Genomic DNA, 188,813 nt, shown 5'->3' with positions numbered 1-188,813 from the left:
CCGCGGCGCGCCCGCAGCTGGCCCACCTGCGCGGCACCGTGCAGAAGGCCAACCGCATCCGCCAGATCACCGCGACCAAGACCCGCGAGTCGCTGCAGACCACCGCGCAGCTGACCCAAGTGCACGAGGCCGACGTCACCAAGATCGCCGCGCTGCGCAAGCAGGCCAAAGCGGCATTCAAGGAGCGCGAGGGCGTCAACCTGACGTTCCTGCCGTTCTTCGCGAAGGCGGTCGTCGAGGCGCTCGGCGTGCACCCGAACGTCAACGCCAGCTACGACGAGTCGACCAAGGAGATCACCTACCACGCCTCGGTGCATCTCGGCATCGCCGTCGACACCGAGCAGGGCCTGCTGTCCCCGGTCATCCACAACGCCAGCGACCTGTCCCTGGCCGGTCTGGCCCGCGCCATCGCCGACATCGCCGATCGCGCCCGCAACGGAGGCCTCAAGCCCGACGAGCTGGCCGGTGGCACCTTCACGATCACCAACATCGGCAGCCAGGGCGCGCTGTTCGACACCCCGATCCTGGTTCCGCCGCAGGCGGCCATGCTGGGCACCGGCGCGATCGTCAAGCGTCCGGTCGTGGTGGTCGACGAGACCGGCAACGAGTCCATCGGCGTCCGCTCGATGTGCTACCTGCCGCTGACCTACGACCACCGCCTGATCGACGGCGCCGACGCGGGTCGCTTCCTGACCACGATCCGGCACCGGCTCGAGGAAGCGGCGTTCGAGGCCGATCTCGGCCTGTGAGGAAGGTCCCGCGGCACGTATGAAGGTCGTGATCGCCGGCTCGTCCGGGTTGATCGGGACGGCGCTCGTCGCGGCTCTGCGCCGCGACGGGCACGACGTCGTCCGGCTGGTGCGCAGAAACGCGGCCGGACCGGACGAATTCACCTGGAACCCCACCCGCGCCCACCTGGACGAGCGAGCGCTTCGCGGTGCCGACGCCGTGGTCAACCTGTGCGGCGCGAGCGTCGGCGGACGCCGCTGGACCGGCAGCTTCAAACAGGAGTTGCGCGACAGCCGGATCACGCCCACCGACGTGCTCGCGGACGCGGTGGTCGCCGCGAACGTGCCGGTGCTGGTCAACGCCAGCGGCGTGCACTATTACGGCGGCGCCACCGGCGACCGGGTGGTCACCGAAACCTCCTCCGCCGGTTCCGGTTTTCTGGCCACCCTGTGCCGGGACTGGGAGAACGCGACCGAGCCCGCCGCCGCGGCCGGTGTGCGCACGGTGCTGCTGCGCAGCGCGGTCGTCCTGTCCCGCACCGGGGGCATGCTCGGCATGCTGCACCCGCTGTACTCGCTCGGGTTGGGCGGTCGGCTGGGCAACGGCCGTCAGTACACGCCGTGGATTTCGATGGCCGACGAGATCGGTGCGACCGTGTTCGCGCTCACGCACGACTCGGTGTCCGGTCCGATCAACGTGGTCGGTCCCGCACCGGTCACCAACGCCGAGTTCAGCCGTGCGCTGGGGCGCGCGCTACACCGGCCCACTCCGCTGGTGATTCCTTCATTCGTGTTGCGCGCGCTGGTCGGCGAGCTGGCGCAGGAGGCGATCCTGCACGGGCCCAGAGCGATTCCCACGGCCCTCGAGGAGGCGGGCTACCAGTTCCAGCATCCCACCATCGGCGCCGCGCTGGCCGCCGTCGTGGGACGACCCGGAGACGAGCTATGACCGACCGACTCGACACCAGGCCCGCCACCGTAATCCGCGACGCGAACCCCGACGACCTGCCCGCGATCCTCACCATCCACAACGCGAACATCGCCGCCTCCACCGCGATCTGGGACACCGAGCAGGTCGGTCTCGACGACCGCGTCACCTGGTACCGCGAGCGCACCGGCGCGGGTCTGCCGGTTCTGGTCGCCGACGTCGACGGCGAGGTGGCCGGGTACGCGAGCTACGGCCCGTGGCGCACCAAGTCGGGTTACCGCTTCACCGTGGAGAACTCGGTCTACGTCGACGAGCGCTTCCACCGCCGCGGCATCGCCACCGCCCTGCTCACCGAACTCATCGAACGCGCGCGCCGCGCGGGCACGGTGCACGCCATGATCGCCGTCATCGAATCCGGCAATACCGGGTCGATCCAGCTCCACGAACGATTCGGGTTCCGCACGGTCGGCGTGTTACCCGAGGTCGGCCACAAATTCGGGCGCTGGATGGATTTGACGCTGATGCAATTGACGCTGCCCGTCACCGTGGACTGAACTCAGCGACCGCCGCGCTGTTCCTCGCAGGCACGTCGGGCTCCACGAAGAGCCACGCCGCGACGCGAAGCCCGTGCTACCGCCGTCACCCCTGCGGATCGCGCTTCCCTATGCCCGCGCCTGCTTGCCCGGAGCGGGCCCACCGGAGTTGGGAATACCTCTGCGCGGGTGCCCACGTCCATCGGCGCTCACCGGCCAGCATCCACCCAGCTCTCGCCGGGCAAACCCGATCGCCTGTGGCAGTTCCCACATCGAGGTGCTGGAATCGGGCATCCCCGTGGGCGTACCGTCATGGTCGTGAACGACACGCGCACGACCCTGTCCGCCCGATTCGATACGACCCCGATCGTGGTCGAGGATCTCGGACTCATCGACTACCACGCCGCATGGGACCTGCAGCGCACCATCGCCGACCAGCGCGCCGAGGGCAACGGATCCGATCATCTGCTGCTGCTCGAGCACCCCTCGGTCTACACCGCGGGCCGCCGCACCGAGGCCGACGATCTGCCGATCGACGGCAGCCCCGTCGTCCAGGTGGACCGCGGCGGCAAGATCACCTGGCATGGCCCCGGTCAACTCGTCGGCTACCCGATCGTGCGCCTGGCCGAGCCGGTCGATGTGGTCAACTACGTGCGCCGTCTCGAGGAGGCGCTGATCACCGTCTGCGCCGGGCTCGGCCTCGTCTGCGGCCGGGTCGAGGGCCGCTCCGGCGTCTGGCTGCCCGCAACCGAGCTGTACGCCGAGCGCAAGATCGCCGCGATCGGCGTGCGCGTGCAGCGCGGCGTCGCCCTGCACGGCTTCTCGTTCAACTGCAACTCCGCCATGGACGGGTTCCAGGCCATCGTTCCGTGCGGTATCCGCGACGCGGGCGTCACCACCCTGACTCGCGAGCTCGGCCGCGAGGTGACCGTGGCCGAGATGAAGCCGCTGGTGACCGACGCCGTCCTCCGCGCGCTCGACGGCGAACTGCCGGTCACCGAGCACGATATCTCCCGTCCGACCCCGGCCGAGACCTCCCCGCAGGCCCCGACCGCGACGGCGTAAGGTCGATGAAGTGACCTCAGTCGACACCCCGACACCGCACAGCGCGGCCGCAGCCGAACCTGCTGCGGCACTCCCGGGTCCCTCCGCGGCTACGCAAGCTACCTCCTCCGGGCCCGACGCTCGTGCCGCCAACGGCCGCAAGCTCCTGCGCATCGAGGCGCGCAACGCGCAGACGCCGATCGAGCGCAAACCCAAGTGGATCCGCACCCGCGCCACCATGGGCCCCGAGTACTCCGAACTCAAGGGCTTGGTGAAGCGTGAGGGACTCCACACCGTCTGCGAGGAAGCAGGCTGCCCCAACATCTTCGAGTGCTGGGAAGACCGCGAGGCCACCTTCCTCATCGGCGGCGAACAGTGCACCCGCCGCTGCGATTTCTGCCAGATCGACACCGGCAAGCCCGCGGCCCTCGACCGCGACGAGCCCCGCCGCGTCGCCGAAAGCGTCCAGGCCATGGGCCTGCGCTACTCCACCATCACCGGCGTCGCCCGCGACGATCTCGACGACGGCGGCGCGTGGCTCTACGCCGAAACCGTGCGCGCCATCAAGCGTTTGAACCCGCACACCGGCGTCGAACTGCTGATTCCCGACTTCAACGCCGACCCCGGGCAACTCGCCGAGGTCTTCTCCTCTCGTCCGGAAGTGCTGGCGCACAACCTCGAAACGGTCCCGCGCATCTTCAAGCGCATCCGCCCCGCCTTCCGCTACGAGCGCTCCCTGGCGGTCCTGACCGCTGCCCGCGAAACGGGATTGGTCACCAAGTCCAACCTCATTCTCGGCATGGGCGAAACCCCCGAGGAAGTCACCCAGGCCATGCGCGACCTCCACGAGGCGGGCTGCGACATCCTCACCATCACCCAGTACCTGCGCCCCTCCCCCCGCCACCACCCGGTCGACCGCTGGGTGAAGCCGGAAGAGTTCGTCGAACACTCCAAGGCGGCCGAGGAAATCGGCTTCGCAGGCGTCATGGCAGGGCCTCTGGTCCGCTCGTCCTACCGAGCCGGTCGGCTGTATGCCCAGGCGATGGCCCACCACGGCCGCGAAATCGCCCCGGAAATGGCTCACCTCGCCGAGGAAGGCACCGCCTCACAAGAGGCCAGCTCCGTGTTGGCCCGTTTCGGCTCCTGACCACTTACTGAGCAGTGTCGGCCCTCGCACACTCTTCCTGCGCGAGGCCGACGCATGTCGCGATGTCCGGCCTGCCGTCGCGGACACTGTCATCGGCCTCGCATTGTCTACGGCGGCCGATCACCAGGTCGACGAGCAGTTCGCGCGGCAGAGTCGATCAGCCGAGCGCCGTCGGACCCGGTGCGCCGCACAGTGGCCGTGAGCGCGGTGCCCTTCCCATTCCAGCGGCCGAACTGCCTCTTTTCGACACCGGCGACTTCGCCCTGAAACCCCATGTCGCCGAGCTCGTCCCGCTCACCGCGGATTTCCTCGATCGCTGCCGGGTTCGGGCGCCGAGGCTATTTCGGAGATCTGGATGGCCCACCCGATACGCGGCGCAACAGCGTCAGTCGATCAAACCGCGCACGGTGTCGATGACGACGCCCGGCTGTTCTTCGGGCAGGAAGTGACCACAGTTCACCGTCGCCGTGCGGAGATTCGGCGCCCATGTCGACCAGATCTCCAGGGGGTCGAACGGAAGAATCACTTCCCCCGGATCCTGCCAGAGTGCGGCCACCGGCATCTCCAGTCTGCGTCCGTCTCGGCGGTCCGCCTCGTCGTGGGCCGGATCGACATACGCGCTGGCCCGATAGTCGGCACACACGGCGCGGATGGCGTCGGGATGGGCCGCCGCAGTGAGGTAGTCGGCCCGGATCTGAGCGGGGATCGCATCGGCCACGTGTGTCCACGTGTCGAGGAAATGCCCGAAGAACAGGTCGGAATCGGCTCGAATCATGCGCTCGGCGAGATCGGTGCGTTGGGCGAGCAGGTAGAGGTGGAAGGCGAAGATGCCGGAAGTCCCGTGCAGGGCGCGCCATGTGTCCGCTGCCGGTAACACGTCGAGGATCGCCAGATGGGTGATCGCCTCCGGATGGTCCAAACCGGCACGGAACGCGACCAATCCGCCCCGGTCGTGCCCGGCGACAGCGAAACGGTCGTGGCCCAGCGACCGCACGAGTCCTACGATATCGGCGGCCATCACACGTTTGCTGTAGGCGTCACCGTCCGGGCCGCCCGCAGGCTTGTCGCTGGCGCCGTAACCACGCAGGTCCGGGCAGACCACCAGATGATCGCGCGCGAGATCGGTGGCGACGTGGCGCCAGGCGAGATGCGTCTGCGGGAACCCGTGCAACAGCACGATCGGTGCTCCGGCGCCTGCTACGCCGACGTTGAGAGCGACATCGCCGACCGGCACGCGGTCATAACTGAATCCGCTGATTCTGTTGTGCACGCCTGGAAGATAGCCCCCGCCACCGACAAGTCCGTGAGGCCCGCCACAGCCCGTCACGTCTCCGGGCACGAGTTCGTCCACCAATCGAGACCAACTCAGCCAACCACGGAGTGCATCATGAGGATCAGCATCTGGGCCCGCCGACTCGCCCTCGGACTCGTCACCGTCATCGCCGCGCTGTTCGCGATCGCCCTGCCGGTGGCCTACGCCCGGAACCCGCCGGGCTCGCCCGACCGGCCCGCCTACCTCGATCGCATCGAGTCTCGTTATGCCGATACCGATCTGGCCCGATTCCATTACACGGTGACCGGTCAGGGATCACCGGTCGTGCTCGTCGCGGGTGGTGGGCTGTGGCAGTACTCGTGGCGCGACGTGATTCCCGCGCTGGCGCGGCAGCACACCGTGTATGCGGTCGATCTGCCCAGCCAGGGCTATACCGAACTGCGCCGCCCCGGCTTCGCGTTCGACCTGCCTGCCATGGCCCAGGCCATCGGCGCCTTCTTCGACGCCATCGACTTGAACCACGCTGCGCTGGTGGGGCACTCGTGGGGCGGCGCGTGGAGCCTGTACTTCGCCGAGCAGCACCCCGAGCGAGTCGACCGGCTGGCCCTGCTGGATTCGCCGGGCCTCGACGCCGAAAAAGCACCCGTCACACCCGTTTTCCAGACACCGATACTCGGCGAACTCGCCACGAAGCTCACCACCCGCGACTTCTATGCCGACAGCATCCGCGGCACCTTCCACCGCAAGCACCTGGTCACCGACGAGATGATCGACGAATTGTGGCCGCCGTTCTCCCGCCCCGACAACCGCGACGGCTTCCTCGCCCTGTGGCGTAACCTCGACTACCGCCGCACCGACGCCGACCTGTCCAGGGTGACCGCCCCCACCCTGGTGCTCTGGGGCGGCGCCGACGAATGGCTGCCCGCCACCCAAGCCGAACGCCTGGCCGCGCGAATCCCGAACGCCACTGCCACGGTACTGCCCGGCTGCGGTCACACCGTGCACGAGGACTGCCCGACCGAGACCATTCCGCTGATCGAAAATTTCCTCGGCTGAACCGCCACCGAACGCATCCACTTTTGGCAGATAATTTGGATAAACTAAGACCCAATCTTAGTAAGATCTCGCCTTAGTTTAGGAGCTGGTTGTGGAGTTCACAGGGAGATCCGCCGACCTCGACCTGCTCGCTCGTCAGCTGAACTCGGTGATCGACGGCACCGGCACCACCCGTGGCCGTGCGGTCATCGTGACCGGTCGTCGGCGGGTTGGGAAATCACGGCTCGTCCAGGAGTTCTGCGATCGGTCGAACCGCGCCTACCTGATCTTCCAGGCAACACGCGGCCGCAATCCAGTCGCCGAGCGGGAAGAGTTCACCGCCACGGTCGCTCAGTCCGCGCTCGGGGGTGCACAACTGGTCAGTGGGTTGCAGGCCACCGACTGGAATCAAGCTCTCCGGTCTCTTGCGATCGCCTTGCCAGATGACGCCCCCTGCATCGCGGTCATCGATGAGGTGCCGTGGTTGGTCGAACAGGATCCGGACTTCGAAGGCGCGTTGCAGACGGTGTGGGATCGCCACCTGTCGGACAAGCCGGTCCTTCTCGTCCTGGTCGGCAGCGACATCTCGGTTATGGAGGCCCTCGGATCACGAGACCGGCCGTTCTTCGGACGCGCGACGAAAATGACCGTCGAGCCACTACACCTAGCCGATGTGCAGGCCATGACCGGCCTCAACGCCGCCGAAAGCGTCGACGCGCTGTTGATCACCGGCGGATTTCCCGAGATCGTCAGTTCCTGGCGCCCAGGAATGAGCCGAACCGACTTCCTGCGCGACGCAGCTGCGAACCCGCTGGCCCCCTTGCTCGTCGCGGGCGAGCTGTCGCTGCTCGGCGAGTTCCCGGAGGGCCTCCGCTCGCGCGCGGTCCTCGAAGCCATCGGCAGCGGCGAACGAACCTTCAGCACCATCGCCGCACAAGCCGGTGGACAGAACGCGCTGCCAGCGGGCACCCTCAATCCGATACTGAACACGTTGCAAGACAAGCGAATCATCGCCAGCGAGCTGCCGCTGTCGACGAAATCGGACACTAAGAACAAGCGCTACCGAATCGCCGACTCCTATCTCCGGTTCTGGCTCGCCTTCCTGCAACGCGGCATCCCACTCATCGAACGCGGCCGTGGCGATGTCGCGCTGACCCGCATCGAACGCTCATGGACCACATGGCGCGGACGTGCTATCGAACCGTTGGTCCGCGAATCCCTCCTGCGCCTGCTGCCCGACGAACGATGGCCCGACACCGAGGCGGTCGGCGGCTGGTGGAACCGACAGAACAATCCCGAAATCGACCTCGTCGGCGCCGACCGCGAGCCAGTTGCCAGGGCAATACATTTCATCGGCTCCATCAAGTGGCTCGAAGACCGGCCCTTCGACCGCCATGACTTCGACAACCTTGCCCGCTCGCTGCTCGCGGTACCCGGGACCAGTCATGACACACCGCTGGTGGCGGTTTCCCGGTCCGGCGTTGCGGAGAACCTTCCACTTGCACTGCACTGGGGGCCGGAAGATCTCGTCCGAGCCTGGGAGTGACACCTGTGCCGCATTCGGGATGGCCTTCGAGCATCCTCGGCGACACCGCAGGAAGCCGCCCGCCGCGACTCCCAGTGAAACTGGTACTCCCCGGTTTCGGCCATACAGTGCACGAAGATTGCCCGACCGAGACCATTGCTGATCGAGAATTTCTCGAGAACCGCCGCGATTCTTACAGCGACTCCGCAGCCCAACCTGTATCGGATCGTGACAAAAATGGCCGCGTTACAAGCAAAATCAAATTGTGAGACATATCACGTTTGCCATTGAATCCGCAGGTCAGCGACCTATCGACATGCTCGATACCAGTTGTCCAAGATCGGCAATTTCCACTATTAACTGTTTGTTTGCTGAATGTTCACCTATCGTGACCAAGCTGATATCAGGTTCAGAAAAGACCTGAGAAGCCAGAATCACAATCCGTGACTGGATTCTCCCCCGGGTACGACAGCGGCACCTGAGGGCACCGCGCCCAGTTCCCGCATCGCGCCGCCAGGAATTCGAAGCCTGGCCTTTCACAACGAAATCCGAAAACAGCACATGGCCGATACGGGCGAACTCCTTGCCGGACGCCCGCTGTCGATCCGCGCTGCCTTGTCGGGGCGGATCGCCGCACGATCAAGGAACTGATTTCGCAATGCCTGAGTCACGCTTCTCTCCTTTCCGCTACCGGTCGCTTCGTAACGGCGCCGTCCTCGCGGCCGCGATCGGCATCGTCGCCCTCGGTGCCTCCACCGGGGTGGCGGTGGCCGATGACGCCGTTCCGTCCCGTATCGCGACGGTCGCCGATGTCCCCGGCCTGCCCGGGCTTCCCCCACTGCCTCCGCTGCCCGCGCTGCCGCAGCTGGGCGTCCTGCCTCCGCCGGCGCCTCCGGTCTACGAGAACAACCTCGACGGCTGGATTCGCCAGTCCCTCGACATCATGCGCGTGCACAACATTCCGGGTAGCTACGACAGCATCCACCGCAACATCATGCGCGAATCCGGCGGCAACCCCCGCGCCATCAACACGTGGGACTCCAATGCCGCCAAAGGCACTCCCTCCAAGGGACTGCTCCAGGTGATCGATCCGACATTCAACGCCTACCACGTCGACGGCACCCCCTTCGATATCTGGGACCCGGTCGCCAACATCACCGCCGCCTGCAACTACGCGGCTCACCGGTACGGTTCGATCGATAACGTCAACGGGCCGTACTAAAGGCTCGGCCGCACCTCCGACAGCGCCTCTCCGTCGCACCGACGGGGAGGCGCTGTCGTCTACCGCGGCTCATCGATGACGGCCGAGTATGCGTCGTCGGGGAGATCACCGGCGTCGGCGTCGAAGGCCAGGCGCTGCCCGAAGAGGCACCCGGCGCGCGACGCCTGGGTCGGCGCTCGCCACGGTGCGCGATCACCGCGTGAACCGGTCGGACGTCGAGCGGATGGATCGCCCGCGGTAGATGTCCTCGGTGATCCGCGTGAACGACCGCACCAAGGGGTTTCGGTCCCCGGTTCTCCAGGCGATCACCAGATCACTGGTCGGCATGTCCGGCACGGGAACGACGGTCAGCCCGGGAGGCATGCTGTGTCCAAGAGACGTCAGCCCGACGGTGTCGTTCCACAGCACCGCCTGGACGCATTCGTGGATCGTGCGAACCACCGGGCCGTCCTCACGTGTGCCGCCGAAGGGCATCCAGAACGCGCGCCATGCGCTGTCGACGTCCTCGGGCAGCCTGAACCACCGCCGGTCGGCCAATTCGGCGCGGCGCAAGCTTGCGCGTGCCGCAAGCGGATCGTCGGATCGCAATACGACGCCGATCGGATCCGACCGCAGCACCCGGACCGTCAGACCGGTCTGGTCGAAAGGTGATCGGGTCAAAGCGATGTCGGTCGTCCCGGATCGCAAACCGGCTGTCGGATCGGTGAAGTCGACTTCCCGGATGCGGATCTCGACGCCTGGGTGCCGGTTTCTGAAGACGTCGGCCAGTGTGGCACCGGCTTGTTCTGCGCTGTCGGCCAGCGTGCCGAGCCTCAGCACCGACGCACCCGCTGCCGCTACGGCCCGGTCTCGCGTGTGGTCGGCTTGGGCGAGCAGTGCGCGAGCATCGATGTAGAGCGATTCACCAGCTGGCGTCAGGACCACTCCCTGCGGAGAACGGTGCAGCAGTGCACAACCCAGTTCGGCCTCGAGTTGCCGGATGGCCCGGCTCAGCGGCGGCTGGGTCATCCGGAGACGGGTGGCGGCACGGCCGAAGTGGAGTTCCTCGGCCACCGCCACGAAATATCGCAGCGTCCGCAGTTCCATCACCGGCGACGATACCCGCTCGGTATCGGCTGCGGAAAACCGGACTTGGACGACCGAAGAGGCTGCGGGCGAGGCTGAATTCACAGCCACGATCACGGACAAGGAGATCCGAGATGCCCTCAGCCAGTAGCGTCGGCCAGTATGCGCTTCCCGATCCGGTCGTAAGCCTCGGCAAGGTGGAGGAGATCGCCGAGAACCTCGTCGTCATCGCCGATCAGCGTGTTCCGCTGGTACCGAATATCGGCCTGATCGGCGGCCGGGAGGCCGTGCTGGTGATCGACACCGGAATGGGGCCCAGCAATGCCGAGACCGTGCTGACCTTCGCCACCGAGTACGCGCAGGGCCGCGAGCTGTATCTCACCACCACCCATTTCCACCCCGAACACGCCTTCGGCGCACAGGTTTTCGCCGACGCGGCGACCTATGTGACCAACCGCGCCCAAGCCGACGACCTGAAACATCGGGGCGCGAATTATCTCCACATGTTCCGCGGACTCGGCGAAACGGTGGCTCGCCGACTGGATGACGTCGCGGTGGTGCAACCGGATCTGGTCTACGACACCGCCAGCCACGAGCTCGACCTCGGCGGCCGCGTCGTCGAATTGACGGCGGCCGGACAGGCCCACACCATGGGTGATCAGCTGATTCGAATCCGCGACGCGGACGTCCTGTTCACCGGAGACCTGGTGGAGGCCGGTCAGTTCGCGATCTTTCCCTGGTTCCCGCCGCACGACACCGATGTCTCGGGCCTGCGCTGGCTGGCGTTGATGGAGCGGCTGGCCGCCGACCCGGCGCAGACCGTGGTGCCCGGACACGGCGATGTCGGGGGCCCGGAACTGCTCGCCGACGTCCGCGACTACCTCCGAATGCTGCGCGACGAGACATGGAAGCGGCGCGACTCGGCCATGAGCCAGCCAACGATCATCGAGGAGGTCAGTGCCCTGATGATCGAACGCCGCCCCGAATGGCAGGGCCGAGAGTGGCTCGCCACCGGCGTCGCCTGCATGTGCTCCGAATACGAACACACCGATCACGACGAACGGTGATCCGGCAGCTGCCTCATCGAGCTCACGCGGCAGCACGGGCTCCGGTCCTGTGTCGCAACGATGGCTCGAATCCGCTGACGCGCGGATCGAGCGACTGAGCCGACGAGCGACCGTCGGCGCTGGTCGCGTCCGTCCTCCCGCCAGTGACAAGAAGCACACGCGCGGAAGGACTTACGCTTGCGAAATGTCCCGCTGGAGCACACACGGCAGCAAGAGGGGCTCCATAGGCTCGGCTCAGCTCGAGAACCAAAGACTCGCAGCGACAACGCTTTCCATGGGACACGCGCAACTGGACACCGCCAGCACGCGCAGTCTCGGTCCGCTCTCGGATGCCGACAGCGACGCATCAGGATCAACCTCGTCTACCGGGCTCCATACCCAGGTGACAACCGAATTGCCCCGCGACGCAACGGAAGATCTGCCGCAATCGACCAAACAATCAGGGCGAGAGGATGATCGAGAACACCGCTTCGGCACGGCCGCACTGATCGGCCTCTGCATCGGCGTGGTGCTTTTGGTGGTCTCGGGTTGTCTGTTCGTCGATCGTCCCACCGAGCAGGCGACACCGGCCACGTCGCTTCGCACCAGCGCGCCGCCGAGCACCACGGCGCCACCGACTACCGCGCCCGCGACGACGTCCACACGTGTTCCACCTGCAGGCAGGCTGGGCATCGGGGTGGCCTTGGGGAAGGTCATCGCCAACGACGGCACGACACTGGTGGTCAAGAATCTGACCGGCAGCACCGTCAGGGTCCGCAGCAACACCGCCACCAAGACGTACGTCCTGTCGGCCGCCCGGGCGGCCGACATCAGCGTCGGCACCGTCGTCGCCGTCTACGGCCAGACACAATCCGACAAGTCGATCATGGCCAGTGTCATCACGGGCATCTGGGTCAACGCCTCCCCCAGGTGATTCGCTCACACGGATCGGAACGGGATCGAAGGGCGAAGTTTCAGTTCGTATCGGTGTCGCGGGCAGGAGCCCGGTGGAGATAATATCCCTTCTTCTCATCGAGATACCGCTGCCACCGCTGCTTGAGGCCGAGCATCCCGGGCAGGCTACCCGCGGGTGGAGGCATGAAGGTCACGAACTCGCCGACCTCTTCAGGATAACCGAAGTCAGCGAAAATCATATCCACCGTCTTGAATGGCTCATCGAAGTCGCCTTGGTGCTCGTGCACCCACGCAAGCGCCAAGTAGGTCCACACCCGATCATCATGGTCGGCAAGCTTTTCCAGCAAATCAGGAACCCGATACAGCTCATCGGAGAGCAGCAGAGAGATCTCCTCCACCGCATCCATCTTCGTCGGAGCCGGTATCACGCTCGTAAGCGCCAACGCGACAACATCTTCCGACGTAAGCCACTGATGCTCATAGCCGTATCTGAGCTCACCTGGCGTCAACTGCGCCCAGTCGGCGACGAACGATGCCGGGATGTTGAACTTCACCGAGTCGCTCGAATCGCTCATGGCTTGGTCGGAATTCCGTTGATAGTTCCATTGCGGACAAATAGTTGATGAGTCACTTTACCTCCGTCGATAATCCACTCGAATCGCCCAGGCGTGCCGTTCACCTCACCCGGCATCTGGACCAGTGTAACTGCCCTTCCATCACCACCGATGAGCTCTGTCACCGTGCCGTTCTTACCGATATCGTCGACCGGGAACGAGGCCGAGCGGTGGAACACGTCCGGCTTGAGGCCCGATCCTGTTCGGTCGGCGTTCTTGATGATTTCCTGCGCCTCTTGCGAGGTGGGGAGCTTCGTCGGCGGGCCGTCACCAGGAGTCCTCTTTCGCCACCTCTGGTAGATGTTCTTGCCCAGCTCGGCCAGACGCTTCAGCCTGTCCCATGCCTTTTTCGCACCCTGCCAAATAGTCGGCGGTATACCCCGCGCGATGTTCTTCGCGATCTTCCACGCATCGATGGCTCGCTCGATGATCTTATGGAACTTCTCGATGGTTTTCGCGAGCTTGGCGGCGCCGACTGCTCCACCGAGACCAAAGCTGACCGCAGATGCCGCCGCTGTGAATATCGCGTCGACCGCCATCTCCGCGGCGAAATCGATAATAATACCTTTGAGCTGCTCGCGAAGCTCCTCCGTGTGACTCTTGTACTCGGCGCATGAGGTAGCCTGGTCATTCGAAGCAGTTTTCAGATCTTCAACCGACGTCGACAGATCGTTGAGATCTTCGATCACAAAGGGTATTTCGTCGGAGCTGACTCCGGAAAACATTCCCGCGAGGCTCCGCAGCTTGTCGGAGGCCGATCGAATCGGATCTCCTGATGCCAGATAACTCCATATCTTACGTGCATTTTCCAGTTTGTCGACATCACCGTCGGGTACTGGGATTCCTACCTTGGCGGCAAGCCCGATACCGCCGTCTATCAATCCGCCATGGGGTGGTCCACCCGCCGACGGCGGGGACGACGGTGTGCAGCCGGGCGAAGTGGGTGGCAGCGGAGGCGGAGACGGTGGCGCTCCAGGAGCACCTGCCGCATCGTGTTCGGCAATCGCGTGGTTGTGTCCTGCCTGGCGCAGGATTTCGGAGTAGTTCTCGGCGGCTCGAATAGCCGCTTCCCAACCCGCCAATACGGCCAGCGCACCTTCGTCGTAGGTCCTCGCCCATTCACGGGCCGCGTCGAAGGTCCCAGCCATCCCACCGCAATGCTGCTTCAGCGCATCGACCGCATTGGCGTATGCGCCGTACATTTCCAGCGCCGCGTCATGACAACGGGTAGCCGCCGAGTAGTAGATGTTCGGATCGACTGTGAGTGTCGTCATCTTCCGAGCATTCGCACGTTCGTGGCAACGGCACCGGTGTAGGTCTCGTGCGCCCGTCGGGTTGCGTCTTCGAGAGCTTGCAGGCCCTCTTGGACATCGGCAGCCCCCACAGCCCACTCACGGTGTGCCTGCGCATACGCGGCCGCGGCAGGTCCCGTCCACGAGGAACCCAGCGCCTTTGCGCGACTGTCCAGTTCATCCAAGTGGCCGGTGACGAACTCTTTGAAGCCGCGAACCCGAGCAGTTACGTCCTCGAGGTGCTGCAGATCTACCTTGAAAGCGCGTACATCTCCGCTGGCCATATCCGCTCACAGGTCCAGTGAGCTGAAGCCGGGTGCAGTCCCGGCATCCACGACTCGGTAGGTCTCAGCTGTGATTCCGAGCTTCTCCGCGAGCTCGAACAATGCCTCCCACACTTCCACGGCACCACCTCGCATCTCGTTCCATCCCGCGAGATAGGCATCGGCGGCAGCTCCCTCCCATGCGCTCATCAGTCCGTTGACTTCGACGTCCAGTGACACGGTGCCGGAACGCAATTCGGTCGCTATTCCGTAAACGTAGCGCCCGAACTCCTTGACATTCTCGGGTATCACTGACAACGAAGCCGAGGCACTCGGCTCTTCGGACACGCAACTCCCCCTTCGTCTTTGCGCCTGGTACGACGATAGGACTAACATGCCCAACGCGCAAAGCGGCTTCGACTTCGTCTTAATTGCGATGTCGCAGAGCAACTTCCATCACGCGGGGCTCGATCGACTCGCTCTGTCACCACGTGTCTCAGCGCCATATGAGGCTTTACGAGCAGGATGACGAGCCTCGATCCGGCAAGCGGCTCGGTGCCGGGCCGCCGCGGTTCGGCCCGGGACGGCCCGCGCTGGATATTTTAGGTCATTTGACCTATATTTGACGATGTGAGCGATGATCTCCAGTTCGATGCGCAGGGCCCGGTTCTTCTGGTCGGCGGATACGGGACGGTTGGCGCTGAGGTAGCGCGCATGGCGGCTGCGTCGCTACCGCTGCTGCTCACCGGCCGGTCCATGGAACGCGGTCGGCATCTGGCGGCGGAAACCAGTGCGGCGCTGCGAGTGTGGGATCTGGCCGATCCGGCTCCCTTTCGAGCGGGCGTGCGAGCGGTCGCCGGGCTGGTCAATGATCCCGATGACCGGGTCCTGCGGGCGGCGATCACGGGTGGGGTGCCGTTCGTGGACATCACCCGCTGGACCAGTCGCTTGCAGCGCGCTGCGACTATTGCCTCGATGCTCGGCCCGACCGCACCGGTGCTGCTGTCGTCGGCGTGGATGGGTGGCGTCACCAGCCTCGTCGCCGCTCATCTCGCCGACGAGCTCGGCGGCGCGGACACCGTCGAGGTGGCGATCCGGTGGGACCTGCGGGACCGCGCCGGTGCCGACTCGGTGGAGTTCATGGACCGGCTCGGACTGGATTACGAGGTGGTCCAGGACGGGCAGCGGCGTACCGTGATGCCGCTCAGCGACGCTCGGCGAATCCGCATAGGCGACAGCGTCACCAGAGTCGCCCGCATCGACACGCCGGAACAGTTCACACTGCCCCTGACACTCGGCACCACCACCGCGGTAACCCGGATCGGATTCGGTTCTGCCGCGGCAACTTCCGCGCTGCTCGCGGTCAAGCGAATCGGGTTCTTCCGCTGGGGGCGCGGTGACCGCTTCGCCGGTGCGCGGCGGACACTGCTGTATGCGTCGGGTGAGGGCGGCACCGCTAGTGTGCGCGTCGATGTCACCCATGACGGAATCACCCGTAGCGCGGTTGTGACCGACCCGGCCGGGCAAGCGCATCTCACAGCGGTCGGCGCACTGCTGGGGATTCGCCGAGTCCTGGGGCTGGACGGAGCACCCGTCTCGCCCGGCGTGAGCTTCCCCGAGCAGACACCCGCGCCCACCGAGGTTCCGGCCATGCTGGCGAAACACGGTGTGCGGATCGACACCACAACCGCGACCGGCAGGGCCGCATGACCCAGCCGCCGCGCGCCGCCAAGACCACCAAGGGAACCCAACGCCGAAGCGACCTGCTCGACATAGCGGAACAGATCCTCATCGAATCCGGACACGGCGAACTGACCATGCGCGCCGTCGCCTCCGCCGCCCGGATACGTCTGGGCCATTTGCAGTACTACTTTCCGAACCGCGGCGATTTGATCACCGCGGTGCTGAACCGCGCCCTCGAACGGTCGCTGCAACGTCTGGCCCCCCTGCTGACAGCCAGCCACCCCGTCACCGATCTGATCCGAATGCTGCTGGCCGAGCAAGACGACCCCCGGCTCGTACGCATCTACACCGAAGTGTGGGCGCTCTCCGCCCGCGACGAATCGATAGCCGAAGCGGTACGCGGTTTCTACCGGGTCTACCAAGAACAAGTCACGCACGTCATCCGGACACGGAATCCCGAAGTGCCCGAAGACCTCTGCCGCACGAACGCCCGGATCTTCACCATGCTCATCGAAGGCTCCGCACTGTTCCGCTCCGGCATCGCCGACCACGCCGACGCGGCTACGGACGACGCGCTGATCGCAACGGCCTCCGCCCTTCTGGCGCCGCAGACCGCCGCGGCACAGAGCACGTGATCGAACCCGGCTCCGACCACTGTGACAGAACCGCATCCCGCGCCTCGACCGGTGCTCGCTGCCGTCCGCCGAGGTCCGGTTCTACTGGCCACCGCCATAGAGTTCGATTGCGGGCGTCGCCGAGCGCGGATCAGGCGCTGGGCCACGATGCGGCCACCGCGCCGGGCTTCGCGGTCTTGCTGAGCTCCGTCCTCGGTGTGGCGGCTCTCTTGTGCGTCCATTTCGACCGGGCTCCGCTCATCGGAAGCTTGACGGTTGCCGATCAGCTCGTCTGGCTGGTGGTCGGCGGGATTCTGTTGAGCGTTTCCCTGCTCGTTTGGGCGATCAAGACGCTATACCTCGTCGGCAGGGAGCGGCGGTGGTCCTGGAAGGTCACCGCGGTCCCAGCGGTGGTCCTTGCGGGATTGGTAGCCGGATTGGTGTGTCGGCCCGCAAGTTTCGATTCCGAACGCCCGGAGATGGAAGGAGTCGCGGTCGAGACGCTGCGCGCGGATGGGCCGAATATCCGCCGAGACCTGAGCCTGAGCGGCTCGGCACAGCCACCGTTCGTGGTGCTGAGAACTGACCGCCTGCGGCGAATCCCCGGCTCACCACACTCCGCACAGCCAGTCGAGTACCACGGCAGCGGTCCACGACTGGTTCGTGCTGCCGAGCGGTTTGCCGGTGAACGGCTCGTAATATTCGCCGAACGAGCCATCCGACACCAGATGCACGCCCTGGGCGCGGAACTCGCTCGCGTGCCGCGGCCAGTCGCGCTGCTCGAACGCCCAGCCGAACAGCCAGGTGATCACCGGCCACTGCGGACCACGCCAGTAGCGGCGCGCGTCGAAATCCGGAGACGAGGGCGACACCGACGGCGGCACGGCGGCGAGCAGGTGGGGATTGCCCGACCAGTCCGGGCCGTCCAGGGTGGACATGAGCCGCTTCTCGACGTCGGCGGGCAGACCGCCGCACAGCAGCGGCGCGAACCCGGCGATGGACTCGGTGCTGAGCCACCGGTCGTGCCGGATATCGCGGTCACGCGCCATACCGGTCTCGGGGTGCACGCTGCCCGCGACCGCTTCCCGCGCTCGCGCCGCCCACGCACGCAGTTCGCCGATGCGCCCGGAATCGGCGCCGAGGTCCTCGCCGAGCCCGGCGAGGGTATCGCTGGCCACGGAGAACACCGCGGTGGTGAACACATCGCCCACCAGGAAGCTCGACGTGCGCACGACCTCGTCGGGGTGGTAGTTCACCCGCTTCATCTGCTCGATCAGCCACAGGTATCGGTCGTAGTCCTCCGCGCTCGGCCGCTCGCTCGCGTCGTTGACCTGCAGCAGGTCCAGCCGCGTGTACGGCGGAAGGTCCGGGCCGGGGACGACGGCCGCGTAGGGCTCGTCCCAGCGGGGCGAGTTGTCCATGCCGGACTCCCACCCGTGCACGATCGACACCAGACCGCTCGCGTCGGGCATACGGTGCCGCACGACCCAGCGATGCCAGCGATACAGCGCGGGCCAGGCGCGCCGCGCGAATCGCTCGGCGAGTTCCGCGTCGGCCTGTGAGGTCTTGCGCGCGATCTCGACGATGCGGCGCACGGCGATCGCGTGCACCGGCGGCTGACAGATCCCGGACGTGCGAATGCCGGACGGCGCATGCGGCGCGGAATCGGTGCCCCAGCGGTCCGGCCCCGGAAAGTAGGCGCTGTCGTCGGTGAACACGATGTGCGGGATCATCCCGTCGGCCCATTGGGCGGCCAGCAGCGTGCTCAGTTCCGTGACAGCGCGGTTCACGTCCAAGTAGGCCAGTCCGATCGAGATGAACGCCGCGTCCCAGCTCCACATGTGCGGATAGAGCTTGGGCGCCGCGGTGACCAGGCTGCCCGTGTCGTTGTCCCGGAGGACCAGCGTGGCGCGGGCGACCAAGCGGGCGGGCTGGAAATGGATATCGCGGTCGCCCGCGGCGGTGATCACTCGACCTCCAACAGCAATCCGGTCTCCGGGTCGTACCAGCGGCATGCCTCGGGCGGCACGCGCAGGGTCAACGTGCCGCCCTCGTCGGCCCGGAAGCCGGGCGGCGCTTGGACTTTCACCGTCTGACCGCCGACGGCGGTGGTCAGCAGCGTCGACGAGCCGAGCGGTTCGAGCACCTGAAGCTCGCCACGCACCGTCACGTCGGCCGGACCGGCGTCCACCACGATGGCCTCCGGGCGGATACCGAGCCGCAGCGTGCCGCCTTCGAACGACGACAGCGCCGAAGGCACGGCGAGAGACTGCCCACCCAGATCGATGCGCGGCCCGTCGTCTCCCGCCGCGACCGCGCCGGTGAGGAAGTTCATCGGCGGGCTGCCGAGGAAGCCGCCGACGAATTCCGTCGCGGGGTCGTCGTAGACCTCGGTGGGCGGGCCGCACTGGACGATCGTCCCGTCGCGCATCACGGCGACGCGGTTGCCCAGTGACAGTGCCTCCACCTGGTCATGGGTGACGTAGATCGTGGTGGTGCCGAGTTCCGCGACGAGTTTCTTCAGCTCCGCCCGGAACGAAAGCCTCAGCAGCGCGTCGAGATTCGACAGCGGCTCGTCCATGAGCAGCACGTCGGCGTCCATCACGATCGCCCGCGCCACCGCGACACGCTGACGCTGCCCGCCGGACAACCGCGCCGGATACCGGTCCAGGTACGGCGTCAGCTGCAACAGCTCCGCGGCCCAGGCGACCTTGCGGCGGATCTCGTCGGCGGGCACGCCGTGCACCCGCAGGCCGAAGCCGATATTGTCGGCGACCTTCTTGTTGGGGAACACGGCGTAGGACTGGAACACCATCGACAGATTGCGCCGCCGCGGCTCCAGATAGGTGACGTCCTTGCCGCCGATCACGATCTGCCCCGAGTCGGGCAGCTCCAATCCGGCGATCATGCGCAGCAAGGTGGTCTTGCCGCAGCCGGAGGGCCCGAGCAGCACCATGAACTCGCCGTCGGAGATCTCCAGCGAGACCTCGTCGGTGGCGCGCGCCGTCCCGCCGGGATAGGTCTTCACCAGATCCCGGACCACCACTTCAGCCATCAGCGAACCCCTGTCATCTCAGCGTCGTCCCCCACATGTTCACCAGGTAGCGCCGCATCACGAAGATGAACAGCAGCGCCGGGATGATCAACGCGAAACCGCCGGCGAAGCGGTACGCGGTCGACGCCTCGTCCAGCGCCGTGAGCACCTGCGCGGGCAGCGTGCGGTGCCCGAGCGTCACGATCGTCGCGCCGAGAATCTCGTTCCACGACAACACGAATGTGAAGATCGAGGACGCGGCCAGGCCCGGCAGCGCGAGCGGCACCACGATCTTGCGCGCGGCCTGCCATCGGGTGCAGCCGAAGACCCGCGCGGCTTCCTCCAGATCGGGCGGCACCGCGACGAAGATGCTCGCCGTGATCAGCACAGTGGTCGGCAGCGCGAGCGTGGTGTGCACCAGCGTCACGGCGAACACCGTGTCGTAGACGTCGATCCGCAGGAACATCGTGGCGAGCGGCACCGACAGCACCACGATCGGCAATGCCCGCACGAAGAGGATGAACACTTGGTAGGCGTCTTTGCCCCGAAAAGCATGCCGGGCCAAGGCGTATCCCGCTGGCGCACCGACAACGAGCGACCAGAACACCGTGTAGAGGCCGACGAGCACCGAGTTGCCCAGTGCCGAAGCGGTTCCGGTGGAGCGAAAGAACGCGAGGAGTGTCTCGGTGGAGAAATCGGCGGGGATCAACGGCTTCGGGAACTCGTTGAGCGCCTCACGCGAGGACACCGCCGCGAGTCCGATGAGGACGATCGGCAGCGCCATGAACACGGTCACGGCGAGGCAGGCCACCTGCACCCACACTCTGCGCCAGCGGCGCCTGCGCAGGGGCGCGCGGTCGATAGGGGGCAGCGAGCGCTGCGGGGGCGCCTCGGTCTGGTTCATCGCGATCCCTGTGTTCCGCGGGAGTGCGCCGTCACCTCGACGAGCACGTGTCGCACCGAGCCTCCTGCGTCCTGCGGGAGCTGTCCGCACTCCAGCACTGCGCGATCGTGTCGCACCGAGCCTCCACCGTCCCGCGGGAGCCCTCCTCGCTCCAGCGCTACGCGAGTGGGTCTCATCGCGCCTCCTCCGGTTGCCGGACCGTCCGCAGGTAGAACACCGCGGTGGCGAGCGAGATAGCCAGGACGATCAGCGAAACGGCGCTGGCGACCGCGGGGTTTTGCAGGTTCGCGTACCACTCGTAGGTCTCACCGACGAGCAGCGGAAAGTCACGCCCCGTCAACGCCTGCGCGACGGCGAACGCCTGCAGCGCGAGGATCGTCCGCAGGATCAGCGCCACCTGGAGACTCGGTCCGAGCAGCGGCAGCGTCACGTGCCGCAGCCGCTGCCAGAAATTCGCGCCGAACACCTGCGCGGCCTCGTCGTAGTCGCGCGGAATCATCTGCACGCCCGCCACCACGATGACGAACACCAGCGACGTCGCGCGCCAGATCTCGGCGATCACCACCGCGAGCAGCATCGTGCCGGTGTTCTGGTAACTGAGCCACTGCACACCGTGGTCGGAAAGACCGACCCCGACGAGCAGTGAGTTCAGGTAACCGCGGTTGTCGAAAATCGACAGCCACACCAGGCCCGCGGCCAGTTCGGAGATCGCCAGCGGCAGGCACCACAGATAGAAGTGGCCGCCCGCGAACCGCGGCCGTGCCTGCATGAGCAGCGCCATGCCGACGGCGAGCACCAGCTGGATCGGCACGACGATCACGATCAGCAGGAGCGTGTTGCGCAGGGCGCTGAAGATATAGGGATCGTCGAACAATCGCTGCCAGTTGGCGAGGGTGAAGCCGTCGTCACCACGGAATGCCTCCAGCACGCCCTGCCCGAGCGGCCAGCCGAACAGCGCCAGCATGAGCACGATCGACGGCAGCAGCAGGATCCACGGAGAGCGCAGTCGCGACATCATGGCTAGCTCACCCGGCACAGGTCGGCGGCCGGGTCGGGAGCCCAGCACGGCACTTTCAGGTCGTCGAGGATGCCTTGGAGCACGCGCGCCTGCTGATCCAACGTGGCTCGAATATCGGCTCTGTCGAGCACGATCGAGCGGAAGCTGTCCTTGAACACCTTGCTCACCTCACCTTCGCGCTGGCCGAGACCCACCGGCGGAAGCGACAGAATGGCGCCGGGCGCTTCCTGCTGGCGGCGCACCGCGTCGGCCTCGAGTTGGACGGCCGGTGGCAGGTCGTCCGGGATCGTCGTGTCGACGGAGGGGAAGAAGCCGTTGGAACGCAGCAGCCGCAGTTGGGTTTCCGGGCGGGTGAGCGTGCTGATCGTCCGCTGCGCGAGTTCGGGATCCGAACTCCCCTTGGGGACCGCGAGTCCGGCGATCACGGCCATGTAGCCGAGGCCGTGCGCGCCGCGCGGTGCTGGCAGCATCCGCCAGTTCCGGGGGTCGCGCTCCGGCGCGTCGACAAGGCGGACGACGTGATCCCACGCCACCCGCACCTCGCCGCTGTCGAGCGGCTCCTGCATGAAGTCGTAGTTCGTGCTGGACGATGCGCAATTGGCCCACAACTCACGGAAGTACTGCCACGCCGTCACGGCCTCGTCCGAGCGAAAGGTGGTGATCTGCCCGCCGGTGAACGAGGGCAGCAGGAAACCTTGTGTGAACCGGTGCAGCAGACCCTTCGGCCCGGCAGGCAGGCCGAGCATCGGGCGGTTGCCATTCGCGCGGCGCGCCGCAATGGCCCAGTCGAGGAACTGGTCATAGGTCAGCGATGTGGCGTCGACGCCGGACGGCAGGTGCTCGAGCGCGTCAGCGTGTGCGGCAAGGACGTAACTCGCGGTGGCCCAGGGGATGTACCACGTCCGATCGGTGCCCACCTTGGCGAGTCTCAGGTAGTCGGAGGACCAGCCTCGGTCACCGAGGTCGGCGAGCAGGCCGGTGAGGTCTTGCAGGTAGCCGTCGGCGAGCGGCGCGATGTCGCCGTGCAGACCGCCGAGCAGACCGATCTGCGTGGAACCCGCATCGACCTGGCTGCGCACCTGGCTCGAGAACGGACTCTCCTCGATGGTCACGTAGCCCACGCCTGGCGCGGTATCGGCGAGCAGGCCGCGGAACCGCTCGGCCTCGTCCGCGGGACGGAACTGCGTGGACAGGAAGATCATCCCGCCGTTGCCGCTGGTCGGGAAGCCCGTGCACGCCGCGGCGGACAGGGCCGCCGCGCCCGCGCCCGCGGCGCGCAAGAAGGATCTGCGCGTTACACCGGATACCACCATGCATGGCTCCTGTTCGGGCACATCGTGTTTCGGACTTTTGTCAGTTTGGTTAACGTAAGTCCGTTGAGGGATATTGTCAATATGTCCGCGACAACGTCCACGCCGTCGAGCCCCACCTCACCGGGACATGTGCTCGCCCTGCTGCGCGCCTCGGGCCCGCTGACGCGCCTGGAACTGCAGGAACGCGTGGGACTGTCGCGGGTGACGTTGGTCGAGCGACTGGAGGTGCTGCGTGCTCTCGGCCTGGTTCGCCAAGCGGGCCACCGGGAATCGAGCGGCGGACGGCGTGCCGAAGTACTCGAGGTCGACGACACCGGCCGCACCGCCCTCGTCGCCGACCTCGGACAGAGCCACGCGACGCTGGCGGTGGTCGACCTGCGCGGCACGGTGTTCGTGCGCGAGGACCATCGGCTGCCGCTGCGGCACAGCCCACGGGAGATCGTGCCGATGCTGCTCGAGGCAGGCCGGAAGTTGTTGCGACAGACCGGACGAGCCGACACGCTGTGCGCGATGGCGCTGTCGGTGCCCGGGCAGATCGATCATGAGCGCGGAGTGACCGTGGCGCCACCGACCATGCCGGACTGGAACGGCGCCGCGCTGCGCGAGCCGTTCGCCGACGCGCTCGGCGTTCCCGTCCTGCTGGAGAACGACGCGAATGCGCTGGCGTTCGGCGACTTCTGTGCGCTGGGCCGCCCCGCGGCGACCCTCGTCGGAGTGAAGGTGGGCACCGGAATCGGTGCCGGTGTGGTGATCTCGGGACGCGTCCACCGCGGCGAGAGCGGCTCCGCCGGCGAGATCGGGCACATGCGGATCGAGGGCAGCCAGCAGCGCTGCAGCTGCGGCCGCCGCGGGTGCGTCGCCGCCAGCGCCAGCGGACAGGCGCTGGCCCGAGAGCTGCGCCCCCTCGGCGTGCGCACGGTGGACGATGTCGTCCGGCTCGTCGGCGACGGCAGACCGGACGCGATCCGGTCCACCGAAAAGGCCGGGCGACTCGTCGGGACCGTCGTCGCGACGATGGTGTCGATCGTGAACCCGACCTATGTCCGCGTGGGCGGCGCGATCGGCGTGCTGCCACCGTTTCTCGAGGGCCTGCGCCGCACCGTCGAGTCGAACGCGCACTCGAGCGCACTGCGCAACCTCGACATCGGTCCGTCCCAGCTGGGCGAGAACGGCGCCTTCGTCGGGTTGGCGGGCTTGGTCGCCGACGAGATGCTGTCACCGGAGACGGTGGACGCGATGGTCGCGGCGCGGTAGGACCGGCTCGTCACGCGATGCACCCGAGCAGCAGACTTTTCGGTGCGCGACAATCTGACGGCAATGCGTGACTGCACCTGATGCACTGAATTCGACTGCGGAATTGCCGAATCGTGCGCTGGCTCAGCGATCCGGCCAGGTGACGAAGTCGAATTCGAGGTATTGCTCGGCGGCGGAGGGGACGTGGGTCACCGTCAGGGCGGCGAGGTTGCTCTGCTCGGTGCGCACACAGATCGCGCTGCCGATGTGCAGGGCATAGAGATTGGGCAGGGTCTTGGTCCACGAACCCGCAGCGACTGCGCGGCATCGATCGTGCGCGTCGGAACCGGTTGTGGCGTCGGCGGGGATCGCGAGTCGTGGTGTGCCGTTGCTCATTGCGTTGAGGCTGTCGGCGATCTTCGACGGGCTCACATCGACGCCAGGCAGGTCTTGGTCGTGGATCTGTCCGGTGTCCAGATCGATGCCTTGAACGTTGACCAGCGTCTGATGGCCCTGGGCGAGGGCTGCCGGTTTCGGCGATGTTGTCGGCGCCACGACGGTTGCGCTTGTCGGCGACGCGGCAGATGACGATGTGCTGGGCGAGGGCGAGTCCGACGAGCACTGCGCGATCCCGAAGATCACGGCGACGACCACGCCGATGGCTCCAGCGGCACCGCCGATGATCGTCCACGCGCCTTCACGCTGGCGATTGCCTTGCTGTTGGTGATCGTTCTCGCCGGGATCGCTGCTGGGTCCCTCGTCTGGCATCCGCTGCCCCCGTTGGTCCGATGTCGCCGAGCCCTGTCGGCAGTAGGCTAGCTCGAGCCCGGTCCGCACGGCCGGTGGTTGAATCTGATTCGACTCACTATCGCTCGCGCAGAACGGCTTCCACCGCCTGCGCCCACACCGTTTGGTAAATCGCCAAGGCATCGTCTGCGTCACCGAGGATTCGGCGAGCATTCGCCGCGGCGACCTCCAGCCGATCCGCGATCGGCCCGATCCGATCCAGGAGGATGTCACGAGTCAGCCGGTCGGCATGCTCGGCGTCGCCGAGCAGCACGGCCGCTTCCGCTTCCAGGCACCGCTTCAGTTCGGACAGTTCCGCCACGCCTGCCAGGTTTCACACGACTCGCTCAGATAGCGGCCAAGATCGCTGATCACTCCCCCGACGCCCTGACTTCCGCCCGCCGCTTCGATCCGATCGGCATCCTCGAGCAGCGCCCCAGCGGACCGAATCCCACCCGAAAACACCCCATCCAACGGCCGTCACACGAACGTGCGGGTGCTCCTTGCAGTTGCGGCGTCCGCATGGCCGGTGATGAAATCCGACATTCGATGGAACCGATCACCGGGCCGCTGCGTCAGATTCAGCAACGGACCGAATTCTCGAAAGTGGGGGTTGAAGGTGCAGGACAGCGGGCGCGACGCGACGCAGCCATCCACCGATGCGCTGCGCGATCAGGTCGATTCGCTTCTGGAAGTCTTCGAGCAACAGCGCAGAGACCTGGCCGACGCTCAGTCCGCGCTCGCGAGCACCACGGTCACAGCGTGGTCCTCGAACAACCTGATACGTGTGGTCAGCAACGCCGCCGGTGTTCCGGTGGAAGTCCACGTCGAGCCGGAGGCGTTCAAGCGTTCCACTCCGGAGAAGCTGGGCCACTCCATCACCGAGGCCGTCCAGTCCGCCGCCCGGCTGGCGCTGGAAGCGACCCAACAGGCCGTCGCACCTCTCGAAGCGTCAGCAGGCGGAATTCCCGATCTCTCGGATCTGGTGCCCGGCGCCCCCAGCATCCGTGATCTCGTCCGCACGATGTTTCCTGAACCTCCCACCGCACAGGACGAACCCGCATCGCTGGATGAGGAATCCGAGGACGAGTACTACCGCAACCGCTCCTACCTGCGGGACCGCCCGTGACCCATGCCAAAAGCGTCGACGAATTCGGCCAGGCTGCGAACAGCCAATGTTCGGCTGGCCGACCTCCTGCCGTGTCTGCGATGATCTTGAAATCGACCCACTCGTCATGGGTCGGCTTACCGTGTGGAACCGGAAGTTAGGGAGGGGCTGTGCATTTCATCCCGGAATCCGTGCTGGGTATGGCGCGGGCGATCGACCCGGCGGTCGATGCGACGCAGGGGCACGCAACCAGGATCGCTGGAGCCGGGTTCGAGCCGACTCATGCCGGGCAGGACTACTTGGATCAAGGCCAGAAGCTTGCGGCGGGTATCGACGGGATCGTCACGATGTTGCAATCGTGGTCGGAAGCTTCCGGTGCGGCGGCCGCGGTTCTGCGGCAGGCAGTGACGATGAATGTGACCACGGACCAGAGCAATAGTGCCCAGATCACGGCGGCCACGGATCAGTTGGGACCGGCGTGACGAATCCTCAGCAGTACGAGAGGCAGTATCAAGCTGGCCTGGACAAGGCGCACCAGAATCTCGAACGCTTCCTCCGTGAGGACGGCAGCAACGTCTTCGACAAGCCGATCTGGAACGACCATCCGACACTCGCTGGCCCGGGTGTCAACGAGTTGCTGGATCAAGCTGCCCCCGGACTGGAGTGGTTCCGGCTGGCGCTGGTGCGGTACCACCGTGTGTGGGACGTGTTGAAGTTGCCCGGGTTCGACAGCATTGTCGTGGAGCCGCTGACTGTCGACGGTGTAGCGATCGGCGGCGAGCGCATCGACACCACCAGAGATCCGGACGGCGAGCAAGGCGAGATGCGCCGCCTGGAGGGCACATACTACGACCAGCAGCGCAGTATGAATCTCGACAGCTTGCGCAGGCTGGCGATTGCGTTCAACGGTGCCTCCGCAGGCACCGATTCCCACCCCAGCACGACCGATATAACGACCAATCTGGCCGGTGTGAAGGATGCTGTGCCAGAGGCATGGCAGGGCAACGCTGGCGGGGCTGCGCAGGACTATCTGGCCGGATTCCACGCGCACGCCGATCAGCAGAGCCAGTACCTGCAAGCAGTTGCCGCAGCGTTGAACGGGTTGCCGGACGTGCTACTGCAAATCGTCAAGGACAAGGCGAATTTCATCGCCGGATTCGATAGCTCCCAATGTCCGGTTGCCGGGCACGCCATGCGGCTGGGCGGCGCCGAAGACCCGGTGAGCAATATCATCTCCGTGGCGGCGGAAAGCACCACGTGGGGCTATCTCTACGGTGAGACGAACCAACGAGCAGCCGACCAGTTCCACATGACCGGCGTCGGCCCCGGAACCAGTGAGGGCTCCCAGAAGATCCGGGATGCCTGCAAACAGTGGCTGACCGATCATTTCGGCCCGGCGGTGCGGGAGGCGTTCAAAGCCTTCGTTCACCAGTGCGTGCTTGCCGACCATTACATTCGCCGCGCGTACCAACCGGTGATGGACCTGCTGGACAATCACAACCCACAGCCGTTTCCCAAGCCACAAGACCAGCAGAATCCCCAGCCGCAGAACCAGCAGACGCCGTCGTCGACGTCGCCCGCGAGCGTCACCAACACCAGCCCAGCCGGGGTCAACCCGACCACGCCGTCGAATACGAACCCGACACCGCATACTCCGACTTCGGTCAATTCGCCTGCATCGCCCCTCAATCCGCTACAGACGTTGGCTGGTCTTGCCAGCCAGGCGGGACAGGCAGTGCAGCAGGGCGTAAGCCAGCTACACAGCGCGGTGCAACAAGGACTGAGCGGGCTCGGCAGCGACACCACCGACACCGGATCACCGGTTGCCGATCCGGGCACATCGCCAGTATCGAAGACGCTGGCGAAGTTCACCATCGGCGGCGAAAGTATCGCGGTGACGCAAACGCCGGACGGTACCGTCACGGCAACGGTCACCGGACCTGATGGAAAGTCGCAACAGTATTCGATGGGAATCAAAGACGGTGTACCGTTCTTCACCCCGAGCGGGGAATCGCCGACCGTGTCCACCTCCGCCGACACTTCTCCGGCCATAAGCTCGGGAGTCGACGATGTGCCGACAGAAAAGCCCGCGCCGGCCACGCAGCCAGGTACTGAGCGAACACCGCAGGTCACGACGGATACTCCATCCAGCTTCCTCGTAGGCGGGTCGCAGGCGACCGCCTTCGAACCCGAGTTAGCGCTGGCAGGGCCGCTGGCGAGTAACGCGGCACCAGTGGCTCAGCACATCGAAACGCGTGCCGAAGCTCCTGCGGACCCGATGCCGCAACCTGTGTCCGCCGCCCAGCGGAACGACGGGTGAGGATCGAGATCGATATGGGGGACCAGAAATGAACTACCAAGCCGAGATGGATCGAATCGTCGCCGAGTACACGGCAGCCTCACGCTCGGTGATCAACCGGTTTCTCGACACGGACGCGCGAACAATGCAAAGCGGCGCAGAGTTGTTCGAGACTCTCCGGCATGAATTGGTCGGGCGCGACGAGCAGAGCCAAGAGAGCCCGGAAGAAAAACAAGCCCGTGAGGCCCGTGCGGAACACGATCGAATGCTGTGCGAGGCAGCCGCTCGGGCGAGGACCACTGCGGCCAAGCACACGCACGCCCGGGACAATTACGTCCTGCCGTCCGATTGGACCGATGAGGACGAGGCCAGGGAAGAGGGCTACGGCCCACCCAAGTCATGGCTGATCTAGTGATGAAGCATGCAGTTCTACCTGCCTGTGCTGCAAGGGTATTCGGTTTCGAGAGGTGGAGTTCTGAGATGAGCGGGTCAAGGTACTCATGGGTGTCCATCGCGGTTCGGAAGCGCGGCGGGGCGCGGTGATGAAAGAGCCCGATCTTTCCGACTTCGTGAATCCCGATCTCCGGAGGCAAATCTTGCCCGAGCCAACGGCCTCGCACCTCGCCTGGGCGCGAGCGAACCCAGGCAAGTGGAAGTACTTCACGGACCCGAACGCCGACAAGTCGGCAATCCGGAAGGAGAACGTGCTCGGTGGGTGGTTGGCCGACGAAAACGGCGGATTTGCTGAGACCTGGGTGAACCCTGAATTCATACCCGTCCCGGATTCGGTCGATGTGGAGTTGGCGAACGAGTTCGAACTGGTGCTATGGCGGACAATGTGGGGGTACAACAACGTCGCCTGGTTGATCGAGGCGTTCAGCCGCAGCGAGTTCATCGTGATGCTGGCCGCTGACGACCCGCAGGGGCAGGGTGGGTGGCCGTTCAGCCCCTATGGCTCGATGCGGAAATTGGATATCTACACCTCGCCGATCAGGTTGCCGAAGGACGTGAACCCCTGGCTGCGGCGGGTCGTCTCGGGCCGGGAGTTGCTCGAGCAGGTGTGCCCCCAGGAGTCGGTGTGGCTGTCGTTCAACCCCGGTCCATTTCTCAGCCCGGGCGACGACCTCCTTTGCCCCACCATTCCCGGTTCGCATCTGACTAATTGGTGGCGTAAATGGTCGGAGGCCGAAGGTGCAACAGAATCCGATGCGACGTAAACGCATGGGTCGACCTTCCGAGTACCACCGCAACCGCTCCCACCTGCAGGACCGCCCGTGACCAACTTTCGTGTCGACCCGGAAGCGCTGCGCGCCACGCGCCCAGGCTTCGCCAACGTCGCCGACAAGATTGCCGCCGCCGCACAGAACCTGCGCCGGGTCATCGAGGCCGAGGGCGAATGCTGGGGCTCGGACAAGATCGGCCAGAACTTCGCCAAGGACTACACCCCCGATGTCCCCAAAGCGTTGACCAGCATCGACAATCTCGGTAAGGCGATGAACAACCTGGGCGACAGCATGGTCGGAATAGCGAACACGCTGCAAAACCGTGACCAGGCCAACGCTACTCAGATCAACCAGATCGACAGCTGATGGGCATCGAAATCCCGGGTTGGCTCCAATGGGCGGCCAAATGGGTGGTCGGTGCAGGTGATTGGCCCGAGGGCGACGAGACCGCGATGCGGCGGGTGGCCGACGCGTGGTCGGGGATGTCGGCTGCACTGAATGAACTCGATGACGACGCCGCGCACGCGATGCAGCAGGCGCTGGCGGCGATCGACGGACAAACCCATGACGCGGTCGCCACCCACTGGGACAAACTGGCGGGCAAAGAAGGCGCCTGGCAGGCCCTGGTCAAATACATCGACAAGTTGGCCGACCAAATAGGTGACGGCGCAGCCGATATCGAACACACCAAGCTGGTCATCATCGGCTCGATGGTCATCTTCGCGATCGAGGTGGCACCGTTGCTGGCGACCGCGTGGACCGGCGTCAGCGGGGCAGGCGTGGTCGCTCTGCGGGTGGCCACCCAGGTCACTATCCGCATGGCGATCAAACAACTGATCGCCCGCATGCTCACCCGCGCCGCAGCCAAAGCCGCCGCCCGCGTGGCCCTGCTCGGCGCGATCAACGAGGCGCTGGAGGAAGGCGGCCTGGAAATCGGCGTCAAAATCTTCCAGCTCGCCGACGGGCGCCGCGACGACGTCACGCTTCGAGACTGGAAAGACGCCGGAATCGCCGCCCTCGCAGGCGCCGCCGGTGGCGCGGTCGGCGGCGGACTCGGGCGCAGTGGCCTGCTGTCCGGGGTCGATGACGTTGCCGCCAGCCGCCTGGGCCGAGCCGGCATTGCCGCCACCACCGAAACAGCCACCGGCATCGCCGGCGAAACCGCCGCCGCCGCAACAGTCGCCGCCCTCACCGACCAACCCTTCCAACTCTCCCTTGAAAGCATCACATCCTCTGCCGCACAGGGCGTGCCACACGGAATCCATTCCGCCACCGGCACTCGTTCAAACACCGATCCCGACACGACCCCATCCCCACCCGACATAGAAGATCCCGGCCCCAACCCATCCACACCCGGCGACAGCCAGCCCGAACGCACCCAACCCGCACAGAGCGACACCGGACAAACACAGCCGAGCAGCTCTCAGCCGGAATCGGAAGCGACCCAACCCGCGGGCACGCAAACCAACACAAACGGGTCCGACAGCGATTCCGCCACATCGAATCGCCAGCAAGACACCACGCCTGCCGCGACACAGTCGCAGAACACACCTCCTTGGACAAGCGACGACGGCAACGACACCAGCCCCACCCAGCCCTCACACGAGAGCACCAATCCGATCTCGGATAACGCTCAACCACAGAATCCGACTGCCACCACCGTCAGCACCGAGGGACACACCGAGCGGACGGACACACCCACCCACACCGATCCCACGGTGCGGCACGACACCCCAACGCCGGCGGAGCCTGCGAACCACGGCAACCCGCAGCCGAGCACATCGGCATCTCCCAGCGGGGACCCAGCGGGACAGCCCACCCCGCAGGCCGAGTCCGCACCGGACACCTCGGCCGCCCCTGGCACGCCGACGCCGAGCCTCGACCTGCCGGTCGACACAGTTTCCAGCAACCCCACACCGGCGAATACCCCATCACCCGAATCGAACACGCCCACACAACCGTCCTCCCCCGGTCCGGAAACACCCACACATACACCAACCGCATCCGACCCGGCAACGACACTGCACGAAAACACTTCGACGGCAGCAACTCCCAGCTCAGCCAACATGCCGTCATATCCAACAGGCCCCGACACCACGTCCCTCCAGACCGGCACGTCCGCACCCACTTCCGGTGCGCCATCGTCGGTGCCCCCCTATCAGCCCGCGTCAACACCAGGTCCCGCAACAACTGGCCCCAGCCACATCTCTACTACGGCAACACATGCCGGGCCACAGCCATCGACCGGAATACCGCAGCACCCAGACAACACACCAACACTGGCAACCTCGGCTCGGACGACGACCGCATCCAGCGACGCACTCCCTCCCACCAGTACTCCACCGCTCAACGGCCTCAGCACCCCATCGCATTCGTCCCCGCCATCCGAGGGCAGCCACCGCCCCAACACCGCCCCGGCGGACCAAAACGATCCAGCATCTCCGGGACAGGCCCCACACGCCACCCAACGGACTGAAACTCCCTCCAGCACAACGCGCCTCACCCGCGACCCGTCACCTCGCCCCGACCCACCAACCGCTCCCCGGCACGAGTCGGAATCGTCTCGCCCGCCCGCACAATCGCGGCCGCACCCACCCGCGTCGGATGCGACCACACCCACACACCGACCAACTCCCGCGCCGCCGGATCGGCACGCCCCGCCGGCCACACCAATCGCGGGGCCAGTCCCGGCCGAGAACCACCACCGGCCTTCAGCACCGGCTGGCACCACCAGCCGCACAGGTGGTCCTGCGGATCGGCTTTCGCGGCCGCAGCAGCCAGGCACCGGACCATTCGATCCGTTCAGTCATGAGCAGCAGTCCATCGACAGGTTCGTCGCCAGGACTGGCATGTCGTATGACGACGTCATCCGTGGTCTTCAAGACGGCAGCTTGGTTATCGGCAGCTATGGCGTCCACAAGACGATCCACCGGGAGGCGCTGCGACAGACGCCCGACGAGCTCGACCCGGAATACCTCACCGAGGTTGTCGATCACAACCTCCGCAATCACCGCGTGCGACGGCGCTACGCGAGTGTCGAGCCCGACGCATTCGAACCCGGATGCCCCGACAGCCGGATGCCCGATCACCTGACCCGGACCATGCCCGGCGAGGCGCTCGACCACGCAGCAGCACCGATCGACCCTACGAGGCTGGTGGTCAGCCATCACGGCGACGGCCTATCGCCGGTATGGCGTGACCGGAGCGAGGGAGACGCGTTCCTCGACGCCCGGAACGCGCTGTTCCGAATGGATTCGCGAGGGCCGGAGATCTTCGGCGTCGGCTTCGCGCCCCGCGATCCCAGCAACCTCAATATCGGTGCGCACGTCGGCCACACCGGACCAGGCCAAGCTGACGGGTTCGTGTCGTTGTCGAGGAGTCCGGAGCACACGATCGCCCGCGAAACGGACATCGCGCGCGACGACCTGAACCGGCTCGCCGACGAAGGACAGCTGACACGTCTTTCCGACGGCACCTTCCGGCAGACGATGTACATGCACGAGCTGTACCACCCACATGGCATTGATGTAGACGCCACCTTCCACGACGCCACAGCGCACAGCCGGTATCAAACGGGCAGCCACAGGGAAGCCGAGGTATTGGCCCCTGGCGGAATCTCCGGCGACACCGTTTACCGCGTCTGGCCGCGGGAAATCATCGTCGATGCCAGCGGAAACCTGGTATCCGTCACGGTCGGCGATCCGATCTACAACCCGCGCTTCGCCCACCTGGACAATCCCCGCTTCGCCGACACCCACAATATTCCTTCGCTCGACCAGGAACAGCAGGATGGCGAGCACGCCGAAAATGGCCATCTCGCAATCGAATACGCACCGCAGAACACACAAACCGCTCTTCCGGAACCTCCACCGCACCGGTCGGGTTTCGACCCTGACGTCCACAGGTACGTCGCCCATTTCAACGACGGCCGCGTGATCCCGCATGATCCGTTCTACTACGGCGAATACAACCCGCACATCGGCCGCTACCAGCCGACACCGCAGGAGATCGAGGCCGCCAACGCATACCCGCTGGGTGAGAGCCCGCACGACATCCAGGTGCGTAACTGGCTCGACGCCCAAAGCCAGCAGCACGCCAACTATCGGGCTCCCGAGTCCCAGCCTCCGCCGCGGCAGGACCCGTGGCGGTCGACGCAGGCACCAGAATCGCTGTCACCGATTCCGCGGTTGTCATCGACGCCACCGCATGCGGAGTCGGCGCCGCCGATGTGGGCCCACCAGGATCCGAACTACCTCGCCAATTCCCAGCGTCGGCCCGATTGGTGGCCGCGCACTGAGCATCCCGTACCGCCACATATACCCGATACACGCACACAGGTGGCGGATCTGCCATCAATGCGAGCTCCCGAATCGCTTCCACCGCCGACGCAAATACCGTCGCCGCCACAGCGCGTAGCGGAACCGCAGCCGCTCACCTCCCTACACCAACCGAGTCCTCCGCCCTCCAATCCTGCGCCGCACGAGACGAGACAACCCGCTCCTCCCCCGCGCCAACAATCCGAGCACACCACTGATAACCGCGAACCGCGGCAACACACCGACCCGCGCATCGAACGGAACACGGGCTCAGAACCACGGCGTCAGAGCCCACATGACCCTGTGCCACTGGATGATCCGCGCAGCTCAGCACGCCACACCGAGGTGCTCGATCATCGCCGTCCGATAGACCCGGAAACACAGCGAGCACTCGAAGCGCGCAATGCCCGCGAGAACTACCGCCGCCGAGCACCCGAAGACGGTCGAGTCATCGGGGTCCGGCCGAACCGAGCAACCGGCGTCCCCGCCTATGAGATGCGGCGGTACGCGGAAGGAACCGAGCGTATTGCCATGCTCGGTGTGCGAATCCACCTCGAAGCCGGCGCGCACATCTCCCCGCAAGAAATGCGGAATCTGATCGAGAACGCCCAGCTGGCAACAGACCGCGCCTTCAACTATGGACGCCGATTGCTCAACGGTGACTGGTTGATGGTCGACGTCGTCTTCACCAACGACCCGTCCACCGCACATCTTTCCGTCAACGTCGACCACGGACCCGGCGGCCCGAGAACCTGGCACCCACACGACACCCCCGATGTGCTCGCCAACCACCTGCGCGAGCATCTTGGCCTGCCTGTAGACAGCCAGAATCGGCCGACCGTACGTCCGGAAGACATACGGCAGATCAGCAACGACATAGCCGCGGCGAACACGCCCACCAGGTTCACAGGTCTGCCCGAAACTCGCTTCATCGGACGCAACCGGCTCGATCATCTCGAGGACCGGGCCTACCAGGAGATGGTCGAGGACTCGCTACGGGACGGCGACCGCTTCACAAGAGGCGCAGACCCGCGCACCCACCCGTATGGCCGCCTCGTCAATGACGGTGGTCCCCGCGTTCAGGGCCGCCGCAACAACTGCCTCGACTGCGCGTTGTCGGCCTTGGCCTCGTTCTTCGGCTCTCCTCAGGTGTCGCGACCGAGATGGCGCGACCTACTGTCCGATGGAACAGTCGACGACCGTACCGGTGAACAGCACGGGCTGGAACGCGCCGCTCAATGGCTCGGCAGCGATCTGTCGAGCTATGCAAACCATGGCTTGTCCGTACCGGACCAATTCGCCGCAGTCCACGACTCGATAGCCCATCTCGGCCCTGGCTCGGCGGCGCTGATCGTCAACGAATGGCACGCGCGCGACAGCAACGGCAACCTCCGATACGACGCGAACGGACACCCGATCACAGAAGGCACCCACGCCACTGTGGTCGTCTACCCGCCAGGCGCCAGTGGCCCCGTGTGGTGGGATCCGCAGTCCGGCGAAACCTCGGACCACCCACCGACACGGATGGTCAACGACTCGACGCGGCTATGGTTCACACCCATTCCGCCCGACCAAGGAGTAGACAATGCCGCAGCTGCACACCGAGGACCAAGTGGTTCGGTACCTGGCCGAGATATTCAATCCCGCACGGAAGTTCCGGCTCCACCAGTTCGAGAACGGGTGGGTCTGCGTCCCGATCCTGACACCGGAGGAGAGCGCCGCGGGACAGGGACTCGGCTTGACGAAATTGGTGATCGATTCCGAGACCGGCGTAGTGATCGAGTATCCGAGTTGGTCGGTACCAATGGTGATGGACGACTACACGGCGGCGAAACGGACCGGACGGCTGCCGATGGGCGGACAGGTGTACCCGCCGCAGTGGACGGTGAACATCGAACGGATTCAGGAAGACCCGACCGAAGTGGAGTACCTGGTACAAGCGTCGCCTACGACATCGGAGCCGAGCATCGAACACCATCTGATCATCGACAAGCAGACCCTGCGCTCCCGGACGAACACTTCCGCGATCCATCCGACGTGCGCCCAAGCGAAAGCGTGGGCATACGCCAACAGGAGCCCGGACGGGACCTGGCCGCAACGCGGGACGTTCGAGTTCTAGACGACGCCGACGAACGTAGCGGCACAGCAAACCCTGCCCCAATCTCCGCGCAGGTCACCTCGCCGAACCCGCACCGGCAGGTGCCACCGATCCCAGCCCGTGGATCAGCGCCCGCCGACCCAGGACGCTCGCGGGATCATTCCAGCGAACCCGATGACCGCCGCAATCCGCCGAATCCTGCTCCGGGTCCGAGTGCCGAAGACGCACGACGGTACGACCCCGCGTTCATCGAAAACCTACGAATTACCAATCCCACCCCGGACAACCGACCGGACACACGCCCCGTCGAGCGAAGCACCGACCCCAACGCCGCCGCGATCTACGCCCAAAACCAACGCATCATCAACCCCACCCCCGACAACCGACCCGAGACACGCCCCGTCGAGCGAAGCACCGCCCCCAACGCCGCCGCGATCTACGCCCAAAACCAACGCATCATCAACCCCACCCCCGACAACCGACCCGAGACACGCCCCGTCGAGCGAAGCACCGACCCCAACGCCGCCGCGATCTACGCCCAAAACCAACGCATCATCAACCCCACCCCCGACAACCGACCCGAGACACGCCCCGTCGAGCGAAGCGCTGAGCTCGATCCCCGAGATTCTGGCGTGCGCGGCGAGCAAGGGCGGATGCCTGTCGAGAGGCTCATCGACAACGTCCGCGACCGTGTCGCCCAGGATCCCAAATTCGAGCTGAGCTACAACAACAGGGAGCTCAACGCGCTGATCGAGCACGGACGTCGGCTGGGGATCGACGATCGCGGCATAGCCAACCTCATCCAGATCGGTTCCCGCCTCGCGAAGCCCATCACCGCTGACGTGCTCGCGCAGCACATGGAGAACTGGGCCAACGTGGTTTCCGATCGCGGCTACCCGTACCGCTTCGAGAACGACGGTCACTTCAACGCATTCGCCAGGGACCTCGATCGAATCATCCACGATGCCGGATTCGGTGACCACGGTGTCTTCATCCAAGGTTCGTCGCTGCGTAGTCCCCACGCGAACGACATCGACATCGCTGTCGTCATCGATCGTGACAGGTTCCATGAAATCCTCGTAGAACGCTACGACGGACGAATAGCGACCAAGGCCACCGATGCCGCACCAGCGAGTCCCCTGACCCTGAAAGGGCTCACACGGTCCGAGCTCCAGGAGCTGGCTCAACGGATCCACGAAAATCCGAAAGCTTACAACAATCAGGCGCATACCTTCTCCAATGCCGTTCGAAAAGGCGTCATCAGATCGACCCACGACATTTCGAAATCACTCAAAGCGGCCGGCAAAGAGATCCAGAGCTTGTATCCGGAGCTCAACATCGAGGATATTTCACTGATCGTCCCTGGCAGTGACTTCGATTCCAGTCCCGAGCTACCCGTCGTAGAAACCACCGACAAGGATCGCGCACAGGAACTCACTCGCCGGCTGGAGGCCGCGCGGGAACTGGAATTCCAGCGAGACCGGCTCGACGAACGACGCGGTCAGCTACTGGCGGGGCTGGACCCGCATACGCGGGAAATCGTGCAGTTGTCGAGAGACCTCGCAGAGACGAATCGAATACCGAATACGGCGGAGGCGCTACGACATGCCCAGGCGCGCGACGCGCTCGAGCGCATACGGGAAGCGCTCGGCGGTGACGCTCCGCTCACCCGAGCGAGTGAAGATATCGCGCGCGCGAAGGAAAACTTGGCCGCGGCGCAGCAGCTCGAGCTCCACAGCCGCCTCGACGCGCTGCGTGAACTTCCGCTGGGCGAGCACAGAGGAGTCGTCGCACAGATCGTCGAACTCGATGTGCGCGAGCGAAATCTCCCGGCCACTATCCAGCTCGAGTTCGCCGAACGACGACTCGTCGAGGTAGCCACCCGGGAAGTACTGGAGTTCCGTCACCAGCAGGTCGGGGAGCGCACCCGCTCCGTCCAGCACGACCTGAACAGGGCACGCGAATACGAACAGGCCCTCGCTCGTGGCCAGGCTCCGGAGCTGGGCGAGGTGATCCGGCATTTCGAGGCAATACAGCATGTGATCCGGCATGAGCAGGCGATGGAGGCTCGCGGGCTGGAAGCATTGGGGCTGGATCCAGCGCATCGGCGACTCGTTACCCAGGCGCTTGATGCCGACCGTGCCCGCACACTCGGCAAAACAGCGGAAACGTTGGGCAAGGAAATCGTGCGACAACATCACAACGAGATCGTCGGGCAGAGTAGAGTTCTGCAATTAACTCCGGACCAGGCAAGGGACTTGAATATACAGACTTATTCGCTGTGCCTGGACCTCACACCGACGAATTACGATCATTCAAGGGGCGTCTACGTGTACGAGCCGCCAGGGCGACCGCCCGTCCGGGTCCCCCACGATTCGCTGGAACGCCGGTACGCGGAGGCTGTCAGAGCAATACGAGACGGACTTTCCCCGCAAGCAGTCGAGATCGAGTTCCTTCGATCGATCGGCCATGCGACGCCAGCGGAGGAAGCTACCCGGCAGCGTCCCGAGAATTCACCTCGAGTAAGCAGAGCGCGCGCGCTCGAGCTCGAACGTGCGCGGCAGTTCCGGCTCGAACGCGAGCGTTGAACGTGCCGCAAGAGAGGCGATGACTATGGTGATTCGACGACGTATGCGAGACGACCATGATGTGCGTACCGGGCAGGTCGAGGCATCGAGCTGCGACCGATCGCGAGCGACGACGTACACGACCGGGCGCAAACACGCGACGCGATTGCATTGGACGGCGACAGTGCTCGTTGACTCACATGCCGAGCCGACTGCTCGCGAGCAAGCGATCGCGCCAGAAGAGCGGGGATCACTGTGACCCAGTGGGAACAATTCGCCGACGAGCTCGCGGAGAGGCTGTCCACCCTCTCCGCCGGAGTAATCGTGAAAGCTATTGAGCCCGAGGCACCCGGCCAGTTCCGACTGGTCCAATTCGCGCAGGACGCCGACTCACTCGTAGCCGAACTGACCGGGGATGCATACCTCGACCCCGCCGACCGTCCCACCCTCGAAGGACGACAGCGGATCATCGATGCCGGCTGGCAACTACCCGATTCCGACCACGGCGATAACTGGTGGATCGAACTTCCGTGGCCGAACCCCGCGAGCATCAACCATCAACTCGCGGCAATGGTTGTTGCCGGACTTCGCGACGGCTTTCGAATCCCCAGCCCGAACGCCCTGAGCTACGACGCATGGAAAGCTGGCTACGACAATCGCTCCAGGGAGCTACCGTCTACTTGGACTCCCGAACGTCGGCCGGAAACGAATCTGCTGAAGCGGCAACTGACACTCGTCCTGCATGGCCCGCTCGACCAAATCCACCTCGACCGGTTGCGGGACATCCTCGGCCTGACCTCATCGGGCTCCGCCACCGACGCAGTCGGCACCCAACTCGGACAGCGCCCCCAGTGCCACCCGAAATACCGGACGATCACGGTAATGGTCCTGACCCTGCTGCGGACTGACACCCATGAATGGTCCATTACGCTCGACGCCATACCGGGCACCCAGTTCTCCAAATGGAAGTGCCTCGCCGAAATCAGCGTCCGCGCAGCTGGACTCGCCATCGCCGAACGACAGCGGCCGTCGTCGACGCCCACCTCCGCTATCGGCGCCCCGGAGCCGATGGCTCGCATCGATCAATCCACCGAGAAACAATCAACGGCCGGCGCCGCGCTATCGGCCACCGCGCTGCCGATGCCGACACCACAGCTGGATCTCAGCACGATTTCGCTCACCGGCACTACAAGTCTCGGGGGCAACTTGCCTGCATACGATGCCGACCTCATGGACAGAGCGATCCGTCAGCTCGAAGCCGTGTCGCCCTATACGCCAACGCAGCCACCAATCCACCAACCGGCGGTGGAGGACACAGAGCTGGTTCGACTCGTCACCGGACTCCGCGATCTGGTCTGGTCGTGGCAAATGGATGATCTGGTGACCCTCAGCGCTCGAGCCGGACTCTGGACGATCGAAAGACACGAAACCGATCGGGTGGTATTAACCAGCAGGTATGTGGCCGGGGAAGGTTATGTGCATGGAAACGCCCGTGACGTCTATTCCATCGACCTGCCGGTCGCGACCATCGCGGCCGAGAGCAACGAGAGCCGAACACAATCGCACGACATCTTCACCCGAATGACCACCGTACTCATCGAAACCTACGGCGAACCTACCGAACGTTACTCGGGAACGAACCCACAGGTCGAATGGGCCGGAACGGAAAATTCGCTGATCCTGGCCTATCAACCCCCCTCCGTCCGGGTCATCGTGAGACTCAACCCCGGAGTCACCAGAATTTATGGAGAAGCAGAAAGCACTCGCCGGAACCGAAACGGAGAGCAGCTCTAGCGTCGGTCGCTTCGTTCTCCCCGAGCGATCGGCGTAGAATATCGGTTCCGACCACGTCGACCGCCGCCGAAAAAAGGACATTCATGGCAATTACCTCGTACCACGGAACCTTTTATACCGACAGCCCGGAAATTATGGAGCAGATACTGAGATCGTGGCTTTCGGTAGATGATCTGCAGATGAAGCCGCATCGCGGGTTCCAAATGCACTACGAGACCGACGGATTCGAACTCTATTGTTACGATGCAGGGGGTCCGGGCGGCCCCACCTACTTCCTTCTCGAAGGGCGTATCGAGGACACGCCTGATATCGCTACTGCTCGGCTCGGAAAACTTGCAGAACACTCCAGAAACGTAGGTCTGGAATTCAGCATCGACTACGAAGAAGTTGATGAGGAGGGAAATCCGTTGACCGCCGAGAAGACGCTCAGCTGACCCGAACCTGGTCATTGTTGGTCTGGTCGTCAGTCTCCGTACGATTCGTTGTGTCCAAGGGCTTGCCCGCCCACAACCGGAGACTTGACCGCCTACGGCTGGATGGAGGGCGAAGAACTAGACTTGACCGAGCTGGCACCGGCCGTCGGGGCGACACCCCGCCTCGATTAGACCCCGAACGGCGCGCCGTCAGAGAACTCCGCGTGCCTGGAGCTCGTCGAGGATCAAACGATAGTCGGGCCTGACCACAGAAGCGGTGACGCTCCGGTCGAGAACAACCAGTTCTCCCACGAATTTCGGCATCTTCCACAGAAGCTTGGCATTGTGCCCGGGCGCGCGCACGATGGGGTCTCCGAGGACGTCGATAAAAGGAGCGCAGGCCTCGTTGAACACGTCCATCAAGAATCCTCGGGATGAAGATTCTACGAAGTCGGTGAGCTGGACTGTGACTTGGTCCACCTTCCGATCAGCGATATCGAAAGTGACGAAAGGCTTCGCCAGCCGGGCCTTTGTCAGCATGACGACCGTCGTCTCGGTGCCGAATTCCGCAGGCTTCCAGCCCATGGTCTCGCTGAACCGTTGCACATCCCCGACTTCCCAAGTCCAATCGAAGTCCATGGCAGCACGGACAAAATCCACCGCATTCGCCACATCCGCCTTGGATTCGGCGTTCCCCACCTTTGCTCCTTCATATCGCATTCCCGTATCCAACTTGTCGATGCCGTCGCCATATCAGCTTACCTCAAATGGCGCAGTTCCAGAATGGCGCCTCGTGCTGGACCGATTCGCGGAAATTCGCACCCCTCGAGCGAAGCGCCGACACCCGAGCCTGGAACCGGACATGCCGAATCGGTCGGCAAAGTTTTCCGATTTCGACCTCACTGTGGCTTGGACGGACATCCACTCCGCCGCCAACCATAACGACTCCTCGGCTAGCAGAGCTGAACCCGCGACAGGAGAGATGGACCGATGGCACTCTACTCGGAGATTCGAAAGGTGAAAGAGGATGAACAGCAGGTCCGCTATGCCTACACCGACGTGTCCGGAGTCGAGCAGACTCTCCGTCTCGACAAGCTTGCCGAGACGCCCGCGTGCGACAGGGAGCGAAAGGATGCCTCGGTGGCCGAGGAAATCAGTGGCCCGGTATAATCGATCAAAGGGATCATTCCCAGAGCGGGAATCGACGATGCGTTGCCGGACGTCGAGTGGTTTCCAGAACCGTCCGTGGTCCCACTGATCATCGATACCGATATCGGCGGCGAACCCGACGACGCAATCGCACTGATCGTCGCTGCCGGGCTCCCCAGCCTCTCACTCGTGATCACCAGCGACGAGCAGGGTGGTCAGCGGGCCCGGTTCGCTCGATGCCTGCTGGACCTGATCGGTCGCTCCGATGTTCCAGTCGTCGCAGGCGCTGAGCTTCGGCACGAAGACAGCTGGGCAGCACATGAATTAGTGCCCAACTACATTCCCGCCCAGCCTTCCGATGTCCTGGCGGCAGTTCGCCGCGTGTTGGACCAGCACGATGGTCAGATCAGCTGGGTCGGCCTTGGGCCGATGTCGAATCTGGCCGCGGTCCTCGCCGCCGATCCTGCCTTTGGGGAGCGGCTTATCATCACTCAGCAGGAGGCCGCGGTGAAATTCTCTCCTGATGGCGGGCAGCGGAACTTCGCGCTGGATGTGGATGCGGTGCAAAGAGTTCTCGCAGCAGGAGCCGCGCCGTGGATCGTACCGGCCGACGTAACTTTCCAGCTGGCGAACTCCCTGTCCATGGACTCACTGGAGTTCGATCTCCTTGAGGAGGGCAATGATCCGGCTCGTGAGATCCTTCGCGATCACCTGGACCAGTGGTTCGACAACTTCGCCCCGTTCGTCACGCTGCACGCAGTGCCGACCCTGGCACTGGGGATCGGAATGCCTTATCTAGGTTCTATATCGGCCGCCATCGGCCTGGACGAAGCTGGTCGCGTCATCCCTGGTGACGCTTCCGTTCACTTTGTTCGGACCGCCGACTACAGCAGGCTGCGCGCATGGCTGGTCCATCGCTTGGAGCTGGTTCAATCCAACCTGGACGTCCACCCCGCCTCCGATCACAACGACTAGCTCGGCTAGTGCCCCGACCAGATAGGTTCACTGGTACTCGAGTGCGGTGACGCGGCGAGGTTAGTCGAATGGCGCTGCGACACGCCGTGGCCAGCCGCCTTTCGACTACCTTCGCGGACTTGTCCATACCGGCGGTTACAGCAGAAGCTGTCTGGACGAGGCACTAGCTGAGCTGAACCCGCGACAGGAGAGACCAACCGATGGCACTATACGCGGAAATTCGAAAGGTGGAAGAGGACGAACAACAGGTCCGCTATGCCTACACCGACGTGTCCGGGGTCGAGCGGACTCTCCGTCTCGACAAGCTTGCCGAGACGATACGCCTCGAAACCAGCGCCGACGACATCCTCTTCCGCGAAGTTGCGGCCAAGGTCGCCTCTGCTTGGCTGGAAGGCAAGAGGGCGCCTGATCGCCTTATCGTGCAGTCGTAGTCGGCCACACATCCTTGCGCTGTGACGTCGAACTAGTTGCCATATAGCTGGGGCAATAGACCAAGCGACGTCGACCTATCGGTTTGAAGCCGCCATCGGGAGAAGGCCGTGGACTCGCCAATCATCACACGGACGATCTCGACCGCAGCATTCGCGTCGACCTTCCTGGCGTTGCGGGCATTCCGCGATTGCTTCACGAGGACTACACCTGTGCTGCACGCCTCCCCAAGAACTCCCGCACTTCCGGTACGGCGGCATGGGTGCGGACCATGTTGGCGATCGAGTCGATTCGCTGGTGCAGGCGCGTGGAGGCGAGGCCAGCGATGGTGTCGTAGTTGTCGGCGAGCAGGGCGCAGGCTCGGGCGACGTCACCGGCGGTGGCGAAGTTCTCCGCGAGATGAACTTGCCACGCGGCGCGCTCCCGGGGCCAAGCGGACGACTTGTCTATCGCGGCAAGCAGATTCGAGGTTGCCGCGGAGTGCTCACCGAGCCGCATCTGCGCCCAGCCGACACCACCAACGAATTCAGCCTCGGGGAGGTAGACCCAATCCGGGTCGTGTCCGCGGGTTGATTCGTATGCGCGGTGCGCCCGGCTGATCGCCGCCGCCATTGCCGACTTGTCACCGCGAACCCCATGGGCTTCGGCTTCCCTGATCGCAATCAACGCGCGCAGTTTCGGGCCACCGTCACGGAGTGAGGCCCGTGCAGCGGCCTGCGCATATTGCACGGCGAGGGGGTTCCCTGCGGAGTCCCCTCCGGGGCGGCTCGCCATGAGGCAGCTGGCATTTCCGAACGCGTGCGCCGCCGCGATCCCGTCACCAGCCGCGTTCGCGGCATTCGCCGCATCCGCGTAGTACCGACGGGCATCATCGAGACGACCCGCGTCGTAATGCACCCACCCAGCGGCGGTCATCATCTCGGCAGCGGCGCTGGTGAGCGCCCGACCGACCGCATCGGTGTAGCTGCCGTGGTCGAGAAGCTGCTCGACATAACGGACTTGGTTCGCCGCCACCCGGCACAACCGATCGCCACCGACCACCAAATCCAGTTCATGGATCTGGTTCACGCTCTCGGTGATGGCCTCCACATCGCTCGCGCCGACTTTCACGCTGGATGCCGATGCGACTTTCGCTGGGGCGGTGGCCGACATCATCGCGGCCCCCGCACTCCCTAGTACCCCTGCTCTGAAGAAGTTGCGACGGTCCACATCTGCCTCCTGGTCCGACTCCACTACCAGTATGGCAAGCGGAACCCCGAGCGCACGGGCCACAAGCCGCAGAACACGAACATCATGCGAAGCCGGTCCGCCACGCTCCAACCCCGACACAGCGGGCTGCGAGAAGTTGATGAGTGCACCCAACTCGGCTTGGGTCATGCCGAGGGACTTCCTGATCCGCCGGATGACTTCGCCGGTCGTCATGTGCATAGCCAGCATCCCCCGATTGATGGTCGATTTCCCCTGAGCATCCGCCCCGGACAGCGGCGGCACCCGCAGGATATACGCCGCATTCCATAGCCGGAGCGCGAATCTGAATTCGCACTCCCACCTGGTTTTTCGTGGACCGTACTTTCGGCTGCGGCGCCCGGTGCCGGGCCGACGCCGCACCCACAGCGGCGCATCGGCCCGCCAGAGTGGCGGACCGGTGGCGAGAGCCCCCGGCACCGGGCGCCGCCCACCGACCGATGCTCGACACAGAGAGGTGTCACGTGTCCACGAATTCCCTCGCCATTTATCAGCTCATCGCCTTGTACGACGCTGCCGCGCATCAGGCGCCGACCCTGCCCTTCACCATCGGTCAAGCCCACGAGGTGATGCGCCTGCACGTTGCGTGCCGAGCGAAACACTGCCTCCGCAAAGCCGCGGCACGACAGGTACTGATCGACAGCGGACGACTGGTACCCGACCTGAGCAAGCCGCACTGACGCCGGATGTCCCGGCCCGAGCCATCGGACCCACATCGAATCCGCCATATCCACATCGAATTCGGCGTACTGCGGCTGGACTACCGTGCAGGCGCCGAGCAAGCCCGGGATGTGGCATGCCAACTGGCCCAGAGCTTCCCGGGACTCATCGTGACGGTCGATGACGACATTCGCGACGATCTCCCACGACTGCCCTGCGCACGGCTCTGGGACCACCCTCTGCCACGCTCCACCCGTTATTGACGCCGAGGCGTGCGGCGGTAGGCGTTCGCGGGATCTGACGCGACGAACTGCGCCCACGTCTGCCCGTCATGGGCATGATCGGGGCAGGTGTTCTCCCCGGCTCGGAATGCGCGGCCGACCCTTCCTGGCACCGGAATGCGGACAATCCGTCGCGGACGCTGCCGAGCGTCCCGCCACACCTGCGCCAGCTGCTGCAACGTCAGTACTTCCGGACCACCGAAGTCGGAAGCACGTCCCGCTGGTCCGCCGTTGACCAGCTCGGCGATCCGCCGCGCGACGTCGGCGGCGGCGACCGGCTGGAAGCGGAAGTCCAACGGCAACGGCGCAACCGGCCATCCCTCGACGGTCTGCAACACGGATGCGATCAATTCGTGGAATTGCGTCGCCCGCAGAATCGTGTGCGGCACGCCGCTGTCGATGATCTTCTGCTCGCACGCCAGCTTGTTGCGGTAATACCGGTACGGGATGCGATCGATGCCCACGATCGACACGTAGAGCAGCTGCTCGACACCCTGCGCGGCGCGAAGCAGATTCTCGGTTTGCGCGATGTCGGGTCCACCCCACCGACGGAAATCCGAGGCGGCATGCACGATCACGTCGGTGCCCGCGGCAGCCTCCGACACGCCCTCACCCGTCCGCAGGTCACCGGCATGCGTGCCCGCCCCGGGGCGTCGGGAGAGCACCCGGACGTCGTGGCCCTGTTCACGCAACCGGCCGACCACCAGCCTGCCCAGTGCGCCGGTTCCGCCCGTGACGAGAATGCGACTGCCCATCTATTGCTCCTTCCACATCGTCAACCTCTTTCTCGGACCGATCGGGTCGCGCAGATGGCTCGGCAACGGACGGTCACCATCGAGATCCGGCGACCTGCCCGTCAGGGACATCAGCGTGGCCGTCGCTGTCGACAAGTTCACCAGAACCCACCCTGCCCGGGTCGGTCGTCACCACGATCCAGCTCGGCGTGTCCCCCGGCCGACGGGTCCGCGACCGTTCGGCCTCACCACCGACCTGCGGCTCACGACTCGGCTGGAGCGCTTCCCCGCACGACCACCGCTGCGATCGGCGTCGAATGTCGGTGCCCCTTGCTAGCTTTCGTTCCGTTCTGATCTGACGAATACAGGCGAGGCGCACATGACAATCGGGGGATCCACCTATCTCGAACTGTCCGAGGACAGCGGTTCCGCGCACAAGTTCTACGAGGTAGTCGTCGCGGGCACGCAGGTGAGTGTCCGTTTCGGTCGCATCGGGGAGCAGGGGCAGACGAAGGTCAGTTCGTTCGCCACCGAGGAGAAGGCGCAGGCGGCCGCGGCGAAGAAGATCGGCGAGAAGGTTCGCAAGGGGTACGCGCCCGCGGTGATGGGTGCGCGGGCCCGGCGTCCGGTGACCAGGCGGGCGATCAGCAGCCAGCGCTCGACGGCGAAGTCCGCGCCGGTGCTGTGGAGCTTCGACTCGGGCGCCGCCGCGTTCGGCATCTTCGTCGACGAGCGTCGCTGCTGGGTGGGCAACGAGAACGGTGACGTGTACATTTTGACTCCGGAGGGCGTGGTCACCGGCCGTTACCGTCTGCCCGACTCGGTGAAATGCATTGTGGCCGACGACTTCTGGATCTACGCCGGGTGCGACGACGGCCGCGTCTACGACCTGTCGGGCAAGGTGCCGAGGGCCGCCTACGACATCGCGGCCGACGTCGACATCTACTGGCTGGACATTCACGACGGCATCCTGGGTGTCTCCGACCGCCAAGGCGGCATCACGGTGATCGACTACGAAGAGGAGTCGCTGTGGAGCCGCCGCAGCACCGGCGACTCGGGGTGGATGGTGCGCATCGACCCGAACGGCGTCTACCACGGGCATTCCACCGGCGTCACCAAGTACGACCTGGACAGCGGGAACACCCTGTGGCATGCCGATACCGGCGGCGACGTGCTGTTCGGCTGGCAGGAATCCGACGCGGTATACGCCGGGACGAGCCGTCGTCAGGTCCGGATGGTGGCCAAGAGCGGCCGGGCCGAACGGACCTACCAATGCGATGCCGCGGTTTTCTCCTGCGCCACCTCACCTGACGGACGCTACGTCTTCGCGGGTGACAACTACTCCTCCGTGTACTGCTTCGACTCCGCCGGGAACCGGCTGTGGAAATTGGCCACCGGCTGCGGCTCGGCCTATTCCATGCAGTACCACGACGACAAGCTGTATCTGGTGACCACCACCGGCACGCTGGCCTGCCTCGATGTCAGCGAAGCCGCCATCCGCGACGCCGAGCAGGGTGTGCTGCCCGAGACGGTGTCGGTGAAGGCCCCGGAGATCTCCGCCGTGGTGCCGAGCAACACCGTCGAGGTGACCTCCGACGCCGGAACCGGTGTCATCGTGGAATGCGTGAACCAGGGTGGCGCCCTGCGCGTCCGCGTCGTCTCCCCGGGATATCAGCACGGATGGAATGTCCAGTTCCCCAAGGATATTCGCCGTGCGGGTGCCCGATACGTGGTCGACGGCGTGTCCGAGTCCGCGCGCGGCGGTTTCTATCGGGTACGCGGAGATATCCGGCAACTGAACTGACCTCGTTCGGCTCGATCGTCAGCCGGCGCAGCCACCGACGTTCCCGGCAACTGTTGCCATAAGGCGCATCAGTTGCCGGGGCCGCGGGGGTGCGGAGGCAATCGGTGGTTATCGACGCCGAGACGTGCGGCTGTAGGCGTCCGCGGGCCGAACCGAAAGTCCGACGGCAACCGCGCGACCGGCCCCCTCGACGGTGTGCAAAGCGGACGCGATCAACTCGTGGAACTGCGTCGCCCGCAGAATCGTATGAGGCGGCATGCACGATCCCGTCGGTCCCCGCGACAGCGCCGATAGGCCCTCACCGTCCGCAGAGGTCGCCGACGTGTGTGCCCGCCCCCGCTTTGTCGGACCGATCGGGTCGCGCAGATGACCCGGGAACAGGCGGTGACGGAGCTGCGGCATCAAGATCCGGCAACGTGCCCGCCCGGGACATCAGCGTGGCCGTCGCAGTCGACCAGTCCAACAGAACCCACGCGGTTCAGGTCGGTCGCCACAGCGGGTGGGTACCCGCGGAACCTCCCCGGGCCGCTCAGATCTGCGGTGGCGAAACGGGTGGGAGACCGCCGGGCTGTGCTGTGCTCACGGTCGCCGGAGGCGGCGCCGCTGATCCGCGGTCTGCACCAGCGGCGCCATCCAGTCCGGTCGGGTGGAAATAGCCCCTGAAATTACCGTACTTTTCTACCAGCGGAGGGTTATTGGGATCGAAGGGAACCAGACGACCGTGGTCCAGGATATTCAGTTGGCCGTTCTGGTCCTTGACTATCAGCGCACTGAACCTCTCCCACTCCACGTAATCGCCCGTCTGCAGCTTGGTGAGATCATCGACGATCGCCGGCGGATGATCTGCGGTCAACTCACCCGCGGTTCCCGCGTATGCGGCTTTCGCATCGAAGGCGAAATTCTGCGCCTGCTTCTGCAAAGCCTCCGCCACCGGCCCCTGCGGCGCCTTCACGGTCGATTCGCCGATTTGGACATCCACCGCCGCACCCGGTGTCGTTATCGTCGGCGGAGTACCCGCATACGTCGGCGCCGTCACGCCGGGAGGAGACGTCTGTACAGCTGGGTTGGCGGTGTTCGCCGGCGCGTTGCGGTTCTGCTCGTGTTCCCGCTCGTCACGCGGATCCTTCTCGTCGCCTCTGTCATCCGTGGGGGGACGGTTATTTTGGTTCTGCGACAGAGCGTTCATCGCCATCAGCGGCCCGATCATATCGGCGCCACTGTTGTTATTATCGGCGCCACCGTTGTTATTAGTGGGGGTCGCGGCATTGCCTGTCGTCATGCCGGTTCCCGACCCGGTCCCGGTGCCTTGCATCGCCGCCTGGATCAGAGAACCGATATCCATGCTCGACGACGTGTCACCACCCAGAATCGACTCGGTACTGCCCAGCAAATCCGTGGTGTCCGTAGCCCCCGGGAGCAAATCCTCGAACGTGGAACTCAGATCCTCGTTCGCTAAACCAGCTTGTGCGAAAGGATCGTCGTAAACGGTGGTTTCGCTTCCGTCTCCGTCCCCGCTTCCTTCGCCATCGCCTTCGCCGCTTCCTTCGCCTTCGCCTTCGCCATCGCCATCGCCATCGCCGCTGCCTTCGCCATCACCCTCTCTGCTCTCCTCCTCGTCCGAGGGGTATCCAGGGAAGTCCCCGAACCGATCTGCATGTTCTTCGGCCCGGTGCGCGTAGTCGTTGACCTCTTTCACGCAATCCTCGAGTGCCTGTATGACGAGGCCGTAAATGGGCGCTTCTTCGACTAGGTGCTGAATACCAGGCGCCGTGAAGTTGTTTTCGCCGTACGTATACCCACTGCTTCCGTAGGATCCGGCATGGGGTTCTTGGAGCACCAACCAGATTGCATCATGGACCTCCTGAATCCTGTCGTACATCCGCTGGTACGTACCATAATTATCGTACGTGAGTTCCGTGTTCGCCTCCTCGAACTTTTCGTCCCACATACTCCACTCCCCGGCCAGTTCGTGGAGAAAATTTGTGGCCGATTGATATGCATCTTCGGTAGCACCCGACGCCCCGGCTTCGATATTGTTATAGAAATTGTCACCCGAGTCGTCACCCAAGTCGTCGTCCCAGGGGTTATCATCCTTGCCGTCGTCGAAGGCAATCGGCTTCTTACCCTCACCCATCTGGTACATCAAATACTTGAGCCGAAAGTTCGTCAATTCGATGAACGCCGTCAGGTCGTCCGACGCGCTACCTGGCGGGACCCGGATCTCTAGCGGGAACTCAGCGAGGTCGTCGCCTGCTTTGAAATCCTTGTCAGATCCTAAGAACTCGTCCTCTTGCTGTTCCGCTTCCTGTTCCGCTGCCTCCTCTTCCTCGGTGACGACCGCTGACGCGTCACCGGTCTCGAGCGCCTCGATGAGATCCGCGTATTCATCCGTGAGGCCCTTCTCCTCGGCATCGTGGACGAGCTGTTCTATTAGACTTCTATCAGCCGGTACTTCCCATTCATATCCCCGATTGCTGTGCTCTTCGATGTAGGTGTAATCGAGTTCGCCGAGGGCCTCCTCGAACCCGGCTGGGTCCGATTCAGCCAACTCGCTCAGCGCCTCCAACGAGGCCTCGGCTTGGCCATCTTGGAAACCAACGTCATCCACGGCACCCGGCTCATAGTGCCCTTTGATCTCATCGACGACTTCGTCTTTGTCCGTCGCCATCAAGCTCTCCTCTGCTCGCTGGGGCCCTTGGACCCCGCTAGACCCCAGCAATTCCGTGATAGACGCGGGAGGCCAGTCGAGGCCGATGGAACTGACGCCGCGGGCACGGGTCCCGACTCGGCGGACAACCTCAACGCACAGCACCGCCTTACCAGTGCTAGTCGTCTCCGTAGTTGAATATTCCCGATTCCCCGCTTCATCGAATATCTCTCATTCGGTCGACCCCAGCCGCCTCAGTTCATCTCAATACGGCCGTCGGGTCAACCGGATCCCGACATCTATGGTAGTTTTTTTAGAATCTTTTGATTTTCGAGCCGCCACCATGATCTCAATGGAGAGTAAAATCAGGTGCGGTTGCCGCCACGAAATCTCAAGAAGGTGTAAAAATTATATCCGGCGTGGTGTTCTTTTCACTGTCCGGTACAGGAGTCAGCCGGTCTGGAATTTCATATCATGCTGATACGTGGGCCGGACAGGCACCGCACCGTGCCCAGCGCCGTGCGCAAGATGGTGGCCCGCCCGCGGCAACGCGACGACACCCGAGTCAGCGACTCCATCAGCCGGATTCCACCCCCGCGAGGGCTCACCGCGGTTGGCGCCGAAGCATCGGTGAACACCCTGTGACCAGCGTTCCTCACAGCCCTGATCTCCCGATTCGTAGACGGGAGGTGACACCCGGTGGGAAGGTGGATGTACCGCAGGTGTCGGCAAAGGAGCGAGACGCATGGTGGACAAGACCAACGGAGCGCCCGCAGGCAACGGCGCGGTGACGGCGGAGGGCCCCGAGCAGATCCGCAACGTGGTCCTGGTCGGGCCCAGCGGATCGGGAAAGACCACGCTGGTGGAGGCCATGGCGCTCACCGCGCGGGCGGTGAATCGCGCCGGACGGGTCGAGGACGGCACGTCGCTGTCGGACTACGACGAGATCGAGCACCGCCAGCACCGCTCGGTGCAGCTGTCCGTGGTGCCGGTGGCGTGGGGCGGAGTGAAGATCAACCTGCTCGACACGCCCGGGTACGCGGACTTCGTCGGCGAGCTGCGGGCGGGACTGCGCGCGGCCGACGCGGCGCTGTTCGTCATCTCCGCGGCCGAGGGGGCGGACGGACTCACCGGAGCGACCAGAGCGCTGTGGGAGGAGTGCGCCGCGGTCGGGATGCCGCGCGCGATCGTGATCACCCACCTGGATACAGCGCGCGACGAGTACGACGTGATGACCGAGGCATGCCAAACCGTGCTGGGCGGCGGTTCGACGGAAAGCATTCTCCCGCTTCATCTTCCGGTGTACGGCCCGAAGAACCCGGATGGGCACCGGCCGGTCACCGGCATGGTGGAGCTGCTGCCGCACTGCATCGGTGACTACTCCTCCGGAACGGAGGTCCAGGGCGACCCCTCGCCCGAGCAGGCACCCGAGCTGGAGGAGGCGCGCAACCGTCTCATCGAGGGCATCATCGCCGAGAGCGAAGACGAAAGCCTGATGGAACGCTACCTGGAGGGCGCGGAGATCAGCCTGGCCACGCTGGTCGCCGACTTGGAGCGGGCGGTCGCGCGCGGAAGCTTCCATCCGGTGCTCTTCGCCGCGCCCGCCCCCGAAGGCGCCAAGCAGGGCCTGGGCACGGTGGAACTCCTCGAGCTCATCACCGGCGGGTTTCCGACGCCGGTCGAGCACGACATCACCGCCAGCAACGGCGCCGGACCGCATCCGCTGCGCTGCGACCCAGGCGGCGAGCTGGCCGCCGAGGTCATCCGCACCGCCTCCGACCCGTACGTCGGACGGGTCTCGTTGGTCCGGGTCTTCTCCGGCACCTTGCACCCCGACGACACGGTGCACGTCAGCGGCCACGGGCTCGAGGACCGGGGTCATGAGAGTCACGAGGTGGACGAGCGCGTCGGCGCCATCTCGGCCCCCTTCGGCAAACAGCAGCGCCCGCTCGGGCAGGCGATCGCGGGCGACATCGCCTACGTCACCAAACTCGGTCGCGCCGAGACCGGCGACACGCTGTCGTCCACGGACAACCCGCTGCGGATCGAGCCATGGCCGATGCCCGACCCGTTGCTACCCGTCGCCATTCGCGCGCACAGCAAGGCCGACGAGGACAAACTCTCCCAGAGCCTGGCCCGCTTGGCCGCCGAGGATCCGGCCCTGCGGCTCGAGCACAACGGGCAGACGCATCAGCTGGTGCTGTGGTGTCTCGGCGAAGCGCATCGCGACGTCGCCCTGGAGCGGTTGCGGACGCGGTTCGGGGTGCAGGTCGACGTGATCGATCACGTGGTGGCCTTGCGCGAGACGTTCGCGGGAAAGGCGACCGGGCGCGGCAGGCATGTGAAGCAATCCGGCGGGCACGGGCAGTACGCCGTGTGCGAGATCGAGGTCGAACCGCTCCCCGAAGGGTCGGGGATCGAGTTCGTGGACCGCGTGGTCGGCGGAGTCGTTCCGCGCCAGTTCATTCCGTCGGTCGAGAAGGGCGTGCGAGCGCAAGCCGCGCGCGGGCTCACCGCCGGATTTCCGCTCGTGGACGTGCGGGTGACCCTGTTCGACGGCAAAGCACACTCGGTCGACTCCTCCGACGCCGCGTTCCAGACCGCGGGCGCGCTCGCCCTCCGGGAGGCGGCGGCGACCGCGGGAATCAGAGTGCTGGAGCCGATCGCCGAGGTCTGGGTGCTGGTCTCCGACGAGTACGTCGGACCGGTGCTGAGCGACCTGTCCAGCCGGCGCGGACGCGTTCTCGGCACCGAACCGCACGGCTCCGGACGAACCAGGATTCACGCCGAAGTGCCGGAACTCGAACTCAGCCGCTACGCCATCGACTTGCGGTCGATCTCCCACGGCACCGGCGATTTCACCCGCGCCTACGTGCGCCATGAAGCGATGCCGAACCAGCTGGCGGCCGCGAGGCGTGGGGAGAAAACGCGCGCCTGAAACCGCTCAGCGCCCGAATGGTCAATCGCCGCCCGGACTTACGCGGGGCGAGTGGTAACCCATCGGCTGCTGTCATCGCTGCACGGCTTCCCACGGAACTGTCGATCTCCACCCGCCGGGGTACAGTTGCCCTCGTCTGCAAGCCCGTTGTCAGGTGGAGAAAACAATGGACCCCTCCCGCTGTGTCGTGCTGGTGCCGGTGCACGATTACATCGAGCCGGGATGCGCGGAGGGATTGGCGGAACTCGAACGGCTCGGCTATCCGGTCTGGCGCATATACGGTTGTTCCGCGATCGATCAGGCGCGCAGCCAAATCGCCACCGATGCCTTGGCGCAGGGTTTCGAGGAGCTGATGTGGATCGATGCGGATATCCGATTCCATCCGAAAGCGGTCGAGATACTACGGTCCCACGACCTGCCGGTTGTCTGCGGTATCTACCCCAAGAAGAAGTCGCGCAAACTGGCCTGCAGCCTGTTGCCCGGTACCGATAAGATCGTATTCGGCACGGGCGGCGGCACGCTGGAGATCCGTTACGCGGCAGGCGGATTTCTCCTCACCAAACGGTATGTCTACGAGAAGATCGCGGAACAGGAAGAGCTCCCGGTCTGCAATGAGCAGTTCGGGCGCGCCAATGTCCCGTACTTCCTGCCGATGATCATCCCGGATGGCGCGAACCACTGGTATCTCAGTGAGGATTTCGCATTCTGTGAGCGCGCTCGACGCTCCGGATTCACTATCCACGCCGATACCCGGTTCCGTTTGGAGCATATCGGCAAGTACGGATACACCTGGGAGGACGCCGGAACCGGGCGGAATCGCTACGCCCGTTACGAGTTCACCATCAGTCGACGCGCTGGTGGCGTCGCTGAGCAGGTCGAAACGGATACGAGTATCGACCAGGCCACCTGACCCGGCCCATCCGGACAACCGGGGTTCGCTGGTGGATCGGATGGAATAGCCGCGCTCACTCGCGCGCGTGCGGTTCCTCGCTGAGCGAAGAGTGTTCGGACGCGGGCGAATACAGCTGGATCGATGAGCTGTCCCGACGTACACCGATGCTGTGTGCCACGTGCAGGATCGAGGCGCCGTCGGCATCACCGAGAATACGAGGCAAACCAGATCCGGGACGTTCACGGTGCAGGAGTTTGTTGCGGGGCGTACTCCCGACCATGTCGCCCACCTCGACCGCGGGTACCGACGGCAGTCTGCTCCGCAGCGCCCGATTCCACTCTGGTACCCGATCGTATTGATGCACAATCGGGTACAGCTTGCCCGCGGACGTCCGCACGCCGTCCGTGGTGAGGACCGGCTCGGGCTCCAAGAGGAACGGACGCAGAATCCGCACCCTGCCCGGGTCACCCAATGTGCCGCCCTGACAGACGAAACCGTCCTCCGAAGCCACCAACTGCACAGCCGAGCGATACGGCTCCATATCGAGCAGCAGGTTGTACGCGCTCTGATCCGCGACCGGCACGCCAGCCGACTCGGCGATCAGGGCGATGGCAAGACACAGATCCGCCACCATACCGGCCTGGCCGGCCAAGACGCCGACATTGCGGACCACCTTCGACCGCAAGCGCTCGGCATGTGCCGGGAAACTTTGTTGCAGGTTGTTCCGATTCCATGCCTCGTCGCGGTACCGCACCGCCTCGCTGACGGCGAGAAAGGGCTTCTTCAGGTTGCTTTCCAACCACCTGACCGGATCCGCTTGGAAGTACACGTCCCGCACATCGGTGACAACCGCGAACCGGAGCGAATGCGCGAACGTCCGCAGAACATGGGCGATATCTTCGAACCGAGTGTTGTATACGCTGCCACGCAGCGGCATTCGTACCGCATGCAACCCGAGTGATTCCAGGTTCTGGACGACGACATCGCCGCGGCGACCCCGGTCGTACACGATGACGACGCCCACACAGTCGAATCCGGCCGCTACGAGGCTTCGCGCCCACGGCTCGACCTCGGCCCACTCGTACCTCGCCACCGCACCGATGACGATGTCCTTCCTCGGGCCCATTCTTCCGCCCGCTCAGATCTGTGGTGGTCCGACGGGTGGTGGACCACCGGGCTGTGCCGCGCTCACGGTCGGCGGCGGTGGCTCGGCGGATCCGGGATTGGTAGTGGCGGTGGCATCCAAACCGGTCGGGTGGATGTAGCCCGTGAAATTCCCGTACTTTTCCGTCAGCGGGGGGTTGTTGGGATCGAAAGGAACGAGGTGGCCGTTGTCCAGAATATTCAGGCCGTTCTCGTTCTTGACGATCAATGCGCTGTGTCGCTCCCACTGCACGATGTCACCGGTCGCCAACTTCGCCATATCATCGACAATCGCGGGCGGATGGTCCGCATTCACCTCACCCGCAGTACCCCGGTAGGCATCTATCGCATTCATGGCGACATTCTGATGCTGCCGCCGCAAAGCCTCCTCGACCGGAGGCGATACCTGCACTTTAGAATTGTCGATTTGGTAAGTCCGCATGTCACCCGGTGTCGTGACCGGCGGCGGAGTACCCGCATAGGTCGGCGCCGTCACGCCGGGAGGCGACGTCTGAACAGCGGGATTGGTGGGGGTCGCCTGCGCCTGGCGCTCCCGCTCACGTTTCCGTTCCTCCCGCTCGCGCTCGCGGTCGTCCTCGTTTCTGTCATCCATGGGTTGACGATTTTGGTTCCCCAACTGTGACAGAGCGCTCATCGCCATAAGCGGCCCCAGCATATCGGTGCCACTGTTGTTACTAGCGGGGGTCGCGGCATTGCCAGTGGTCATGCCGGTTCCCGACCCGGTTCCGGTGCCTTGCGAGGCCGCCTGGATCAGAGATCCGATGTCCATGCTCGATGCCGCATCGCCGGTAAGGTCGCCCAAACCGGTCTGCGTGCCGGCGAGAGGATCTGTCGGGTCCGTAGTACCCGAGAGCAAGTCGTCGAACGTGGAACTCATGTCCTCGTTCTGGAACCCGGCTTGCTGTGTGGAACCATCCTGACCAGTGAGTCCATCGTATCCGCCATTGTAACCGCCGTTGTTCCCGCCGTTGTTACCTCCATTGTTCCCGCCGTTGTCACCTCCATTGTTCCCGCCGTTGTCACCGCCATTATCCCCGCCGTTATCTCCCCCATTGTCACCACCGTCGCCCGAGGGATAACCAGGGAAATCCCCGAACCGATCTGCATGTTCTTCGGCGCGATCCGCGTAGTCGGTGACCTGTCCCACGCAATAGTCGATCGCTTGGTTGACGATTCCATAAATGGGCTTTTCTTCGACTATGTTCTGGATGCCCGGCGCCGTGAAGTTGTTTTCACTGAACGTACTCCCGCCGTAATATCCGGCATGAGGTTGTTTCAGTGCCGCCCAGATGTCATCGTGGGCCTCCTGAATCTTGTCGTACATCCGCTGGTACGTACGATAATTATCGTGCGTGAGTTCCGTGTTCGCCTCATCGAATTTTTCGTCCCACATACTCCACTCCCCGGCCAGTTCGTGGAGAAAATCTGTGGCCGATTGGTATGCATCTTCGGTAGCGCCCGATGCACCCCCGGCTTCAACTGCTGCCCCATTTTCAATTTTTTTATAGAAATCACTGCCCTTGTCGCCACCCAGGTCGTCGTCCCAGAAACGAACGGATTTGTCCACAGCAGTGCCGAAGGCTTCCGGCTTCTTGCCGGCACCCATTTGGTACATCAAATACTTGAGCCGATAGTTCGCCAGATCGATGAATGTGGTCAGGTCATCCGACGCGCTACCTGGGGGCACCCGGATCTCCAGCGGGGAATCAGCGAAGTCGTCGCCTGCCTTGAAATCCTCATCGGTCCCTAAGAACTCTGTCTCTTGCCGCCGCGCTTCCTCTTCCGCTGCCCGTTCCTCTGCAGTAGGGGGCGGATCGGTCGGTTCGCGATCGTGGTCCTTCTGCCGATCATCAGGGTCGATTGTATATACATTTCGACCGCCTTCACTGATCGTTCTTATCCCAAAAGCCTGCCCCTCCGGGGTAAGGAGGTAATCGCTATCACCGGGACCGTTTGGTTCGCCTATTGCAATCGGATCCCCACCCTCAGGGTTCACCTCATACAACTGGACGTCGGCACCGGGCTTTTCCTGTGCGTAGTAGAAACCCGACGAGGGAGGACTCGTGGACTTTGTGTAGTTACCCTCGCTGTCGTAAGTAAAATAATTGGTCATGCGTGCTCCTCGACGGGCGGTGTTGCCGCTAGCCCTTTCCTGGTGCCGCTGGTTCGATCGCCCGAAGATGAGACGATGGCGCCGGAATCAATGTGCTCGTCGAGCATCCGAGTGTCCCGGACGCCCAATATGTACTTTCCGTTCGACGAGTACAGCCAATCCCCCGCATTGCGCGTATACCCCCCATTGATAATGCCGGAACGACCTTCATTTCCTATCAGCACAACCACGTGGATCACATGCGTGCCACCGAACTGTTCGCAAGCCGACAACATCCCCATACCGAATCCCCCGACCGGACACCCGTCGGGCCACCAGCGCCTCACACCTCTGGCGCCGAACGCCGAACCCTCGAGCCGCCTTCGATATCAGTGCCCTCGATTGCACCCGCAGCCGAATACCCGATGTCGCCCTTACGTTGATGACTATCCCCCACCCTGTTCCAACCGCGGGCACGAGCCAAGAGGTACCGCTCGGCCTTCTCCTTGAACCCGTGAGCCGCATGACCGACATTGGAATAGAAGTTGGTCGAATAATCCGGATTGTGTTTCGCCCGCTCGCGAGCAGGGGCTACCTTGCCATGGTCGGCGTCGCCCCGTTTACGCATATTCTGCGTATCTTGCCTGAAGTCTTTCATATCGACGAACTCTTTCCACTCCGAGCGGTATTTCAATTCTCACGCATCCCCATCCTTGGGGACACGAAGGGCAACAGCGGGTCGAGCGCACCGCCCGGCGCCGCGCGGCTCACGCTCGGTCGGAATCAGAAGCGCTCACCGAACTCGGCCTTCTCCATGATGTTGTACTCGGCTTCAGTGGGTAACCCCAACGAGTCGGCGAGACGCGGCAACCCGCCGTTGTACAGCAGCTCCGCACGCCGACCGACCCGCGACTTCAGGTAGGCCAACCGAGCGACTCGAAGAACCTCGCTGGCCAGCCAGTCGTCTGTGTGCTCCCCCACCTCGTCGCCGAGATGGAGACCGACGATCATGCCGCTGCGGTCACATGCCACACCAACCGAGTACTCGGGGTTGAATACCTCATAGACGAGGTTGCGCCAGTCGGGCGGCGATTCGGCCTCGGCGCCGTCCGACGTATCCAGATCCGTCACCGCATCACTCCTGGGAATCGTCGAGCACACCGGCAAGTTACGGCTGCGGCCACGACGCCTTGGGCCAGGTCGTCTCCTTGACGGCAATTTCGTGCTGCCGCAGCGCATCCATGGTGCTGTCTCGAATCGCTGCCATGATGTCGGCCACCAACTCCTGCCTGCTAGCAGCGTGCGCGATCGTTCCGGGGGCGATGTACAGATCGGTGAGTCTGCCCATCGCGTCCACTTCCGGAATCACCCGTGTGCTGGGGGAAGGCCGCCGGGCTCGGATCCGGTCGATCCGCTCCAGCATGTCATCGGCGGCATGCACCAGCGCCCGACCCGATTCCAGCGCCGCCACCGTATAGGGATGCATCATGCGGGCCCAGTCCTCCGCCACGATCGCCGCACTCCCAGCGAACGACCAACCATTCCCCCGGCGACCGGGCAGCGACCTGACAACCCGCGAACAGGCATGCCGGACCGCGCGCTGATCGGACGCACAGTCGGGTTGACGCCCAGCTCTTTTCGCATGCCACCTCCTCCCATGGATGATAGATTCCTAGTTCTTCATGCTTCCCGCAGGCTTCCCAAGCATGAGAAGAAAAGGCAGGCAGTCCCGCGCCTGCCGGGACTGCGAAGTGACGCGCTCACCGAACGGCGCGTCACCGCCGTCACCAACCGGCTGCGCCCAGCAAAGTGATCGCGGAACGGATCGGACTCATCCGACTACCGCGGCTGGAGCTGGTCGGCCGCGCCGCCTTCAGCTGGCATTCAGGTTGGTCGTGCCAGACTCCGCCGATGCGAACCGAATCAGTGGACGTGACCGAGGTCCGAGTGGGAGATGTCATCCGAGATCCGTTCGAGGCGGACAATTGGAGAAGGGTGCGAGAGCTCGCTTACGACCTTCTTCCGAAAAACGACGGCTCCGGTGGATATTGGGAGCTGTACGCCTTTATCGGTCCCCTTGTCGAGCCACCCGTCGACGTCGAATCGGGCGATCAGCCGGGGTGCGATCGATTCATCTTCCGTGAGGACGAGCGTGTCATACGGAGAGTGAGGTCGCGAATGCCCCGTGGTTTGCCAATATGACGACCTGCCCCGAACGCAAACGAGTCCACCCGCTTCGCGACCAGATGCACTGATCACGGAACGGATGGACTCGCTGGCTATTCGCAGGTCGGAGCCGGTTGACGACTTACACGTCGAAGTACAGCTCGAACTCGTACGGGTGCGGGCGCAGGTTCACCGGCGCGATCTCGTTCTCGCGCTTGAGGGAGATCCAGGTCTCGATCAGGTCCTCGGTGAAGACGTTGCCCTCGGTGAGGTAGTCGTGGTCCTGCTCGAGGCGGTCGATGACCGAGGCCAGGCTGGTGGGGGCCTGCGGGATGTTCTTGGCCTCCTCCGGCGGGAGCTCGTAGAGGTCCTTGTCGACCGGGGCCAGCGGCTCGATCTTCTTCTTGATGCCGTCCAGGCCGGCCATCATCATGGCGGCGAACGCCAGGTACGGGTTGCCCGAGGAGTCCGGCGCGCGGAACTCGAGGCGCTTGGCCTTCGGGTTGTTGCCGGTGACCGGGATGCGGACCGCGGCGGAGCGGTTGCGCTGCGAGTACACCAGGTTGATCGGCGCCTCGAAGCCGGGGACCAGGCGGTGGTAGGAGTTCACCGTCGGGTTGGTGAAGGCCAGCAGCGACGGCGCGTGGTGCAGGATGCCGCCGATGTAGTGGCGCGCCAGGTCGGACAGGCCGCCGTAGCCGGCCTCGTCGTGGAACAGCGGCTTGCCGTCCTTCCACAGCGACTGGTGCACGTGCATGCCCGAGCCGTTGTCACCGAAGAGCGGCTTCGGCATGAAGGTGACGGTCTTGCCCTCGGCCCACGCGGTGTTCTTGACGATGTACTTGAACAGCTGCAGATCGTCGGCCGCGTGCAGCAGGGTGTTGAACCGGTAGTTGATCTCGGCCTGACCGGCGGTGCCGACCTCGTGGTGGCCGCGCTCCAGCTCGAAGCCCGCGTTCTGCAGGTTGGTGGAGATCTTGTCGCGCAGGTCGACGTAGTGGTCGTACGGCGCGACCGGGAAGTAGCCGCCCTTGTTGCGGACCTTGTAGCCGCGGTTGCGGGTGCCGTCCGGGTTGAACTCCTTGCCGGTGTTCCAGGAACCGGAGACCGACTCGATCTCGTAGAAGGCGCCGTTCATGGCCGAGTCGTAGCGGATCGAGTCGAAGATGTAGAACTCCGCCTCGGGGCCGAAGTACGCGGTGTCGGCGATGCCGGTCGAGCGCAGGTACTCCTCCGCCTTGCGCGCGACGTTCCGCGGGTCGCGGCTGTAGGCCTCCCGGGTGAACGGGTCGTGCACGAAGAAGTTCATGTTCAGCGTCTTGGCGGCGCGGAAGGGGTCGATGCGCGCGGTGCTGTAGTCGGGCAGCAGCAGCATGTCCGACTCGTCGATCGACTGGAATCCACGGACGGAGGAGCCGTCGAACGCTAGCCCCTCCTCGGCGAGGTCGGTGGTGAAGGCCTTCGCCGGGATCGAGAAGTGCTGCTGCACACCGGGAAGATCGCTGAAGCGGATGTCGACGTACTCGATGTCCTCGTCAGCGATGTATTTGATGACCTCGTCGGCCGTGCTGAACGTCACTTGTTCTCCTTACGGATCGGTTCCCAGCCAGTGTCGATTGCATGGGTTCGTCGCGACCAGACGCTATGGATGCCGTGTTTCCCTGTAGTCAAGCCCGTGTTTCGCCAGTGTTACACGTGCGTCTGGGCGGGTGGCGCGGACCACCCGCGCTCGCAAAGCATGGTAGTCCTGCGGCCTCGTGCCGTGCGCGGCGACCTGAACTCCGCTTATGCGGAATCGGGCGGCCGATCGCGCGCGCCTATCCTGGGGTCCATGGCACGCAGCACCGGCTCCTGGCTCTCCGGACCTCCGGCCGACCCCGGCGATCCGGCAACCCCCGAGTTCCCCGGTGAGCACCTCGGCCTCCCGAAGAAGGGAGCGGGCTCGCTGGCGGGAATGGGCCGCCGGATCGCCGCCCTGTTCGTGGACTGGATGATCGCGCTCGGCATCGCGGCGCTCATCGCGCGCAGCACGTCGGCGTCCAGCCTGACACTGCTGATCTGGTTCGTCATCGGCGTCGGCGCGGTGACGCTGTTCGGCTTCACGCCGGGGCAGTACTTCCTGCGGCTGCGGACGGTCCGCGTCGACGCGCCGGAGCCGGTCGGCTTCGTCCGCGCGCTGGCCAGGCAGGTGCTGCTGCTGTTCGTGGTGCCCGCGCTGTTCACCGACGCCGACGGCCGCGGTATGCACGACCGTGCGACCGGCACGGCGCTGGTGCATTCGCGCTGAGCTGTCCGGCATCGGGTCACGCCGATAGGCTGCGCCGGTGTCGTTGAATCCGGTGATGCTCGGTGCCCGTTTCCTGCTCGAACTCGTCGCCATGGCTTCGTTCGGCGTCTTCGGCTGGCGCGCGTTCGAAGGGCCGTGGAAGTTTGTGCTGGTGGTGGCGCTCCCGTTAGCCGCGGCGGCGCTGTGGGCGGCCTGCTCGGTGCCCGGCGACCCGAGTCGGGACGGGCGGTCGGTGATCGCCGTGTCCGGCTCGGCGCGCCTGGTGATCGAGCTCTCGGTGCTCGGCGGTGGGGCGCTCGCGCTGCAGTCGGCGGGTCTGCCGGGCTGGGGAGTGGCGCTCGCGGTGCTGGTGATCGTCTATCACGTGCTCGCCTACGACCGGGTTGTCTGGCTGCTCACCCGCGATCGAGGCGGCCTCCCGACACAGACGCGCCGTCGACCGTAGTTCCCGGCCGTAGCGCATGATGCAAAAAGGCCCGTGTCGCATGGACTGCGGCACGGACCTGGCGGCAAGCTGTCAGCGCCGACGGATGGTCCGCTGCACGCCGCGCATCTTGGCGCCCGCGGGCATCGGCCCCTTCGGCAGCGCGGGCCCGGTGCGTGCGCTGAGCGCGGACAGGCGGCCTTCGATGAGCTCCATGCGCTTGGTGTCGATGTTGCGGGGCAGCTTGGTCAGGTAGCGCTGCAGGTCCTTGATCGGAACCTGGCCCTCCTCGTTGCCGACGATGACGTCGTAGATGGGGGTGTCGCCGATCAGCCGGGCGGTGCGCTTCTTCTCCTGGGCCAGCAGCGATTTCACCCGCTGCGGCGCGCCCTCGGCGACCAGCACGACGCCCGGCAGGCCGATCACGCGGTGCACCGCGTCCAACTGTGTGGTGGCGGCGACGCCATTGCTGACCCGCCACTTGCCCTGCAGATTGTCCAGCACCCAGGCCGCGGCGCCAGCCTGGCCCTCGGCCTTGCGGTAGACGCTGGTCTGCACCCGGCGGCCGAAGATGATGAACGCGACCAGCGCGCCGAGCACCACGCCGAGCGGCACGAGGAACCAGGTGAGCCCGAAGATCAGGCCGATCACGACGGCGACGGCGGTCATGCCGACCACGGCGCCGATCATCAGCGGCAGCAGCAGCTTGTCTTCCTTGCGCTGCATCTGGAACGCCTGCCACAGTTGCCTGCGGCGTTCGCGCGACTGCTGCTTGCGGGCCGCTTTCGCCGCGGCCTTCGCTTCCTTGGAGGGCTTGCCTGCTGCCATGTCTCTCAGAATAGTGCCCAGGTAGTCGCGGCTTTGCCGTGGGAGCGCGGCCTCGATCAATTCCAGCCGCGGCGGGCGATCGGCCCGAGCACGGTGAGATCCAGATCACCGGACGCCTCGGTCCAGCCCATCGCGCGCAGTTCCACGGGATCGGCCACGCCGAGTGCGTCGCGCAGGCCGACGGCGACCGAGCGGGCGAACTCGAGCAGGCTGTTCGGCGCGATCGGCCAGAACAGGGTTCTGGTCCAGTTGCCCGCGTCGCTCCGCGACGGTGGCTCATGCCAGCCGAGTGCGCGCAACTGCTGCGCGGCGGCATCCGGTATCGGTTGACTCAAGTAGTGGTTACCGGCCAGCTCAGCGGACAGTTTGATGTCGTACTGCACGAATTGGACAAAGCGATTGCCCGGCGCGGCGATGATCAGGGTCGCACGCGAGGGCAGCTCCGACAGACACAGCGCCAGCGCTTGCACGAACCCGTCCCAGTCCGCGGTCACCGCCTCGCTCATTCTTCCCCCGGGCTTCAGCATTGGCCTGATCATACGCCGACCCGCTTGCGACAACAGGCTGATCACCTTGCGCCCCTGGCTCGTTCACACATGCGATAGCGATATGGAACAACTCGGCGCGCATCGCCGTCCACGGCCGGAACCTGCGGTGTCCTGGTCGATCACCCCGTCGGAACACCGCACACCGAGCGTCGGGAAGCACCACTCGTCTTGCGGCGAACTCCCGGGCGATACGGTCAGGGTATGTCCGTGCGGAGCACCAGGGGTTCGTTCGGGGACTATTCCCTCGAACGACTGCTGGGTCGTGGCGGTATGGGCGAGGTGTGGTTGGCGCGCGACCGTACCGGCGGCACTGTCGCACTGAAGGTGTTGTCCGCGGCGTATTCCGCTGATCCAGGCTATCGGCGGCGCTTCGAGCGGGAAGCACAGTTGGGGGCCAAGGTACGCAACTCGCACATCGTGCCAATTAACGCTTTCGGCGAGATCGACGGGCATCTGTTCTTGGAGATGGCCTACATCGAAGGTGTCGACCTGGCCACGCGCCTGCGGTCGGGTGCTCTGACACCGCCCCGGGCCGTCGAGATCATCTCCCAGGCCGCCGAGGCGCTGGATGCCGCACATGCGGAAGGGCTTGTGCACCGGGATGTGAAGCCGGGCAATATCCTCGAGCACACCAGCGGTTTCGTGTATCTCATTGATTTCGGTATCGCCCGCGCCGCCGACGGCACCGCGCTCACAGCCACCGGGCTGGTGGTGGGCACCTTGGGGTACATGGCGCCGGAGCGCTTCACCGGTACCGCCGACGCCCGATCCGATGTCTATTCGCTGGCCTGCGTGCTCTACGAGACCCTCACCGGGCAGCTGCCCTATGGCGACGGCGACCCGGCACAGCAGATGCGCGCACATCTGATGTCCGCACCCCCGCGCGCCGCACAGGTTGCCCGCGAGGTTCCGCCCGCGCTCGACGCCGTCATCGCCCGCGGCATGGCCAAGGAACCGGACGAACGATATGCCAGCGCGGGAGAATTCGCCGCCGCGGCCCGCGGGGCCTTGGGGGCGCCCGCATCGGCGCAACCGGCGCGGCCGGTCCTCGACTCCGAGGCATCGCACGGTGGACCGCCGACCCGCGTCATGACCAGCGCTGATGTGCCGCCGACCGCGACGATGCCCGGCCCGGTGACAGCCCATCCCAGGGGACTCGCGCCTACTCGGATCGCGCCTCCCGCCGCACGGCACAAGGCCGTGCCGCGCTGGTGGGTGCCCGTCGCCGCCGGGGCGGCACTCGTCGCCGCGGCGGCACTGTGGCTACTGAGCAGTCTCGGGTCCGGCCCCGTTCCGAGCACGACCACACCCGAGGCGCCCGCCACGGCTTGGACCGCTCCTCCGGGCGGCGCGCAGCCCGCGGACGCGGGCCGTGGGGTGCGCGACGGCAACTTCGCTTTCACCGTGACCGAGGTGGTGTCCAACGCCAACACCACCGGCCCCGCGACCACAGGCGGTACGTACACCATCGTGACGCTGACGGTCACCAACGTGTCCGACGGCAAACAAGCGTTCACCATCGCCGATCAACGCTTGGTCACCACCGACGGCCGGTCCGTAGCCCCCGACGCGGCGGCCACCGCCGAACTCGACCTGTCCCGCAACGACTTCGACCAGATCGATCCCGGCGGTACCAGCACCATCCGGCTGGCCTTCGACCTCCCCGGCAAAGACAAGAAGAACGACAAGAAACCCGGCAAGAAGGACGACCGAGTAGACGCCGTCCCGAGCCACTTGGTCCTCCACGGCAGCCCATCGTCCCCTGGCGTGACCGTGCCGATCCGCTAGCCGCTCCGGCGTTTCCCTTTCTCGTTCAGTTCTGTCTCGGCGCGGCTTGTCGCGCAGCGTGCATCCGGGCGCGCCGCCGCCACCGGCCGACCACCCCGGTTCCGGGGGCTGGACGACTGTCCGGGCAAACTCGATAGTCCAATGGTGATCGAACGACCCGTCCTGCTGCGCGCCCTGTGCGGGCTGCTGCTCCTGCTCGGAGCCATCACCCCGGTTACGGCGCACGCCGAGCCGCTCCGGGCGCCCTACCAGTGGACGCAGGCGTTCATCGACGGCAAGGACGGCACCCGGCTGCACGCCGACATTCTGCGTCCGGCGGGGATGTCCGAGGACACCCGCACTCCCGTCATCCTCACCGTCAGCCCGTACCGCGCGCATCTGGCCTACCTGAGCGAGCCACGCCCGACCGGCGGCCCGTCCACCGACAACCTCAGCGCCGACCTGTTCCTGGCCGCGGGCTACACCTACGTCATCGTGGACCTGCGCGGGTTCGGCGGCTCCGACGGCTGCCCGGATTTCGGCGGCCCCGGCGAGCGCGCCGACGTCGCGGCCGCGGTGGAGTGGGCGGCCGGGCAGCCGTGGTCCACCGGGAAGGTGGGCATGTTCGGCGTCTCCTACGAGGGGTGGACCGGGCTGATGGGCCTGGCCGCCGAGCCGGAGGGCCTCGCGGCGGTCGCCGCGTTCGAGCCGGTCGTCGACCCGTACTCCTACCTGTACATGCAGGGCATCTCGTGGAAGTTCTCCGGGAAGCCGATCACCGAAAGGGGCGTGCGCCCAGCCGATTTCGCCGGTTTGGAGCATCTGCTCATCGCGTCGACACCGCCGCGGCCGGAGGACAGCGGCGAATACCGGTCCAACGCCACGCAATTGCCGTGGCAGTGCTATCAGCGCTACTTGACGGAAATCGGCGATCACGCCCCCGACACCGCCTTCTGGCGGGATCGTGATCTCGTCGCGCCCCTGCGCGGCAACACGATTCCGCTGTTTCTCGGTCAAGGCTTCGTCGACTACAACACCCGCGCCTACCGGGTGTTCGACCTGTGGAACGGCCTCGGCCCCGGTGCGCACCGGGCCTGGTTCGGTCAATGGGGCCACCGCACCTGCAACGACAAATGCGGCACACCGCATTTCGACACCGAACTCCTAGCGTTCTTCGACAAACACGTGGCGGGCCGTGACGTCGAAATCCCCGGACCGAGGATCACCGTCGGCCAGTTCGACGGCCGCTGGCGCGCGGAGACCGCGTGGCCGCCCGCCGACGCGCAGCGGGTCTCGGTCCAGCTGCGGCCCGGCCACTACACCGACCGCGGCCTCGTCCCAGGACTCGACCGCGAGATCTGGTCGGTGTCCGCGCCACTGGCGCAAGACCAGCACCTGTCCGGCATCCCCACCGCGACGCTGCGGTTGAGCGGCCCGCCCACCGCCACCGTCGCCGTCGAGCTCTACGACATCGCGCCCGACCTGCGCGCCACCGTCATCACACGCGGCATCGCCCCCGTCGCCGACACCGCAGAGGTCCGGTTGCTCGCCCAGGACTGGCCGATCGCGGCCGGACACCGGATCGGCGTGCGCGTCACCGACGTGATCGACGACGTGTGGTCGCACTCCCCCGCCTTCGCCCCGGTCACCGTCGCCGCGGCGAATGTCGAGCTGCCGCTGTTGACCGGCACGCGGCAGCCCGACCTGCCCGGCGGACTCACCGAGGGCATCGTGAAGTGGCGAAACGAGAAGACGATCGCCCTCGATCCCGACATGTTGAACAATGCAACGGTGTCCATGACTTTGCCGAACCGCACCGGTACCCGATGACGGACCCCGTCGACGACCCGACCGCCGAACGCCTCGCCGCCGCACTGCGGTGCGCGACCGTGTCCACCGACGACCCGCGCGACGCCGACGACGCCGCGTTCGAGCGCCTCGACGCCCACCTCCGGCAGTCCTTCCCGCGGGTGCACGCCGAACTCGAACTCCAACGGTTCGGCCATAGCAGGCTCTACCAGTGGGCAGGCAGCGAACCGGGCCGGGTGGCCGCGATCCTGCTCGCGCACCAGGACGTGGTGCCGGTGGACGACCCGCAGCGCTGGACCCATCCGCCGTTCGCGGGCGTGGTCGACGACGAATACATCTGGGGCCGCGGCGCGATCGATGACAAGAGCCGCGTGCTGGCCATCCTGGACGCGGTCGAGTCGGCCCTCGCGGCGGGCCTGCGGCCCCGGTACACGGTGTATCTGGCGTTCGGGCACGACGAGGAGGTCTTCGGCGGGGACGGCGCCGAGCGCATGGCCGAGCATCTGCGGCAGGCGGGCGTGCACGCGGACCTGCTGCTCGACGAGGGCGGCGTGATCACCGCCGGCGTCGTCGAGGGGGTGCGGCAACCGGTGGCGACGATCATGCTCGGCGAGAAGGGTTACGCGACCGTCCGGCTGTCGGTCACCGAGGTGGGCGGGCATTCGTCCATGCCGGGCAAGCAGACCGCGGTCGGCCGGATCGCGCGCGCGGTGGGCCGGATCCAAGACCACCCGATGCCGCTGCGCCTGACGCCGGTGATCGCGGACATGCTGGCCAGGTTGCGGGAGATCCTGCCGGAACCGCGTCGGCGCCTGCTCGGTCTCGCGCGCGTCGCGGCGCCGGTGATCACCCGCGTGATGGCGGCCCGGCCGCAGACCGAGGCGCTCGTGCGCACCACCGCCGCGCCCACGGTGATCCGCGGCGGGGTGCGGGCGAACGTGCTGCCGCAGCACGCCGAGGCGTTGGTGAACTTTCGCATCCTGCCGGGCGACTCGGTGGCGTCGGTACTGGCGCACTGCCGAAAGGTAGTGCGGGACAAGGAGATCCGATTCGAGCTGGTGGGGATGTCGGCGGAGCCGTCGCGCATCACCGGCCCCGGTCCCGCGTTCGACGTGATCGCGGATCTCGCGCGCACCGTCGTTCCGGGGATAGCGGTGACCACCGGCATCGTGCCGGGCGCGACCGACTCCAGGCACTACGACGACTTGGCCGCCACCCGGTGCAATTTCGCCCCGATCGTGCTCGACGAGCGCGATCTGGCCTCGATTCACGGAACCGACGAGCGTCTTTCCCGGGTCAACTACGCTCGACTCATCGAGTTCAACCGGCGGCTGATCGAGCACTTCGCGGCGACCAGCGTGCCACCGACGTCAGGAGCCGACGCATGACGACCGAGCCGACGGCGCGCGATGCCACGCCGACCGAGCCGCCCGCCGCTCCCGCGATCCGCACCGAGTCCGGCGAGTTCGACGGCGCCGGCAGCGGGGTCGCATGGCGCGCGTGGCTGCCCGACGGGGCGGCGCGCGGCGTGATCGTCCTGGTGCACGGGGTGGCCGAGCACTCCGGCCGTTACGCTCACGTCGGTCAGCGCCTGGTCGGCGCCGGTTTCGCGGTCTACGCGCTGGACCACATCGGCCACGGCAAGTCGGCGGGCGGCAAGGCCAATATCGGCTCGATGGAGGGCGCCGCCGACAACGTCGCCGCCATGCTGTCCATCGCGGGCCGCGAGCAGCCCGGGGTACCGCGGTTCCTGGTCGCGCACTCGATGGGCAGTCTGATCGTGCTGTACCTGGCGACCCGGGCGCCGATCGACGTGGCGGGCATCGTGCTGTCCGCGCCGCCACTGGACATTCCGGTGGGCAACCCGCTACAGCGCATGCTCGCGCCGGTGCTGAGCAGGTTCACCCCGAATCTCGGTGTGCTCAAACTGGATTCGTCGCAGATCAGCCGTGATCCCGCAGTCGTCGCCGCCTACGACAACGATCCGCTGGTCTACCGGGGGATGCTGCCCGCCCGCACCGGCGCCGAGATGCTGAACGCGACCAACACGGTCAAGGCGCGGCTGGCGAAGCTCACCGTGCCGGTGCTGGTGCTGCACGGCACCGCCGACGCGATCGCCGCGCCGTCCAGTTCGGATCTCATCGAGCGGGGCGCGGGCTCGACGGACCTCACGGTGATCCGCTACGAGGGTCTCTACCACGAGGTGTTCAACGAGCCGGAGCAGGAGAAGGTGCTCGACGATGTGGTCGGCTGGCTGGAAGCGCACATTACCGGCCAGTAGTATCCCGGCATGAGAACATCCGGCTCCATCGCGTTCATCCGTGCCAGCTGGCACAGCTCGATCGTCGGCAAGGCGTACGAGGGCTTCCTCGCCGAATACACCGACCTCGGCTTCGACCCCGCCACCGTCGACGTGTACGAAGTGCCGGGCGCCTTCGAGATCCCGCTGCACGCCAAGCGTCTGGCGCACTCCGGGCGGTACGCGGCGATCGTGGCGTCCGCGCTGGTCGTGGACGGCGGGATCTACCGGCACGACTTCGTCGCCTCGGCGGTGATCGACGGGCTGATGCGGGTCCAGCTGGACACCGACGTGCCGGTGTTCTCGGTGGTGCTCACACCGCACCACTTCCACGAGCACAGCGAGCACGTCACGTACTTCACCGAGCACTTCGTCACCAAGGGCGCCGAAGCGGCCCGCGCCTTGGCGGGCACGCTCAGCTCGCTGCGGTCCCTTCCGGTGTAGCGGACCAGCGGAACTCGGCCAGGCAGGCGCTCTCCGACAGATCCGAAGAAGATTCAACCTGTGGGCGCGCTGTTCAGCGCGCACCGTCATCCGGTGCGAGAGGCAGCTCAGGACAGGCTTTGATGTAGTCGATCTTGGGCGACACCCAGTTGCGCCACTGCTTGCGGCTCATATTGGCGGCGAGCTTGTGGCAGAGATCCGCCGGGGTCGCGTGCGCGGGCCAGACCCGCACCGTGTCGTCGTAGCTGGCGGAAACGACGCGCTGTCCGTCGGGACTGAACGACAGCCCGATCAGGACATCGTCATGCGCGCCGACGACGGCGCCAGTAGGTTCGCCCGTCTCGGGATTCCACAGGCGAAAGGTTCCGGATCCGTCGCCGGAGACCAGCCGATGGCCGTCAGGGCTGAAGGCCACGCTCGTCACCTGCTTTTGGTGACCAGGCAGCGTTCTCAGAGGTTTCCCGTCCTCGGCATTCCACAGCCGGACAGTCCCGTCTTGACCGATGGTCGCGATGCGGCGGCGGTCGGGACTGAAGACGATGTCATACGAGACGGAATTGTGCCCACTGAGGTCGCTGATCTGGTCGCCGGTACGGGCGTCCAATTGTCGGACAGTCCGGCCGACCGAGGCGACGATCCGCTTGCCATCGGGGCTGAAAGTTATAGCGAATACCGGAAATGCTTCTTTCATGTGCGTCACCAACTGGCCTTGACGGGCATCCCATATCCGTATTCCATCTGAACCGGATGTGGCGACGCGCTGACCGTCGGGGCTGAACGCAACCCCGTTGACAGCGTCGTGTCCGGTATCCACACGTAGAGTCCGCTCGCCGGTATCAGCGTTCCAGAGTCGAAGCGCTTCGTCGTCGTCGACGGTTGCCATGCGGTGCCCATCAGGGCTGAACACACCGCTGAACGCACCTTTGTGGCCGGTGAGTGGTGGGCTCATGGGCGCCCCGGTCGCCGCGTTCCGCACATCTACTGTGCCGCCTGGTCCGAATATCGCGATGCGAGTCCGGTCGCTGCTGAATACGGTGCCTCGAAGATCGCTCAATGCGATAAGCGGCCGAACTTCATCCGCATTCCACCATCGGATTGTTCCGTCCAAACCCGCGGTGGAGATGCGACTGCCGTCTACGCTGAACGCGACACCGGCCACTTGGGCGGTGTGGCCGCGCAGTGGTTGGCCGACGGGCTGGATGGTGTCACCATTCCACAGGCGGAGGGTTCCGTCTTCACCGCCGGAGACAATGTGACGTCCGTCCGGACTGAACGCCAGACCAGCTACGGCAATTCGGTCGGCGTTCACCGGTTGGCCGATAGGCCGACCCGCGTCGGCGTCCCACAAGGCGATGAATCCGCCGCCGTGCGCGGAAACCAAACGGTGGCCGACAGGGCTGAATACCAGACTGGGCACATTCGGTTGGTGGCCGGGTGGCAATGAGACAGTGAGTGGCGGGGCGATCGGCTGACGAGTATCGGCGTTCCACAGCCGAACGGAGTTGTCGGAGACGCCTGCCGCGAGAAGCTGTCCATCGTGACTGAACGCCACCTGCGCTACTCCCGGCGGCTGGTCCGGGAGCGGTTCGACAGTCAATGGCTCGCCGATGGATCGACCGGTGGCTGGATCCCAGATGCGAATGATTCCGGCAGCGTCACCAGACGCCAGGTGGTGACCATCGGGGCTGAATTGCAGTGCCGTCACATTCCGCGAATTGCTCGGCGCGACATGCCCCATCAGCTGACCGGCTTGTGCGTCCCAGACCAGAACCTCGCCGTCGACGCCTCCCGCCGCGATGAGTTTCCCGTCGCGGCTTATCGTGACACGCTGAAGCCTGCGCTGCGCGCCGGTGAGCGGTTCACCGATGGCTTTTCCGCTGTCCGCGTCCCGGATTTCAACCCGGCCCGTATCGCTGCTGAGTGATGCCATGCGACTCCCGTCGGCGCTCAACGCCAGGGCTGTTCCGATCGAGATTCGTGGCACCGCAATGACCTTGACCGTGTTCGCTCGCTTTGCCACCGCGGCGTAGAGAGAGCGTGGGTCCGGTGTATTCGTCAGCGACTGGGCGGCAAGTAGCTCTTGGAAGGCCCGGATGTCACCCCCAGGTTGGGTGCCCTCCAACATGCCCTGCGCTTCCGTCTCGAGCCTCAGTCCGGTGGCATCCAGGAACCTGCGCTGCGCATCGATGCTTACGCTGCGGGCTATCACCCAGCCAACCACCGCCACCAGCGCGATCACGAGCGTGACGGCGAGGACTCCGCGGAGTACATGTGTCCGTTTCCGCAGCACCGCCGCATGCGTTTGGGCTTCTTGTTTGGCCCGCGACTCCGTGGCCGCCAAAGCCTTGGCGGCGCGGAGCTCGGCTTCTTGTCGTTGCTTTTCCGTGTGGATGCGATTGTTTTCGCGGGTGCGGGAGGCGAGCAGGAAGTCTCGGGTCGGCTCGAGCCGGTCGCGGAAGCCGGGCTTCCTGGCGAGGGTTTCCGCGTCGGCGAGTCGGGTGTCCTGCAGCAGCCACGCGTCATGGCGGTCGTTGTTCTCCCAGTCGGCGGCGGCGCGTTCGAGGGTGTCGGCGTTCTTGAGGTCTTGCCTTTCGGTGTCCAACCACCCTTCGAGTTCGTTCCACTGACGGAGCAGGCTCTCCAAGGCCACCTCGACCACGACCTGCCCGTCGCGGATGTCCTTGACCAGCAATCGTTTCTCCACCAGCGCGTCGATCAGGGGACGGCTGTCGGCAGGGAGGTCGCTCCAGCGGGCCAGGCGGCGCATCGGCTGGTCGTTGTCGGGGTTGATCGTGGCCAGCCAGGGGATGAACGCGGTGTGCAGGATGTCGAGTTGGGCTGCTCGTTTCACGGGGTCGGTGTCGAGCAGGGCATCGATCTCGGTCTGCACGATCCGCGGCATTCCGCCCATCGCCTGGTACTGGGCCAGGGTCAGGTTCCCGCAGGCCCCGAAGTCGCAGTAGAGGTGTTCGAGGGTGAGGGCCAGCAGCGGCAGGGTGTCCGCACCCTGGGCGCTGTCGGCCAGGAGCCGGTCGACCAGGGCGGGTTCGATGGTCAACGGCCGACCGGCCGTGGTGGCGCGTTCGGCGGGTCCGGTGATGACTTCCTTGAATTGCGCCGGCGGCATCGGTTTGAGGTCGTCGAACACGATTGCCTGGACCCCGGCCAGCTGCGGTGCGGTCTGCAACGGCTCATAGCGGTCGGCGCGGATGGTGGCCGCCACGATCAGGGCGGGGGTGGTCGCGGTGTTGCGGGCCAGCAGGGCGGCGAGCAATTCGAGGAACCGCGGGGACTGTGGCCCGGCGTCGGCGCTGAAGAGTTCCTCGGCTTGATCGAGCGGCAGGATCAGGGAGGGCGGCGGAGTTCCGGCGGCCGAACCCGGCAGCCGGTCGCGGGCTGCCTGCCGGGCCTGGTCCAGCCAGCCTTGCAGCCGCTCGACGTCGGATGCGAGGCAGGCGTCTTTGATCTCACCCAGCAGCGGCCGGTCCAACCCCAGATCGGTGCGCAGGCGATGAATGGCGCGGGCGAGGCCGTGTTCGCCGGTGAGTACGGCCCGTTCCGGGCGGACGATACCCAGCGGTAGGAACGAGTGGTCGTCGCGGCGCAGCCGCGGCAGCAGCCCGGCCCGCAGGAACGAGGACTTCCCTGCACCGGAGGGGCCGAGGATCACCAGCAGCGACTGCACCCCGGAGGCGCGCATTCCGCGCAGCGCGTCCATGCCGCGCACGAGCTGGGCGTCGCGGCCGAAGAAGACCGCGGCGTCGGCCTCCTCGAGTGGCGCCCATCCGCGGTAGGGCGCCCGGTCCGGCTCCTGCGGCGGCGGCCACGGGAAGTACTGCGCCCCGATGCCCAACGCGCGTATCCCGTCGAGGAGGCGCTGCAAGCCGTCGGTGGTGAATACCACCGGTTCACCGCCGTCATCGAGGGCGATCTCCGTGGTGGGACCGGCGCCGAACAGATCACAGCGCTGCCATTCGCGGGTGATGCCGCTATCCGGTACCGGTTCGAGCCGGGCGCAGAGGATCGCCTTGTTCAGCGTTTCCGCATACCGGAACTCGGTCAAGCATTCGTGCGATGCCGCCCACCGCGCCGACAGCAGGCACAGCACCGCCTCGCATCGACTGTTCGCCTTCTGCAACGCCTGCTTCCAGCGTTCCCCCGGCCGGATACCGGTGCGCGGGTCCAGGTCCAGGAAGATCTCGTTCTCCACGGCGGGTTCCCGCTGGCTCAGCCACCGCTTCACCGCGATCGCCTGCCGCGAATCCCGGCTCGAATGACTCAGGAAAATGCGGGACATGCGATCACCACATCGAAGCCGGGCAACCCGGCACCGGCATCCCGGCTCGGCGAACAACCACGTGCGGCGCCCTCGGCGTTCACCCTTCCATTATTGATCTTGACGACCGCATTTTCAGCCGATTCGCCGGTGCTGTATCACCGGGTCGGAATGGTGTGAACGAGACGGACTCGAAGTCCGAATTCGCGGCTCGAAGCCTTAGTCGGCACTGTTCTCCTCACCCCACTTGGCCATCCACGCCTGGTTCTGCACGGAGATGACGTTCTCGCACGCAACGATCAATTCCGCCGGGGACAAAGGTCTCCCATCGGCGGCAGTGCGCTGGTCGGCGAGGCGGCGCAGTTCGGCGGCGGTGCGGCTGTATTCGATCCACAGCGTCTCGTAGCGTTCGGCGGCGGCATGCGCTGCGACCGTCCCGGCCGCGGTGGTCGCCACCGAGGCCCAGGCCCCGACATTCGGCGACACGGCGGCGACGGCGGCGAGAGCCGCGGCCACCAGCGCCAGCGTCACCTCGATCGCCTTGAACGTCCGCACTCGTCGGCGCATCAACTGCGCTCGCGGGACGTAATAGCGCTCCAACTGCGACTCGCGCACCCGAAGTCTCAGGTACGAGTCCACATCGTCAACCGCGGGCAGCGGGCGCACCGTCGCCGCTACTCCATCGGAGTAGCGGCGCAGATCGCCCACTTCCCGTTCGAGCCGTTGCACTTCGGCATCCAACCGTCGCTCCCGGTCCTCGCCGACATAAACCCCCGCAGAGGTCAGGAACAAGAACACTTCACTCTTTATCGCCTCGGAGACCGATCGCGCCCGGGTCCATTGACGGATCGCCTGGACACTGCTGCCGCCACGTAATACACCGACGGCGGCCATCAGCGCGGCCCCCGCCACCGCCGCGGTGACCGCGGCGGCCTCATCGACCGGCCCCAGTTGACTCCCCGATAAAGCAAGCCCGGCCCCCAGCACCGTTGACACCAGACGCCATTGGCGCGCACGATGCGGCCCCGACTTCAGGTTATCGGCGGTCTTCGACCACACGCTCTGCCGCTGCCATGCCCATTCGGCTACGGTACGCCGGGAGTCGGCCATGAAACACAGCGTGCCACAACAGGTCTTCGACGGGGGGATTTGCCCGGGCGCCGCACCGCAGCGTTATGTGGCGGAATCAGCCCAGATGGGCCGACAGCAGCCAGGCGGGAACCGACTTGCGGCCGCCCGGCTCGTCGCGGAGGCCCTCGAACCGGAAACCCGGGTCGGCAAGCAACGCCGCTGGCAGGTTGCCATGGATGCGCGCCGGTCTGATCTCATCGATCACCCAGTACTTCGACACCACCTCACGAAGCTCGTCGGCGGTGACCGGCGATGGCCCCGGCTGCGGCATTTCGGGCAGGGCCGCCCGGTCGAACACCAGCGCGAAATACGACGCGCCCGGTGCGGCGGCGCGCACGATGGACCGCTGGTAGCCCTCCCGCGACTCGACCGGGATCGAATGGAACAGCGTGCTGTCGACGATGGTGCCGAAGCGACCGTCGTAACCGGTGAAGGAGGTGATGTCGGCGACCTCGAAGGAGGCGTTGGTCAGGCCGCGCCTGGCGGCCTCCGCGCGGGCCAGCTCGACCGCGGTCGGCGACAGATCCAGGCCGACCGTGGTGTAGCCCCGATCGGCCAGATACAGCGAGATCGCCGCTTCCCCGCATCCGGCATCGAGGACATCGCCATGGAATTTGCCCTGCTCGATCAGCGCGGCGAGTTCCGGCTGGGGTTCCCCGATACTCCACGGCGGTTTGACGCCCGGCCCGAAGGGACCCCCTGTGCCTCGGTAGATTTCTTCGAATTCGAAATCATGTGGTGTCGTCATAGCCCACGAATATCAGGGCACCGGGCATATATCGGGGACGTGACACGCGAGTGTTCACCGCTGCTCGGCGGGATGGCCGATTCGATGCTTCAGTTCGCTTCCAGAGAGCGTTTCATCCGCGCGTCGACATAGGCGATGAGGCATTGCAACGGCCAGCGACCGTCGTCCATCAGCTCGAACATGTCGACACGGTCGCGCAGATCCCACAGGAGGCTGTCGATGTCTCGGAGGTCGTGCACGGTCAAGTCGCAGCGCTGCGTTTCCGCCAAAGCCGCCAGCAGTTCTCGATCGATCTCCGCCAACGTGCCGCGAAGCCATTGCGTCCGGCCGAGGACGGCATCATGGCTCTTCAGCTCGACGTAGTCGAACAGGTTGCGCAACGGAGTCTGCTCGATCGTGTCCGGAGGCGGAAACGGAATCCGATCCCGGACGGCATCGAGCTGTAGCCGGACCTGACGGGCCCCGGCTACGGAAAAGTTCTCGCTCAGATAGTCCGACAGTCCGAGCAGCAATCGCTCGATGTTATCCACGCTCGCCCCCTGCCCATGGAAGACATTGTCGCGACCACGATACCGGCTTCGCGCTGCTATGCCCGGTCCCGCTGCGATCGAAGCCCCTGACCACGACTCCGCCGAGATGGCGATGAACGGTGCCCGGTCGAGGTCGCCGCAAGGTTTCCCCGTCCTCGCACAGACCGGGGTCCGTGCGAGGACGGAGAGGTCCGGGTCAGTGGAGCTGGATTCTGGCGACGAGAGCACGATGGTCGGAGCCTGGCACGGAGAAGCTGTGCAGGTATTCGGCGGTGGCGTCGGCCAGCAGGATGTGGTCGATGCCGATCACCGGGCCCCAGCGGCGGTCTTCCGGGTAGGTGGGCAGCAGACCAGCGCCGGTCTGGTCGGCGGCCGAGGCGAAGCGGCCGCGCAGCAGATCGCGGTAGGCGGTGTGGTCGCGAGTCGCGTTGAAGTCGGCGCCCACGATCGCCGGGCCGCGGTGCGCGTCGAGGATTTCGCGGGTCTTGCGCATCTCCGCGGTCCAGGCGGGGAAATTGAACGGCGGCGGGACCGGATGAAAGGCGAAGACGGTGATCGGCCCGTCCTCCGGGTGATCCATTGTCGCCGAGACGTTGTTCAGGATGTAGCCGTCGTATTTCTTGTTGTCTCGCAAGGGATACCGGCTGTAGATTCCGGTGCCGCCACCGCCGCCGCTGGGTTCGGTGTAGTGGTAGGGCAGTTCGTCGAGCAGGCCCGCGCCCGCCAGGCTCTCGACCGCCGCGTCGGTCAACTCCTCCACCGTCAGCACGTCGACCCGGTTGTCCCGCACCGCCCGGACCACGGCAACTGGATCGGCCTTTCCGAACAGCAAATTGGATTGCATGACCGTCATTCGCGGCCCGCTCGCGGCCCGTCCTTCCGGTACGAACGCGGGCACCAATGTCCACAGCACGGCTATGGCCAGCACCCCGGCCACGACCGCGCTGCGCCACCCGCGCGCGATCAGCATCAGCACCAGACCGATGACCGCCCCGATCATCAGGTACGACGCCCCCGACGCGAGCAACACCAGCCCCCGCCGCTCCCACGCTCCGAAGTGCAGCACCATCCCGGCGGCACCCGCCGCCACAGCGCACCACCCCACCCCGAGCAATGCCCGGTCCATCCATTTACGCATGCGGCCGAGCCTAGGCAATGCCGGTGAAGCTGCGGTGTGGGGCGTGTGTGGAGTTCGTGTGGGCCACCGGGAATCGCGTCGACGCTCACCCCGTCCACCTAGACTGGCGCAGGTCGGAAACGGCTGCGACGAAGGCGAGGCGAGGCGAGTGTATGTCGAGGAATTCCAGGCGACCGGACCACTCACGGCCGAGATCGCCGAAGAACTCGCCGCCCTGTCCGGCCGCTACACCTCCCGCCTGACCATCAGCAGCAACGGACGCAGCGTGCACGCGCCGGTGCTGCCGGTCTGCTGGGACGTGCTGCGGATCGGCGCGGGAAGCACGGTATCGGTCACCGCGGAAGGCGGCCACCTGGCGCACGAGGAAGGCCGCCGTGCCCTGCGCGACTTCGTCCTGCTCTTCCACAACCTGACCTAACCTCCAACCGACCCCTGCTCTTTCACGAGTGGCACATGGTTGTGGGGAATCGCGGGAAGGGCCCTCGGTGGTGTGCCACTCGCGCGGGTTATGGGGGGTATGAGGAAGCGCACACCCCTTGGGCCCGGTGAACCGGTGGTGGCGGCAGTTTCGTAGTACCGGTGACGAGTTGCGGTCAGCGGCTCGCGGAACAGCGACGAAGGGTCCGAATATGAGTTCAAGCAGACGATTTCAGCGTGCCGTCGTGCCCGTAGCGATAGCCGCGGTCGTACTTGGAGGGCTGCTGAGCGGCTGTGGTGGCGACGAGAGCGGTCGGCCCGTTCCGGCGGCCGCGTCGGCATCGTCGACCACGGCGACCGCTGCGCTCGCGCCCGCCGCGGGGCAGGCGCCCGCGGTGGCGAAGACGCAGGGCTGGCTGAAGATCTACGGCGGAGCCGCCCCGGCCGGGACCGCGAATGCGGTGCAGCTCGATGTGTCCAGCGATCCGAGTATCGGACAGCATGTGTCGGACGGGTCGGGCCGGTCGCTGTACCGGTTCGACAAGGACACCGCGCAGCCGTCGGTGTCCAACTGCGCCGGGCAGTGTGCCGTGACCTGGCCGCCGCTGACCGTCGCGCGTGATCAATCGGTCTACGCGTCGGGGGTCGACCCTCAGCTCGTCGGATTCATCGAACGTGCCGACGGCACATGCCAGATCACCATCGGCGGCTGGCCGGTGTACTACTTCTCGAAGGACAAGAAGCCGGGGGATCTGCTCGGCCAGGGCGTCGGAGGGACGTGGTTCGCGGTAGCTCCGAATGGCGGCAAGGCTCTCGCCAAGTGATCCGCATGCCGCTGGATCAGCAGTCTGTTCCGTCGATGGGTTCGGCCCCGGCATCGTCGCCGCCGCGATGATCGACGGGGCCGAACCACCATTGCGCAACCCAGCCTGCCCCTCCCCCGGCGGAGCCGTCGACTTCCGGCCTCAGCGCGGCCGCTGGCTCATCAACCCCGTGAGCGTGGCGGTGTCTGTCGTCAGCGAGCCCCCAGCGAATGCCAAGGTGGCATGGGACCGTTCGGCTGCGTCCGGATGGCCCGCGCCGCAGGCATCGGTGACGATGATCGGCAGGTAGCCCAGATCCAGGCTGTGGCGGACGGTCGGCTCGATACCCACCTCCGTGGCGATGCCCGCTACGGCGAAGGTGTCGATTCCGCAGTCGCGCAGCGCGATATCGAGTGGTGTCCCGGCGAAGGCGGACATGGTGATCTTGTCGAAGACCACCTCGTCGGGTCCGGGGGACAATTCGGGTACCAGCTGGAACTGCGGTGAGCCCTGCGGGAAGCTGGAATGCAGCTCGGCGGGGTCGTCGACGCGCTGCCACTGCATGGCGGTACGCAGCTGGGCGACCCCGGACGCGGCGATCGGCAGCGTCATGTGCCTGGTGTAGAACACCCGGAAGCCGCCCGCTCGTGCGGCGTCGCGCAGTTGGACGCACGCGCGCACGATCTTGTCGCCGTCGGGGATCTGGCGCACGATGCCTACCTGCATGTCATAGATGAGCAGCGCCATGCGCGCGGGATCGCAGGCGTCGGGGACAGTTTGCGGAATGCTGAGGCCGAAGGCGTGTCGCATGGTCACGCGGTCCGGTCGTAGGGCTCGGCGACGTCGACCGCCGGGTCCATCAGCGCCTCCAGCGGCAACGGCGCCTGCACCGGAACATAGGTCCACTCCAGATACCCGGCTTTGGTGAGCGGGAAGTCCTCGACGTACTTGCGCGCCTGTTCGACGCTGTCGACTTCGAACACGATCACCACGCCGGGCTCGTCTGCGCGAGCGTAGTTCTCCCGCACGATGCCCGCCTTCCACAGCCGCCAGACATTGGCGACCTCTTCGGGCAGGTACGGGTTGATCGTCTCCAGCGTGACGCCCGGCTTGAATCGGTCGAAAACGATGACCTTCATAGGTTTTCCGCTCCATGTCTGCGTTGGTCTGAACGGCATTCATGGAATCGCGATGATTACCGTGTTACAAGAACGCACTTTTCAGTGAGTACCCCGGAGGTCGTGTGCCCGGCAAGCGCTACAACTGCGCCGTGGAGGTGACCGTCGACCTGATCGGCGGCAAGTGGAAGCCGGTGATCCTGGCCCACCTGAAGGAGGGCGTGCACCGCTACGGCGAGCTGCGCCGACGAATGCCGACCACCAGCGAGAAGATGCTGGTCCAGCAATTGCGCGAGCTGGAATCCGACGGCCTGGTCCACCGCACCGTCTTCGACACGGTGCCGCCTCAGGTCGAGTACACCCTCACCGACGAGGGCCGCACCCTCGTTCCCGTGCTCACCGCGCTGTACGACTGGGGTGAACAGCGGGCGGAACGCACCGGCATCGCCCTCGACCCTCGAGTCGACCTCGGGCAGCGGTCGAACACAGGCTCGTGACAGCCAGACCGGACTCGTCGGCTGTGCCTTTACCGGAACTTTCCGTGAGCAGGACGCTGTCGGCGAGACCAGAGGAGGCAGCCGACCAGGACGGCGAGGGGGATCATCGCGACCAGAGCCAGCGGGCCGACGCTGTCGAGGAGAGAAGAGGGCTCCATGGCGGCGGCGTTCCGTTCCCGCAGTGGTTCACTGGTGGCGCCGAGCCAGACTTTCCCGCGTTGGTCGGGTATCGCGTGGTGGAGGGACTGGCCGATGACGGTGGTCAGATCTGGGTGAACCTGCTCGACCGATGATCGGGTGAGCTGGTTCAGCGGTACCTCGCTGAAATCGACACCTCCATAGGTGTAGGTCACGTCATAGCGGTAGTTGCCCTGCTCGATTTCTTTGGTGACGTTGAATTCGTGCTTGTTGTACGAATCGACATACTGGTTGAACACATCACGTGCCGACCAGGGGTGCAGCGCCGGCCAGTTCGTCACGTCACCACTGTCGATGATGCTCGACAGCGCCCCACCTGTGGCATGACGCTGGCGGTACCACTCGGCGGCCACTCGGCTCAGGTACACCTGACGCAGCTCCGCGAATTCGGGTGCACCGTTGATCGCTTGCTTGATCTCGGGCAAGACCAGATTGCGGAACGCGGCCTCCAACCCGGCGTCTGGAGTGACGCAAGAGCTGCCGGTCGAACCCTGTGTCTGCAAATAGTCCGTCTCCGACTTGACGTCCAGCGGCGCATCCACGATGTACAGGCCGCCGTCCTTCTCGTACACACCGGCGGGCTCCGGGACGATCCACTGCCGCATTGCGAAGCAGCTGCCGCTGGTGACGCCCGAGCTTGCCCAGAATTGCCGTCCGAGCGCGCTGTCGGGATGAATCAAGGTGCCGACGAGTCTCTTCATCTGGAAGTCCGCTTGCAGCAGGATTCGTCCGACGTCGGTCGTACCGAGCCGGTCATCGATGATTCGATTGGGCTCGGAGGGATTCAGATTGACCCAGAATGTGGAGGCGGGCAAGCTCAGCCATACGAAGAACGCATCCGATGCCCGGGCCATCGCCAGCCTGCCCTCGGTGATCTTGTGGTCGGCTCCGGTGGCGGCTGCCGCGTCGAAAGCGTATTCCAGTTTGCCGCCCCTGCCCTCTGCCACATAGCGCAATTGCAGCGTCGAGAAGTCGATGCCGCCGGGGTCGGCGCCGGGTGCCAGCGCCTGAGTCGCCGACCCCTGTGCGGGAGCATCGCCGGGGGTGGTGAAGTCGTGATATCCCAGCTGCGCCGAGGCGTCCGGGCCCACCGGAAAGTTCCGCGCCGTCCAGGTGTCGTAGACCTCCATCATGGCGTTCTGCGCGGCGGCAGCCGGTTTATCGCTCTTCTCCTCGGTGAGATAGCGCATGTCGCGTAACTCGGGGAACCATGCGCCGACCTGCAGATTCGCCCGGCACTGGGTAGGCCCGTTGCACGGTATCCGCTCGGATAGACCCACATCGGCGGTTGCCGAGGGATTGTGTTTCCTGATGACTTCTTCCAAGTAGAGGTCTGCCACCCGTTCCGAGTGCAGCCCCGAGCGCCGTTCGGCGTCGATGGCCGGGAAGTTCTTCACATCCCATTGGTCGCTGGGATACCAGGAGGTTCGCCAGTCACTGAGCGGCATGCCCTGCGGGTCTGCCAAGGGTCTCAGTCCGGGGTCCACCACCGTCCACTGCCCGGTGGCCGGATTGTCCAGACGATAGATGTCGATGACGGCGACCGTGGTGGCGTTGTTGAATCGGGACAGGCTCGGGGCCACCACGACATAGATCGTCCCGCCGACCGAGAACTGGAAACCCGCGGCGTTGCGATCCCAGGAGACGTTGGCCGTGGACTGCTGGTCTTTCGGTACTCCAGTGGCGAGATCCTCGGTGTGCCGGTACCGATACATCAGGATCGGGATGTGCATCGGGTCGCCGGGGAAGACTTTTCGGAGCTGGTAGTCCTCCTTCGGAACACCGGTCGGCCCGGCCTGCCCCGGCGCGACGTCGAAGCCGCTGAACAGCAGTGCGAGAACTATCGCGAGGAGAAGGCCGGACAGCCGACGCAGCGATCGTCGGGCAGGCGCTGGCGAGATCGGGGTCATTGCCACTCCGTTTCCAGATCCGAGAGGGTCCATCGCCAGGGCGCGTCGTCGGACAGTGCCCCTGGATCCCGCTCGGCGAGCGGCACTCGGACGCTGTTCACGGCATCCACAAGAAGTTGTTCGTTCACCTCGTCCAGGCTCAGCACGTTCTTGTCGAGCAAGCCGTGGAAGTACACGAAGAGAGCGATATTCGAGTTGTAGAAATCCCTCTGGTCCTCCGGGTAGGCACGGTGCATCCGGTACACCGCCTCCGATTCGAGTTCCACTCCGAATACGCTGTTGCTGGTGTTCTCGGCGAACACCAAATACTCGTGCCCACCGCGCCGGATGAGCGCCGACAACCGATCGTCGCGGAAGAAGGTGTAATCCAGCACCGGGACGGTCGGGAATCCGATGGTGGTCAAGAATTCCCGTGTCGCCGGTGGCAGGCCGGGCGGCAGCAACTCGGCCGAAACCGGCTGCACCTGTCCACGCCACACGCCCCGAATCTCTTCAGCCGACAAATCCGTCATTGCGAAATCCCTTCTCGCCCCGGCACAAGTCCGAGACGCGTTGATCGCGCCGCTCATCTCCGCGACTGTGCGATGACCTGGTGTGCCAATGCAATCACCTCCGCCTCCGCGACACCGCGGACGTGGCCGACCCCGGACCGGTCCGGTCGGCGGTCGCCGAATTCCCCTCACCGCTACCGTCACGGCACCTCCCGCTGCCATCGCGCACCTGGACAATGGATCCGAAGCAGCACAGGCAGAAGCGTGGGCTACCATCGCATCGTTCCCGCCAGTAGGCCAACGTTCCAGCATCGCGTACCTTGAAAGTCCGCGCAAGCCAAAGAAACTGGGACCGCTGACGACACCAGCGGTGAACGGCCGAGCAGACAGACGGCGCCGCGCGCACCGAAGCGTTCGACCGACGCGCCCGCAGCGCAAGGGACCGGTTACAGAGCGCAGGCGGCCCGGGCCGGGCGGCTGGCCGTTGTCCTGCCGGGCACCATCGCCAGGGCATGCGCCTTGCTGGCAAGCCCTGCGTCGCGCGAGCAACGATTACCCTACGGGGGTAGAGTTTACTTGTCCGGGCTTCGTTGCTACAGTCGGATGCGTTATGAGGTCCATCGAGCGAATGCGCCGCGGCGCCCCGATACTGGCACTGCTGGCCGCGGTGCTGCTCGTCGGGCTGATGATCGACTGCGCCGCGATCGCCGACAACGGCCACGACCACACCTCGGCCGGATCAGCCGCGAATCGGTCGACCTCTTCGACAATCCACAGTCCATCGCACCCGTTCGCCGACGATGCCACTCACCCGTGCGGCCCGCATATCACGCACTGCGTCATGAAGTCGGTGCTGCCGGGCGGAGCCGGGAGCACCGCGATATCGCAACTGTTGTGGACAGTGGCCGTGGCCGCGATCATGGCGGTGGCCGTCGCGGCCATGCCGACCGGCGGCGTCCGCGGCCCGCCGGTGCCGGTAGCGGCCTCGGGGGGCCGGGTCATTCTCACGCGATTCTGTATCGCTCGACGCTGACCGGTCAGCGCCAGGCCGAAATGGTTCCTTCGGCCGGTGTTCGCTGCCCTGCTCACGTCCTCACCGCCGCGCGGCGGTTCCGATACAGGAAGCGACAAAATGAACAACGTTGTGGTTGACAGGCCCGCCGATGCTCCCGCGACTCCGATCGCGGCGCGGCAGCCGCACACACTCGTCGGCAACACCCCGGTCCTGCGGATCGGCGCCCCGCTGGCGCCCGCGGGCCGCGGCTTCTGGGCCAAGCTCGAAGGGTTCAATCCGGGCGGGATGAAGGACCGTCCCGCCCTGCACATGGTGCGTGCCGCCGAGGAACGCGGCGACCTGGCGCCGGGCGCGCGGATTGTCGAATCAACCAGTGGCACACTCGGTTTGGGGTTGACACTGGCGGGAATGGTGCATCGTCACCCGGTCACCGTGGTGACCGATCCCGGTATGGAGCCCATCGTCGCGCGCATGCTCACCGCCTACGGCGCTCGGGTCGACATGGTGACCGAGCCGCACCCGGTCGGCGGCTGGCAGCAGGCGCGAAGGGATCGAGTGGCCGAGCTGCTGGACCGGGAGGCGGATGCGTGGTGCCCGGACCAATACGGCAATCCGGACAACGTCGACGGCTACGAATCGCTGGCGCTGGAGCTCGTCGAACAGCTGGGCCGGGTTGATGTGCTGGTGTGCGCGGTGGGCACCGGCGGTCACTCCTCCGGGGTCGCCCGGGTACTGCGCCGGTTCAACCCGGAGATGAAATTGATCGGGGTGGACACCGTCTCCTCCACGATCTTCGGGCAGCCCGCGGGTCCTCGGTTGATGCGTGGCCTCGGGTCGAGCATCTACCCACGCAATGTCGACTACGGCGCGTTCGACGAAGTGCACTGGGTGGCACCGGCGGAGGCGGTGTGGGCGTGCCGCACCCTGGCCGCCACTCAGTACGCCACCGGCGGCTGGAGCGTCGGCGCGGTCGCACTGGTCGCCGGGTGGGCAGCGCGCGTGTTCGACGCCGACACCCGGATCGCGGCGGTGTTCCCGGACGGTCCGCACCGCTACTTCGACACCGTCTACAACGACGCCTTCTGCGTCGAGCACGGCCTGTTCGACGCCGACCCGCCGGTCGAGCCCGACACTCTTGCACATCCAGCCGAGCGGGTGGTGACCTCGTGGACGCGCTGCGCCACGGTGATCGACCCGCGACAGTTCACGCCCATGGTGGAGGCGCAGTCGTGAGTGCGCTGCGGAGGTTTCGCGGTTTCGATCTGCCCGCCCGCCTGCTGATGGTCAACCAGTTCGGCATCAACCTCGGCTTCTACATGCTGATGCCGTATCTCGCCGGATACCTCGCGGGCCCGCTGGGTTTGGCCGCCTGGGCGGTGGGGCTGGTGCTGGGGGTACGGAACTTCTCGCAGCAGGGCATGTTCCTGGTCGGCGGCACCCTGGCCGACCGGCTCGGCTACAAGCCGCTGATCGTGGCCGGATGTCTGCTGCGCACCGGCGGCTTCGTCCTGCTGGTGTTCGCCACATCGCTGCCGGGCTTGCTGATCGCCTCGGCGGCAACCGGTTTCGCGGGCGCGCTGTTCAATCCCGCGGTCCGCGCCTACCTCGCCGCAGACGCCGGTGCACGCCGGGTGGAGGCGTTCGCACTGTTCAACATCTTCTACCAGGCAGGCATCCTGGCCGGACCGCTGGTGGGACTCGCCTTGATGGCGTTGGACTTCCGGGTCGCGGCCGGTGCCGCCGCGCTGGTGTTCGCGATCTTGACCGTGGCGCAGCTGTTCGCGTTGCCGACCCGCCGCGCGGAGACTCCCGCCGAAAAGACCTCGGTGTTGCAGGATTGGCGCACCATTGTGCGCAACCGGCGGTTCGTGGCGTTCGCGGCGGCGATGATCGGCTCGTATGTGTTGTCGTTCCAGGTATATCTCGCACTGCCGCTGCAAGCGGACTACATCGCGGGTGCGCGATCGCAGACGCTGACTTCGGCCATATTCGTGATCTCCGGAGTCGTCGCGGTCGCAGGGCAGCTGCGCATCACCGCATGGTTGCAGGCGCGGTGGGGCAGCGGGCGCAGCCTGGTCGTCGGCATGGGGATTCTCGCGACCGCGTTCTTGCCGCTCGCCGTGATCGCGGGTCCGCAGCGGTTCGGCCCTGGCGCCGCCGCGGCGGCGCTGCTGGTGTCGGCCGCCCTTCTGGCGATCGGCACTGCCGCGGTGTTCCCGTTCGAGATGGACACCGTCGTCTCGCTGGCCGGAAACAGGCTGGTGGCGACGCACTACGGGTTCTACAACACCGTCGTGGGTGTCGGCATTCTCGGCGGCAACCTGGCCACCGGCGCCGTCATCGGGGCGGCTCGCGCCGCCGGAGCGGACTGGGCTGTATGGGTCGGGCTGGCGCTGATCGGCGCGATCGCCGTCCTCGCCTTGCATGGACTCGACCGATCCGCACGCGCACGCAATGCTGCCTCTGAGGCGGACCCAACGCGGCCCGGTGCCGACACCGCCCGCCGGAATCGTCCGGCTGGCGCCGGACGCCGATGACAGCCGTAAATGGATGCTCGTCGCCGCTTCGGAGCGCCGCTACTGTCGACGGCGTGACATCCCCGCTGCTACGGCCCGCTACCCGCGATGACGAGCCATTCCTCTGGGCAATGCTGTACGAGGCGTCGCACGCCGCCGAACAGGGCATGACCTCACCCGATGCCCTCCGGACCGTCCCGGACCTGTCTCGCTACGTCGACGGCTGGGGCGCCCGCGACGACCTCGGCGTTGTCGGCGGCACCGCGACCCTGCCGCACGGCGCCGCCTGGATCCGGCTGTTCACCAGCGAGAACCCCGGCTACGGCTACGTCGACGACACCACCCCGGAACTCGCGATCGCCGTCGCACCGGCCGCCCGCGGTACCGGTCTCGGCACCGCCCTGCTGGCCCGCCTCATCGCCGACACCGAAGCCCGATACCCCGCCATCAGCCTCAGCGTCCGAGCCGAAAACCCCGCCCGCCGTCTCTACACCCGCCTCGGCTTCACCGAAGTCGCGGGCTCGGAGATCACCAATCGCGCCGGAACCACCAGTATGACAATGGTTCTGCGCTTCCGATGACAGGGCGAATGCTGGTTCACCGATCGCCGGGTCAGGCGCCGAAGACGCGCTCGACCACGGCCTTGGCGCGCCGGGTGACGCGCATGTAGTGGTCGAGGAATTCGCTGCCGTCGCCGGAGGGCCAGCCCGCCACGCGCGCGACGGCGGAGAGCAGGCGGCCCGGGCCGGGAAGCTGGTCGGTGGGCTTGCCGCGCACCAGCACCAAGGCGTTGCGCGCCTTCGTCGCGGTCAGCCAGGCGTCGCGCAGCAGCGCCACGTCGTCGGCGTCCAGCAGTCCGGTCTGCTCGATCACGTCCAGCGATTGCAGCGTGGAGGTGTTGTGCAGGCCCGGCACCTCGTGGGCGTGCCGCAACTGCATCAGCTGCACCGTCCATTCGATGTCGGCCAGGCCACCGCGTCCCAGCTTGGTGTGGGTGGCCGGGTCCGCGCCGCGCGGCAGGCGCTCCGCGTCGACCCTGGCCTTGATCCGCCGGATCTCGCGCACCGCGTCGGCCGACACACCGCCCTCCGGATACCGCACCTTGTCGATGACGTGCAGGAAGCGCACCCCGAGCTCCTGGTCGCCCGCCACCTGATGGGCGCGCAGCAGCGCCTGCACCTCCCACGGCTGCGCCCACTGCTCGTAGTAGGCGGCGTACGCGGCCAGGGTGCGCACCAGCGCGCCGTTGCGGCCCTCCGGGCGCAGCCCGGCGTCGACCAGCAGCGGCGGATCGGTACTCGGCGCCCCGAGCAACTGCTGCACCCGGTCGGCCACCCCGATCGCCCACTTGACGGCCTTGGTCTCGTCTTCACCCGGACGCGGATCGCAGACGAACAGCACGTCGGCGTCGGAGCCGTAGCCGAGTTCCATGCCACCGAGCCTGCCCATACCGATCACCGCGATATCGGCGGGCGCACGGCAACCCATCTCCGCTTCGCCCGCCCGGATCACCGCACGCAGCGACGCCTCCAGCACGGCCACCCACACCGACGACAGAGCCCGGCACACCTGCGGCACGTCCAGCATGCCGAGCAGGTCGGCCGACGCCACCCGAGCCAATTCGTGCCTGCGCAGCGAACGGGCCGCGGCCACAGCGCGTTTGGGGTCCTCGTAGCGGGCCGCCGCGGTGAGGATGCCGCGCGCGACCTCGTCCGGCTGCGGTCCCAGCAGCAGCGGACCGCTGGGACCGTCGGCGTACATCCGGATCGTCTCGGGCGCGTTGATCAGCAGGTCCGGCAGGTATTCCGAGGAGCCGAGCACGATCATGAGCCGCTGCGCGATGGCCCCCTCGTCGCGCAGCTCGCGCAGGAACCAGATCTGGTCGGCGAGGCCCTCCGACACTCGCCGGTAGGCCAGCAGGCCCGCGTCGGGATTCGGTGTGTCGCTGAGCCATTCGAGCAGCGTCGGCAGCAGCAGTGCCTGGATGCGCCCCTTGCGGGAGACTCCGCCGGTGAGCGCCTTGAGGTGTCCGAGCGCGTGTTCCGGCGCCGCGTAGCCCAGCGCGGCCAGCTGCCGGATGGCGGCTTCCGGGCTCAGCCGCAGTGCGTCCGGCTCCAGCCGCACCACCGATTCCAGCAGCGGGCGGTAGAACAGTTTGGCGTGCAATCGCCGCACCCGCACCGCGTTCCGCCGGATCTCGCTGGTCAGCACGCCCACCGCGTCCTGCCTGCCGTCGGGGCGGATGTGCGCGGCACGCGCCAGCCAGCGCATCCCCTCCTCGTCGTCGGCGGCGGGCAACGTGTGCGTGCGACGCAGCCGCTGCAGTTGCAACCGGTGCTCGAGCAGCCGCAGGAACTCATACGACGCGGTGAGGTTCGCCGCGTCGTCCCGGCCGACGTACCCGCCTGCCGCGAGCGCGGTCAACGCCTCGACGGTGCCCTGCACGTGCAACGTCTCGTCCACCCGCCCGTGCACCAATTGCAGCAGCTGCACGGCGAATTCGACGTCGCGCAGGCTGCCGTGCCCGAGTTTGAGTTCGCGTTCGCGCAGATCGGCGGGGACCAGGTCCTCCACCCTGCGCCGCATCGCCTGGACGTCGGCGACGAAATCGGGCCGCTCGGAAGCGGTCCAGACCATCGGCATCAGCGCGTCGCGGTACTGCTGGCCGAGTGCGAGGTCACCGGTGGCCGGGCGGTTCTTCAGCAGCGCCTGGAACTCCCAGGTGCGCGCCCAGCGCTTGTAGTAGGCGATGTGCGAGTCCAGCGTCCGCACCAGGGCACCGGCCTTGCCCTCCGGCCGTAGCGCCGCGTCGACCTCGAAGAACGCCTGACTCGCGACGCTCATCAGCTCGGCTGCCAGCCGCGTGGCCGTGGCGTCGGCGGGCTCGGCGACGAACACCACGTCGACGTCGCTGACGTAGTTCAGCTCGCACGCGCCGCACTTGCCCATCGCGATGACGGCCAGCCGCACCGGCACCGGCTCGTCCTTGCAGACCCGCGCCACCGCGACCGCCAGCGCCGCGGTCAGGGCGGCGTCGGCCAGGTCGGTGAGGTGCCTGCCGACGACTTGATACGGCAGCACCGGCTCGTTCTCCACGGTGGCCGCCAGGTCCAGCGCGGCCAGCAGCATCAGCTGGTCGCGGTAGCGCTGGCGCAGCGACGCCACCACATCCGGACCCGAGATCCCGGCGCGGTACAGCATCGGCGCGGCGTTGGGCCCCTGCTCCGGCTCCGCCTCGACGACGGCCAGCAGGTCGGCGATCACCTCGTCCCGACCGGGTAAGTCCTTGCGGCGCAAGCTCTCCCACATGGACGGCCGGGCGACCAGGTGATCGCCCAACGCGCTGGACGAGCCGATCAACGCGAACAGCCTGCCACGCAACGACGTATCCGTGCGAATCGCCGAATCGACGGCGGCCCACTCGTCGCCGATGCTCTCGCGCAGCCGCATGAGCGTGTTCAACGCGAGATCGGCGTCCGGCGCGCGGGACAGCGCCCACAGCACGGGAATACTCTCGACGTTGTCCCAGCCCAGTTCGCGCAGCGACGCGGCGGCGGACGGCTCGAGCAATCCGAGCCGACCGACGCCGGGGACAGCGGAGCGGGCAGACGGTGGCCGGACCATGGCTCTCAAATTACCCGGCCGCGGCCGCGGGCACGCCGCCGAAGGTCATTCCGGGGTTACAACCCCAGGTATTCCTTCAGCTCGAACGGGGTGACCTGGCTGCGGTAGTCCGCCCACTCCCTGCGCTTGTTGCGCAGGAAGAAGTCGAACACGTGCTCGCCGAGCGTCTCGGCGACCAGCTCGGAGCGCTCCATCGCCTGCAACGCCTCGTCCAGCGTGCCGGGCAGCTCGCGGAAGCCCATCGCGCGCCGCTCGGCGGTGGTCAGCGACCACACGTCGTCCTCCGCCTCCGGCGGCAGGTTGTAGCCCTTCTCGATGCCCCGCAGACCGGCCGCCAGCAGCACGGCGAAGGTCAGGTAGGGGTTGCACGCGGAGTCGGGGCTGCGGATCTCGACGCGACGCGAGGACGCCTTGTTCGGCGTGTACATCGGCACCCGCACCAGGGCGGAGCGGTTGGACCGGCCCCAGGAGGCCGCGGTCGGCGCCTCGCCGCCGTGGATGAGGCGCTTGTAGGAGTTCACCCACTGGTTGGTGACCGCGCTGATCTCCGGGGCGTGCTCGAGGATGCCCGCGATGAACGCCCGAGCCGTCTCCGACAGGTTGATCGGGTCGTCGGGGTCGTGGAAGGCGTTCGTCTCGCCCTCGAACAGGCTCATGTGCGTGTGCATCGCCGAGCCGGGGTACTGCGGGAACGGCTTGGGCATGAACGTGGCGCGCACGCCCTCGTCGATGGCCACTTCCTTGATCAGGTAGCGGAAGGTCATCACGTTGTCGGCCATGGACAGCGCGTCGGCGTAGCGCAGGTCGATCTCCTGCTGGCCGGGAGCGCCTTCGTGATGACTGAACTCCACCGAGATGCCCATCGACTCCAGCGCGTCGATGGCGTGGCGGCGGAAGTTCGGCGCCGAATCGTGCACGGCCTGGTCGAAGAAGCCGCCGCTGTCGGCCGGAATCGGCGGGGTGCCGTCGTGCGGGCCGTTCTCCAGCAGGAAGAACTCGATCTCGGGGTGCACGTAGCAGCTGAAACCCACATCGCCCGCCTTGTTGAGCTGGCGGCGCAGCACGTGGCGCGGGTCGGCCCAGGACGGCGAGCCGTCGGGCATGGTGATGTCGCAGAACATGCGCGCGGAGTGCTGGTGGCCCTTGCTGGTGGCCCACGGCAGCACCTGGAAGGTGGACGGATCCGGCCGGGCGACCATGTCGGCCTCCGAGACGCGGGCGAAGCCCTCGATGGCCGAGCCGTCGAAGCCGATACCCTCTTCGAAGGCGCCTTCCAGCTCGGCGGGCGCGATCGCCACGGACTTCAGGTAGCCCAAGACGTCGGTGAACCAGAGACGTACGAAGCGGATGTCCCGCTCTTCGAGCGTCCGCAGCACGAATTCCTTCTGGCGATCCATGCCCGCGAGCGTAAGCATCCGGCGTTAAATCTGTGTTACATACACGCTTAAGATTGCTGAGCAGGATTTTTTCGGCACCCTCCGCACCGTCGGATCGTCCGCTTTGTGAGCTTTTTCCGACTCGGGGCGCTCCGCGTCACCGTTCAGCAACCGATCCGGACGAGCTCAGCAGGTGAGTCCACGCGCGGGTTCGGTCAGGTCGGTCAGGTAGGCGATGACCGCGTCGTCCACACACGGCACACCGCCCGCCAGCGCCACCGTGTGCCGGTTGCCGCGGTAGGTGATCAGCGCGGCGCCCAGCTGGTCGGCCAGGTCGACACCGGCCTGGTACGGCGTCGCCGGATCCTCGGTGGTGGACACGACCACGGTCTTCGGCAGCCCGGTCGCCGAAATCCGATGCGGCTCACTGGTGTTCGGCACCGGCCAGGCGGTGCACAGCTCCAGCGGCGCGGCGCCCGTGCCGCGGCCGTCGTCCAGGAACGGCGCCGCCTTGCGGTATTCGGCGTCCTGCCGTCCCACCACGGCGCGGTCGGTGACGCGCGGGTCGTCCACGCAGCGGATGGCGTTGAACGCGTCGGTGGTGTTGGTGTAGGTGCCGTCGTCGCGGCGGCCGTCGTACAGGTCGGCCAGCAGCAGCAGCGTGTCGCCGCGCCCGTCGCGCAGTTCGGACAATCCGAGGGTCAGCGCCTTCCACAGCTCGTCGGTGTAGAGCGCTTGACGCACGCCGGTGAGCGCGTCGCCGTAGGTCAGCCCGCGCGGGTCGGTGGTCGGCGCGGGCCGGTCCCACAGCGGGTCGACCAACTCGCGGAACCGCCGCACCGCCTGCGCCGGATCGGCGCCGAGCGGGCAGTCCGGGTGCTGGGCGCAGTCGGCGGCGTAGGCGTCGAACACCTTCTGGAAGCCCGCCGCCTGCCGCAACGACTCCTGCACCGGGTCCTGCGAGGAATCGATGGCGCCGTCGAGCACGAGGGCGCGCACGCGGTCCGGGAACCTCTCCGCGTACGCCGAGCCGATCTTGGTGCCGTAGGAGTAACCGATGTAGCTCAGCTTCGGGTCGCCGAGCGCGGCGCGCATGACGTCGAGGTCCTGCACCACCTCGCGGGTGCCGACATGGGCGAGGAAATCCTTGCCGGTCCGCTCGGCGCAGCGGTCGGCGTAGCGGCGGTTGTCCGCCTCGGCGTCGGCGATGCCCGCGGGCGAGTAGTCCTCCTCCGGCTCGGCGCGCTCGGCGTCCTGCTCCTGCGCGGTCTGGCAGACGATCGAGGGGGTGGAGGAGCCGACGCCGCGCGGGTCGAAACCGACCCGGTCGAAGCGCTCGGCCAACGGTGTCTTGTTGCCCAGTGACGACATGCCGAGCCCCGACTCCCCCGGCCCGCCCGGGTTCATCAGCAGCGAACCGATGCGCTGACCGGTCGCGCGGACCCGGGACACCGCGATCTGCGCGGTCGGCCCGGCCGGCGCGCCGTAGTCCACCGGAACGGTGATCCGCGCGCATTCGGTGTTGGGCGGCAGACGGTCGTCCGGTCCCCCGAATCCGGTGCAGTCGCCCCACTGCACGGTCTGGCCGTAGAACTTCTCCAGACCGTCGGGCGGCGCCGGCATCGGCTGCCCCGTTTCGGTGCGGGTGACGGCGCACCCCACGCCGAGCACAGCAACCGAAGCCAGCACCGCCACCACGAGCGCACCGCGCCCACTCCGCACCGTCGACATACCTTGATATTGCCAGCAAACACCGGCACTCCTTCGGGCAAACCCACCTGGCGCTGTGACCAATTGCACCGGTCATCGGCCTTAATCCGTCCCGGCGGCGGGTGGCACACTGGGTTTCGTCAAGAAATCCCGGGGACCCGGACGGGCCCCGAGGCGACACAGACGAAAGGGACGATGATGTCCGTATCCGATTCGGAAACCCCTGCCTACGGTGCGGTGCCCGCTGAACCCGCGAAGGCCGCGCGCAAGACCCGGGTGCACCACCTGCGGCAGATGAAGGCCGACGGTGAGCGCTGGGCGATGCTGACCGCCTACGACTACTCCACGGCCCGGCTGTTCGAAGCGGCAGGCATCCCGGTACTGCTGGTCGGCGACTCGGCGGCCAACGTCGTGTACGGCTACGACACCACCGTGCCGATCACCGTGGACGAAATCATCCCGCTGGTCCGCGGTGTGGTGCGCGGCGCGCCGCACGCACTGGTGGTGGCCGACCTGCCGTTCGGCACCTACGAATCCTCGCCGCAGCAGGCGCTGGCCACCGCGACCCGGTTCATGAAGGAGGGCGGGGCGCACGCGGTGAAGCTGGAGGGCGGCGAGCGCGTCGCCGAGCAGATCGCGGTGATCACCGCGGCGGGCATCCCGGTGATGGCGCACATCGGCTTCACCCCGCAGAGCGTGAACACCCTGGGCGGTTTCCGCGTGCAGGGTCGCGGGGACGGCGCCGAGCAGCTGATCGCCGACGCGATCGCGGTGCAGGAGGCGGGCGCGTTCTCCGTGGTCATGGAGATGGTGCCGGCGGAGCTGGCCGGACAGGTCACCCGGAAGCTGACCATTCCGACCATCGGCATCGGCGCGGGCGCCGACACCGACGCACAGGTGCTGGTCTGGCAGGACATGGCCGGCTACACCAGCGGCAAGACCGCGAAGTTCGTCAAGCGCTTCGGCCACGTCGGCGACGAATTGCGTTCGGCGGCAGCCGCTTACGCCGACGAAGTGCGCCAGGGCACCTTCCCCGGGCCCGAGCACAGCTTCTGAGCCGACCTCCCCGCGGGGACGATCACCGGCCGGGTGGTGCACAGGCGTCGCGCTGCCCGGCCGACCGCTGGAACCGCTCGGCTGAACTATTCCCAGCGGAACAAACCGGTTCGGGCCGGTCGGCGAAATCAATGGCAGACTCGATGCCGACAATGCCGACACGACCAGAGGTACCGATGCCGTACAGCCGTTGGATTTCACGCAGCTCCCTGCTGATCGCGGGCGTTTTCGCCGCCGCGGCCTTGACCGCGTGCGGCAGCGAGCCGAGCCCGGCGCCCACCGGCAGCGCGTCCTCGACCACGGCATCCGCGACGCCGGGCACGACCACCGGCCGCACCACACCGGCCAGCCCGGAGATCTCCGACGCGGCCGCGAACCAGCTGTGCGACATGATCCGGCCGGAACTGTCCAACTGGCGTATTCAGGGGGGCACGCTGGGCAAGATCGGGCTCAACGCGCTCGTGCACGAGTGGGCGCTGCGCAACGGCGGCATCAACGCCGCGGTGCTGGCCGACAAGCAGATCATCGACCGCACCACCACCAAGACCTGCCCCGACGTGCGCCAGCAGGCCATCGAGGCACTGGGCATTCCGGACCTGGCCTCCGGACTCGCCTTCTGACCAGGGCGGGCCACATGCGCACCCTCTACCCCGAGATCGAGCCGTACGAGTCCGGCATGCTGGCGGTCGGTGACGGCCAGTCGGTGTATTGGGAGGTCAGCGGCAATCCGGACGGCAAACCGGCGGTGTTCCTGCACGGTGGGCCCGGTGGCGGCACCGCGCCGTACCACCGGCAGTTCTTCGACCCGGCCGCCTACCGGATCGTGCTGTTCGACCAGCGCGGCTGCGGTCGCTCCACACCACACCTGTCCGACGGCGCGAGCCTGGAGCACAACACCACCTGGCACCTGATCGCCGACATGGAGGCGCTGCGCGAGCATCTCGGCATCCAGCGCTGGCAGGTGTTCGGCGGCTCCTGGGGTTCCACGCTCGCGCTCGCCTACGCGCAGCGGTATCCCGACCGCGTGACCGAACTGGTGCTGCGCGGCATCTTCCTGCTGCGCCGCAAGGAAATCGATTGGTACTACAACGGCGCCGCCGGCTACGTCTATCCGGACGAGTGGGCGAAGTTCCTCGCGCCGGTGCCGGAGGACGAGCGCGAGGGAGATCTCGTCGAGGTCTATCACCGGCTGCTGCACTCGCCTGACGAGCAGGTCGCCCGCGCGGCTGCGATCGCGTGGTCCACTTGGGAGGGCGCGACGAGTTCGCTGCTGCCGCATCCGGATCGGGTCGCCGAAACGGCCGAGCCCCGGTTCGCGCTCGCCTTCGCCAGGATCGAGAACCACTACTTCCGCCACGGCGGGTTCCTCGACGAGGGCCAGCTGTTGCGCGACATCGGCGCCATCACGCACATCCCGGCCGTGATCGTGCAGGGCCGCCACGACATCGTCTGCCCTGCGGTCAGCGCGTGGGAGCTGCATCGGGCGTGGCCCGGTTCGGAGCTGCACATCGTCGCCGACGCCGGGCACGCGGCGAACGAGCCTGGCATCACCCATCACCTGGTCGAAGCGACCGACCGATTCGCGAAGGAGGGGTGAGCACGATGACCAAGGCCGGGGTCGCCCTCGGCGCCGCGCTGCGGGACGATATCGACCGGCTGCTGGCCGCCGAGCCGGAAGTCCGTTCCGACGCACCGGATTCCGTGCACCAGATGCGGGTGGCCACGCGCAGGCTGCGGAGCGTGTTGCGGTCCTATCATGGGCTTTTCGTCAAGGAACCGGTCGCGGCGATGGTCGCGGAGCTCGCGTGGCTGGCCGGACTGCTCGGGGAGGCCCGCGACGCTGAGGTGCGCGCCGACCGGTTCGCCGCCCTCCTGGCCGACCATGGCGCGCAGACCCCGCCCGCCGAGCTCGGCCCCGTCACCGCGCGTCTGGTGCTCGCCGAACGGGATCACTATCGCCGAGCCCACGACGCGGTGCTGACCGCGTTGGACAGCGAACGCTACCGCGAACTGCGCGACGAACTGTCCCGATGGCGCACCGAACCGCCACTGCGCCACTCCCGTGTCACGGCGGAGGCCGCCGAGGTCTTCGGCGAGATACTGCACGGCGATCTCGACCGGGTGGAATCCCTCGTCCGCGCCGAGCCGACAGTCGCCGCCACCGAGCGCATCGACCTGCTGCACGATATTCGCAAGAGCGCCAAGCGTTTACGGTACTCGTGCGAGGCCGCGGCGCAGGAAGTGGCCGACGCCGCCGATCTGGGCAACCGCGCGAAGCAGTTGCAGACCGTGCTCGGCGACCACCGGGACGCGGTGGAATCCCACCGTACGATCCTCGATCGAGCGGCCGAGGCCGCCGCGGCGGGCGAGCCCGCGGACCTCTACGAGATCCTGGCGGACGCCGAGGACGCGGCGGCCGGTCGCGAACTGAGCCGCTATCCCGCCACCGCCGCGGCGCTGTTCGGCTAGACCACCGGTGGCCGAGTATCTCGGCCAGCCTCGCAGGAGTGGGGCAGCGCATTCACGCCGGGTATGTGAAGCTCACTTTTCGCTCCCTCGGATCCGCCGACACCAGGCGTACCCGCACCGCCGCCCCTTCCGGCGGCTCGCCCAGGCACGGACCGAGCACCGGCGGGTCGGCGACGAAGATCACCGCGGGTCGGTTGCCGTTGGCCTCGCGCACCACCACGGCGTCGAACTCGGCGTCGATCCGCCGCGCCAGCAACGTCGACTCGGTCAGATCGATGCAGGCGCGCTCGATCTTGCTCGCGACGCCATCGCTGCGCCGCATGGTGTCGGCGGTGCGCACCAGCCCGTCCCGCACCCAGCGCGGCACCTCCGTTCCCGCGCACCGGGCCAGGCAGATCTCGGTCGCGAATCGGTCCGACAGCCGCCGCAGCGGGGCGGTGACGTGCGCGTACGGCGCGCCGATACCACTGTGCCGCAGGGCTTCCGATGTGGGCGGCGCCCCGGAGTCGCCAGTGACCACGGTGTAGGACGCACCGCGCAGCAGAGTCGTCGCCTCGGACATCAGCACCAGCGCCGCGGGCGTGTTGGGGTCCAGCCGCGCCAGCATCTGGCCGACCGGTTCCTCGACGGGCCAGGCCACGCCCAGCGCGTGCGCGGTGCGGCGCATGGAGTCGATCGCGGATTCGGCCGGTGGCGGCATGGTGCGCAGCAGCGCGACTCGCTCCTCGGCGGGAATGTTCCCGTTCAGCATGATCCGCGCCGCGCACATGCCGGTCAGCAGCGAAACCTGTTCATTCCAGTCGTCGGCGGCGGTGCGTGGTTCGACCACCAGCCGCCAGTGTCCGTTGGCGCGCTCGTCCTGCACGACGGATTGCGCGGGCAGCCGCAACCCGATCGCGCCGCGGGCGAGCCCCGCCGCGATGCGCCGCGCGCCGAACTCCGGCAAGGCCGCGATGGAGGGATGCAACCGACCGGCCTCGGCGTCGGCCTGCACGCCGGAGTAGTCCAGCCGGGCGCGGGAGCGCACCAATGCCCGCACCACCGAGAAATGCCGCGGTTCGGCGTGCTCGTCGAGTTCGATGGTCCACAGCGCGGCCGGGCGAGTTCGCTCCGGCAGCAGGCTCGCGGACCCTTCCGACAGGGTCGGCGGGTGCAGCGGCACGGTGCCGTCGGGAAGATAGAACGTCTGTCCCCTGGCGCCGGACTCCTTGGCGAGTGCGCCATCGGGAGCGATCACGGCGCCGACATCGGCGATGGCGTAGTGCACCAGGAAGCCGGTGGGGATGCGCACGAGATGCAGGGCCTGGTCCAGATCCATGGCCCCGGGCGGGTCGATCGTCACGAACGGGATGTCCGTGCGATCGACCCGGGTGCCCGCGAACGCGTCGACCGCGGCGCGGGCCTCCGCGCTGGCCTCGGCGGGATACGTCGAGGCCAACCCGAACTCGGAACGAATGGCGCCGAAATCTACCGGCGCCGAGACGATCCGCTGGTGCAGTTCCACGCTGCGGCGCCGGTCCTACTGCAGCGCCAGCATGGAGCCGTTGAGCTGGTCGAACGGACCGTAGACGGTGAAGGTGACCCGGCCACCGGGAACCGAGGACGACACCTGCGCCGCGGCGTCCAGCGCCTGACCGAAGGAGGCGGCGGACGGATGCGGCAGACCGGCGATGGCCAGACCGACGTGAGTCTGATGCACCCACACCGTGTCGGCGGGGCTGAGGTCGACTTGAACCCCACCCTGCAGCGGCGTCACCGCGACCGCATTGGCGGAACCGGCGCCGAGCACCGCGAAAACCGAGGCGGCGCCTGCGACCAATGCGCCGGCGACCATGGAGCGAACTACTCGCATATGTGTTGAGACCTGCTTTCCCGCGAAGTATGAAGGGCCCGATGCTGCCCCGCACCGGGCCTTGCCAACGGCGACTACTTTATGACGTCCATCACGCTGACGGCCAGTGGCGCGCGAATCCCTCCTGCCTCTGCTCGGTCCCGAGCAGGCCGCGTACGGGCTCGGGACTTCACCATCGACCCGGCCTGACCGCGCGATTGTTCTCGCACGCTCGTTGCCTCCCGTTAACCTGGCGGGAGGCGACAGTGATCCTGGGCCGCTAGCATCCCGCGCGTGATGAGAACTACCGCCGCGATCGCGGCCAGTGCCACCCTCTTTTCCCTGCTCCTCACCGGTTGCGGGGACGACAAGTCCAGCAGCGCCGCCTCGTCGACCACCACGGCCGCCTCGCAGGGCGCCACCGCCGCGGTCGACACCGTGAAGACGGGCGCGTTCGTCGTCAGCTTCCGTGGCGCGTTCCCCAAGCTCGCCGAAGGCAAGGACGACGCGAAGATCGCGAGCATCCTGTCCGAGACCTGCGCGGACATCAAGGCGGGCAAGTCCGAGGACGACGTCGTCGCCAACATCACCAAGCGGGCGGCAGGCCACACCCAGCCGACCGCCGAGGAAGCCAAGGCCATTTACCAGATGGCCAAGCTGATGTGCTGATCCGTCCGCGCTGAGGACCTACGACCGTCGAGTCGGCGGTAGCCGCATACCGCCGCACGGCCGGTTCCACGTCGTGGGATCCGGCATGCCGCCGACGACGGACACCTCTTCTCGCCGCTGCCGAGCGCGCAGCCGGGCCGCGAGCGCGGTGGGCGGACGAGTTGGTCTGTAAGCCGGATCCTGTCCCCGGTTCGCACCGGGGGGCGGCCATCCATCTGGACACTCCGTTGCCGGGTGCCTCGAGCGGTCCACCCGCAGGCTCGGGCGAGCAACCCTCGAACGCCTGCGCAGCCGCACCGCGGGCGGTGCGGCCTTCGACCTTGCTCCGGGCGGGGTTTACCGAGCCGCCCCGGTCACCCGGAGCGCTGGTGCGCTCTTACCGCACCGTTTCACCCTCACCGCACGGCCTCGACGACCGTGGGCGGTCTGTTTTCTGTGGCACTGTCCCGCGGGTCACCCCGGGTTGCCGTTAGCAACCGCCCTGCTCTGTGGAGTCCGGACTTTCCTCGGCGCCGGGCGGCGGCACGATCGTGCCCGTTCCCTGCGCCGCGGCCGCCCGACCAACTCGTCCGCGATAACAGAATACTGGGTACGGTTACTGGCCATGGAACGTGTCGAGGTCGGCTTCCCTTCCGGAAGCGAGCAGTGCGCCGCGTGGCTCTATCGCCCGGACGGCGCACCCAAACCCCGCCCGCTAGTGGTGATGGGACACGGGCTGGGGGCCAATCGGGAAATGGGACTTGACCGGTACGCGCGGCGTTTCGCGGCCGCGGGCATGGCGGTCCTGGTGTTCGACTATCGGCATTTCGGCGCCAGTCAGGGCACGCCACGCCAGTTGCTGAGCATCGCGCGCCAGCGTGCGGACTGGCATGCCGCCATCGCCTACGCGCGCACCTTGCGCGGCATCGACGCGACCCGGATCGCGTTGTGGGGCACCTCGTTCGGCGGCGGGCACGCCCTGTCGGTCGCACCGGACGACGACTACATCGCGGCCGTGGTGGCGCAGGTGCCGTTCACCAGCGGCCTGTCCTCGGCGCTGGCGAAGGGACCGATCAGCGTGACCAAGGTGGCCACCATCGCGGCCACCGATCTGCTGCTGGGCACCATCCGGCGCAAGCCCGTCCGCATCCGGCTGGCCGGACGCAAGCGCGCCGCGGCGCTGATGAGCGCGCCCGACGTGCCGGAAGGCTTCCGCAGGCTGTCCGACGAGAGCGAGACCTACGAGCCGAAAGTGGCTGCGCGCGTGGCGTTTTCCGCACTGTTCGACGCACCGGGACGACGCGCGAAGGCATTGAAGATGCCGGTGCTGTACGCACTGTGCGACGACGACTCCGTCGCCCCGGTGAAATCCGCGCTGCGCGCCGCCGAACGCACCAAGCACGCGGTCGTAAAGCGTTATCCAGCGGGGCATTTCGACATCTATTTCGACGAAGTCTTCGAGAAAGCGGTCTACGACCAGACCGAATTCCTGGTATCTGTGCTGAGACCGTAATTCGTTCGCCCCCGGCGCGAGCCAACGGCAATTCAGTCCGACCGCGCTCGACCGGGCCGCGCCGGGACCTACACCACCCGGCTTCAATCGGTCGTGCTGGACGACTGACGCTGTCCGCTTCCGCGAGAAAATCCGGTCTACACCCTGCGGTCCGCCTCTCAGATCATCCCAGGGGTCGACGGCGGCGGCCGATGCTGTCACGATGACGCGGATGATTGTCAGGCTTGCGCGGGAGGACGACCTCGCCGGTTTTCTCGAACTGGCGGGACAAGTCGAGCACTGGTTCGGCCCGATGGTCGACGAGGCCGGATTCCATGCGACGCTGCTGCGGCACATTCGGGCCGGGACGGCGCTCGTCGCCCGGTCCGCGGGGGCCGAAGTGCTCGGCGGCATCATGTTCGGCGCGCAGCCGCCGACCTATCGGGTGGACTGGCTGGTCGTCGCGGAACAGGCCCGCGGACACGGCATCGGACGGGCGCTGACGACGGACGCGATCCGCCGGTACGTGCGCTGCCCCGGCACACTCGAAGTGGTCACCTTCGGAGCCGATCATCCCGGCGCGGCGGCCAGCGGCGCCCGGGCGTTCTACGAACACCTGGGATTCAATCCCGCCGAAGTCGCGGCTGCCGGGCCGGAGGGCGGTTCCCGGCAGGTCTACCGGCGGCACATCTGAGGCACACCGGCCGGAAACATCATCGTCCTCGGAAGACGCGCCAGAGAATGAAGGCGAGGACCGCCGCGGGCGCGGCCGCCAGGATGGGCTTGCCACGGACCGTGTCCAGAAGCGTGCGGGCCGGGTGGGCGACGGATTCGGGGAGCCCCGCAGCGCCGAGTTCGGCAGCGCTCGCGGCGTTGGCCTGCGCCATTTCCGCGCGCTCGGCGGCGCGCTGGACGGACTCGTCCACCGTTTGCGCGGCCTGCTCCGTCTGGTACTCGGCAGTTCGCCCAACGGCGGTCTGCGGCTGTTGTGCCGCACCGGCCGCAACGCCACTCACCTGTTCGGCCTCTCGCCCGACGGTCGCCTCCGCCTCCGCGAAGGGCACCGCCGCGGCGGCAGAGCCGCCCACCTCAGCAGCGGCCTCCTCCGCCTCGCGACCCACGCTCGGCGTCTCCAACCCGGTCATACCGGCCGCTCCGGCAACGGCGGCGGCGCTCGCCTCGGCAGCGCTCTGTTCCGGCCCGCGCCCTGCGGTCAGCGTCTCCGACCCGGTCATGCCGGGCACTCCTGCGGTCGGGCCGCCCGCTGCGGCTGCCGCCTCGTCCGCCTGGAGCCCCGCGGTCGCCGCCTCCGGCTCGGCTTGCTCTGGTTCTTCCGCGGCGTGGCGGCCCGGCCTGGCGGCGTACTCGCCTTGCTGCCCGGTACCGGCCGTCTCGCCCACATCGCCGATGTCATGGATGCGGTCGATCTCGGGGTCCGGGCGTTCGCGTTCGTTCATCACTGTCTCCTGTCCTCGGCTGGGCGGCGCCGGACAGATTTCCTGGATGCCGTCGTTGCCCGGTTACCCTACGAACGACCGGACAAACGGGACTACGGAAGACGCCACTCCATCTCGAATTCCCGCCGCGAGTCGCCCGGGGCCATGGGCCCGCTCACCCCGGTCGGCACGAAGCCGCTGCGCAGATACAACCGCTGGGCAAAGGTGTTGCTCTCGGCGACCTCCAAGCGGACCACACGATGGCCGCCCGCCACGGCCCAATCGAGAACCGCGCGAACAAGCCGGTCCGACACCCCGGTTCCGCGCGACCGCGACGCCACCCACATCGAAATCAGATGCACACCACCGCGGTCCCGATCGGGCATGCCGCCGACCGTGCCCAACTCCGTCCCCGCCGACTCGGCCAGGAACTGCGCTCGATCGGTCAGCATCCGCCGCCAGTCACCTTCGGTGCGAGCCCGCGCCTCGGCCAAGGTGGAACCGAAGTACTGCGGCGTGTCGGCCAGCGCCCTGAGCCGGACGCGCCGGAACGCCGCCCAATCGTCCGGCATGAGCAACCTGATCACGGATGTCGTGACGTCCATCCGAATTCTCTACCTGGTCCCCGATGACGTGCGCAAAGGATTTGCCGTGGCGGCCTTCCACCTCAACCGAGCCTGCGCAACCCGGCGCACTCCAGCCCGGCGAAGAGGGCGACCGCCACGGCGCCCACGAGGAGGAACGCCACGCCGAGACCGGTCAGTGGGAGCACACCGCAACCGGCCAGCGCGATCATAGCGACAACCGAGATCGCGTTGACGGCGACGACCGCCTGTGCGTGCCGCGCCGATATAGCCGGGTACCGGGCGATCATCAGCAACACGAGCGCGCCGCCCAGCATGATGACGCCGAACGAAATGCTCCACCCGATCGGCAACCCGAGCGGGTCGCGCAGGAATGCGCTCCCCGCCACCAGCACACCACCGAAGATCCCGGTGCTCCAGCCGTCCACCGCGAGCGCGGTGCGCAGGAAGGTGGCGTCGCCGCTCCGGTTGGCCGAGGTCGTGGGTGTCATGTCGTCCTCCTGTGGTCGATCCGTCGCAACCAACCCTGCTGGCCGGAGGTGAGCGTCTCAATAACCTGGGAGGTCATGGCCGGACGGCGGCGCGGGTGCTTAGCTGATCGAATGACATCGGTGCAGACGCGATCGAGAGCGGGGCTCCTGCTGCGCGAATGGCGGCAGCGGCGCAGATTGAGTCAGCTGGATCTGGCGCTGGCGGCCGATACTTCGGCGCGGCACCTCTCCTACCTGGAGACAGGGCGGGCCATGCCAAGCCGGGCGATGGTGCTGCGTCTGTGCGACACGCTGGATGTGCCGCTGCGCGAGCGCAATACACTGCTGATGGCCGCCGGTTACGCACCCGCGTATCGGGAGAGCAGCCTCGACGACGCGCATCTCACGTCGGTCCGAGCCGCCGTGGACACCATGCTGGCCACGCACGAACCCTATCCGGCCGTGGTCATCGATCGGCTGTGGAACGTGGTGACCGGAAACGCCGCGATGAGCGTGCTGATGGACGGCGTTCCCGCGCACGTACTGGCGCCGCGCCCGAATGTGTACCGGCTGGTGTTGCACCTGGACGGACTCGCGTCCCGGTTGGCCAACCTCGCACAGGTGCGGGCACTGTTCCTGGCTCGGCTGGCCAGACAGGTCAGCGCGAGCGGCGACCACGATCTGGCGGCGCTGTACGACGAGGTGTCCGGCTACCCGGCGGCCGACGACACAGCGGAGGTCGGGCCCCCGCCGGGCCCCTTCGAAGTGCCGATCCGGATCCGCACACCTGCGGGTGAGCTGTCGATGTTCAGCACGATGGCCACCTTCGGCGCGCCCGCTGACGTCACCCTGTCGGAGCTGGCCATCGAATTGTTCTATCCACTGGACGAATTCACCACGGCCGCGCTGCGCGGGATGGCGGCCGTGGCGAATTCGTGAGCGCTTTTCAGGCGTCCAGCATGGATTCGTCCCACTCCAAGTCCAGGTCGGGATCGGCGGAGGACAGTATCTCGTCCAGGCGCAGCCCCACCTCGCTGATGTTCGGCTCGGTCATCATGTTCAGGTGGTCGCCGGGCACCGAGATCACCGTGAACCGGCGGGCCGCGTACTGCTTCCAGCCGTTGTCCGCGCTGTCGAACATGCTGCCGACGGTCTGGTGTGCCAGGTCGACGCCCGGCGGCAGTCCCTCGGTGGCGCGCAGCAGCGTGATGTCCCGCTCGTAGGGCTCGAGCTTGTAGTCCAGCATCGCCGAGTAGTTGGCGTAGAACACCTCGTAGAGCCGCCGGATCGCCTGATGCGGACTAGCGGCGGGCAGGATGTCCGACCGCACCGCCTCGGCCAGCATCGCCGCGAACAGTTCCTCGGAATCGTGCACATCGGGTTCGAAATCAACCAGCGCGGACTGGCTTCCGCGCGCATACCACAGCAGCTCGAGGAAGAACCACCGGATCAGCTTCTCCTCCGGGATCTGGGCGCGCTCCTGTGCGCGTAGCGCCATGGTGTCCAACAGCGTCACGCTGGACACTTCGTGCTCGGGCAGCTGACGGGCCATCTCCAAGGCGACGTAGCCGCCGAACGACCAACCCGCCAGATGATAGGGGCCGTTCGGATGCACGCGCCGCACCGCTTCCAGATACGACTCGGTCATCGCCGCGATCGTCTTCTCCGGCGCGCTGCCCGCGTCCGCGCCCGCCGCCTGCAATCCGTACACCGGGCGATCCGGATCCAGATACGGGATGAGGGTCCGATAGCACAGCACATTCCCGCCGATCGGATGCACCAGGAACAGCGGCGGCTTGCTGCCGACGGGGTTGAGCGGCACCAGTGGGTCGAAGGTGCGCCGGACATCGCCGCCCGCCCGCACCAGCGTGGCGAGCCCGGCCGCGGTGGGCGCGCTGATGAACGCGTCCAGCGGCACGTCGACGCCCCACCGCCGCGACAGCGCCATCACCACGCGCATCGCCCCGATCGAGGTCCCACCCGCCGCGAAGAAGTCGTCGCCCACGCCGATCGCACGCAGACCGGCGTATTCGGCGAGCAACTGCACTGCCGACCGCTCGTACTCGTCGGCCGGTTCCCGTTGCGGCGCCACCGATTCCGTGACGTCCTCGCCGTACGCGCGCAAGGTCGCGTCATCGCGTTTGCCGCTGGGCGTGCGGGGCAGCTCGTCGAGCCAGACGAACCGCGACGGCACCATGTGCGCGGGCAGCAGCGCCCGCAGCTCGTGCCGCAGCGCGGCCGGATCGGTCTGCTCCGGCGCGCCGACCAGGAACGCGATCAGCGACCCGTCGATCCTACCGAAACCGCGTGCCACCACGGCCGCTTCGGTTATGCCGGGGAACTTCTCCACCAGTCCGAGGATGCACAGCTCGACTTCGGCCGGTTCCACCCGGAAGCCCCGGATCTTCACCTGGCTGTCGCTGCGGCCGAGGCAGACGATGTCGCCGGAGAACAGCCGAACGCCCAGATCGCCGGTGCGGTACCGGATTCCGCCCGCATGGGTGGCCACGAACCGCTGAGCGGTGAGATCGGGGCGGCCCTCGTAGCCGCGCGCGAGGGAACGGCCGCCGAGATAGATCTCGCCGATCACGCCGTCGGGCACCGGGCGCAGCGCGTTGTCGAGCAACTCCACCGTGTCGCCGTCGACGGCTCGGCCGATGGGCGGCAGCGCGGGGAACTCGTCGGCCGGACCCCGCAGGGTGAATTTCGTGGCGACATGGGATTCGGTGGGGCCGTATTGGTTTTCCAGCACCAAGCCCGGAACCACCTTGCACAGTGCGCGGATCTCGTCGGTGATGCGCAGCTGCTCACCGGAGGAGATCAGCACCTTCAGCTCGGTCGGGAACTTGCGCAGACCCACGGCCGCCTCCGCGAACGCCTGCAACGCCACGTACGGCAGGAACAGCCGTTCGATGCCCTCGTCCACCACGGTGTTCAGCAATTGCTCGACGTTCGACCGCAGGTCGGCCGAACTCACCCGCAGGGTCGACCCGGCCGCGAGGGTGGTGAAGATCTCCTGGAACGATACGTCGAAACTCAACGGCGCCAATTGCAGCGTGCTGCGGAGGCCAGTGCCGGTCGCCGCGCGGATCTGCCAATCCACCAGCGAGGTCAGACCGCGATGCGGCATCGCGACGCCCTTGGGCTCGCCGGTCGACCCGGAGGTGAACAGCACGTAGGCCACCGCGTCGGGCGAAACATGGTCCGGCAGCGGGACATCCGCGTCGTCTGCCGAATCGTCGAAGAGCGGGGTGGTGTCGAGCACCAAGGCGGCGTCGTCGACAATGTCGCGGTAGTCGGCGTCCGCGACCACGCGGTGCGGGCGCGCGCGGTCGATCATCAGATTCAGCCTGGCCCGCGGGTAGCCGACGTCCAAGGGGACGCACGCGGCGCCGATCCGGGTCAGCGCCAGCACGAGCAGCACGAGTTCCGGACGGCGCCGCATCAGGATGCCCACCCGGTCGCCCGGCGACACGCCGAGCCCGGTCAGGCGGCGCGCCAGCCGGTCGGAACGTTCGATCAGCTCGTCGTAGGTGAGGGATTCCTCGTCACCGGCCACGGCGATGGCCGCCGGGTTGAGCGCGGCGGCGTCGGCCACCAGCGTGCCGACGTCGCGGGCAGGCGCAGGCCCGGCACCGCCGTCGATCTTCGCGTCGGGGTCGGCCACGATCGCGGCCAGCATGCGCAGCTGGGTGAGCGCCACGGTCTCGCACTGCTCGGCGGTCAGCGTGTGATCGCCGTTGACCCGCAGCCACATCCGGCCGTCGCGCGGGTCGGTCGCCACGGTCACCAGCAGTTGGAAGTTGGTCTCCTCGCGGATGTCGAAGTCCAGCACCCGCACGCCGTCCAGCATGAGCACCGGCTGGAAGACGTGGTAGTTGACGTAGTTGAACGCCGCCTCGAGCGCAGGCCCGCCGTCGGCGAGGATCGATTGGAGCGGGTAGCGGCGGTATGGGTAGGCCTCACGTTCCCGGCGCGCGACCTGCTCTACCGCCGCGCGCCACGTGGTCGCGGTGCCGTCCAATCGGACGGGCAGGGTGTTGAGGAAAAGTCCGGCTACCCGTTCGGAACCCGCGCGGTCCGGACGACCGTGGCTGACCACACCTGTGGTGACGTCCGTTCGCCCGGTGAGTGCCCGCAGAGCCAGGCAGTGCGCGGCCAGATAGACCGATTTCTCCGGAACCTGGTGGCGTGCGGCGAACACCGACACTCGCTCGGTCAGGCGTCGCGGCACCAGCGCCTTCGCCTGCCGTACCTCGGCGACCGCCGGTTGGTGCGCCCCGAGCGGAGTGAGGGCGGTTGGTTCGGCTCCGGCGAGCGCGGTCAGCCAGTACTCGCGTGCCGCGGTGTCGCGTGCGCTGCCCTGTTCGGCCTGCGCGTACTCGGCCAGGACCGTCGTGGGATGCGGCGCGGCCTCGATCCGGGTCTGCGTCATGCCGAGGTGGCTCAGATAGTCCAGCAGCAGTTCCTGCACCGCGGTGGCGACACTCCAGCCGTCCAGAATGGCGTGGTGGAAGCTCAGCACCAGATCCACCGTGCCCACCGGCTCGTGCGGGCCCGGGCGGACGAACACCCGGATGGCGAACAGCGGAGCGGCTGAGATGTCGTACTGGGCGTGGGTGCGTTCTTGGAGATAGGACTCGATCAGTTCCGCGCCGTCCAGCTCGTCGGTATCGCCGAGGTCGACGATCTCCGGCTCGTAGGGCAGTTCGGCGTGCACGATCTGCAACGGAATCGAGTACCTGGTCAGGTCGAACGAGGAGCGCAGCACCGGCTGCCGCCGCACCAGGCGGCCCACTGCGGCACGGAATTCCACAGCATCCCAAGGTATTTCGAGCCGGTATCGGAACGCGTCCTTGTACGTGACCGAGTCGGTGCGCTCGATGCTGTGATACAGCATGCCCAGTTGCAGCGCCGTGGCCGGGAACGCGTCTTCCGCCCGGTGCAGCGCGGCGCGGTCGATGAGCGGCACCGTCGCCAGCGGCGCCAGGGCGCGCGCGTGGTCGTCGCCGTCCCGGTCGGCGCGCACGACGCGCGCCAGCTCGGCGATGGTCGGCGCTTGGTAGAAGGCGTCCACATCGAAGTGGAGTCCGGCGCGCTCGGCCGCGGTGCGCACGGCCAGCGCGAGAATGGAATCGCCGCCGTGGGTGAAGAAGTTGTCGTGCACACCGATCGACTCCACGCCGAGCACCGTGCACCAGACGCGCGCGAGCCGCGCCTCCACGTCGGTGCGCGGCTCGACACCCGCGACCTGCTCGGCGCCGTGTCCGAGGACGAGCTGCTCGGCGAGCGCGCGGCGGTCGAGTTTCCCATTGCGGGTCAGCGGGATCCGGTCTACCCGGATCAGCCGGGTGGGCACCATGTAGCGCGGCAGTTTCGCCGCGATCCGCTCGGCGATCTCCTCGCCGGTCACGTCGGTTCCGACGAAGTAGCCGACCAGCTGCACGCCGTGCGCCTCGGACAGTTCGTCCACCACCGCCGCGGCGCGCACCCCGCGGCAACCGAGCATGGCGTTGTGCACCTCGCCGAGCGTCACCCGGTTGCCGCGGATCTTCACCTGGTCGTCGAAGCGGCCCAGGTACTCGAGGTTGCCGTCCGGCAGCCAGCGCGCCAGATCGCCGGTGCGGTAGCGCCGCCGGCCGGGCACCGCGCGATCGTCCACGAAGGCGGCCGCGGTCAGCTCGGGCCTGCCGCGATATCCGCGCGCCACGCCGACGCCCGCGATGTTCAGTTCGCCCGGCACCCCGACCGGTACGCGGCGACCGGTTTCGTCGAGCACGAGCAGGTCGATGTTGTCGATGGGACGACCGATCGGCACCACATCGAGCGCATCGTCGCGGGGGCAGTCGAAATAGGAGACGTCGACGGTCGCCTCGGTCGGGCCGTAGAGGTTCACCAGCTCCGGCGCCGCCGCCCCGGCCGCGGTGAAGACCGCGTGGAATCGGCGCACCAGCGCCGGTGGCAGCGCCTCACCGCTGCAGAACACCCTGCGCAGACTGCCGATCCGCGCGACCACCGCGGGGTCGGCCGCGAGCTCGTCGACGAACGCGGCCAGCATGGACGGCACGAAGTGCAGGACGGTGACCGTGTGCGCGGCGATGGCGTCGACGATGCGGCGCGGATCGCGCTCCCCGCCCGGCTCCAGCAACGCCAACCTGGCGCCGGTGATCGCCCACCAGAACAGCTCCCACACCGAGACGTCGAAGGTGACCGGCGTCTTCTGCAGGATCACGTCCTCGGCGTGCAACGGGTAGCGCCGCTGCATCCAGGTCAGCCGGTTCACCACCGACCGGTGCTCGATCATCACGCCTTTGGGCACGCCGGTGGAGCCCGAGGTGTAGATCAGATAGCTCAGATCCGCTGGGTGCGAGACGTTCTCGTTACCCCGCGCGGGAACGGTGTCGGCCACCGTGATCCTGGTGACGCGCAGCTTGTCGAACACCGCCTGGTGCTCGGGTCCTGCCACCACGAAGCGCGCCCCGCAGTCGGCGAGCACGGTTTCGATGCGCGTGGCCGGAAAGTCCGGGTCCAACGGCACGTACGCGCACCCGGCGCGCAGCGTGCCGAAAATCGCGACGAGCAGCTCCGTCGAGCGCGTCAGCACCACCGGGACGCATTCGTTGCCGGTCACGCCCAGCGCCCGCAGCCGGGCGGCGAATCCGTCGGCCAGCGCGGACAGCTCGCCGTAGCGCAGCGCCCGCTCCCCCGAGCCCGCGACCGCCTCGATCGCCACTCGGTCCGGGTACTCGGCGGCCGCCTCACGGAACAATCGGTCGATCGTGGTGTACGGAAACTCTTCGCGCGGCCCGGTCTCGAAAGCGGTGATGGCGGCCAGCTCGCGCGCTGGCATCAGCGGCAACGCCGAGATCGGGGCATCGGGCCGGTCCAGCGCCGCGGTCAGGAGCGCGCCGATGCTGCGCACGACCGACTCGAACGGGAAGTTCTCGTCGAAGACGTCGCGGTCGTAATAGAGCTGGAGATTCAGCGAACCGTCGCGCGCGTGCTCGACGGCGAGGATGTTCAGCGCCTCGAGCACCGTGCCCGGATTGACGATGTCGATGGTGCCGAGGATCTTCTCCAGATGATCCGACGACGGCATCTTGATGTAGGAGTACGCCACGTCGAACAGCGGCGGCGCCGTCGGATCACTGCTGAGCGCACGAGCCAGGTCACCGTAGGGAAAACGCTCGTAGCGCTTGAGTTCCCGGATCTGCGCGGTCACCTCGGACACGACCGCTGACAGCGGCTGGGCCGGGTCGACCCGGATGCGCAGCGGCACCACGTTCGTCCGGTGTCCGGCGGTGCGGAAGGTCTCCGGGCTGTGCCGGTTCAGCATCGGTACCCCGATCACCACTTCCTCGGAGCGATGAACGGTGGTGAGGTACGCGGCCAGCGCCGAGACGGTGAAGGCGAAGACAGAGAAGCCGGTGGCGCGAATCCGGTCCAGGAACGCGGGTTCCACCACCACACGCCTGCGTCCGCGGTCCACGTTCGGGGTGCTCGCCCGGCCGGAGAAGAGCGCGGGCACCACTCCTTCGAAGCGGCGGACCAGCGCATCCCGGTCGGCGACCCACTGCGGAGACGACAGATACTCCTCGTGCTCGGCCGCGATCTTGCGATAGGTGCGCACGCCGCGGTCGGTCTCCTCGGTGACCGGTTCCGGTTCGGCGAGCAGTTCCAGTGGCAGGTCCGAGCGGCTGTAGTTGTCCACCAGGGCGCCCCACAACGCGTTCACGCCCCACCCGTCGATCATCGCGTGGTGCATCGCGACGTAGAGGTAGAAGTGGTCGGGTCCGTCGACCAGCGCGGCGATCCGGAACGGCTGGCGCGGCGGCGATGGCGTCAGGTTGGCCCGGTTCACCCATTCCCCGCGGGCCGCGGCCGGGTCCGACGCCCAGCTCAGGTCGATCAGCTCGACGTCCGGTAGCTCGTCGGAAACCCACTGCCAGAAGCGGCCTTCGGAGAACTCGAACCGCAGGCGCAGCGCCGCGTCGGAGAGCAGTGCCCGGCGCACCACGGCTCGCAGCCGCGCCATATCGAACGGCTCGTCCAGGAACGCGCAGTAGGCGTTCCTGGTGACCGGCGCGGGCCCGTACCGGAAGTCCACGGACAACACATCTCGTTGATACGCGCTGACCGGCCACGCCTCGGGTCTAGTGGGAGTAGCACTCGGTTCGGATGTCACAGTCACTCCTATCGCGACACTCGCGGCACCGGCTGTGCGCGGATCCGACCAAGCCCAAATCGCTGACGCGCAAAGCTGCTACCACAGTTATCCAGTTATCGATATCGCAAATCACGGCATCGACTTCGCCGATGCCGGACTCGGCTGTCGTCTTGTGGTGTTGGCGGGTCAGCAGGCCGACAGCAGTGCGCGCACACTCTCATCGGCGAGGCGTTCGGCTCGATCCCGCGACACCGCGGGTTCGACGTAGCCGACGTTGAAGGACAATTCGTCGTGGGTCGCGTTGGCGGTGGCCATGATGAACCCGCTCACCGACATGCCGGAGACGAACTGCGCGCCTTCCAGCTGCCAGGAGCCGATCTTGTCCGGGAAGGGATAGCGGCCCAGGTAGGTCATACAGAGATGACCGGGGCCGCGGGTATCCATGAGCTTGACCGTGGACGCGCTGGCGGCCACCGATTTCGGCGCGGCCACCTTCAGCAGGTTCAGGGCGGAGAGATGATCACGCCGATCCATCCGCGCGCCGTATTCGCGGGCGATCTCGACGGCGATCTCCCACAGCGAAGCCCACGGCGCGTACTTCGCCGGGGTGGCGATCATGCCCTGATAGGTGCCGACCTCGGTGTCCGCGGCGGCGCCGTCGAGATGGTCGCGAAAGTTGACCGAGCTGCCGACGGTGTACCAGGTCGCCTTGTCGGTGCCCGCCTCCCTGGCCGCCGCCATCAGCAGCGCCGCGGACAAAGCGGCCTGCAGGCCGACGCCGTGGCGTGCGCAGCCCGCGGTGAGCGCGTCCAGTTGGTCGGCGTCGAGGCTGCGATGCACCACCCGGCTGCGCCGCTGTGCGGGCGGAGCCAGCGAGGTCGGTTCCAGTCGGCGCGGCCTGCGCAGCTGCGACTTCTGATCGCGCAGCAGCGAACCCGCGGTGCGCAGCGCGCCGCTGCCGCCCTGGAAACGCGGCGGGAACAGATCTTCCGGGCCGGGTCGCACCGGGGCGGGCGGGAACTCGCCCGCTTCCCCCGCGGCCGCCTGGAGCACCTGCTTGGCCACCGACAGCGCGCTCTCGCCATCCGCGATCGCGTAGTGCAGCGTCACGATCAGCTCGTTGGTGCCGTCGGTCTCCTTGATCAGCACCGCCCTGGCCAACGGCCCGGCGCGCCAGTCGAAGGGCTCGCGCAGCTCGACCTCGTCGACCTCGGCCAACCACGTGGTGCTGTCCTCGGATTCGATCACGCGCAGCGGGATGGGAGCCTGCACCGGGACGAAACGCGGTGCGGTGCCGTCGGATTCGGCGGCGACGGCGACCCGCAAGAGCGGATGTCGGCGCTGCACGTCGTCCAGCCCTGCCCGGATCCGGTCGACATCGACCTGCCCGCGGATGCGCACGCGCGACACGATGTGCAGCGGCGCCAGCTGATCGGCGATCCAGTGCCAGCGCTCGACCGGCGACAGCGGGCGCGGCAGCCGCGCGGTGGGCCCGTCCAGCGGCGGGAACGACATCGGCTTGGCGAGCTCGCGCAGGAAGAACTCGGTGGGCGCGTGCCGGAAGTAGATGTCGCGCACCCGCACCAAACGCGGATCGGTGGTCTGCTCGATCTTGGCGAGCGAGGCCGAGCCGTTGACGAACATGGCGGTGCGGTCGGCGCGCAGCTGCTCGTAACGGCGCAGGCCCGCAACCGGATCCAGCGCGTTGCGCAGCACGTTCGCCAGCACCACCGCGTCCTCGATGGCGGAGTTGGCGCCCTGGCCGAGGCTGGGCAGCATCGGGTGCGCCGCGTCACCGAGCAGGGTCACCCGGCCGCGGCCCCACCGCGGCAGCGGCGGGCGGTCCTGGGCGGGCACCGCGAGGATCGCGGACTCGTCGGTCTGCTCGATGCAGGCGCGCACCTCCGGCGCCCAGTCGGCGTACAGGCGCAGCAGGTCTTCCTTGCCGCCGCGCCAGTTCGCGGCCTCGTCGGCGGGCAAGGTCTGGGTGCCCCACCAGTACACCCGGCCGTGCCCGATGTCATGGATGCCGAAACGCATTCCGGTGCCCCAGAAATGCGCCGAGAGGCCGCGCGCGACGTTGCCATGCTCGAACGGGATGCAGGCCAGCCAGCACACGAAATTGCCCGGGCGCGGTTCGGCGCGGCCGTGCAGCTGGGCGCGCACCATGGAGTGGATGCCGTCGGCGCCGACGAGCAGATCGCCCTCGGCCACCCGGCCGTCGGCGAACTCCACTCGCACGTGCTCGCCGTCGTCGACGAACCGAGTGGCCTGCGCGGCAACGAAAGTCGGCGTGTCGCCGATCGCGCGCAACAGCACGTCGTGCAGGTCGGTGCGGTGCAGCGCCACGGCGGGCGCGCCGAGCTGGGCATCGAGCCGGTGCACCGGAAGCACCCGGATCGGGCTGCCGTCGGGGTTGCAGAAGCGGAACGTCTCGACCCGGCCACCGCGCTCGAGCAGGTGCTCATCGAGGCCGAGGCCGAGGGTGCGCAACGCGTTGATTCCGTTGGCCTGCACGGAAAGACCGAAACCCTGCGCACGCAGCTCCGGGCCCGCTTCGTATAGCTCGACGGCGAAACCCGCGTGCCGCAGCGCGGCCGCGGTGGTGAGTCCTCCGATCCCCGCCCCAAGAACGATTACCTTGATCGGACTGCTCATCGAACCTGCACTCTCTCGAACCACTCGACGGCACAGGCGCTTCCCGCCGCGACGCGGCCTATGGGCGGCGCTGCCCATGAACCATCGTCCCCCTTTGTGACACCGATCGAGGGCACACAGTGTCGACCCCGACCAGGCAGGCAGGGTAGGACGCCTGTGCCTGACCGTCCGGAAGCCTACCGCTACTCGGCGCGCAAGGCCGAGTCGAAGTGAGATTCACCGCATCGCGCGAATGTGAAACGCAAACGTGTTGCAATAGGGCATAATTCGCCCTTCGCGCACCGCGTTCCCCCTCGTTCCAGGTGTCGTCGCGCGCTCAGAGATAGGACGTGTCGTTCACCAGACGCACCGATGATCCGCCATCGAGATAGAACTCCGCTATGGATAGCGACGCCAGATCCAGATGCAACCGGTACAGCAGCGAAGGCCCGGCATCGAGCGCCAGTTGCAGCAGCGTCTTGATCGGGGTCACGTGACTGACCACCACCACGTTCGCACCGGGATACCGTTCGATCAGATCGCGACGGGCCGCGTCCACCCGTTCCCGGACCTGATCGAAGCTCTCCCCGCCGGGCGCCGCCGTGGCCGGGTCGCCGATCCAGCGGGCGTGCAGATCGGGGTCTCGTTGCGCGGCTTCGGCGAAGGTCAGGCCCTCCCACGCGCCGAAATCGGTCTCGATCAGACCGTCGTGTAGCTCGGCGGACACCCCCAGGGCGGTCGCCGCGGCCTCCGCGGTCTCCCTCGCCCGGCCCAGCGGTGAGCTGACCACGGCGGCGATATCGCCTTTGGCGGCAAGCATTTTCGCGGCCCGGGCGGCCTGTTCCCGGCCCACCGCGGTCAGCGGCGGATTGCCGCGACCGGAATAGCGGCGCTCCAGCGACAGCTCGGTCTGGCCGTGACGCAGCAGCAACAGCCGGGTGGGGCGGCCGGTGGCACGGGTCCAGCCGGGGCCCTGCCGCGCCGGTTCCGGCGGCGCGGCCGCCTGCCTGGCTTCCTCGATCCAGCTCGGCAGATCGCGCTCGGTGACCGCGAGCGCCGGGTCGGCGGCCTCGGTCGACCGCGCGGACTCCGCCGCCGCGCTGACCTCGCCGGGCAGGGTGGCGTCGTCCATGGCTTGGTTCGCCAGCCGGTCGGCGTGGGCGTTCTGGGCGCGGGGGATCCAGGTGAAACGCACCCGAACGAACCCGGCGGCCAGCCTGCGGGCCCGGTCGGCGAGCGGAATCATGGCCGCGTGCTTGACCTTCCAGCGTCCGGTCATCTGCTCGACGACCAGCTTGGAATCCATCCGCACGTCGACGGATTCGGCGCCGAGCTCGGCCGCGGCCTCCAATCCGGCGATCAGGCCGCGGTATTCGGCGACGTTGTTGGTGGCGATGCCGAGGAACTCCCGGCGTTCGGCGAGCACGTGGACGTGCTCGGCGTCGTAGACCACCGCGCCGTACCCGGCCGGACCGGGATTGCCGCGAGAGCCGCCGTCGGCCTCGACGATCACCTCGGAGTAGGTCATCGCCGCGCTCGCTCGGCGCGCTGGTTCACAGCCCCGATTCCTTGGTCCGGACCAGGATCGCCCCGCATTCCGGGCAGCGCACCACCATATCGGGGGCGGTCTTGGCGATCCGGGCGATCTCGCCGCGGTCGAGTTCGATGCGGCACGCGCCGCAGCGGCGGGCCTGCAACAGCGCGGCGCCCACACCGTGCTGCGCGCGCTGGCGGTCGTAGATCGCGAGCAGTTCGGCGGGCAGCTTCGCGACCACGCCGGACCGATCGGTGTCGCAGCGGGCCTGCGCCACATCCAGATCCGCCAGCGCCTCGTCGCGCTGCCGCCGAGCGGCGGCCAGATCCTCTTCGGTCTTGCTCAGCCGGGCTCCCGCGTGCTCGTGGTCGGCGGCGGAGGCCTCGCGCCGTTCCATCACCTCGAGCAGTTCGTCCTCCAGTACGGAGCGGCGACGCTCCAAGCTGCCCAGCTCGTGCTGGAGCTCCGAAAGCTGCTTGGCGTTCACCGTTCCCGCGGTGAGCATTTCTTTGTCACGATCCTCGCGCTTGCGGACCGCCTCGACCTCGCCCTCCAGCTTGCGGATATCGCGGTCGAGGTCGTCCAGCACGATCTCCACGGCCACCGCCGCGTCGGAGTGGGCGTTGCGCTCGGCCTCCAGCCGGGCGACCTCCTGCTGCTCGGGCAGCACGGTGCGGCGGTGCGCGATCCGGGTCAGCTCGGCGTCGACGGCGGCCAGCCGGAGCAGCTCGGCCTGGATCGTGGGTTCGACATTCAACGCGGACAAACTCCTGGATGGGTGGACGGGACTGGTGTTCAACCGTACCGCGCCGCAGCGGCGCCCCTGCGTAATGGGCGTAGCGGAGGAAGTCCGTAGCTCTGGTATGAGGCAGCCTTACAGGGGCGCAGCCAGCCGTGTCCGTCTGTAGCCCCGCCAGACAGCCGTCCTAGCCGCCGACGGTGCGGGTCTTGATCGCGTCGCGGGAGATGTAGACGTCGTATTCGCCCGGCACCGCGATCACCGCGTTGCCGTAGGCGGAGCGGACGAACGGCTGGGTCCACCAGCGGCCCTCGCGCATGTCGGCGAAGAAGTCCTGGTCGCCGTCATTGAGGAAGATCTGGTTCTGCTTGGTGGCGATGCCGTCGAGGCGCTGGCCGTACAGGCGGCTGATCCGGTAGCCGGAGTGGAAGCCGAGCGCGTTCACCCAGGGTTCCAGCTCCACGATGCCCGCTTGCAGCACCCACATGTCCCCCTCGACTCGGTGGGTGCTGCGCTGTTCGGCGTGGTCGTCATCGCCGTACAGGGTGAGGTCGACGTCGAGCTGGTGTTCCTGCCCCGCCGCGGGCTTGGCCACCACATGCGCCGCCTTGATCTCCCCGGTGAGTCCCAGATACGTCTGCAACAGCGTCGCGATCCATAGCAGCACCGCCGCCACCAGCAGCAGCGCGAGCCCGCCCGCCCCACGCGCGAGCAGCGCCCGCATCCCGACCCGGCGGGCCGCGATCAGACCGGAAACGATCAGCGCGACACCGACCAACAACAGCAGGATCAGGCCGATCTGCACCAGCCCGAAATCAACCGGGAAGCTCATGGGGTAGTTCTACCCCGGCGAACCCCCCGATTCACCCAAACCGCCCACACTGCACCGAATTCAACCGGCGGAGTTCAAATACCTTCGCGAGTGGCACATGGTCGAGGCGAAACGCGAGAAGATCTCTGCGTGGTGTGCCGCTCGCGGTCCTCGGTGGGTGGGTTGGTGAAGGCGTCGGGTGGTCAGGTGGACGCGCGCAGCGTCCATGGGTCGGTGCGCAGTGTGGATACCCTTGTCTCCAGGTCTGGTAGCGCGGTCCGGACGAGTGATTCGGCTTGTGCGCACCAGGGGAATTCGGTTGCCCAGTGTGCGGCGTCGACCAGCGCGGGGCCGCCTTTGCGCAGATGTTCGTCGACCGGGTGGTGGCGCAGGTCGGCGGTGACGTAGGCGTCGACGCCGAGGCGGGTGGCCGCGTTCAGGTAGGAGTCGCCCGCCCCGCCGCATACCGCGACGGTGCGGACGGTGCGGTCGGGGTCGCCCGCGGCGCGCACGCCCCAGGTGGTGGGCGGGAGCGCGCTCGCCACGCGATCGGTGAAGGCTCGCAACGACTCCGGCTCCGGCAGGGTGCCGACCCGGCCGATGCCGCGCGGCGAGGGCAGCGGAGCCCGTTCGCTGATGTGATAGGCCGGGTCCTCGGAGGGGTGGGCGGCGAGCAGCGCGGCGAGCACGGCCGAGCGCGCCGCGGGCGGGGCGACCACCTCGACGCGGTCCTCCTCGACGCGCTGGCGTTCGCCGAGCGCCTCGCCGATCGGACGGAACTGCCCCGTCCCCGGCACCCGCAGCGCGCGGTCGCGATAGTCCCCGACGCCGCCCGCTCCGGCGGCGAAAAGGGCGGCGAGCACGGCATCGGTATGCGTGCGTGGCACCTGGACCACCCAGTTGTCCACGGCGGGTTCGGGTTTCGCGTCCAGCGGACCGGTCACGGTGAGGCCGAGGGCCGCGGCGAGCGCGTCGGAGACGCCGGGGTCGGCGGAGTCGGCGTTGGTGTGGGCGGTGAACAGGGCGCAACCGGAGCGGATGAGCCGGTGCAGCAGCGCGCCTTTCGGCGTGTTCGCCGCGACGGTGTCGACCCCGCGCAGCAACAGCGGATGGTGCACCACCAGGGCCTGGGCGCGCCAGTCGATCGCCTCGTCGACGACGGCCGCGGTGGCGTCGACGGCGAACAGCACGCGGGTCAGCTCGTCGGCCGGATCGCCGCAGACCAGGCCGACCGAGTCCCACGACTCGGCGAGTGCGGGCGGGTAGGCCGCGTCGAGCACCGCGATGAGATCCGCGAGTGTGGTCATCGTCCACCTTCCTTCGCTTCGGTCATGCCCGGCCCCCTTCGGTTTCGTTCCGGGACGAATCGTCCATACAGGCATTACACAGTGCCCGCACAGCGAATCGACACCGGCTGTCACCCGACACGGCGGCGACCGCACAGCCGCCGATCCGGTCACGTCGAGCAGCCGACGCCAGCAGCGCGGGCTCGGCGCTCGTAGCCCTGCCGCCGGAGCCAACTGGGCCGAACCCTGCCGCCTGCGTGGGTGTCGAGCAGCGACCGCCGCACGCGACAGAAAGTCGCCCGGCTTGTGCCGGTACCCGATGCAGGTCTTCCCACCCTGCGCGACGATCGACTTCAGCTCCGATGTGGGGCGCGGCGGCCACCACTCGGTACCGGAGCTCGTTCACTCGCTCGGGAAGGGCCAGCGCCCGTACCGAGACGCCACGCGGCCGACAACCCGCTGATCACACATCTGCCGATCGAATCGCGGCAATCAGCCGGTCGACCTCGTCGGCGCCGCGCACCGCGACGCGCAGGTGGTCCGGGCCGAGACCGGGGAAGGTGTCGGCGCGGCGGACCGCGATCCCCTGCTCGGCCAGGTGCTTGCGGAGCAGTTCCCCGTCCGCGACGCGCAGCAGCAGGAACGGGCCGCCGGCCGGGGTGTGGACGTGGACGCCGAGACGGGTCAGCCGTTCGATCATCGCGGTACGGGCCAGGACCAGGGTCTCGGCGCGGCGGTCGGCCTCGGCCACGGCCGCGGGGCTCGCGGTCGCCGTGATCGCCTCCAGCTGCAAGGTGCCCAGCGGCCAGTGGGCGCGCCCGTGGGCCAGGCGCGCCAGGAGTGCGGGTGCGCCGAGAAAGTACCCGCAGCGCAAGCCCGCCAGCGCCCACGTCTTGGTCAGGCTGCGCAGCACGAGCAGATCCGGTGCGGGGTCGGCGGCGAGGGACTCGGGCTCGCCCGGCACGGCGTCGGCGAAGGCTTCGTCGACGACGATGATGCGGCCGGGCCTGCGGAGGGCGCGGACGGCGTCGGCCGGGTGCAGTACCGAGGTCGGGTTCGTGGGGTTGCCGAGCACCACCAGGTCGGCGTCGGCGGGCACCGCGGCGGGATCGAGCAGATAGGGGGGCTCCAGGATCACCCTGGTCACCGGGACGCCCGCCTCGCGCAGCGTGAGTTCGGGCTCGGTGAACGACGGATGCACCACCGCGGCCAGGCGCGGCGCGAGTCGGGGCAGCATCGCGAACCCCTCCGCGGCGCCCGCGAGCAGCAGCACCTCCTCGGGAGATCGGCGGTGCCGAGCGGCGACCGCGCGGCGGGCGGCATCGGCGTCCTCGGCGCTCGGATAGCGGCCGAGGTCGGACAGCCGAGCCGCCAAGCGCTGCCGCAGCCACTGCGGCGGGGCGACACCCTGTACGTTCACCGCGAAATCGAGCATGCCCGGGCGCGCGTCCACGTCGCCGTGGTGGCGCAGTTTCGCGCGATCGACGCGGTCCTCGGGCACGAGACCACACCCTACGTGGCGAACCCGCAGCGGCACCGGCCAGAATGGCAGTCGTGGGTCTGCTGCACGTCTCGTTCGTCTGTACCGGCAACATCTGCCGCTCTCCGATGGCGGAAAAGATCTTCGCGGTGCATTTGTACCGGGCCGGACTTGCCAACCGGGTGCGAGTGAGCAGCGCGGGCACCGGGTCATGGCACGTCGGCGACGACGCCGACCCGCGGACCACCGCGACGCTGCGCAAGTACGGCTACCCCACCGGGCACGTCGCCGCCGCGTTCGGCGCCGAGCACCTCGACGCCGATCTCGTGGTCGCGCTGGACCGCTCACACCAGCGGGAACTCGCCCGCCTCGGCGTGCAGCCGCAGCGACTGCGGTTGCTGCGCACCTTCGACCCCACCGCCGACGGCCACGACGTGGCCGATCCCTACTACGGCGACGCGGCGGACTTCGAACTCGTGCGCGACCAGATCGAGGCGGCCATCCCGGGCCTGCTCGACTGGGTGCGCGCCGAGCTCGCCGCCGAACCGCCCGACCTGCGACCTGTCCCAGACGGACGAGCCTGATGCGCAGGCTCGCCTTCCTGCTGCGCCCGAGCTGGCTGATCCTGGCCGTGCTGGTCGCCGCCTTCGCCTACCTGTGCTTCACCGTGCTCGCGCCGTGGCAGCTGGGCAAGAACACGGCCACCTCGCACCGCAATCAGCTGATCGCCGACTCGGTGCGGGCCGACCCCGTCGACGTCACCGCGGCGCTCTCCGACACCGCCGACGACACGCCCATCGAGTGGCGGCGCGTCACGGCCTCCGGCAGTTACGTGCCGGACTCGACGGTGCTGGTACGGCTGCGCCACCTCGACGGCGCTCCCGCCTACGCGGTGCTGGCGACGTTCCGGCTCGCAGACGGACGCGTCCTGCTCGTCGATCGTGGCCTGGTGCCCGCGGTGGAGGGATCGCGCCCACCGCAGGTCCCCGAGCCGCCCTCCGGATCGCAGCGCATCGAAGCCAGGGTGCGCATGTCCGAGGGAGTCACGCCAGGCAAGGACCCGACCGTCCAGGACGGCTACCGCCAGGTGTACTCCATCGACACGGTCCAGGAATCCGCTGTCCTGCAACAGCCGCTCACCCCCCTCCCGACCGGCGAACGCGGCGGCTACTTGCAGCTGAGCGAGAACCAACCCGGCGCCTTCACCCCCACCCCGCTCCCCCAGCTCGACGCGGGTCCCTACCTGTCCTACGGCCTGCAATGGCTGGCCTTCGGCATCATGGCCCCGCTGGGCCTCGGCTACTTCATCTACGCCGAGATCCGAGAGCGCAGGAAAGAAAAGCAGTCCGCTTCGACAACCCCAGTCGAAGCGGACCGAGCCGGGTCGCCCGCTGCCGACCAGCCGCCCGCAGCCGCCACGCCCACTACCGAGGCCCGCCTCGCCGACCGCTACGGCCGCGGCCGCGGCTGATCCGCGCGGCTCTACGCACTGGAGTCGAGCAGTACCGGCAAGGAGAGCGGCCCGCACGTGATGAATTGCGGACTGTAGGGGATCATGGCGGGGTCGCAGGCCAGGCGCAGTCGCGGGAACCGGTTGAACAAGGCCGACAACGCGATGCGGGCTTCGAGCCTGGCCAGATGCGCACCGAGACAGAAATGCGGTCCCCGGCCGAAGGCCAGTTGGTCTCGGACGTCGCGGTCGATATCGAAGATATCGGCGTCCGGGTAATGATCGGGATCCCGCCCGACGCCGCCGTACCACCCCACGATGGCCCCAGCCGGAATATCGACGCCCGCGATGGTGACGTCCCGCAGCGCGTAGCGGTTGAACATATTGCCCGCCGGGGAGCGGAAGCGCAGCATCTCCTCCACGACATCCGCCCACCGGTCCTCGGCACGGGCCTTGGCCAGCTGCTCGGGATGGGTACACAGGGTCACTACCGCATTGCCGAGCAGATGCACCGTGGTCTCATGTCCGGCCATCAGCACCAGCCACAACATGTCGACCAGCTCGTTGTCGGCCAAACCGTTGTCGGCGTTGGCCTGCAGCAAGGCGGAGGTGAGGTCGTCACCGGGACGATCACGCTTGCTGTTCAGCAGCTCGGTGAGGTAGCCGATCAGGGCGCCCATCGCGGCCTGAATCTGCTCGCCGGTACTCAGATGCGACATGATCGTGGCGGCCCAACTCCGGAAGCGCCGGTGATCCGATATCGGCACCCCGAACAGTTCGCAGATCACCCGCACGGGAAACGGCATGGTGACGTCCTCGACGAGGTCGACCTCGCCGGTGGGATCCGGAATGTCGTCGAGGAGTTCGGTGATGATCGCGCGGATCCGGGGTGCGAGCGCGGCGACCCGGCCCGCACTGAACGCCTGGCCGATCGTCTTGCGCAGCCTTCGGTGATCGGCGCCGTCCCTGTTCAGCATGTGATCGATGTCGGTGAAGGCGCGCATCGGCCAATCCGCCGGAATCGTGCCGTCGTGCAGTGCCGGGCAGTTTCGCGCGTTCTTGCTGAACACTGTGCCGTCAGCGGCGAGGATCTCACTCACCGCCTGGTAACTCACCGCGATCCACGCCGAGACATTGCCGGGCAGTTCGATCGGGACGACCGGACCGCGGCGGCAGATTCGATCGAAGGTATCGAACACTTGCTCGCCAGCGGTCGGCAGCTGAATGACGGACTCGGTCATCGTGTCTCCCAGAATTCGGGTTGGTGCGCGCATTCGTTGTGTCGGCGCGACCGGAATCGAACAGACCGCGCTCACCGCGGCGGGCGGCGAACGCAGACCATCCGCTGTGCGGGTCGGTGGTCGTCTCGCGTGCGAAGGCGCCGGTCGGCAGGGATATCGACGTGGCCGGGCGGGGTACGGCGGGTTGCGCGTTCCTCCGCGATCAGGGCGAGGATGCCCGCACCGGTCAAGATCGCCTCGGCTCCCGCGGCAGAGCCGATGCTTCGCTCGGCGAGGGTCAGGCACAGGCCATCGGATGCCATCTGGACGACGGCGACCGGGAACAGTCTCCGCACCGCCGCCACGATGCCGAATCCGCCACGCCACTGGGTGATTCCGGCGGGAGCGACCACCCCGGCCGACTTGTCGATCGGACTCGGGCAGGCGATGCCGACCGCGGTGATCTCATCGTCTCCGGCGACATCGAGCAGGAGATCTCGGCAGGCGTCCCACACCCCGTCCGCCGGTACCGGTATGCGCCGGATGTCCCGCGTGCCGATGCCAGCGGCCACCCGGCTCGCGGCGAAGCCCGCCGCACCGATCTCCAAAGCCAGAACTGTCATGAATCAGCCACCGTCACAAGATCTTTCGAGGTGCTGGGCCAGCCCGGGTAACTGAATGGCGGTCTCTGTCACGATGCCTCCATGGTCGATCGAATGGTTGTGCCGGGAAGCGTGTCCTTGCCGGATCAGTGTCGATCGCGCGGATCCATCGGTTCGTTCGAACGCGCATACTGTGCCGCCGAACGCAGATTCTCTGCCCCGAAACGAAATCCGTTGCACGGTCAGCGGGTAAACCGGAAGCCTTTCCAGAACCCGGATCCGGAAGAACGCTTGGTGGCGGCGCGGGCGGCGGCGAGGACGGTAGCCGTGAACTGCACGGCTTCGGACAGGCGCACGGCACGGCGCAGGTCGTGGACCGTGGGTGCGGGGCCGTCGCCGAGCAGCGGACGCAACTCCGTGCCGTGCGGGTACTGGGTGCGGCCACCCAACCGGACGCCGAGCGCGCCTGCCATCGATGCCTCGACGACTCCGGCGTTGGGGCTGGGATGCCCGGCGGCGTCGCGGCGCCAGGCCCGCAGTGCGGCCGAGGGGCGTCCACCCACCAGCGGTGCGAGCGCGGCCGTGAGCAGGCCGGTGAGGCGGGCCGGGAGCAGATTGGCCACGTCGTCGGTGCGCGCGGCGGCCCAGCCGAAACGCCGGTAGCGTTCGTTGCGGTAGCCGACCATCGCATCGAGGGTGTTGATCGCGCGATACCCGAGCAAGCCGGGGACACCGGCCACGGCACCCCAGACCACTGGAGCGACGGCCGCGTCCGAAGTGTTCTCGGCGATGGACTCCAGGGCGGCGCGCGCGAGGCCGTCCGCGTCGAGCACGTCCGGGTCGCGGCCGCACAGCGCGGGCAGCAGCGCGCGAGCGCCGTCCAGATCGCCCTCCTCCAGCCGATCGGCCATCGCGCGACCGGTGCCCGCGAGACTGCGACCGCCGAGAACGGTCCACGTGGCGACCGCGGTCGCGACCATCCCGCCACGCCGCACCGCCGCCCCGAACCCGACCACCGCGCCGACCGCGAGCGCCTCGTGCACCAGCCCCGCCGCACGCCGGTCGGCGTAGGTCACCGCTTCCAGAGCGGCGGCCGCGGAACCGAATCCGGCCACCGGATGCCATCGCCTGGGATCGCCGAACACCCGATCGAGCGCGAATCCGAGCAGCAACCCGACTGCGGTGGAAGTCCCCTTCTGCACCCGGCGAGAGTATCGGGCGGGCACGCCGGGCCCGCCCGCACACCATGCCGTCGGCCACATGTCACACTCTGTGCCCCTGCGTCGTCGACCTGGTGACGCATCCATAGACGCGCCCCGCGGGGCCGAACGACGAACGGCGAACAGCAGTGACTTCCGAGCAGCCCTCCCCTCAGCCCCTCGACCAGGCCGAGCTGGCCAGGCGGTTCGAGGAGCACCGGCCGTATCTGCGCCGACTCGCCTACAGCACGCTCGGCAGTCTCACCGACGCCGACGACGTGGTGCAGGAGGCGTGGTTGCGGTTGCAACGCCAGTACGAGGCGGGCGCCGCGGCCGAGATCGACAACCTGCTCGCCTGGCTGACCACCGTGACCGGTCGGCTGGCGCTCGACCACCTCGGCTCCGCCCGCGTGCGCCGGGAACACTACGTGGGTGAATGGCTGCCCGAGCCGGAGGTCACCACCTGGGACGATCCCGCCGACCGGATCACCCAGGACGAGCGGGTCACCACCGCGCTGCTGGTCGTTCTCGAATCCCTGTCTCCCGCCGAGCGCACCGCGTTCGTCCTGCAAGACGTCTTCGGCATGAGCGGCCCGGAGGTCGCCGAGGTGGTCGGCCGCACCCCGGCCGCGGTGCGGCAGCTGGCCTCCCGGGCCCGCAAGCGAGTCGAGGACGGCACCCCGCGCTTCCCGGCGTCACCGGACGAGCAGAAGAAGGTCGTGTCGGCCTTCGCGCTGGCCTGGCGTTCCGGCGATCTCAGCGCCCTGCTCGGCGTGCTGGACGCCAAGGTGAGCCTCACGGCCGACGGCGGCGGCAAGGTGCCCGCGATCCGGCAGCCCGTGCACGGCGCCGAACTGGTGGCCAAGCTGCTGCTCGGCTGGTACCACTCGCCGTCCGCCGCGGGCGGCTGGGGGCGCGGTGTGCTGGTCAACGGCCAGCCCGGGCTCGTGGTGTTCGACGGCACACACACCGGCGTCTTCTCCTTCACCGTCGACGACGGCCGCATCGTCGCGATCGACGTGGTCCGCAACCCGGACAAGCTGCACGACCTGCCCACCACCGGTCAGCCGGACTGGTACCTGGGCGAGGGCCGGACCGAGCACGAGTAGGCGCATGCGTTGATGACTCGCGGCGGCCGCACAACGTCCGCGCGCCCATGTCCGCACCCCGTCGGCGATCGCGGTGCGCCGCGATCGCCGACTGTCGGCGCGTGCCGAGCGCCCGGGAAACCTACGTCGGCGGCTACTTCGACCGACAGCAATCGACCGGCGTCCGAGGGGCATCGACGGGCCCTTCGGGCAGGGGCGACTACGAGTCGCCCCTACCGAGATGACGGTGCCTCTGCTCGCAACTCAGCCCGCGACGCCGAGCGGACGCGAATAGCCGTGCGCGGCGGCGACCTCCGCCGAGAGCAGGCGACCGGCGTCTGAGCGGCATCGACGGGCCTTTCGGGCAGGGGCGACTACGAGTCGCCCCTGCCGAGATGGCGGTGCGCTCCGCTCGCAACTCAGCCCGCGACGCCGAGCGGACGCGAATAGCCGTGCGCGGCGGCGACCTCCGCCGAGAGCAGGCGACCGGCGTCCGCGGTGAGCCCGTGGGCGAGGTCAGGGTTTATCGCGCACGCCTCCTTCCAACCGAGGTCGGCGATCGCGCGAACGTAGGGCAGGGTGGCGTTGGTGAGCGCGATCGTCGAGGTGTTCGGCACCGCGCCGGGCATGTTGGCGACGCAATAGAACAGCGAGCCCCCGACCCGGTAGGTGGGATTCGAATGCGTCGTCGGGCGTGAGGCGGCGAAGCAACCGCCCTGGTCGATGGAGATGTCCACCAGCACCGCGCCGGGGCGCATGCCCGCGACGAGATCGTCGGAGACCAGTCTCGGCGCACGCGCGCCGGGGACCAGCACCGCGCCGATCACCAGGTCGGCCGACAACACCGCGCGCTGGATCTCCGCGGAGTTGGACGCGATCGTGCTGACCCGGCCGCCGAAGCGGGCGTCGAGGTCGCGCAGCCGCGCGAGGTTGGTGTCCAGCACGCTGACCCGCGCCCCCATCCCGACGGCGACCGTGGCCGCGTTCGAGCCCGCGACACCACCGCCGAGCACGACCACTTCCGCCGGGCGCACCCCGGGGACGCCGCCGGGCAGCAGTCCGGCGCCGCCGAGCGGGGCCATCAGGTGGTACGCGCCTACCTGCGTGCCGAGTTTGCCCGCGATCTCGCTCATCGGGGCCAGCAGCGGCAGCGACCCATCGGCGGCGCGCACCATCTCGTAGGCGACGGCGGTGATCCCCGACCGCAGTACGGCGTCGGTGCACTCGCGCGAGGCGGCCAGGTGCAGGAAGGTGAACAGCACCTGCCCGCGGCGCATGCGCGCGTACTCCTCGGCGATCGGCTCCTTCACCTTCAACACCAACTCGGCGTCCCACCAGACCTCGTCGGCGTCGGGGACCAGCCGAGCCCCGGCGGCGGCGTAGTCGGCGTCGGGGAAACCCGAGCCGATGCCAGCCCCCGCCTGCACCAGCACCTGATGTCCGTGCCCGGCCAGTTCCCCGGCGCCCGCCGGAGTCAGTGCCACCCGGAATTCTTGCTCCTTGACCTCCCGCGGTACTCCGATCCTCATACCGCCATCGTGGCCCCGGCGCCGGGCCCGCGCCACGACCGACGCGCCGATCGCGCACGGCGACCAGCCGACGGCGTCTTTCCTGTGACTTTCTCGCCACGTTGCCCAGCTGGGCCGGGCGACCGCCCAGCGCTCAGAAGGCCGCCACCCGGCCCAAGGGGGGAATACGCAGCTGATCAGCACGACCGGCATAGCCGAAGACGCGGGACAGATGGTCGAGCGTCTCACTGAAGTGCGCCCAGCCTTCGCCGTGGACCGGCACGATCAGAGCATCGCCGAGCACTTCGGCGGCCAACAGGGCGGTGCGTGCGTTCAACGTGGCGTCGGCGTCGCCGAAGAGACCGATATTCGCGGCGCCGACGTTGAGCACCGCGATATCGATGCGGCCGATTCGCTCGACGATCCGCTCGACCACCCCCACGGAGGCGTTGTCCCCCGAGACGTACACCGTCGGCTCCCCGTCGGCGCTCAGCACGAAGCCGGTGACCACACCGGTGATCGGCTCGCATCCGTCGGGGCCGTGCTGGGCGGGCACTCCGGTCACCTGGACGCCCTGCACGGTGACGGTCTCCCAGTTGTCGAGTCCGCGCACACCGTCGATCCGGGTGGCGGCTCCGGGAGTGGACAGCACGGTCGGCACGGTGGTCAGGAATTCCCGGCCGCTGACGTCCAAGTTGTCGGCGTGTTCGTCGTGCGAGAGCAGCACGACGTCCACCGGGCCGACCTCCCGCGGTGACACCGAGGGCCCGATCAGTTTGTGCAACGTGACGCGCCCCGGGTAGTCGCCGGGCTGGTCGAAGGTGGGGTCGGTCAGCCAGGTGCTTCCCGCGTAGCGGAACCGCAGTGTGGGGCCGCCGACGTGCAGGACTTCGAACGCGGTCCGTTCGATCGTTTCGCTCCCGACCGCGCCTCCCTGACGCTCAGCGAAGTTTTGCGGGGTGGATGCTGTAGTGACGATCTGCTCGCTCATGTGGTTGATCTTGTCCCGCGTGAACCCGTGCCAACAGTGGCCCGCGAGCCGCCTATCGCTAAGATCAGGCCATGCGTACCGTGGCCGTCATCGCCTTCGACGGAATCAGCCCCTTCCACCTGTCCGTGCCGTCTCTCGTGTTCGGGCGGGTAGGGGCGGGCGGCTCCGCTCCGTACCAGGTGGACGTGTGCGCCGAACGGCCCGGAATGTTGCGGACCCCAGCGGGTTTCGACATCGACGTGCGCCACGGACTCGATATGCTCACCCGCGCCGAGACGATCGTGATTCCGAGCTGGCTACCGGAGATGCCGCTCTCCACCGAGCTGCGCTCGGCGCTGCACACCGCGCACGCAGGCGGCGCGAGGATCGTCGGCCTGTGCCTCGGCTCATTTGCGGTGGCCGCCAGCGGGTTGGCCGACGGACGCGAGGTCACCACACACTGGGCCGCCGCCGCCGACCTGGCCCGCGCGTTCCCCGCGGTCCGGGTCCGCGCCGACACGCTCTGGTCGGATCTGGGCGACATCGTCACCTCCGCGGGCGTGGCCGCCGCCCTCGACTGCTGCCTGCACCTGGTCCGCTGCGATCTGGGCAGCAAAGCGGCCACCGAGCTGGCCCGAGCGCTGGTCACCGCTCCGCACCGCAGCGGCTCACAGGCGCAGTACATTCCGGTCGCGGTCCCCGAGGCCACCGACGACGATCCGATCGAGCGCGCCATGGTCTGGGCGCGAACGCATCTGAGCGACCCGATCGACCTGGACAGCTGGGCGCGGGTGGCGCTCATGTCGCGGCGCACGTTCACCCGCCGCTTCCGCGACCGCACCGGCAGCAGTCCGCAGCAGTGGCTGCTGGTGCAGCGCACCGACCGCGCCCGACTGCTGCTGGAATCCACCGCCGACTCCGTGGAACGCATCGCCGCCGACACCGGCTTCGGCACGGCGGTGAGCCTGCGCCACCACTTCCACCGCATCCTCGGCACCAGTCCCGCCGCTCACCGGGCCAGCTTCCAGGGGCACGGCTAGGCGCACCTCCGCCCCCTCCGGCTCTGCGCCGGATCGCGTCCGACAGCGCCCATCGTGCGTACCCCCCGCCTTCGCTCCGACCAGGGAGTACGTCCGGCAGCACCCACCAGGCAGCCGCCCCGACCCCAGGCCGGACTGCGGGCCCGTTAAGTTCGTGCTCATGCGGATTCAGCTGGGCGAGTTTGCGCCGGAGATCGAAGAGAGCGCATGGATCGCGCCGAACGCCACGGTGATCGGCCGCGTGCGGCTCGCGGGCGAGGTGAGCGTGTGGTACGGCGCCGTGCTGCGCGGCGACCTGGAAGAGATCCAGGTCGGCGCCCGCAGCAATATCCAGGACGGCTGCGTGCTGCACGCCGACCCGGGCTTCCCGCTCACCGTCGGCGCGGGTGTCTCGGTGGGACACAACGCGATCCTGCACGGCTGCACCATCGGCGACGACGTGCTGGTCGGCATGGGCGCCACCGTGCTCAACGGCGCCACCGTCGGGGCGGGCAGCCTGATCGCGGCCAACGCGTTGATCCCGGAAGGCGCGCACATTCCGCCCGGCTCACTCGTGGCGGGCGTGCCGGGGAAGGTCCGCCGGGAACTCGGTCCCCAGGAGCAAGATCGCATTCGCCTGAATGCGACTGTCTACATAGCAAATACCGCCCAGCACCGCACGGCGAATGAGGTGTGATACAGCGCACATTGATCAAGTGTCCAGCAGAAATCGCTGATAACATTCAGCCAGCGTGCCCGGCGACCCGGGCTCTCCTGTCGACACGGTCGTCGTGCGACTTGTAGCGCAGTGGTGAACCCACCCGGGTCGATGGGTGGGTGAGCGTGCAGGCAGGAGGTATCACGGTGTCGTACGTGCAGTCGGGTGTGCATCGGCCCAAGGGCCGGATCAGCGTCGCCGACATCGCGGCCCAGCCCGGTGGAGTGGAGGCACTCCAGCGCCGGGTTCATGAATTGCGTTCCCGTGGCGTGGATTTCGCCGCGAACGCGATCGAGAAGGAAATGGCCGAGCTGGATCTGCCGCGCCAATGACTTCGACGCCACGGTCAGCGCGGTCACGATGCCGCGCTGACCGTGGCGAGTCCGGCCGTGGTGTGCTGATCCAGCGCCATCAACGCGGCCCGTACCCGCACCGGTTGCCAACCGCCATCGAGTCGTCGGATACGCACCGTTCCCTCGGTGCGATGCCGCGCCAGCTCGCGTGACATGGTCTTCGCCGTCTCCAGATCGTCCGGATGGATCTGCGGTGGCGGCTGACCGGGGAGATCCTCCCATGCGATGCCCGGCATGGGTGCGCCGATCCACCGGATCAGCCGCAGGGAGCGCAGATTGACGATGGCGCGGTATTCGCCGGGTTGCGCCGAAGCTTCCAGCAGCGCGTACTCCAGGATCATCGGCGGCGGCGCGGCGGAGACCGTCATGGCGGCGCCGATGTCCTGGGTCACGCCGCGCAGGAGCACCCGGCGCGCGCCCGAGTCGTCGTGCTCCTCGACGATCCGGCAGGCGAAATGCCCGGCGCGCAACGCGTCGTCGTCGCGCCGGATGGTCCAGACCGCCTGATGCTCGGTGCCCGGCGCCGAGTTGACGATCTTGGCCAGCGCTTCGCCCTCGTCGCGGTTGGTGACCAGCCGGGTGAACGCACCGGCGATGGCCAGCTCGGCGGCGCGGTTCTCCGGTGCGACACCGTACAGGTCCAGCAGGTCGACGCTGCGCACCGAGCGGTTGGCGGTGAGATCGAAGTACCACGCGCCCATCGGGTCCGGGGACGCGACCGACTCCCGCACCGGCCCCACCCACAGCCGTACGCCGTGCACCCGCCCCGGCGCGATGAGCAGCGGTTCGGCGCGCACCGTGCGGCGACCGTCCCGCGAGACCCGCACTATCGGCGCACCGGTGCCGCACGCCTGCCGTAGCGCCGACTCCGCGTCGGACCGCGACAACGGATTGCGCAGGATATTGGTCAGCGGGACGAACGACTTCGGCGCGGTCCCCAGCGCGATCACCCGTCCTGGAAAACCCGAAAAGCACTCGACCAGAATCCATTTCGTCGTCATCGAGCGCTCCCCCGCGCCGCGCCCGCCTCGGCATTCCCTTCGTCGATAGTCTCCTGTATGGTGAGATGCGTTCGGCCAGTTGCCATTCCGCCAATACCCGTCCCTGTCCGAGTGCCGTGCGCGCGGTCAGGAACGGAATACCATGTCCAGCACCCGTTCGTGGCACTGCCCGGCGATGCGTGTGACCAGATCCACAACAATGGCGTCCAGTCCGGCCAGCACCTTCGCGTCGCCGCGCAGGATGGTCCGCGCCGCGGCGACCGGGCTGATCCGCGCGACGGCTTCCGCCGACTTGTCCGACAGTGCCAGCCACGCTCCCATACCGGACAGCGCCACCGCCAACTCCCGGCCGATCCCCGAACCCGCTTCCGTGATCGCGACTACTCGATCCGCGAAATACCCCATGTCCCAACGCTTTCTGCGCCAGCCAACGGCGCGGCCGGACGCCGACCACAGGCTGGCCAGTCGAATCTGGACATGCGACCTACTGAAGCGGGGAGGCGTTCGCGCGTCGACCCGGCCAGGCGGCTCCCGCTCGCCGCCGCGCCGGTTCGGCAATGCCCGGTCACGCGCGGCCGACCCGATGAAATAATGAACGTCCCGTCCGCACCCGTCGCGATGCCGCGCCCTGCCGGCCACGGCCCGGCCGCGCCGAACATACTGGAGATCCGATGCCCACCATCTCGCCCATGCTGCAGCGCATCCTGGAGAAACCGGTCGCCGACGGCGAAAAGCTGCTGGAAAGCGCACTCTCGGCGTTTCTGGACTTCGGCATCAAGCGGACCAGCATGGGCGAGATCGCCCGCCGCGCCGGGATCAGCCCGGCCACGCTGTACCGGCGCTACGAGTCGAAGAACGACCTCGTCGAGGCGGTGAGCGTGCGCGAGGCGCAGCGCTTCGTCGCCGCCATCGACAAGCGGGTGCAGACCGTTTCCGGCACCGAAGACCAGCTGGTGGAGATCTTCGTCGCGTTCATCACCGCGGTCGCGGGCAATGAACTGCTGCGCAGACTGCTGCGGACCGAGCCCGATCTGATCCTGCCCCGCCTGACCACCGACGCGGCACCGGTCCTCGCCGTCGGCCGCGACTACCTCGCCGAGAAGCTGCGCCAACTACGGGAGACCGGTGGGACGCACGACTTCGACGCCGACTTGGTCGCCGAGATCATGGCCCGGCTGGCGCTTTCGCTCGCGCTCACCCCCGACGGCCTGATCCCGGTCACCGATCAGGACGCCGCACGCGAGTTCGCCCGCCGGACCCTGCTGCCGATGGTCGGCGTGCGGCTGCGCGCCTGACCGCACGCCGAACGCGGCGGCCACCCGCTCGTCCAGTTCCGCCCGCGCCGCCGGGTCGGGCACGCGCCCCTCGACGAACTCGCACACCAGATCGATCACGTCCGCGGACCTGGCGTTCGCCGGATCGGGCACCGGCAGCCGGGACACGTACTGCGTGATCCAGCGTCGCCTGCCCGAGTACAGCCGATTGCCGCAGACCGCGTCGTAGTACCGCAGCCCGAGCGCCGAATTGGCCACGCCCATCAGCAGATACGCCAATCGGATCGCCTCGGCGGGCGCGCGGGCCAGATCGGGCACCGAGATCCAGTAGCAGTCGCCGTTGACCACAGCGCCCGAGAAGTCCAACGCGAAACGAGGACGCTCGCTGATGTCCGGGAACACCAGCTTCGGCTCCCGCCACAGGTTCGGGCGCTGCGGAACCCAGATCTCGAACCACTCGCGACCACTCTCGGTGACGTAGTGGCGACCGGCCAGCGTCTCCTTGTTGGCCAGCAGATAGGCCGCGGCGCTGGGGAATTCGGTGAGATCGATCGGGGTACGGCAGGACCGCGCCACATCGTAGGGGTACAGCACGCGGATGTCGCGGCCACGGGTCGCCCGCCAGGGTGCGAGGTCATGGTGGGTGATCAGCGCGAGCAGCAGTTCGGGCTCGGGACACGGGTCGGCCTCGGCCCAGCGGTCGGAGATGAACACGCGATCGGCGGTCGTCTTGATGCCGACCCGGATGCGCGCCAGTTCGCCGAAACTGCGCCAGGTGGCCGTGCCGATCCGGGATAGCCAGGAGTCCACCGCGTCATGCGACATCCGCCACGCGGTCTCCGGTTCACGGGTTCCGCCGCTGCCCGGATTTCTCGCGACGGGTCCAGGCCTCCCATTGCCCGCGACCGCGAGTGGCGTACCGGCGTCGCGTGTGCCCGGCGGTTCGTGCCCGATGACCAAGCTGCCGACTTCGACAGCGAACGTCCGCCCGTTGTGCTCGACGATCGAGCCGTGATCGTCGGTCAGCGCGTCGAAAAGCCCTTTTTCACAGGGTATTTCGCCATCGACCTGGTAGGCGGAGACGTACCGGCAGCCCTCGGGGTAGCTTTCGCGCCGCGCGATGGTGATCGCGGGAAGCACGGCGGCGGTGAAGAGCTTGGTGTCGCCCAGGTCGTACAGCTCGACCGGCGCCAGCTCGGTGAGCAACAGACGGCGGATGTTCGCACCGGCCTTGGTGGTCAGAAAGCGGTTGGCGCACAGCAGGCCCAGCGCACCCCCTGCGGCCAGCAACCGCGGCAGCGTCGCGACGAACGGATGGGTGAGGTCGATCCGTCCGCGCAGGCCGAACCGCTTGCTCAGCAATCGCGCGGTCGCTCCGCCGAGCTGCTGGGTGCGCACGTATGGCGGGTTGGTGATCACCGCGTCGAACGAGCCGTCTGCGAGCTCGGCCTCGACCGCGAGGAAGTCGGCACTGCGCCAGGTCGCGGCAATTCCTGCCGCACGGGCGCGTTCGCGCGCCACCGCGAGCGCGGACACGTCGAGGTCGTAGCCGGTCAGCGCCAGCCGGACGCCCGGGAATCGCACCACCGCCTCGGCGTGCAGGGCGAACAGCAGCTCACCGTCGCCGCAGGCCGGATCGAGTACGCGCAGGCATCCCGATGCCGACGGCGTGACATGCCGCAGCAGCCGCTGCGCGAGGAACCGGGCCAGCGCGGGCGGCGTGTAGTGCCTGCCGTGCCGCTTGCGGTCGCGCGCGGCGGTGGCTTCGGACGCCATATCGGGATTCTGCCTCGTCCGGGCGGGCTGATCGCGGCAACGCCGACAACCGGTTCCTTGTCCGGGCGCGTCGCCCCTGCTTCCGCATCGCGCGCGCCGAACCGGGCGAGGTCATCACCTGGTTCGCCGATCGAGATCGATCGGCGCTCTGCCCGCCGCGTGCGCTAGCGCGCACTCCCCGCGGGCTTCTGGGCTCCGGTGATATCGAGCAGACGGGGCCCGGGCTCGGGAATGACATCCCGCGCGGTCAGTTCGTTTCCGCAGCAATCGCATTCGAGCCGCACATGCGCCTCGCCGGTGCACTCGTGGTGCCGGTAGCGCACCGGAGGTCCCTCGGGCGCCATGTAGGCATCGCCCCAATCGCGGATGGCCAGCAGAATCGGGTAGATGTCGTGGCCTTTGGCGGTGAGGCGGTATTCCTCGTGCGCACCGACGGCGGCCTTCTGCTTGACCAGGATGCCGTGCTCGAGCAACCGGTCCAGGCGGTCCTGCAACCGGCTGCGGGAAATGCCGAGTGCGCTCTGAAAGGCGTTGAAACGCCGGATGCCGGAGAAGGAGGACTTGAGAATCAGCAGGGTCCAGCGATCACCGAAGATCACGAGTGGGCGCGTGATCGAGCACGGCACATCGGCCAGTTCTTCGTAGCGCACCCCCCGATGCTACCCAGCGTCGCGCCGCGTTCCCCCTCGTGAGATGTCACTATTCCGCAGATCGGTGACGGCTGTACTCCGCCATCGGATCCTGCTCCGTCGGCGGCGGCGGCGGTTCCGCACCGTCGAGCACCTTGCGCATCCGTCCGCTGTCCAGCTGACCTTCCCACTTCGCCACCACGAGAGCCGCGACGCAATTGCCGAGCAGATTGACCGTCACCCGCATCGAATCCATGATCCGATCGGCGCCGAGAAGCAACGCCACCGCCGCCACCGGAATGGAGCCGTGCCCGATGGCGCTGATCGTGGCCGACAACGCGAGGAACGAGGAGCCGGGCACGCCCGCCATACCTTTCGACGTCAGCATCAGCACCCCGACAGCGGTGATCTGCTCCCACACGCTCAGGTCGACGCCCAGTGCCTGCGCGAGGAACAGCACACAGATGGACAGATACAGCGTGGCCCCGTCGAGATTGAACGAGTACCCGGTCGGCACCACGAGGCCGGTGGTCGCGCGAGAGCACCCGGCCTCGGTCAGTTTGATCATGATCCGCGGCAGGACCACCTCGGTGGAGGCGGTGCCGAGCGCCAGGAACAGCTCGTCCTTGACGTAGCGCACGAACTTCCACAGGTTCACTCCGGCGAACAACCACGCCACCGCCGCGAGGATCAGCAGGAACAGCACCGCGGCCGCGTAGCAGCAGGCGATCAGTTTGCCGTAGCTGCCGAGCGCGGAAAGACCGTACTGACCGACGATGTAGGCCATCGCACCGAACGCACCCAGCGGAGCCAGCCGCATGATCCACCCGATGATGGTGAAGAAGATCCGGCTGGTGTGGTCGACGGCCTCCAGGATCACCGGCGGACCGTGCTCACCGAACTTGGCGAGCGCCAAGCCGAACAGCACCGCGAAGAACAGCACCTGCAGCAGCGCGTTCTCCGCGAACGCCGACACGACCGACGCGGGAATGATGTTCAGCAGGAATTCCACGGCGTGCGGCAATTCGCCGTTGCCGGTCTTCTGCGCGATCTTCTCCGCGCCTGCGGCCAGCGTCTGCGGATTCACGTCGAACCCCGCGCCCGGCCGCACCAGGTTGCCGACGAGCAATCCGAACAGCAGGGCGAAGGTGGTGATCACCTCGAAGTAGATCAGCGCCTTGACGCCGATGCGGCCCACCGACTTCAGGTCGCCGACATGGGCGATGCCGAGCACCACCGTGCAGAAGACGATCGGCGCGATCACCATCTTGATCAGCTTGATGAACCCGTCGGCCAGCGGTTTGAGATCCGCGCCGATGACCGGCCAGCAGGCACCGACGACGATGCCCGCCACGATGGCGATCAGCAACTGCACGAACAACGACCGATACCACGCCGCCTTCGGCGGCTTCTCGTCCCGGATCTCCCCCGCAGCTTCGATCGTCACAGCCATGTGACGCAAACTACGAGCTATCCATTTTGTTCCCGTGTCCTGTGTGTTGCGCGTTCGTTATCTGACCGATATATCAGTACTTGCAGACCACCGCATCAGTTCGCATCCGCGGTAGCCCCCGCCCACAGGAAGTAGCTGGGGCAAGCAATTCCGAAAACGCGAAGCGGGCCCCAGGATGCCCTGGAGCCCGCTTCGGTGGGTTCGGTTCAGAGGGGGATGTTCTTGTGGTGACTCGCGCGGGCCGGAGCCGCGGCGAGGGCGGCGGCGATGGTGCTGCGGGTCTTGGCCGGGTCGATGACCTGGTCCACCACGCCGATCGCCATGGCGCGCTCCACGCCGCCCGCGATGCGCTCGTGTTCGGCGGTCAGCCGCTCGTGCAGCGCTTCACGCTCTTCCTCCGGCGCGGCCGCGAGGGCCTTCTTGTGCAGGATGCCGACCGCGGCCTTGGCGCCCATCACGGCCACCTCGGAGCCCGGCCATGCGTAGACCGCCGTCGCGCCGAGCGAGCGGGCGTTCATCGCGATGTAGGCGCCACCGTAGATCTTGCGGGTGACCAGCGTGACCCGCGGAACGCGCGCCTCGGCGAACGCGTGCAGCAGCTTCGCGCCGCGGCGCACAACGCCTTCCCACTCCTGGCCGACACCGGGCAGGTAGCCCGGCACGTCGGTGATGACGACCAGCGGAATGCCGAACGCGTCGCACAGCCGCACGAAACGGGCCGCCTTCTCGGCGCTTTCGGAGTTCAGGCAGCCGCCCAGCCGGATCGGGTTGTTCGCCAGCACGCCGACGGTGCGGCCGCCGAGGCGGCCGAGGCCGGTGACGATGCTGCGGGCGTAGCCACCCTGCAGTTCCTCGAAGGACGACTCGCCGTCGACGTTGTCGAGCAGCTCGTGGATGATCGGCTTCACGTCGTAGGCGCGCTTGGCCGACTCCGGCAGCATCGCCTTCAGGTCGACGTCGCCGTGCTCGGCCGCGACCAGATCGAATTCGCCCTGCTCGGCGAACATCGACACCAGGCGGCGGGCACGGTGCAGCGCGTCGGCCTCGTCGTGGGCGACGATGTGGGTGACGCCGGACTTCTTGCCGTGCGTCTCCGGGCCGCCGAGGGTGGCCATGTCGACCTGCTCGCCGGTCACGCTGCGCACCACGTCCGGGCCGGTCACGAAGACGCGGCCTTCCGGAGCCATGATCACGATGTCGGTCAGCGCCGGGCCATAGGCGGCGCCACCGGCAGCGAAGCCGAGCACCACGGAGATCTGCGGAACCAGGCCGGACGCGCGGACCATAGCCTCGAAGACCTGGCCGACCGCGTGCAGCGCCTCGACGCCCTCGGCCAGGCGGGCGCCGCCGGAGTGCCACAGCCCGACCACCGGGACGCCGGAGTCGATGGCGGTGTCGATGGCGTCGACGATGTGCTTGCAGCCCTCCACGCCCATCGCGCCGCCCATGACGGTGGCGTCGGAGCAGTAGGCCACGGTGCGAACACCGTCCACCTCGCCGATGGCAGCGAGCACACCGGACTTGTCACGCGGGTGTAGCGGAAGAACGGTGCCGGAATCGAAGAAGCGCTGGAGTCGGCCCAGCGGATCGCGCGGATCGGTCGCGGTCTCTTGGCGCAACGCGGGAGCGATGATTGTCATCGCGTTGTCTCCTCACTAACGGAGTATGTGCCGCTGCCGCGGCTGCGTATGAAGAACCACGGCGGGGTCGCACCAGTTCACCTGGCCGACCCCGCCGGGGATCGTTATGCAGTCGATCGCGCGGCTATGCCCGACCGAAGGCGAGCGCCACATTGTGCCCACCGAATCCGAAGGAGTTGTTGATCGCGTACTCGATCTCCTGGCGGCGGGCTTCGCCCTTCACCACGTCGAGGTCGATCTCCGGGTCCTGGTTCTCCAGGTTCAGCGTCGGCGGGACGATGCCGTCCCGGATGCTGAGCACGGTCAGCACCGACTCCAGGGCGCCGACGGCGCCGATCGAGTGGCCGAGCGCCGACTTCGGCGCGTACACCGAGGCGTGGTTGCCGACGGCCTTGTTGATCGCGTTCGCCTCGGCGGTGTCGCCGATCGGCGTCGCGGTCGCGTGCGCGTTGATGTGCGTGATGTCCTTCTTGGTCAATCCCGCGGACTGCATCGCCCTGGTCATGGCCCGCGCCGCGCCGTCGCCCGTCGGATCGGGAGCGACGAGGTGGAAGCCGTCGGAGGTGATGCCCGCGCCGAGCAGGCGCGCGTGGATGGTCGCGCCACGCGCCTTCGCGTGCTCTTCGGTCTCGATGACCATGAGCGCGCCCGCCTCGCCGAAGACGAAGCCGTCGCGGTCCTTGTCGAAGGGACGCGAGGCGCCCTTCGGGTCGTCGTTGCGGGTGCTCATGGCGCGCATCATGGTGAACGCCGCGATCGGCACCGCGTCGATGAAGCCCTCGACGCCACCGGTGACGACGATGTCGGCGTCACCCATGACGATCATCCGCCAGGCGTTGGCGATGGCCTCGGAGCCGGACGAGCATGCCGAGACCGGAGTGACCACTCCCGCCCTGGCCTTCAGTTCGAGGCCGACAACGGCCGAAGGGCCGTTCGGCATGACCATCTGCACAGCCAACGGCGAAATCTTGCGATAGCCGCCGTTCTTCAGCTTGTCCACGGAATCGATGAGGGCGTCGCCGCCACCTAATCCGGTGCCGATGGCCACACCCAGCCGCTCGGGATCGACTTCCGGGCTGCCCGCGTTCCGCCACACCTCGCGACCGAGCACGGTCGCGAGCTGCTCGACGTAGGCCATGCGCCGGCATTCGACACGAGACAGCAGGGTCTCCGGCCGGACCTTCAGGTGCCCGCCGATGCGGACCGGAAGGTCGTATTCCTCGACGAAGGAATCCTCGAGAACGTCGATGCCGCTCTCGCCGTTGAGGAGTCCCTTCCACGTCGCATCGACGTCACCCGCGATCGACGTGGTCGCCGCCAGGCTAGTTACGACGACGTTGGGGAAGTTCCCGTTCAAGGTGGAAGGAGTGGTCACAGTGTCGGCCCTACTCGGCGTTGTCGAACTTGGCCTTGAGCTCGGCGGCCGCCTCAGCGTTCTCCGCCTCGAGCTTCTGGATGTAGGCAACGGCGTCGCCAACCGTCTTCAGGCTGGCCAGATCCTCGTCCGGGATCTTCACGCCGTACTTGTCCTCGGTCTGCACCGCGATCTCGACCATGGACAGCGAGTCGATGTCCAGGTCATCGACGAAGGACTTCTCGATCGTCACCTCGGAGGGCTCGATGCCGGTCACCTCTTCGATGATCTTGCCGAGTTCCTCGACGATTTGTTCCTGGGTCAGAGCGGCCACTTCGTGGCTCCCTTCTTGATTCTTTGTAGGGCTCTACTGGTTGTTTTCGGATCGAGCAGGGCGATGGTTACCGCCTGCCCGGTCACGACCTCGCATATGGATGCATCGGTCGCGGAGGAAAGCTAGCCGGATGTGGTCAGCTCAGCCAACGCGGGGAGGTCTTCCGGGGTCTTCAGGGCCAGCGTCGGCGTGCCCTTCAGCTCCCGTTTCGCGATGCCGACAAGGGTGCCCGCCGGTGGCAACTCGGCCACCGCCGAAACACCGGCCTGCCGGACGGTTTCGGTGCACAGATCCCACCGGACGGGCCGGGTGACCTGCGCGGCGAGCTTGTCGATCGCGTCCTGTCCGGACGCGACGGGCTTGCCGTCGAAGTTCGACAGCAGGGTCCTGGTCGGCTCGCTCGGGGTGATCTTCGTTATGGCTTCGGTCACAGCATCCTGCGCCGGGGCCATGAACGCGGTGTGGAACGCGCCCGCGACGGGCAACGCGCGAACCCGGGCCTTCTCCGGGGGATTCGCGGCGAGCTCGGCGAGAGCCTCCAGCCGGCCGGCGGCCACGATCTGACCCACCGCGTTGCGGTTGGCCGGAACGAGGTCGAGTTCGGCGAGCCGTTCGAGCACGGCGGCCTCATCGCCACCGAGCACCGCGGACATGCCGGTCGGCTCCAGCGCGCACGCCTTGGCCATCTCCGCTCCGCGGATGGCGGCCAGCCGGACCGCGTCGTCGGCGGAGAGAACTCCGGCGACCGCCGCGGCGGCGAGCTCGCCGACCGAGTGTCCGGCGACGATGGTAGCGGCAGGAAGCGCGTCCTGCGGAACTTCCGAGAACGCCAGCAGCGCCGCGGCGACCACCAACGGCTGGGTGACAGCCGTGTCGGTGATCTCCTCGGCCGTCGCGGTGGTGCCGAGACGGACCAGGTCGAGACCGGAGGCCTTGGACCACAGCGTCAGGCGCTCGTTCGCGCCGGGAAGGTCGAGCCAAGGCGCGAGCATGCCGGGTGTCTGAGAGCCCTGTCCAGGGGCGAACAACGCGATCACGCCTCTAAGAAAACACTGTGAGGCGGGCCGCACGAGATGTCGACGCGAATGAAGGTTGCGAAGCGCTTTTGTGGGGGTTCCACAAAAGACCACGTGGCCTGTCCGAATCGACCGATTCGCCGAATGCGTTACACGCCCTCGTGGCCGAACGCGACTTGCGTGACTTCTGGGGTAGGTGTTGACGATTCGTTACGGGTTCGTGTCAAACGACCCACTGTTGCGGCGATCCGGAGCACGTACGCATCACGCGGATTCATCGGATCACGGCCGGTGATCTCGGCGATGCGCTTCAGGCGGTACCGGACCGTATTTGGATGGACGTACAGCTGACGCGCACACGTCTCGACCGCTCCACCGCAATCCAGATAGGCATCGAGGGTGTCCGCCAGCGACGACCCCGCCGCGGCCAACGGTAGGACAAGGTACTCGTTCAGGGCGTCGATCGCAGCTCGATCACCCAACAAAGCTCGTTCGGGCAGCAATTCGGCGGCATGCACCGGTCGCGGCGCCCCGCGCCACCCCACTACGGCCTCCATGCCCGCCAGTGCCTCCACCGCGCTGGCGTGCGCCGCGCCCAGGGTGCGCGTGGTCGGCCCGATCACCACCGGGCCGTCCGAGAACACTTCGGCGAGCAGGTCGGCCAGGAACGGGGAGACATACGAGGCGTCACCGAGATGCCCGGAGACCACCATCACCAGCCGGGTGCCCTGCACCACCGCCAGCGCGGCGCGACCGTGCCGCGCCGCGATGGTGTGCACCGCGCCCACCGACGAGACGCCCTGCTCGCCCGGCGGGGTGCCCACCAGCACTGTCGCCGGCGCGGTGGCGTCCCAGTTCAACGTCGCGGCCCGGGAGAGCATGTCCGGGCCGGTGTCGCCGCGCACCACGGCGTCCACGACCAGCGCCTCCAGGCGGGTGTCCCACGCGCCGCGCGACTCGGCGGCGCTGGCGTACACCGAGGCGGCGGCGAACCCGAGCTCACGCCCGTAACGCAGCACCGCCTCGGTGAGGGCGACCAGCTGCCGGTCGTTGCGCGCGAGCGCGGGCAGCCACTGCTCGAAGAACTCCATGGCGACGCGGACCATGTCCACGGTCTGGCGCAGCGTCAGCCGCCGCGCCAGGTCCTGCGGGATCACCTGGAAGGCGTCCAGGCTGAACCGGATGTCACTGTCCGGGTCCTGGAGCCATTCCAGGAAGTTCACCACCGCGGTCTGCACCAGCATCTGCACACCGGCCCGCTGGGCGGCGTCCAGATCGGCGAAGAACGGCAACCGATCCTGCATCGACCCCACCGCCTCGGTGGAGAGGCGGCCGGAGAACTGCTTGACGCGTTTGAGCAGCGTGTCCGGAAGGGGATCGCGGGTCTGCCGGTTCGGGGAGAGCGCGCCCGTCGGCAGATACACCTCGTGCTCGGAGGAGCCTTCGGAGATCCGCCGGGGCCGCGGCGGTTTACGGTCCACTATCCAATATTCCGCTACGCGAGGTCTTCGTCCGAACTCACCGCCGCCTTCGGCGCGGCGTCCACGTCGGCGATCCGGTACTTCGCCGCCGCCTCGGCGACCTTGGCGGCGTCGATCTTGCCCGCGCGGGCCAGCCCGGCCAGCGCGGCGACCGCGATGGACTGCGCGTCGACGTTGAACACCCGGCGCGCGGCGGGACGGGTGTCGGAGAAGCCGAAACCGTCCGTGCCGAGCGTGGTGAAGTCGCCGGGAATCCACTTGCGGACCTGATCGGGCACCGCGCGCATCCAGTCGGTCGCGGCGACGTACGGGCCTTCGACCCGCGACAGCGCCTCGGTGACGTACGGGACGCCCGGTTCGGCACCCGGGTCGCGCAGCGCGGCGATCTCCTTGTCCAGCGCCTCCTTGCGGAGCTCGCCCCACGAGGTCACCGACCAGACATCCGCCTGCACGCCCCATTCCTGGGCGAGCAGCGCCTGCGCGCGCAGGCCGTCCGGCACGGTGACGCCGGAGACCAGGATCTGGGCGCGCACCGCGCCCTCGCCCCCGCGCTTGTACAGGTAGATGCCCTTCAGCAGACCCGCGACATCCAGGTCCTCCGGCTCGGCGGGCTGCGGGTAGGGCTCGTTGTAGAGGGTGATGTAGTAGAAGACGTCCTCTCCGCCGAACTCCCCCGCACTGCCGTGCGGGCGGGTGCCCGGCAGCGGCGCCGAGCCCTGTGGCGCGGGGCCGCCGCCGTACATCCGGCGCAGGCCGTCGCGCACGATGTGGGCGATCTCGAACGCGAACGCCGGATCGTAGGTCACCACGGCCGGGTTGGTCGCGGCCAGCAGCAGCGAGTGCCCGTCGTTGTGCTGCAAGCCCTCACCGGTCAGCGTGGTGCGCCCCGCGGTCGCACCGAGCACGAAACCGCGGGCCAGCTGATCGGCGGCCGCCCACAGCCCGTCACCGGTGCGCTGGAAGCCGAACATCGAGTAGAAGATGTACAGCGGGATCATCGGCTCGCCGTGGGTGGCGTACGAGGTGCCCGCGGCGGTGAACGACGCGGTCGAGCCCGCCTCGTTGATGCCCTCGTGCAGGATCTGCCCGACGGCGCTCTCTTTGTAGGCAAGCATCAACTCCGCGTCGACCGACGTGTACAGCTGGCCGTTGCGGTTGTAGATCTTCAACGAAGGGAACCACGAGTCCATACCGAAGGTGCGGGCCTCGTCGGGGATGATCGGCACGATCCGCTTGCCGATCTCCTTGTCGCGCAGCAGTTCCTTCATCAGCCGCACCAGCGCCATCGTGGTGGCCACGTTCTGCTTGCCGGAACCCTTGCGCACCGAGCGGTAGACCTCGTCGCCGGGCAGCTTCAGCGGCTTCGCCGCCGCGCGCCGCTCGGGCAGGAATCCGCCCAGCGCCTTGCGCCGGTCGAGCATGTACTGGATCTCCCGCGCCTGCATACCGGGGTGGTAGTACGGCGGCAGGTACGGGTCCTTCTCCAGTTCGGCGTCGCTGATCGGAATCCGCTGCAGGTCGCGGAAGTCCTTGAGGTCCTGCAGGGTCAGCTTCTTCATCTGGTGCGTGGCGTTGCGGCCCTCGAAGTGCTTGCCGAGGGTGTAGCCCTTGATGGTCTTGGCCAGGATCACCGTCGGCTGGCCCTTGTGCGCCATCGCGGCCGCGTAGGCGGCGTACACCTTGCGGTAGTCGTGGCCGCCGCGCTTGAGGTTCCAGATCTCCTGGTCGGTCAGGTCCTGCACCAGCGCCTTGGTGCGCGGGTCGCGGCCGAAGAAGTGATCACGCACGTAGGCGCCGTCGTTGGCCTTGTAGGTCTGGTAGTCGCCGTCGGGGGTGCTGTTCATCAGGTTCACCAGCGCCCCGTCGCGGTCGGCGCCGAGCAGCGCGTCCCACTCGCGACCCCAGATCACCTTGATGACGTTCCAGCCCGCGCCGCGGAAGAACGACTCCAACTCCTGGATGATCTTGCCGTTGCCGCGCACCGGGCCGTCCAGGCGCTGCAAGTTGCAGTTGACCACGAAGGTGAGGTTGTCCAGGCCCTCCATGGCCGCGACGTGCGCGAGACCGCGCGACTCCGGCTCGTCCATCTCGCCGTCGCCGAGGAACGCCCACACGTGCTGGTCGGAGGTGTCCTTGATGCCGCGATCGTGCAGGTAGTGGTTGAACCGCGCCTGGTAGATCGCGTTCATCGGCCCCAGGCCCATGGACACCGTGGGGAACTCCCAGAAGGTGTTCAGCAGCCGCGGGTGCGGGTAGGACGGCAGCCCGCGGCCGGGGCCGCCGTTGCTGTACTCCTGCCGGAACCCGTCGAGCTGGTCGGTCGAGAGCCTGCCCTCCAGGAACGCGCGGGCGTAGATGCCGGGCGAGGCGTGACCCTGGATGAAGATCGAGTCACCGCCGCCGGGGTGGTCCTTGCCGCGGAAGAAGTGGTTGAAGCCGACCTCGTAGAGCGCCGCCGAGGACGCGTAGGTCGAGATGTGGCCGCCGACGCCGATGCCGGGACGCTGGGCGCGGTGCACCATGATCGCGGCGTTCCAGCGGATCCAGGCGCGGTAGCGCCGCTCCACTTCTTCGTCGCCGGGGAACCACGGCTCGTTCTCGGTGGGGATGGTGTTGACGTAGTCGGTGGAGGTCAACGACGGGATGGCGACACGACGTTCACCGGCCCGCTCCAACAGACGGAGCATGAGGTAGCGCGCACGGCCGGGCCCTTCCCGGTCGAGCATCTCATCGAACGACTCGAGCCATTCGCTGGTTTCCTCCGGGTCGATGTCCGGTAGATAGGACGCCACCCCCTCGCGGATCACCCGCACCCGGCCACCCTGCTGCTGCGCCTGCGATCCATTCGGATCGCGGCTCACGGCGGGAGCGGGTGCGGAGCTGGCGCCGGCGGATTTCGCCGGTGCGGGAGAGTGGATCAGGTCGGTCAAATCTGCTCCTCGTACAGGGGGTGGACATGCTGTGGCGTCTTGTTCCCAGGGCTGGTTCGCGTGGTTGGCGGACCGCCCGTTTACGAAAGGTTCGGGCGCACCATCCATCCTTGCCGATGGCGCGTCCCAGGTCATCATCTCAGCCGTAAATCCAGTACCGTTCGACAGGCAAGGTGAGCATGAGCCGCGGCAGCCGTGAGGAGCGGGAGGACGATGAAGCTGCTGAACCCACGCGGGTTCGGAATGGTGTGCGCGACCGGTGCCATCGCGATCGGGGTGGTCGTGGCCGGATGCGCCAACCGGGTGGAGGGCTCCGCAGGCCCGAACGCCGACGATCTGGCGGCGTACAAGACCGAGGCGGCGTCCTCGTCGGCGGCGGCGACCTCCTCACGGCGCGCCGCGGCGCAGGCCAAGGCGATCGCCGACAACTGCGGCCAATTCCCCACCACCACGGGCATCGGCGTCACCAGGTACAACGAGTTCGTCGACGCGCACGATGCGAACGCGCCCGACTACACCGCCAAGCGGGACGCGGCCGCCCAGACCCTCGAGGACGCGGCGAACACGGTGGAGAGCGGCGTGAACGGCGCCAGGGACACGCTGCCGCCGGACCTGGCCGCCAAATTCACCGAGTACGTGAACGCGGCGCGCGCGTTGGCCGCCGAAACGCGCACCATGACCTACCTCGCCCCGGTCGCGGCGCTCAACGACGCCAGCAAACGGGTGAACGACGCGCGCAACGCCGTGCGCGACTCCTGCCCGAGACGCTGAGCACGCCCTGACACACCATCGCAACACGACATTCGGCAGCTATTTCGCCGGATCGGCTTGCGCTGAAGCCCATAACCATGTTCGCTTGCAACTATCTACTGTCGGGAGTTGAGGAGGACACCACCGTGGTCGCCGCGGCGGACGCGCAGAACTACGCTCAGAAGCTTGGCATTTCACACGGCTTGGTTGTCCAGGAATTGGGCTGGGACGAAGACGTCGACGACGACCTGCGGGCCGATGTCGAGGACGCGATCGGCGGCGAACTCGTCGACGAGGACTCCGACGAGGTGATCGACGTCGTGCTGCTGTGGTGGCGCGACGGCGATGGTGACCTGGTGGATGCCTTGATGGACGCGATCGGCCCGCTCGCCGACGACGGTTTCGTCTGGGTGCTCACGCCCAAGACCGGGCAGCCGGGGCATGTCGAGCCCAGTGAGATCGCCGAATCCGCGCCGACCGCCGGTTTGACCCAGACCTCGGCGATCAGTCTCGGCGCGTGGACGGGTAGCCGTCTGGTGCAGCCCAAGGCTCCCTCGAAGCAGCGCTGACCCGCCACGCTATGGTTTCCACCAGGGCGGTGTCGCACGCCCGCCCGGTGGAACCCGACACGATGGAGGATTCGCTATGCCGTTAGAGGTTGGCACTGTCGCGCCGGATTTCACGCTGAAAGACCAGAACAACCAGGAAGTCAGCCTGTCGGACTACCGCGGGAAGAAGAACGTGCTGATCGTCTTCTACCCGCTCGCGTTCACCGGGATCTGCCAGGGCGAGCTGTGCAAGGTCCGCGACGAGCTGCCCAAGTTCCAGAACGACAACGCGGAGATCCTGGCGATCTCGGTCGGCCCGCCGCCCACCCACAAGATCTGGGCAGCCGAACAGGGCTACACCTTCCCGCTGCTGTCGGACTTCTGGCCGCACGGCGCCGTGGCCCAGGCCTACGGCGTCTTCAACGAGAAAGCCGGCTACCCCAACCGAGGCACGTTCGTCGTCGACCGCGAAGGCTACATCCGCTTCGCCGAGATGAACGGCCCCGGAGAGCCCCGTGACCAGGCGGCTTGGGAGAAAGCGCTCGCCGCGCTAGATTCATAAGCCGCCGGTCACGGCAAGGGCGTATAGCTCAGCGGTAGAGCACTGGTTTTACACACCAGCGGTCGGGGGTTCGATCCCCTCTGCGCCCACCGGCTCCAGTCGCAGAAGGCTCATGCTCATAGCGAGCATGAGCCTGCTGCATGCCGTTTGGGCAATGCGTCATAACGTCTCGGTCTACGACGCGGCCTACCTCGCGGTCGCCGCCATGCAGGATGCCCCACTCGTCACCTTCGATGCACGACTTGCAAAAGCGGCCGAACAAACAAAGGCGCCCATCCGCGTCGTCCTACTCTGACTCGGCTGCACCCCCGCGCTCCCAAGGCTCCACAACCCGCCCGGCAGGCTTCGCGCCCCCGGACCCGCCCCAGTTCGCCAGTGATGAACGGTGGCATTCCAGACCCCCATTCCAGTGCCGACGTGGGTGAGGCGATCCCGGAGCCTTCCCGATACTGGAACAAGCACCCGGGAGCTCGGCGGGATCCGTCGATCCTGACGTTCAACCATGCTTCAGCCTCGGTCGTAGACGATCACGGCACGTCCGATGATGTCGCCGCGGCCCAAGGCGTCGATTGTCTCGTTTATGTCGTCGAAGCGAACCGGAGTCACGGTGTGCTTGATCTGGCCGGCTTCAGCGAGGGCGAGCACCTCGGTGAGGTCGTTGTAATTACCCCAGAACGATCCGAAATAGCTGAAATCCCTGGCGACGAAGGGGAACAGGGGCATGTTGATGCGATTGCCGATAAGGCCGACCGATGCGACAGCGCCCTGGATGGCGAGCAGGGCGAACGCCAGCCGGATGGACTCTTCGGCTCCCGCACATTCGATGACGGCATCGACTTCCGGCCGCCCGGTCAGGCTGTCCAGCACGGCCCGCACCTCCTCGGCGGTTTTCCCTCGGGTGTTGATCGTGTGGTCGGCACCGTTGTCCTTGGCGACCTCGAGTTTTTTGTCACTGCGGGCGAATGCCACCACTGTCGCTCCGCCGCCGAGCAGCTTCGCGTACTGCGTCGCATAGGTGCCCAGGCCACCTACACCCATCACCGCCACCGTGCGAGCGGGTCCGAGTACACCCGCGGCCCTGAGCTTCTTGAGTCCGCGGTACGGCGTCAGCCCGGCATCGGTCAACGGCGCCAGATTCTCCGGAGACAGGCCACCGTCTGCCAAGACCCGAATCAAATGCCGGTAGTGCACGGGCAGGTACTCTTGGTACCCACCGTGCGGCCCGAAACCCGCCCACTGACCACGACTGCACAACTGTTCGTCTCCGTTGTGGCACTGACGGCACACCCCGTCGCCCCAGCTGCTCTCGACGACGATCTGATCGCCTTCGGCGAAGCCGGCCGACGTGGGCACCTCGGCGCCGACTCCGTCGACCCACCCGGCAATCTCATGTCCGGGAGTGATCGGGAAGTCCGCGGACAGCGAGGCTGAAAAGTAGCCGTCGATCAGTTGGAAGTCGGTGCGGCACATTCCTGCGCCGCCAACCTTCACCAGTACCTCCTCCGGCCCGAAATCTGGAACCGGAATCTCCTCGAGCCGCAAGGGCTCTTTATACCCGTACATTCGGGCTGCGCGCATTTTCATGGTCATACCCTCTCTACAAAACGGTCACCCATTACCTGAGGCCATCGACGGCGAGAATGTCGAAAACCAGCAACCCTATCGTCGCGCAGCGTCGGAACCCCGTACAGGTACTGCGGCGAGGAATTTCGACACGTCGCCACGCCCCCAGAGCATGTCGCCTTATACGCGGGCGCGTAGGCAGGTGCTCCGTTACGGCGCGCCGCGGACTCGGCGGTGCGCTGGTAGCGACTTCCCCGAAGTCCTCCGATCACATGCGGTCGGGGGTTCGATCCCCTCTGCCACTCCTGCTGTGCGTTGTTTTCGCCGACGGCCCGGCACGTGCGCTCGGGCCGGGTCCGAGAGATTCCGACCCGGGGGTTGATGTTCTCCCGCGAGTTCGCCGCGCAGAGTTGATGGTGTGCACCTATTGGAAGCCTGCGACGGCCGAAGGCGTCCGGAAGCAGTGTCTGAGGAAAACACCATGAAAAAGAACACAATTCGGGCGGCGGCGGCAACGGTGCTAGTTGGACCGATGATCGTTATCGGCTCAGGTGTGGCTATCGCGTCTTCCGGGTCTGTCCATGCAACGAACAACCCGGTGCCGACATCGACACCAGTCGAGTCCGTCATGTTGAGCATGTATGCCCCGCTGTGGGTCGGCGTCTGCGCGAACCCCTGGATTCCTATCCCCGCTTCGATGATCTGTGCCGCGTGACCCGCTCGACAGCGCGGCGAAAACGTGCGGGTATGTCTTGCTCCGCTGTGCGTACCCGCACTAGACCAGCAACTTCGGCGCATCCCTAGGAGTATGAGATGAAGTATGTGGTTTCCTGGACGTACCGGTGGAACGGCTCTCCCGCCGAGAATGAAGCCGGCATGCGGCGCGCGTTGGACGTGTTCGCGAATTGGAAGCCGTCCCCCACCACGACGTACCACCAATTCGTGGGCCGCCTCGACGGCAGGGGCGGATTCGCGGTGGTCGAGACCGACAATCCGATAGACCTGGCCGACGGTCCGAGCAAATTCGGCTTCTTCGCGGAATACGAGGTCTACCCCGTCGTCGAGATCGCCGAGTCCGCGCAAGCATTCCAGCAGGGCGCGGACTTCAGGGCGTCGATCGGCTGAACCGACCAGCCCCGATAGCGGGGCGCTCACAATGTGCTAACGCAGCGCGAGCCTTATTTTCACCGGGACGAATTCCGGACGATCGGCGCGGCAGCACCGAATCTCTCCACGCGCAGCGCGCTTGCGTTGATGCCAGCAGCCGCTACGGCGACGCCTGCGCGCTCTGGGGAGCGGCCGAAGCCTCGACCTCCTCATCGAGCACGATCGGCTCGTCATGCCGCCGTGCGTCCGCATAGACCTCCAGGTAGCGCGTGATGGCGATCCGCCCCTCGTCGGTCAGCGCGTCACCCTCGTCGCCGCGCCGGTGAGCCATCTCGAAGAGGTGGTCGCCCAGCTCCACCGCCACCTCGACGACACGTCGGCTGGTGCCGGGCGCCAGCAGGCCGGTGGAAAGCAGGTGGCGGTGGAGCACGTCGGTGAGCCTGGCGAGATGTTCTCTGATGTCGTCGCGCAGAGCCTCGTTGTGCCGGGACGCGTAGTAGAGCGCGACGAAGTCCGGGTGGGACATGTAGTGGCGGCCGTGGAAGACGAAGAAGGCCTCGACGGCGGCGGCGATGTCCGGGTGTGGCCGGGCGGTGGCGAGGGACTCCTCCAGTTCGCTGTCGAGGCGCGCTAGTTCGCGGGCGAGCAGCTGCTCGAAGATGGCGTCGCGGTTGGTGAAGAACTGGTACACCGTGGCGGCCGGGACACCGGCGCGTTCGGCGACCGAACGGACCGTCGCCGCGTCGGTGCCCTCGGTCGTCACGATCCGCAAGGCCGCGTCGAGGATCCGCTGGACGCGCTCGCGGCTGCGCTGCTGAACCGGTTCGCGGCGGAGGGGGGTGGCGTCGGGCACGCGGTCCATGGTAGACACGTCGAAACTAAACATGACGTCAAGTTATGTTTGCCGATCTCTTGCGGAGGCGACCACACCATGAGCGCGACCAGGGCAGCCGTCGACGCGTTGGTCAAGGCGGGGCGAGCGAAACGCCGTTCCACCGCCGGGGACGGCACCATCGCGAAGGCCGCGTGCAACTTGTGCGAGGCAATCTGCGGGATCGAGATCACCATCGAGGGCGGGAAGCCCGTCGGTGTTCGCGGCGACCGCGACGACCCGCTGTCCCTCGGCCACGTGTGCCCCAAGTCCGTCGCGATGACCGACGTGCACAGCGACCCCGACCGGCTGCGGCGGCCGATGCGCAAGATCAATGGGGAATGGGTGGAGGTGGACTGGCCCGAGGCGATCGATGCGGCAGCCCGCGGACTCGCTGAGGCCCGTCGGCGCCACGGCGCGAATGCGGTGGCGGTCTACCTGGGCAACCCTTCGGTCCACAGCCTCGGCGCGATGACCCACGGGTCCGCGTTCACCTCGCTGCTGCGAACCCACAACCACTTCTCGGCGTCCTCGGTCGATCAGTTGCCGCACCAGGTCGTTTCGGCACTGCTGTACGGGCACCAATTCCTGCTGCCGGAGCCGGATCTCGACCGGACACGGCACCTGCTCATGTTCGGCGCCAACCCGCGTGCGTCGAACGGAAGCCTGATGACCGCGCCGGACATGGCGCGGCGCCTGCGGGAGATCCGCGAGCGCGGCGGGCGGGTCACCGTCATCGACCCGCGCCGCACGGAGACGGCCGCGGACGCCGATGAGCACGTGTTCATCCGTCCCGGCACGGACGCCGCGGTGCTGTTGGCCATGGTGCACGTCGTCCTGCGCGATCGAGCACCGCGGCTGCCCGAATACGTCGCGGAGGTGGATGCGCTCCGAGACGCGGTCGCCGAGTTCACTCCCGAGGCGGCCAGCCGTTTCAGCGGCGTGCCCGCCGACACGATCACCCGCCTCGCCCTCTCCTTCGCCGACGCGGGCCCTGCCGCCTGCTACGGCCGGTTCGGCGTTTCGACCCAGCGCCATGGCACCGTGTGCCACTGGGCCATCCAGGTGCTCAACATCATCACCGGCAACCTGGGCCGCGAGGGCGGGACGCTGTTCACCGACCCGGCCATCGACATGACGCGGCTGCTCAACCCGGGCCAATTCGGCCGCCGCCGCAGCCGTGTGCGCGGGCTTCCTTCCTTCGCCGGGGAGTTTCCGGTCGCCGCCCTCGCCGAGGAGATCACAACGCCGGGCGAGGGGCAGATCCGCGCACTGCTGACGGTCGCGGGAAACCCGGTGCTGTCCACGCCTGCCGGAGCCGCACTCGGCACCGCGCTCGACGGCCTCGACTTCATGGTGGCCGTGGACTTCTACCTCAACGAGACCACTCGCCACGCCGACGTCATCTTGCCGCCGACCAGCGCGCTGGAACGAGACCACTACGACTTGGTCTTCCGGGCCTTCGCGGTCCGCAATACCGCGAAATACTCACCCGCCGTGCTGCCCAAGCCGCGCGGCGCGCGGCACGACTGGGAGATCTTCCGCGACCTCGGCTCCGCCTACCAACGCCATCTCGGCGGCGGCCGGATGCAGGTATTGCGCCGTCGCCTCAGCAAGCCCGCCCTGGCCACCGAGCTTCGGCTGCGGACACCGCCGCGCCTGCTCGTGGACCTGCTCCTGCGCACAGGCCGCTACCGGCTGAGCGTGCGCCGACTGCTCGCCCACCCGGCCGGGCTGGACCTTGGCCCGCTGCGCCCAGGCGTCGAGCATCGCCTGCGCACACCAGACCGCCGACTACATCTCGTGCCGCCGCAGATCGCCGACGCCCTCGACACGCTGCGCTCGGATCTGCGAGCAGATCCCGGTGACTCGGGGTCACTGCTGTTGATCGGCCGACGGCACCTGCGCTCCAACAACTCCTGGATGCACAACTACGCCCGCCTCGTCGCCGGTCCGCAGCGCCACCATCTGCTCATGCACCCCTCTGACGCGGCCCGCCTCGGACTGGCCGACGGGCCCGCCGTGCTGCGGTCGCGCACCGGCGCCGTGCGAGTGGAGGTCAGGCAGACCACCGACATCATGGCGGGCACGGTCAGCCTGCCCCACGGGTATGGGCACGCGGCGGCGGAAAGCCGCCTGTCGGTGGCCGCTCGCGTCGCGGGCGCGAGCGCCAACGATGTCACCGACCCGCTGCACCTGGACACCGTCAGCGGAAACGCCGCCCTCAACGGAATCCCGGTCACCGTGGAACCGCTCCCCGACACCCGCTAGCAAGGAACGCCATGCCCCACGTGATCACCCAGTCGTGCTGCAACGACGCCTCCTGCGTGCCGGTGTGCCCGGTCGGCTGCATCCACCCCACCCCCGATGAGCCCGGCTTCGCCTCCGCCGAAGCCCTCTACATCGACCCGGCCAGCTGCATCGACTGCGGGGCCTGCGTCTCCGAGTGCCCGGTCGGGGCGATCACCCGCGACACCGCGCCCGCCGCGGCGCGGTTCATCGACCTGGCCGAGGCTTACTACCAGCGAAACCCGTTGCCGCCCGGCATCCCCGACGCCCCGCCGCCTGCCACGCGGGCCGAGGTCGGGGAACTTCACGTCGCGGTGGTCGGCTCCGGGCCCGCGGGCGCGTATGCCGCACTCGAGCTGCTCGAGCACCCGGGCGCGACGGTCACGATGTTCGACCGGCTGCCCACGCCGTGGGGCCTGGTGCGCGGCGGGGTGGCCCCCGACCACCCGTCCACCAAATCCGTCACCGAGGTATTCGAGCGTGCCGCCGCCAACGGACGCTTCCGCTTCCAGCTCAACGTCGAGGTCGGCACCCACATCACCCACGACGAACTGGCCGCGGCACACCACGCCGTCGTCTACGCCCACGGGGCTTCCGGTGACCGCCGCCTAGGGATTCCCGGCGAGGACCTGCCGGGCAGCGCGTCGGCGACCGAGTTCGTGAACTGGTACAACGGACACCCGGACTTCGTCGACCGCACGTTCGACCTCTCCTGCCGCCGTGCCGTCGTCGTCGGCAACGGCAACGTCGCCCTCGACATCGCGCGCCTCCTGGTCGCCGACCCCGCCGAACTCGCCGCCACCGACATGGCCGATCACGCCCTGGCCGCCCTGGCCGCCAGCGCGATCGAGGAAGTCGTGGTCCTCGGCCGACGCGGTCCCGCGCAGGCCGCGTACACCACTCCCGAACTGCTCGCCCTGACCGATCTCGACGACGCCGACGTCTTCGCGTTCTCCGACGAGGTCACGGTGGACCCCGACCAGCTCGCCGAACTTCGATCGGACCCGCTCGGGCTGGCCAAAGCGCAGGCGGCCGCGGAACTCGCGACCCGCCGCCGCGGCGCGTCACGCCGTATCATGCTGCGCTACTTGTGTTCTCCAGTGGAGATCATGGGCGATCACCGAGTCACCGGGGTTCGTGTGGCTCGCAATCGCCTCGAACGCGGCCCGGGCGGCGATGTGCGCGCTGTCTCGACCGGAATCGAAGAGACCATCGAGGCCGGCTTGGTGCTCCGAGCGGTGGGCTACCGCGGCGCCGCACTGCCCGGCCTGCCCTTCGACCACGACCGCGGTGTGCTGCCCAACCACCAGGGCCGCGTCCTGCACGACCGGACCGGCGAACCCATCCCCGGCGTCTACACGGCGGGCTGGATCAAACGGGGCCCGTCCGGAGGCATCGGCGCCAACAAGAAATGCGCACTGGACACCGTCGCCACACTCCTCGCCGACCATTCCGCGGGCTTGCTTCCCACCCCGGCGGCCACCCCGCAGGACCTCGACGCGCTGGTCCGGCAGCGCCAGCCCGCTGTCGTCGGTGTGCACGAGTGGAGAGCGATCGACCGCACCGAGCGCGACCTCGGCGCGGTCCAGGGACGACCAAGGCGCAAGCTCGCTTCCTTCCCCGCCCTGCTCGCCGTCGCCCACGGAGACGACTCGATGCCGACAGTTCCCCTGCCGATCGACGCGTTCCGCCTCTGAGCGATTCCCTGCTACGCCGGTTCGGCCCAGAATCCAGCCCTGTCGATCACGATGACGCAGGGCTGGTTCAGCAGTCCCGCCTTGTAGACGGCCTCGCTGAGATGAGTCGACATCAAAACCATCCACGTCTTCCACGGCGTGCTCTCGCCATTGGGTGTTCCAGCCTTCGCCGCGAGGCGCGAGTAGTAATCGCGGAGTTCCTGGTCGGTGAACCTGAACTTCAGGGGAGGAACCATCGGCGATTCGCCGATAGATGTGAGCTGCAACCGACCGGCTTCATCGTGGCCTACCTGATATCCCCACTCGGTACCGGCACGAATCACCGAATCGGTGAGTTCGTCCAAGCTGGGCTCAGACCTTTCCACCACAGGCTCCTACCCGGGTAGGCGGTGATGACCTTGCCTTCGTCGTTGACGATCGCAGTGGGCTGAACCGTCTTGGCTATCACTCCGGTGGCGCGGTTGACGAGATAGGAGCCTTCGATCGCCGCGAGGCCTTCCCACTCACTCATGTGCCTCTGCTGGATATGCCGATAACCTGAGCCCTCGCCCCCGCACATCAATTTCCACTCGCCGAAGGTTGCAACCACCTTGTCCGCAGGCGAACTGACTCCGCAAGCTGCCCAAGGAAAGCTTGCATGAGCGGGCGGACTCGAAACCATCCCAAGGTGCAGGGCAAGCATCGCTACCGCAGACGTCAACAGTGCACGTATCTTCAACTCGACTCCCCCACGTTGGTGCACCGAGAGCGGTGCCGTACTGCAACTCTTTTCGATCACAGTGATTGACGCATCAAGAACAGCCCGGCTCCGTCGACCCCCACAAAGGCAGATCGGGCGCTTCTCCATGGTATCCAAGTTCGTTGGTCTCCAAGAGGATTCGCCGACATAGTCGCGATCTCCCGCAAAGCCTTAGCCGTCTGCTGCCGCCGGGATTACTGTCGGGGCATGCCGAACCAGCCCGCGTCGTCGCCCCGCACTGCCCCGTCGTTCCATACGGACGCGATTGCTTTCGATCACTCTCGGTCCGCCGGAGACGGTGCTCACGCCGACGATCCGATGGCGGTGCTGGTCGGCATTCTGGACCTTCAGGCTGCGCTACCCGGCATCCGGCGGATGCGGCGATGGGGGCACGAGGCCTTGGCCGTGGCAGCTGGCGAGCGCGCGCTGGACATAGGCGCCGGGACAGGCAGCGAGGTGCTGGAATTCGCCGACCGTGTCGGTCCGGACGGCGACGCGGTCGGGGTCGATCCGAATCCCGCCATGCTCGACGTCGCCCGTGCGCGCGCCGAGGCCGTTGGCTCGCGTGCCCGCTTCATCGAGGGCACCGCCTACCAGTTGCCGTTTCCGGACGATTCGTTCGATGTCGTGCGGTGCGAGCGCGTCTACCAGCACCTCGACGACCCGGCCGCCGCCACCGCCGAAATCGCCCGGGTCCTGCGGCCAGGTGGACGTGTGCTGCTCGTCGACAGCGACTGGCACACCGCCATCGTCCATCCCGGCGACCCCGACGTGCTCAGCCGCCTGTCGACGGTGATGCTCGCCTCCACCCCGAATCCGACATCGGGCCGACGCCTGCGCGGCCTGCTCACCGGTGCCGGTTTCGCGATCGACGACATGGGCTCGGAGGCGGTGATCTGGGATCCGGAAACAATCCGCCCGCTGTTCGCGCAGATGATCGACGGCGCCCTCGCCGAGGGTGTGATCACCGAGCAGGAGCGCGTCGATCTGGTCGCCGCGATGGAATCGGGCATCGCGAGAGGCGACTACCATCTCTCGGTCACCATGTTCGCCGTCCTCGCCCACCGACCGGAGTGAACCGGCATCTACCGTTGCCGACCCGCATCCGGCCGAATCCGCCCTGCCTCCACCAGCGTCCGCCAGGCAGCCGTCTTGCGCGGGCACTCACCGACCCGGCAGGCGCGGTGCCGCTGCATCGTCATCTGAGCTTCCCCCACGCTGATCGCATGTTCGGGCGCGTCATGCGGGAAACCCATCGGCCAGACCGCAGTGTCCATATCCGTCCGCTCTCGTCGTACTCGTTGCTTGATCTCAGCGACACTGCGCCCCTCCGGGAGCCGAACAGGCCACAGCCACACCGCAATCCCGATCACCAGCGCGGCGAGCGAATCCCCGCCCACCGCGATCGCCAACAGCTGCCACCCACTCACGGCAACCTCCGGTACGGATGATCAACGGGAAGCAGCGACGGCCACCGATACCCACGCGGGTATGTCTGCTCCGGCGTGATCAAGTCGCATAGCTCGGTGACGGCACGCGCGAACGGCTGAACATGCGCCAAGCCCGGCACGATCACCGCAGCAGCGTCCGCCACCCGGATGTGCTCGACCGCCAACAATGCCGCGGTCCTGACCGCAGTCGCGAACGTGACCACTTCGGCCACGAAATACCCACGCGCAGCGGCTAGTTCCCGAATCGTCCACTCATCTCGCTGCTCGCCGTCGCCGGACACCGCCCGCCGGATCAGGCCCAACGCGTTCGGCCCGAGCGAAGTCACGGCTGGGCAGCCGTCATCACCGTCCATTTCGATCTCTCCCCTGCTCGTCGTATTGGTGAGCACCCGCCGCCGGGGAGCCGACGAGAGACGGCATCGACCCGACGGCGGGGCCGGGCAAAAGCCTGCCGCCCGAGCGCAGCGCGACGATTACAGAGCGCTATACCGCGTGTGGGTCGATGCCGAGACTGTGCGCCAAGCTTCGAAGGCGGGCGTCGATCGCTTGACGACGGGCGCGGCGAGCAAGGGCTGAAACGGAATCCAGGACCATCGGGTCCATGCGAGTACGTTGCGGATCGACCATTTCGGCCTCCGAAAATGCCCGCACGGCTTCAGAGTCGTTGCCCGTTGTGGTCAGGGCGCGGCCATAGTCGGTCCAGAAATATACGACCCGATTAGGGGCCCGAACCGGCCGTGGATCAACCGTGCGCGCCACCTTGATGGCCGTGTCGCTATCACCGAGTTCGCTTGCCACCGATACATGCCAGATTGCGGCGCTGGTCGGTCCGAACCACAGGAGTCCGAATCCCCCGTCCTCGGTCTCACCGAGCGACCGCGCTTCCGTGTAGGCCTCCTCGAGCAGGTCGAATGCGCCACTCGCCTGCCCTGCAATCGCATTGGCGATCGAACCACGGCACAGCAGATTCCCGTATGCCTGACGCACACGGGCCGTGCCGAGGAACGGCTGCATCTCCGTCGCGGTGCGGAAAGCCAAGCGACCTGCCAATGCCGCATTCTCCGGCGGCATCGCGTTGAGCCTGGAAATCTCCGCCAGCCCGATCCATTCGGGAAGCTCGAGGTTCCGGGCGCATCGAAGCCCCGCATCTGCGATACCCACCGCAAGGTCCTGAAACCCTAAGCCTTTGACCAGAAAGCGGGCATTGAACGTCAGTTCCACGAACTCCGGTCCACCGAAGTAGAAAGCATCACGCAATAGGTTGGCCATCCCCGGAGCCAACGCGGCGTAATCCGCGTTGTTACGCAGAATCGTCGACCGCTCGACGGCCTCACGCACAGCTTCCCGGGGACGCTCCGGCTTCCGGCGCTCACCAACCGCTATCTCGATGTAGGCAGACCTGATATCCGGAATAGCCGCCGTGGCAGCAGCCTTGGCCGGATCCGTCGGATCTCCCGGTTGCCCGAGAAGCTGCGCGACAGTGACGTTGAGGGCACGAGCGATCGCGACCTGAGTCGCCCGCCGGTCCAGCGCCCGCTGCCCGCTTTCGATCTGGGAGATGTAGCCCTGCGTCAACCCAGCACGATCCGCCAGCACCTTCTGACTGATCCCGCCCCGCCGCCTCCGCCAATACCGGATGCGCTGTCCGGTGTGCTCCATGCTTCCGAGAGTATGTCGCCGCCGCCACACACACCAGGCCGCAGCCGATGGATCGTAGAACTCACCGACACTCGTCCGAAGCCGCGGAAACGCGAATAAGGCTCCGAATGTGTCGACAGCGGTGAGATTTTCATTCGACCTGCGCTCGATCCTTCGAACCAGCGGCGAGAGGGGTGCAGCCGGATACGGCGCCGACGACGACTTCAACCGATTCGATTCTCGGCGCTTGTGACCGCCGAGAGGACGTAGAGAAGCGGCCGATGCGCGGCACTCAGGTGTGCTGATCGGACAGGTCGCGCAGGTCGGCGACCCGGTCACGGCGGCCAGGCCGCGGTGCATGGGCCGCCGGACAAGCTAGTTCGACGACCCGCGCGGATAGCGCGCTACCCTACCCCACGTCGCGGCGCAGCCAGGTGACCTCGGCGCCGGATTCCGTGCCGTAGCGGTAGATTTCGAGGTCCTCGTCCCAGGCGGTGCCGAGGGCGCGGTCGATTTCGGCGGCCAGGTCGTAGGCGGAGTACTTGCCGAGTTCGCGGGTGGCTTGGAGCATGGCGCGCAACCGCATCTCGCCGATCATGACGTCGCCGTTGGCGCTGGTGGAACCGTGCCAGAGACCGAGGCCGGGGACGAAGCTGTAGCGCTCGCCGTCCACGCCGTCGCTGGGGTCCTCGGTCACCTCGAAACGCAGCACCGGCCAAGAGCGCAATGATTGGGCGATCCGGGAGGCGGTGCCGACGGGGCCGATCCATTCGCTGGTCGCGCGCAGCTGCCCGTCGGCCGGTTGCGCGGTCCAGCGCAGTTTCGCGGGGGCGCCAAGGGCCGAGGTCAGCGCCCACTCGACATGCGGGCACAGCGCGGCAGGCGACGAGTGGATGTAGACCACACCCGCCGTCGCGTCCGCGAACTGACTCGATGCGCGCACCACCAACACCTCCAGCTTCGACGAGGAACGTCTTCCCCAACGACTCATCGAACTGGCGTTGCCCGAGTCTACTGGAGTGCCCGAAGTTACACGTGTTACTTCACAGCCGTGTTGCTCGCGGCTGCCGCCTCCGCGATGACCGCATCGCTGAGCGGTGGCCAGGCCGCTCGCGCCCAGTCGCCGAAATTCTCGTCGCTCAGGGCGAGACACGCCAAACCCGTTCGAGGGTCAACCCACAAAAATGTCCCGGATTGGCCGAAATGTCCATAGGTTTGTGGCGAATTCGTGCCACCGGTCCAGTGCGGCGTCTTCCCGTCGCGGATCTCGAAGCCGAGTCCCCAGTCGTTGGGACGCTGCGAACCGTAGCCGGGCAGCACACCATTCAGTCCAGGGAACTGAACGGAGGTGGCCTCGGCGTGCGTCTGCGCGGAGATCAACCGCGGATTCAGCAATTCCGCGGCGAAGCGGGACAGATCCGTGGCGGTGGACCGTGCGGCGTGCCCGGCCGAACCGGCCAGCACCGACGCCGTCATCCCCAGCGGCTCGAACACCGCGTCGCGCAGGTACTCGTCGAACGCGATCCCGGTCTGCTCGGTGACGAACTCCGCGAGGACCTCGAAGCCCGCACTGGAATAGATCCGCTTGCCGCCGGGGGCGGCTTGGACATTGGTGGTGTCGAACGCGAGTCCGGAGGTGTGTGCCAGCAGATGGCGCACCGTGGCTCCGGGCGGCCCGGCGGGCTGGTCTAGTTCGACCGCGCCCTCTTCCACCGCCACCAGAACGGCGTAGGCGACCAACGGCTTGGTCACCGACGCGAGCGGGAACACCCGGTCGACATCGCCCTCGCTCGCGGTCTCGCCGTCCGCGGTGACCACCGCCGCCGCCGCGTGCCGGACCGGCCATTCCCGAATTTGTTCGAGTGATCGCACCCTGCGAGCCTACGAGAGCCACGTCAGTACCATCGAGTCGCCATGAGTGAAAAGCCCACTGTTCACGGTGACGTCGCGTCCGGCTTCGGACCGGTCGCCGAGGCCTTCCGCCGCAACTTCGCCCGGCACGGCGAGATCGGTGCCGCCGTCGCGGTCTACGCGGGCGACCGCCCGGTGGTGGACCTGTGGGCCGGTTTCCGCGATCGGCGGCGCACGCTGCCGTGGGAGCAGGACACGATCGTGCCGGTGTTCTCCTCGAGCAAGGGCATGGCGGCGTTCACCGTCGCCGCGGCGGTGAGCAAGGGCCTGCTCGACTACGAGCAGCCGGTGGCGAAGTACTGGCCGGAGTTCGCCGCGCACGGCAAGGACGCGGTGACCGTGCGTCAACTGATCGACCATCAAGCCGGGCTGTCGGGCCTGAGCGACATCGTCCGGTTGCCCGAGATCGCCGATCTGGACGGCCTTGCCACTCTTCTGGCCGCGCAGAAACCCGCGTGGCGGCCGGGCACCAGGCACGGCTACCACGCGATCACCCTTGGGCTCTACCAGGGCGAGTTGCTGCGCCGGGTGGACCCGCGGGGCCGCACGCTCGGGCGCATCTTCGCCGAGGACATCGCCGCACCGCTCGGCCTGGACTTCTTCATCGGCCTGCCCGCCGAGCAGAGCATGGACCGGATCGCCACGCTGTCGGCCACCCGCGGCCTGGACGCTGCGCGCTACGAACGCGATCTCCCGCTGCGGATCGGCGCCGAGATCTATGCCAAACGGGGGCTGTCCTACGCGGCGCTGACCAATCCGCGCTGCGGAGCCCCGGCACGGGCGGCGCGCCGTGAATTCCTCGAGGTGGAGATGCCCGGGTACAACGGCGTCGGCAACGCCCGCGCGCTGGCCCGGATCTACGGCGCGGCGGCGGCCCGCACCGGCGCGCTGCCGATCGACGACGCGCTGCTGGACCGGCTCGCCGCGGCCGAGACCGCCGACGACGTCCCGGCCGACGACTTGGTGCTGCACACCAAGAGCCGCTACCACCTGGGTTTCCGCAAGTCGCGCGGCACGTTCCGGTTCGGCTCGGACAAGCGCGCCTACGGCACGACGGGGCTCGGCGGCTCGTTCGGATTCGCCGACCCCGCAACTGGTCTTGGCTTCGGTTACACGATGAACCGGCTCGGGCTCGCCGTCCTCGACGACATCCGCGGCCGCAACCTCCGCGAAGCCCTGCTGCGCTGCCGCATCTGACACTGTTGCCGGGGCTTTCGCCAGCGGAGGGGTTCCGGCCAAATCGCGCGGCAGGCTGGTCCAGTTCGACTGCGCCCTCTTCCACCGCGACCAGAACGGCGTAGGCGACCAACGGCTTGGTCACCGACGCGAGCGGGAACACCCGGTCGACGTCACCCTCGTCACGGTCGCGCCGTCCGCGGTGACCACCGCCGCCGCGTGCCGAACCGGCCATTCCCGAATCTGCTCGAGTGGTCGCACCCTGCGGGCCTACGAGCCGCCTCAGTTCGATCGAGTCGCCATGGCTGAAAGCCCATCGTTCCCGGCGACGTGGCACAGATGGCACTATGACCGGCGGGAGGTAGCGACCAGCTTATATGTCTCACTAGGGATTTCAGGAGTTGAATGTGGCCGAGACACTGACAGTTGATCTTCACCCGGTTTTCCGGAGTGATCGCGACATCGACAATGCCTTGCGTAACGCGATCTTCCGTGCGGTTGCACAGAAGGTCGGCTTGTTGGAGATAATTCCAGGCAAAGGCTCCGGAACCCTGAAGCGCCGTGTTCTCGCGAAGCTCGCCCAGCCGAGCTTGAAGAAGCTCTACCGGCGCGTCGAGGCAGATCCTGGAAACGAGGGCCGGATTCTCGTTCACTTCTGACCGGAGCGTCCCGGGCACCTCTCGGAGGGCTGGGACGCCCGGCCATCATCCGCCGAGCGGCACTCCGCGGTTACCAGTCGGCCTCGGTGTACTTGATGATGCCGCGGATGTTCTTGCCGTCGAGCATGTCCTGGTAGCCCTGGTTGATCTCCTCCAGGGAGTAGCTGCGCGTCACCATGTCGTCCAGGTTGAGCTGGCCGGATTTGTACAGCGCGAGCAGGCGCGGCGCGTCCTGGCGGGCGTTGCCGCCGCCGAAGATGCAGCCCTTCACCGTCTTCTGCAGCATGGACAGCAGGAAGCTGTTCAGCTTGACGTCGTTCTCGTCCATCCGGCCCATCGAGGTGACCACCAGGGTGCCCGCCTTCGCGGTGAGGATCAGGCCCTCCTCGATGTACTCGCCGTGCATCTCGCCCATGGTCAGGATGACCTTCTCCGCCATCCGGCCCTCGGTGGCCTCCATCAGCGGCATGATCGCGGCGGCCATGCTCTCGTAGGTGTGCGTGGCGCCGAACTTCTGCGCCTGTTCGCGCTTCCACGGATTCGGGTCGATGGCGACGACTTTCGAGGCTCCCGACAGCACCGCGCCCTGCAGCGCGCTCATGCCGACCCCGCCGATGCCCGCGATCACCACGGTCTCGCCGGGGGACACCTGGGCGACGTGGGTGGAGGAGCCGAAGCCGGTCGGCACGCCGCAGCCGACCAGGCAGGCCACCTCGAACGGAATGCTCGGATCGATCTTCACCACCGAGGTGTGGTGCACCGTCATGTACGGCGCGAACGTGCCGAGCAGGCACATCGGGATGACGTTCTCGCCCCGGGCTTGGATGCGGTAGGTGCCGTCGCTGATCGCCTGGCCGAGTAGCAGGCCCGCGCCGAGGTCACAGAGCGCCATGTGCCCGGCGACGCAGGCCGGACAGCGGCCGCAGGCGGGGATGAACGACAGGATCACGTGGTCGCCCACCTGCAGGTCGGCCGGACAGTTCGGACCGAGCTTGGTGATCACGCCCGCGCCCTCGTGCCCGCCCATCACGGGGAAGGACGGCATCGGGGTCGCGCCGGTCACGATGTGGTGGTCGGAGTGGCACATGCCCGCGGTCTCCATGCGGATCTGCACCTCACCGGCGACCGGGTCGCCGATCTCGATCTCCTCCACCGACCACGGCTGGTCGATCCCCCACAGGATCGCGCCCTTCGTCTTCATTCCTGTCGACCCTCTCGCATGCACGTGCTTATATGTGACTGCACCCACAGTACGAGAAAAATGTAACGCGTTCTAGTACTGAGTCGGAAATTCGGGCATACAGCGTGACTACGGCCCCGAACGCGTTACAGTCCGCCGTCAGCCGCGGACGTCGTGCACGTGGTGCACCAGATCGTGCGCGAAGTACCGCGCGAAGGACTCCACCGTGAACACCGCCCCGTCGCTGCGCGCGCCGCGCAGTCCCCGCCGGGCCTGCGGCACCGATTCGAAGGAGCGCGCCACACACTCCGCGGCCTCGTCCAGTTCCACCGCGACCCGGGCCGGGTCCTGCTCGCTGTAGCGGTCGCCGATCGCGGTGGCGTCCTGGTCCCAGTTGGCGAATCGCGGGATCTCGCCATCGGGGTCACCGGCCAGCATCAGGCCGAGCCTGGTATCGAAGAGACGGCACACGTCGCGCACGTGGGCGCCGTATTCCAGGGGCGACCAGGTGGATTCGTCCGGCCGGGCGCGGACGTCGTCGCGGTCGAGCACCGCCGCGAATCGGGCGGCCGTCTCGCGGGTCAGCGCGGGCACGGCCTCGTAACTGGTCGCGGCGGCGTCGAAACCGCATTCCGGACAGGTGCGTTCGAGCACCCAGGTCCAGTCCTTGACATCGGGAACGATCGGCATGCGGCAAACCTAAGCGCGGCCGAACGAAACCCCCACCGATTTTCGGTCAACTATCGGCGACATCCCGACAGTCACTCCATGAGCCGGTGCGCCCGCTCGAACAGTTCCAGGGTGATGGCGTGCAGGAAATCGCCGACCTGCTCGGGCGCCTTGCCCGCGAAGGCGCGGGCGTGCGTGCCCTCCAGGACGATGCCGAGCTTGAAGCAGGCCAGTACCGTGTACCACGACATGGCGCTCAGATCCCGATCGGAGAACCGCCCGTAGTGGGCGATCATTTCCTCCGGGGTCGGCAGCCCGCCGACCGCGCCGAGTTTGCCGACCAGCGCCGCGCCGGTGGTACCCGGCTCCGGCCGGGTCGCGATCTGCCAGCCGAGGTCCAGCAGCGGGTCACCGATGGTGGACATCTCCCAGTCCACCATCGCCGCCACCTGCGGGCCGTCGAAGGAGAACATCATGTTCGCCAGATGACAGTCGCCGTGCAGGATCCCGGGGGTCCACTGGGCGGGACGATGACGATCCAGCCAGTCGCCCACCGATTCCACGCCGGGAATCTCCGGACCGGGATAGCCCTCGTTGGCCGAGTAGGACTCCAGTTCCCCGAGCCAGCGCGGCACCTGACGCTCCAGGAAGCCCTCCGGCTTGCCGTAATCGGCCAAGCCGAGCGCCTGGTAGTCCAGCGCGCCGAGCCGCGCGATGGCCTCGACCGCGGACAGACCCATCTGCCTGCGCATCTCCGGATCGCTCGCGTGCGGCTCGGGCAGTTCGTTCTGGGGGTTGAAACCGTCGATCGGCTCCATCAGGTAGAAGACCGCGCCCAGCACCGATTCGTCGGGGCAGGCCGCGATCACCCTCGGCGCGCGCACGTCGGTGCCGCCGAGTGCGCCGAGCAGACGGGCCTCGCGCCGGATCACATCGTTGCTCTTGGCCCGCAGGTGCTTCGGCCCACGGCGCAGCACGTACGTCCGGCCGCCGCGGGTGAAGCGGAGCATGATGTTCTGCGTGCCGCCGCCCAGCGCGGTCACGTCCTCGAATTCACCGGCGGGCAGACCCTGCTCATCCATCCACTCGCCGACGACAGTGAAGTCGACGACCGCTGGGTCCACGTCAACCGGTTGCGCAACAGACATGCCCCACATTGTGCACCACCGGTCCCGACGAACTGACGGCAGATGACAACAGTTTGCTCCGACCGGTGCGGCGTAGGGTTTCGAGCACCATGCACACGCTGTTGATCGACAATTACGACTCGTTCACCTACAACCTGTATCAGCTGATCAGCGAGGTGAACGGCGTCGAGCCGACGGTCGTGCGCAACGACGAGGCGCGCACGGTCGCCGAACTCGGTCTGGAACGCTTCGACAACGTGGTCGTCTCGCCCGGGCCGGGACGGCCGGACGTGCCGCGGGACGTGGGAATCTCCGCGGCGGTGATCTCCGAGACCGACCTTCCCTTGCTCGGGGTGTGTCTGGGCCATCAGGGCATCGTGGTCGCGGCGGGGGGCGTGGTGGCCGAGGCGCCCGCCGCCAGACATGGCTACCTCGATCGGATCGAGCACGACGGCCGGGATCTGTTCGACGGAATACCGCAGGGTTTCACCGCCGTGCGCTATCACTCGCTGTCCGCACTGCGGCCGCTGCCGAACGATCTGGAGGTCACTGCGCTGGCCGCTGACGGCGTCGTCATGGGCGTGCGGCACCGCACGCGCCCGCAGTGGGGGGTGCAGTTCCATCCGGAATCGATTGCCAGCGAATTCGGCGCGGCACTGCTGCGCAACTTCGCGAAGCTCACTGCGGCGCATCGGATTCGACCGAGCTTCCCGGGTTCGCGCGGATCGGTCGAGGTGCAGCGAGAGGTCGTGCCGGTTGCCCCCCCGCCTCCCGCCCGACCGGCCTCCTCCGAGACGCCCGTTCCGCTGGCACCCGAGCAGTTCCCGGCCGCCGCGGTCGGATTCGAGCGTTCGCGCGAAACAATCTCCGCGCCCACGGAACCTCCACCGCGGCGGGCCTTCCGGCTCCACCAGGACGTGATCGAGCGGGCCATCGACACCGAGAGCGCGTTCGTGCGGCTGTACGGCAACTCGCCTACGGCGTTCTGGCTGGACAGCGAGCACGTGGAACCAGGAGTGGACCGGTTCTCCTTCCTGGGCGACGCGAGCGGTCCGCTGGCGGAAGTGCTGCGTTACCGGGTCGGCGACGGTGCGGTGACCGTGGAGTCGTCCGACGGGCACCGGCGCACCGTCCGCGGCGGCATTCTCGACTTCCTGGCCGCCGAACTGCGGACCCGTCAGCTGGAACTGCCCGATCTGCCGTTCGATTTCGCCGGAGGATACGTCGGCTACCTCGGCTACGAGGTCAAAGCCGACTGCGGCGGGACCGCCGTCCATCGCGCGCCGACCCCGGACGCGCAGTGGATCTTCGCTGACCGACTGGTGGTGGTCGACCACGTGGGCGGGCGGACGCATCTGCTCGCACTCAGCGACACACCCGAGACGGCCCGGTCCGGCGCGGACTGGCTGCGCGACACCCGCGAGACCTTGGAAACCCTGCCGACCTGGTCGAACCCGCCGACGCTCGAACTGCCGCCGGACGGCGACGCGGTGGCCCCGCTGCTCACCCGCGGCCGGAAGCGCTATCTCGCCGATATCGCGGTCTGCCAGGAGCGCCTGCACGCGGGCGAGTCCTACGAGATCTGCCTCACCGACAGTGCGACGATCCCCGCCGCCGCGGCCGACGGGCTCGATTTCTATCGCACGCTGCGCCGCTGCAACCCGGCGCCCTATGCCGCCTACCTGCGCTTCGACGACCTGGACATCGCCTGCTCGTCACCGGAGCGGTTCCTGAAGATCAATCGGCACCGCGTCGTGGAGAGCAAGCCGATCAAAGGCACCGCGCCGCGCGGCGCCAGCCCCGAACAGGACGAACGTCTGCGGCGCGAGCTGGCCGATAGCCCGAAGAACCGGGCGGAGAACCTGATGATCGTCGACCTGCTGCGCAACGATCTCGGCCGGGTCTGCGAGATCGGCAGCGTGTACGTGCCGAAGCTGATGGCCACCGAACAGTACGCGACGGTGCATCAGCTGGTGTCGACCGTGCGCGGCAGGCTGCGGCCGGAGGTCGGCGTGGTCGACTGCCTGCGTGCCTGTTTTCCCGGCGGGTCGATGACCGGTGCGCCGAAGCTGCGCACCTGCGAGATCATCGACGAGTTGGAAACCGAAGCGCGCGGAGTCTATTCGGGCACCATCGGCTTCCTCGGGCTCGGCGGCACCGCGGACCTCAACATCGTGATCCGCACCGCCGTGCGCTACGACGGCCGCTGGCGGATCGGGGCGGGCGGCGCGATCGTGCTCGACTCGGACCCGGCGGACGAATACCGCGAAGTGCTGCTCAAGGCGGCCGCCACGTTGCGTGCCGCCGCCGATCACGCGCACCGCTGAGAATTCCTATTTGCGCCGCTTGCTCGACCTCCGCTGCGGCGGCTCGGCCGCCGGTTGCTCCGGTGCGCTGAGGCCGGTCAGCTTGCCCAGCAGCGCGACGCCAGGCAACTTCGCCAGCTTCCCGAACACATCCTCGCCGAGTGAGATCATCGCCTCCAGCCTCGGCAGCAAGCGGTCGTAAGCCGCGAAAGCCGGGTCGGCCAGCGCCAGCGTGCGGTCGAGACGATCGATCGTGGAGTTCAGTCGCTCGATCGCGATCGAGAGTCGCTCGATCAGGTCGGGCAGTTGCGCGACCAGCTGGGCCGAGGCGGGCGGCAGCCGCACCGCCGCGTCGAACGCCGATGACGCGGTCAGCTGCGCGGCTTCCAGCGCCTGCCCCGCCGCCGTCTGGGCCGCTTCGACCGCGGCCTGCGCGGCGCTCAGGACGTCGGCGGGGCCGGGCACGCGCCCGCCGGGCAACTTCGGGGTCGACGGCTTACGACCCGGGGTTTTCGGGTTCGTCATGAGAACACTGTGCCGTACCGGACGGGGCTCGCGCGGGATTGTTCGAACCAGCCGGTTTGTGTCAGATCCGGGGTCCCACGACGTCCGGCCGGTGCGCACAGATCGCGTCCCGAAAGCCGCCGGAGGCGCGCGGCCCGCCCGGGCCTGACCATCAGCCGCCTGCCCTTCGCGGCAAGACATGCACCCGCTCGGCATGGGGCGGTGCAGCACGCACGATGCGCCCCGCCGAGCGAGATCCCCTCGCGCGTTCGGCGTGTCGGAGGGTCGTGGCATAGTTCGAGCACCATGAAACTCAGCAAGGGCGCGAACGCAGCGGTACCGACATCCCTTCTAGCCGTGGTTGTTTCATGGCGGTCGGAGCATGCCGTGGACGCGCACGCCTTGCTGCTGGACGCCTCCGGCGCGGTGCGCTCGGACCGGGACCTGGTGTTCTACAACGCGCCCCGGCATATCTCCCAGGCCGTCACGCTCGACCAGGAACCCGCCCCGCGGACCGCGCGGCTGAGCGTCTCGCTGCCGCGTACCGAGGCCGACGTCGATCGCATCGTCGTCTCCGGCTCGGTGGACGAGGGAACTTTCGGCGACATCCACGGGTTGAGCGTCGCCGTGCACGCCGTCGACGGCGCGGTCGTGACGTTCGACATCGATGACGTCGACGCGGTGCCCGCCCTGATGTTCGGCGAGTTCTACCGCCGCGAGGGGCAGTGGCGGTTCCGCGCCATCGGGCAGGGCTGGTCCAGCGGACTGGCGGGCTTGGTCGCCGAATTCGGTGTCCAGGTCGACGATCCGTCCGAGCCCGCCCGCACCACACACCCGACCAATCCGTTCCGCGTGCATCGGCCCGCCCGTACTTCACCTGCACAGGAACGGGTTTCGACACGCCACCTCCCCGGGACGCCATCGACAGCCGGACGGCCCGATCTTGCTCCGGCCAGGCATCATCCGCACGGATCGTCGCGCGGGACCCAGGAGTCCGGCACGGCGCCGCTCGAGCGGCCGGATGGGTCGAGCGGCGTCTCGGAAGACGCTCCGGTGCTTCGGATCACCGAGGACCACAGCACTGCCGAGGTCATCCCGGGACAGGGCGAACACGGGCGGTCGACGCAGCCCGGCACTGGCGAATCCGCATGGCCGCGCACCGACCTGCGCGACCGCGCCGAGACCGCGGTCATGCCCCGGACGCCCACCCACCGTCCGGTCGATCTGACCCGGCACCCCACCGAACGCACACCGGTCGCTCCCCCGCCTCCTCCCGATCCCGAACGCGCCGACTGGCATCCGGATCCGGACAACCCGCAGCGCATGCGCTGGTGGGACGGTACGGAGTGGACCGCCGACGCCTACCTGCGTCCGCCACCCGGCGGACGGCACTGCCAGCGCTGCGGAACTGCCCTGCGCCGCAAGCTGTTCGGCGGTCTCGCGCCGTGCGGGCGGTGCGAGCCGGAGATCGAGGAGTACCTCACCCACTGGCACGCTCGCGCCTGGCGGGTGCTCACCACGCACGGTCCGCGCGGTCCCGAATGGGCGGCGCTGTGGGCGTCGTTGCGCTATCAGCGCATCGATGCCGACGCGGGTCGCGTCGCGCTGCGCGACCTCGCGCACACTTACGTGGAGCGCCTGGTCACCTTCGCCTTCGCCGACGGCGAGGTCAGGGCGGCGGAACTGGAACTGTTCGAGCAGGCGGTGACCGAACTCGGGCTCGGCGGACCGCTGATCGAGGACCTGCGCCGCCGCATGCACCGCGGCCACACGCTCTACCGGCTGCGCTCGGGCGACCTGCCGGTGGTTCGCACGCCGGGCCTGCACCTGGACCCCGAGGAGACGGTGCACCTGGATCTGCCCGCGACCCATGTGCGCCAACTGGCCCGCGGCCCGAAGCTCACCGAGGGCCGACTGATCAGCAGCAACAAGAAGCTGCGCTTCGTCGGCACCGGCGCGGGCACCGAAATACCGTGGTCCCGCGTGGTTTCCGTGCACGCGGAACAAGGCTGCGTGGTACTCGCCGCCACCTCGGCGCGCGGTGGCGCGACGTTCGCCGTCGCCGATCCGGATTACGTCGCGGCCGCGCTGGAAGGCGCCCTGCGCGTCGCCAAGCGACTCGTGCTCACCCCGGGTCAGCGCGACTCCCGCAGCATCCCGCAGGAGGTGAAAGCGCAGGTGTGGCAGCGCGACGGCGGCAAGTGCGTGGAATGCGGCGACGGGCACTACCTGGAATTCGACCACATCATCCCGCTCAGCCGCGGCGGCGCGACCAGCGCCGCGAACCTCCAGATCCTGTGCCGCTCCTGCAACCGCGCCAAGGGCGCCCGCATATAGCGAGCCGCGCGGGCTCAGTCGACGAGCAGACCCGCCGTCCGCCCGAGATCGGCGAGCATGGCGTCGAACAGGATCTCCGGCTTCTCCAGCGGGATCGGGTAGTTGCCGAACACCTCGAGCGTGACATGCCCGTAGAGCCGCGCCCAGATCTGGATCATCAGGTACATCACCCCGAGGTCCAGTTTCTCGGCGGGGAACTTCTGACCGGATTCCGACAGCGCCGCCAGCAGTTCGGTCTGGAAGTGCACCAGATCCTCGCGCAGTTCCGGCGGGATGACGTCGGTGGGCGGCGTGACGATGTCGTAGTTCGCCAGCAACCGGCCCGTCGCGGCGAGGAAGATCCGGCCGAACGGCTCGTCGAAGCGGCCGGCCCGCCCAGCGCCGGGCGAGGCGAACACCAAGGTGAACTCCCTGGTGTGCGCCAGCGCCCAGCGCCGGAAGCCGCGGCAGATGGCGAAGAACTGCACCGCGCCGTCGTCGGGCAGGGTGGCGATCTCGGCGGTCAGCTCCTCGGCCAGGTCGGCGCAGAAGTCCAGCCGCAGGCGCTCCAGCAGGTCCTCCAGCGACTTGTAGTACCGGTACAGCGCGGGAGCGGTGACACCGAGCGCACGCGCGATGGCGCGCAGGCTGACCGCGTCGGGACCGCGCTCGACCAGCAGCGCGCTGGCGACCCTCCGGATCTCGGCGTCGGTCACCACCGGCGCACGGCCCCGTGGTTTGGACTGTTGCACCACTCGATTCAAGCGTATTCGACTTCCCAGCGCTTGATCCCGTTCAGCCAGCCCGAGCGCAGGCGCACCGGCTCGGACACCTGCCGCAGGTTCGGCATCACGTCGGCGATGGCGTTGAACATCAGATCGATCTGCAGCCTGGCCAGGTTGGCGCCGACGCAGTAGTGCGTGCCGGTGCCGCCGAAGCCGACGTGCGGATTGGGGTTGCGCAGCACGTCGAAAGCGAACGGGTTCTCGAACGCGTCCTCGTCGAAATTGGCCGAGCTGTAGAACAATCCGACCCGCTGGCCCGCCTTGATCTCTTGGCCGCCGAGCACGGTGTCCGTGGTCGCGGTGCGCTGGAACGCCGTGACCGGGGTAGCCCACCGGACGATCTCGTCCGGCGCGGTGCGCGGACGCTGCTGCTTGTAGATCTCCCACTGCTCGGGGTGATCCACGAACGCCTTCATCCCGTGGGTGATCGAGTTCCGGGTGGTCTCGTTGCCCGCCACCGACAGCAGGATGACGAAGAACGCGAACTCGTCCGAGCCGAGGTGCTCGCCGTCGATGTCGGCGTTGACCAGCTGGGTGACGATGTCCTCGGCCGGGCAGGCGCGCCGCTGCTCGGCCATGGTCCACGCGTAGCCCATCACCTCGGCGGTCGCGGCGTGGTGGTCGCCCTCGAACTCCGGGTCGTCGTAGGAGATCATCTGGTTGGACCAGTCGAAGATCTTCTTCCGGTCCTCCTGCGGGATGCCGATCAGCTCGGCGATGGCCTGCAATGGCAGCTCACAGGCGACCTGTTCGACGAAGTCGCCGCCGCCGGTCTTCTTGGCCTCGTGCACGATCCTGGCGGCGCGTTCGGTGAGCGCGGCGCGCAGGCTCTCCACGGCGCGCGGGGTGAAGCCCTTGGAGATGATCCGGCGGGTCTTGGTGTGCTTGGGCGGATCCAGGTTCAGCAGCAGCATGTCGCCGAGCATGTCGATCTGCTCGCGCGTGGTCTCCTCGTTGAACCGGATGATCGCGGTGTTGCGCTGGGAGGAGAACACCTCCGGGTTCTTGGAGATCTCCTTGATGTGCTCGAGCTTGGAGACGACCCAGTAGCCGCCGTCGTCGAAGCCGCTGGCGCGGTCGGGCTGGGCGCACCACCACACGGGGGCGGTGCGGCGCAGCTCGGCGAACTCCTCGATGGGCAGGCGAGTGGCGAGTAGGTCGGGGTCGGTGAAGTCGAATCCTGTCGGGATCGAGGGCGTGGTCACGGGCACGGCTAACTCCTACCGGTCTCGGCGCGGACCGCACGACGTTTCGGAACACGGTCCAAGGAGATGCAACCACAGAGACCAAGTTCATGAACGGCGTTTAGTAAAACCCGTTTATTTTCTCCTGGGTGCCGCGCTGGACCTGGGCGCGCGACGACTAGCTCAACCGCAGCGGCGTGAGCGGCGGCGGTTGCCAACGCCCGCGCATCGCCTCAGCTTTTGGCGAGAACAGGCGAAACGTCAGCGAGAATTGGCCCGAATCCGGAATGGGCAACCAGTTTCCGGCCGGAACGCTCGGTCCAGGATCTACGTACTGAAGTGCGATATCCAGGGAGCCATCGGGATTGAGCACTACCGGAACCTGGTGGCCAACCGAGTAGATCCCCGCCGGGTTGGGCACCAGCTGGCTGTCGGCGTCGTAGGCGGTCAGCGACCAGAACGCATCGGCCGGTGGTAGCTGGCCAGGTGCGAAATGCAGCCGGAAACGACCCATGCTGCCGCGGGCGTCCGCCGACGCGAACAGCGTCGGATAGAAGATGTTCTCGCGCAGGGGGGCACCGACGCCTATCCGGGCGATGATGGCCCGCAGCAGGTAGTCGGTGCCATACCTGCCGACCTCGGGGTCGATGAGCCAGCCGTTCTCGTTGACCATTCGCGCGCCGATATACACCGGGATCTGCTGCTGGGCGGTCTCCACCGCGGCGGTGAGTTCGGTATCCGAGAGTCCGTGGACCTTTCCACCCGGCCGGATCCCGATGGTCGCGAAGTGTCGCATGGCGGGCGCGTCCTCCGGCGCGGGCGGATTTGTCGACATCACCGCGCACATCCGGTCGAAGAAGTCGCGCGCGTTCATCTCCGCTATCTGCTCGGAGGGCGGCTGCGCCGTCGACAGCCCGCTGGGCGGCGCGGTACGTGGCTCCCTGGCGTTCGTCCACACGCTCAGCGGAACCAGTTTCAGCTCCTGCTGCAGCGCGCGAACGACTGGCATGTCGTCGTCTCCGTCGAGCTGGATCCGGGCGATCAGCCATACCGTCGGCGTCGGCATCGGCATGGGGGTGAGGCCGCCGGGCAATACGCCCGACCAACCCGGGCCGGTCACCACGTAGGTGTACGCCGCCCCGGATTTCGCCTGGGACCGAATGCTACTCGGGTTGTGCACGTTGTTCGTCCAGGCGTCGAGCAGTTGCACCAACCAGAACCGCCGACCGCCCATCGCGGGAACTTGCAGCACCATCGGCTCGGCCTCCAGATCCAGCCAGGCGGTCGAACGCAGGGTGTCCCGGTCCAGCCGCACAACGTCTCGCTGGGCCGGGGTGGGCAACGCGGCGGCGTGCTGGAATCGGTTGGCGGGTGTGGCCGTCTCCGCCGCCGCGCGGGTGAGATCCATCAACACCAACGGGTAGCCGAATATGTAGGCGTCCCTCGCGATCGTGGCGGCGTCGCCGGGCACGGCGGTCTTCTCGTCGGATCCGCCGCACGCCGCCAATCCGAACGCGGCCACCGATGTCGCCGCCATACCGAGCGCCGTGCGCCGCGACACCGTGACCTTGCCGTCGGTCCTGTGGTCCATGATCCTGCTCCGCCTCCGATCCTATCGCCGACCGCGGGATCCGCACCGGAGTATAGCCACCCAGGACGGCGGAAACCGCAGGTCAGAGCCCTGATAACGGAACGGGAGCGGCGGCGGGACGATCAGCGCGGCGGCTGTATCCACAGCGCTGGCCACGGCCCGTCGCCACCGGTGAGCCGCGGCGATCGCTTCGTGCCACGCTCCTTGTGCGTTCGAGGAGGCCGGATCGCACCCGGCCAGCGACGCGGGAACTGCGCCCGATCCGCGAAATGCCGCGCTGGACCTGGGCGCGACGACGACTGGTTCACCGTAGCGGGGTGAGCGGCGGCGGCCGCCAAATCCCCTTCACGGCCTCCATCTTCGGCGCGAACAGGCGCAACGTCACCGAGAATTGGCCTGATTCGGGAATCGGCAACCAGTTCCCGGTCGGAACGCTCGCCCCCGGATCGGCCCACTGGAGGGTGAGATCCAGGGAGCCATCGGAATTGAGCACCACCGGCGCATGGTGGCCCACCGCGTAGATCTCGGCCGGGTTGGGCACCAGAGAGAGGTCGGCGGTGTAGGCGGTCAGCGACCAGAAGGCGTCGACCGGAGGCAACTGGCCCGTCGGGAAGTGCAGCCGGAAACGGGACGGACCACCGCTGGCATCCGCCGTGGCGAACAGAGTCGGGTAGATCGCGTCCTCGGGCAAGGCGGCGCCGAGACCGTTCCAGGCGATGTCGGCTCGCAACAGGTAGTTGGTACCGTACCGGCCGGTGCCGGGGTCGTAGATCCAGCCGTTCTCGACGATCGTGGTCTCCCCCACATACACCGGGATACGCTGCCGTGCGGTGGCTACCGCCGTGGCGAGCTCGGCGTCGGGAATGCCTTTGACCGAACCGCCCGGCTCGATGCCGATGCGCGCGAAGCGCCGCATGGCGGGGGCGTCCTCGCGTGTGGGCGGACTGACCTTCATCAGGGCGCACATCCGGTCGAAGAAGGCGCGGGGGGCCAGCTCCGCGAGTTGTGCGGCCGGGGGCGCCGTCGGCCGCGTCGGCGGCACCACCGGCGCCGGCACGTCCACTCCCGCGTTCCACGCGCTCAGCGGAGCCAGCTTCAACTCTTGCTGGATCGCGCGGACCGTGGGCAGGTCAGCGGGGCCCTCGACCTGAATCCGGTTGAGCAGCCACACCGTCGGCGTCGGCATCGGCAGCGGGGCGATCCCCTCCGGCAGCGCTCCGGACCATCCGGGGCCGGTCACCGCGTAGGTGTACGGCGGCGCCGCCGACTTCGCCTGCGGGCGCATGCTGCTGGGGTTGTGCACGATATTGGACCAGGCGTCCATCAGTTGCGCCAGCCAGTAACGCCGACCGTCCATCGCGGGGACCCGCAGCACCATCGGCTCGTGGGTCAGATCGAGCCATGCGGACGAGTCCAGCGTGTCCAGGTCCGGTCGTACCAGCTCGCGCTGCTCGGGGGCGACGAACGAGGTGGTGTGGCGGAACCGGTTGACGGGGACGGTCGCCTCGGCCGTCGCGCGTGTCAGATCCATCAGCACGAGAGGGAAACCGAAAATATAAGCATCCCTCGCAATCTCGACGGCGTCGCTGGGCACGGCGGAATCCTCGTCCTCGGATCCGCCGCACGCCGCCAATCCGAGCGCGGCCACCGATGTCGCCGCGAAACCGAGTGCCGAGCGCCGAGACAGCATGAGCTTGCCGTCGGTCCTGTGGTCCATGATCCTGCTCCGCCTCCGATCCTATCGGGCACCGCGAGATCCGCCCCGGAGTATAGCGGCCCTCGGCGACGAAAAATGCAGGTCAGCGCCCTGATGGCGGCTCGGGCGCGGACGGCGGAACGATCGGCGCGTCGGCCGCCGTACCAGCAGCCGCGGCGACGCGCTCGGTCGGGCGATGCGAGCGGGCACGGAGCTGCACCGAAGATTCGACCGAAGGATCTAATGCGCGTTAGACGGCCCAGCCGGTTGCCGGAACGTCGCGCAGGCGCTGCACGACGTTCGAATCACGTTCCACCACGCTCGCCGCTCGGCCGCCACGACCCCTCGGCCGTCACGACCGATGGACCGTAGCCGATCCGTTCCCACCGGCGCGCCGACACCGAGCACACCTGCACGCGGATCGCGCGAAGGCCTGCGGTCAAATCTCCAGGATGGTGTTCATGATGGTGCCCGCACTGGTGGCCACCACGCCACCGAGCATCGCGCCCGCGATCATCTTCGGCGATTGCAGCCCGCTGCCACTCCACTTTTCCCAGGCGAAGCGACCGCCCGCGTAAATGATGCTGACGATGCCGGACAGCAGCGCGAACCACGTGAAGTAGCGGACGAACCGTAACATCTTGTCCGCCAAGGGTGGCGCCTCCGGGGTCGGATTGCCGATCTGCGCCAAGGTCGTGAACGAATCGCCGACCGACGCCAGAATGATGCTCACCGTCTACTCCCTATGTTCGATTACAATCCCGCCGCCGCCGAGCCGCTGCGCGAAAGCCGTTCGCACACCGATCAATTCGGTCATGGATGAGGATACGGCCCTGGGCGGCACCTGGTGTGCGCACTGTGCGGAACACCGGCGAACGCCGCGGACCGGGCAGCGGGATCAGAACCCGATCGCCCCCCACATGGTCGTAGCGAACCCGCCGACGAATCCGGCGCCGCGCGACGGCCAGCCCTCCGCACCCACCCCATCATCCAGAGCGATGGCCGACCCGGCAAGGCGGGAAGACGCGAACTTCCCTGTGCTGCACGGACCTGACTGCATCACGGCGAGCGAACGGATACGATCTTCACAGCGAATCACTGCCCCTGTCCCGAATCCAGAATGAGCGAACGACGATGATCCTGGCCGCCGCTTTTGACACCCTGGCGCAGATCGGCAACCCGACTCCAGAGGCACCGCCGATCTCCGACAAGTTCCTCCAACTGGTCCGCTACCTGACGTGGTTCGTGCTCCTGTCGGGCGTCTGCGGCATCATCTACGCCGGTGGCCGCTTCGCGTGGGAGAAGTGGACCGGCGGCGGACTCGAGTCGCCGAAGATGGTGGCGGGAGCCATGATCGGCGGCGTGGTCGCCACCAGCGCGGGCACCATCATGAACGCCGTCATCGGCTGACCACGGGCCGCTCCGGAAATCGCACGTGCACCATAGCATCTCGCTATAACGCCTGGTCTGGCCGCCGCAGGCAGAGTTCGCGCTGAACGCCGTCAGCAGCCCGCCGCGCGGTCCGGGTTCGCGACGGCCCGTCAGCGCAGGATGCCCGCGGCACGCGCGGCGCGCAGCCAGTCCGGGAACTCGCCGAGCAGGCGCGTGTAGAGCTGGGCGTCGTCGACCTGATCGATGTCGTCGAGGGCGAAGAAGCCCGCGTTGTCCACCGCACGGTCGGACAACTCGTCCAAGGTCTTCAGCAGGCCGTAGTTGGCGCGGCCCAGGCCGACGAACTGCCAGAAGGCCGGAAGCCGCGAGGCTTCGCGCATGAGGGCCGCGATCTCGCGCTTCTTGGCGAAGCCGCCGTCGGTGAAGAACAGCACGAGCGTGGGGCGGTCGCCGGGACGCAGCGAGCCGATGATGTCGCGCATGATCGGCAGTTCGTCGTTGCGGCCACCGAGCCGGTCGTAGTCGATGCCCCCGTGGGTTCCACCGAGGTGCAGGTAGGTCTGGGCCCACGCCTCCCCGTGCTCGACGGTGATGTCGGGCAGCTTGGCGAACGACACGGCGTAGAGGTACGCCTCCAGGGTGCCGTCGTCGTCGAGCTGCGTGGCCACCGGAATCATCCGCTGTACGACGCGATGGACCACCTGGTCGCGATACTGCCGGTTCATGCTGCCGGTCTTGTCGATGACGAGCACGACGCGCGCGCGAATCCCGAAGACATCCCGATCCACCAGGACTTTCGCGACCGCGCGCTTGCGCAGGTCCAGGGTGGCGCGCTTCTCGAAGGACAGCGCGGCCTCGCCGGGCACGGTGAACACGTCCGTCGCCGCCGTCGACGAGCCCGCGGCGATCGGCTCCGGAGCGCCTCCCGCGGCGGGTTCGTCGTCCACGCTCACGCCATGATCGGTGACGAGCGCGGCGAAACCGCCCGCGTAGCCTTGCCCGACCGCCCGCACCTTCCACGCCCCGTTCCGCCGGTACAGCTCCAGCGCGATCACCACGGATTCGCTGCCGAGCCCCTCGATGCGGTACTCGTACAACACGTTGCCCGTCTCGTCCGCGACCGTGGCGACGGGCGGCGCGAACCGGCCGAAGGTGGCCGCGGGATCGTCCAGCGTGAGCACCGCGCGCAGCTGCGCGATGTCCTCGGGCAGCTCGGCGAGCGAAACCGCCAGCGCGGCAGGCGTTCCGGGCCGCAGTGCCACTCCGGGGCCGCTCGGCTGGTTGAAGAACACGAAATCCGCGTCCGAGCGCACCCGGCCGGATTCGGTCACCAGCAGCGCCGACACGTCGACCACGGCCTCGGTCCGCACCGACACCAGCAGCCGGGCGGCGTCCAGCGCCCCGTTCTGACCTTTGACCAACGCGGCACCCATCGAGACTCCCAGCCGTCGCGCCGAACTCGCTACCGCGATCAGCGTAGGGCCACCGCGGGATGCATGCGGACCATTACCCGGCTTCGGCTGACCCTCCTCGATGCCGCGTCCTCGTGCCAGACTGGGCCTGTGAGCGAGCGTCAGCGAGTGAACCGAGAACGCAGCGCGCAATCGCGCACGACGGAGCCGAGCGCCAGCGAGGCGCAGTCGTGAGCGAGCGTCAGCGAGTGAACCGAGAACGCAGCGCGCAATCGCGCACGACGGAGCCGAGCGCCAGCGAGGCGCAGTCGTGAGCGAGCGTCAGCGAGTGAACCGACAACACAGCGCGCAATCGCGCACGACGGAGCAGAGTGCAGGCAAGGCGCGGTCATGAGCGAAACGAGCAAGGACCACCGAACCGACGACAGCACGACGCGGGATCGCGGTGACGTCATCGGGGCGGGCATTCTGTGGCTGGCCAAGTGGGCGGTGTGCATCGTCGCGATCGCGGCGGGCGCGTGGGTGCTGGGATTCCTGATCGCCCGGCTGTGGGTGGTGATCCTGCCGGTAGCGCTGGCCGTGGTCGTCGCGACGGTGCTGTGGCCGCCGGTGCGCTGGCTCACCGCGCACGGCCTGCGGCCCGCGCTCGCGGCATCGATCGGCGTGCTCGGCTTCATCGGTCTGCTGGCCGGCGTCATCGCGCTCATCGTGCCCTCGGTGGTGGATCAGGCGCCGGAACTCGCGGACAAGGCGACCGAGGGCGTCAACCAGGTGCGGGACTGGCTGCAGGGTCCGCCACTGAGACTCCGTGACGAAGAACTGGATTCGGCGGTCGACGCGATCGTGTCCCGGCTGCAGTCGAGTTCCGAGCAGATCGCCTCCGGCGTGTTCAGCGGCGTGAGCACCGCGACGTCGGTGCTGGTGACCCTGTTCCTCGTGCTGGTGCTCACGTTCTTCTTCGTCAAGGACGGGCCGCGGTTCCTGCCCTGGCTGCACAGCGTGTCCGGCACGCGCAGCGGCAGGCACCTGGAGGAGGTGCTGAGCCGGATCTGGGTGGTGCTCGGCGGGTTCATCCGCACGCAGGCGCTGGTCAGCCTGATCGACGCCGTCTTCATCGGCGCGGGCTTGGTCATTCTCGGGGTGCCGCTGGCGCTGGTGCTCGCGGTGATCACGTTCCTCGGCGGGTTCGTCCCGATGGTGGGCGCGTTCGTCGCGGGCGCGCTCGCGGTGCTGGTCGCGTTGGTCGGCAACGGGTTCGTCACGGCGCTGATCGTGCTCGGCATCGTCATCGCCGTGCAGCAACTGGAAGGCAATGTGCTGCAACCGGTCTTGCAGAGCCGCAGCATGCGGCTGCACGCGGTGATCGTGCTGCTGGCCGTCACGGCGGGCGGCTCGCTGTACGGGATCGTCGGCGCCTTCCTCGCGGTCCCGGTCGTCGCGATGGCCGCGGTCGTGCTGCGCTATGTCGGCGAGCAGATCGATGCGGCCACGGTCGCGCTGCCGGAACCCGACAGCGAACCCGAATCCACCGAATAGCCGCGGCGGCGGGCGATCGTCGCGCACACCATCGTTGGAATCGGTCCGAATGTAACTATCGCCCTTCCCCTGCGTCGTACCTAGCGTGGATCAGCCGCTGTTCCCACTCATCGCTCGTCCACGCGAAGGAGACCTTCCCGATGACCGAACCCGACCTGTCCACGGACTGGAGCTTCGAGACGAAGCAGATCCACGTCGGACAGATTCCGGACGGCGCGACGAACGCCCGCGCGCTGCCGATCTACCAGACCACCTCCTACACCTTCCGCGACACCGCGCACGCGGCGGCGCTGTTCGGTCTGGCCGAGCCGGGCAACATCTACACCCGGATCATGAACCCCACCCAGGACGCCGTGGAGCAGCGCATCGCCGCCCTGGAAGGCGGTGTGGCCGCTCTGCTGCTGGCCTCGGGACAAGCCGCGGAGACCTTCGCGATCCTCAATATCGCCGGGGCGGGCGACCACATCGTCTCCAGCCCGCGCCTCTACGGCGGCACCTACAACCTGTTCCACTACTCGCTGCCCAAGCTGGGCATCGAGGTCTCCTTCGTCGACGACCCGGACGACTTGGAGCAGTGGAAGGCCGCGATCCGCCCGAACACCAAGGCGCTCTACGGCGAGACGGTATCCAACCCGCAGAACCATATCCTCGACATCCCCGGCATCGCGAATGTCGCCCACGACAACGGCGTTCCGCTGATCGTGGACAACACCGTCGCCACCCCGTACCTGATCCAGCCGCTCGCGCACGGCGCGGACATCGTCGTGCACTCGGCCACCAAGTACCTCGGCGGCCACGGCGCGGCCATCGCGGGCGTGATCGTCGACGGCGGCCGATTCGACTGGACCGGCGGCCGGTTCCCCGGCTTCACCGAGCCCGACCCGAGCTACCACGGCGTCGTGTACGCCGATCTCGGCGCGCCCGCCTACGCGCTCAAAGCGCGCGTGCAACTGCTGCGCGACCTCGGCGCGGCGGTCTCGCCGTTCAACGCCTTCCTGATCAGCCAGGGTCTGGAGACGCTCAGCCTGCGGATCGAGCGGCACGTGCAGAACGCGCGGGCGGTGGCGGAGTTCCTGACGACGCGCCCGGAGGTGACCTCGGTGTCCTACGCGGGCCTGCCGTCGTCGCCGTGGTACGAGCGGGGCCGCGCACTCGCGCCGAAGGGCACCGGCGCGGTGATCGGCTTCGAGCTGGCCGGCGGCGTGGACGCGGGCAAGCGATTCGTCGAGGCGCTGCGGCTGCACAGCCACGTCGCCAATATCGGTGACGTGCGCTCGCTGGTGATCCACCCGGCCTCGACCACGCACTCCCAGCTGACGCCGGAGGAGCAGCTGGCCGCGGGCGTCACGCCCGGCCTGGTCCGGCTCGCCGTCGGCATCGAGGGCATCGACGACATCCTCGCCGACCTGCGCGCCGGTTTCGCCGCGGCCGGTTCCTGACGCGTATTGCCCCGGGTTCGGCGACCCGGGGCAATCGCCGTTTCCCGATCAGGGGATTTCGCCGACAGCGGGGCCAAAACCCGTTTCCCGCTTTATTTCGTGATTGTGGTCGATAAACCACGCAGAGAAACGGTTGCGATCGATTATCTTGCGCCGTTACCGATATTCGTGTCGCCCTCGGGATTCCAGCGCGTGATCCGATGAAGTTCGATTTTCACGCATCCGAAGGGGTTACCGGACCGAACAAGAAAGGTAGGTATATGTCCTCTTCGGAATGAGGTGGGTAAGTTCATGGGCATAGAAAAACCGGAAACTCCAGCACACCCCTTCTTACGCCGCGCCGCCACCCTGGTCGTGGCGAGTGCGATCCCGCTGTCCGTGGTCGGCGCCGCGACAGCCACCGCGGACCCGCTGGTGCCCGAAATCTCCATCCAGCTTCCCTTCGCACCGGTACCCGCCATAGCCCCGGTCGCCGATCCGGTCGATCCGGGCGCCATTCCGCCGGACGCCGTTCCCCCCGCGCCCCCGATTTCCACCGGACGCAACGATCTCAGCACCAACCGGCCGATGCCGGACCCGAACGTGCTCGCTCCCATCGTTCCGCAGCGCCTGCACCTGCCCAACCCCGCCGCACCGGCCCCGCCGGTCGCGCCGATCGAGGCGCCCCCCGGCACGCTGCGCGTCGGTTCCGTCGTGGTCGGCCGACCCGATTTCCTGACTCCCGATCAGGGCAAGCTGCTCAACGACGCGATCGCGCGCTCGGAGGCGGGCCTCGCGCAGACCTTCGATTCGGCGGGCTTCGAGCCGTCCCGCTCCGACCGTATGGCCGCGGACATCATCGGCTCCACCACGATCGGCGCGTCGGTCGGCAGCATGGTGGCTGCTCCCGTGGCCTCGATCGGAGCGGTCATCGGCGCGATCTGCGGCGCCATCGCCGGCATTCCGATGTTTCCCACCGGGACGGTAGCTGTCATGGGCTTCGGCGCCGCCATCGGCTACGGGTTCGTCGCATCACCGGCCATCGCTCTCGGTGCGGCCGTCGGCGCCGGGGTCGGCGTCGCGCAGGGTCTGCTCACGCCGCCCACGGTTCCGGCCTCCTGATTCACCGACGAGGAAGACCCGGTTTCGGCCGGGTCTTCTTGTTCGCGATGGCACACCGCACGTTTCGCTTCGCCGTGACCGGTTATCGCGATGAGGACCGGCGGATACGACCGGCCGGTCGCCCCACAAGGAGGTTACGACATGAGCACCACCGACAAGGCGAAGAACAAGGCCGAGAAAGTCGCCGGTCAAGCCAAGGAAAAGTTCGGTGCGGCCGCCGATGACCGGCAGAAGAGAGACGAAGGACGGACCGATCAGGTCAAGTCCGACCTCAAGGACGCGGGCGAGAAGGTCAAGGACGCCTTCCGGCACTGACCCCGCACGCACGAAAACCCCAAGAGCGGATGGCCGCGGCGCGGTCGTCCGCTCTCAACGCATCCATCGCGGCTATTCCTTTCGCGGCCCGTGCGGCTGATCTCCGCCGGGGGGACTTGCGAAGGTGGGCTCGCCGGTCGGCTGCCCTTCGTCCGCTACGAGGCGCAGCTCGCTGGGCCACCAGATCGTGCGGCCGATCAGACTGAACAATGCCGGGATGACGACGGTCCGCACGACGAATGTGTCGAGCAGGATGCCGAGACCGACCACGATGCCGACCTGGGTGAGCGTGATCAGCGGGAGCACGCCGAGCACGCAGAACACCGCGGCGAGCACGATTCCGGCGCTGGTGATCACCGCGCCGGTCACCGATACCGCGCGCACCATGCCCTGCGTGGTGCCGTGGCCAGGGGTTTCCTCGCGCGCCCTGGTCACAAGGAAGATCGTGTAGTCCACACCGAGCGCGACCAGGAACAGGAACGCGAACAAGGGCACGCTGATGTCCAGCGCGGGAAATCCGAACACCTGCTCACTCATCCAGCTGCCCAGTCCGAGCGCGGCCAGCGCGCTGAGCACGGTGACCGCGACCAGGAGCAACGCGGCGGGTATCGCGCGCAGCAGCACGAGCAGCACCGCGAGCACGACGACCAGAATCAGCGGCATGATCACCGTGCGGTCCTCGGCCGCGGCGGTCTGGATGTCCAGCACTTGGGCGTCGGTGCCGCCGACCAGCGCCTGCGCCCCGGGTACCTCGGCGAGCGACGCGCGCAGCGCCTCGATCGTCTCGAAAGCCCGCGCGGAAGCCGGTGGCGCGTCGATCACCACCGCCCACCGGGTCAGCCCGGTCGGCGAGGTGCCCGTCTGCCAGGTCAGCACCACCCCCTCGGTGCGCCGGAACGCCGCATCGATTCCCGCGACCGCGCCGCTGTCGGCGAGCACGATCGCCGGGTCGGAGGCGCCGGACGGGAAATGCTGCGCGAGCGTGTCGAATCCCTCCACCGACTCGGCGCGGACGCGGAACTGCTCGGTCTGCGAGAGTCCCACCCGCACCGTCAGCAAACCGGTCGCGCAGACGGCGAGCACCGCGATGGCGCACCCGGCGACCAGTGCGGGCCTGCGCACCACGCGCGCGGCGATCGCGTGCCAGATCCCCTGGTCGGCGGTGTCACGGTCGTCCGAACGGGGCACGAACGGCCAGAACACGTTGCGCCCGCACAGCGCGAGGGCGACGGGCAGCGCGAGCAGGACGAACCCCACCGCGACCAGCAACCCGAGCGCGGCCATCACACCGAGACTGCGGGTGCTCGGCACCGAGGCCAGCAGCAGCACCAGCAGCGCGGCGACCACCGTCGCGTTGCTCGCCAGGATCGCGGGCCCGGCCCGCCGCACCGCCTGGCGCAACGCGACACGGTGTTCCGGCGAGCGGTGCAGCTCGTCGCGGTAGCGCGACACCAGCAGCAGCGCGTAGTTGGTGCCCGCGCCGAACACCAGCACGCTGGTGACGCCGGACGTGGATCCGTCGAAGGCCAACGGGGTCACGCGCGCCAGGGCGGTTCCGGCGCTGGTGGCCACCCGGTCGGCCGCGCCGACCACGGCCAGCGGCACCAACCACAGGACCGGGGAGCGATACGTCGCGATCAGCAGCACCGCGACCACGATGGCGGTCACCGCGAGCAAGGTGACGTTGGCGCCGGAGAACGAGTCGGCGATATCGGCGCCGAACGCGGGACCGCCGGTCACCTGCAGGATCAACCCGTCGGGCAGCCCGTCGCGCGCGGTGGACCGGATGTCCCGGATGCGGTCGGTCAGCGCGAACCCGCTCAGGTCGGCCTGCACGGGCACCTGCCCGATCGCCGCCTTCTGATCCGGTGACGTGATCAGGTCGGCGGGCCCGGGGGACCGCCCAGCGGCACGGGTCACCGCCGCGGCCGCGGCGTCGCGGTCGGCGTCGGTCAGGTTGCCGCCGTCGGCGCGGGTGACCACGATGATCGCGGCCGCCCGGCCCGCGTCCGGAAACTCGTCCAATGCGCGTTCGACCTGGGCGGCCTCCGCCGACGGCGGCAGGGCGTCGGGCGCCTGGCCCGCCGCCTCGTTCTCCCCGACGGCGGCGATCAGCCCCACCGAGGCCGCGGCGAGCACGAGCAGCAGCACCCACGATCCGCGGGCGGTCACCAGCGACGCGTAGCGATCCCAAGCGCTCACCTGGCAACTCTCTCAGATCTTCGCCCGCGAGCTGGCGAGACACCCCGCCCGCGCCGCCAGCCGTCCGGGTCAGTCGCGTAAAGCCTGCTCGCGCAATGACTTCAGGGTCTTCGACAGAATGCGCGAGACCTGCATCTGGGAACAGCCGATCCGCTGGGCGATCTGTTCTTGGGACAGCGAATCGAAGAAGCGCATGACGAGCACCTGCTTCTCGCGTTCCGGCAACGCCGCCAGCAGCGGTTTCACCGCCAGATAGTTCTCCACGGTGCCGAAATCGGGGTCCTCGGCGCCCAGCGAATCCAGCAGCGAGGGCCCGCCGGACTCCGCGTCGCCGGAATCGGCGACGGCGTCGATCGAGGAGGTCTGATACGCGTTGCGCGCGATGAGCGCCTGGGTCACCTCGTTCAGGTCGACCCCCAGTTCCTCGGCGATCTCCCGTGCCCTCGGCATCCGGCCCAGCCGCTGCGACAGGGTCTCCACCGCGGGGCCGATGGTGGACTGAATCTCCTTGAGCCGCCGCGGCACTCGCACCGACCAGGCGTGGTCGCGGAAATGCCTGCGCACCTCGCCCATGATCGTCGGCACCGCGAAGGACAGAAAGGTCGCGCCGTGCGCGGGATCGAAGCGATCGACCGCGGCGAGCATGCCCACCCGGGCGATCTGGAGCAGATCCTCGAAGTTCTCGCCGCGTCCGCTGAACTTTCGTGCGATGTGCTCGGCCAGCGGAAGGCAGCGGTCGATCAGCTCCGCGCGCAGGGCCTCGCGGCGCGGGTCGCCCGCCGCCAGCGCGGCGAGTTCGGCGAACAGCGGCTCGATATTGTCGTAGCTGTCTCCCCCCGACTTGCGTTTGGGCGTGCTCCGATTCGACTCGCTACTCATCCGAGCCGCCGCGCACCCACCGGAAGTCGACGGTGGTCGGGTAGCCGCCAGCCGTGGCGTCGTACGCGCCCTGGGACGCGGAAACCGAATCGGTCAGCGTCGCGACGATGTGCCAGCCGAAGCCGGACTGGTCCGGAGTGGCCTCCGACCTCGTGAGCGCGCTCACGCGCACGTCGACGGCGTCGCCGTCGAAACCGAACGCGCAGTCGAGCTCCGACCCGGGCACCGCGTCCAGCACCAGGGCGCTGGCGACCTCGTCGAGAGCCAGCCGGATATCGGTCACCTCATCGATGCCGAAATCGGCCATGAGCACGACGGTCTCGGCCAAGGCACGCAACATCGCCAGCTGCTCGGACTCCGCGGGCACCCGCACGCTGATCGTGCCGGTCCGTGTCGTCGCGGGATGCGTCCCCGCGCTCCCGTCTCCTGGCCGCCGCCCCTCATCGAATCGCTGCGCGATGCTGTCGTCGTTGCTCATGCACCACTCCCAGAAGTCGCGCTGTCCGTAGGAGCGACTAGCCTACGCCCTGTTGTCCAGTCGTTTCGACGCGCCATGCGCGGGTAGCGCGTATTCGACTCGCCCAGACGGGCGGCGAGCCGGACTGCCGCTCAGTCATCCGCGCCCCATCGTATCGGGGGAAGCCGACGACGGCCGTCCCCGACCTCGCGAACCAGATCCGCGTAGGCGATCTCCAATTCGGCCAACCTGGTCCATGCCGCGTGCATGCGCACACCGCCAGGATCGTCGTGCATCAACAGATGGAACGCTTGTTCCGCTACGGCGGCCATCCGGTCGATCACTTCTCCCAGACTCGCTTCGTGCAGGCGCACCCCGGGCGCCGCGCTCGGCACATGCACCGCCGCCCACGTGTCGATCCGGTCGACCAGTTCGGCACGGTGCGCATCGATCTCCGCCCGACGCCCCGGAACTTCGCGGCGGCGGCGGTGCAGTTCGGTCAGTTCGCGCGCCCATCGGCTCACCGGGCCGTGCACATGCTGACCGCCCAGCGCGCACAGCAGCGTGCTCGGGCTCGGCAATACCGAGCTCTCGTCCACTTTCCGCAGTCGCGCACGCTGGACGAGCATCGGCCTACCTCCTCGGCACAACCACACCGATTCCGCGGCCGGTCGTCAGAGCATTCATCAGGACAACGTTCATTCCGGGTCGGTCACGCCGGTGCGGCGCGCCGAAGTCACAGTGGCGCAGTGAGTTCCAGGTGGATGCCATCCGGATCGGAGAAGGACAGGATCGCGATCCCGAAGTCGGTCATCTCGATGATCTCACCGTGTTCGATGCCCGCTTCGCTCAGCCGGTCGGCGGCCGCGACCAGATCGTCCCGCGCCGGGACGGTGAAGCTGAGGTGGTCCAGGCCCACCCGGTCGGAGTCGAAGCGGTCCGACGCTGGCGCCACCGGGCGCAGGCCGAGCAGCATTCCGTTGGCCTGGAACACCACTCCGCCGAAGAGCTGGAACGGATCGGTCCGCACCGCCGGATCGTCCGGACTACCCGGCGATTCTGCGGCGATCGGGAAGCCGAGAACCTCGTGGTAGAAGGCACGGGACCGGGCGATGTCGGTCACGGTCAACCGGACGTGATGGGTTCCGGTCGTTTTGATCAGGGTCACGCGAACTCCCCAGGTGAACGGTAGGGTGGCTCGACCGGCTCGCCGGGCGGCTGCTCCCGGTGGCGAGTCGTCTCGGGGATGACAGTAAGACAGAATTCCGGCGGAACAGAGTGTCGTGAACGACATCTTCGGTACTGTTTCCGACATGGACGTCGCTGTCTTCGTCGTGGACGGCGTGGCCGATTTCGGATACGCCGCCCTGCTGGAGACCTTCAACACCGCGAACTCGGTGCGGACCGAGCTCACCGACCCGCCGCAGCCCTGGCGGGTCCGCAGCGTCTCGTTCGGCGCCACCATCCGCTCGGGCAACGGCAACACGGTACCGACGGTTCCGCTCGACGAACTCGGTGACGAATTCGAGCTGATGATCGTGCCCGCGGTGAACGTGCTCGCCGCCGAGGCGCTGATCGACCTCATCTCCGCCCCCACCAGCCGTCCTGTGCTCGACCGCTTGGTCGCGGCGCGCGAAAGAGGGGTGCATCTCGCCGCCGCGTGCACCGGAACGTTCTTCCTCGCCGAGGCGGGTGTGCTGGACGGCTCCCCCGCCACCACGAGTTGGTGGCTCGGCCCGAGCTTCCGGCATCGCTACCCGCGTGTCCAGCTGAACGAAGGCCGCACCCTGTGCCGCGGCAACGGCGTCACCACCGCGGGCGCGGCGCTGTCGCATATGGATCTCGCGCTGTCGCTGATCGCCACCAAGAGCCCCGCGTTGGCCGAGCGCGCGATGCGGTATCTGGCGGTCGGCGCGGGAAGACCGCAGCGCGAGTTCATCATTCCGGAGGTCATCGCCAGAGGGGATTCGGTCACCGCCGCCTTCGAACGCTG

The 188,813-nt window shown here is 67.4% G+C and carries 168 protein-coding genes, 1 tRNA gene, 1 other RNA gene and 3 pseudogenes (1 of these 173 running past the window's edge); 80 read left to right on the top strand and 93 right to left on the bottom strand.

Annotated features, from left to right (window positions below):
* The 5 genes from sucB to lipA all read left to right on the top strand — a co-directional run.
* The coding region (gene sucB / locus ON34_RS08715; protein ID WP_040776465.1) for a 2-oxoglutarate dehydrogenase, E2 component, dihydrolipoamide succinyltransferase at positions 1–749 on the top strand (749 nt) is incomplete at its 5' end.
* A gap of 19 nt (positions 750–768) precedes the next feature.
* Entirely contained in the window at positions 769–1,677 is a 909-nt protein-coding gene (locus tag ON34_RS08710) for a TIGR01777 family oxidoreductase (RefSeq protein WP_040776462.1), read from the top strand.
* Positions 1,674–2,210: a GNAT family N-acetyltransferase gene (locus ON34_RS08705; protein WP_040776459.1), complete on the top strand. Its 537-nt coding sequence runs from the start codon at positions 1,674–1,676 to the stop codon at positions 2,208–2,210. The genes ON34_RS08710 and ON34_RS08705 overlap by 4 nt, the downstream gene beginning before the upstream one ends.
* Positions 2,211–2,501: 291 nt before the next feature.
* Positions 2,502–3,254, top strand: a complete 753-nt coding sequence (gene lipB, locus ON34_RS08700) for a lipoyl(octanoyl) transferase LipB (protein WP_040776456.1) — start codon at positions 2,502–2,504, stop codon at positions 3,252–3,254.
* 10 nt (positions 3,255–3,264) lie between these two features.
* Positions 3,265–4,380: a lipoyl synthase gene (gene lipA / locus ON34_RS08695; protein ID WP_040776453.1), complete on the top strand. Its 1,116-nt coding sequence runs from the start codon at positions 3,265–3,267 to the stop codon at positions 4,378–4,380.
* A gap of 385 nt (positions 4,381–4,765) precedes the next feature.
* Here lipA and ON34_RS08690 read toward each other — a convergent pair whose 3' ends face one another.
* Positions 4,766–5,650 (bottom strand): alpha/beta fold hydrolase, encoded by an 885-nt coding sequence (locus ON34_RS08690; protein WP_040776450.1) that lies wholly within the window; start codon positions 5,648–5,650, stop codon positions 4,766–4,768.
* A 117-nt stretch (positions 5,651–5,767) separates the two neighbouring features.
* On the opposite strand from ON34_RS08690, the gene ON34_RS08685 reads away from it, so the two are divergent.
* The 3 genes from ON34_RS08685 to ON34_RS08675 all read left to right on the top strand — a co-directional run bounded on the left by ON34_RS08685 (position 5,768) and on the right by ON34_RS08675 (position 9,435).
* Positions 5,768–6,709, top strand: a complete 942-nt coding sequence (locus tag ON34_RS08685) for an alpha/beta fold hydrolase (protein WP_040776447.1) — start codon at positions 5,768–5,770, stop codon at positions 6,707–6,709.
* Positions 6,710–6,800: 91 nt separating this feature from the next.
* A complete protein-coding gene (locus ON34_RS08680) occupies positions 6,801–8,234 on the top strand; it encodes an ATP-binding protein (protein WP_040776444.1) in 1,434 nt (477 codons plus the stop codon).
* Positions 8,235–8,871: 637 nt separating this feature from the next.
* Positions 8,872–9,435, top strand: a complete 564-nt coding sequence (locus ON34_RS08675; RefSeq protein ID WP_040776441.1) for a transglycosylase SLT domain-containing protein — start codon at positions 8,872–8,874, stop codon at positions 9,433–9,435.
* Positions 9,436–9,627: 192 nt separating this feature from the next.
* Here ON34_RS08675 and ON34_RS08670 read toward each other — a convergent pair whose 3' ends face one another.
* A complete protein-coding gene (locus ON34_RS08670; RefSeq protein WP_040776438.1) occupies positions 9,628–10,521 on the bottom strand; it encodes a LysR family transcriptional regulator in 894 nt (297 codons plus the stop codon).
* A 113-nt stretch (positions 10,522–10,634) separates the two neighbouring features.
* Here ON34_RS08670 and ON34_RS08665 point away from each other — a divergent pair, with 113 nt between their 5' ends.
* The gene (locus tag ON34_RS08665; protein WP_040776435.1) at positions 10,635–11,567 is read left to right on the top strand and encodes an MBL fold metallo-hydrolase; all 933 of its coding nucleotides are present in this window, start codon (positions 10,635–10,637) and stop codon (positions 11,565–11,567) included.
* A gap of 184 nt (positions 11,568–11,751) precedes the next feature.
* Complete coding sequence (locus tag ON34_RS08660) at positions 11,752–12,480, top strand: hypothetical protein (protein ID WP_157172232.1); 729 nt, start codon at positions 11,752–11,754, stop codon at positions 12,478–12,480.
* 40 nt (positions 12,481–12,520) lie between these two features.
* Here the strand turns inward: ON34_RS08660 and ON34_RS08655 are convergent, their stop codons facing one another.
* Genes ON34_RS08655 through ON34_RS08640 form a run of 4 tightly spaced genes read right to left on the bottom strand, consistent with a single transcriptional unit; the run spans position 12,521 to position 14,978 of the window.
* On the bottom strand, positions 12,521–13,036 hold the full coding sequence (locus tag ON34_RS08655) for a DUF2247 family protein (RefSeq protein WP_040776429.1): 516 nt from the start codon (positions 13,034–13,036) through the stop codon (positions 12,521–12,523).
* Complete coding sequence (locus ON34_RS35895) at positions 13,033–14,349, bottom strand: hypothetical protein (protein ID WP_157172231.1); 1,317 nt, start codon at positions 14,347–14,349, stop codon at positions 13,033–13,035. Before ON34_RS35895 ends, ON34_RS08655 begins: the two co-directional genes overlap by 4 nt.
* Positions 14,346–14,651, bottom strand: coding sequence for a WXG100 family type VII secretion target (locus ON34_RS34475; RefSeq protein WP_083889232.1), 306 nt, complete (start codon positions 14,649–14,651; stop codon positions 14,346–14,348). The genes ON34_RS35895 and ON34_RS34475 overlap by 4 nt, the downstream gene beginning before the upstream one ends.
* Positions 14,652–14,657: 6 nt before the next feature.
* Positions 14,658–14,978 (bottom strand): WXG100 family type VII secretion target, encoded by a 321-nt coding sequence (locus ON34_RS08640; RefSeq protein WP_040776419.1) that lies wholly within the window; start codon positions 14,976–14,978, stop codon positions 14,658–14,660.
* Between the two features lie 282 nt (positions 14,979–15,260).
* Here ON34_RS08640 and ON34_RS08635 point away from each other — a divergent pair, with 282 nt between their 5' ends.
* Together ON34_RS08635 and ON34_RS08630 are read left to right on the top strand one after the other, a co-directional pair.
* Positions 15,261–16,340: a saccharopine dehydrogenase family protein gene (locus ON34_RS08635; protein ID WP_040776415.1), complete on the top strand. Its 1,080-nt coding sequence runs from the start codon at positions 15,261–15,263 to the stop codon at positions 16,338–16,340.
* The gene (locus ON34_RS08630; RefSeq protein WP_040776413.1) at positions 16,337–16,948 is read left to right on the top strand and encodes a TetR/AcrR family transcriptional regulator; all 612 of its coding nucleotides are present in this window, start codon (positions 16,337–16,339) and stop codon (positions 16,946–16,948) included. Before ON34_RS08635 ends, ON34_RS08630 begins: the two co-directional genes overlap by 4 nt.
* Positions 16,949–17,535: 587 nt before the next feature.
* Here the strand turns inward: ON34_RS08630 and ggh are convergent.
* From ggh to ON34_RS08605, 5 genes are all read right to left on the bottom strand, one after another.
* Positions 17,536–18,897, bottom strand: a complete 1,362-nt coding sequence (gene ggh / locus ON34_RS08625; RefSeq protein WP_245547947.1) for a glucosylglycerate hydrolase — start codon at positions 18,895–18,897, stop codon at positions 17,536–17,538.
* Positions 18,894–19,982, bottom strand: a complete 1,089-nt coding sequence (locus ON34_RS08620) for an ABC transporter ATP-binding protein (protein ID WP_040776410.1) — start codon at positions 19,980–19,982, stop codon at positions 18,894–18,896. Before ON34_RS08620 ends, ggh begins: the two co-directional genes overlap by 4 nt.
* A gap of 13 nt (positions 19,983–19,995) precedes the next feature.
* Positions 19,996–20,865 (bottom strand): carbohydrate ABC transporter permease, encoded by an 870-nt coding sequence (locus tag ON34_RS08615; protein WP_040776407.1) that lies wholly within the window; start codon positions 20,863–20,865, stop codon positions 19,996–19,998.
* Positions 20,866–21,037: 172 nt separating this feature from the next.
* Complete coding sequence (locus ON34_RS08610; protein ID WP_040776404.1) at positions 21,038–21,883, bottom strand: carbohydrate ABC transporter permease; 846 nt, start codon at positions 21,881–21,883, stop codon at positions 21,038–21,040.
* 2 nt (positions 21,884–21,885) lie between these two features.
* Complete coding sequence (locus tag ON34_RS08605) at positions 21,886–23,196, bottom strand: ABC transporter substrate-binding protein (protein WP_040776401.1); 1,311 nt, start codon at positions 23,194–23,196, stop codon at positions 21,886–21,888.
* 81 nt (positions 23,197–23,277) lie between these two features.
* Between ON34_RS08605 and ON34_RS08600 the strand changes: the two genes are divergently transcribed.
* Positions 23,278–24,450, top strand: a complete 1,173-nt coding sequence (locus ON34_RS08600) for an ROK family transcriptional regulator (RefSeq protein ID WP_040776398.1) — start codon at positions 23,278–23,280, stop codon at positions 24,448–24,450.
* Positions 24,451–24,573: 123 nt separating this feature from the next.
* On the opposite strand, the gene ON34_RS08595 is transcribed toward ON34_RS08600, so the two are convergent.
* A complete protein-coding gene (locus ON34_RS08595) occupies positions 24,574–25,389 on the bottom strand; it encodes a hypothetical protein (RefSeq protein ID WP_157172230.1) in 816 nt (271 codons plus the stop codon).
* The gene (locus ON34_RS08590; protein ID WP_040776393.1) at positions 25,295–25,537 is read right to left on the bottom strand and encodes a hypothetical protein; all 243 of its coding nucleotides are present in this window, start codon (positions 25,535–25,537) and stop codon (positions 25,295–25,297) included. The genes ON34_RS08595 and ON34_RS08590 overlap by 95 nt, the downstream gene beginning before the upstream one ends.
* A 297-nt stretch (positions 25,538–25,834) precedes the next feature.
* Between ON34_RS08590 and ON34_RS08585 the strand changes: the two genes are divergently transcribed.
* The 10 genes and pseudogenes from ON34_RS08585 (at position 25,835) to ON34_RS08515 (ending at position 41,054) form a co-directional block, all read left to right on the top strand.
* Positions 25,835–26,344, top strand: a complete 510-nt coding sequence (locus ON34_RS08585; RefSeq protein ID WP_040776666.1) for a YbaB/EbfC family nucleoid-associated protein — start codon at positions 25,835–25,837, stop codon at positions 26,342–26,344.
* A gap of 149 nt (positions 26,345–26,493) precedes the next feature.
* The gene (locus ON34_RS08580; RefSeq protein WP_040776391.1) at positions 26,494–26,805 is read left to right on the top strand and encodes a hypothetical protein; all 312 of its coding nucleotides are present in this window, start codon (positions 26,494–26,496) and stop codon (positions 26,803–26,805) included.
* A complete protein-coding gene (locus ON34_RS08575) occupies positions 26,802–28,643 on the top strand; it encodes a hypothetical protein (protein ID WP_040776389.1) in 1,842 nt (613 codons plus the stop codon). The genes ON34_RS08580 and ON34_RS08575 overlap by 4 nt, the downstream gene beginning before the upstream one ends.
* 28 nt (positions 28,644–28,671) lie before the next feature.
* Positions 28,672–29,034 carry a hypothetical protein gene (locus ON34_RS08570; RefSeq protein ID WP_040776387.1) on the top strand — a complete coding sequence of 121 codons (363 nt, stop codon included), beginning with the start codon at positions 28,672–28,674 and terminating at the stop codon, positions 29,032–29,034.
* An 88-nt stretch (positions 29,035–29,122) separates the two neighbouring features.
* Complete coding sequence (locus ON34_RS08565; RefSeq protein ID WP_157172229.1) at positions 29,123–29,839, top strand: hypothetical protein; 717 nt, start codon at positions 29,123–29,125, stop codon at positions 29,837–29,839.
* Between the two features lie 57 nt (positions 29,840–29,896).
* Complete coding sequence (locus ON34_RS08560; RefSeq protein ID WP_040776381.1) at positions 29,897–30,211, top strand: WXG100 family type VII secretion target; 315 nt, start codon at positions 29,897–29,899, stop codon at positions 30,209–30,211.
* Positions 30,211–35,646 (top strand): annotated as a pseudogene (locus tag ON34_RS38810) (toxin glutamine deamidase domain-containing protein); the annotation flags it as partial. The gene ON34_RS08560 and the pseudogene ON34_RS38810, both read left to right, overlap by 1 nt.
* Positions 35,647–35,746: 100 nt before the next feature.
* Positions 35,747–36,280 carry an SUKH-4 family immunity protein gene (locus ON34_RS38805; protein ID WP_040776363.1) on the top strand — a complete coding sequence of 178 codons (534 nt, stop codon included), beginning with the start codon at positions 35,747–35,749 and terminating at the stop codon, positions 36,278–36,280.
* 2,801 nt (positions 36,281–39,081) lie between these two features.
* Positions 39,082–40,620 (top strand): DUF6301 family protein, encoded by a 1,539-nt coding sequence (locus ON34_RS33435; RefSeq protein ID WP_051022276.1) that lies wholly within the window; start codon positions 39,082–39,084, stop codon positions 40,618–40,620.
* An 83-nt stretch (positions 40,621–40,703) separates the two neighbouring features.
* On the top strand, positions 40,704–41,054 hold the full coding sequence (locus ON34_RS08515; protein ID WP_040776356.1) for a hypothetical protein: 351 nt from the start codon (positions 40,704–40,706) through the stop codon (positions 41,052–41,054).
* Positions 41,055–41,243: 189 nt separating this feature from the next.
* Here ON34_RS08515 and ON34_RS08510 read toward each other — a convergent pair whose 3' ends face one another.
* Positions 41,244–41,732 carry a DUF6301 family protein gene (locus tag ON34_RS08510; protein ID WP_157172226.1) on the bottom strand — a complete coding sequence of 163 codons (489 nt, stop codon included), beginning with the start codon at positions 41,730–41,732 and terminating at the stop codon, positions 41,244–41,246.
* Positions 41,733–42,023: 291 nt separating this feature from the next.
* On the opposite strand from ON34_RS08510, the gene ON34_RS35885 reads away from it, so the two are divergent.
* The 3 genes from ON34_RS35885 to ON34_RS08500 all read left to right on the top strand — a co-directional run bounded on the left by ON34_RS35885 (position 42,024) and on the right by ON34_RS08500 (position 43,588).
* Positions 42,024–42,203 (top strand): hypothetical protein, encoded by a 180-nt coding sequence (locus ON34_RS35885; protein WP_157172225.1) that lies wholly within the window; start codon positions 42,024–42,026, stop codon positions 42,201–42,203.
* Positions 42,204–42,245: 42 nt separating this feature from the next.
* The gene (locus ON34_RS08505; RefSeq protein ID WP_051022275.1) at positions 42,246–43,157 is read left to right on the top strand and encodes a nucleoside hydrolase; all 912 of its coding nucleotides are present in this window, start codon (positions 42,246–42,248) and stop codon (positions 43,155–43,157) included.
* A 200-nt stretch (positions 43,158–43,357) separates the two neighbouring features.
* Positions 43,358–43,588 carry a hypothetical protein gene (locus ON34_RS08500; RefSeq protein WP_157172224.1) on the top strand — a complete coding sequence of 77 codons (231 nt, stop codon included), beginning with the start codon at positions 43,358–43,360 and terminating at the stop codon, positions 43,586–43,588.
* A gap of 202 nt (positions 43,589–43,790) precedes the next feature.
* On the opposite strand, the gene ON34_RS08495 is transcribed toward ON34_RS08500, so the two are convergent.
* Positions 43,791–45,077: a helix-turn-helix domain-containing protein gene (locus ON34_RS08495; RefSeq protein ID WP_157172223.1), complete on the bottom strand. Its 1,287-nt coding sequence runs from the start codon at positions 45,075–45,077 to the stop codon at positions 43,791–43,793.
* 218 nt (positions 45,078–45,295) lie between these two features.
* On the opposite strand from ON34_RS08495, the gene ON34_RS08490 reads away from it, so the two are divergent.
* Entirely contained in the window at positions 45,296–45,511 is a 216-nt protein-coding gene (locus tag ON34_RS08490; RefSeq protein WP_040776344.1) for a hypothetical protein, read from the top strand.
* A gap of 236 nt (positions 45,512–45,747) precedes the next feature.
* Here ON34_RS08490 and ON34_RS08485 read toward each other — a convergent pair whose 3' ends face one another.
* Positions 45,748–46,527, bottom strand: a complete 780-nt coding sequence (locus ON34_RS08485; RefSeq protein ID WP_040776341.1) for an SDR family oxidoreductase — start codon at positions 46,525–46,527, stop codon at positions 45,748–45,750.
* A gap of 358 nt (positions 46,528–46,885) precedes the next feature.
* Here ON34_RS08485 and ON34_RS08480 point away from each other — a divergent pair, with 358 nt between their 5' ends.
* On the top strand, positions 46,886–48,310 hold the full coding sequence (locus ON34_RS08480; RefSeq protein ID WP_040776338.1) for a WGR domain-containing protein: 1,425 nt from the start codon (positions 46,886–46,888) through the stop codon (positions 48,308–48,310).
* 529 nt (positions 48,311–48,839) lie between these two features.
* Here ON34_RS08480 and ON34_RS37000 read toward each other — a convergent pair.
* A complete protein-coding gene (locus ON34_RS37000; protein ID WP_174372015.1) occupies positions 48,840–50,978 on the bottom strand; it encodes a hypothetical protein in 2,139 nt (712 codons plus the stop codon).
* 453 nt (positions 50,979–51,431) lie between these two features.
* On the opposite strand from ON34_RS37000, the gene ON34_RS35875 reads away from it, so the two are divergent.
* The 3 genes from ON34_RS35875 (at position 51,432) to ON34_RS08465 (ending at position 54,805) form a co-directional block, all read left to right on the top strand.
* Positions 51,432–51,602: a hypothetical protein gene (locus tag ON34_RS35875; RefSeq protein ID WP_157172222.1), complete on the top strand. Its 171-nt coding sequence runs from the start codon at positions 51,432–51,434 to the stop codon at positions 51,600–51,602.
* A 100-nt stretch (positions 51,603–51,702) separates the two neighbouring features.
* A complete protein-coding gene (locus ON34_RS08470; RefSeq protein WP_040776334.1) occupies positions 51,703–53,895 on the top strand; it encodes an elongation factor G-like protein EF-G2 in 2,193 nt (730 codons plus the stop codon).
* A gap of 187 nt (positions 53,896–54,082) precedes the next feature.
* Positions 54,083–54,805 (top strand): hypothetical protein, encoded by a 723-nt coding sequence (locus tag ON34_RS08465; RefSeq protein WP_174372014.1) that lies wholly within the window; start codon positions 54,083–54,085, stop codon positions 54,803–54,805.
* A gap of 55 nt (positions 54,806–54,860) precedes the next feature.
* Here the strand turns inward: ON34_RS08465 and ON34_RS08460 are convergent, their stop codons facing one another.
* The 7 genes from ON34_RS08460 to glnA all read right to left on the bottom strand — a co-directional run bounded on the left by ON34_RS08460 (position 54,861) and on the right by glnA (position 61,788).
* Positions 54,861–55,913, bottom strand: coding sequence for a hypothetical protein (locus ON34_RS08460; protein WP_040776331.1), 1,053 nt, complete (start codon positions 55,911–55,913; stop codon positions 54,861–54,863).
* Between the two features lie 12 nt (positions 55,914–55,925).
* A complete protein-coding gene (locus ON34_RS08455; RefSeq protein ID WP_157172221.1) occupies positions 55,926–58,064 on the bottom strand; it encodes a hypothetical protein in 2,139 nt (712 codons plus the stop codon).
* A complete protein-coding gene (locus ON34_RS35870; protein ID WP_157172220.1) occupies positions 58,061–58,345 on the bottom strand; it encodes a hypothetical protein in 285 nt (94 codons plus the stop codon). The genes ON34_RS08455 and ON34_RS35870 overlap by 4 nt, the downstream gene beginning before the upstream one ends.
* Positions 58,346–58,386: 41 nt before the next feature.
* A complete protein-coding gene (locus ON34_RS35865; protein WP_157172219.1) occupies positions 58,387–58,737 on the bottom strand; it encodes a hypothetical protein in 351 nt (116 codons plus the stop codon).
* A gap of 89 nt (positions 58,738–58,826) precedes the next feature.
* Positions 58,827–59,174, bottom strand: coding sequence for a hypothetical protein (locus tag ON34_RS08450; protein ID WP_040776325.1), 348 nt, complete (start codon positions 59,172–59,174; stop codon positions 58,827–58,829).
* A 37-nt stretch (positions 59,175–59,211) separates the two neighbouring features.
* Positions 59,212–59,532 carry a hypothetical protein gene (locus ON34_RS08445; protein ID WP_040776653.1) on the bottom strand — a complete coding sequence of 107 codons (321 nt, stop codon included), beginning with the start codon at positions 59,530–59,532 and terminating at the stop codon, positions 59,212–59,214.
* Positions 59,533–60,351: 819 nt separating this feature from the next.
* Complete coding sequence (gene glnA, locus ON34_RS08440) at positions 60,352–61,788, bottom strand: type I glutamate--ammonia ligase (protein ID WP_040776323.1); 1,437 nt, start codon at positions 61,786–61,788, stop codon at positions 60,352–60,354.
* Between the two features lie 252 nt (positions 61,789–62,040).
* On the opposite strand from glnA, the gene ON34_RS08435 reads away from it, so the two are divergent.
* The gene (locus ON34_RS08435; protein WP_040776320.1) at positions 62,041–62,496 is read left to right on the top strand and encodes an RDD family protein; all 456 of its coding nucleotides are present in this window, start codon (positions 62,041–62,043) and stop codon (positions 62,494–62,496) included.
* 37 nt (positions 62,497–62,533) lie between these two features.
* Entirely contained in the window at positions 62,534–62,941 is a 408-nt protein-coding gene (locus ON34_RS08430) for a YrdB family protein (RefSeq protein ID WP_245547946.1), read from the top strand.
* A 72-nt stretch (positions 62,942–63,013) separates the two neighbouring features.
* Here the strand turns inward: ON34_RS08430 and ON34_RS08425 are convergent, their stop codons facing one another.
* Entirely contained in the window at positions 63,014–63,748 is a 735-nt protein-coding gene (locus tag ON34_RS08425; RefSeq protein WP_040776647.1) for a DUF4191 domain-containing protein, read from the bottom strand.
* A 56-nt stretch (positions 63,749–63,804) separates the two neighbouring features.
* The gene (locus ON34_RS08420) at positions 63,805–64,275 is read right to left on the bottom strand and encodes a TY-Chap domain-containing protein (RefSeq protein WP_157172218.1); all 471 of its coding nucleotides are present in this window, start codon (positions 64,273–64,275) and stop codon (positions 63,805–63,807) included.
* Positions 64,276–64,497: 222 nt separating this feature from the next.
* On the opposite strand from ON34_RS08420, the gene ON34_RS08415 reads away from it, so the two are divergent.
* The 5 genes from ON34_RS08415 to ON34_RS08395 all read left to right on the top strand — a co-directional run bounded on the left by ON34_RS08415 (position 64,498) and on the right by ON34_RS08395 (position 70,615).
* A complete protein-coding gene (locus tag ON34_RS08415) occupies positions 64,498–66,084 on the top strand; it encodes a serine/threonine-protein kinase (RefSeq protein WP_051022273.1) in 1,587 nt (528 codons plus the stop codon).
* A 141-nt stretch (positions 66,085–66,225) separates the two neighbouring features.
* Positions 66,226–67,893, top strand: coding sequence for a CocE/NonD family hydrolase (locus ON34_RS08410; protein WP_040776315.1), 1,668 nt, complete (start codon positions 66,226–66,228; stop codon positions 67,891–67,893).
* On the top strand, positions 67,890–69,260 hold the full coding sequence (locus ON34_RS08405) for a M20/M25/M40 family metallo-hydrolase (RefSeq protein WP_040776312.1): 1,371 nt from the start codon (positions 67,890–67,892) through the stop codon (positions 69,258–69,260). Before ON34_RS08410 ends, ON34_RS08405 begins: the two co-directional genes overlap by 4 nt.
* The gene (locus ON34_RS08400; RefSeq protein WP_083889223.1) at positions 69,257–70,153 is read left to right on the top strand and encodes an alpha/beta hydrolase; all 897 of its coding nucleotides are present in this window, start codon (positions 69,257–69,259) and stop codon (positions 70,151–70,153) included. Before ON34_RS08405 ends, ON34_RS08400 begins: the two co-directional genes overlap by 4 nt.
* Positions 70,154–70,162: 9 nt before the next feature.
* The gene (locus ON34_RS08395; protein ID WP_040776309.1) at positions 70,163–70,615 is read left to right on the top strand and encodes a 6,7-dimethyl-8-ribityllumazine synthase; all 453 of its coding nucleotides are present in this window, start codon (positions 70,163–70,165) and stop codon (positions 70,613–70,615) included.
* A 73-nt stretch (positions 70,616–70,688) separates the two neighbouring features.
* On the opposite strand, the gene ON34_RS08390 is transcribed toward ON34_RS08395, so the two are convergent.
* The 5 genes from ON34_RS08390 to ON34_RS08370 all read right to left on the bottom strand — a co-directional run bounded on the left by ON34_RS08390 (position 70,689) and on the right by ON34_RS08370 (position 78,438).
* Positions 70,689–74,912, bottom strand: coding sequence for an nSTAND1 domain-containing NTPase (locus tag ON34_RS08390; protein ID WP_040776306.1), 4,224 nt, complete (start codon positions 74,910–74,912; stop codon positions 70,689–70,691).
* Between the two features lie 198 nt (positions 74,913–75,110).
* Positions 75,111–76,001, bottom strand: coding sequence for a DUF4231 domain-containing protein (locus tag ON34_RS08385; RefSeq protein ID WP_040776304.1), 891 nt, complete (start codon positions 75,999–76,001; stop codon positions 75,111–75,113).
* A 76-nt stretch (positions 76,002–76,077) separates the two neighbouring features.
* The gene (locus ON34_RS08380; protein ID WP_040776301.1) at positions 76,078–76,770 is read right to left on the bottom strand and encodes a class I SAM-dependent methyltransferase; all 693 of its coding nucleotides are present in this window, start codon (positions 76,768–76,770) and stop codon (positions 76,078–76,080) included.
* An 89-nt stretch (positions 76,771–76,859) separates the two neighbouring features.
* On the bottom strand, positions 76,860–77,300 hold the full coding sequence (locus ON34_RS08375) for a hypothetical protein (RefSeq protein WP_157172217.1): 441 nt from the start codon (positions 77,298–77,300) through the stop codon (positions 76,860–76,862).
* A gap of 196 nt (positions 77,301–77,496) precedes the next feature.
* Positions 77,497–78,438 (bottom strand): endonuclease/exonuclease/phosphatase family protein, encoded by a 942-nt coding sequence (locus ON34_RS08370; protein WP_040776298.1) that lies wholly within the window; start codon positions 78,436–78,438, stop codon positions 77,497–77,499.
* A gap of 148 nt (positions 78,439–78,586) precedes the next feature.
* Between ON34_RS08370 and ON34_RS08365 the strand changes: the two genes are divergently transcribed.
* Both ON34_RS08365 and ON34_RS08360 read left to right on the top strand, forming a co-directional pair.
* Entirely contained in the window at positions 78,587–78,856 is a 270-nt protein-coding gene (locus ON34_RS08365) for a hypothetical protein (protein ID WP_040776295.1), read from the top strand.
* A 244-nt stretch (positions 78,857–79,100) separates the two neighbouring features.
* Positions 79,101–79,679: a hypothetical protein gene (locus ON34_RS08360; protein WP_245547945.1), complete on the top strand. Its 579-nt coding sequence runs from the start codon at positions 79,101–79,103 to the stop codon at positions 79,677–79,679.
* A 141-nt stretch (positions 79,680–79,820) separates the two neighbouring features.
* On the opposite strand, the gene ON34_RS08355 is transcribed toward ON34_RS08360, so the two are convergent.
* Entirely contained in the window at positions 79,821–80,468 is a 648-nt protein-coding gene (locus tag ON34_RS08355; protein ID WP_040776290.1) for a cysteine hydrolase family protein, read from the bottom strand.
* 2 nt (positions 80,469–80,470) lie between these two features.
* Positions 80,471–80,797, bottom strand: coding sequence for a YciI family protein (locus ON34_RS08350; RefSeq protein ID WP_040776288.1), 327 nt, complete (start codon positions 80,795–80,797; stop codon positions 80,471–80,473).
* Between the two features lie 104 nt (positions 80,798–80,901).
* On the opposite strand from ON34_RS08350, the gene ON34_RS08345 reads away from it, so the two are divergent.
* Entirely contained in the window at positions 80,902–81,273 is a 372-nt protein-coding gene (locus ON34_RS08345) for a winged helix-turn-helix transcriptional regulator (protein ID WP_051022271.1), read from the top strand.
* A 29-nt stretch (positions 81,274–81,302) separates the two neighbouring features.
* Here the strand turns inward: ON34_RS08345 and ON34_RS33430 are convergent, their stop codons facing one another.
* Positions 81,303–83,381 carry a hypothetical protein gene (locus ON34_RS33430; RefSeq protein WP_051022270.1) on the bottom strand — a complete coding sequence of 693 codons (2,079 nt, stop codon included), beginning with the start codon at positions 83,379–83,381 and terminating at the stop codon, positions 81,303–81,305.
* Positions 83,378–83,893 (bottom strand): SUKH-4 family immunity protein, encoded by a 516-nt coding sequence (locus ON34_RS35860; protein ID WP_040776285.1) that lies wholly within the window; start codon positions 83,891–83,893, stop codon positions 83,378–83,380. The genes ON34_RS33430 and ON34_RS35860 overlap by 4 nt, the downstream gene beginning before the upstream one ends.
* Positions 83,894–84,482: 589 nt before the next feature.
* Here ON34_RS35860 and lpqS point away from each other — a divergent pair.
* From lpqS to ON34_RS08315, 4 genes are all read left to right on the top strand, one after another.
* Positions 84,483–84,905 (top strand): putative copper homeostasis (lipo)protein LpqS, encoded by a 423-nt coding sequence (gene lpqS / locus ON34_RS08330; RefSeq protein ID WP_157172216.1) that lies wholly within the window; start codon positions 84,483–84,485, stop codon positions 84,903–84,905.
* A 99-nt stretch (positions 84,906–85,004) separates the two neighbouring features.
* On the top strand, positions 85,005–86,120 hold the full coding sequence (locus ON34_RS08325; RefSeq protein ID WP_040776279.1) for a PLP-dependent cysteine synthase family protein: 1,116 nt from the start codon (positions 85,005–85,007) through the stop codon (positions 86,118–86,120).
* Between the two features lie 47 nt (positions 86,121–86,167).
* The gene (locus ON34_RS08320) at positions 86,168–87,424 is read left to right on the top strand and encodes an MFS transporter (RefSeq protein WP_083889221.1); all 1,257 of its coding nucleotides are present in this window, start codon (positions 86,168–86,170) and stop codon (positions 87,422–87,424) included.
* A 53-nt stretch (positions 87,425–87,477) separates the two neighbouring features.
* Positions 87,478–87,984, top strand: a complete 507-nt coding sequence (locus ON34_RS08315) for a GNAT family N-acetyltransferase (RefSeq protein ID WP_040776276.1) — start codon at positions 87,478–87,480, stop codon at positions 87,982–87,984.
* 31 nt (positions 87,985–88,015) lie between these two features.
* Here ON34_RS08315 and ON34_RS08310 read toward each other — a convergent pair whose 3' ends face one another.
* From ON34_RS08310 to ON34_RS08300, 3 genes are all read right to left on the bottom strand, one after another.
* The gene (locus ON34_RS08310) at positions 88,016–91,027 is read right to left on the bottom strand and encodes a bifunctional [glutamine synthetase] adenylyltransferase/[glutamine synthetase]-adenylyl-L-tyrosine phosphorylase (RefSeq protein WP_040776273.1); all 3,012 of its coding nucleotides are present in this window, start codon (positions 91,025–91,027) and stop codon (positions 88,016–88,018) included.
* A 56-nt stretch (positions 91,028–91,083) separates the two neighbouring features.
* Positions 91,084–92,424, bottom strand: coding sequence for a glutamine synthetase family protein (locus ON34_RS08305; RefSeq protein WP_040776271.1), 1,341 nt, complete (start codon positions 92,422–92,424; stop codon positions 91,084–91,086).
* 165 nt (positions 92,425–92,589) lie between these two features.
* On the bottom strand, positions 92,590–94,134 hold the full coding sequence (locus ON34_RS08300; RefSeq protein ID WP_040776268.1) for an alpha/beta hydrolase: 1,545 nt from the start codon (positions 94,132–94,134) through the stop codon (positions 92,590–92,592).
* A 177-nt stretch (positions 94,135–94,311) separates the two neighbouring features.
* Here ON34_RS08300 and panB point away from each other — a divergent pair, with 177 nt between their 5' ends.
* Positions 94,312–95,169 carry a 3-methyl-2-oxobutanoate hydroxymethyltransferase gene (gene panB / locus ON34_RS08295; protein WP_040776632.1) on the top strand — a complete coding sequence of 286 codons (858 nt, stop codon included), beginning with the start codon at positions 94,312–94,314 and terminating at the stop codon, positions 95,167–95,169.
* A gap of 22 nt (positions 95,170–95,191) precedes the next feature.
* Here panB and ON34_RS37450 read toward each other — a convergent pair whose 3' ends face one another.
* The gene (locus ON34_RS37450; RefSeq protein WP_245547944.1) at positions 95,192–95,560 is read right to left on the bottom strand and encodes a hypothetical protein; all 369 of its coding nucleotides are present in this window, start codon (positions 95,558–95,560) and stop codon (positions 95,192–95,194) included.
* Between ON34_RS37450 and ON34_RS37445 the strand changes: the two genes are divergently transcribed.
* From ON34_RS37445 to ON34_RS08280, 3 genes are read left to right on the top strand one after another with little or no spacing between them, the layout of a single operon-like run.
* Positions 95,559–95,789 (top strand): hypothetical protein, encoded by a 231-nt coding sequence (locus ON34_RS37445; RefSeq protein WP_245547943.1) that lies wholly within the window; start codon positions 95,559–95,561, stop codon positions 95,787–95,789. The two genes, ON34_RS37450 and ON34_RS37445, sit on opposite strands and share 2 nt — an antisense overlap.
* 14 nt (positions 95,790–95,803) lie before the next feature.
* Positions 95,804–96,766 (top strand): prolyl aminopeptidase, encoded by a 963-nt coding sequence (pip, locus tag ON34_RS08285; RefSeq protein ID WP_040776263.1) that lies wholly within the window; start codon positions 95,804–95,806, stop codon positions 96,764–96,766.
* A gap of 5 nt (positions 96,767–96,771) precedes the next feature.
* Positions 96,772–97,638 carry a CHAD domain-containing protein gene (locus ON34_RS08280; RefSeq protein ID WP_040776630.1) on the top strand — a complete coding sequence of 289 codons (867 nt, stop codon included), beginning with the start codon at positions 96,772–96,774 and terminating at the stop codon, positions 97,636–97,638.
* A 52-nt stretch (positions 97,639–97,690) separates the two neighbouring features.
* Here ON34_RS08280 and ON34_RS08275 read toward each other — a convergent pair whose 3' ends face one another.
* Together ON34_RS08275 and ON34_RS08270 are read right to left on the bottom strand one after the other, a co-directional pair.
* Positions 97,691–99,142: an RNB domain-containing ribonuclease gene (locus ON34_RS08275; RefSeq protein ID WP_040776260.1), complete on the bottom strand. Its 1,452-nt coding sequence runs from the start codon at positions 99,140–99,142 to the stop codon at positions 97,691–97,693.
* Between the two features lie 15 nt (positions 99,143–99,157).
* Positions 99,158–99,472: a hypothetical protein gene (locus ON34_RS08270; RefSeq protein WP_245547942.1), complete on the bottom strand. Its 315-nt coding sequence runs from the start codon at positions 99,470–99,472 to the stop codon at positions 99,158–99,160.
* Between the two features lie 294 nt (positions 99,473–99,766).
* Between ON34_RS08270 and ON34_RS08265 the strand changes: the two genes are divergently transcribed.
* The gene (locus tag ON34_RS08265; protein WP_040776254.1) at positions 99,767–100,138 is read left to right on the top strand and encodes a hypothetical protein; all 372 of its coding nucleotides are present in this window, start codon (positions 99,767–99,769) and stop codon (positions 100,136–100,138) included.
* Positions 100,139–100,291: 153 nt separating this feature from the next.
* On the opposite strand, the gene rnpB is transcribed toward ON34_RS08265, so the two are convergent.
* Positions 100,292–100,706, bottom strand: an RNA gene (gene rnpB, locus ON34_RS33440) — RNase P RNA component class A.
* A 36-nt stretch (positions 100,707–100,742) separates the two neighbouring features.
* Here rnpB and ON34_RS08260 point away from each other — a divergent pair.
* A complete protein-coding gene (locus ON34_RS08260) occupies positions 100,743–101,630 on the top strand; it encodes an alpha/beta hydrolase (protein ID WP_040776251.1) in 888 nt (295 codons plus the stop codon).
* 211 nt (positions 101,631–101,841) lie between these two features.
* Positions 101,842–102,303: a GNAT family N-acetyltransferase gene (locus ON34_RS08255; protein WP_040776627.1), complete on the top strand. Its 462-nt coding sequence runs from the start codon at positions 101,842–101,844 to the stop codon at positions 102,301–102,303.
* A gap of 19 nt (positions 102,304–102,322) precedes the next feature.
* Here the strand turns inward: ON34_RS08255 and ON34_RS08250 are convergent, their stop codons facing one another.
* The 3 genes from ON34_RS08250 to ON34_RS08240 all read right to left on the bottom strand — a co-directional run bounded on the left by ON34_RS08250 (position 102,323) and on the right by ON34_RS08240 (position 104,120).
* Positions 102,323–103,066: a hypothetical protein gene (locus tag ON34_RS08250; RefSeq protein ID WP_040776248.1), complete on the bottom strand. Its 744-nt coding sequence runs from the start codon at positions 103,064–103,066 to the stop codon at positions 102,323–102,325.
* A 92-nt stretch (positions 103,067–103,158) separates the two neighbouring features.
* Positions 103,159–103,650: a GNAT family N-acetyltransferase gene (locus tag ON34_RS08245; RefSeq protein WP_040776246.1), complete on the bottom strand. Its 492-nt coding sequence runs from the start codon at positions 103,648–103,650 to the stop codon at positions 103,159–103,161.
* A 62-nt stretch (positions 103,651–103,712) separates the two neighbouring features.
* Positions 103,713–104,120 carry a hypothetical protein gene (locus tag ON34_RS08240; protein ID WP_040776243.1) on the bottom strand — a complete coding sequence of 136 codons (408 nt, stop codon included), beginning with the start codon at positions 104,118–104,120 and terminating at the stop codon, positions 103,713–103,715.
* Between the two features lie 111 nt (positions 104,121–104,231).
* On the opposite strand from ON34_RS08240, the gene ON34_RS08235 reads away from it, so the two are divergent.
* On the top strand, positions 104,232–105,038 hold the full coding sequence (locus ON34_RS08235) for a helix-turn-helix domain-containing protein (protein ID WP_040776240.1): 807 nt from the start codon (positions 104,232–104,234) through the stop codon (positions 105,036–105,038).
* Positions 105,039–105,045: 7 nt separating this feature from the next.
* Here ON34_RS08235 and ON34_RS08230 read toward each other — a convergent pair whose 3' ends face one another.
* The 7 genes from ON34_RS08230 to cobC all read right to left on the bottom strand — a co-directional run bounded on the left by ON34_RS08230 (position 105,046) and on the right by cobC (position 120,774).
* Entirely contained in the window at positions 105,046–112,215 is a 7,170-nt protein-coding gene (locus ON34_RS08230; RefSeq protein ID WP_245547941.1) for a non-ribosomal peptide synthetase, read from the bottom strand.
* Between the two features lie 237 nt (positions 112,216–112,452).
* The gene (locus ON34_RS35855; RefSeq protein WP_040776237.1) at positions 112,453–114,924 is read right to left on the bottom strand and encodes an FAD-dependent monooxygenase; all 2,472 of its coding nucleotides are present in this window, start codon (positions 114,922–114,924) and stop codon (positions 112,453–112,455) included.
* Between the two features lie 316 nt (positions 114,925–115,240).
* Positions 115,241–116,431, bottom strand: a complete 1,191-nt coding sequence (locus ON34_RS08220) for a bifunctional RNase H/acid phosphatase (RefSeq protein WP_040776234.1) — start codon at positions 116,429–116,431, stop codon at positions 115,241–115,243.
* 25 nt (positions 116,432–116,456) lie between these two features.
* Positions 116,457–117,194 (bottom strand): zinc ribbon domain-containing protein, encoded by a 738-nt coding sequence (locus ON34_RS08215; RefSeq protein ID WP_040776622.1) that lies wholly within the window; start codon positions 117,192–117,194, stop codon positions 116,457–116,459.
* A gap of 169 nt (positions 117,195–117,363) precedes the next feature.
* The gene (locus tag ON34_RS08210; RefSeq protein ID WP_040776232.1) at positions 117,364–118,008 is read right to left on the bottom strand and encodes a hypothetical protein; all 645 of its coding nucleotides are present in this window, start codon (positions 118,006–118,008) and stop codon (positions 117,364–117,366) included.
* Positions 118,009–118,190: 182 nt separating this feature from the next.
* The gene (locus tag ON34_RS08205) at positions 118,191–119,294 is read right to left on the bottom strand and encodes a Nif3-like dinuclear metal center hexameric protein (RefSeq protein WP_040776229.1); all 1,104 of its coding nucleotides are present in this window, start codon (positions 119,292–119,294) and stop codon (positions 118,191–118,193) included.
* A gap of 442 nt (positions 119,295–119,736) precedes the next feature.
* Positions 119,737–120,774 carry an Rv2231c family histidinol phosphate aminotransferase CobC gene (gene cobC, locus ON34_RS08200; protein ID WP_040776227.1) on the bottom strand — a complete coding sequence of 346 codons (1,038 nt, stop codon included), beginning with the start codon at positions 120,772–120,774 and terminating at the stop codon, positions 119,737–119,739.
* 44 nt (positions 120,775–120,818) lie between these two features.
* On the opposite strand from cobC, the gene ON34_RS08195 reads away from it, so the two are divergent.
* Positions 120,819–121,337 (top strand): low molecular weight protein-tyrosine-phosphatase, encoded by a 519-nt coding sequence (locus tag ON34_RS08195; RefSeq protein ID WP_051022267.1) that lies wholly within the window; start codon positions 120,819–120,821, stop codon positions 121,335–121,337.
* On the top strand, positions 121,337–122,224 hold the full coding sequence (locus tag ON34_RS08190; RefSeq protein ID WP_040776225.1) for an SURF1 family cytochrome oxidase biogenesis protein: 888 nt from the start codon (positions 121,337–121,339) through the stop codon (positions 122,222–122,224). The genes ON34_RS08195 and ON34_RS08190 overlap by 1 nt, the downstream gene beginning before the upstream one ends.
* A gap of 11 nt (positions 122,225–122,235) precedes the next feature.
* On the opposite strand, the gene ON34_RS08185 is transcribed toward ON34_RS08190, so the two are convergent.
* The 3 genes from ON34_RS08185 to ON34_RS08175 form a co-directional block, all read right to left on the bottom strand.
* Positions 122,236–123,444: a cytochrome P450 family protein gene (locus ON34_RS08185; protein WP_040776222.1), complete on the bottom strand. Its 1,209-nt coding sequence runs from the start codon at positions 123,442–123,444 to the stop codon at positions 122,236–122,238.
* A 71-nt stretch (positions 123,445–123,515) separates the two neighbouring features.
* Positions 123,516–124,046, bottom strand: a complete 531-nt coding sequence (locus tag ON34_RS08180; RefSeq protein WP_051022266.1) for an acetate and sugar kinases/Hsc70/actin family protein — start codon at positions 124,044–124,046, stop codon at positions 123,516–123,518.
* Positions 124,047–124,267: 221 nt separating this feature from the next.
* Entirely contained in the window at positions 124,268–125,287 is a 1,020-nt protein-coding gene (locus ON34_RS08175) for a cobalamin biosynthesis protein (RefSeq protein WP_083889218.1), read from the bottom strand.
* A gap of 86 nt (positions 125,288–125,373) precedes the next feature.
* On the opposite strand from ON34_RS08175, the gene sigJ reads away from it, so the two are divergent.
* Positions 125,374–126,333, top strand: coding sequence for an RNA polymerase sigma factor SigJ (sigJ, locus tag ON34_RS08170; RefSeq protein ID WP_040776219.1), 960 nt, complete (start codon positions 125,374–125,376; stop codon positions 126,331–126,333).
* Positions 126,334–126,731: 398 nt separating this feature from the next.
* Here sigJ and ald read toward each other — a convergent pair whose 3' ends face one another.
* Both ald and ON34_RS08160 read right to left on the bottom strand, forming a co-directional pair.
* Complete coding sequence (gene ald, locus ON34_RS08165) at positions 126,732–127,841, bottom strand: alanine dehydrogenase (protein ID WP_040776216.1); 1,110 nt, start codon at positions 127,839–127,841, stop codon at positions 126,732–126,734.
* 133 nt (positions 127,842–127,974) lie between these two features.
* On the bottom strand, positions 127,975–128,811 hold the full coding sequence (locus ON34_RS08160; protein ID WP_083889217.1) for an MBL fold metallo-hydrolase: 837 nt from the start codon (positions 128,809–128,811) through the stop codon (positions 127,975–127,977).
* A 71-nt stretch (positions 128,812–128,882) separates the two neighbouring features.
* On the opposite strand from ON34_RS08160, the gene ON34_RS08155 reads away from it, so the two are divergent.
* The 3 genes from ON34_RS08155 (at position 128,883) to ON34_RS08145 (ending at position 130,859) form a co-directional block, all read left to right on the top strand.
* A complete protein-coding gene (locus tag ON34_RS08155) occupies positions 128,883–129,830 on the top strand; it encodes a GlxA family transcriptional regulator (RefSeq protein ID WP_040776213.1) in 948 nt (315 codons plus the stop codon).
* Between the two features lie 160 nt (positions 129,831–129,990).
* Positions 129,991–130,506, top strand: coding sequence for a gamma carbonic anhydrase family protein (locus tag ON34_RS08150; protein WP_040776210.1), 516 nt, complete (start codon positions 129,991–129,993; stop codon positions 130,504–130,506).
* Positions 130,507–130,673: 167 nt separating this feature from the next.
* Positions 130,674–130,859, top strand: a complete 186-nt coding sequence (locus ON34_RS08145) for a hypothetical protein (RefSeq protein WP_040776207.1) — start codon at positions 130,674–130,676, stop codon at positions 130,857–130,859.
* Between the two features lie 23 nt (positions 130,860–130,882).
* Here ON34_RS08145 and ON34_RS08140 read toward each other — a convergent pair whose 3' ends face one another.
* Positions 130,883–131,881 (bottom strand): GAF domain-containing protein, encoded by a 999-nt coding sequence (locus ON34_RS08140; RefSeq protein ID WP_040776205.1) that lies wholly within the window; start codon positions 131,879–131,881, stop codon positions 130,883–130,885.
* 126 nt (positions 131,882–132,007) lie between these two features.
* Positions 132,008–132,286, bottom strand: a complete 279-nt coding sequence (locus ON34_RS08135) for a Rossmann-fold NAD(P)-binding domain-containing protein (protein WP_040776202.1) — start codon at positions 132,284–132,286, stop codon at positions 132,008–132,010.
* A gap of 266 nt (positions 132,287–132,552) precedes the next feature.
* On the opposite strand from ON34_RS08135, the gene ON34_RS34430 reads away from it, so the two are divergent.
* On the top strand, positions 132,553–133,176 hold the full coding sequence (locus ON34_RS34430; RefSeq protein ID WP_083889216.1) for a TetR/AcrR family transcriptional regulator: 624 nt from the start codon (positions 132,553–132,555) through the stop codon (positions 133,174–133,176).
* A 1,188-nt stretch (positions 133,177–134,364) separates the two neighbouring features.
* On the opposite strand, the pseudogene ON34_RS38500 reads toward ON34_RS34430, so the two are convergent.
* From ON34_RS38500 to aceE, 9 genes and pseudogenes are all read right to left on the bottom strand, one after another.
* Positions 134,365–134,931 (bottom strand): annotated as a pseudogene (locus ON34_RS38500) (Eco57I restriction-modification methylase domain-containing protein); the annotation flags it as partial.
* 164 nt (positions 134,932–135,095) lie between these two features.
* Positions 135,096–135,581: a winged helix-turn-helix transcriptional regulator gene (locus ON34_RS08120; protein ID WP_040776197.1), complete on the bottom strand. Its 486-nt coding sequence runs from the start codon at positions 135,579–135,581 to the stop codon at positions 135,096–135,098.
* Between the two features lie 49 nt (positions 135,582–135,630).
* Positions 135,631–137,013 (bottom strand): C4-dicarboxylate transporter DctA, encoded by a 1,383-nt coding sequence (dctA, locus tag ON34_RS08115; protein ID WP_051022264.1) that lies wholly within the window; start codon positions 137,011–137,013, stop codon positions 135,631–135,633.
* A gap of 206 nt (positions 137,014–137,219) precedes the next feature.
* Positions 137,220–138,653, bottom strand: a complete 1,434-nt coding sequence (locus ON34_RS08110) for an acyl-CoA carboxylase subunit beta (protein ID WP_040776194.1) — start codon at positions 138,651–138,653, stop codon at positions 137,220–137,222.
* 124 nt (positions 138,654–138,777) lie between these two features.
* Positions 138,778–140,028, bottom strand: coding sequence for a KasA/KasB family beta-ketoacyl-ACP synthase (locus ON34_RS08105; protein ID WP_040776192.1), 1,251 nt, complete (start codon positions 140,026–140,028; stop codon positions 138,778–138,780).
* 10 nt (positions 140,029–140,038) lie between these two features.
* Positions 140,039–140,341 carry a meromycolate extension acyl carrier protein AcpM gene (gene acpM, locus ON34_RS08100; protein WP_040776189.1) on the bottom strand — a complete coding sequence of 101 codons (303 nt, stop codon included), beginning with the start codon at positions 140,339–140,341 and terminating at the stop codon, positions 140,039–140,041.
* Positions 140,342–140,463: 122 nt separating this feature from the next.
* Positions 140,464–141,378 carry an ACP S-malonyltransferase gene (locus ON34_RS08095; RefSeq protein ID WP_040776185.1) on the bottom strand — a complete coding sequence of 305 codons (915 nt, stop codon included), beginning with the start codon at positions 141,376–141,378 and terminating at the stop codon, positions 140,464–140,466.
* Positions 141,379–141,506: 128 nt separating this feature from the next.
* A complete protein-coding gene (locus tag ON34_RS08090) occupies positions 141,507–142,808 on the bottom strand; it encodes a PucR family transcriptional regulator (RefSeq protein ID WP_373291887.1) in 1,302 nt (433 codons plus the stop codon).
* Between the two features lie 44 nt (positions 142,809–142,852).
* Complete coding sequence (gene aceE / locus ON34_RS08085) at positions 142,853–145,699, bottom strand: pyruvate dehydrogenase (acetyl-transferring), homodimeric type (protein WP_373291886.1); 2,847 nt, start codon at positions 145,697–145,699, stop codon at positions 142,853–142,855.
* A 282-nt stretch (positions 145,700–145,981) separates the two neighbouring features.
* Between aceE and ON34_RS08080 the strand changes: the two genes are divergently transcribed.
* The 5 genes from ON34_RS08080 to ON34_RS08060 all read left to right on the top strand — a co-directional run bounded on the left by ON34_RS08080 (position 145,982) and on the right by ON34_RS08060 (position 147,923).
* Positions 145,982–146,539: an Rv2240c family protein gene (locus ON34_RS08080; protein WP_040776180.1), complete on the top strand. Its 558-nt coding sequence runs from the start codon at positions 145,982–145,984 to the stop codon at positions 146,537–146,539.
* A gap of 125 nt (positions 146,540–146,664) precedes the next feature.
* Complete coding sequence (locus tag ON34_RS08075) at positions 146,665–147,087, top strand: DUF3052 domain-containing protein (RefSeq protein ID WP_040776597.1); 423 nt, start codon at positions 146,665–146,667, stop codon at positions 147,085–147,087.
* A gap of 76 nt (positions 147,088–147,163) precedes the next feature.
* Positions 147,164–147,628 carry a peroxiredoxin gene (locus tag ON34_RS08070; RefSeq protein WP_040776177.1) on the top strand — a complete coding sequence of 155 codons (465 nt, stop codon included), beginning with the start codon at positions 147,164–147,166 and terminating at the stop codon, positions 147,626–147,628.
* Positions 147,629–147,645: 17 nt separating this feature from the next.
* A tRNA-Val gene (locus tag ON34_RS08065) sits at positions 147,646–147,717 on the top strand.
* A gap of 38 nt (positions 147,718–147,755) precedes the next feature.
* Positions 147,756–147,923, top strand: coding sequence for a type II toxin-antitoxin system VapC family toxin (locus ON34_RS08060; RefSeq protein WP_157172215.1), 168 nt, complete (start codon positions 147,756–147,758; stop codon positions 147,921–147,923).
* A gap of 212 nt (positions 147,924–148,135) precedes the next feature.
* On the opposite strand, the gene ON34_RS08055 is transcribed toward ON34_RS08060, so the two are convergent.
* Entirely contained in the window at positions 148,136–149,191 is a 1,056-nt protein-coding gene (locus tag ON34_RS08055) for an NAD(P)-dependent alcohol dehydrogenase (protein ID WP_281032440.1), read from the bottom strand.
* A 481-nt stretch (positions 149,192–149,672) separates the two neighbouring features.
* On the opposite strand from ON34_RS08055, the gene ON34_RS35850 reads away from it, so the two are divergent.
* Both ON34_RS35850 and ON34_RS08050 read left to right on the top strand, forming a co-directional pair.
* Complete coding sequence (locus tag ON34_RS35850) at positions 149,673–149,906, top strand: hypothetical protein (protein ID WP_157172214.1); 234 nt, start codon at positions 149,673–149,675, stop codon at positions 149,904–149,906.
* Positions 149,907–150,004: 98 nt separating this feature from the next.
* On the top strand, positions 150,005–150,316 hold the full coding sequence (locus ON34_RS08050; RefSeq protein WP_040776172.1) for a DUF3303 domain-containing protein: 312 nt from the start codon (positions 150,005–150,007) through the stop codon (positions 150,314–150,316).
* A 142-nt stretch (positions 150,317–150,458) separates the two neighbouring features.
* Here the strand turns inward: ON34_RS08050 and ON34_RS08045 are convergent, their stop codons facing one another.
* Complete coding sequence (locus ON34_RS08045) at positions 150,459–151,160, bottom strand: TetR/AcrR family transcriptional regulator (RefSeq protein ID WP_051022261.1); 702 nt, start codon at positions 151,158–151,160, stop codon at positions 150,459–150,461.
* Between the two features lie 69 nt (positions 151,161–151,229).
* Here ON34_RS08045 and ON34_RS08040 point away from each other — a divergent pair, with 69 nt between their 5' ends.
* The gene (locus ON34_RS08040; RefSeq protein ID WP_083889213.1) at positions 151,230–153,440 is read left to right on the top strand and encodes a molybdopterin-dependent oxidoreductase; all 2,211 of its coding nucleotides are present in this window, start codon (positions 151,230–151,232) and stop codon (positions 153,438–153,440) included.
* 11 nt (positions 153,441–153,451) lie between these two features.
* Complete coding sequence (locus ON34_RS08035; RefSeq protein ID WP_040776171.1) at positions 153,452–155,155, top strand: FAD-dependent oxidoreductase; 1,704 nt, start codon at positions 153,452–153,454, stop codon at positions 155,153–155,155.
* Between the two features lie 11 nt (positions 155,156–155,166).
* Here ON34_RS08035 and ON34_RS08030 read toward each other — a convergent pair whose 3' ends face one another.
* A complete protein-coding gene (locus ON34_RS08030; RefSeq protein ID WP_157172212.1) occupies positions 155,167–155,499 on the bottom strand; it encodes a hypothetical protein in 333 nt (110 codons plus the stop codon).
* The gene (locus ON34_RS08025; protein WP_040776165.1) at positions 155,475–155,666 is read right to left on the bottom strand and encodes a hypothetical protein; all 192 of its coding nucleotides are present in this window, start codon (positions 155,664–155,666) and stop codon (positions 155,475–155,477) included. Before ON34_RS08025 ends, ON34_RS08030 begins: the two co-directional genes overlap by 25 nt.
* Before the next feature lie 435 nt (positions 155,667–156,101).
* Here ON34_RS08025 and ON34_RS08020 point away from each other — a divergent pair, with 435 nt between their 5' ends.
* Positions 156,102–156,971 (top strand): methyltransferase domain-containing protein, encoded by an 870-nt coding sequence (locus tag ON34_RS08020; protein ID WP_245547939.1) that lies wholly within the window; start codon positions 156,102–156,104, stop codon positions 156,969–156,971.
* An 8-nt stretch (positions 156,972–156,979) separates the two neighbouring features.
* Here the strand turns inward: ON34_RS08020 and ON34_RS08015 are convergent, their stop codons facing one another.
* The 5 genes from ON34_RS08015 to ON34_RS07995 all read right to left on the bottom strand — a co-directional run bounded on the left by ON34_RS08015 (position 156,980) and on the right by ON34_RS07995 (position 160,855).
* Positions 156,980–157,324 carry a hypothetical protein gene (locus tag ON34_RS08015; RefSeq protein ID WP_040776162.1) on the bottom strand — a complete coding sequence of 115 codons (345 nt, stop codon included), beginning with the start codon at positions 157,322–157,324 and terminating at the stop codon, positions 156,980–156,982.
* On the bottom strand, positions 157,321–157,698 hold the full coding sequence (locus ON34_RS37435) for a hypothetical protein (protein ID WP_245547938.1): 378 nt from the start codon (positions 157,696–157,698) through the stop codon (positions 157,321–157,323). The genes ON34_RS08015 and ON34_RS37435 overlap by 4 nt, the downstream gene beginning before the upstream one ends.
* Before the next feature lie 130 nt (positions 157,699–157,828).
* Positions 157,829–159,004, bottom strand: a complete 1,176-nt coding sequence (locus tag ON34_RS08005) for a helix-turn-helix domain-containing protein (protein ID WP_040776158.1) — start codon at positions 159,002–159,004, stop codon at positions 157,829–157,831.
* A 388-nt stretch (positions 159,005–159,392) separates the two neighbouring features.
* Positions 159,393–159,926, bottom strand: coding sequence for a DUF3145 domain-containing protein (locus ON34_RS08000; protein WP_040776582.1), 534 nt, complete (start codon positions 159,924–159,926; stop codon positions 159,393–159,395).
* Positions 159,927–160,021: 95 nt separating this feature from the next.
* On the bottom strand, positions 160,022–160,855 hold the full coding sequence (locus ON34_RS07995) for a serine hydrolase domain-containing protein (RefSeq protein WP_040776155.1): 834 nt from the start codon (positions 160,853–160,855) through the stop codon (positions 160,022–160,024).
* 42 nt (positions 160,856–160,897) lie between these two features.
* Here ON34_RS07995 and ON34_RS07990 point away from each other — a divergent pair, with 42 nt between their 5' ends.
* Positions 160,898–162,091: a serine hydrolase domain-containing protein gene (locus tag ON34_RS07990; RefSeq protein ID WP_040776154.1), complete on the top strand. Its 1,194-nt coding sequence runs from the start codon at positions 160,898–160,900 to the stop codon at positions 162,089–162,091.
* 37 nt (positions 162,092–162,128) lie between these two features.
* Here the strand turns inward: ON34_RS07990 and ON34_RS34420 are convergent.
* Positions 162,129–162,331 (bottom strand): annotated as a pseudogene (locus ON34_RS34420) (serine hydrolase); the annotation flags it as partial.
* Between the two features lie 146 nt (positions 162,332–162,477).
* Between ON34_RS34420 and ON34_RS07985 the strand changes: the two are divergent.
* Positions 162,478–162,729 carry a Smr/MutS family protein gene (locus ON34_RS07985; protein ID WP_040776151.1) on the top strand — a complete coding sequence of 84 codons (252 nt, stop codon included), beginning with the start codon at positions 162,478–162,480 and terminating at the stop codon, positions 162,727–162,729.
* Positions 162,730–162,799: 70 nt separating this feature from the next.
* Here ON34_RS07985 and ON34_RS07980 read toward each other — a convergent pair whose 3' ends face one another.
* From ON34_RS07980 to ON34_RS07970, 3 genes are all read right to left on the bottom strand, one after another.
* Positions 162,800–163,930, bottom strand: coding sequence for an NDMA-dependent alcohol dehydrogenase (locus tag ON34_RS07980; protein ID WP_040776148.1), 1,131 nt, complete (start codon positions 163,928–163,930; stop codon positions 162,800–162,802).
* Between the two features lie 138 nt (positions 163,931–164,068).
* Positions 164,069–164,599 (bottom strand): DinB family protein, encoded by a 531-nt coding sequence (locus tag ON34_RS07975; protein WP_040776145.1) that lies wholly within the window; start codon positions 164,597–164,599, stop codon positions 164,069–164,071.
* A gap of 71 nt (positions 164,600–164,670) precedes the next feature.
* A complete protein-coding gene (locus tag ON34_RS07970) occupies positions 164,671–165,726 on the bottom strand; it encodes a phosphotransferase family protein (protein ID WP_040776143.1) in 1,056 nt (351 codons plus the stop codon).
* A gap of 89 nt (positions 165,727–165,815) precedes the next feature.
* On the opposite strand from ON34_RS07970, the gene pabB reads away from it, so the two are divergent.
* Entirely contained in the window at positions 165,816–168,032 is a 2,217-nt protein-coding gene (gene pabB, locus ON34_RS07965; protein WP_040776140.1) for an aminodeoxychorismate synthase component I, read from the top strand.
* A gap of 6 nt (positions 168,033–168,038) precedes the next feature.
* Here pabB and ON34_RS07960 read toward each other — a convergent pair whose 3' ends face one another.
* Positions 168,039–168,536, bottom strand: coding sequence for a hypothetical protein (locus ON34_RS07960; RefSeq protein ID WP_051022259.1), 498 nt, complete (start codon positions 168,534–168,536; stop codon positions 168,039–168,041).
* Between the two features lie 285 nt (positions 168,537–168,821).
* Between ON34_RS07960 and ON34_RS07955 the strand changes: the two genes are divergently transcribed.
* On the top strand, positions 168,822–170,852 hold the full coding sequence (locus ON34_RS07955) for a TerD family protein (protein ID WP_040776135.1): 2,031 nt from the start codon (positions 168,822–168,824) through the stop codon (positions 170,850–170,852).
* 14 nt (positions 170,853–170,866) lie between these two features.
* On the opposite strand, the gene ON34_RS07950 is transcribed toward ON34_RS07955, so the two are convergent.
* From ON34_RS07950 to ON34_RS07930, 5 genes are all read right to left on the bottom strand, one after another.
* Complete coding sequence (locus ON34_RS07950; protein WP_040776578.1) at positions 170,867–171,583, bottom strand: TetR/AcrR family transcriptional regulator; 717 nt, start codon at positions 171,581–171,583, stop codon at positions 170,867–170,869.
* Between the two features lie 8 nt (positions 171,584–171,591).
* Complete coding sequence (locus ON34_RS07945; RefSeq protein WP_040776134.1) at positions 171,592–172,821, bottom strand: cytochrome P450; 1,230 nt, start codon at positions 172,819–172,821, stop codon at positions 171,592–171,594.
* Between the two features lie 157 nt (positions 172,822–172,978).
* Positions 172,979–174,391: a DUF1254 domain-containing protein gene (locus ON34_RS07940; RefSeq protein ID WP_040776131.1), complete on the bottom strand. Its 1,413-nt coding sequence runs from the start codon at positions 174,389–174,391 to the stop codon at positions 172,979–172,981.
* Between the two features lie 304 nt (positions 174,392–174,695).
* Entirely contained in the window at positions 174,696–176,108 is a 1,413-nt protein-coding gene (locus ON34_RS07935; RefSeq protein ID WP_040776129.1) for a DUF1254 domain-containing protein, read from the bottom strand.
* A 418-nt stretch (positions 176,109–176,526) separates the two neighbouring features.
* Positions 176,527–176,820 carry a hypothetical protein gene (locus ON34_RS07930; protein WP_040776126.1) on the bottom strand — a complete coding sequence of 98 codons (294 nt, stop codon included), beginning with the start codon at positions 176,818–176,820 and terminating at the stop codon, positions 176,527–176,529.
* A 401-nt stretch (positions 176,821–177,221) separates the two neighbouring features.
* On the opposite strand from ON34_RS07930, the gene ON34_RS07925 reads away from it, so the two are divergent.
* Entirely contained in the window at positions 177,222–177,497 is a 276-nt protein-coding gene (locus tag ON34_RS07925; protein WP_040776123.1) for a hypothetical protein, read from the top strand.
* Positions 177,498–177,628: 131 nt separating this feature from the next.
* On the opposite strand, the gene ON34_RS07920 is transcribed toward ON34_RS07925, so the two are convergent.
* The gene (locus tag ON34_RS07920; RefSeq protein ID WP_040776121.1) at positions 177,629–178,912 is read right to left on the bottom strand and encodes a vWA domain-containing protein; all 1,284 of its coding nucleotides are present in this window, start codon (positions 178,910–178,912) and stop codon (positions 177,629–177,631) included.
* Positions 178,913–179,281: 369 nt separating this feature from the next.
* Between ON34_RS07920 and ON34_RS07915 the strand changes: the two genes are divergently transcribed.
* The 4 genes from ON34_RS07915 (at position 179,282) to ON34_RS07900 (ending at position 183,282) form a co-directional block, all read left to right on the top strand.
* On the top strand, positions 179,282–180,427 hold the full coding sequence (locus ON34_RS07915; protein WP_040776118.1) for an AI-2E family transporter: 1,146 nt from the start codon (positions 179,282–179,284) through the stop codon (positions 180,425–180,427).
* A gap of 140 nt (positions 180,428–180,567) precedes the next feature.
* The gene (locus ON34_RS07910; protein WP_083889210.1) at positions 180,568–181,866 is read left to right on the top strand and encodes a bifunctional o-acetylhomoserine/o-acetylserine sulfhydrylase; all 1,299 of its coding nucleotides are present in this window, start codon (positions 180,568–180,570) and stop codon (positions 181,864–181,866) included.
* Between the two features lie 291 nt (positions 181,867–182,157).
* Positions 182,158–182,967: a hypothetical protein gene (locus tag ON34_RS07905; protein ID WP_051022257.1), complete on the top strand. Its 810-nt coding sequence runs from the start codon at positions 182,158–182,160 to the stop codon at positions 182,965–182,967.
* 141 nt (positions 182,968–183,108) lie between these two features.
* Positions 183,109–183,282 (top strand): CsbD family protein, encoded by a 174-nt coding sequence (locus tag ON34_RS07900; RefSeq protein ID WP_040776570.1) that lies wholly within the window; start codon positions 183,109–183,111, stop codon positions 183,280–183,282.
* A 72-nt stretch (positions 183,283–183,354) separates the two neighbouring features.
* On the opposite strand, the gene ON34_RS07895 is transcribed toward ON34_RS07900, so the two are convergent.
* The 5 genes from ON34_RS07895 to ON34_RS07875 all read right to left on the bottom strand — a co-directional run bounded on the left by ON34_RS07895 (position 183,355) and on the right by ON34_RS07875 (position 187,988).
* The gene (locus ON34_RS07895) at positions 183,355–185,484 is read right to left on the bottom strand and encodes an MMPL family transporter (RefSeq protein WP_245547937.1); all 2,130 of its coding nucleotides are present in this window, start codon (positions 185,482–185,484) and stop codon (positions 183,355–183,357) included.
* A 69-nt stretch (positions 185,485–185,553) separates the two neighbouring features.
* Complete coding sequence (locus ON34_RS07890) at positions 185,554–186,363, bottom strand: RNA polymerase sigma factor SigF (protein WP_040776115.1); 810 nt, start codon at positions 186,361–186,363, stop codon at positions 185,554–185,556.
* Positions 186,356–186,841, bottom strand: a complete 486-nt coding sequence (locus ON34_RS07885; protein ID WP_306303636.1) for an ATP-binding protein — start codon at positions 186,839–186,841, stop codon at positions 186,356–186,358. The genes ON34_RS07890 and ON34_RS07885 overlap by 8 nt, the downstream gene beginning before the upstream one ends.
* A gap of 131 nt (positions 186,842–186,972) precedes the next feature.
* Positions 186,973–187,449, bottom strand: a complete 477-nt coding sequence (locus ON34_RS07880; RefSeq protein WP_051022256.1) for a DUF4254 domain-containing protein — start codon at positions 187,447–187,449, stop codon at positions 186,973–186,975.
* 107 nt (positions 187,450–187,556) lie between these two features.
* Positions 187,557–187,988 (bottom strand): VOC family protein, encoded by a 432-nt coding sequence (locus tag ON34_RS07875; RefSeq protein ID WP_040776112.1) that lies wholly within the window; start codon positions 187,986–187,988, stop codon positions 187,557–187,559.
* A 145-nt stretch (positions 187,989–188,133) separates the two neighbouring features.
* Between ON34_RS07875 and ON34_RS07870 the strand changes: the two genes are divergently transcribed.
* Positions 188,134–188,813 carry the 5' portion of a GlxA family transcriptional regulator gene (locus tag ON34_RS07870; protein ID WP_040776110.1) on the top strand. 295 nt of this gene lie beyond the right edge of the window, so 680 of the gene's 975 nt are visible here — the first part of the coding sequence; it begins with the start codon at positions 188,134–188,136; the stop codon falls past the right edge of the window.

The sequence above is a fragment of the Nocardia pneumoniae NBRC 100136 genome, assembly GCF_000308755.1.
In the GTDB taxonomy this organism is placed as follows: Bacteria; Actinomycetota; Actinomycetes; order Mycobacteriales; family Mycobacteriaceae; genus Nocardia; species Nocardia pneumoniae.
The sequence above is the reverse complement of the archived record's forward strand: the minus strand, read 5'-3'. Positions and strand labels throughout refer to the sequence as shown.

Coding starts and splice junctions, on each gene's coding strand:
- ON34_RS08710 (WP_040776462.1), top strand. CDS start 769: ATGAAGGTCGTGATCGCCGGCTCGTCCGGGTTGATCGGGACGGCGCTC.
- ON34_RS08705 (WP_040776459.1), top strand. CDS start 1,674: ATGACCGACCGACTCGACACCAGGCCCGCCACCGTAATCCGCGACGCG.
- lipB (WP_040776456.1), top strand. CDS start 2,502: ATGGTCGTGAACGACACGCGCACGACCCTGTCCGCCCGATTCGATACG.
- ON34_RS08685 (WP_040776447.1), top strand. CDS start 5,768: ATGAGGATCAGCATCTGGGCCCGCCGACTCGCCCTCGGACTCGTCACC.
- ON34_RS08675 (WP_040776441.1), top strand. CDS start 8,872: ATGCCTGAGTCACGCTTCTCTCCTTTCCGCTACCGGTCGCTTCGTAAC.
- ON34_RS08670 (WP_040776438.1), bottom strand. CDS start 10,521: ATGGAACTGCGGACGCTGCGATATTTCGTGGCGGTGGCCGAGGAACTC.
- ON34_RS08665 (WP_040776435.1), top strand. CDS start 10,635: ATGCCCTCAGCCAGTAGCGTCGGCCAGTATGCGCTTCCCGATCCGGTC.
- ON34_RS08660 (WP_157172232.1), top strand. CDS start 11,752: ATGTCCCGCTGGAGCACACACGGCAGCAAGAGGGGCTCCATAGGCTCG.
- ON34_RS08655 (WP_040776429.1), bottom strand. CDS start 13,036: ATGAGCGATTCGAGCGACTCGGTGAAGTTCAACATCCCGGCATCGTTC.
- ON34_RS35895 (WP_157172231.1), bottom strand. CDS start 14,349: ATGACGACACTCACAGTCGATCCGAACATCTACTACTCGGCGGCTACC.
- ON34_RS34475 (WP_083889232.1), bottom strand. CDS start 14,651: ATGGCCAGCGGAGATGTACGCGCTTTCAAGGTAGATCTGCAGCACCTC.
- ON34_RS08630 (WP_040776413.1), top strand. CDS start 16,337: ATGACCCAGCCGCCGCGCGCCGCCAAGACCACCAAGGGAACCCAACGC.
- ON34_RS08620 (WP_040776410.1), bottom strand. CDS start 19,982: ATGGCTGAAGTGGTGGTCCGGGATCTGGTGAAGACCTATCCCGGCGGG.
- ON34_RS08615 (WP_040776407.1), bottom strand. CDS start 20,865: ATGAACCAGACCGAGGCGCCCCCGCAGCGCTCGCTGCCCCCTATCGAC.
- ON34_RS08610 (WP_040776404.1), bottom strand. CDS start 21,883: ATGATGTCGCGACTGCGCTCTCCGTGGATCCTGCTGCTGCCGTCGATC.
- ON34_RS08605 (WP_040776401.1), bottom strand. CDS start 23,196: ATGGTGGTATCCGGTGTAACGCGCAGATCCTTCTTGCGCGCCGCGGGC.
- ON34_RS08600 (WP_040776398.1), top strand. CDS start 23,278: ATGTCCGCGACAACGTCCACGCCGTCGAGCCCCACCTCACCGGGACAT.
- ON34_RS08595 (WP_157172230.1), bottom strand. CDS start 25,389: ATGCTCGCCGAATCCTCGGTGACGCAGACGATGCCTTGGCGATTTACC.
- ON34_RS08570 (WP_040776387.1), top strand. CDS start 28,672: ATGAACTACCAAGCCGAGATGGATCGAATCGTCGCCGAGTACACGGCA.
- ON34_RS08565 (WP_157172229.1), top strand. CDS start 29,123: ATGGGTGTCCATCGCGGTTCGGAAGCGCGGCGGGGCGCGGTGATGAAA.
- ON34_RS38805 (WP_040776363.1), top strand. CDS start 35,747: ATGCCGCAGCTGCACACCGAGGACCAAGTGGTTCGGTACCTGGCCGAG.
- ON34_RS08515 (WP_040776356.1), top strand. CDS start 40,704: ATGGCAATTACCTCGTACCACGGAACCTTTTATACCGACAGCCCGGAA.
- ON34_RS35885 (WP_157172225.1), top strand. CDS start 42,024: ATGGCACTCTACTCGGAGATTCGAAAGGTGAAAGAGGATGAACAGCAG.
- ON34_RS08500 (WP_157172224.1), top strand. CDS start 43,358: ATGGCACTATACGCGGAAATTCGAAAGGTGGAAGAGGACGAACAACAG.
- ON34_RS08485 (WP_040776341.1), bottom strand. CDS start 46,527: ATGGGCAGTCGCATTCTCGTCACGGGCGGAACCGGCGCACTGGGCAGG.
- ON34_RS08480 (WP_040776338.1), top strand. CDS start 46,886: ATGACAATCGGGGGATCCACCTATCTCGAACTGTCCGAGGACAGCGGT.
- ON34_RS37000 (WP_174372015.1), bottom strand. CDS start 50,978: ATGGCGACGGACAAAGACGAAGTCGTCGATGAGATCAAAGGGCACTAT.
- ON34_RS35875 (WP_157172222.1), top strand. CDS start 51,432: ATGCTGATACGTGGGCCGGACAGGCACCGCACCGTGCCCAGCGCCGTG.
- ON34_RS08470 (WP_040776334.1), top strand. CDS start 51,703: ATGGTGGACAAGACCAACGGAGCGCCCGCAGGCAACGGCGCGGTGACG.
- ON34_RS08460 (WP_040776331.1), bottom strand. CDS start 55,913: ATGGGCCCGAGGAAGGACATCGTCATCGGTGCGGTGGCGAGGTACGAG.
- ON34_RS08455 (WP_157172221.1), bottom strand. CDS start 58,064: ATGACCAATTATTTTACTTACGACAGCGAGGGTAACTACACAAAGTCC.
- ON34_RS35870 (WP_157172220.1), bottom strand. CDS start 58,345: ATGGGGATGTTGTCGGCTTGCGAACAGTTCGGTGGCACGCATGTGATC.
- ON34_RS08445 (WP_040776653.1), bottom strand. CDS start 59,532: ATGATGCATCCCTATACGGTGGCGGCGCTGGAATCGGGTCGGGCGCTG.
- ON34_RS08435 (WP_040776320.1), top strand. CDS start 62,041: ATGGCACGCAGCACCGGCTCCTGGCTCTCCGGACCTCCGGCCGACCCC.
- ON34_RS08425 (WP_040776647.1), bottom strand. CDS start 63,748: ATGGCAGCAGGCAAGCCCTCCAAGGAAGCGAAGGCCGCGGCGAAAGCG.
- ON34_RS08420 (WP_157172218.1), bottom strand. CDS start 64,275: ATGCTGAAGCCCGGGGGAAGAATGAGCGAGGCGGTGACCGCGGACTGG.
- ON34_RS08415 (WP_051022273.1), top strand. CDS start 64,498: ATGTCCGTGCGGAGCACCAGGGGTTCGTTCGGGGACTATTCCCTCGAA.
- ON34_RS08410 (WP_040776315.1), top strand. CDS start 66,226: ATGGTGATCGAACGACCCGTCCTGCTGCGCGCCCTGTGCGGGCTGCTG.
- ON34_RS08405 (WP_040776312.1), top strand. CDS start 67,890: ATGACGGACCCCGTCGACGACCCGACCGCCGAACGCCTCGCCGCCGCA.
- ON34_RS08400 (WP_083889223.1), top strand. CDS start 69,257: ATGACGACCGAGCCGACGGCGCGCGATGCCACGCCGACCGAGCCGCCC.
- ON34_RS08395 (WP_040776309.1), top strand. CDS start 70,163: ATGAGAACATCCGGCTCCATCGCGTTCATCCGTGCCAGCTGGCACAGC.
- ON34_RS08390 (WP_040776306.1), bottom strand. CDS start 74,912: ATGTCCCGCATTTTCCTGAGTCATTCGAGCCGGGATTCGCGGCAGGCG.
- ON34_RS08385 (WP_040776304.1), bottom strand. CDS start 76,001: ATGGCCGACTCCCGGCGTACCGTAGCCGAATGGGCATGGCAGCGGCAG.
- ON34_RS08380 (WP_040776301.1), bottom strand. CDS start 76,770: ATGACGACACCACATGATTTCGAATTCGAAGAAATCTACCGAGGCACA.
- ON34_RS08370 (WP_040776298.1), bottom strand. CDS start 78,438: ATGCGTAAATGGATGGACCGGGCATTGCTCGGGGTGGGGTGGTGCGCT.
- ON34_RS08355 (WP_040776290.1), bottom strand. CDS start 80,468: ATGCGACACGCCTTCGGCCTCAGCATTCCGCAAACTGTCCCCGACGCC.
- ON34_RS08350 (WP_040776288.1), bottom strand. CDS start 80,797: ATGAAGGTCATCGTTTTCGACCGATTCAAGCCGGGCGTCACGCTGGAG.
- ON34_RS33430 (WP_051022270.1), bottom strand. CDS start 83,381: ATGACCCCGATCTCGCCAGCGCCTGCCCGACGATCGCTGCGTCGGCTG.
- ON34_RS35860 (WP_040776285.1), bottom strand. CDS start 83,893: ATGACGGATTTGTCGGCTGAAGAGATTCGGGGCGTGTGGCGTGGACAG.
- lpqS (WP_157172216.1), top strand. CDS start 84,483: ATGAGGTCCATCGAGCGAATGCGCCGCGGCGCCCCGATACTGGCACTG.
- ON34_RS08325 (WP_040776279.1), top strand. CDS start 85,005: ATGAACAACGTTGTGGTTGACAGGCCCGCCGATGCTCCCGCGACTCCG.
- ON34_RS08320 (WP_083889221.1), top strand. CDS start 86,168: ATGGTCAACCAGTTCGGCATCAACCTCGGCTTCTACATGCTGATGCCG.
- ON34_RS08310 (WP_040776273.1), bottom strand. CDS start 91,027: ATGGTCCGGCCACCGTCTGCCCGCTCCGCTGTCCCCGGCGTCGGTCGG.
- ON34_RS08305 (WP_040776271.1), bottom strand. CDS start 92,424: ATGGATCGCCAGAAGGAATTCGTGCTGCGGACGCTCGAAGAGCGGGAC.
- ON34_RS08300 (WP_040776268.1), bottom strand. CDS start 94,134: ATGTCGACGGTGCGGAGTGGGCGCGGTGCGCTCGTGGTGGCGGTGCTG.
- panB (WP_040776632.1), top strand. CDS start 94,312: ATGTCCGTATCCGATTCGGAAACCCCTGCCTACGGTGCGGTGCCCGCT.
- ON34_RS37445 (WP_245547943.1), top strand. CDS start 95,559: ATGATCCGGCCGGAACTGTCCAACTGGCGTATTCAGGGGGGCACGCTG.
- ON34_RS37450 (WP_245547944.1), bottom strand. CDS start 95,560: ATGTCGCACAGCTGGTTCGCGGCCGCGTCGGAGATCTCCGGGCTGGCC.
- pip (WP_040776263.1), top strand. CDS start 95,804: ATGCGCACCCTCTACCCCGAGATCGAGCCGTACGAGTCCGGCATGCTG.
- ON34_RS08280 (WP_040776630.1), top strand. CDS start 96,772: ATGACCAAGGCCGGGGTCGCCCTCGGCGCCGCGCTGCGGGACGATATC.
- ON34_RS08270 (WP_245547942.1), bottom strand. CDS start 99,472: ATGGTCGCCGGCGCATTGGTCGCAGGCGCCGCCTCGGTTTTCGCGGTG.
- ON34_RS08265 (WP_040776254.1), top strand. CDS start 99,767: ATGAGAACTACCGCCGCGATCGCGGCCAGTGCCACCCTCTTTTCCCTG.
- ON34_RS08260 (WP_040776251.1), top strand. CDS start 100,743: ATGGAACGTGTCGAGGTCGGCTTCCCTTCCGGAAGCGAGCAGTGCGCC.
- ON34_RS08255 (WP_040776627.1), top strand. CDS start 101,842: ATGATTGTCAGGCTTGCGCGGGAGGACGACCTCGCCGGTTTTCTCGAA.
- ON34_RS08250 (WP_040776248.1), bottom strand. CDS start 103,066: ATGAACGAACGCGAACGCCCGGACCCCGAGATCGACCGCATCCATGAC.
- ON34_RS08245 (WP_040776246.1), bottom strand. CDS start 103,650: ATGGACGTCACGACATCCGTGATCAGGTTGCTCATGCCGGACGATTGG.
- ON34_RS08240 (WP_040776243.1), bottom strand. CDS start 104,120: ATGACACCCACGACCTCGGCCAACCGGAGCGGCGACGCCACCTTCCTG.
- ON34_RS08235 (WP_040776240.1), top strand. CDS start 104,232: ATGACATCGGTGCAGACGCGATCGAGAGCGGGGCTCCTGCTGCGCGAA.
- ON34_RS35855 (WP_040776237.1), bottom strand. CDS start 114,924: ATGAGCAGTCCGATCAAGGTAATCGTTCTTGGGGCGGGGATCGGAGGA.
- ON34_RS08220 (WP_040776234.1), bottom strand. CDS start 116,431: ATGACCTACTCCGAGGTGATCGTCGAGGCCGACGGCGGCTCTCGCGGC.
- ON34_RS08210 (WP_040776232.1), bottom strand. CDS start 118,008: ATGAGCTTCCCGGTTGATTTCGGGCTGGTGCAGATCGGCCTGATCCTG.
- ON34_RS08205 (WP_040776229.1), bottom strand. CDS start 119,294: ATGACCACACTCGCGGATCTCATCGCGGTGCTCGACGCGGCCTACCCG.
- ON34_RS08195 (WP_051022267.1), top strand. CDS start 120,819: ATGGCAGTCGTGGGTCTGCTGCACGTCTCGTTCGTCTGTACCGGCAAC.
- ON34_RS08190 (WP_040776225.1), top strand. CDS start 121,337: ATGCGCAGGCTCGCCTTCCTGCTGCGCCCGAGCTGGCTGATCCTGGCC.
- ON34_RS08185 (WP_040776222.1), bottom strand. CDS start 123,444: ATGACCGAGTCCGTCATTCAGCTGCCGACCGCTGGCGAGCAAGTGTTC.
- ON34_RS08180 (WP_051022266.1), bottom strand. CDS start 124,046: ATGACAGTTCTGGCTTTGGAGATCGGTGCGGCGGGCTTCGCCGCGAGC.
- ON34_RS08175 (WP_083889218.1), bottom strand. CDS start 125,287: ATGTGGCCGACGGCATGGTGTGCGGGCGGGCCCGGCGTGCCCGCCCGA.
- ald (WP_040776216.1), bottom strand. CDS start 127,841: ATGAGGATCGGAGTACCGCGGGAGGTCAAGGAGCAAGAATTCCGGGTG.
- ON34_RS08160 (WP_083889217.1), bottom strand. CDS start 128,811: ATGAGCGAGCAGATCGTCACTACAGCATCCACCCCGCAAAACTTCGCT.
- ON34_RS08155 (WP_040776213.1), top strand. CDS start 128,883: ATGCGTACCGTGGCCGTCATCGCCTTCGACGGAATCAGCCCCTTCCAC.
- ON34_RS08150 (WP_040776210.1), top strand. CDS start 129,991: ATGCGGATTCAGCTGGGCGAGTTTGCGCCGGAGATCGAAGAGAGCGCA.
- ON34_RS08140 (WP_040776205.1), bottom strand. CDS start 131,881: ATGACGACGAAATGGATTCTGGTCGAGTGCTTTTCGGGTTTTCCAGGA.
- ON34_RS08135 (WP_040776202.1), bottom strand. CDS start 132,286: ATGGGGTATTTCGCGGATCGAGTAGTCGCGATCACGGAAGCGGGTTCG.
- ON34_RS34430 (WP_083889216.1), top strand. CDS start 132,553: ATGCCCACCATCTCGCCCATGCTGCAGCGCATCCTGGAGAAACCGGTC.
- dctA (WP_051022264.1), bottom strand. CDS start 137,013: ATGGCTGTGACGATCGAAGCTGCGGGGGAGATCCGGGACGAGAAGCCG.
- ON34_RS08110 (WP_040776194.1), bottom strand. CDS start 138,653: ATGACAATCATCGCTCCCGCGTTGCGCCAAGAGACCGCGACCGATCCG.
- ON34_RS08080 (WP_040776180.1), top strand. CDS start 145,982: ATGAAGCTGCTGAACCCACGCGGGTTCGGAATGGTGTGCGCGACCGGT.
- ON34_RS08070 (WP_040776177.1), top strand. CDS start 147,164: ATGCCGTTAGAGGTTGGCACTGTCGCGCCGGATTTCACGCTGAAAGAC.
- ON34_RS08060 (WP_157172215.1), top strand. CDS start 147,756: ATGAGCCTGCTGCATGCCGTTTGGGCAATGCGTCATAACGTCTCGGTC.
- ON34_RS08055 (WP_281032440.1), bottom strand. CDS start 149,191: ATGTACGGGTATAAAGAGCCCTTGCGGCTCGAGGAGATTCCGGTTCCA.
- ON34_RS35850 (WP_157172214.1), top strand. CDS start 149,673: ATGAAAAAGAACACAATTCGGGCGGCGGCGGCAACGGTGCTAGTTGGA.
- ON34_RS08050 (WP_040776172.1), top strand. CDS start 150,005: ATGAAGTATGTGGTTTCCTGGACGTACCGGTGGAACGGCTCTCCCGCC.
- ON34_RS08045 (WP_051022261.1), bottom strand. CDS start 151,160: ATGGACCGCGTGCCCGACGCCACCCCCCTCCGCCGCGAACCGGTTCAG.
- ON34_RS08040 (WP_083889213.1), top strand. CDS start 151,230: ATGAGCGCGACCAGGGCAGCCGTCGACGCGTTGGTCAAGGCGGGGCGA.
- ON34_RS08035 (WP_040776171.1), top strand. CDS start 153,452: ATGCCCCACGTGATCACCCAGTCGTGCTGCAACGACGCCTCCTGCGTG.
- ON34_RS08025 (WP_040776165.1), bottom strand. CDS start 155,666: ATGAGTGAGTGGGAAGGCCTCGCGGCGATCGAAGGCTCCTATCTCGTC.
- ON34_RS08020 (WP_245547939.1), top strand. CDS start 156,102: ATGCCGAACCAGCCCGCGTCGTCGCCCCGCACTGCCCCGTCGTTCCAT.
- ON34_RS37435 (WP_245547938.1), bottom strand. CDS start 157,698: ATGGACGGTGATGACGGCTGCCCAGCCGTGACTTCGCTCGGGCCGAAC.
- ON34_RS08005 (WP_040776158.1), bottom strand. CDS start 159,004: ATGGAGCACACCGGACAGCGCATCCGGTATTGGCGGAGGCGGCGGGGC.
- ON34_RS07990 (WP_040776154.1), top strand. CDS start 160,898: ATGAGTGAAAAGCCCACTGTTCACGGTGACGTCGCGTCCGGCTTCGGA.
- ON34_RS07980 (WP_040776148.1), bottom strand. CDS start 163,930: ATGAAGACGAAGGGCGCGATCCTGTGGGGGATCGACCAGCCGTGGTCG.
- ON34_RS07975 (WP_040776145.1), bottom strand. CDS start 164,599: ATGCCGATCGTTCCCGATGTCAAGGACTGGACCTGGGTGCTCGAACGC.
- ON34_RS07970 (WP_040776143.1), bottom strand. CDS start 165,726: ATGTCTGTTGCGCAACCGGTTGACGTGGACCCAGCGGTCGTCGACTTC.
- pabB (WP_040776140.1), top strand. CDS start 165,816: ATGCACACGCTGTTGATCGACAATTACGACTCGTTCACCTACAACCTG.
- ON34_RS07960 (WP_051022259.1), bottom strand. CDS start 168,536: ATGACGAACCCGAAAACCCCGGGTCGTAAGCCGTCGACCCCGAAGTTG.
- ON34_RS07955 (WP_040776135.1), top strand. CDS start 168,822: ATGAAACTCAGCAAGGGCGCGAACGCAGCGGTACCGACATCCCTTCTA.
- ON34_RS07940 (WP_040776131.1), bottom strand. CDS start 174,391: ATGGACCACAGGACCGACGGCAAGGTCACGGTGTCGCGGCGCACGGCG.
- ON34_RS07935 (WP_040776129.1), bottom strand. CDS start 176,108: ATGGACCACAGGACCGACGGCAAGCTCATGCTGTCTCGGCGCTCGGCA.
- ON34_RS07925 (WP_040776123.1), top strand. CDS start 177,222: ATGATCCTGGCCGCCGCTTTTGACACCCTGGCGCAGATCGGCAACCCG.
- ON34_RS07920 (WP_040776121.1), bottom strand. CDS start 178,912: ATGGGTGCCGCGTTGGTCAAAGGTCAGAACGGGGCGCTGGACGCCGCC.
- ON34_RS07915 (WP_040776118.1), top strand. CDS start 179,282: ATGAGCGAAACGAGCAAGGACCACCGAACCGACGACAGCACGACGCGG.
- ON34_RS07910 (WP_083889210.1), top strand. CDS start 180,568: ATGACCGAACCCGACCTGTCCACGGACTGGAGCTTCGAGACGAAGCAG.
- ON34_RS07905 (WP_051022257.1), top strand. CDS start 182,158: ATGGGCATAGAAAAACCGGAAACTCCAGCACACCCCTTCTTACGCCGC.
- ON34_RS07900 (WP_040776570.1), top strand. CDS start 183,109: ATGAGCACCACCGACAAGGCGAAGAACAAGGCCGAGAAAGTCGCCGGT.
- ON34_RS07890 (WP_040776115.1), bottom strand. CDS start 186,363: ATGAGTAGCGAGTCGAATCGGAGCACGCCCAAACGCAAGTCGGGGGGA.
- ON34_RS07885 (WP_306303636.1), bottom strand. CDS start 186,841: ATGAGCAACGACGACAGCATCGCGCAGCGATTCGATGAGGGGCGGCGG.
- ON34_RS07880 (WP_051022256.1), bottom strand. CDS start 187,449: ATGCTCGTCCAGCGTGCGCGACTGCGGAAAGTGGACGAGAGCTCGGTA.